General features: G+C 46.8%; 185 protein-coding genes and 4 pseudogenes. 104 read left to right on the top strand and 85 right to left on the bottom strand.

The features are described from left to right. Nucleotides 1-65: 65 nt before the first annotated feature. The 11 genes from BCT27_RS00970 to BCT27_RS00920 form a co-directional block, all read right to left on the bottom strand. Entirely contained in the window at nt 66-1172 is a 1107-nt protein-coding gene (locus tag BCT27_RS00970) for a hypothetical protein (protein ID WP_102394771.1), read from the bottom strand. A gap of 101 nt (nt 1173-1273) precedes the next feature. Continuing rightward, a complete protein-coding gene (locus BCT27_RS00965) occupies nt 1274-2323 on the bottom strand; it encodes a hypothetical protein (RefSeq protein ID WP_102394770.1) in 1050 nt (349 codons plus the stop codon). Between the two features lie 376 nt (nt 2324-2699). Next, on the bottom strand, nt 2700-3470 hold the full coding sequence (locus tag BCT27_RS00960) for an IclR family transcriptional regulator (RefSeq protein ID WP_102316155.1): 771 nt from the start codon (nt 3468-3470) through the stop codon (nt 2700-2702). A gap of 125 nt (nt 3471-3595) precedes the next feature. Beyond that, complete coding sequence (locus tag BCT27_RS00955) at nt 3596-5092, bottom strand: CoA-acylating methylmalonate-semialdehyde dehydrogenase (RefSeq protein WP_102394769.1); 1497 nt, start codon at nt 5090-5092, stop codon at nt 3596-3598. Nucleotides 5093-5233: 141 nt separating this feature from the next. Next, complete coding sequence (locus BCT27_RS00950; RefSeq protein ID WP_102394768.1) at nt 5234-6403, bottom strand: iron-containing alcohol dehydrogenase; 1170 nt, start codon at nt 6401-6403, stop codon at nt 5234-5236. 174 nt (nt 6404-6577) lie between these two features. Further along, a complete protein-coding gene (locus tag BCT27_RS00945; RefSeq protein ID WP_102394767.1) occupies nt 6578-7933 on the bottom strand; it encodes a TRAP transporter large permease in 1356 nt (451 codons plus the stop codon). After that, a complete protein-coding gene (locus BCT27_RS00940) occupies nt 7923-8603 on the bottom strand; it encodes a TRAP transporter small permease subunit (protein ID WP_102394766.1) in 681 nt (226 codons plus the stop codon). The genes BCT27_RS00945 and BCT27_RS00940 overlap by 11 nt, the downstream gene beginning before the upstream one ends. Before the next feature lie 125 nt (nt 8604-8728). After that, complete coding sequence (locus BCT27_RS00935; protein WP_241905264.1) at nt 8729-9844, bottom strand: TRAP transporter substrate-binding protein; 1116 nt, start codon at nt 9842-9844, stop codon at nt 8729-8731. Between the two features lie 341 nt (nt 9845-10185). Next, on the bottom strand, nt 10186-10812 hold the full coding sequence (locus BCT27_RS00930; RefSeq protein ID WP_102392356.1) for a LysE family translocator: 627 nt from the start codon (nt 10810-10812) through the stop codon (nt 10186-10188). Continuing rightward, the gene (locus BCT27_RS00925; protein WP_102394765.1) at nt 10799-13804 is read right to left on the bottom strand and encodes a J domain-containing protein; all 3006 of its coding nucleotides are present in this window, start codon (nt 13802-13804) and stop codon (nt 10799-10801) included. The genes BCT27_RS00930 and BCT27_RS00925 overlap by 14 nt, the downstream gene beginning before the upstream one ends. Beyond that, the gene (locus BCT27_RS00920) at nt 13801-14649 is read right to left on the bottom strand and encodes a DUF1266 domain-containing protein (protein WP_102316148.1); all 849 of its coding nucleotides are present in this window, start codon (nt 14647-14649) and stop codon (nt 13801-13803) included. Before BCT27_RS00920 ends, BCT27_RS00925 begins: the two co-directional genes overlap by 4 nt. Nucleotides 14650-15143: 494 nt before the next feature. Between BCT27_RS00920 and BCT27_RS00915 the strand changes: the two genes are divergently transcribed. Together BCT27_RS00915 and BCT27_RS00910 are read left to right on the top strand one after the other, a co-directional pair. After that, on the top strand, nt 15144-18152 hold the full coding sequence (locus tag BCT27_RS00915; RefSeq protein WP_102394764.1) for a methyl-accepting chemotaxis protein: 3009 nt from the start codon (nt 15144-15146) through the stop codon (nt 18150-18152). A 213-nt stretch (nt 18153-18365) separates the two neighbouring features. Continuing rightward, nucleotides 18366-18641: a nitrogenase-stabilizing/protective protein NifW gene (locus BCT27_RS00910; RefSeq protein ID WP_102392458.1), complete on the top strand. Its 276-nt coding sequence runs from the start codon at nt 18366-18368 to the stop codon at nt 18639-18641. Nucleotides 18642-18666: 25 nt separating this feature from the next. Here the strand turns inward: BCT27_RS00910 and BCT27_RS00905 are convergent, their stop codons facing one another. Next, entirely contained in the window at nt 18667-19104 is a 438-nt protein-coding gene (locus BCT27_RS00905; protein WP_241908477.1) for a MarR family winged helix-turn-helix transcriptional regulator, read from the bottom strand. A 108-nt stretch (nt 19105-19212) separates the two neighbouring features. Here BCT27_RS00905 and BCT27_RS00900 point away from each other — a divergent pair, with 108 nt between their 5' ends. Continuing rightward, nucleotides 19213-19443, top strand: coding sequence for a hexameric tyrosine-coordinated heme protein (locus BCT27_RS00900; protein WP_102316146.1), 231 nt, complete (start codon nt 19213-19215; stop codon nt 19441-19443). Between the two features lie 236 nt (nt 19444-19679). Continuing rightward, a complete protein-coding gene (locus tag BCT27_RS00895) occupies nt 19680-20621 on the top strand; it encodes a 2OG-Fe(II) oxygenase family protein (protein WP_102394763.1) in 942 nt (313 codons plus the stop codon). Nucleotides 20622-20800: 179 nt separating this feature from the next. On the opposite strand, the gene BCT27_RS00890 is transcribed toward BCT27_RS00895, so the two are convergent. From BCT27_RS00890 to BCT27_RS00880, 3 genes are all read right to left on the bottom strand, one after another. After that, the gene (locus BCT27_RS00890) at nt 20801-21844 is read right to left on the bottom strand and encodes a VOC family protein (RefSeq protein ID WP_102392362.1); all 1044 of its coding nucleotides are present in this window, start codon (nt 21842-21844) and stop codon (nt 20801-20803) included. Nucleotides 21845-21916: 72 nt separating this feature from the next. Continuing rightward, nucleotides 21917-22564 carry a YdcF family protein gene (locus tag BCT27_RS00885; RefSeq protein WP_102392363.1) on the bottom strand — a complete coding sequence of 216 codons (648 nt, stop codon included), beginning with the start codon at nt 22562-22564 and terminating at the stop codon, nt 21917-21919. 159 nt (nt 22565-22723) lie between these two features. Next, nucleotides 22724-24079: an ABC1 kinase family protein gene (locus BCT27_RS00880; protein WP_102394762.1), complete on the bottom strand. Its 1356-nt coding sequence runs from the start codon at nt 24077-24079 to the stop codon at nt 22724-22726. A gap of 351 nt (nt 24080-24430) precedes the next feature. On the opposite strand from BCT27_RS00880, the gene BCT27_RS00875 reads away from it, so the two are divergent. From BCT27_RS00875 to BCT27_RS00840, 8 genes are all read left to right on the top strand, one after another. Next, nucleotides 24431-24697, top strand: a complete 267-nt coding sequence (locus BCT27_RS00875) for a hypothetical protein (protein ID WP_102394761.1) — start codon at nt 24431-24433, stop codon at nt 24695-24697. Nucleotides 24698-24831: 134 nt separating this feature from the next. Then, nucleotides 24832-25149 (top strand): immunity protein YezG family protein, encoded by a 318-nt coding sequence (locus BCT27_RS00870; RefSeq protein WP_102394760.1) that lies wholly within the window; start codon nt 24832-24834, stop codon nt 25147-25149. A gap of 21 nt (nt 25150-25170) precedes the next feature. Continuing rightward, nucleotides 25171-25341 (top strand): hypothetical protein, encoded by a 171-nt coding sequence (locus BCT27_RS25440; RefSeq protein ID WP_157939221.1) that lies wholly within the window; start codon nt 25171-25173, stop codon nt 25339-25341. 67 nt (nt 25342-25408) lie between these two features. Continuing rightward, on the top strand, nt 25409-25852 hold the full coding sequence (locus tag BCT27_RS00865) for a hypothetical protein (RefSeq protein WP_102394759.1): 444 nt from the start codon (nt 25409-25411) through the stop codon (nt 25850-25852). Nucleotides 25853-26208: 356 nt separating this feature from the next. After that, on the top strand, nt 26209-26562 hold the full coding sequence (locus tag BCT27_RS00860) for a VOC family protein (protein ID WP_102316135.1): 354 nt from the start codon (nt 26209-26211) through the stop codon (nt 26560-26562). A 127-nt stretch (nt 26563-26689) separates the two neighbouring features. Continuing rightward, nucleotides 26690-27079: a hypothetical protein gene (locus tag BCT27_RS00855; protein ID WP_102394758.1), complete on the top strand. Its 390-nt coding sequence runs from the start codon at nt 26690-26692 to the stop codon at nt 27077-27079. Nucleotides 27080-27446: 367 nt separating this feature from the next. Beyond that, entirely contained in the window at nt 27447-27680 is a 234-nt protein-coding gene (locus tag BCT27_RS25775; protein WP_102394757.1) for a hypothetical protein, read from the top strand. A 123-nt stretch (nt 27681-27803) separates the two neighbouring features. Next, the gene (locus BCT27_RS00840; RefSeq protein WP_102392371.1) at nt 27804-28289 is read left to right on the top strand and encodes a GNAT family N-acetyltransferase; all 486 of its coding nucleotides are present in this window, start codon (nt 27804-27806) and stop codon (nt 28287-28289) included. A 121-nt stretch (nt 28290-28410) separates the two neighbouring features. On the opposite strand, the gene BCT27_RS00835 is transcribed toward BCT27_RS00840, so the two are convergent. Beyond that, nucleotides 28411-29439: a methionine synthase gene (locus tag BCT27_RS00835; RefSeq protein WP_198597489.1), complete on the bottom strand. Its 1029-nt coding sequence runs from the start codon at nt 29437-29439 to the stop codon at nt 28411-28413. A 28-nt stretch (nt 29440-29467) separates the two neighbouring features. Continuing rightward, nucleotides 29468-30445 (bottom strand): DUF1852 domain-containing protein, encoded by a 978-nt coding sequence (locus BCT27_RS00830; RefSeq protein WP_102316130.1) that lies wholly within the window; start codon nt 30443-30445, stop codon nt 29468-29470. A 331-nt stretch (nt 30446-30776) separates the two neighbouring features. On the opposite strand from BCT27_RS00830, the gene BCT27_RS00825 reads away from it, so the two are divergent. Beyond that, nucleotides 30777-31589: a sulfite exporter TauE/SafE family protein gene (locus BCT27_RS00825; protein WP_102394756.1), complete on the top strand. Its 813-nt coding sequence runs from the start codon at nt 30777-30779 to the stop codon at nt 31587-31589. 94 nt (nt 31590-31683) lie between these two features. On the opposite strand, the gene BCT27_RS00820 is transcribed toward BCT27_RS00825, so the two are convergent. Beyond that, complete coding sequence (locus BCT27_RS00820) at nt 31684-32019, bottom strand: zinc ribbon domain-containing protein YjdM (RefSeq protein ID WP_017014763.1); 336 nt, start codon at nt 32017-32019, stop codon at nt 31684-31686. Nucleotides 32020-32228: 209 nt separating this feature from the next. After that, a complete protein-coding gene (locus BCT27_RS00815) occupies nt 32229-32495 on the bottom strand; it encodes a putative hemolysin (protein WP_102394755.1) in 267 nt (88 codons plus the stop codon). Nucleotides 32496-32797: 302 nt separating this feature from the next. Between BCT27_RS00815 and BCT27_RS00810 the strand changes: the two genes are divergently transcribed. Further along, nucleotides 32798-34345: a methyl-accepting chemotaxis protein gene (locus tag BCT27_RS00810; protein ID WP_102316127.1), complete on the top strand. Its 1548-nt coding sequence runs from the start codon at nt 32798-32800 to the stop codon at nt 34343-34345. A gap of 109 nt (nt 34346-34454) precedes the next feature. On the opposite strand, the gene BCT27_RS00805 is transcribed toward BCT27_RS00810, so the two are convergent. Beyond that, nucleotides 34455-36059, bottom strand: a complete 1605-nt coding sequence (locus BCT27_RS00805) for a hypothetical protein (protein ID WP_102394754.1) — start codon at nt 36057-36059, stop codon at nt 34455-34457. Between the two features lie 216 nt (nt 36060-36275). Next, the gene (locus BCT27_RS00800) at nt 36276-37409 is read right to left on the bottom strand and encodes a patatin-like phospholipase family protein (protein ID WP_102394753.1); all 1134 of its coding nucleotides are present in this window, start codon (nt 37407-37409) and stop codon (nt 36276-36278) included. Nucleotides 37410-37772: 363 nt separating this feature from the next. Between BCT27_RS00800 and speB the strand changes: the two genes are divergently transcribed. Beyond that, nucleotides 37773-38693: an agmatinase gene (gene speB, locus BCT27_RS00795; protein WP_102392377.1), complete on the top strand. Its 921-nt coding sequence runs from the start codon at nt 37773-37775 to the stop codon at nt 38691-38693. 20 nt (nt 38694-38713) lie between these two features. On the opposite strand, the gene BCT27_RS00790 is transcribed toward speB, so the two are convergent. Continuing rightward, entirely contained in the window at nt 38714-39601 is an 888-nt protein-coding gene (locus tag BCT27_RS00790; protein ID WP_102316123.1) for an alpha/beta fold hydrolase, read from the bottom strand. Nucleotides 39602-39850: 249 nt separating this feature from the next. Here BCT27_RS00790 and BCT27_RS00785 point away from each other — a divergent pair, with 249 nt between their 5' ends. Both BCT27_RS00785 and BCT27_RS00780 read left to right on the top strand, forming a co-directional pair. Beyond that, nucleotides 39851-40333, top strand: coding sequence for a 2-thiouracil desulfurase family protein (locus tag BCT27_RS00785; RefSeq protein WP_198597486.1), 483 nt, complete (start codon nt 39851-39853; stop codon nt 40331-40333). Nucleotides 40334-40868: 535 nt separating this feature from the next. Further along, on the top strand, nt 40869-41909 hold the full coding sequence (locus BCT27_RS00780; RefSeq protein WP_102394752.1) for a LacI family DNA-binding transcriptional regulator: 1041 nt from the start codon (nt 40869-40871) through the stop codon (nt 41907-41909). Between the two features lie 81 nt (nt 41910-41990). Here the strand turns inward: BCT27_RS00780 and BCT27_RS00775 are convergent, their stop codons facing one another. From BCT27_RS00775 to BCT27_RS00750, 6 genes are all read right to left on the bottom strand, one after another. After that, nucleotides 41991-45446: a hypothetical protein gene (locus BCT27_RS00775; protein ID WP_102394751.1), complete on the bottom strand. Its 3456-nt coding sequence runs from the start codon at nt 45444-45446 to the stop codon at nt 41991-41993. Between the two features lie 47 nt (nt 45447-45493). Continuing rightward, entirely contained in the window at nt 45494-46483 is a 990-nt protein-coding gene (locus BCT27_RS00770; RefSeq protein WP_017014772.1) for an ABC transporter ATP-binding protein, read from the bottom strand. An 18-nt stretch (nt 46484-46501) separates the two neighbouring features. Continuing rightward, on the bottom strand, nt 46502-47488 hold the full coding sequence (locus tag BCT27_RS00765; protein ID WP_017012327.1) for an ABC transporter ATP-binding protein: 987 nt from the start codon (nt 47486-47488) through the stop codon (nt 46502-46504). Continuing rightward, a complete protein-coding gene (locus BCT27_RS00760; protein WP_102316119.1) occupies nt 47488-48495 on the bottom strand; it encodes an ABC transporter permease in 1008 nt (335 codons plus the stop codon). The genes BCT27_RS00765 and BCT27_RS00760 overlap by 1 nt, the downstream gene beginning before the upstream one ends. Nucleotides 48496-48505: 10 nt before the next feature. Next, the gene (locus BCT27_RS00755; RefSeq protein ID WP_026024759.1) at nt 48506-49480 is read right to left on the bottom strand and encodes an ABC transporter permease; all 975 of its coding nucleotides are present in this window, start codon (nt 49478-49480) and stop codon (nt 48506-48508) included. A 74-nt stretch (nt 49481-49554) separates the two neighbouring features. Continuing rightward, nucleotides 49555-51189 carry an ABC transporter substrate-binding protein gene (locus BCT27_RS00750; RefSeq protein WP_102392380.1) on the bottom strand — a complete coding sequence of 545 codons (1635 nt, stop codon included), beginning with the start codon at nt 51187-51189 and terminating at the stop codon, nt 49555-49557. A gap of 845 nt (nt 51190-52034) precedes the next feature. Between BCT27_RS00750 and BCT27_RS00745 the strand changes: the two genes are divergently transcribed. The 3 genes from BCT27_RS00745 to BCT27_RS00735 all read left to right on the top strand — a co-directional run bounded on the left by BCT27_RS00745 (nt 52035) and on the right by BCT27_RS00735 (nt 55202). Then, on the top strand, nt 52035-52757 hold the full coding sequence (locus BCT27_RS00745) for a YebC/PmpR family DNA-binding transcriptional regulator (protein ID WP_102316117.1): 723 nt from the start codon (nt 52035-52037) through the stop codon (nt 52755-52757). Between the two features lie 75 nt (nt 52758-52832). After that, a complete protein-coding gene (locus tag BCT27_RS00740) occupies nt 52833-53183 on the top strand; it encodes a hypothetical protein (RefSeq protein ID WP_102392381.1) in 351 nt (116 codons plus the stop codon). Nucleotides 53184-53453: 270 nt separating this feature from the next. After that, complete coding sequence (locus tag BCT27_RS00735) at nt 53454-55202, top strand: carbamoyltransferase family protein (protein ID WP_102394750.1); 1749 nt, start codon at nt 53454-53456, stop codon at nt 55200-55202. A 100-nt stretch (nt 55203-55302) separates the two neighbouring features. On the opposite strand, the gene BCT27_RS00730 is transcribed toward BCT27_RS00735, so the two are convergent. Further along, nucleotides 55303-56106, bottom strand: a complete 804-nt coding sequence (locus BCT27_RS00730) for an SDR family NAD(P)-dependent oxidoreductase (RefSeq protein WP_102392383.1) — start codon at nt 56104-56106, stop codon at nt 55303-55305. Between the two features lie 233 nt (nt 56107-56339). Here BCT27_RS00730 and BCT27_RS00725 point away from each other — a divergent pair, with 233 nt between their 5' ends. The 7 genes from BCT27_RS00725 (at nt 56340) to BCT27_RS00695 (ending at nt 65635) form a co-directional block, all read left to right on the top strand. Beyond that, entirely contained in the window at nt 56340-57248 is a 909-nt protein-coding gene (locus BCT27_RS00725) for a LysR family transcriptional regulator (protein WP_102394749.1), read from the top strand. A gap of 195 nt (nt 57249-57443) precedes the next feature. Continuing rightward, complete coding sequence (locus BCT27_RS00720; protein ID WP_017012336.1) at nt 57444-57875, top strand: hypothetical protein; 432 nt, start codon at nt 57444-57446, stop codon at nt 57873-57875. A gap of 719 nt (nt 57876-58594) precedes the next feature. Next, complete coding sequence (gene nhaC, locus BCT27_RS00715; protein ID WP_102316112.1) at nt 58595-60025, top strand: Na+/H+ antiporter NhaC; 1431 nt, start codon at nt 58595-58597, stop codon at nt 60023-60025. Nucleotides 60026-60328: 303 nt separating this feature from the next. Further along, complete coding sequence (locus tag BCT27_RS00710; RefSeq protein WP_102394748.1) at nt 60329-62008, top strand: AMP-binding protein; 1680 nt, start codon at nt 60329-60331, stop codon at nt 62006-62008. Further along, nucleotides 62005-63342: a ferredoxin reductase domain-containing protein gene (locus BCT27_RS00705; RefSeq protein ID WP_102394747.1), complete on the top strand. Its 1338-nt coding sequence runs from the start codon at nt 62005-62007 to the stop codon at nt 63340-63342. The genes BCT27_RS00710 and BCT27_RS00705 overlap by 4 nt, the downstream gene beginning before the upstream one ends. 48 nt (nt 63343-63390) lie before the next feature. After that, nucleotides 63391-64155 (top strand): enoyl-CoA hydratase, encoded by a 765-nt coding sequence (locus BCT27_RS00700; protein WP_017016812.1) that lies wholly within the window; start codon nt 63391-63393, stop codon nt 64153-64155. 355 nt (nt 64156-64510) lie between these two features. Continuing rightward, nucleotides 64511-65635 (top strand): HlyD family secretion protein, encoded by a 1125-nt coding sequence (locus BCT27_RS00695; RefSeq protein WP_102394746.1) that lies wholly within the window; start codon nt 64511-64513, stop codon nt 65633-65635. Between the two features lie 28 nt (nt 65636-65663). Here BCT27_RS00695 and BCT27_RS00690 read toward each other — a convergent pair whose 3' ends face one another. Both BCT27_RS00690 and BCT27_RS00685 read right to left on the bottom strand, forming a co-directional pair. Continuing rightward, nucleotides 65664-67388 carry a sensor histidine kinase gene (locus tag BCT27_RS00690; RefSeq protein ID WP_102394745.1) on the bottom strand — a complete coding sequence of 575 codons (1725 nt, stop codon included), beginning with the start codon at nt 67386-67388 and terminating at the stop codon, nt 65664-65666. 34 nt (nt 67389-67422) lie between these two features. Beyond that, complete coding sequence (locus BCT27_RS00685) at nt 67423-68214, bottom strand: response regulator transcription factor (protein WP_102392390.1); 792 nt, start codon at nt 68212-68214, stop codon at nt 67423-67425. A 415-nt stretch (nt 68215-68629) separates the two neighbouring features. Here BCT27_RS00685 and BCT27_RS00675 point away from each other — a divergent pair, with 415 nt between their 5' ends. The 5 genes from BCT27_RS00675 (at nt 68630) to BCT27_RS00655 (ending at nt 74068) form a co-directional block, all read left to right on the top strand. After that, nucleotides 68630-69622: an ABC transporter substrate-binding protein gene (locus BCT27_RS00675; RefSeq protein WP_102316105.1), complete on the top strand. Its 993-nt coding sequence runs from the start codon at nt 68630-68632 to the stop codon at nt 69620-69622. A gap of 122 nt (nt 69623-69744) precedes the next feature. Continuing rightward, the gene (locus BCT27_RS00670; RefSeq protein ID WP_017012346.1) at nt 69745-70644 is read left to right on the top strand and encodes an ABC transporter permease; all 900 of its coding nucleotides are present in this window, start codon (nt 69745-69747) and stop codon (nt 70642-70644) included. Continuing rightward, entirely contained in the window at nt 70637-71899 is a 1263-nt protein-coding gene (locus BCT27_RS00665; protein ID WP_102316104.1) for a quaternary amine ABC transporter ATP-binding protein, read from the top strand. Before BCT27_RS00670 ends, BCT27_RS00665 begins: the two co-directional genes overlap by 8 nt. Before the next feature lie 257 nt (nt 71900-72156). After that, the gene (locus BCT27_RS00660) at nt 72157-73131 is read left to right on the top strand and encodes an endonuclease/exonuclease/phosphatase family protein (protein WP_241908476.1); all 975 of its coding nucleotides are present in this window, start codon (nt 72157-72159) and stop codon (nt 73129-73131) included. 85 nt (nt 73132-73216) lie between these two features. After that, complete coding sequence (locus tag BCT27_RS00655) at nt 73217-74068, top strand: substrate-binding periplasmic protein (RefSeq protein ID WP_241908475.1); 852 nt, start codon at nt 73217-73219, stop codon at nt 74066-74068. An 86-nt stretch (nt 74069-74154) separates the two neighbouring features. Here BCT27_RS00655 and BCT27_RS00650 read toward each other — a convergent pair whose 3' ends face one another. The 3 genes from BCT27_RS00650 to BCT27_RS00640 form a co-directional block, all read right to left on the bottom strand. Further along, nucleotides 74155-74421, bottom strand: a complete 267-nt coding sequence (locus tag BCT27_RS00650; protein WP_102394742.1) for a hypothetical protein — start codon at nt 74419-74421, stop codon at nt 74155-74157. Between the two features lie 132 nt (nt 74422-74553). Then, entirely contained in the window at nt 74554-75381 is an 828-nt protein-coding gene (locus BCT27_RS00645) for an alpha/beta fold hydrolase (RefSeq protein WP_102394741.1), read from the bottom strand. Between the two features lie 209 nt (nt 75382-75590). Then, nucleotides 75591-75911, bottom strand: coding sequence for a hypothetical protein (locus tag BCT27_RS00640; protein ID WP_017012352.1), 321 nt, complete (start codon nt 75909-75911; stop codon nt 75591-75593). A gap of 351 nt (nt 75912-76262) precedes the next feature. On the opposite strand from BCT27_RS00640, the gene BCT27_RS00635 reads away from it, so the two are divergent. Both BCT27_RS00635 and BCT27_RS00630 read left to right on the top strand, forming a co-directional pair. Further along, the gene (locus BCT27_RS00635; protein ID WP_102392396.1) at nt 76263-78257 is read left to right on the top strand and encodes a methyl-accepting chemotaxis protein; all 1995 of its coding nucleotides are present in this window, start codon (nt 76263-76265) and stop codon (nt 78255-78257) included. 102 nt (nt 78258-78359) lie between these two features. Then, the gene (locus tag BCT27_RS00630) at nt 78360-79307 is read left to right on the top strand and encodes a sensor domain-containing diguanylate cyclase (RefSeq protein ID WP_102394740.1); all 948 of its coding nucleotides are present in this window, start codon (nt 78360-78362) and stop codon (nt 79305-79307) included. 66 nt (nt 79308-79373) lie between these two features. Here the strand turns inward: BCT27_RS00630 and BCT27_RS00625 are convergent, their stop codons facing one another. Beyond that, a complete protein-coding gene (locus tag BCT27_RS00625; protein WP_371734715.1) occupies nt 79374-79703 on the bottom strand; it encodes a DMT family transporter in 330 nt (109 codons plus the stop codon). 266 nt (nt 79704-79969) lie between these two features. Beyond that, entirely contained in the window at nt 79970-80491 is a 522-nt protein-coding gene (locus tag BCT27_RS00620; RefSeq protein WP_102316097.1) for a DUF3332 domain-containing protein, read from the bottom strand. Nucleotides 80492-80837: 346 nt separating this feature from the next. On the opposite strand from BCT27_RS00620, the gene BCT27_RS00615 reads away from it, so the two are divergent. Together BCT27_RS00615 and BCT27_RS00610 are read left to right on the top strand one after the other, a co-directional pair. Further along, entirely contained in the window at nt 80838-81038 is a 201-nt protein-coding gene (locus BCT27_RS00615) for a DUF2986 domain-containing protein (RefSeq protein WP_102316096.1), read from the top strand. Nucleotides 81039-81230: 192 nt separating this feature from the next. Further along, a complete protein-coding gene (locus tag BCT27_RS00610) occupies nt 81231-83045 on the top strand; it encodes a M3 family oligoendopeptidase (protein WP_102394739.1) in 1815 nt (604 codons plus the stop codon). A gap of 72 nt (nt 83046-83117) precedes the next feature. On the opposite strand, the gene BCT27_RS00605 is transcribed toward BCT27_RS00610, so the two are convergent. Together BCT27_RS00605 and BCT27_RS00600 are read right to left on the bottom strand one after the other, a co-directional pair. After that, nucleotides 83118-84710 (bottom strand): ABC-F family ATPase, encoded by a 1593-nt coding sequence (locus BCT27_RS00605; RefSeq protein ID WP_102394738.1) that lies wholly within the window; start codon nt 84708-84710, stop codon nt 83118-83120. A 253-nt stretch (nt 84711-84963) separates the two neighbouring features. After that, nucleotides 84964-85695, bottom strand: a complete 732-nt coding sequence (locus BCT27_RS00600) for a DUF3047 domain-containing protein (RefSeq protein WP_102394737.1) — start codon at nt 85693-85695, stop codon at nt 84964-84966. A gap of 292 nt (nt 85696-85987) precedes the next feature. Between BCT27_RS00600 and BCT27_RS00595 the strand changes: the two genes are divergently transcribed. The 8 genes from BCT27_RS00595 (at nt 85988) to BCT27_RS00560 (ending at nt 95355) form a co-directional block, all read left to right on the top strand. Beyond that, the gene (locus BCT27_RS00595; protein ID WP_102394736.1) at nt 85988-87826 is read left to right on the top strand and encodes a GGDEF domain-containing protein; all 1839 of its coding nucleotides are present in this window, start codon (nt 85988-85990) and stop codon (nt 87824-87826) included. Between the two features lie 421 nt (nt 87827-88247). Further along, nucleotides 88248-89267, top strand: a complete 1020-nt coding sequence (locus BCT27_RS00590) for a sensor histidine kinase (RefSeq protein WP_102394735.1) — start codon at nt 88248-88250, stop codon at nt 89265-89267. Further along, nucleotides 89255-90004, top strand: a complete 750-nt coding sequence (locus tag BCT27_RS00585; RefSeq protein ID WP_102394734.1) for a LytR/AlgR family response regulator transcription factor — start codon at nt 89255-89257, stop codon at nt 90002-90004. Before BCT27_RS00590 ends, BCT27_RS00585 begins: the two co-directional genes overlap by 13 nt. Nucleotides 90005-90165: 161 nt before the next feature. Continuing rightward, entirely contained in the window at nt 90166-90834 is a 669-nt protein-coding gene (locus BCT27_RS00580) for a hypothetical protein (protein WP_102316089.1), read from the top strand. 207 nt (nt 90835-91041) lie between these two features. Beyond that, on the top strand, nt 91042-91575 hold the full coding sequence (locus BCT27_RS00575) for a DUF4136 domain-containing protein (RefSeq protein ID WP_102392403.1): 534 nt from the start codon (nt 91042-91044) through the stop codon (nt 91573-91575). 448 nt (nt 91576-92023) lie between these two features. Next, on the top strand, nt 92024-93262 hold the full coding sequence (gene codB / locus BCT27_RS00570) for a cytosine permease (protein WP_102394733.1): 1239 nt from the start codon (nt 92024-92026) through the stop codon (nt 93260-93262). Between the two features lie 12 nt (nt 93263-93274). Next, nucleotides 93275-94555, top strand: coding sequence for a cytosine deaminase (locus BCT27_RS00565; protein WP_102394732.1), 1281 nt, complete (start codon nt 93275-93277; stop codon nt 94553-94555). A gap of 230 nt (nt 94556-94785) precedes the next feature. After that, nucleotides 94786-95355 (top strand): chloramphenicol phosphotransferase CPT family protein, encoded by a 570-nt coding sequence (locus tag BCT27_RS00560; protein ID WP_102316085.1) that lies wholly within the window; start codon nt 94786-94788, stop codon nt 95353-95355. 105 nt (nt 95356-95460) lie between these two features. On the opposite strand, the gene BCT27_RS00555 is transcribed toward BCT27_RS00560, so the two are convergent. Further along, on the bottom strand, nt 95461-98115 hold the full coding sequence (locus BCT27_RS00555; protein WP_157939220.1) for a M4 family metallopeptidase: 2655 nt from the start codon (nt 98113-98115) through the stop codon (nt 95461-95463). Between the two features lie 651 nt (nt 98116-98766). Between BCT27_RS00555 and BCT27_RS00550 the strand changes: the two genes are divergently transcribed. Next, nucleotides 98767-99672, top strand: a complete 906-nt coding sequence (locus BCT27_RS00550) for a mechanosensitive ion channel family protein (protein ID WP_102316083.1) — start codon at nt 98767-98769, stop codon at nt 99670-99672. A gap of 132 nt (nt 99673-99804) precedes the next feature. Here BCT27_RS00550 and BCT27_RS00545 read toward each other — a convergent pair whose 3' ends face one another. The 6 genes from BCT27_RS00545 to BCT27_RS00520 form a co-directional block, all read right to left on the bottom strand. Beyond that, nucleotides 99805-100569 carry an SDR family oxidoreductase gene (locus BCT27_RS00545; protein WP_102394730.1) on the bottom strand — a complete coding sequence of 255 codons (765 nt, stop codon included), beginning with the start codon at nt 100567-100569 and terminating at the stop codon, nt 99805-99807. Further along, a complete protein-coding gene (locus tag BCT27_RS00540) occupies nt 100566-101051 on the bottom strand; it encodes a cupin domain-containing protein (protein WP_102394729.1) in 486 nt (161 codons plus the stop codon). Before BCT27_RS00540 ends, BCT27_RS00545 begins: the two co-directional genes overlap by 4 nt. Nucleotides 101052-101206: 155 nt before the next feature. Beyond that, nucleotides 101207-101548: a DUF1428 domain-containing protein gene (locus tag BCT27_RS00535; protein ID WP_102394728.1), complete on the bottom strand. Its 342-nt coding sequence runs from the start codon at nt 101546-101548 to the stop codon at nt 101207-101209. Nucleotides 101549-102108: 560 nt separating this feature from the next. Further along, nucleotides 102109-102522: a BLUF domain-containing protein gene (locus tag BCT27_RS00530; protein ID WP_102392409.1), complete on the bottom strand. Its 414-nt coding sequence runs from the start codon at nt 102520-102522 to the stop codon at nt 102109-102111. A gap of 125 nt (nt 102523-102647) precedes the next feature. After that, entirely contained in the window at nt 102648-102911 is a 264-nt protein-coding gene (locus tag BCT27_RS00525; RefSeq protein ID WP_102258932.1) for a hypothetical protein, read from the bottom strand. A gap of 123 nt (nt 102912-103034) precedes the next feature. Continuing rightward, complete coding sequence (locus tag BCT27_RS00520) at nt 103035-103517, bottom strand: MarR family winged helix-turn-helix transcriptional regulator (protein ID WP_102316078.1); 483 nt, start codon at nt 103515-103517, stop codon at nt 103035-103037. Nucleotides 103518-103650: 133 nt separating this feature from the next. Here BCT27_RS00520 and BCT27_RS00515 point away from each other — a divergent pair, with 133 nt between their 5' ends. From BCT27_RS00515 to BCT27_RS00480, 8 genes are all read left to right on the top strand, one after another. Then, nucleotides 103651-104517, top strand: a complete 867-nt coding sequence (locus BCT27_RS00515; RefSeq protein WP_102394727.1) for a DMT family transporter — start codon at nt 103651-103653, stop codon at nt 104515-104517. 430 nt (nt 104518-104947) lie between these two features. After that, on the top strand, nt 104948-105424 hold the full coding sequence (locus BCT27_RS00510) for a GNAT family N-acetyltransferase (RefSeq protein WP_102394726.1): 477 nt from the start codon (nt 104948-104950) through the stop codon (nt 105422-105424). A gap of 55 nt (nt 105425-105479) precedes the next feature. Next, entirely contained in the window at nt 105480-105965 is a 486-nt protein-coding gene (locus tag BCT27_RS00505) for a GNAT family N-acetyltransferase (RefSeq protein ID WP_241908474.1), read from the top strand. A 503-nt stretch (nt 105966-106468) separates the two neighbouring features. Next, nucleotides 106469-106963, top strand: coding sequence for an ATP-dependent zinc protease family protein (locus tag BCT27_RS00500; RefSeq protein ID WP_102316074.1), 495 nt, complete (start codon nt 106469-106471; stop codon nt 106961-106963). A 3-nt stretch (nt 106964-106966) separates the two neighbouring features. Next, nucleotides 106967-107875, top strand: coding sequence for a 30S ribosomal protein S6--L-glutamate ligase (gene rimK / locus BCT27_RS00495; protein ID WP_102316073.1), 909 nt, complete (start codon nt 106967-106969; stop codon nt 107873-107875). Next, the gene (locus tag BCT27_RS00490; RefSeq protein ID WP_102316072.1) at nt 107859-108923 is read left to right on the top strand and encodes a succinylglutamate desuccinylase/aspartoacylase family protein; all 1065 of its coding nucleotides are present in this window, start codon (nt 107859-107861) and stop codon (nt 108921-108923) included. Before rimK ends, BCT27_RS00490 begins: the two co-directional genes overlap by 17 nt. Nucleotides 108924-109100: 177 nt before the next feature. Further along, nucleotides 109101-110048 (top strand): lipase family alpha/beta hydrolase, encoded by a 948-nt coding sequence (locus BCT27_RS00485; RefSeq protein WP_102316071.1) that lies wholly within the window; start codon nt 109101-109103, stop codon nt 110046-110048. 124 nt (nt 110049-110172) lie between these two features. Further along, nucleotides 110173-111048: a lipase secretion chaperone gene (locus BCT27_RS00480; protein ID WP_198597485.1), complete on the top strand. Its 876-nt coding sequence runs from the start codon at nt 110173-110175 to the stop codon at nt 111046-111048. Nucleotides 111049-111095: 47 nt separating this feature from the next. On the opposite strand, the gene BCT27_RS00475 is transcribed toward BCT27_RS00480, so the two are convergent. Together BCT27_RS00475 and BCT27_RS00470 are read right to left on the bottom strand one after the other, a co-directional pair. Beyond that, entirely contained in the window at nt 111096-111794 is a 699-nt protein-coding gene (locus BCT27_RS00475) for an HAD family hydrolase (RefSeq protein WP_102316069.1), read from the bottom strand. A 126-nt stretch (nt 111795-111920) separates the two neighbouring features. Further along, nucleotides 111921-112484 (bottom strand): hypothetical protein, encoded by a 564-nt coding sequence (locus tag BCT27_RS00470; protein WP_241908473.1) that lies wholly within the window; start codon nt 112482-112484, stop codon nt 111921-111923. Nucleotides 112485-112918: 434 nt separating this feature from the next. Between BCT27_RS00470 and msrB the strand changes: the two genes are divergently transcribed. Beyond that, nucleotides 112919-113362: a peptide-methionine (R)-S-oxide reductase MsrB gene (gene msrB / locus BCT27_RS00465; RefSeq protein ID WP_017012388.1), complete on the top strand. Its 444-nt coding sequence runs from the start codon at nt 112919-112921 to the stop codon at nt 113360-113362. A gap of 272 nt (nt 113363-113634) precedes the next feature. Beyond that, complete coding sequence (locus BCT27_RS00460; protein ID WP_017012389.1) at nt 113635-113907, top strand: hypothetical protein; 273 nt, start codon at nt 113635-113637, stop codon at nt 113905-113907. Between the two features lie 91 nt (nt 113908-113998). On the opposite strand, the gene BCT27_RS00455 is transcribed toward BCT27_RS00460, so the two are convergent. After that, nucleotides 113999-114472: a DUF3429 domain-containing protein gene (locus tag BCT27_RS00455; RefSeq protein WP_102394722.1), complete on the bottom strand. Its 474-nt coding sequence runs from the start codon at nt 114470-114472 to the stop codon at nt 113999-114001. A 139-nt stretch (nt 114473-114611) separates the two neighbouring features. Next, complete coding sequence (locus tag BCT27_RS00450) at nt 114612-114875, bottom strand: DUF5062 family protein (protein WP_102316066.1); 264 nt, start codon at nt 114873-114875, stop codon at nt 114612-114614. Between the two features lie 692 nt (nt 114876-115567). Between BCT27_RS00450 and BCT27_RS00445 the strand changes: the two genes are divergently transcribed. The 5 genes from BCT27_RS00445 to BCT27_RS00425 all read left to right on the top strand — a co-directional run bounded on the left by BCT27_RS00445 (nt 115568) and on the right by BCT27_RS00425 (nt 120887). Then, on the top strand, nt 115568-117520 hold the full coding sequence (locus BCT27_RS00445) for a PTS mannitol transporter subunit IICBA (RefSeq protein WP_102316065.1): 1953 nt from the start codon (nt 115568-115570) through the stop codon (nt 117518-117520). A gap of 129 nt (nt 117521-117649) precedes the next feature. After that, nucleotides 117650-118798 carry a mannitol-1-phosphate 5-dehydrogenase gene (locus BCT27_RS00440; protein ID WP_102316195.1) on the top strand — a complete coding sequence of 383 codons (1149 nt, stop codon included), beginning with the start codon at nt 117650-117652 and terminating at the stop codon, nt 118796-118798. 76 nt (nt 118799-118874) lie between these two features. Continuing rightward, a complete protein-coding gene (locus BCT27_RS00435) occupies nt 118875-119405 on the top strand; it encodes an MltR family transcriptional regulator (RefSeq protein WP_026025168.1) in 531 nt (176 codons plus the stop codon). Nucleotides 119406-119580: 175 nt separating this feature from the next. Beyond that, entirely contained in the window at nt 119581-120048 is a 468-nt protein-coding gene (locus BCT27_RS00430; protein ID WP_102394721.1) for an ASCH domain-containing protein, read from the top strand. A gap of 26 nt (nt 120049-120074) precedes the next feature. Beyond that, nucleotides 120075-120887: a carbon-nitrogen hydrolase family protein gene (locus tag BCT27_RS00425; RefSeq protein WP_102394720.1), complete on the top strand. Its 813-nt coding sequence runs from the start codon at nt 120075-120077 to the stop codon at nt 120885-120887. Nucleotides 120888-120981: 94 nt separating this feature from the next. On the opposite strand, the gene BCT27_RS00420 is transcribed toward BCT27_RS00425, so the two are convergent. Together BCT27_RS00420 and BCT27_RS00415 are read right to left on the bottom strand one after the other, a co-directional pair. After that, nucleotides 120982-121323, bottom strand: a complete 342-nt coding sequence (locus BCT27_RS00420; RefSeq protein WP_102316062.1) for a Fis family transcriptional regulator — start codon at nt 121321-121323, stop codon at nt 120982-120984. 326 nt (nt 121324-121649) lie between these two features. Then, nucleotides 121650-122165, bottom strand: a complete 516-nt coding sequence (locus tag BCT27_RS00415) for an RNA methyltransferase (protein WP_102316194.1) — start codon at nt 122163-122165, stop codon at nt 121650-121652. Between the two features lie 376 nt (nt 122166-122541). Between BCT27_RS00415 and yqfB the strand changes: the two genes are divergently transcribed. Beyond that, on the top strand, nt 122542-122886 hold the full coding sequence (gene yqfB / locus BCT27_RS00410; RefSeq protein WP_074925228.1) for a N(4)-acetylcytidine aminohydrolase: 345 nt from the start codon (nt 122542-122544) through the stop codon (nt 122884-122886). 60 nt (nt 122887-122946) lie between these two features. Here the strand turns inward: yqfB and BCT27_RS00405 are convergent, their stop codons facing one another. Both BCT27_RS00405 and BCT27_RS00400 read right to left on the bottom strand, forming a co-directional pair. Next, entirely contained in the window at nt 122947-124194 is a 1248-nt protein-coding gene (locus tag BCT27_RS00405) for a cysteine desulfurase-like protein (protein ID WP_102394719.1), read from the bottom strand. Next, nucleotides 124172-124807 (bottom strand): 2OG-Fe dioxygenase family protein, encoded by a 636-nt coding sequence (locus BCT27_RS00400; RefSeq protein ID WP_102394718.1) that lies wholly within the window; start codon nt 124805-124807, stop codon nt 124172-124174. Before BCT27_RS00400 ends, BCT27_RS00405 begins: the two co-directional genes overlap by 23 nt. A gap of 342 nt (nt 124808-125149) precedes the next feature. On the opposite strand from BCT27_RS00400, the gene BCT27_RS00395 reads away from it, so the two are divergent. After that, on the top strand, nt 125150-126286 hold the full coding sequence (locus BCT27_RS00395) for a GNAT family N-acetyltransferase (protein ID WP_241908472.1): 1137 nt from the start codon (nt 125150-125152) through the stop codon (nt 126284-126286). Here the strand turns inward: BCT27_RS00395 and BCT27_RS00390 are convergent, their stop codons facing one another. Together BCT27_RS00390 and BCT27_RS00385 are read right to left on the bottom strand one after the other, a co-directional pair. Next, nucleotides 126287-126865, bottom strand: coding sequence for a GNAT family N-acetyltransferase (locus BCT27_RS00390; protein ID WP_102316058.1), 579 nt, complete (start codon nt 126863-126865; stop codon nt 126287-126289). A gap of 108 nt (nt 126866-126973) precedes the next feature. Further along, nucleotides 126974-127342: a hypothetical protein gene (locus BCT27_RS00385; RefSeq protein ID WP_017008682.1), complete on the bottom strand. Its 369-nt coding sequence runs from the start codon at nt 127340-127342 to the stop codon at nt 126974-126976. A gap of 518 nt (nt 127343-127860) precedes the next feature. On the opposite strand from BCT27_RS00385, the gene BCT27_RS00380 reads away from it, so the two are divergent. Further along, nucleotides 127861-128874 (top strand): ArsJ-associated glyceraldehyde-3-phosphate dehydrogenase, encoded by a 1014-nt coding sequence (locus tag BCT27_RS00380; protein WP_102316057.1) that lies wholly within the window; start codon nt 127861-127863, stop codon nt 128872-128874. A gap of 24 nt (nt 128875-128898) precedes the next feature. Further along, nucleotides 128899-130128, top strand: coding sequence for an organoarsenical effux MFS transporter ArsJ (gene arsJ, locus BCT27_RS00375; protein WP_102394716.1), 1230 nt, complete (start codon nt 128899-128901; stop codon nt 130126-130128). Between the two features lie 111 nt (nt 130129-130239). On the opposite strand, the gene BCT27_RS00370 is transcribed toward arsJ, so the two are convergent. After that, complete coding sequence (locus BCT27_RS00370) at nt 130240-130605, bottom strand: hypothetical protein (RefSeq protein ID WP_102394715.1); 366 nt, start codon at nt 130603-130605, stop codon at nt 130240-130242. A gap of 463 nt (nt 130606-131068) precedes the next feature. On the opposite strand from BCT27_RS00370, the gene BCT27_RS25555 reads away from it, so the two are divergent. The 4 genes from BCT27_RS25555 to BCT27_RS00355 all read left to right on the top strand — a co-directional run bounded on the left by BCT27_RS25555 (nt 131069) and on the right by BCT27_RS00355 (nt 135239). Further along, nucleotides 131069-131236 (top strand): hypothetical protein, encoded by a 168-nt coding sequence (locus BCT27_RS25555; protein ID WP_017008686.1) that lies wholly within the window; start codon nt 131069-131071, stop codon nt 131234-131236. Between the two features lie 208 nt (nt 131237-131444). Next, complete coding sequence (locus tag BCT27_RS00365; RefSeq protein WP_102394714.1) at nt 131445-131855, top strand: hypothetical protein; 411 nt, start codon at nt 131445-131447, stop codon at nt 131853-131855. Between the two features lie 86 nt (nt 131856-131941). After that, nucleotides 131942-133708, top strand: a complete 1767-nt coding sequence (locus BCT27_RS00360) for a GGDEF domain-containing protein (RefSeq protein WP_241908471.1) — start codon at nt 131942-131944, stop codon at nt 133706-133708. A 301-nt stretch (nt 133709-134009) separates the two neighbouring features. Beyond that, complete coding sequence (locus tag BCT27_RS00355; RefSeq protein ID WP_102394712.1) at nt 134010-135239, top strand: glycosyltransferase family 4 protein; 1230 nt, start codon at nt 134010-134012, stop codon at nt 135237-135239. A gap of 17 nt (nt 135240-135256) precedes the next feature. On the opposite strand, the gene BCT27_RS00350 is transcribed toward BCT27_RS00355, so the two are convergent. The 6 genes from BCT27_RS00350 to BCT27_RS00320 all read right to left on the bottom strand — a co-directional run bounded on the left by BCT27_RS00350 (nt 135257) and on the right by BCT27_RS00320 (nt 140433). After that, a complete protein-coding gene (locus BCT27_RS00350; protein ID WP_102394711.1) occupies nt 135257-135955 on the bottom strand; it encodes a UTRA domain-containing protein in 699 nt (232 codons plus the stop codon). 237 nt (nt 135956-136192) lie between these two features. Then, entirely contained in the window at nt 136193-136507 is a 315-nt protein-coding gene (locus BCT27_RS00345) for a hypothetical protein (RefSeq protein WP_102316050.1), read from the bottom strand. A gap of 280 nt (nt 136508-136787) precedes the next feature. After that, the gene (locus BCT27_RS00340; protein WP_102316049.1) at nt 136788-138146 is read right to left on the bottom strand and encodes a sigma 54-interacting transcriptional regulator; all 1359 of its coding nucleotides are present in this window, start codon (nt 138144-138146) and stop codon (nt 136788-136790) included. A gap of 748 nt (nt 138147-138894) precedes the next feature. After that, a complete protein-coding gene (locus BCT27_RS00330) occupies nt 138895-139353 on the bottom strand; it encodes an NADAR family protein (RefSeq protein ID WP_102316048.1) in 459 nt (152 codons plus the stop codon). A gap of 87 nt (nt 139354-139440) precedes the next feature. Further along, nucleotides 139441-139839: a hypothetical protein gene (locus tag BCT27_RS00325; RefSeq protein ID WP_102316047.1), complete on the bottom strand. Its 399-nt coding sequence runs from the start codon at nt 139837-139839 to the stop codon at nt 139441-139443. Between the two features lie 165 nt (nt 139840-140004). Then, complete coding sequence (locus BCT27_RS00320) at nt 140005-140433, bottom strand: hypothetical protein (protein WP_102316046.1); 429 nt, start codon at nt 140431-140433, stop codon at nt 140005-140007. Nucleotides 140434-140851: 418 nt separating this feature from the next. Between BCT27_RS00320 and BCT27_RS00315 the strand changes: the two genes are divergently transcribed. From BCT27_RS00315 to BCT27_RS00270, 10 genes are all read left to right on the top strand, one after another. After that, the gene (locus tag BCT27_RS00315; RefSeq protein ID WP_102392431.1) at nt 140852-141376 is read left to right on the top strand and encodes a MerR family transcriptional regulator; all 525 of its coding nucleotides are present in this window, start codon (nt 140852-140854) and stop codon (nt 141374-141376) included. A 223-nt stretch (nt 141377-141599) separates the two neighbouring features. Next, the gene (locus tag BCT27_RS00310; protein WP_102316043.1) at nt 141600-142199 is read left to right on the top strand and encodes a pentapeptide repeat-containing protein; all 600 of its coding nucleotides are present in this window, start codon (nt 141600-141602) and stop codon (nt 142197-142199) included. Nucleotides 142200-142254: 55 nt separating this feature from the next. After that, a complete protein-coding gene (locus tag BCT27_RS00305; protein WP_102394786.1) occupies nt 142255-142851 on the top strand; it encodes a DJ-1/PfpI family protein in 597 nt (198 codons plus the stop codon). 160 nt (nt 142852-143011) lie between these two features. Beyond that, nucleotides 143012-143407 carry a hypothetical protein gene (locus tag BCT27_RS00300; protein WP_102316042.1) on the top strand — a complete coding sequence of 132 codons (396 nt, stop codon included), beginning with the start codon at nt 143012-143014 and terminating at the stop codon, nt 143405-143407. A gap of 284 nt (nt 143408-143691) precedes the next feature. After that, a complete protein-coding gene (locus BCT27_RS00295) occupies nt 143692-144528 on the top strand; it encodes a calcium-binding protein (protein ID WP_102392432.1) in 837 nt (278 codons plus the stop codon). Nucleotides 144529-145078: 550 nt separating this feature from the next. After that, the gene (gene zwf, locus BCT27_RS00290) at nt 145079-146578 is read left to right on the top strand and encodes a glucose-6-phosphate dehydrogenase (RefSeq protein ID WP_017008704.1); all 1500 of its coding nucleotides are present in this window, start codon (nt 145079-145081) and stop codon (nt 146576-146578) included. Further along, on the top strand, nt 146575-147315 hold the full coding sequence (pgl, locus tag BCT27_RS00285; RefSeq protein ID WP_102394710.1) for a 6-phosphogluconolactonase: 741 nt from the start codon (nt 146575-146577) through the stop codon (nt 147313-147315). Before zwf ends, pgl begins: the two co-directional genes overlap by 4 nt. Nucleotides 147316-147325: 10 nt before the next feature. Then, on the top strand, nt 147326-148774 hold the full coding sequence (gene gnd / locus BCT27_RS00280; RefSeq protein WP_102316039.1) for a decarboxylating NADP(+)-dependent phosphogluconate dehydrogenase: 1449 nt from the start codon (nt 147326-147328) through the stop codon (nt 148772-148774). Between the two features lie 744 nt (nt 148775-149518). After that, a complete protein-coding gene (locus tag BCT27_RS00275; RefSeq protein ID WP_102394709.1) occupies nt 149519-150397 on the top strand; it encodes a hypothetical protein in 879 nt (292 codons plus the stop codon). 105 nt (nt 150398-150502) lie between these two features. Continuing rightward, nucleotides 150503-151465 (top strand): hypothetical protein, encoded by a 963-nt coding sequence (locus BCT27_RS00270; RefSeq protein ID WP_102394708.1) that lies wholly within the window; start codon nt 150503-150505, stop codon nt 151463-151465. 270 nt (nt 151466-151735) lie between these two features. Here the strand turns inward: BCT27_RS00270 and BCT27_RS00265 are convergent, their stop codons facing one another. Beyond that, nucleotides 151736-152698, bottom strand: a complete 963-nt coding sequence (locus tag BCT27_RS00265; RefSeq protein ID WP_102394707.1) for a transposase — start codon at nt 152696-152698, stop codon at nt 151736-151738. A 329-nt stretch (nt 152699-153027) separates the two neighbouring features. On the opposite strand from BCT27_RS00265, the gene BCT27_RS00260 reads away from it, so the two are divergent. The 4 genes and pseudogenes from BCT27_RS00260 (at nt 153028) to BCT27_RS00235 (ending at nt 155467) form a co-directional block, all read left to right on the top strand. After that, nucleotides 153028-153648: a hypothetical protein gene (locus BCT27_RS00260; RefSeq protein ID WP_102394706.1), complete on the top strand. Its 621-nt coding sequence runs from the start codon at nt 153028-153030 to the stop codon at nt 153646-153648. Nucleotides 153649-153827: 179 nt separating this feature from the next. Then, nucleotides 153828-154085 (top strand): annotated as a pseudogene (locus BCT27_RS00255) (type II toxin-antitoxin system Phd/YefM family antitoxin). Between the two features lie 166 nt (nt 154086-154251). After that, entirely contained in the window at nt 154252-154647 is a 396-nt protein-coding gene (locus BCT27_RS00245) for a hypothetical protein (protein ID WP_102394705.1), read from the top strand. Between the two features lie 475 nt (nt 154648-155122). Next, a complete protein-coding gene (locus BCT27_RS00235; protein ID WP_102316036.1) occupies nt 155123-155467 on the top strand; it encodes a VOC family protein in 345 nt (114 codons plus the stop codon). A 257-nt stretch (nt 155468-155724) separates the two neighbouring features. On the opposite strand, the pseudogene BCT27_RS00230 reads toward BCT27_RS00235, so the two are convergent. Continuing rightward, nucleotides 155725-156294 (bottom strand): annotated as a pseudogene (locus tag BCT27_RS00230) (transposase); the annotation flags it as partial. Between the two features lie 315 nt (nt 156295-156609). On the opposite strand from BCT27_RS00230, the gene BCT27_RS00220 reads away from it, so the two are divergent. After that, entirely contained in the window at nt 156610-158550 is a 1941-nt protein-coding gene (locus BCT27_RS00220) for an acyltransferase family protein (protein WP_102394704.1), read from the top strand. A gap of 302 nt (nt 158551-158852) precedes the next feature. Then, nucleotides 158853-159050, top strand: a pseudogene (locus BCT27_RS00215) (transposase); the annotation flags it as partial. Between the two features lie 847 nt (nt 159051-159897). On the opposite strand, the gene BCT27_RS00205 reads toward BCT27_RS00215, so the two are convergent. Together BCT27_RS00205 and BCT27_RS25740 are read right to left on the bottom strand one after the other, a co-directional pair. Further along, nucleotides 159898-161202, bottom strand: a complete 1305-nt coding sequence (locus BCT27_RS00205; RefSeq protein WP_102394703.1) for a hypothetical protein — start codon at nt 161200-161202, stop codon at nt 159898-159900. Nucleotides 161203-161611: 409 nt separating this feature from the next. Next, the gene (locus BCT27_RS25740) at nt 161612-161905 is read right to left on the bottom strand and encodes a hypothetical protein (protein ID WP_102394702.1); all 294 of its coding nucleotides are present in this window, start codon (nt 161903-161905) and stop codon (nt 161612-161614) included. Nucleotides 161906-161965: 60 nt separating this feature from the next. On the opposite strand from BCT27_RS25740, the gene BCT27_RS00195 reads away from it, so the two are divergent. Then, nucleotides 161966-162238, top strand: a complete 273-nt coding sequence (locus BCT27_RS00195) for a hypothetical protein (protein ID WP_198597484.1) — start codon at nt 161966-161968, stop codon at nt 162236-162238. A gap of 121 nt (nt 162239-162359) precedes the next feature. Here the strand turns inward: BCT27_RS00195 and yghU are convergent, their stop codons facing one another. Then, nucleotides 162360-163220, bottom strand: a complete 861-nt coding sequence (yghU, locus tag BCT27_RS00190; RefSeq protein WP_102392441.1) for a glutathione-dependent disulfide-bond oxidoreductase — start codon at nt 163218-163220, stop codon at nt 162360-162362. A 358-nt stretch (nt 163221-163578) separates the two neighbouring features. On the opposite strand from yghU, the gene BCT27_RS00185 reads away from it, so the two are divergent. Beyond that, the gene (locus BCT27_RS00185) at nt 163579-164088 is read left to right on the top strand and encodes a M23 family metallopeptidase (protein ID WP_102394700.1); all 510 of its coding nucleotides are present in this window, start codon (nt 163579-163581) and stop codon (nt 164086-164088) included. 33 nt (nt 164089-164121) lie between these two features. On the opposite strand, the gene BCT27_RS00180 is transcribed toward BCT27_RS00185, so the two are convergent. After that, nucleotides 164122-165153: a zinc ABC transporter substrate-binding protein gene (locus BCT27_RS00180; RefSeq protein ID WP_102394699.1), complete on the bottom strand. Its 1032-nt coding sequence runs from the start codon at nt 165151-165153 to the stop codon at nt 164122-164124. Nucleotides 165154-165322: 169 nt separating this feature from the next. Here BCT27_RS00180 and BCT27_RS00175 point away from each other — a divergent pair, with 169 nt between their 5' ends. The 5 genes from BCT27_RS00175 to BCT27_RS00155 all read left to right on the top strand — a co-directional run bounded on the left by BCT27_RS00175 (nt 165323) and on the right by BCT27_RS00155 (nt 168788). Continuing rightward, nucleotides 165323-166042: a metal ABC transporter ATP-binding protein gene (locus BCT27_RS00175; protein WP_102394698.1), complete on the top strand. Its 720-nt coding sequence runs from the start codon at nt 165323-165325 to the stop codon at nt 166040-166042. Then, the gene (locus BCT27_RS00170; RefSeq protein ID WP_102394697.1) at nt 166043-166867 is read left to right on the top strand and encodes a metal ABC transporter permease; all 825 of its coding nucleotides are present in this window, start codon (nt 166043-166045) and stop codon (nt 166865-166867) included. Nucleotides 166868-166877: 10 nt separating this feature from the next. Continuing rightward, nucleotides 166878-167438 carry a DapH/DapD/GlmU-related protein gene (locus BCT27_RS00165; RefSeq protein WP_102394696.1) on the top strand — a complete coding sequence of 187 codons (561 nt, stop codon included), beginning with the start codon at nt 166878-166880 and terminating at the stop codon, nt 167436-167438. Further along, a complete protein-coding gene (locus tag BCT27_RS00160; protein WP_102394695.1) occupies nt 167428-168444 on the top strand; it encodes a CobW family GTP-binding protein in 1017 nt (338 codons plus the stop codon). Before BCT27_RS00165 ends, BCT27_RS00160 begins: the two co-directional genes overlap by 11 nt. A gap of 137 nt (nt 168445-168581) precedes the next feature. Then, the gene (locus BCT27_RS00155; protein WP_102316023.1) at nt 168582-168788 is read left to right on the top strand and encodes a hypothetical protein; all 207 of its coding nucleotides are present in this window, start codon (nt 168582-168584) and stop codon (nt 168786-168788) included. Nucleotides 168789-168889: 101 nt separating this feature from the next. Here the strand turns inward: BCT27_RS00155 and BCT27_RS00150 are convergent, their stop codons facing one another. From BCT27_RS00150 to pdxR, 5 genes are all read right to left on the bottom strand, one after another. Further along, a complete protein-coding gene (locus tag BCT27_RS00150; RefSeq protein WP_074925283.1) occupies nt 168890-170185 on the bottom strand; it encodes a DEAD/DEAH box helicase in 1296 nt (431 codons plus the stop codon). Between the two features lie 278 nt (nt 170186-170463). After that, a complete protein-coding gene (locus BCT27_RS00145) occupies nt 170464-171108 on the bottom strand; it encodes a lysophospholipid acyltransferase family protein (protein WP_102394694.1) in 645 nt (214 codons plus the stop codon). Between the two features lie 2 nt (nt 171109-171110). Continuing rightward, nucleotides 171111-172043, bottom strand: a complete 933-nt coding sequence (locus BCT27_RS00140) for a phosphatidate cytidylyltransferase (RefSeq protein WP_102316021.1) — start codon at nt 172041-172043, stop codon at nt 171111-171113. Then, the gene (locus BCT27_RS00135; RefSeq protein ID WP_102394693.1) at nt 172040-172726 is read right to left on the bottom strand and encodes a CDP-alcohol phosphatidyltransferase family protein; all 687 of its coding nucleotides are present in this window, start codon (nt 172724-172726) and stop codon (nt 172040-172042) included. The genes BCT27_RS00140 and BCT27_RS00135 overlap by 4 nt, the downstream gene beginning before the upstream one ends. Before the next feature lie 233 nt (nt 172727-172959). Then, nucleotides 172960-174477, bottom strand: a complete 1518-nt coding sequence (gene pdxR, locus BCT27_RS00130) for a MocR-like pyridoxine biosynthesis transcription factor PdxR (protein ID WP_102394692.1) — start codon at nt 174475-174477, stop codon at nt 172960-172962. A gap of 126 nt (nt 174478-174603) precedes the next feature. Between pdxR and BCT27_RS00125 the strand changes: the two genes are divergently transcribed. Then, complete coding sequence (locus tag BCT27_RS00125) at nt 174604-175263, top strand: pyridoxamine 5'-phosphate oxidase family protein (protein ID WP_102316018.1); 660 nt, start codon at nt 174604-174606, stop codon at nt 175261-175263. Nucleotides 175264-175366: 103 nt separating this feature from the next. Then, nucleotides 175367-176257, top strand: a complete 891-nt coding sequence (locus tag BCT27_RS00120; RefSeq protein ID WP_102394691.1) for an aspartoacylase — start codon at nt 175367-175369, stop codon at nt 176255-176257. 121 nt (nt 176258-176378) lie between these two features. Here BCT27_RS00120 and BCT27_RS00115 read toward each other — a convergent pair whose 3' ends face one another. Beyond that, entirely contained in the window at nt 176379-176594 is a 216-nt protein-coding gene (locus tag BCT27_RS00115) for a TIGR02450 family Trp-rich protein (protein ID WP_102394690.1), read from the bottom strand. A 171-nt stretch (nt 176595-176765) separates the two neighbouring features. Further along, complete coding sequence (locus BCT27_RS00110; protein WP_102316015.1) at nt 176766-177137, bottom strand: hypothetical protein; 372 nt, start codon at nt 177135-177137, stop codon at nt 176766-176768. Between the two features lie 105 nt (nt 177138-177242). Between BCT27_RS00110 and BCT27_RS00105 the strand changes: the two are divergent. Continuing rightward, nucleotides 177243-177383: pseudogene (locus tag BCT27_RS00105) on the top strand (IS110 family transposase); the annotation flags it as partial. A 46-nt stretch (nt 177384-177429) separates the two neighbouring features. Here the strand turns inward: BCT27_RS00105 and BCT27_RS00100 are convergent. The 5 genes from BCT27_RS00100 to BCT27_RS00075 all read right to left on the bottom strand — a co-directional run bounded on the left by BCT27_RS00100 (nt 177430) and on the right by BCT27_RS00075 (nt 181860). Beyond that, entirely contained in the window at nt 177430-178083 is a 654-nt protein-coding gene (locus BCT27_RS00100; protein ID WP_198597483.1) for a GIY-YIG nuclease family protein, read from the bottom strand. 566 nt (nt 178084-178649) lie between these two features. Then, nucleotides 178650-179612, bottom strand: coding sequence for a transposase (locus tag BCT27_RS00090; RefSeq protein WP_102394688.1), 963 nt, complete (start codon nt 179610-179612; stop codon nt 178650-178652). A 205-nt stretch (nt 179613-179817) separates the two neighbouring features. Then, nucleotides 179818-180378, bottom strand: a complete 561-nt coding sequence (locus BCT27_RS00085) for a hypothetical protein (RefSeq protein ID WP_102394687.1) — start codon at nt 180376-180378, stop codon at nt 179818-179820. A gap of 159 nt (nt 180379-180537) precedes the next feature. After that, a complete protein-coding gene (locus BCT27_RS00080; RefSeq protein ID WP_102394686.1) occupies nt 180538-181248 on the bottom strand; it encodes a hypothetical protein in 711 nt (236 codons plus the stop codon). A 177-nt stretch (nt 181249-181425) separates the two neighbouring features. Continuing rightward, nucleotides 181426-181860, bottom strand: coding sequence for a hypothetical protein (locus tag BCT27_RS00075; protein WP_102394685.1), 435 nt, complete (start codon nt 181858-181860; stop codon nt 181426-181428). A gap of 526 nt (nt 181861-182386) precedes the next feature. On the opposite strand from BCT27_RS00075, the gene BCT27_RS00070 reads away from it, so the two are divergent. The 5 genes from BCT27_RS00070 (at nt 182387) to BCT27_RS00050 (ending at nt 186561) form a co-directional block, all read left to right on the top strand. Beyond that, a complete protein-coding gene (locus BCT27_RS00070) occupies nt 182387-183277 on the top strand; it encodes a LysR family transcriptional regulator (RefSeq protein ID WP_102394684.1) in 891 nt (296 codons plus the stop codon). Nucleotides 183278-183456: 179 nt separating this feature from the next. Further along, nucleotides 183457-184662, top strand: a complete 1206-nt coding sequence (locus tag BCT27_RS00065) for an acetyl-CoA C-acetyltransferase (protein ID WP_102394683.1) — start codon at nt 183457-183459, stop codon at nt 184660-184662. Nucleotides 184663-184675: 13 nt separating this feature from the next. After that, entirely contained in the window at nt 184676-185362 is a 687-nt protein-coding gene (locus tag BCT27_RS00060; RefSeq protein ID WP_102394682.1) for a CoA transferase subunit A, read from the top strand. Continuing rightward, nucleotides 185359-186039, top strand: coding sequence for a 3-oxoacid CoA-transferase subunit B (locus BCT27_RS00055; protein WP_102394681.1), 681 nt, complete (start codon nt 185359-185361; stop codon nt 186037-186039). Before BCT27_RS00060 ends, BCT27_RS00055 begins: the two co-directional genes overlap by 4 nt. 135 nt (nt 186040-186174) lie before the next feature. Then, nucleotides 186175-186561 carry a hypothetical protein gene (locus BCT27_RS00050; protein WP_102394680.1) on the top strand — a complete coding sequence of 129 codons (387 nt, stop codon included), beginning with the start codon at nt 186175-186177 and terminating at the stop codon, nt 186559-186561. 84 nt (nt 186562-186645) lie between these two features. On the opposite strand, the gene BCT27_RS00045 is transcribed toward BCT27_RS00050, so the two are convergent. Both BCT27_RS00045 and BCT27_RS00040 read right to left on the bottom strand, forming a co-directional pair. Next, nucleotides 186646-186936, bottom strand: a complete 291-nt coding sequence (locus BCT27_RS00045) for a hypothetical protein (protein WP_102316001.1) — start codon at nt 186934-186936, stop codon at nt 186646-186648. A gap of 357 nt (nt 186937-187293) precedes the next feature. Next, a complete protein-coding gene (locus tag BCT27_RS00040; protein ID WP_102390166.1) occupies nt 187294-188019 on the bottom strand; it encodes a hypothetical protein in 726 nt (241 codons plus the stop codon). Nucleotides 188020-188663: 644 nt separating this feature from the next. Between BCT27_RS00040 and BCT27_RS00035 the strand changes: the two genes are divergently transcribed. Beyond that, nucleotides 188664-190859, top strand: a complete 2196-nt coding sequence (locus tag BCT27_RS00035; RefSeq protein ID WP_102394679.1) for an immunoglobulin-like domain-containing protein — start codon at nt 188664-188666, stop codon at nt 190857-190859. Between the two features lie 131 nt (nt 190860-190990). On the opposite strand, the gene BCT27_RS00030 is transcribed toward BCT27_RS00035, so the two are convergent. Next, nucleotides 190991-191416: a hypothetical protein gene (locus BCT27_RS00030; protein ID WP_102315998.1), complete on the bottom strand. Its 426-nt coding sequence runs from the start codon at nt 191414-191416 to the stop codon at nt 190991-190993. Nucleotides 191417-191853: 437 nt separating this feature from the next. Here BCT27_RS00030 and BCT27_RS00025 point away from each other — a divergent pair, with 437 nt between their 5' ends. Next, complete coding sequence (locus BCT27_RS00025; RefSeq protein WP_017007760.1) at nt 191854-192024, top strand: XapX domain-containing protein; 171 nt, start codon at nt 191854-191856, stop codon at nt 192022-192024. An 89-nt stretch (nt 192025-192113) separates the two neighbouring features. After that, nucleotides 192114-193577, top strand: coding sequence for a lactate dehydrogenase (locus BCT27_RS00020; protein ID WP_102394678.1), 1464 nt, complete (start codon nt 192114-192116; stop codon nt 193575-193577). A gap of 73 nt (nt 193578-193650) precedes the next feature. Here BCT27_RS00020 and BCT27_RS00015 read toward each other — a convergent pair whose 3' ends face one another. Next, nucleotides 193651-193980 carry a MaoP family protein gene (locus tag BCT27_RS00015; protein ID WP_017007762.1) on the bottom strand — a complete coding sequence of 110 codons (330 nt, stop codon included), beginning with the start codon at nt 193978-193980 and terminating at the stop codon, nt 193651-193653. Between the two features lie 665 nt (nt 193981-194645). Here BCT27_RS00015 and BCT27_RS25550 point away from each other — a divergent pair. Then, nucleotides 194646-194813, top strand: a complete 168-nt coding sequence (locus BCT27_RS25550) for a hypothetical protein (protein WP_198597482.1) — start codon at nt 194646-194648, stop codon at nt 194811-194813. A gap of 74 nt (nt 194814-194887) precedes the next feature. Here the strand turns inward: BCT27_RS25550 and BCT27_RS00010 are convergent, their stop codons facing one another. Further along, nucleotides 194888-195802 (bottom strand): permease, encoded by a 915-nt coding sequence (locus BCT27_RS00010; protein ID WP_102394677.1) that lies wholly within the window; start codon nt 195800-195802, stop codon nt 194888-194890. A 112-nt stretch (nt 195803-195914) separates the two neighbouring features. On the opposite strand from BCT27_RS00010, the gene BCT27_RS00005 reads away from it, so the two are divergent. Continuing rightward, nucleotides 195915-196214 carry an ArsR/SmtB family transcription factor gene (locus tag BCT27_RS00005; RefSeq protein ID WP_102315995.1) on the top strand — a complete coding sequence of 100 codons (300 nt, stop codon included), beginning with the start codon at nt 195915-195917 and terminating at the stop codon, nt 196212-196214. Nucleotides 196215-196272: the final 58 nt, after the last annotated feature.

The raw sequence follows: 196272 nt of genomic DNA, 5'->3' as shown, positions 1-196272 counted from the left end.
GAGCAGGAAGAGCAGGAAGAGCACGAACAGTATTTGGCGCAAAGAAAGTCAGTAACTGGCAACACTTATGCTTCTCCCGCCAGTTGCTTGAGGAACTCTAGCTTTTGGCGCTCTTGTTCTGATGGCTGGTACGGGTCGCTAGAGAGTGCGTCATTGTTTAGCTCGCCCAAATCCAAAACCGGTAAGTCACTGATGCCGTAACTCGCTTCTTCGCCGGGTCTGCCGGACATGCGCTCTAACTGAACATTTTTAAGCTGGTAGGTTTCTTTGCCGCTGTTCAACACCGACTTATGTACCTTAAGAATGATCTCGCCATCCCCTTCCCCTAAACGGGTTTTCTGCGTCAGCACAGCGACAGGCGAACCGTCTTCTTTGAACAGATTCGCACGTAATCGGTAAACACCTTTCTCCGTAGCATCAATGTCGACCGGGATCACCCAATCTGTCCCATCCGCATACGCTGGCTGATGACCGACAACTTTGGCCACTGGACGTTGATAGCCAAAATCGGTGGTAAGCACTTCTTCACCGCCGCTGGATTGTCCTTTGTTTGAAAACAAAGCCGTCACCTTCAAACGCACTTGCTGTGGCCAATCACTTTCCCCAGTGATTTGTGCTTGGTTGCTGTCACTTTCTCCCGTTGCCAATACCTCTTTTGACTCAATATCAATCACCTCATAACGAAGCGATTGCACGGGCAATGAACTGCGCACTTTGAATGGCACAGCCTCTGGGAAAAAGAATCGATATTGTGCCAACACGATACTGGCAGAGTGATTTCCGCCGAGGATCGGCATTTCAACTTCGCTGAAAGCATTCGGGGTAAGGTATGGGCTGCTCACATCAGCAATCGGCTGGGAATAGCTTGGATAATACAATTCTTGCTCGAAGGTATGGGCAATTTGGGAAAGCTGTGCCGTGATTGCTTGGGGCATATCTACCCGCATTTCTTCTTCAGAAACGGCGATTGGCGGCTCAACGCGCTGCTCTACCGTCTTCTTTGGTACGGCAGCGACGAACACTGGCTCACTCGGAGGGGATGCCATCAATGGTGCGTTGTCGACAGGCTTGTCTTTTGCGGCGCTAGGTGCATCGTCTGTCCAATAAACCGCCGTGATAAAACCTGCCAACACACATGCGCAAATCAACACGGGCAACACTTTTCTATCCATCGCATCTCGCCTATATGTGTAGAAACCTGTAATGGCAAAAAGAGCAGAAAGGCAGGAGGCTCATACCTCCCGCCTTTCGGATTTCATTTAACCACAAACACTCAAAGCAGATCTGAGACCAGCTCCGACATGGTGGCGTTTTGTGAGCCATCTACGTAACGGAACGTCGCCCAGTTCCACCAAGACCAAGAGTCAGAGGTGTTAACTGACACCGTTTGTCCGTTGCCAAGTGAGATCGCGCTGTCTGCGGCCGTCACTTTGCCTTGGTGACTGTTGCCAATCAGCTCGCCGTGACCATAGCCATCGCCCATCAGCATCGGATAATGCTGAGGCATAAAGCTCGACACGCCGTTTGATTGGTTCGTGACTTTGCCATCAAACGCCACAGATCGTGAACAACTGCTGAAGCTACCGGTTGCACTTGCACCACATGCGGAGTGAGCAGAGACCACACCATCATCATGACCCGGCAAGAACGGTGATGTCACACCAAAGTACTCGCTGTCATCCCCCACAAAGCGCACACGAGGAACGCGAGCATCAGGGAATGGCGCTATTTGACGAGCATTGGAGACTTTTAGATCATTTAATACACCAGTGTTCTCACTGTTTGGTATTTCTCCCATCCACAAAGAGAGGGCCAATCTTAGCGTTGCGTTTAAAACACCGCCACCTTCTGCAACATTAACGGCTAAGTCTGCCAATTCAGATCCGCCACCCGCTCCAGCAAAATCAAACGTGGAGATAATATTTAAAGGCTGTAAACCTTCGTTTAAAAGCCAGTTTTCTTGATTATCTAAAATATAACGTGTAACCAAGTCACCTGTTGAGTGTGTGACAAATATACAACCGTTCGCGCAAGTATTATTTTGAGAGAGTTGTTTTAATTTAGGCCAAATATAATCACTGGATATTTTACCTGCTATCCGTTCCTGTGAAGGCCAATCAATTCGTTCATCCGCTCGGGTTAACCAGAACTCTTCCCAGTATGCTTCACCATCAGCACGAACGCCGTCAGCATTGGGTTGAGAGGCTAACTGTCCTGGCTGTAAGCCATGAACGAGCACCACGGGATGATTGCCAAGCGCGGCAAAAGTAGAGAATGAAAAGGTCGCTGCCGCGAGTGACAACATGGGTAATAATTTACGCATTTCAAACCACCTCCTTTATTGGGTTCAAATAGCGTAGTAGAGATAATTAACCGTAACAATTCGTTAACATCGATCTTGCTCGCGTTAATAATTAAAAAGTGGCGCCAAATTAGCATTCTCATGACTACTTATTATTTATTACCATTTGTGAGACGTTTTTATATCAAGATTGTAAATTGTCGCAATGAAACTTATCTCGTAATAAATGGCAGGTTGACACTCACTATTAATATTTCGATCAACATAATCAGTTATTAATACAGACAACATTTAAAATAATGGACACGTCAGGTTTCATTGGGCATAAAAAAGCGCATGCAGTTTCCCGTTATGCGCTTTTTTAGCTGAGAGTTTGGTTCAGATCGGCAAGAGCGACCTACATGCCTTGGTTCATCAAGTCTTCCAACTTGGCCGCGGCTTCACGCAGTTGCGGTTCACATTGCAGCAAATCATCAAGGGATTTACGAATAACAGGCGCGTGTGTGAACAAGCAAGCCACTAACCCACCATCGCAATTGTTGATGGGTACTGCCACCGCGACCATTCCATCCACAAACTCTTCGTTATCCACCCCTAACCCACTTCGTTCAATCTGTTTCAGTTCTTTTTCAAGCTTCGCGGGATCAATGATGGTGTTTCTCGTTAACGACGTAAGTTGAAGGTCATTGATCAACCGCTGGCGACGACGAACAGGCAAAGAACTGAGATACAACTTCCCACTTGCCGTGCACCACACAGGTGTGTTGCTGCCAACAGGTAAACTGATTTGAAGCGGCCAATTGGCTTGCACGCGATCGTAGTAAATCATGTCTTTACCATTGGGAATGGAAATACCGCAAGTTTCACCAACGTGATCGGAAAGGTGCTGCAAGATGGCTTGGCGATTCGCCTTAAAGCGCGTGCTGTGGAGTACCCCCATAGCAACATCGTGCAAACGCGATCCAGGCACCAGCTGGCCACGCATATTCGTTTGCAGAAACCCATCACGCTCTAACTGCTGAAGTAAGCGATGAATACTTGGTTTAGGTATGTCTAACTCAATGGCGAGCTCTGCGGGACTGGGTGGACGCTCGGCACGAGAAACCGCTTCAACGATTTCTAATACCCGAAGAATCGATGATCCTTTTTCCCTTTTTTGTTCCGTCATCCTATGACCTGTGAGACCAATTTCAATGCACGCATTATAGGCCAAGTGTGCGGTAAACCGGAGCCTGTAGGCGCTCCGGATACCGCAAATAGTGAAACGAATTACGGTTTTGTGCGAGCTATCTACTATTTCATCGTTGGCATAGAGAAAGTGACACCTTCTCTTACGTTCATGGAAGGCCAACGTTGTGTGATGGTTTTCCGGCGCGTATAGAAACGCACACCGTCAGGTCCATACGCACTCAAGTCACCAAAGAAGGAACGTTTCCATCCGCCGAAGCTGTGATACGCCACGGGAACCGGCAATGGCACGTTGATGCCCACCATGCCCACTTCAATGTGATCAGAGAAATAACGCGCTGCTTCACCGTCGCGGGTGAAAATACAGGTACCGTTACCATACTCATGTTCATTGATGATTTGCATGGCTTCTTCCATGCTGTTCACACGGACCACTTGCAGTACAGGACCAAAAATCTCTTGTCGATAGCTTTCCATGTTCGTCGTTACGCGGTCTATCAAGGTCGCACCAACATAGAATCCAAAGGGATAGCCATCGACATAAGGCCTGCGGCCGTCAACCACCACGTCTGCGCCGTCGTCTTCCGCGCTGGTAATCAAACCGAGAATGCGTTCTTTGTGCGCTTCGGTAATGACAGGCCCAAAGTCGTTGCTTTCATCTTCAAACGCACCCACTTTCAGATCTTCCATCGCAGCAGAGAGCTTGCTTACCAGCATGTCTGCGGCAGCGTCGCCCACCGCAACCGCCACAGACAGCGCCATACAACGCTCTCCTGATGACCCAAACGCGGCACCAAGAAGCTGGTTCACGGCGTTATCCATGTCGGCATCTGGCATCACAATGGCGTGGTTTTTCGCGCCACCTAATGCTTGGCACCGCTTACCGAGCGCACTCGCTTTGGTGTAAATGGCTTCCGCTACGGGTGTTGAGCCCACAAAGCTGATTGCGCTTATTCCTTTGTGGGCGATCAATTGATCAACCACTTCCCGATCCCCGTTCACGACATTGAACACACCTGGTGGCAACCCCGCTTCTTGCAGCAATTGTGCAACGAACAAGGTCGAGCCTGGCACGCGTTCAGAGGGTTTCAAAATAAAGCAGTTGCCGCAGGCAATCGCTAAGGGATACATCCAAAGCGGCACCATCACAGGAAAGTTAAACGGCGTGATCCCCGCGACCACACCCAGTGGCTGAAACTCACTCCAAGAATCAATGTTTGGCCCCACATTTCGGCTGTGTTCACCCTTGAGCAGTTCTGGCACCCCACAGGCGTATTCGACATTTTCGATACCACGCTGCAACTCTCCCATCGCATCGTGTTTTATCTTGCCGTGCTCTTCGCCGATCAATCGACAAATGGTGTCTGCATTCGCTTCAAGGAGTCGCTTGAATTCCTGCATCACCCTAGCGCGACGAATCGGTGGCGTGGCACGCCAAACGGGATAAGCCGCTTTCGCTGCAGCAACCGCATCCTCAACACTTGCGACACCGCCCAACACGACGCGCTTTTCAACCGATCCCGTGGATGGATTAAAGATCGCTTGCGTGTTTTCGCTGTCGGCGCGGATTTCGCCGTTGATCAAATGTCCGATGGTTTCCATAAACTACTCCTTTTTAAATGCCATTTATCGCTTTTTGGTTTGATTGGATCTCTATGGTTTTCTCACTTCACTCACATGGCGTATCACCGCCAACATTGCTTTCCTAACTCAAACATTGCTTTCTTTGCTCAAACATTTTCGTTACGACGCGGTTGCCCAAAGCTGTTTGTAGAGGTGAACAATGTCATCGCTTTCAGGAACGCGCGGGTTATTCCCCGGAGAACCTGACGCTAAGGCTTGTTCTGCCATGTTCTCCAACAAACCAAAGAACTGCTGCTCATCAATGCCAAACGCTTTCGGACCGGGCACTGACAACTCACGATTGATTGCCTCTAACTCCTCAAGCAGTTTTTGATTTGCACTGGCCGTCGAATCTTGAGGGTTGGCAACCCCCATGGCGCGCGCGCACTCGGCATAACGCTCTGCCGCAGCAGGAATGGAATAGGCCGTGACAATGGGTAATAGCATGGCGTTAGAAAGGCCATGCGGAACATGAAATGCAGCCCCAATCGGACGGCTCATACCGTGCACCAAAGCAACGGAAGCATTTGAGAAGGCAATGCCTGCAAGGGTTGCGCCCAACATCATGTCTTCCCGGGCTTTTCTGTTTTTCGGTTCCTTACACACAGTACGCAAATTGGGGCCAATCAAGCGCAGTGCTTCTAGCGCGTTGTAATCACTGAAGGCGTTGGCCTTTTTACTGACGTACGCTTCCATGGCATGGGTCATGGCATCAATGCCCGTATCCGCCGTCGCACGGGCTGGCAAGGTAAGCGTTAGCGATGCATCCACCAACGCAGCGACAGGCATAAATGCCGGTCCAACACACAGCATTTTCTCGTCACTCACCTCATCGGTGATAACAGTGAAGCGCGTGGTTTCAGACCCCGTACCGGCTGTAGTCGGGATCGCAATTAACGGCAATCCCGCCTCAGACACGATGCGCGGAAACTTGAAATCTCGCATCGAATCTCCGCTTTTGGCGAGCACGGACATTGCTTTTGCACTGTCGATAACGCTGCCTCCTCCAAGGGCAACTAAGCTGTCATAGCTTCCTTTTCTCAGTACTTTCACACCATCAAGAATGGAGGCATCAGTTGGCTCAGGGATGGTGCCGTCATACACATCATCTCCCATGCCACTATGAGCAAGTTGGCGCTGAATCAGCTCAACTTGACCCAACGACACCATGGTTTTGTCAGTGATGATTAACGGATTTCGGCAACCTAATGCGGTCAAAATATCCGACACTTTTCGGCTGGCGCCTTCCCCGATTTCAATAAACTGAGGCAATAAAACGGATGTAGACATAGCGACTCCTCATCAATTTTTTAATTCAAACGCTATATTTCACGCAGATCTCTCCCGGCCTGTTTTGTCGTATTTATGGCAATCTACGTAACGTGAAACGCGTATTTTTAGGCACTAAGCCAGCAATAGGCTCAGTGGGTATTGAGGGTTATTCCAACTGGCCAGTGCGCCGTATTAGGGGCCGTAAACCGAGGCAGGAAGCCAGGTCACGATAGCGGGAGCCCAGAACACAATGGCAAGACCAAAGAGCTGAATAACAATGAAAGGCACAACACCCCGATAGATGTGCGTAATATTGATTCCCTCAGGGACAACCCCCTTGAGATAGAAAAGTGCAAAGCCAACAGGCGGCGTCAAGAACGAGGTTTGCAAACACACGGCAAACAACACCGCAAACCACACCAAATCAAACCCTAAGCCACTGACCACGGGCGCAACGAGCGGCAAGATGATCAGCGTGAGTTCAATCCAATCCAGCACAAAGCCGAGCAAGAAGGTCACGATGAGGATCGTGATAACAATGCCTGTTGGGCTAAATGGCAGACCTGTTAGTGCTTTCTCAATCAGTTCATCGCCCCCCAAACCGCGAAGTACCAACGAAAACGCGGTTGCCCCTACGATCAATGCAAAGATAAACGCCGTGGTTTTGGTGGTCTCTCGCCCCACTTCGCGGAACACGGAGAGGTTTAATCGCCCACGGCTAAATGCCAGCAAGGTTGCACCAAATGCGCCAACGCCCGATGCTTCTGTCGGCGTTGCGATGCCCATGAAGATAGAGCCCAACACACAGATGATCAGCGCCGCCGTCGGCAATGCCGCTTTGAGTGCTTTGAAGACTATCGGCAAGGTCACGTGCTCGGCGGATTCAGACACGGGGGCGAGATCCGATCTGCAATACCCCAAAATCAGGATGTAGGCGACATACAAAGAGGCAAGCAACAGCCCGGGGAAGACCGCGCCGAGAAACAGATCCCCGACCGACACACCAATGCGATCCCCCATCATGACCAGCATGATGCTTGGAGGAACCAGAATGCCCAACGTCCCTGTTGAACAGACGGTGCCACAGGCCAGCTCTTTGCTGTATCCATCACGCATCATCAATGGAATGCCGAGGACAGCGAGCAACACAACCGATGCGCCAATGATGCCCGTCGAGGCGGCGAGAAGCATGCCCACAAACGTTACCGTGACGGCTAAACCGCCGCGCACTCTGCCAAACAATTTGACCAGATTCCCCATCAAGTCTTCCGCCACGCCAGAGCGATCGAGCATTAGTCCCATAAAAATAAACATGGGTAACGCCACCAGCACCCAGTTGGTCATAACATCCCATATCCGAGGAATGACGATAGACACATAGTTCCAGTCGATACCGATAAAGGCATCGAACCATTCATCCGCCAACATGGCGATAGGCACAAAAGTCAGCGCAATACCACCAAGCACCCACGCCACTGGAAAGCCGGTAAAAAGCAGAAGGACAAACGCGCCAAACATCATGAGCACGAGGATTTCATTAATTTCCATTACGCCCTCCTTCCTTATCAGGTTTTTCGATATCGCCATCATTGGCTGCGTTCAATGCGTCGCCACTGTTCAGTTCGACAACAGTGATCGACGGCGGCGTAAGAAACAGAAAGGACACCACGCGCGACATGCGAGCGATGACAGCGAGACCCAGTAACGCGAAACTGAACAACAGAATGCCTTTCATCACCCACCGATAAGGCAAACCACCAGGCGCAGAAGACACCTCGCCCAACTCCCACGAATAGGCGACAAACGGCACACCGTAATTCAGCACTAATACAATGAAAGGCAAAAGGAAGAAGACAGTGCCAAGCAATTCAATCCATGCTTTTACACGCGGTGAAAAGTGATCTCGAAACAGGTCGACTCGAACATGGTTGTCAGCGGTATAGCAATACGACAGGCCCACCAGCCAACCCAAGGCATAGAGGTGCCATTGTAATTCTTCAAACTCAATACGCCCTTCCCCCAAGGCGTAACGCATGGTGACATTCAGAATGATCACCAGCATCAACACGACCCACACCCACGACATACAATGCCCTACCCAGCGCACGACACGATCAAACCCTCGCGACAAAACGGTGGTAGGCATGTCATCCACGGGTGGTGCTTTCTGTAGCGCCTGCCCAACATCAAAGGACGGTATTCCATTTCCTGACTGCATATTTCCCCCAAGACGCGTTGCAATCCTTTTATTGGTCTCTCCCCGCCAACTCAACAAATACATTGGCGAGGAGAAACCGGTGTTATAAGTGGTGCAAACTGCCGCTGCTTGTTAGTCCAAGCGCATTAATCAAAGTCGCGTGGCAAGTACGCCTTGGTTTTCCACGCCTTATACTCCTTCATAAAATCTTGCTGAGAGCCATAAATGCGCTTGAAGTCCGCGTCGTTTTCCGAAATTTCGACCATCACTTCATCAGTCAAGCCCTTGAGATCTTGCAGCAGTTCATTGTTGAGCGTGCGTGCTGTAACGCCTTTCTCTTCAAACCCTGCCAATACCTTGCCTTGCAGAGACTCGCCACGCGTGAGGGCACGGAATGTCCCCGCAGTACACGCCATGTCGATAGTAGCTTTGGTGGAATCAGACAGCCCATCCCAAACGTCTTTGTTCACCACAAGGTGAGATGCCGTGAAGGTTTGGTGCCAACCGGGGAAGTAGTTATTTTTTGCAATCTTATCGAAGCCCATCAATTGGTCGATGGCCGGCATAGAAAACTCAGTGGCATCAATCGCGCCTTTTTCCAACGCTGGGAAAATCTCCCCACCGGGCAGAACCGTGACAGACGCACCAGCCTTTTGAAGCACTTTGCCGCCAATGCCTGCAAAACGAATCTTGAGCCCCTCAAAATCACTCACATCGTTTATTTCTTTGGTAAACCAGCCAGCGGTTTCTGGACCAATTACGCTACACAGCACAGGGTGCACACCATGTTTACCGTAAAGCTCTTCCGCCAATGCTTGGCCTTCACCTTCATACCACCACGTCGCATATTCCCAAGGCTCCATGCCGAAAGGAACAGCAGCAAATAGCGCTGCGGCAGGGATCTTCCCTTGGTCATAACCTAACCAGGTGTACCCTGCATCAATCTGTTTATTCTTGATGGCTTCCGTTATCCCAAAAGGCGGCACCAGTTTTCCTGGCTCATAGATTTTGAAACGGATGTCACCATCGGTGGCTTTTTCGATTTGTTCCGCAACAAGCGTGACAGGGTCGCCAAGTGCAGGAAGGTGGGTGCCGAATACCGCCTGAACTTTCCAGCGGATTTTTTCATCAGCAGCGAAAGCCACTGTAGAGGTCGCACTTGCCAGCATGATCCCAAGCGTTACTGAGCCAACCGCTTTGGTGGCTAATTGGGTAAGACGTTTTGCATGAATAGAACGCGTAAAACGGATACAACAGCTCATCATTTTCCCCTTACTTTAGAGCCTCGACATGAGGCTTACTTTCCATAAAACATACATAATGAGACGTTTTTTATTATTTAAGCGTATTTATGGTTTGGCAAACATTTAACAATACTGATACGTATTGAATCATTATTTAATGCACATGACTCACGAGTGAGAGGACGAAGTAAAGAAAACAGAACAGAGAAGTAACATGATGATTTAAAATAATTTAAATACGGAAATCGCAGGAAAAAAGAGAAAAAAGAGAAAAAAAAGCCCCGCATGATAGCGAGGCTTTGACAGTTCTTGACGCCAACTAAGACGTATCTTTTGACGTTATGGGAACAAAACTTGGCTTATTGGCGTTCCGTTAAGGCCAATTTAAGGCCCAACGCAGCAAAGCTACCGGCGAAGATTCTCTGCATCCAATCCATTTTCTTTTCAGAATGGATAACAAGATGCCGAATGCTCGTCGCCAACAATCCGTAGGCTAAAAACACCACAAAAGTCATCGCCATAAAGATAGCGCCAAGCACCAGCATATTCAGCCCAGGGTTCGCCACACTTGCTGGCACAAATTGAGGAAGAAAGGCCAAAAAGAAGATGGTCAATTTAGGGTTCAATATGTTCACCAAACACCCTCTAACCGCGATACGCCACAAGCTCTTTTGATTGTCCTCCGATTGGCTTTCGTCAAAAGACAATGCATTGCTTGAACGCCACATTTGCCACGCAAGGAAAAGAAGGTAAGCAACCCCTGCATATTTAACAAACTGAAAAGCCAGCGCACTGGTGTGCATGACAATGGCCAGCCCCATGACACTCGCCAACATCGCGGGCACAATGCCGACAGTACAACCAATTGCTGCCATCAAACTGGCTCTTGACCCCATCATTAGGCCGGATGCGACGGTATATAACACACCAGTTCCGGGAATGAGCACCACAACAAAACAGGTGATGAGAAACTCAAGACTGACCATGGTTTTTCTCCTCGTTATCCATAGACGCTGATGCTTTATCTATAGGCGTAGATGCTTTTCTTTCTTTGGTTTTTGGATCTTTAAAACCAAGAATGGTGCGTAGGTTAATGGCTTTTTCTTTAACCACTTTCTTCTCCCATTTGCCATTCGCATACAACTTAGAAAGCCCTGACGCGGAGAAGAAATGGGCAAAAATATTGACCGCAGCCAAGAACACTGACTTCAGAAAAAGCGCAGCGACAAACGTAAACATCGCATAGATCGCGTATTTTTTCTTGTTCGCGTTTGAGAGCATCGGGCGAGAAATTTGCCACACCACTGACGCATTGATGGCAAACATCCCGATCATTAACAACTCCATCGCCATTTCTTGTTTCGTAGCAAACGATGAAGACTCGACATCCTGCAGGGTCGCAGGAAAGACAAAAAGCCATGCTAACAAAAAGAAAAACACTAACCATTTCAGCTTGCCACGGCTAAAGGTAGGAATGTCTTTCCCTTTTTCTACCAAGTCTCTATCCAACTGGCGTTGATACATTGCATCCAGCTGTGCAATCGCAATGTCTGTGGTGTCTTGTTGAAGCGAGGTTTGCCCTTTTCGGGCATCCGACAGCATTTTTACCGGCGACAAGTCATAGCCTTTCTCATCCAGACCAAGGTGAAGTTGCGTCAACAAATTACACATAGGGTAATGAAAGGCTTTTGCTTCATCGATGGGTGAGTTTTCAGCGAGTTCTGCCGGCGACGTAAACCATTCCCTGTTATTGGTGAGCATGGCATGCAGAAACTCTGGGTTCGAATACTCGTAATAGTCTTTGGTGAGTTTCTTGTCTTCTCTGAGTTCCAACAAACGCTGTTGTTGCCAATCGACCACGGCGATGATCTGAGGGCGTCGAGGAATGGCAGCAGCGGCCAGATTCCAGAACACCACGGCTTCATCAAAATGTGTATGTCCAAGCATACGAGACAACGCAACCATCGCCGTCACATCACCGTCAAGCGCCATCATCATTAACGCATCTTGTTCGAAGGTGCGCGTTAATAGCCCCACTTGATTATCGACAATCATTCGAAAAACAAACTGATCCGGAAACGCATCCAGCCCTTCCAGTGATTCCGGCAAATAGGTCTCTGAATTCGTTGCGAACGGCAGTAACTGCGCAAACGGACTTTGTTGTTGGTGATCAGGCAAAGGCTGAATGGCACTCATTATCTGGTGTTTGTCTGCACCCCCTCTTCCGAGGTGAGAATAGAAGAACAACATCCAATCAAACACACCTTCAAAGCGCTCCCGACCATAGCTTGATGCCATCGAGTAGTCAGGGTTCACTGAACGGTAGAAACACAAAGAGTCCGCGAAAGCCGGATACACAGAGCGTTCACGAATTTCATCTGCCACCAAAATCGCGGCTTCTTCTAATTGACGAAACCATACATCTGAAATAAGTGGGTGGCGACGAACACACTCAAGCCACTCTTCTTTCGACAAAGAGCTGACCTCTTCAAGCGTTAACGCGTCGGTATTCAAGAAGGCATCGGTTTCGTAACTCGCAAGTTTTAGCCGCAAGGTATCGCACCCAGGCTGCGCCGCCAGTGTTTGTTCTATCCATTTCACGGTGAGGCGAAGCGCAAAGATTTCTCGATCATCGGTGCTTGTGTTGTACTCATCGTGCTCAAGCGCAGAATGCAGTTGTACTTTTAAAGAAGACATCCATGCATAACTGCCTGAGTTCGCAGCCCATAGCGCCTGAATCAATAACGCACTCAGCCCATCGGTTCCCGCAAAATCGAGACGATGATTGATGCTAGGGATATCGCGCCCCGTCAGCTGTCCGTATACCCAGTCAAACAAACGTTTCTCATTGCCCTCTTCAGGTGCCGGGAACAAACGTCGCTCTGTTCGCCAATACACCAATGGAAGTGGTTGCCATTGTTGTTGAAGAAAGGCAAAGCAAACCGCCAGCATGCTGTCTTGCCGAAGGGTGTTGAAATACTGTGTTTCCGCCGCATCGGCGTAAGCTTCTAGGCTGATAAATCGTTCAGTGACCTTGAGAACAACATCGGACCTACCTAGCTTCAAGGCGATTTCTGCGATCACTTGTAGTTGCTCAATCCCGAGAGCATCCAATGATTGTTCCGACAAGGTGTCGAGCATCAACGCTGTGACCGATTCAGGGTATGCGCGACAAGCAATGAAGGCTTGCAGCAGCGACACCATGAAAGCAGGTTTAGGGATCATATTGGTGACTGTCGGCTGACGCAGTAAATACAGCATCGCATCCGTCTGCGCCCGACCGAACGCAATACTGAACGGTCGCAGAAAACTCAGTGTCGCGCGTTGTTCTGCATCGGAAAGATCGGCTATTTCTTCCATCGGGATCCAAAGCGCTTGCTGACGCCAATCATCCAGGTATTCACCGATTTCTGTTTGCTTCTCCGTTCCGGTAAGCAATAAGTTCCAACCAAGCCCTTTCCAGAGCACGTCAATAATTTCACCTGGGATCCAGTGGCGCGCTGCCACGGCATTCACCACCGCACTTGAAATGGCTTCTTGCTCATCTATCGGTAACAATTGCGATTTTTCCACCCACGCTTCCCATACATTGGGCACGAAACGTGTTGAAGCATCGTCAAAGATTTGAAGGCATTCCGTAACAAGTGGATGTTCTTCCTCTTGGCGCTGCGAGTCTTCCTCGCTGGTCGCCGTATCGTTGTTTGTTGCCGCGTCCACATTTTCTGGCGCATCTCCTTGTGCATTCCCAGATGCATTCCTCTGAGAATCGACAGGGTTATTCGCGGCGTCTTGATCACCACCATCAACAGAACCGCCCTCTTTAAGAAACGCCAACACACTTTCGTAGGCTTCACGAACCCGTTTAAACCCTTCAGGATCGTCCTCTGGGTGATGTTGACGTAACTTGACGCGATACGCTTTTTTGATGGCGGATTCATCATGGGTGGGTTCGATGCCCAAGGTTTCCCACATGCTCATTTCTCGTCCTCCGCGATTTCATTCAAAATCGCCGTGAGGGATTCTGGTGGTTCCATCAATGGCAATGCGGTATCCCATGCAAGCGCCGAAATAGGAGAATCAGGGTCATTGTCTAATGCTTCGAAAAAGGCACTAAACCCCACGTGGAAGCCGTTACTCAGCAAATAGGGAATGTTGTCGATATCATCATCTTCATCATTGATGTATTCCCAATAGTTTCGCCCGAAGATAAAGCTCTGCAAGTAGTGATCCCAACTCGAAAAATAACGCTGAGCTTGTTGGCTTAGATAGTTAAGCAAGAAGGCACACTCTTCCGCCGTGACTTTGCCCACGGCATACCCCGCACGCACTAAAAACGACCCTCGGCAGAAATCCCATGCTCGGAAACCAGCACTCCCCACGTGACGATACACCACATCGAGATAACGCATTTCACCTTGCGCGACCTCATTTTCGTTGTTGTTGAGTCTATCTTGCCACTGCTTGGCGGTAACAAAACCACGACGATTGAATTCGTATTCCCACATGTTGCCATGCACTTCACCCATGGCGAGTCGATAGATCATTTGATGCCATTCACGACGTGTTTCAATGCCCCACGAATCAACAAATTCCGCTGCCCACGCATTGGCGTCTTCAAGGCCGTGACGCATTTCGAGAATGTCATAGTCCAACGCGCCGCGGTTATAACTGATTTGCGGTGATGTAATGGCAAGCCACCATTGACAATGCGGCAGTGCCATATCAAATCGATAGAGGCTGGCCGTCCCTTTATTTGGGGGGGAATTGGAGGTGGTGAGATCGGGAGAAGCACCGTGCTGCGGTGAAGTGTGATTATCCGTCATCGTTTCGCTAAGCTCCTTGCTGCGCATGTCTCTATGTTTTCGACGTAGAGCAACTATTTTTTCAATTCAGCGTTACGCCTGCTAGCCAACAAACTCTCACTGAAGAACTATCTTGACGTTGTTTGGGTATAGAATGACGTTTCTATTGGAAAATTTACAGAATTGTCCTTACGCCTGCGCCACTTTCCAACAATGGTTCTCATTCTTCAAGCAATTGCATCAGCTTGTCTCTTAGCGGTGCGACATCATCGCAGTACCCAACAACTGGGGGGTATTCCGTCCAATGGTGTTTTTTTACAAACAGTAAAAAAGGTAGGCAAAAAGGCTGAAATATTCTGTTGACTTCGCAATAGCCTAACGCCCTTCACACCATACTCAACATGTTGCGCTAAAAGAGAAATTTCTTTCTACACTTGTCAGGAGTATTTAACCCTAAGCACACCGAAAACATAGGACTCTGCGTGTTTAGGCATACATCATTCGCGATAAGGGATATGACTGTGCTGGAAGATTGGAAACGCCAATTCGAAAATTTTGCATTGGTGAAAAAAATGACCATTATTTTGAGTCTGATTGGCCTTATTCCCACAGTGATCACGGCGTTAATCGGACTGTACAGTTCTTCCACATCGCTTGAAGAACAAAAGGTCGAGTCGTTAAAAGCGATTGCGCACCTGAAAAGCGACACCTTAGAAAATTACTTTGAAAACACTGAAACCATCTTACTGAATATCGCCAAAAGCCCGCTCACCATGTCAGCAGCACCCTCGCTCATCAATGCCTTTAAGCTCTATCCTTTTGACGTAGAAGATGAAGCTAGCCGCGCGGAATCAGAAGCAAAGCTCAAAGCGTTTTATGGCGATGAATTTCTCGCTAAATTGGAAAAAACCGGGGCCAATACCGTCGACACAGATGCGCTCGTTGACGCTATCAGCCAAAAAACAAAAAGCCTACAGCATGCCTACATTTCGGGAAATCATTACCCTCTCGGACAAAAAGACCAGCTAAGAAAAGCGGGTTCGACGGACTACGACTATGCGCACCGCCGCGTTCACGTTAACTTTCGGCAATACGTGAAAGATTTCAATTTGTACGATCTTTTCATTGTCGATCTTTCGTCAGGCGACATTGTTTATTCTGTCTTTAAAGAAATCGATTTTGCTACCAACTTAAAAACGGGGCCGTTTAAAGATTCAGGATTAGGGCTGGCTTACAAACAATTGTCTGAGAGCATCATTCAAGGGAAACCCCTTGAAACCTTGTTTGTGGACTATCAAAAATACCTCCCTTCCTACGATTTACCTGCCAGTTTTATTGCCACCCCCATTAACATCAACGGTGTACCCAAAGCCGCATTGATCGTCCAACTGCCCATTGAAAAAATCACACAAGTGATGAGCCGCAATTATGGTTTGGGTGACACAGGCGAATCCTATCTCGTTGGGCCAGACAAGCGCTTGCGCTCAGATACCTTCCATGAAGGTGGACTCACGGTCGTGTCGTCTTTTCGTAAGAATAAAACCATCGACACTGCTGTGGTGAATAATGCGTTTGCAAGTGATGAGAGAGAATCTGAGTTTGGGCTTCATGGTCACAACTATGCCAATGAATCTACGCTCTCCGTTTACCGTAAAGTGCCCGTCGGCAATGCGGAGTGGTTAATCGTTGTTGAGCAAAAAACCACGGAGGCACTCTCAGCAATTTATTCACTCGGTCTGATCTATTTGCTCGTGGTGACCGTGCTGCTCTCGTCGGTTTTGTTTGTTTCCAAGACGTTTGGTCGCCTAATTTCTCGCCCTATTCAAGATCTCTCTCATTTCATTCTTTCTTTGCGCGAACACTGGCGTTTCTCTGAACGCGCGCAAGTGCACAGCAAAGATGAAACAGGGCAAGCTGCCGATGCGTTGAACACCATGCTAGGCTCACTGGATGATGCCGTTCGTGACATTTCATCCACCATGGACAGCCTGGCTAAAGGGGATTTCTCACAACGCGTCACCTCCGAACTCACTGGCGATTTGCAGGTGATTAAAACCAGCATCAATGAATCCGCACATGAACTCGACACCACGGTAAAAGACATTGGTGAGGTGATGTCCCATATCAAACACGGGGATTTCAGACACCGTGTGACGTCCAATGCCAGCGGGCAATTGGAGGCACTAAAAGATCAAGTGAATGATTCCGCCCAAAGCACGGCAGATTTCATTGCCGACACCAAACAAGTGATGACAGCGTTGCAAGTGGGCAACTACAACACGCGCATTACCGCAAATGTGTCTGGTGAATTGGCCGAACTGAAAGCGGCCATCAACCAATCTATCGTGAACAGCGAATCGGTGATCAATAACATTTGTAGCGTAATGGCAGCGATGAGCGAAGGGCAATTTGGTCAAACCGTTCATGTAGAAGCCAGTGGCAAACTCAATGAAATGAAGTGCGCGGTGAACACAGCAAGTACATCAACCAACGCCGTCATCGCCAGTATTTCTTCCGTCATGAGCGAAGTATCGGTGGGTAACTTTAGTGCACGCTGTGATACCAGCAGTAAAGGAGACTTGCTGAACCTAGCCACCGAAGTGAACCGAACCGCTGAAAACCTCGAAACCATCCTTTCGCACACCCGAGAGGTGCTTGATCACCTCTCTCGCGGCAATTTGACCGAATCCTTCACACTTGATGTCACGGGGGATTACGACAAGTTAAAAGAAGGCATCAATCAAACCATGTTGCACCTTGCTAGCATGCTGGAAGAAATTCAAACGTCGGCAACCACAGTGAACGAGCGTTCAGAAGAAACCTATGGTGAAGTATCTGGTTTAAACACCCAACTCGACGCACAAATCAGAGGGTTGAAAGGCGTTTCTTCAATGATGGGAACCATGCAAGACACAATCAATGGCACCCTAACCCACGCCAATGAGTCAGTGACAGTGTCACAAGAGGCATTGGCACACACTAAAGAAAATGAAGTCTTAGTGAAGCAGATTGAAGATGCCATGGTGTCTATTACGGAGTCGAGTAACAAGATGCAGCAAATCATTGGCACCATTGAAGGCATTGCCTTCCAAACCAACCTACTCGCGCTCAATGCCTCTGTTGAAGCCGCGCGTGCTGGTGAGCAGGGCCGAGGGTTCTCTGTGGTCGCGAGTGAAGTGCGCGAACTGGCTCAACGTAGCGCCATTGCTGCCAAGGAAATTTCAGCGTTGATCAATGAATCGGATGAGCGCATCACCCGAGGGGCAGAGCAAGTTAATTTGTCCGGTGATTTACTCAAGAAGATCACGGCATCAAGCAATGAGGTGTGTGCGAACTTCGAAAACGTAAACCAATCGATCCGTACTCAGTTCAATCAGGTCAATGATGTGTCTGTGAGCATCAAAGCGGTTAACGACAACATTCATCAATGCGCCCAAATCCTCAACCGTATTAACGACAATATGGACCAAGTTAATGGTCAGGCGGAGAATTTAAACGCCATGATCGGGCGTTTTAACTACTGATTTAGCAGGTATATGTGCGTCAATGAATATTTGGGGATGAATGCGTTTTGATAAATGCGCGTCGCAAGCGCGCGTTGCTGCATCCGAAAAGGTAAATCAACGAAGGCGCACGGAGATCAAAACGGCATTCATGCCGCGATGGTATGTTGCCTGCCAATCCACTCGCTCTATCAACGTCAGAGCGCATCAACAGAGTCCTTCAATAAGACCCCTATGAGCACCACAGATATTCAACGTACATTGTCGAACTTTACCTGTATCGAGCAGGCACTCGACCATTTCGACATTGGTTACGACAGCCGTTTTATCGACGAATACAGACTGCCGCTGATGAAGAAGTTCAATGGGTATCTGATTCTTCAAAAACCCGACGATTGGTTTTCAGCACGTCGCGCGTTAAAGAATGCTTATTGCTACGTTCAACGTTCACGATTGGATAAACACACTCGCCAAGCGTGTAGAGGCTGCACAAGCTGTCAGCGTCGCTGATGTCAGGTACAGACTATTTCTAGAATTACTCGGCCTCTACCCCAATCTTTGCGCACAACGTGATCATTAGATTGGCTTCTTCCGCCGTTAACCCCGTCATGCAGAATACTTTGTCCGTAATGTCTGCACTGTCGTAGGAAAGCTCACGTCCTTCCTGCGTCAATACCACGGACTTTTGACGATCATTGTCAGGCAAGGCTTCACGTCGGATAAGCCCTTTTTGTTCAAGCCGTTTGAGCAAAGGCGTCATTGTCGCTTTGCTCAGCGCAGCGCGCTGTGCCAGTTGGCTAATAGACAATGCATCTTCCTTCCAAAGCACCATTAAGACGACAAATTGGGTATACGTCAGCCCCAATGGCTCCAATAACTGTCGATACATACTTGTGACTCTGTTTGACGTTGAATAAAGCGCAAAACACAGTTGTTTATCAATCTCTGCAACCGCCACCAAAAACCTCCCCATCAATCGTTGCCGTCTCATTATGGACAAACACGCGATAAAGTCACTCCATTTCGTTGACATACAGTTCGCGCACGAACAATATGTGAGCGAATATAAAAAGGAGGCAATATGAGCAATACATGGTTACCAACACTGATCACTGACACCCCAGAAGAGGGTTATCAACTCGCGATTAAAATGTCGAGAATGGGCGTGAAGTACACTCAACCTTCTGATGAAGTGAGAGACAAGTTGCGACCTCAATATGCTGAGAGTGCGGACAGTCTCATCGCGGTTTCTCAGGTGGTGGCAACCAACTTTCAAACCGTTGCTGCTGCGAACAACTACTGGAAACCCTAGACCAAGGTTGACGCACTGATCCTTCGTGCTCAGTGCGCTTTTTTACGTTGTTCTTTTACGTTATCTCCCTCTCCAATCTCCGCGTTATTCCCCGATCTCCTCGCTAGCAATTATATAGAAAATCTAAATTCTGAATCTAATTCCAGGCTGTTTATCAACAATTGAAGCTGTAATAAAGTGCATTCATCGACACCGCTAGCACAAACAATGATTAAAAAATTGCCGGAGAAAAGAAGATGACACATACAGTACTCGTAAAAGACCATACCCAAGGCAGTCAATTGCAGCGTGCTCGCGCATTAGATTTGCCCTCTCGAGATGCCATGCTACACCGCGATATGTCAGTGCAACGATTCTGGGATGAAAACAGAATGCTACTTACCGATGCGTGGAAAGAGTGGGAAGAGTCTGAAAAAGACCAGCTTTTCACCATTGACGAAACACTACTCGATGCGAAATTGCGTAACGCCGTTGAACAAGCATGGGAAAACCCAACAACAGAAACGGCGGTCGCAGATCTGTGGGAACAAGTGTCGCCGGGCGTTTACCAAGCACAGTTCTTCGATCCGGCCCGTCTTGCTGATTTGCGGGATTACTTAGCGCGTGTTGCGGATGCGAACATCCCGCTTCGCCCTCCATACGGCATCGCGCTTAATCGCCACGGTGCAATGCTTGACCAACGCTCAGAAGGGTATTTGGCAGCGCCAAACTTTCAAGCATTCTATAACTCGATCTTAGAGAAATACATGCGCCCTATTGCGCGTTTGTTATTCCCTGAAGTCATGGGGTTTGACACACAAACGTTTGGTTTTTCGATTCAATATCAACCCGGCATGGATACCTCACTGCGCTTACACACTGATGCGTCCGCCGCGACAATGAACGTCAACCTGAACTTGCCGGATGAGCACTACACGGGTTCAGAACTTGATGTGTATGATCCAGCAACACGCAACGTAAAACGCGTACGTTTCGAGCCAGGTGTGGCGATGATTCACCGTGGCAGTGTTCCACACGCTGCGCATCCGATCACCAGTGGTACACGCACCAACCTTGTGTTCTGGCTGTATGGCGATCGCATGAGCATTCCATCACCAAGGCTGCAAGTCCCTGCGATTGATGCACATGATCGTTGGACAGTACCTGTCGCTGTTCGCGATACCTTCGCGCCCTTCTAAGCCTTAAGCGTTAAGCGTTAAGCGTTAAGCGCAAGATATATGCATTAGTGCATAGAAGTAGTGACAGTCTAAAGTGAACCTCCAACTGACCGCGAAGGCAGTTGGAGGTTTTTTATTGGGTGTAGAAGAAGTGCGAAACGTTGAACAGGTTGACGCAATGACGCGAGGTGTTACGCCATCTAAACAAACGCAAACGGCTCAACCAGTAAGTAGACAGAAAGACAAATCCATACCGCCATAATTAGCCAATACAAGAGCGGATTCTCTCTACGGGCAATGCGCTCCATAAAATGCGTGACGCCGGACTTGAGATCAGGAATCAGCCAAAGCAGGAAAAAACCGCCCCATACCCAATTCGCATCAAGCACTATTGCCACGGCGACGAGCAGTAGCCCTGCAATTGCACGCCACTTTGTTGTTGAACCACCATTGTCACTGCTGGCTGAGTGATTGTCAGCACGCTTGGTGGTAGCTGCGCGTTGATCACGTTCAACAATGTAAAAAGCAGCACCTTGTGAGTCATATGCCAACAGTGCTGGGCGCTCACCGAGGGCTTGTTCAGCCACGATCTCGCCCCCTGCCTGTTCAATAGTGTTAGATGTCTCCTCTAAACTATCGACACAGAAATAAACGCCCCAATATTCTTTGTCACCTTTCAATGCATTGCTGGTGACTTGAATCCCCGCAATCGGTTGAGACGGTGCAGAAGACGTGAAAATGTCATAGCGATCAGTGACAGAGCTTGCCTTGATGTGCCAGCCAAACACATTTTCGTAGAACGATTTAACCCGTTGAAGATCGGAGACGTGCAGTTCATTCCAAACCATTCGCCCCGCTTCGTCTTTTAGCGATCTTCCGCTTTCGATTTCGCCTTCAAAACAAGTAAAACCCGCCCCTGCCGGATCGCGAATCAGCGCGATCCTTCCGCCACTAGGGCCTGGCTGGGGCTTTAATTCGACCTTAGCGCCATGCTTTTCAGCATCAAGAACAACTTGTTCAATATCGCTTACATGAATGTACGACATCCAAAACGAAGGCATCTTAATCTTTTGGAACTGCTCAGGCATTGTGTAAAGCGCCGCCGTATTCGTACCTTTCACGTCACTAAGCGTGTAACCGTCACCCATGTCTTGGTATGCCCAATCAAAGCAAGCGTGGTAGAAGCGCTTCGCTGCGGAGATATCAAAGGTTGATAGATCTGTCCAAACAAACGAGTTATTCATTTTCCCTAATTCCTAACGCTAGACGGCACAAAGAAAGCAATGTCATTTCGCTTTGATTGCCCTGCAGACTCATTATTTCCATTCAGAAGAGGGGCGCAATTCCTTGATCAATGCATACGCATCAAGCACCGCTTGGGGAATGTCCTGCTCTATCTGAAAACCTTTCGAGGGGTATGATTGAATGCGCTCAAAATCTGCGATCATGGCATCAACAACCATGTCAAAAGGTAAGTCTTCGTTGGGGTAATCAATCAAAGAAACCGCTTGTGAAGTCACAAGCACAGATTGGACGGGCTCAGGCCACTGCTTCATGAAGGTGGCGAAAGCACGGCGCTCCATAAACGGCTTTTGTACCAACAATAAACGCTGAAAGTTGTGCCCTTTTTCTTTCATTAGCGCATAAGAAAGTGTGATGTTCTCGCCGGTGTTCGTCGCTTGTTTTTCCAATATCAATGCCGACGCTGGCACGCCTTCGTCGATCAAAATCTCTGCAAAGGTTTCAGCTTCCGATTTTTCAAATGCGTCTTCCGTAAAGCGCCCTTTCCCACCTGAAATCATGACATAAGGCGCAAGCCCTTGGTGATAGAGCGCTGCGGCCTGCTCAGCCACACGGATATCATTGCTGCCAAGCACGAAAATACAGTCGCATGTTTCTGGGCTATGCCCAAGATGGTGATAGTTCCAAATGGTTTCGAGATGTTGGTAGAGGCGATGTGGCATGAGAAATCCTATCGGTAAGCGTTATTTATCTTTCTACGCTTACCAAGGATCCATTTCAAAAGTATGACGATAAAACTTTGAGGTTTAACCCGTAATTCGCTTTTCACTTGTTTCTTAACGCAAATATCACGAAACGTAAGATAGCTGCGCAATGGGCATTTATACCGCCGCTTTTTGCGTCACTTTGCTTAAAGCAACCTGAAAAAGAAACGGAGTAAACAGGCGACGAATATTGACGCGCGCATTCAACCTCGCGGCAAGCAGATACAATCCGCCGATTTTGCGATGCAGGAACAACGCATCCGCTGGTGGTGTATGCCAGTACCCTTGCTCCATACTCAACGCCATGCCCGACTCACGTATTCGCATCGCAAGGTCGCTTTTACCAAAATCATAATCACCGTCATATCTCAGCGGCTCACATGCAATAGCAACAAGGTTGACCACCGCGGCTTTTTGTTCCGGCAAAATGGTTTTGCTGAAAAAGCCAATTTGCTTCAACGCCTCTGACATCGCCTCTCGATCATCATCCATCGCTGCGCTCAATAGTTTCTGGTATCCCTCACTGATGGAATCAGGGTATTGCCGTGTCGCACCGAAATCCAACAGCACGATTTTGCCCGATTCCACTTGATACAAATAATTGGCGAAGTTGGGGTCGGTTTGGACAAGCTGAAACTCAAACACTTCTCGAAAAAGTAAATGGAATAAGTTTTCTATCAAGGTATCTCGCGCGTCTTGCGGCAAACCCGTTAACGATTCAATCGGCTCACCACGTTCATAGGACATGGTCAGGATAGAGGGCGTGGTTAATGCTTCAACGGCACGAGGCACCAAATAGCGCTCATCGTTTTTCAAATGCGCAGAGAAGGCCTGCAACATGTCTGATTCTAAGCAGTAATTCGCTTCGTCGTGCAGTTGCTTTTTCGCCTCTTCGAGAAGTTCTTTGTAATCCACTTCTTTCGGCACTAACCCTGTAAGACGAAGCAAGGTCACGACATTATCGACGTCGCTGCTGATGCTTTTTTTAATGCCTGGATACTGCACTTTTACAGCCAACTCGGTGCCATCATCGCCATAAGCAAAATGGACTTGCCCAATGGACGCTGCGGCAATCGGTTTAAAGTTAAACGACACAAAATGCTGCTGCCAATCTGCCCCCCACTCTTGCGCAAGCACATCCGCGAGTTGCTTTGCTGGCATCGGCGATGCGTTGGAGCGCAGCTTGGCAAGAATATCGGTAAGTTCCTTGGGTAGAGCGTCACCCGCATCCATGCTTAACAACTGCCCGACTTTCATGGCAGCACCACGAAGCTGTGCGAGTTGGTCAGTCACGCTGCTGATATTTTTCGGCGTGAGTAACAGGTCTTTTGCTTTGGGCCGCTTGCCAGACAGCATCTGCTTAGCTCCTTCCGCCGCCATATTGGTCGCCACCTTCGTCACAACAGAGCCAAACATGCCGACACGACTCAAACGATTACTCGGGATTTTCTTACCATCATCATACTCAGCCACAATGCGTTTCCTTGTTGTTATCTGTACTCCATCAATACGATAACCAATCAGATTCGTTCACTGAGTATGGAAGTATTTTTATAACAGCGCAGACCGAGAAAGGATGTGCGAGTTTCCACTGTTGATACATTCAGCACTGACCGACTTGGGGCATAATACCGAAGCGTGCCGTTTTGGGGTATTTCTACAAGCATTTGAAATACAGGCAATGAAAGCCCACTAGGATTGAATGCGTTGGTGATTTTTGGTTTTGTTGCATCGTTATTATTGGACAAAATGGTGTGTTTAATCGCCCCATTTTGGGGGTGAATATACTGTTATGTTTCTCACTTAAAGCTAGGAGTACTTGTTTTGATCGAGGAGAACAAGGCAATTGAAAAGGCAACAATCTTCTTATTAGAACGCTATAAACGGCAACCGCCGCCGTTCTTTAAAGCGTATTTAAATAGAAAAGGAGAGAAAACTAAGTTCCCAGGTTTAGATGTAGTATTTGTTCAAAATGAAACCTATTGGACTATATGGTTTTATCCTGCGGTGAAAGAAAGTGATTCATATATCACTGTGCATGTTTTCATGGATGGAAAAGTCGAACAGCCAGCAGAATTTTTTGATGAATAGAAACATAACAAACGGCTCCAAGCGATAACCAACCCTCGCGTCATTTGTGCCAATGGCGCGAGGGCTGATTTTGGCACAAATCCCGCTCTGGCTGGTTGCGCCTGAGTCGGGCGTTAAATGCATGGAGAGATCGTATGAATAGCGAGGATTCTACAAAGCTAATCGAGAAAATAGCCTTATATCTTTCTACTATTCCTACATCAGAATGGGAAGAAATATGTGTTGAGGCAGAGATAGATGATTCGATGGCAGATCTTTGTATATGGGTTGTTGATGCTACGGGTAAAGAAAGTTATCCAGAAGTCACTCGGGAATTAGTGCAGGATTTTGTGAGCTTACGTAAAATCATTTCTCAACCTGAAAAAGGTATTTGGACAAAATGCCTCTATACCTTGGCTAAATCAGGCAAGTTCAACACTAAATTTTCTTATGGCAAGCCACGTTGGGCATGACGCATTTAACAAGGGCCAACAATGGACTGTCAAAAGTCACTTCAAATTTTAATCGTTTGGCTTGTACCTTTAATTGCCTCTATAAGCTTTTGGCTGTTTCATAAAAACCAAGATGATGACAACAAACCGGGCGGAGGTAAGTTTGGTGGTGGTTCTAATGACAGCATTGGCGTCTCAAGTTCAGGTGATTAAGTTGTATAACAAGGGTTTTTAAGGCAGACGAAAAAACGACTTTATATGCCTTATGGATTACAAATAAATGGCAAGGATCCGATATTATCTAGGCTCAAATGATTTGGAAGCTGATATAGATATAGAGTTAGAGCTATGTTGCGGTGGTATAGGTAATGGGTATCAAATTTTTAGTTGTGGCGTCAAAGTATGCGATGTTAAATATGGTCGTGTATTTTTCCTCAATGATTGCTTGAATAGAGTTTCCCTGAATTGGAGAAAATCTGCATGGGTACTTGGTGGGAAATCTCAGACAAAAATAGAACTAATAGTACAAGGCTCGTCCTACTATTTTGAAGGTGGCGAGGTTGCGAAAATTAAATTTGGCGGCTCTATTTTTCGTTCAATTTTTGAGCTTTTAAGAGGTAATGGTTGGATAGAACCAAGGGTTTACCATGAAATCTACTTCGATGAAGCACTAATACTTCCGGAGTATGCTCTAAGTATATTAGTTGTAGATACTGAGTCTTAGAGAAAAGCTGATGTGATTGAATTATACCTCCCAAAAAAAACTTCGCGGTTTTAGTTTTAACTAGCTGCGCTCAAAAAATAAAAAAGTTCCGTTTTTTGGGGGGGTAACTAAAGTAGGGTGTTGGATCGCTTAATCAGTTGATTCTATTCAGCTCAAGCTTTGGCAAGCTAAATCTATATTCCATAGCAGGATGTTTGAATAAAGTGTCTATTTATCGATATTTAGTGGTTAACAAGGTCATGAATGGGACACCTTGCCAATCTCGAAGCGGTGGAAAAATGCTTTAATTCATTAGCTTGATCAGGTTAAGTGCGGAAAGCATCTGCTGTACCAACGTTCTATTACGAGTAAGAGCCATGATTCCAGTAGCAATACTTATCCATGTTCCAAACATCAGTGAAGGGCTCAAGTGGTATCAAAAAGCGTTTCCTGAAGCGGCATGTGTTTATTACTCAGAGTCAGATTTTACGGCGCTTGAGATAAACGACATTAGCTTGGAGATAGTTCAGGCAGATGAAAAAGTATCAGCAGGAAAAAAAGGTACCGTTGTCTATTGGTTAGTTGAAAATTTCTCTGACCAGCTTTCAAGACTTGAAGAGCTCGGAGCTAAGTTGTATCGGGGTCCAATGGAAATTGAAAACGGTCTAACAATGTGCCAGTTAGAAGATCCTTTTGGTAACTTAATTGGCTTACGTGGAAAAGTTACATAGCAAGGCTAATAGCGGGATGCTTTGTCACTTCATAAGCTTATCAAAGTGTCATTAACATAATGAATGAAAATTTCATGCGGATAATTTATCACGTCCCAATATCACCACGTCAACGCCAAGGAAAGAAATGGATAGTTCAGAAAAAATATTGCACCTAATACGACTTGCTTCGAACTCGCTTAGCTCTACTGGGCCACTTTATCGAAATGTTGAAGGTCTAGACAAAGAGGTGATGTTGAAAGCAGTAGGTAAAGCTTTATCAAGCATATTTGAAATTGACGATGCTATCTGCAAACTACGGCCTGCACTTACTGCAGACCAATGGAAACTTATAAATCAAGACAAAGACGCATTTGACGCTGAGTTTGAGAAACTAGATGCAGCAATGGAAGTAGAAGCATCAGGAAATTTAGGCACGGCTCAGGCTTTATTTTCTGACATAGAGAGTTCGTCACAAATTGAAGATAATCGAATAAGGGCCCAAGCAAGTTTGTATCGTATTCAGACGAAGCGTTAACATGACAAAGCATGTAGACATGGCGAAACTGCCAACCTCACAGCACCTAAAGGATGAAAAATGAAGGCCAATGAATGGCTTCCTAATCTCGAAGAAAGTGTTTTTTCTCGAAGTTACCTCGTGACACTGGGTGGAGTTTTTATTTCCATATCAAGCTTTGTATTCACTTCTTGGGGTTTAGCCGAATTGGTCGGACTCATCATTTTACTGTTGCTCGCTCTCCTTGGGCTGTGTTGTCTTTATATCGGATTTTTCGCTTCGTCAAAAAGAGCCATTGCATGGGCAATGGTTTCAAAGCATATATTTTATTAGATTAAGCGCGGGGAAGCGCCCATCATCACTGCATTAGTATTCAGGAGGAAAATTAATGCTTCATCAGACCGACAATTATCGGTGTTCAGCGTGCCACACAATGTCTAAACACATTACGGTATTGATCAGAAACCCAAGCCCTTTCGCGGGGGGAAAAAATCAAAAACGCAAAGAGTTTATTGCTGGTCTAATAAAAGGTTGGGCAGTAGGCCCATTTCTAGCGTCAATGGATGAGTTTTCTCGTCATACAATTTGTGAAAATTGCGGTATCAAAACGATCGAGAATTGACGTGTGTTTTGCATTCAAATTCGGCTGAATCACGGCGTTGGGAGATGGAATCTCCCTTTTACTATGAAGACGACAGTCGCTACGTTGCGTCAGCTGCATTTCGAAAAACAGAAAGGAGTTAAAATGTACACCATTCGTCAAGCAACGAAAGACGACGTAAACCGCATGGCGCAAATAGAAGCTGTTTGTTTTTCTGAGGCCGAAGCTGCGCCGCTCGCGTCCTTTCAAAAACGTTTTGCTGCCTTTCCTGAATGCTTCTTCGTTCTAGAGGTTGATGATGTTGTGGTGGGGCATATTAATGGTTGTATTTACAGCAAACCAGAGCTTCCAGATGTCCTTTACTCAGACCCCAGCCTGCACTGCCCTGACGGCGCATACCAAACCGTATTTGGGTTGGCAATTGACCCTCAGCACCAAAAAAAAGGTTACGCCTCAGTATTAACCAAGCACTTCATTGACGTTAGCAGGGCTAACAACCGCGAAGGAATAGTGCTTACGTGCAAAGATCATCTTGTCAAATTCTACCAAAGTCTTGGATTTTCTCTTAAAGGGGTTTCCGCTTCAAGTCACGGCGGAGCCAAATGGAACGACATGGTATTAACATTTTAAGCTGGGGTTCTTGCAAGCTGTAAGCGAACCCAGAAAATGCATCAAAAGCACTGTAAAAATCCGCTTCATGGACTTGAACCCCAAGGTCCAAGCCCAACCATTCTCATCGCTCTCTTCCTTTCTAAAGAGAAAGTTCTTTGCGAATAATCTCTGCGCCCGCATTAAGTGCCTTTAACTTCGCGTTTGCGACATCATGAGATAAAGGCGCCATGCCGCAGTTGGTACAAGGATAAAGATTTTCTGCATCAACAAACTTGAGGGCTTTTCGTAAGGTTTCCGCGACTTCTTCAGGTGTCTCGATGGTGTTCGTTGCGACATCAATCGCCCCTACCATCACTTTCTTACCGCGAATAAGCTCAAGTAGCTCAATCGGCACACGGGAGTTGTGGCACTCGAGAGAGATAATATCGATATTGGATTTTTGTAGCTTAGGGAAGATTTCTTCATATTGTCGCCACTCTGATCCCAACGTCTTCTTCCAATCTGTGTTGGCTTTGATGCCATAGCCATAGCAAATGTGGACGGCGGTTTCGCATTTAAGCCCTTCAATGGCGCGTTCTAAGGTGGCTATCCCCCAATCATTGACCTCATCAAAGAAGACATTAAATGCCGGCTCATCAAATTGAATAATATCGACGCCAGCCGCCTCTAGCTCTTTTGCTTCTTGATTGAGGATTTTGGCAAATTCCCACGCGAGTTTTTCACGGCTTTTATAGTGCGCATCATAAAGTGTATCGATCATGGTCATCGGGCCAGGCAACGCCCACTTTATCGGTTGCTTGGTTTGTTGACGTAAGAACTTGGCATCTTCAACAAAAATAGGTTTCTGCCGGCTCACAGCCCCCACGACAGTCGGTACACTTGCATCGTAACGATCACGAATTTTAACGGTTTCACGTTTTTCAAAATCAACGCCATTAAGGTGCTCAATGAATGTCGTCACGAAGTGTTGGCGTGTTTGTTCGCCGTCACTGACAATATCAACCCCGGCGTGCTGTTGCTCTTGCAATGACAAACGTAGCGCATCGTGTTTGCCCTGCGCTAACTCCTCATCTTGTAATTTCCAAGGAGACCAAAGTGTCTCGGGTTGTGCCAGCCATAAGGGTTTAGGCAAGCTGCCCGCGGTCGAAGTAGGTAATAATTTTTTCATCATAAATTCTGCTATCTAATAGGGTGGCTTACAACGCGTATTGCGCAGACCAATTTTCAAGAATTGATTGGTACGGCTTTATGAAGTGTTCTTCTGCAAACTTGCCTTGCTCAATGGCCAACTGACCACGTTCTTCACGGTCATAAACAATCTGAGTGAGTGAATGATCTGAGTTTTTCAAATTGGGTTGGTAGCACTTCCCTGCGACGGCATTGGCATTGTAGATCTCAGGTCGGTAGATTTTCTGGAATGTTCCCATCGTGCTGATGGTGCTGATGAGCTCAAGATTGGTGTAATCATTGAGTAAATCTCCCACAAAATAAAATGCCAAAGGCGCGACGCTGTTAGGCGGCATGAAATAGCGCACCTGCAACCCCATTTTTTTGAAATATTGCTCAGTCAAAGAAGAACCATTAGGTTGATATTCAAAACCTAAAACAGGGTGTTGATTTTCAGTACACTGGTACGTTTTATTATCAGACACACTGAGGCATATAACCGGTGCCTTACTGAAATTCTGCTTGTACACATTAGAATTTAAAAAGTACTTAAAAAGCTTTCCATGTAACTCGCCAAAATTGTCAGGAATGCTGAATGCTTGTTTGTTTTTATTATGTTCCAACAAAAGCACGCTGAAATCGTAATCTCGTACGTAAGAGGAAAAATTATTCCCAACAATGCCTTCAATACGCTCATTGGTTTTATGGTCGACAATATTTGTCTTCAATATTTCTATTGATGGAAAGGCTTGACCGCGGCTTTCAATGTCCATATCAACGGAAATGATTTCAAGCTCTACCGAGTAACGATCACCTTTGGCGTTGTCCCAGTGCGCCAAAGCATTAAAGCTATTATCAATCATTTTCAGTGCGTTACGCAGGTTCTCTTGACGACTACTCCCCCTTGCTAAGTTGGCGAAGTTAGTCGTGATTCTCGTGCTATCCGAAGGGTGATAATTTTCATCGAGGCAAATGCTCTTAATCGTAAATGTAAATTCTTTATTCATTGTAATTTGACACCCATTCTTTAACAAACAACCTGATTTCATTCCCTTCTAAAACGTCTCGCTTCTTAGCTATTCATGGCTGAAAGGAATCATGATATTTGCTTATAACCCACCACAAAAAAGTGGTCATATTTATCAAGGCTAATAGCAGAATCTATTTTATACGTGTTTAAAAATGGGATTAACAATGGTTTTACTTCACACTCATCATGAGAAATATTCATGTTCTATTTTATTTGAAAATCTATCCAACGGTCGGTTATATTCACAACCCAAGTGCAGACACGCTGCATTTATTCCATATTTCATCCCCTATTAAGAAGTGAACCGAATGAGTGAATTGCTATTGTTGTTTATATACTGCGCGCTACTAGGCAGTGGTGTTGGTTTTTTAGCAGGATTGTTAGGTATTGGCGGAGGGTTAGTTATTGTCCCCGTACTGAGCAGCATTTTACTTCATTTCGCCATTTTACCTTCTGATCAGATCGTCATCGTTGCTATCGCAACGTCTTTGGCTTCAATTTTGTTCACGTCTACATCTTCCGCACTCGCACACCACAAGAACGGGAATGTGCCGTGGGATTTGGCCCCATGGATAATGACGGGCGTGGCCATTGGAGCACTGATCAGCGGATTTATGGCTGCCCTGCTACCAGAGAGTGTGGTGCGTTTAGTCTTCGCCGTGAGCGTGGTGCTCATCGCATTGAAAATGTTTTATAGCAGCCGTAAAAGTGATGTTCCCAACGAGCGTCAGATACCTAACAAGGGCTTGTTAACCTTCCTAACGACAATCACTGGTGGGTTATCTGCAATGATAGGTATCGGTGGCGGTGCGCTCTTGGTTCCTCTTTTGACATTCTTTTCACTTGATATGAAAAAAGCCATTGGGTGCGCCTCGGCATGCGGCATTGTTATCGCCTTATTTGGCTCGGTAGGTTACATCAGTTCGGGAAGTGCGCATTTTGCTCTAACGGATGGGTATTTGGGGTTTGTCTACCTACCGGCTTTATTCGGTATTGTTTGCACGTCTTGGTTTACTGCGCCTTTGGGAGCAAAAGCAACACATCACCTACCTGTGCCGATTATTAAGAAAGTCTTCGCGGTATTATTGTTGGTTATGGCAATCAATATGTTGACGAGCTAACGCAAAGCCCAGAATTTTGACAATAAAAAACCGCGCTCAACGGCGCGGTTCTTTGCATATCGTCTAAATGACAACATGGTGTGATAAAGGTGAATTACACCTTCTTCACGAATTCCGATTTCAGTTTCATCGCACCAACGCCGTCGATTTTACAATCGATGTCGTGGTCGCCATCCACAAGGCGGATGTTTTTCACTTTGGTGCCCACTTTAACAACCAGTGAAGAACCTTTCACTTTCAGGTCTTTGATAACCGTTACAGTGTCGCCATCTTGAAGAACGTTGCCGTTCGAATCTTTGATGATTTTTACGTCGTCAGCATCTGCAGATGCATCTTGAGACCACTCGTGACCACACTCTGGGCATACGTATAGCGCGCCATCTTCATAAGTGTATTCTGAGTTGCACTGTGGGCAATTTGGTAAAGACATGTTTTATTACCTCGGTTGGGATGGGTAAAGACGCGCTAGTCTAAACCAAAGGCTGACACTCGCATATAGCCAAATGTGATATAGGCACACTATTTAAGTGGAAACGCTTCTATCACCAATCCCCATTAACCAAAACACTCTCACCACCCAACCAGTAACACCGCAAATAGCAACAACCATTACGGTTTTTTCACATCAATCTACGGTGCCTACTTCGTATTGTCGCCGTGGTTATTTCGGTATAACGTCCACTCTTCGACGACAGTGCCATCAGGAAGATGACACATACTCATTACGTTGCCTTCTTCGTCTTTTCGTGTCTCCGATGTGCCCCCAACACTGTCGCAATATACCGAGGCAGGGTTAGCCATGTTTAATGGCGGATTTGAAGAGGCGCTATCTTCAGTCCCGCTGCATCCCGTCACTAGGAAAACCAACGCCATCGTTAAAAAGCCAGCCATTTTGTATTTCTTCATTCTTGAATTCCTATGTTGTTGAGAGAGCAAAATACGGAGTAGGCACGCTAATCACTCTGCCTATTTTTACCAACAAAAAATATTTCATTTAGCTGTTATGTCTCACTATCAAACTATATGTATAAAAAATGAGCAAAACCGTTGTCCATTGCTAGACTAAACGCAGTATTTACTCACTATTTTAGTCATTTAACGAACAGTAGAGGACAACATTCATGAGAGCCCTTTCAATACGGCAACGGTTATCTCTTATCATTGTAATATCGGTATTGTCGTTAATTTCAGTCACCATAGTCTCTCTCATGCTCAAACACGAGAACATGTTGGATGAGAGAAAAAACCAAATTCAGGTGCTTGTTGAAACCGCCGAAACGCTGGTTACCAAACTCCACCAGCAAGCGCTAGCAGGTGACATCTCTATGGAAGACGCCAAACAGCGTGCCATTAGTGCTTTAGATGCCATGCGCTACGGTGATAACGGCTATTTCATGATTTATGACATGAACTCAACCATGGTTCATCACCCTATCACTGCCAGCCTTATCGGCAGAGACCTCAAATCTCTTCAAGACGTCAATGGTGTTTACATCATTCGTGAACAAGTCGATATGGCTAAAAACGGTGGCGGCTTTGTCGCCTACCACTGGAAAAAGACAGGATCAGATGAAACGCCCTACCCTAAAATCGCTTATTCACTTCCTTTTGCGCCGTGGGGCTGGGTGCTAAACACTGGGTTGTATGTCGATGACTTGGACGCAACTTTTTATCAAGACGTACAACGTTTGCTGCTTCTGGTTGCCCTGATCGCACTGATGCTTATCGGTCTATCTATTACCATTGCCCGCAGTATCACTTCGCCGTTAAACCGTTTAAAAACACTGTTACAAACCGCAGAGGTAAACCTCGATTTGACGGTTCGTTCTCGTCTAAACGGAAATAATGAAATTACTGATTTGGGGCGCGCATTTAACAATCTCATGAACGCATTTGAAGAAACGTTACGTGGCATATCACAAGGTGCTAATCAGCTGAATCAGGAAGTTTCTAAGCTCGAAAACCTTTCTGATCACATTGTTGGGGCATCAACCCAGCAATCGCAAGATACAGGCAGCATTGCTGCCTTGGTTGAACAGTTTGCTGAGAGCATCAACGTCATTTCTCACGATGCAGATAAGATGAAATCGCTGTCTAACGAAAGTGGTGTGCAAGCGAAGCAAGGCGCCTCCACCATGCGCGCAACCATTTCTAACATGGATCAGATGTCAGAAAAGTCTCAGCGTTCAAGCTCTGCAGTGTCTGAGCTGGATCATCACTCTAAAGAGATTGAAGGCATTATCAGCGTGATTAACGACGTAGCAGAACAAACCAACCTACTAGCCCTAAACGCAGCCATTGAAGCCGCTCGCGCGGGCGACCAAGGGCGAGGATTTGCTGTCGTGGCGGATGAGGTAAGAAATCTCGCAGTAAGAACGTCAGATTCTACAAAACAAATAGCCTCGACGATTCAGGAACTTCGAACAGGCATCGAAACCACCGTCGGTCATATTGAAGAAAGCGTGACCGTGGTGAACAGCAACATGTCGCAAACCCATGAAGCAGAACAACGCGTTCGCGAGATGCACCAAATGTCGCAGGATCTTATTCACATCATCGACGATGTTTCTGGTGCTTTGCATGAACAATCTAGCGCAAACCGCGAGCTTGCCAATCGTATCCAACATATCGCAGACATGGCATCAAATAACCACCGCTCCGCATCTGACGTTCAAGGGTCTGCGCGAGAGGTAAATGGTTTGGTCAGTAAATTCAACCAATCTGTAAGTCGATTTAAGATTTCACAAACGATTTAAAACGAAACCTCACAACAAAATAGCCCCTTCATGGGGCTTTTTTGTTGTAAGCGACGTTATGTCTCTTATGTGTCGCAACATGGTGTTCATTGCGCGAAGGATTACGTTATCACATTGCGCCTTTATCGATATCTTTATAGAGGCGTTTAGCGCGAGATCTTGCCCAAAAACACCCCCCCATCGACAAGGCACCGAAACCCGTTGTTGCCAGGGCAACGATCCAAAAATAATCCCAGGGCGTCACTTGCAACATTATTTTCTCATGCTCCCTTTGTACCTCGATAATCCTATCAAGGTCTTCCGCATTTGAGAGGATGATGTCGCCGTGCAGGTCAGTAAACATCGGCGATGCCATGCGTTTCGATTCAATATCGACTGAGTTGAAATAACACAAAGGGGCTTTGAATTTGCATATTCGCGTCTTTAGCAAATACGGGGATTCCACTTGGTGAATACTGGGTTTCGGGATCAGCGCCTCGACAAATTCTTCGCTCACAGAATGACTCCAGCCTTGCGCATACATCTGCTGTTCAAGCGTGCTATCACTGAGCATCATGATCGTGTTTTTTACGCTAGCGCGAACTGAAAGCGAACGTCGCGAACTCCTTTCGATAATGGCGAGCAATTTGTTTCGATAACCGTCAATTGCCGATTTGTTCTTCACTGTGTTTCGCTCGCCAATCACCACGTCTGGAAAGGTGCTTGCCATTCGATGAATCAACCAGTACTCATCAACTGAAAGAATAAATGACGTATAGGGCGGCTGATTTTGACTGACTGTTACATAGTTAAACGCTTCACCAACAAAGGCTAAGGTGCCGAATTCAGGATGCGGCGTTAACCGGGGTAGGTCACGTTCAGCCAGTTGGCTTGCATCTAAGGTTGTTTTCATGCCCAACTGAGCACTCATCCCATAGAGTTCACGCTCTAAAACACTGCCCTGCCCCGCGCGATCATCCTCCAGTATTGAAACGTAAATCCATAAAAAGACACTGAGAATAAGCGCGCCAAGGCCAACAGCCGAGACAAAAGGATCGCTTTTTACCGCGCCAACGCCATACTGCGCATCTTGTTCAACGCTACGTGGTTTAGCTTCAAGTACAAAATATCTTGGATCAGCAAAAACAGAGTCCAATCTTTGACTGCTCTCAGTTGACCACATTTTGATTCTAATGGTCTCTCCGGTTGCATCGGCAAACTTAACGACCCGAAATGTGACAACATTGCTCTGCATTCCCGACTGCTGAATGATGCTGTCTATCGAGACAGCCCAATGCTCTGGGAACTCAATAAGTTCATTTCCAATCGTCCATAAATTGTCCGCGTCCTGTGTCTCGTGAATGCGGGTTCCCCAAAAACCGGTGACGTCAACGACACTGATATTGTCTAGCGACAACCAAAATGACATGGACAACGCCGTTTTATAATCCGCACGATTTGGAAGAATAACGATGCTGCATAACAAAAAGGGAAGGGTGAAAAAAAAGCAACTTAAAACAGAGAGTCCATCCGACGCGGTTTCCTCAATACCGATTAGAAAAAAAGGCGTTGAGATAAGGAAAATAAACACCGTTGGCATTGCAAACCACATAAGAAGCTTCAAACTTCTAAGTCGAATCTTACGCTTCAAATATTTTTTTTCCGCCTCGGATAAGCGAAAGTCACCGTGCTCTCTTGGAGCACTTGTCAGATATACCGTGAAACTGTCCTTCATTTACACCCTTCCTTCATTCCATCCGGCAACCCGCTGATCTCCATTCAGCAGCCGAGTTTTACGTCTCAATAAACACTGAGTTCAGTAGTTTACCCATTATTCCCTCTCACCGATGAGCCCCCTCAGGTAATACTCACGTTTATCTCACTTTAGACGTAACTGTATCGACAAAAAAAGCCCCATACGGGGCTTTTTGCTGTTTTCTCAACGGGCTATCTACGACACTTTCTTCAACGTGCTCTTGCTCGCTTTTAACCAACTTCCATCTTTGGTACGACGGTGGAAATGCGCGGGGAGCCCTTCGTTTTCCTGCGTCCAAGGAGAGGCTTCTAACGCCTGTTTCATGTCTTCGTAACCTGCATCACTGCGTAAACGAATCGAACGTCGTGAAAACTCGGTATCGCTCATCGGGTTATGGCCCGCAAGTGGTTCAAATGTGATGTGCACAATATCGATTTTAGGGCCGTCTTTTAAACTGGTAATGTCTGGCACCTGCTTGCTGTCCACAACTTCTGGCGTGCGAGCAAGCAATTGGTCCAAGTTCTTCTGGGCAATTAGGGCTTCAATGTGCGCGCAGGTTCGGCTCGCATACTGGATTTCTTTTTCTCGCCACAGCACTTCGCTCATGGTCTTAGGCAATTCACCGTTGGCGTTCCAAAGATCGACCATGAATATCAATAGATCATCGTCTTTCGCCAAGTCCAAAATGCCGTTCAACGGTGTGTTTGATACCACACCGCCATCCCAGTAATGGTCATCCCCTATCTGTGTCGCAGGAAAACCTGGCGGTAAAGAGCCGCTGGCAACAGGGTGCGCGGCAGTGAGCGTGTCAGATTCACTGTCAAAGAAAACCAATTCCCCGTCAGTCACACGCGTCGCACCGACTGTAAGCCTCACTTGGTTGCTATTGATCAGGTCAAAATCCACCAACTCGTTGAGCGTCGAAAACAACGGTGTTGTGTCGTAGAAACTGGTGGCTGCCTCACCCGGCGCTGCTACCCAAGGGCTAATAGCACGTGGGACGAAAAAGTCAGGCTGACCGAAAGTAAGTGCTTGAGAAACGCTCACCATATTGAAGCTTGCAGCCATTGAAGGTAAAAGCAGTGCATCGGTGCCGGGTCGGGAAATTCGCTGCCAAAAGGCGTTCAGTTTCTCTAAACGTTGCTCTGGCGCATTGCCCGCTAACACTGCTGCATTCAACGCACCAATGGAAATGCCTGCAAACCAATCAGGTGTGAACCCAGCTTCCTCTAGCGCTTTATACGCGCCGATATGATACGCACCCAACGCGCCCCCGCCTTGCAGCACTAAACATACCTTTGGCTTCTTCTTTGCTCGAGACCTTGCCATATTTACACCCTCAATTGTCGATAGTCGGAATAGATAACCTTTCCTGTATAGGCCAAAAATTAAGGCATTACTGTTAAGTTATTCGGTCATATCAAAACAAACCAACACCTATCACATCGAAGGTTTAAACATTGCAAAATTCACGTCTCTCTTACATGTGATGCTGTTCTGCTGCATAGAAAAGCCCTTCATTCTCAATCCATCTATTCATCGGTTACCGCCCGACAAGTGACGCTCCCTTCAACGCAGGTTCTTGAGAGTGTTTGCGTAAAGATCTTATTCTCGAAAAAATCATTGATAAAAATGTCAGCTAAAATCTTTGATTCACGATCAATGAAATGACAACACGCGAGAGTCATGGCTATGGAAAATATATTCGATCGAAAAGATGATTCCCTTTATTCGAATGCTTACTCCTTTCTTCGCTTACCCATGGTGCAAGATCCGACAAAAGTAGACGCGGATGTTGTTGTGCTGGGCATGCCCTACGACATGGCCACAACGGGGCGTTCTGGCGCGCGTTTGGGCCCTGACGCTGTCCGTCGTGCCTCCGTCAATTTGGCATGGGAGGGTCATCGCTATCCGTGGCCATTTGATTTACGTGAACGCTGCAACATCGTCGATGCTGGCGACCTGATTTTTGCCTGTGGGGATAGCGAGGATTTTTGCAATACAGCAGCAAGCGCTGCCTCTAAAATATTGGCATCTGGTAAGACGTTACTTTCACTCGGCGGAGACCATTTCATTACTCTCCCACTGCTTCGAGCGCATCATGATAAACACGGTGTGATGGCGTTGATTCATTTCGATGCGCATACCGATACTTATAGCCAAGGCAGCAGATATGACCACGGCACCATGTTCTACCATGCCCCCAAAGAAGGGCTGATCGATGCAAACAAATCAGTTCAAATTGGTATTCGTACTGACTATGAAAAAGACGGTCACGGTTTCAATGTAATTTGTGCAGAAGCCGCCAATGATATGACCCCTGATGACATTGCCATCCACATCAAAGCGATCGTGGGAGACATGCCGGTTTATATCACGTTCGACATTGATTGCCTCGACCCAGCATATGCCCCAGGAACGGGTACACCGGTGGTGGGCGGCATTACGTCAGACAAAGCACTGCGCATCTTGAGAGGGTTATTAGGCATTAACCTGGTGGGGATGGATGTGGTGGAAGTCAGCCCGCCGTTTGACAACTCGGAAATCACTGCGCTCGCAGGCGCAACGATTGCCACTGAACTGTTGCACCTTTGGGCATCAAGCCAACACTGAGTTCATGAAAGAAACGTCGGTTAGCCCGCGTCTCGTTGTTCTTCCTGCATACCGATGATGGGATGTAAATCAATAAAATGCGTCACATCATGGCGGTACGATTTGAAGAATAAGTTCGGCGCATGCCCGCACCCCAAGTAGTAATTGACAGACATGGTGGGCTGAGCTTCTCTCATGTGTTTAACAATGTCTTTTGTGAGCACATCAGAGTGCAATCCGTGCATGAGCATCAGTGGTTGCTTGAGCTTTCCGAATTGACGCCACAAGTTCATCGGCGGCGACTTCTCTGAATACGCATCCAATATTCTCGGATCGTAATGTGTTGTATAGGCACCATTGTCTAACCGACGGACAGACGCGCCGATCATGATTTGCCATTGCTCTGCGGTGTGAGACCCAAAAGGGTGATAAAGGGTTTGCAGATATTGGTAGATCTCGCTGTAACGCTTAAACGTCATGGGCGTTTTGACGTAGTTCACGATGCGTTTCAAGGCATCATCAGGCACTTCGGGGCCCACATCATTCAATATCAAAGAGCTGATACGCGATTCGTGCGTCGGGTTTGACGCAAGTAGCATACCGATAATGCCGCCCATGCTAGTGCCCACCCAGTGTGCTCGGTCACAGCAGTAAAAATCCATCAGCTTCACGGCCAAATCCACGTAATTCGCGTAGTTGTACTCTTTGGCAGGATCTTGCGCCCACTCGGAAAGGCCCCGACCTAACGTATCCGGCACCAGAACGCGATAGCCTTTGGCTGCCAAGTCTTCGCCCAACGCCATGAAATCAATACCGTTACGCGCCAAACCATGCCAACAGATAACGGTTTCCCCACCTTCGGGATTCCATGCCCTCACATGAATTTCACGGCCATTGATAACTGGATACTGCTCTAGCATTTGAGACATAGACTGGTTCCCTCCGGGTGAGTCTTAAATTATTTGACCGTATTCACGTTTTCTCAACTTTCTGAGGCAAAAAAATTCCTAAAAATGCGCTCCGATTGCGTCCGCGATAGTCAATAAATTGCTGTAGGCCTTGATTTTCCTCATCTTTGTCTCAACTAAATTATCATTAATAAGATATTTTAGTCTGACGAAAATAAGCGGTGATGGTAGTATTCCCCCACCCCAATCTGCTTTAAAAACACCTTATTCATGGAAAAAGTGTTAATCAGCGCTTGTCTACTTGGACAAAATGTTCGTTACGACGGGAACAATCTAGGTTTACAGTCTCTCTCATTTCAACGGTTGTCCGAACGGGTCGAATTCGTTGCCATTTGCCCAGAAGTTTCCGGCGGACTCCCTACGCCCCGAATACCCGCAGAAATCATTCAGGGCGTTGGATTGGGTGTCATTGAACAACGCACCCAGGTCATCACTCAGACTGGCGAAGATGTTACCGATGCATTCGTTCTTGGTGCACAGAACGCACTGGATTTGTGCAAGAGAAACAACATTCGCGCTGCAGTGTTAACGGATTCAAGCCCTTCTTGCGGCAGCAGTAAAATTTACAACGGTGAATTTGCTGGTGAGAAAATCGCAGGACACGGTGTAACAACAGCATTGCTAAGGCAACACGGCATTGCTGTATTTAGTCAATTCGAGTTAGAAAACATCATCGAATTCCTGAATAGCTAGCTTGTTACATCACATAGCTAGTGCCAAAAGCATTAGCTATTCCCATTCAAAAGCCCGACAGTCTGTACCACTTTTGAATCACAACCCTTCACCTTCATGTTCAGAATCTGCTTATTTCAGAAAGTCGCCTTTCTGGGACGATACATTTCGCTCAGATAGGTTAGAAACTACATGCATATTGAAACGGTTATTTCGAGGCAATATAGGCAAAGCGCCTCACGTTTCACGACTTGGCTGACCCTAAATGCTTTCTATTTGCAGTAAGTCACGCCATCATTAGGCGATGATTGAAATCTCGCGTTTGTACCTTCCATTCATGGTTATGCTACAAACACGAGAACATAAAGAAACTTGGCAAGGGTTTTGCCTTTGTTTGTAACCGTACGTTAAACAGTAACGTTGCCATGTTTCTTATGAAATCGAAGGACAATCAAACAGCCCACCAGCGTGAGGGAAGAGAGGGCAATGAAAGCGCTTTCAGATGAAAATAGCGTGAATCCCAGGGTTGTTTAGACTAAAGATGAAGGAAAACACATTGATCACCATTAAAGAAGTTGCGGAGCTCGCGAAAGTCTCCCAATCGACGGTATCTCGCGCCTTAAATGGTCACGAAACCGTGAAGGAGAAAAACCGCGTTAAGGTGTTTGATGCCATCGAAAAGCTTGGTTATCAACCCAATGCATTTGCACAGGCACTTGCTTCGAATCGCTCACACAGTATCGGTATGCTGGTTGGTACGTTTGATGGTCCTTACTTTGGTCCTTTGATGCACTATGTCGAAAAGGTCGTCCGTCAACAGAACTACCACCTCATTATCACCAGTGGTCACGAGCAGTACCAAGAAGAGCAAGAGTCCATCCGCTTCTTAAACGCGAAGAAAATCGATGGCCTCGTACTGACCTCAGACATGCTCAGTGATGGCGATATCCTCGATATCATTGAAATTACACCAGCCACCATGCTGATGAACCGCTATATTCCCGAAATCGCAGACCAATGTATTTGCATCGACAACGAACTTGGCGGCTTCCTCGCCACAGAACATTTGCTGCTGAATGGTCACCGCCGCATTGGTTGTGTCACTGGCCAGTTAAGCAAAATTGATAGCCGGGACCGTTTGCAAGGCTACCGAAATGCATTGAAAGAATACGGCGTGGAGTACGATCCGAATTTGGTCGTAGAAGGCCGTTTTGACCACGGTGGCAATGACACCGCTGTACGTCGATTGCTCGACAGAGACAAAAGCATGACGGCAATATTCTGTTTGAACGACAGTATCGCGCTTGCCGCTTATGGTGTTTGTCATGAATTTGGTTATCGTGTCGGCGAAGACATGTCTATTGTGGGCTTTGATAACCACACATACAGCCAATACATGACACCAAGCCTGTCTACCGTTAACTTCCCAATCAAAGAAATGGCGAAAGAAGCGGCAAAAGGTGTGCTTAATATTTTGAATGGCAAGAAAAGCACGGGGGTTGAGAACCGTCTTTCACCCAACCTGATTGAGCGAAAATCAGTGAAAAATATTGCAAGCGTTGGTCAAATCATGAAAAAAGCGAGCTTCACCGAATAACGCCTCACACGCTCAATGGACACAAAAAAACAGCCGCTATTTAGCGGCTGTTTTTATTTGCGGATGTTGTATCAGCAGAAATTACTCTGGTTGATACAGCATGCTTTCAGGCACATTCACCACAATGCGGTCGAACTCGCCAGTGCGGTCGAAGATTTGCTTACTGATCGATGCAGACAACATGTTGCCTTGAATGATGATCACATCGCCTGTCGACAGCACAAGCTCAATGCTTATTTCTTCTGCATCAGACATGCGGTATACAAAAGGTACCTGACAGTAAGTAAATGCAAGTTCACCTTTGTTAAGCTCAAGGTCAACAAGGTTGCTATCAAGCCCAACATACGTAAAGCCAACAGGCCCTTCACTGAACTCGTTTTTCAGTAGCAGTGTCGGTGCAATTTCAATCGCGCCACCGCTCACCAAAATACCCAGCTCACCGAAACGCGTCAGAATTTCTTCCTTCACCTGACCTGTCATGCCTGGCTGCTGTGCGCCTGCATTTTTTGGCGTGTGTGAATAGGGGTCAACAGGGAATGCACCATACTCTTGCGGGGCTTTGTTAAAGCCAATGCCATCACGCACACGGTAGTAGTAAGCCGCCAGTTTCTTCGTATCTTGGCTGTGTGGGTTTTCTTGCAAGCTCGTGAAGTACACTTCTTGAACAGCCAGCAAAAGCTTCGACACCATGTGCCAATAGATACAACCTAACCCTTCATAACCAAACATGGTTCCTGAACGGCCCGTAAACTCACGGTGGTTAAATACCTCTTCATAGATCTCCAACACGTTGTTGAACAACGCGTCAGTGATGTGAGGATAATCTGGACGTACGGTTTCAATCGCACGCTTCAACACACCGTCGTTTTCAAAGCTTGCATTGAAGTGGAAATGGCTACGGTTATCAACATTGATTAAGCGCGTATCGCCCACTGTGTACATTTCAGACAACAATGGATTCCCTTGAACCTTCTCTGCAGGGATCAAGTTTTTATCCATGAAGGTGCTCAGTTCACGATCTGGGTAGAGCATGAACGATTTCTGATCCGCGCGGTACATTTCGCTCTTGAACAGGCTATCGAGCAATGAAACAGCTTGCGAACTGCTTAGTGCACCCGAGCTCAGCGCCGCTACCTGCCCTTCTAGCATTGGATAGAGGTCAAGTGATGCCAGACTCTCAGAAGAGTACTGAACGACGTTGTACGCATTGTACAGGCCGTCTTCACGCTCATTGTTCAATGCACTGCGGTCTAGAAGACGCATGCTTGAATCTAACAGCGCATCGATGTCTGATTTGCTGACGGTCGTTTTTCCAGAGAAGCCGTTGTCACGGTAAACCAGACGACGGTAACGACATGCCGCTTCAACCAAGTCATTCAACAAGACACGCTTAGTTTGACGTGTAACCGTCTTGTTTTTCACTTCCGTCGACGCTTTGTGCAGGATATCTGCCGTATCAGAAAGCCATTGTGCCACTTCGGTTGATAGACGAATGGTATCCGGAGCATTGGCGAATACACCTTGCAAGAACTCAACGTAACGACGCATATAACACAACGTCACTACAGACAAGCCGTTACCAACAATGGCGTTGTTCGCATCGTTCCACTCAGGACGTTGCGTGTTCAACCAAATACCACCATCGACCACCCAGTTGCTCAATTTCGCAAGCAACGGCACAAGCAGCTTCTCTGACAAGTTAACCAGATACACTTCTTTGTCTGAATCCAACATCAAACGGCCGTCACTGCCCAATTGCTCGCTCAGCAATACCGTTCTGTCGTGAAGCGCTTGATCAAACGTCACCGTGTCTTTTGGTGTGTTGAACAGGGTGTTCGCATCACCAATACGGTACGGGACATTGGCGTAGCTGAAGATTTCGCGGGTCAGATCTTCTGACAATTGTTCAGGGTCGAAACGCTTTGACCACTCAAGGAACTTGAGCAAATAGATGATCTGATGATCGCCCCAGTAACCGATGTTGCTCCACGGGTCGTCCGCTTCAAGCACTTCCCAATCCACACCGTCTTTCGTGATGCGGTAAGGGTTGTAGCCGTCTAAGGTCGAGGCATTCACAAACTTGGTGATGAACGCGCGAATGTAGCCCGGGTAGCTCAATGCCAACGCTTCCCAGTTTTGGAATATGTCGCGCCAGTTACCTTGGTAAGACAGTAAAGGCTGGTCTTGCTTGTCCTTCACTTTGATTTCGTAGTGGTTCCACGGACGGCTAGGGTCACCATGACGACGACCGAAAGTCAGCGGTAAATACTCAAGACACAAACGCACCAACTGGATATCGTCAGATTGCTCTGCGCGTTTCACTAACTCTGCATGAGTGAATTGCTCAGGCAATGCATCGTAGAAAGATTGGTTACGCAGCACGACTTTGCCATTGGTGGCACGCGCGGTACGAAGCACATCATCACGACGCAAGGCATAACCGTTTTCAAACACACCACCGCGCATGCTGTTAAACAACACATTGGCATAATGGTGGTTACTGGTGGTTTCGCTTGCGGAGTACTGCCAGCCGTCTACTGCGCCGATCAGCGCGACCAATTCTTTACGGTTGGCTTGAATGTCATCTTCGATCAAATCAAGCAGGATACGGCCACGCGCGAGTTTCGATCGCAGCACCGCCACATCAGTGTGGTTCTTATCACTGTCTAGCACGAACAGCCAATCGTTGCTGCTGTTCGCATCTAGCGTGATGTTTTTGTTGATCATGTAAGCGCCACGTACGCCACGCGTGAGCATTTCTGGCTCTAACGCTTGGCCACGACGGAACGCGGGAAGTTGTTGGCTGCTAAGCAGTAAGGTGGATTGGTCGGAATCCACGCAGAATACGGTATTCGCTTGCAGTGACTCTGCTGGGTCAGCGCGGTCGCTCAACTTGGCGTACATAGTGAAAAGCGCCAGTGCGGTTTCCCCTACTCGCTCATTCCATTTGTACGCATCAACCAAGGCACTGCGCGTTTGCAAGGCGGCCATTGGTGCATCACAAGGCAAAATGTTTTGAAGGCCATCTAGCACTTCAACATTGCGTTGCTCGCCCCTGAGGTTAACGATTTCACAACGGCGTACAAAGCCGAAGGTGTTGCCTGTTTCCCAGCTGTATTGGAAGGAAAGCCCCAAGGTATGGTTAACTTCCTCAAACACCAATTTGTCGCCAGTGATGTTTTTGTAAAGATGGCGATTTAGGTCAAAACGGCCATCTTGTTGAACGTTGAACGGTTCCCATGTCACACGTGTTCCTTGATGATCAACACGAATAAACGTTTTTGGGCCAGTATTGTCTGCACTCTCGTGGATCATATCCACAGAACGGTAAGGAAACAGCGCGTTCTCTGGTTTACTCCGTCCTGCTGACAAGCTACCTGTGGAAGAAACGAACAACCAATGATCATTCGCCGATACGATGCTCATAAAAAAAGGCTGCATGTGATCAACATTTTCAATGCGATAAAAACGATCGCCCTGAAAATCTACAAATTGCCCGCTAACAGGAGCGTTAGCCATTTGAACATTCTGTTCCATTATTCTCGGTTCCTAAAAAGAAAGCGCTTTCTTTAACGCTAAAAAATTTAGAGGTGATGACACCTTGCAAAATGACCAGCCTGCACTTCCGTGGCCTCTGGCATTTCTTGTGTACACACCTCTGTTGCGACTGGACAACGCGACGCGTAAGGGCACCCTACGCTGCTCGGTTTCCATAGCGGTATATCACCCTTTTTGACTGAGAGTTCGCGCTTTCCTCGACGACCCACTTCCGGCACTGCTGATAGCAGAAGCTTAGAATACGGGTGCTGCGGGTTTTGCGTAACACTGTCACTATGACCCCATTCAACCATATGACCGACATACATTACTGCGGTCTTCTCGGCAAAATAGCGAGCGGTTGCGATGTCATGGGTGATATACATGAAGGCGATCCCATGTTTGTCTTTCAGATCGGCCATCAGGTTTAAAATGCCAAGACGTACAGATACGTCCAGCATTGAAATCGGTTCATCCGCCAAAATAACTTCAGGGTCGACAGCAATGGCGCGTGCAATCGCAACACGCTGACGCTGACCGCCACTTAATTCATGCGGATACTTCTGAGCCGTTTCAACCGCGGGCGATAAACCCACCAGCTCGAGCAATTCATACACCTTTTGCGACACATCACGCTTGGTCGCACGTTTGTGGATAAGCAACGGCCTGGCCACATGGTGATGAATCGTATGCACAGGGTTCAACGATCCAAAAGGGTCTTGGAAAATCATCTGAACTTGGCGTGCATATTCAAGCGCCCCGTTTTCGGATACATAATCCGCCAACGGTTTTCCCTTGAACGAAATCTTGCCTGCTGTTTCTTTATAGATGCGCGTCAAAATGCGCGCACCCGTGCTTTTTCCTGACCCTGACTCACCCACGATGGCGAGGGCTTCCCCTTTGTTCAAATCAAAGGAAACGTCATTCACAGCGCGCATCACATTCCCTTTTGAGGAATGACCAATAGCGAAATCCATCACCAGATTTTTAATCGAAAGAATCGTTTCTTTCTTGTTCATCGCTGCGCTATCGTCCATCGCTGTTCTTCTCGTCGCTTATGTTAAATGACAGGAAACGTGATGCTGAGGCCCAATGGCTTTCAGCGACGGTTCATTCTGGGTGCATGGTTCGAAGCATTTGGTACAACGCTCCTGAAAGTTACACCCCTGCGGCATGTTTAACAGGTTTACAGGGTTACCCGGGATCCCATACAAGCGCTCTTTTGGCCCATGAATGGTCGGGAACGAAGAAAGCAGCCCCTGCGTATACGGATGCTGAGGTGAATCGAACACGGTCTCAGCATCGCCAATTTCAATGATGTTGCCGGCGTACATAACACCGATGCGATCAGCAATCTCGCCCATCAAACTCAAATCATGGCTGATGAACAAAATCGAGAAGCCAAACTTGGCTTTCAGTTCATACAGCTCGTTCAAAATCTCGCGTTCTACCACCACATCAAGCGCCGTCGTAGGCTCATCCATGATGATCAATTTAGGCTCAAGTGCGAGCGCAATGGCAATCACCACACGTTGGCGCATACCACCACTTAATTGATGCGGAAACGCGGTCAATCGGTCAGGGTGAATACCCACTATTTGTAAAAGCTCCGCCCCTTTTTCGAGCGCGTGTTTCAGCGACACCTTTTTGTGCGCTTGAATCACGTCAGTGATCTGCTCACCAATCGTAATAACTGGGTTGAGCGAGTTCATGGCGCTTTGAAAAACGACAGACGCTTCATTCCAACGGAACGCACGCAACGCCTTGTCGTTCATTTTCAGAATGTCTTGACCCTTGTAGAGGATCTCCCCTTCTGAAATCAGTGCTGGCGCTTTGTGAAGACGCGAAATCGCAAACGCGAGGGTACTCTTTCCGCAACCGGATTCACCTGCAAGGCCAAGGGTTTCCCCTTCCGCTATGCTCACGCTAACGTTATTCACCGCACGGGCAATGCCGTTTGGCGAAACGTAGTCCACACAAAGATTGTTAATCTCAAGCAAAGGCGGCTTGGCGTTTGATGCCGTTTCGATGATGTCTGACATCACAGCCCCCTCTTCTTATCGACGTCTTTCTTCAGCTTGTTCCAGAGTTTAATGTGCGGCCCTGTTTTCAGCTTCGGATTACTGACTTGGTCTATCGACATGTTAATCATGGCGAACGCCCCGCCCGTGATGGCCAATGCCATGGCTGGCACTAACATTTCCCACCACGCGCCTGTGTAGAGTGCCGACGACGTTTGAGCCCAATACAACATGGAACCCCAACTGACTTCTGTCGCGTCACCCAGTCCTAAAAAGCCCAACCCTGCCTCTGAGCCCATTGCATAAATGACAGTACCCAAGAAACCGCCAAATACTATGGAAACAAGGTTGGGCAAAATCTCGACCAAAATAATGCGTATTTTCGATTCGCCCATGACTTCCGCAGAAAGGATGAATTCCTTGTTACGAATTGCCATGGTTTGTGCGCGAATAACCCTTGCTCCCCAAGGCCAGGACGTAATGCCTAGCAATATCGTGATGACGACTGACCCCACTTGCCCAAGAAAGGCGGCCAGAACAATCAACAACGGGAGTTGAGGGAATACCAAAAACACATTGGTCATAAAATTGAGTCGTTCATCAATGCGCCCACCGAAGTAGCCCGCAGACACACCCACGAGCACGGCGATGGTCATGGCGATAAGGCCAGCAGCAATTGAGACAGACAGTGTTTTTCTCGCACCGACCAAGACTTGGCTAAACACATCACGCCCACTGCGCGTGGTACCCATAATGTGTTCAGCACTTGGCGGCTGGTGTGGACGCGCCACACGCTTTTCCGCTTTGTACGGTGCAATAGCAGACGCAAACAGCGCGCCTGAAAAGACGATAGCCAGCAACAAGCCGCCGATAATGGCTGGCGGGTTGCCGTAGAAAAAGGCATAGATAGAACCAAGCATGCGCTTGAACTTTTTCATCCCCGACACCGGTTTCTGTGCCTGCATCCCCGGATCCTGCGAAGGATTCGGCGTGTTTAAATCTTGGGTATCTGTGGCGACTTTATCCATGCTGATCCCCTTAATTTGAAATGCGTGGGTCAAGCCAAACATACAAGATGTCGGCAATGAAATTGGCGGTCAGAACCGCCGTAACAAGAATCAGGAGAATCGCCTGAATCAATGGATAGTCACGCGCCACAATGCCTTTCAGCAGTACATTGCCAAGCCCTTGGTAGTTAAATACCACCTCGGTCATTATCGATCCTGCGAACGAAAAACCGATGGCCATCGCAATGGCCGTGGCAACAGGCAAAATCGCGTTACGACCGGCATAGCGACTCATCACACGCACGCTGCTCAACCCTTTGGCTTCTGCCATGGTGACGTAATCCTCACCGAGCACATTGATCATCGCGTTACGCATGTTAAATACCCATGTCGCAATACCCACTATCACCATTGAGCCCACAGGCAATATCGCGTGTTTCAACACGCTGCCGATGAATTCAAGCGTAAACCCCGGATCCAATGATGGGTCGTAGGTGTACGCCAGCGGTAACCATTCAAGTTGCAGCGCGAAAAAGTAAAACAAAAATAGCGCAGTCACGACGTACGGAAAGTTACTGATAAACGCCAGTAGCGGTGGCGCGATTTGACCAAATAGGCTCGTGCGACGGTACGATGCATACGCGCCAATGCTCACACCAATGATCAATGCAACAATCAGCGAACCCAGCGCGAGAAACAAAGTCCACGGCAACGCATTTGAAATCACTTCCGACACACTCACCGGGAACATCAATACGGATGGACCTAAATCCAAGGTGAACACGCTTTTGATGTACGCCAAGTACTGCATGAAGATGTTGCCATCAAGGAAGCCGTACATTTCACGCACAGCATCCATTTGAGCTGGATCCATTCGGCCTTGTGCAGCAGCAAACAACGCTTCAACCGGATCGCCAGGCATTAAACGCGGCAACATAAAGTTGAACGTAATAGCAATGAAGAAGGCGGTGAAATAAAACATGAACCGCCGAAATAAAAATGACATCGCTTTGCTCCTCACAGGTGCGCGTTTAAAAGCGCACCCAAGTTCCTATCCAGAATACGTCTGCCTAAATCGTGTTATTTCAGGTGCAGATTATTCAAGATGATCACGCGCTTACCACCGTCGTACCACACCGGTTGAATGTACGGGTCTTGCTCCGTTGGCCAACCTTCAATGCGTTTGGTGCTGTACTGGAACCACGTTGGGTTTGAGAACAAAGGAATAAACGGCAAATTCTCAGCCGTGAATGCTTGCAACTTATCGAGAATCTCTTTCTGCTCAGCCTCATCACCGGCCTGACCAAATGCTTTGATCAAAGCATCAATCTCTGGAGAGTTCACACCGTGACCTGCATGCCAGCTTGTGCCGATTCGCGCTGTATCAAAGTACTCTTGATAAGTAAGAATTGGGTTTGTCGCCACCAACGACCAGTTGATCGCCATTTTGTAATTGCTCTGCTTCAACGATTTGTCATACACCGACCAATCAACCGTTTTCACTTTCGCTTTCACGCCCACTTCTTCGTAGTACTCACCGACCATCTGAACCACTTGGATCCAATCCGTCCAGCCGTTAACCACCTGGATATTGAATTCAAACGGGTCGCCATTTGGCAGGTCACGGAAGCCATCGCCGTCTTGGTCTTTTAGACCCGCAGCGTCTAACAGTTCGTTGGCTTTATCTTGATTAAACTCGGTGAGGTAACCGTATTTCGCAGACACATCATCGCTGATGTGGTTTGCGTACAAATCACCGATACCACCCGGATTAAAGTTCGCGGTTGGATAACCATAAGCGGCAATATCGACAATGGCTTCGCGATCCAGCGCCATAGAAAGTGCTTGGCGTACCTGCAAATTATCAAACGGGGCTTCTTTGGTGTTCATGTAAAGGTGAATCGCGTCGTTTGCTGGGTACCAGAAGAAGTGGTTCTCTTTATCGCGTTTAACAAACGTGGATTCGACATCAGCGATGAAGTTTGAACCCCAATCGATTTCGCCTTTGATCAATGCTGGCTGGATTTGAGAGTTATCGTTGTACGAACGGAAGTTCACACAATCAAGATGCGGTTTACCTTCAAGGTAGTAATTCGGATTACGACACAATTCCATTTGCTGAGGCTTTAGGAATTTCACCGTCGTCATTGGGCCGCTGCCCACAGGGTTTGGATTGGTAAAGGTGGTAGCGTTTTCCACCGTCGACCACACATGCTTCGGCAAGATGTGGTAAGCCTCTAAGTTCCAAATGAAGGTGGAATCAGGTTTATTTAGCGTAAAGACAACGGCGTTGTCCTCAGTCGCTTCGACAGACTTGATCACACCACCCGACCAAATGCCTTTCAAATCAAATGCAGGATTGGTTTTGGTCAGTTCAAAACTAAATACCACATCTTCAGCAGTTAACGGTTGGCCGTCAGACCATGTCATGCCATCACGCATTTTCACAGTCAATGTGCTGAGGTCGTCTGAATATTCTGCAGATTCAGCAAGGCGATAATGTGTTTCGCCGGTCATGTTGTTAAACACAACCAACGGTTCGAAAATCACACCGTTGACGAGATCTTTGGTGGTATACGGATTGAAGTTCTCAACAAATCCAGTGTTAATAACAGGGACGGTTAAGGTGCCACCTTGTTTTACGTCTGCGGCTTGAGCGCCAGACACGATGAAGGCACTAAAAATGCACGATGCCAGAATGGTTTTGTTTAGCATGTAATCGTCCTTAATTTTCGATTAGTCAGAGAGACACGACCCGATTCTTATCGGCTTCGCGCCACACTTCTCATCGCTCTCTCACCGCTTCTCGTCGAAATACCACGTTCATCGCCAACGTTTGAAACAGAAAAATACATAAAAGAAAGCGCTTTCTTTTGATTGATGTTAGGTAAATGTACTAGGCGGCAACAACCGCATATTCACGTTTATGTAACATTGATCACAACTATTTCTTGCCATTCATCATGCATTATTATTTGTGAGACAGATATGCATACTGAAGTGTAGTGCAGGAAAAAGAAATTGCGTTTTATTTGTTATTTATCATAAAGATAGAAATAACGCCTAGATTGTCGGGTTTCTCGGCGTTCACTGTCTAGATACTCGCAAACCGTTAACCATGACAACGCTAGATGAATGAATTCAGGCCTTATTAGGCCTAGTTCATGTATTCACACTACCCTGCCTCATTTTTGATTCATTCGTAAAATGAGACCAAACAATCGCTCTGTTTGACTGGTCAACATTGAGGCAAATAGGGCCAATTCTTGGGGATTTCCCGTGATTCAGGCAGCGTTGTTGCATTGCGTTGCAAAATGAGGGGGGTTGATTGCGTAACAAGATGTCGAATAGGGTTAATAAACTGAGTGTGATCGGTAAATGAACGCAACAACACCTCACCTTCTGTTGAACAAATCGCACTCAGATACATGAAAAAAGTGTATTCAAACGGGTTTATTTGGCATTTGTTCACAGAACATTGCGTTTAAAGCTGGAAAAACCAAAGCAGGGATTGATAAAATCGCTCGCATTATCACAGCAAGTAAAGAGAGTGACCCCCCATGGGACGCAGTTTCGAAGTTCGCAAAAATGCAATGGCGAAAACTCAAGGCGCCAAAGTTAAAGTGTATTCAAAGTACGGTAAGGAAATCTATGTCATCGCGAAAAACGGTGGCGGCGATCCAGATACCAACCTTTCGCTAAAGCGCATGATCGAGAAAGCAAAGAAAGATCAGGTGCCAAGCCACGTTATCGAAAAAGCGATTGAAAAAGCGGCTGGCGGCGGCGGTGAAAACTATGAAGTTGCTCGCTACGAAGGTTTCGGCCCAGGTAACTGCTCTGTGATTGTTGACTGTCTTACAGACAACAACAACCGTACCTACATGGAAGTACGTCAGTGCTTCGTGAAAACGCATTCTAAGATCGGTGGCCCAGGTACTGTTGCTCACATGTTCGATCACCAAGCTGTGTTCCAATTTGCTGGTGATGACGAAGAAGCAGTACTTGAGAACCTAATGATGGCAGACGCTGATGTGACTGACATCGAGTGTGAAGACGGCGTTATCACCGTATTCGCACCAACAACTGAGTTCTTCAAAGTGAAAAGCGCACTGGCTGAATCCATGCCAGAAGTGACGCTAGACGTTGAAGAAATCACGTTTGTTCCACAAACCATGACTGCGGTAACTGGCGACGACATTGCAACGTTCGACAAGTTTATCGACATGCTGAACGATTGTGACGACGTACAAAACGTTTACCACAACGCTGAAATCGAAGATTAATCTTCCTTCTGCGTTTGGAAATGCCCGGTTCAGCCGGGCATTTTCCGTTTATATCCTTACCAACAGGATTCCATTATGGAACAGCAAGAATTCGAAACACTGGTAAAGTCACTGAGTGAGAAAACCAGCCTGCCAGAAGCGCTAGAACTATTAAAAGCGTGTGAAGACGAAGAAGTCGCTGCCGCTGCAAGTGCAATGACTGGTCAATTTGCGTTGGCAGAAGTCGAAGGTGAAAACCGTGTTTACCATGTGTTCACTGAGCAAAACGATAGCGGTGAAGAAGAAGAATTCGTCGAGCACGTGATGAACGTGGGCGAAGATGTCATGGTATTCGTTGCATGGTTCTTCTATACCCAATTCGAAATCACAGATCGCGACACATACGCCGCTGCAGGTCGTGTGTTCAAGAAGCCAAAGCGTCGTTAATTCTCGCTGACCGTTTCATTTAGATCTGTTCAATATTCTTAAGCCAGAGCCAGCGCTCTGGCTTTTTCGTTTGTGCGTTTTCCTTCCTCGCTTACATGCCTTTTTCTAGTCAAATCCCACTACTGTCAAAACGTGCACGTTTATTTCTTCTATTTGCGATTGAGCTAAAACCCATAGCGTGCTTGTCCAACTATCTGGGCGGTATATTCGAGTCATACACCAATGATGACGATAACCCCCACAGGATGGGGGAAGGAATAAGAGGGATTTATGTATTTAGGCATATCTTGCACCGGACATGATAATTCCATCGCGCTAGTGAATAGCGATGGCAAGGTTCTCTATGCACAAGCGGTCGAACGGGAAACACAGACAAAACACGGTTTCAGCGTATGCCCAGACCAGCCTTATAAGCTGGCAAAATTGATCAAGCAATATGCGCCAAATGCCACGCATCTGACTATCTGCAAATCGTGGCCTGAAGATACGCCGCAAAAAATGGGAAGCGAGATTAATAACATCGCCATGGCCGATTACGACGGCATAGTGAGAGAAGTTGCAGGCATTTTTAAAGGCGTGCAGACACACAACATGAATGATGTTTTCCTACCAAACATTCAAATGGGCGGTGGCGGAGCAAAACGCGCCGCGATGGCGCTAAACCTCACCACAGACACACGTCAATTTGATCACCACTCCAGCCACGCCGCCTTTGCCTGCTACTCGAGTCCTTTTGATGAAGCCGCATGTCTTGTCATGGACGGTTATGGGGAAGATTCTGCGCAATCCATCTTTGTCTACAAAGACAACAAACTTGAAAAACTCCCCAAGCCAGCGTATCTCGGCGAGCTAAACCAATTATCGGCAAGCCTTGGTGTCTACTATGGTGTCACCGTGTGTCGTCTCTGTGGGTTTGCAATGGACTCAGGGGAAGAATGGAAGGTAATGGGCTTAGCGCCATACGGAGAGCTCAATGAGCCCGTGCTTGCGCTTCTTCGGAAACACATTGCAGTGAAAGATGGCTACCTCACCCTGCCTGAAGGTTCAACAGCGGCGCTTGCAGCACTTCGTCCTCACACTCGCCCGTACGCGCAATTCCCGAAAGAAGCGGCAGATCTGGCCTACACCGCTCAATACCATTTCAATGAACTGATGGCGGAAATTCTCACCCATGTCCACGCCGTAACAGGCATGGACAATATCGTCATCACCGGAGGATGCGCCCTAAACTCATCGTTCAACGGTCGCGTTATCGAAAACACCCCATTCAGTGATCTGTTTGTACCTTGTGCTCCAGGGGATGATGGCAACTCTGTGGGCGCTGCCTTGCTTGCCGTAAAACAAGACTTCCCGGATAAAGTGATTCAAAACCGTCTTCAAACGCCGTATTTAGGCGACGAAATTTTAGAAGAGGAAGTCGAAAACTTCATCGGAAAAAGTGGCTTTGGCAATGTCCACAAACACGATTGGCAGGATCTTTATCAAAACGTCGCGCACATGATGGCAGAAGGAAAAGTCGTCGCATGGGTGCAGGGTCGTGCAGAATTTGGCCCCCGCGCATTAGGTCATCGTTCTATCCTTGCAGATTCACGCTCGATCGAAATGAAAACCAAAATTAACGCTGCGGTGAAGTTTCGTGAACCTTTCCGCCCTTTCGCACCGATGATCCTTGCAGACAAAGGGGATGAATATTTCGAAAACTACCACGACACGCCTTATATGGAGAAGGTCGCAACCTTCAAACCCCTTATTCGCGAAGCCGTTTCAGCGGTATGCCATGCCGACAACACAGGGCGTTTACAATCCGTCACCAAAGAACGTAATGCGCACGTTTATCACCTGATTGAAGCGTTTGAAAAAATCACGGGGGTGCCCGTGATCATCAACACCAGCTTGAACGTGATGGGGAAACCTATCGTGTCGAGCTTAAACGACGCGGTAATGACCTTCCTCACGACGGATATCGAAGTACTGGTGATGGGGCAATATGTCTTTACCAAGGGGCAGGCAATCCGCTAGTACCTCATGCATTACATTCCCGCGCAAACAAAACAGGCTAGGTTTCCACCTAGCCTGTTTTTATCTGTGATTCACGCAAAAGCGAAAACCTTGCTCGCAGTTATGCACCGATAACGGATTCAACGGCTTTGATGACCTCGAGCGATTTTTGGTCATTGAGCCCTTCTGGATGAGGTGATGCAAATCGACGTGCGTCATTATCAAAGTACTTTCCAGACGCATCTGCAAACTCTTCGCTTAACGCAGCACGCACCAAAATATCCACACCAATGCTCAAATCATTGCCCGCGACACCAAAGCCTTCTTTTACCATTTTACTGGCAAGCATTGAGCCAGGATTAACCGCAACGATCATTGGACCATCATCGCCCCATTGCTTTGCAAGTGCGCGTGTCCACATCGTTATAGCCAGTTTGCTTTGCGCATAGGCTTCAAATTCATCGTTCAGTTTTACTTTACCGACAATGGCATCAAGGTTGACGGGCGCTTGTGCAGCAGAAGACAAGTTCACAATACGGCTGCTTGCATCCATGATTGGCAATAACGCTTGCGTCAGCAGGTAAGGGGAAATGGTATTCACAACAAAGCGCGCGTCCATATCGTCTTTGGTGATCGGATCCGCCATGCGGAATACACCCGCGTTGTTAAGCAATACATCAATCTTGCTGAAGCGGCTCTTCACTGCATTCGCCATTTCTGCCACATCATTTAGATTGGTAAGGTCAGCAACAAAGCTATCAACGCTCCCACTGTTACTAATGGCTGATAGCGTTTTTTCCACGTCATTCAGTTTGGCAGCATTGCGGCCATGAATAAGCAAATTGTGCCCCTGTGCAGCCAGCGTTTTCGCTGTTTCCAAGCCAATTCCGTCAGTCGCACCTGTAATGAGAATGTTCTTCGTCATGTTTTTCTTCCCTTAATTTAAGCTTGAGAGGCAACGTTCAAAAGAACGTCGTTAGCCACACGGTTCAATGTAAACCCTTAACGGCAACACAAGCGTAACCATTTGCATCATCCACGTTTATGCGATACATAATATTAAATATTTATAAATTGATAATCCCCCAAATAAAAGATTCACTTTATAGAATTCATTGATAATCATCATACAAAATCGTCGCGATGGAACCGCAGAGCATGAACATTGATCATTTAAAACTTTTCGTACGCTTGGCATCCACAAACAACATCAGTGTCGCTGGGCGTGAGTTAGAACTTTCCCCTGCCGTTTCCAGTGCCTACATCAGTAAACTTGAAGCTTGCTTGGGTGTTCGTTTGGTGCATAGAACCACGCGAAAAGTCTCACTGACAGAAGAAGGCGATGCCTTCCTTCCCTATGCCGAAGATGTGTTAGCCAGCGTTGAAGCTGCCTATTCGTCCGTTGGCGTTGGAGCAAGTGCGCCGCGTGGCATTTTAAGGGTTACCGCACCGGCCTCGTTCGGACGCATGCACTTGATGCCCGCGTTAAAGGGCTTTCTTACTGAATACCCCGATGTGAAATTGGATTTCCGCTTTTCTGATTCCATCGTCGATTTGATTGAAGGGGGGTTTGATATCGCTATCCGAAATGCAGAACTGAAAGACTCTTCGTTAATCGCAAGAAAACTGGCGACCGACCGTCGTGTTATCTGCGCCTCTCCCGCATACTTAGAAAGATACGGCAAACCTACATCGCCAAAAGAATTGAAAAATCACCTTTGCATTCACCTCTCTCAATTGGACCAATGGGTATTTGATGGGCCAGATGGAAGAGAGAGTGTTAAAACACAGAGCGTTCTGAGAACCGACAGCGGTGATGTGGTGCGCGATGCCTGCATTGATGGCATTGGCATTGCGATTAACTCCACATGGAGTGTATTTGAACACCTCCAGAAAGGAGAGTTGGTAGAAATCCTCAGTGATTACTCGCTGGTATCTGACACCGCGATTTGGGCACTGTATCCCAGTTCAAGGCAGGTCGCACCAAAGGTTCGCGCCTTCATTGATTACTACGCCGCCCGTTTCGCAGACACCCCGTGCTGGGCCATTGAGCACGCAAAAAAATAGACGACTCTTCATTAACCGCCATTGCCGCTCTCACGATATGAGATCGTGAGAGCATCCACTTTTTCACACACCTTTCAGCCCGACTGTGCAGAAAAATCGGTAAGTCGTTATCTCCTATCGAAATTGATGCTACCCTCACCGCATTAATTTCTGGCGCGAGTCGTCGGATCACCCATAAAAATAAGCATACAGACTATGGATCAATACCCTGAATGTTCGGGTTACTACAAGTTAACGGAAGAATGGTCTGTTGAATTACCTTCTGAATTCAAATGTCGAATTGAAGACGAAGACTTAGTGCTTTGGCAGCAAGACATGACAATTTGGTGTTCAGTTTGGGGCATTGAGCCAGAGGAAACCCGTGAGGAAGCACTCGCATGGGTGGAAGAAGAGCAAGCCGAAGACGCCTTTGATGTTGCTAAAAAAGATCAAAACGGATTGTTGCTTTATCATTACCGATTGCTCGAAGAAACCAATGATTACCGCGTCGCCTCCCTATATTGCTTCGCGTTCTCTCACTCGAGTTATATTCAGCTAGGGATATACCTTGATGAAGAAACCCGTTTTGAAGATGCACAACGCATCTGCGAGAGCATCTGCTTTGTGAACCATCAAACGCTACACTGACGTTTGAGAACGCCCCCAATCCAAAAGCAGGCAAAAGCCTGCTTTTTTGTTTTCTCTTTTCTCTTTTCTCGCACTTCAGATGTTCGTACTCGAAAGCTCTCATTATCAACATGCATAAAAACCCAGCAACATTGTGAAGAATCGATTCAGCTATCAAGGAAAAAACAATGCCTTAGTTTCAATCAAGCGTTTGAATTTTCTTTACTTCCTCTGTTTTACTTACGTTTTTTCCCAACATCGCCGGAAACGCACAATTAATCCGTATCCTGTCTCGTATCTTCAACACTTTTTCTGACACCTACCCGTTACCCTCAAGTGAAACCACTGACAACAATGCCCACGCGTTTTTTCATTGGTTTCCATGTTCATTGAGAACAACTGCTCTTAAAAATAGCTCTTATAACAATCATAAAAGCATGTGTGAAAAGTGCTGTTGCTCGTCATGGATACGATCCCGCCGAAACAGTTTCGCTTGGTTAGTTCTCCCCTACCTCGGTTACCTCAACACAACCTTGGACAGTGCATCGATATAACGATGTAGAACCCTCCGAAGACACCGTGCCATTGCTTTACCCAAGTAATTCGCTCAGCCCTTTGCCGCGCATTTAATGCGCTGCAGTGCCATATGGTTAATCGTTCTATTCGAGATGCCAGACGAAACAGGCTGAGCACAATAACGTGTTCCATTCAGTCATAGATGTACACAAATCGGAGGTAACATGAAGACTGATATACCTGAAGGTGCTAGAGCTCCCCATTTTTGGGAAGCCATTATCTCACTGCTCTCATTGGTGGTGGGGATCAGTATCTCCATCGTCATGTATGGGCTAGATCCACAAATCCCCATGATGCTTGGCGTTATTGTCGCCAGTGTTATTGCCCTTCGCTGTGGCTTTTCTTGGAAAGACATCCAAGGTGGCATGGTGAACGGTATTTATAACGCCCTACCCGCGATGATCATTTTGATGATTGTTGGCTCGCTGATTGGCGTGTGGATATTGGCAGGGGTTGTTCCGACCTTGATTTACTATGGGCTTCAAATCCTCGCGCCTGAGGTATTCCTGCCCGCTTGTGTGATCATTTGTGCGGTGACATCACTTGCCACAGGAACAAGTTGGGGAACAACGGGGACAATCGGTGTCGCGCTAATGGGTGTTGGCGGGGGCCTTGGCTTTCCTCTTCCAATCGTGGCAGGCGCTGTTCTGTCTGGTGCGTATTTTGGTGATAAAATGTCACCGCTATCAGATACCACCAACCTCGCGCCTGCAATGGCAGGAACGGATCTGTTTACCCACATCAAACACATGTCCTACACAACAGGGGTCAGCATCTCGATCACCTTAGTTATCGAAACCTTTCTTGGCTTGCAATATAGCGCCACTGGCAGCAATATCGATCGTATCAATACCATTCTGACAACGCTGGATAGCAACTTCTTCATCAACCCCGTATTGTTCTTACCTCTCATGCTTGTGTTGTTCGTTTCGTACAAGAAAATGCCAGCTATCCCTGGGATCGCATTGGGTGTAATTGCCGGAGCCATTTGCGCTGCAGGCTTGCAAAGTGCGGATTACAACGCCATCGCAAACGTCGCTTTTGGTGGCTACAGTTCAGCGACAGGCATTGAAGATGTCGATTCGCTGCTATCTCGTGGCGGCATGGATTCGATGATGTACACCATCAGTTTGATCATTGTGGCCATGATGTTTGGTGGCGTGATGGAGCGAACCAATCAGCTTCGCGTTATCGCAGATAAAGTGCTCGCCGCGGCGAAATCCACAGGTTCACTGGTGATTTCAACCGTACTGACGGGTATTGGTGCCAACGTTATTCTCTGTGACCAATACATGGCTATCGTGATGAGTGCGCGCAGTTATGCCGAAGCCTATCGAGAGCGAGGGCTTGCACCTGAAAACCTTTCTCGTGCAGTGGAAGACTCTGCAACGGTCACCGCTAACCTTGTTCCTTGGAATTCGGGAGGGGCATATCAAGCTGCCACGTTGGGTGTTGCAACATTGGCTTACCTTCCGTTCAATTTCTTCTGTTGGCTATCACCTATCGTTACCATCATATTTGGAGTGATGGGATGGACAATCTGGCGCACGGAAGAAGAGAAACCGAGAGAGGCAAGCGTTGAAAGAGACCTCTAACAGTACGTATAAACCCTCGTTCACTTAACGATTGTCGTCCATTAAAAACCACTGTTCGCAGTGGTTTTTTTGTGCCCGACATTCAGCTTGAGATGCACTGATTTTCAGTACATTTGTATTGCTTCATATTCAATAACCTTTGTAATCAAATGGTATTTTATTGCTTTCTAATATATTGAGAATTCTTTGTGATAATTTTGTGAGAGTTGCCCTATACATTTTCCGATAGCACCAAACGGAAAAAACGATGACACCCGCTAGACAGCAAAAGGTCATCGTTATTGATGAATAGGAGACACCCCAGTGACTGGCACATTGAACTCAGTGCTATTTCCAACAGCACCCAATTCTCGACATTTGGGAAACGAACGACTTTTTAATCTGACGCCACTGTCAAACCTCAGCGCAGAAGATCGTCGAAAATTCGTATTGTTTGGTCGAGGCCCACAAAACACACCCGCTTTCACTACGCTACATCGTGCGTTTGAATACCATGCAACCACGCGGCCACATGCGGTTGCAGCCATGCATGGTGGTCGTTCTATTTCTTACAGCGACTTGAATGAGAAAGCAGAAAAATTGGCCACAGTGTTGCTGCAAGCTGGCGTAAAGTCAGGCGATTCCATTGGAGTATTCCTCACCCGCTCAATTCCTATGCTTGTTGGCATGTTTGCCTGTTTGAAAATTGGCGCAAACTACGTACCGCAACACGCGGGAGTTGTACCCAAAACACAGCTCGAACATATCGCTAACTTAACCAGAATGAAGGTGGTACTCACACTGTCAGAGCACCTTTCTGATATGCCAGAACTGCCCAATGTACGACTGATCGCGTTAGACGAACTGATGAAATCTTTCGAGTTTCGAGCGCTACCCACGTCAGGCCGACGCCCCGCAAACACCAATGATACTTGCTTTATTTTGTTCACATCAGGGACGACGGGCACACCCAACGGCGTACAAGTCACCCACAAAAACGTGTGTAATATTGTACTTACCGCCCCAGGAAACCTGGGAATTAAACCGGGGTCACGTGTCGCTCAACTTTTAAGCATTTCATTCGACATGTCTGCTTGGGAAATCTATGGCGCACTCTGTAACGGTGCAACCTTACTGATTCGAGACAAGATCATTGAGCATACTGCCAGCAATGCAGATGTGATTATCGCGACCCCTTCTGTGCTTGCCAGTATTGATACCAGCGTCTGCCAAGATGCCAAAGTTGTCGCTGTAGCCGGTGAGCCCTGCCCGCAACCCCTTGCAGAAACATGGGCCGAGTTTTGTGATTTCTACAACTGTTGCGGCCCCACGGAAACCACCATTGTCAACACGATGAAACGCTATGCACCCGGCTCGCCCTTAACCATTGGCACGCCAACCCCCAACAACACGGTGTACATCCTTGATGAAAATCTCGCGCCTTGCGCCATTGGTGACGTTGGAGAAATGTGGGCAGGTGGAATTTGTGTCACCAAAGGGTATCTCGCAAACGTCACCCTCAGCCAACAGCGCTACCGTACCGACCCATATTTAGGTGACGGTCATGTCATGTTCCGTACCCGTGATTTAGGCCGCTGGACGGAAAACGGCGAACTCGAACATCACGGTCGAACCGACGATCAAGTCAAAATCAAAGGATTTCGCGTCGAACTCGATGCCATTTCAACCATGATCGAACGTCTACCCACCTGCCGCCAAGCTGTGACCTTGAAAGTATCGAATGAACATGTCGCTACCTTTGTCGCCCCCGAAGACGTGATTGAAGCCCACGCAAAAGAGCACGTCTCTGCAAATTTGCCGTATTACTGCGTGCCAACAAAAATCATGGCGTTCGAAGAGCTGCCGATGACGTCTCGTGGAAAAGTCGATAAACGCAAATTGCTGGATCTTTATGAAGCCTCACTGCGAGAGAAAGCGCCAACGGCTCAAACACAACCATCAACACCCCGCTCTGATGAAGTCGAAGGAGAGCAACACTCATGATGGCACCGTATTCACAAACAGAGCTTCCAGCACAGCAAAGCAGGCTCAAGCGAATGTGGAAAAACCCAAAGCTTGAACATTACATGCGTCTTGTTGCGACCGTCTCAATACTCAATGTCATCGCTCTGATCTATGGCATAACAACGGGGAATTGGTTTACCGCAGATGGTATTCAGCTTCAACAAATCAGTAATATGGTGATTGCTAACTTCTTCATTGCAGTGATCATTCGCCAACAATATGTGATAAATCTGCTGTTTTGGCTCGCGACCCGCGCACCCACTACTTGGCCACTTTCTGTGAGATGGCATTTAGGCAAGGTGTATCACCACGGTGGCTTACACACTGGTTGCGCCATCAACGGCAGCCTTTGGTTTGCTGTCTATGCGGGCAGCCTGTTGTACCACTACAGCCAACAGCTAGGCGGTGTTTCAGCAGCGAGCATGATCATCACCCTTGTGATTATCACTGCACTTGTTTTCATGATCACCATGGCAACACCGAACATTCGAAAGAAACATCACAATGCGTTTGAAGCCTCTCACCGCTTTGCAGGTTGGTCTTTGTTACTTCTGTTTTGGGCACAAACCGTCACTTTGACCCAAAGCCAACACCCGACGATGAGCATGGCAGACATCGTACTTAACACACCTTCAATTTGGGCATTGTCCGTCATGACATTCAGCGTGGCGTTGCCGTGGATGCGACTCAGGCGCGTACCCGTTGATATCTCGACACCGTCTAACCATGTTGCGTTACTCAAGTTTGATTATGGTGTGACGCCCTTTGCTGGCTCGTCGATGGCAATCAGCCGTTCACCGCTAATGGAATGGCATCACTTTGCCAATGTGCCTTCGCCAACGGAATCAGGCTACCGACTCACCGTTTCTCGCGCAGGTGATTGGACAGGAAAACTGATCGATGACAAACCAACACACCTATGGGTGAAAGGCATCCCGACGGCAGGCGTAGCAAACATCGAAGTCTTATTTAAGCGCGTGGTTTACATCGCAACGGGCAGTGGTATTGGGCCTTGCTTGCCTCACTTGTTTGCGCAAAAACTGCCGATGTTATTGGTATGGTCAACACGCGATCCGCGCAAAACCTATGGCGATGCCTTGGTCGACCAAATTTTAGAAGCCCAACCCGATGCCATCATTTGGGATACCGACAAAGACGGCAAGCCTGACATGGTAAAACTGGCCTATTCCGCCTACGAAAAATTCGATGCGGAAGCGGTGATCTGTATTTCTAATCAAAAACTGACTCAACAAGTGGTGTATGGCATGGAAAGCCGTGGCGTCCCTGCGTTTGGTGCTATTTGGGATTCTTAAATCTCAGCACACATACCCGCTAACTACCCGATGAATAAGGATGTAACCATGTTTATCAATACCGAGTTTGAACGCGGTGTCGTGACCATCACGATCAATCGCCCCGAAAAACGAAACGCCCTCAACAATGCGGTAATGCGAGAGTTAACGAGCGCGCTTGCTCACTTTGATGAAAAGCCTGAAGTGGGATGTTTTGTGATCACAGGAAGCAACCAGATTTTTGCTGCAGGCGCTGACATTAGCGAAATGGCTGACATGACGTATCAAGAAATGGCCGCCACGGATTACTTTGCAGGGTGGGAAGCAGTGGGCCGTGTTCGCACACCGATCATCGCCGCAGTGTCTGGCTATGCACTCGGTGGGGGCTGCGAACTCGCCATGATGTGTGACACCATTTTCGCAACAGAATCTGCGTTGTTTGGACAGCCTGAGCTGACCATTGGCGTTATCCCCGGGATGGGAGGCTCACAACGTCTAACAAAATTGGTCGGAAAATCTAAGGCCATCGATATGATTCTTACTGGTCGTATGATGGATTCAACCGAAGCAGAACGGGCGGGGTTGGTGTCTAGAGTGGTACCTGACCATCAACTGATGGATGAAGCCATGCATGCTGCCAGAACCATCGCCAGTTACAGCAAACCGGCTGTCGTTCTGGCAAAAGAATGTGTTCTCAACGCAGAGCGCTTCACCATTGAAGACGGCGTGCGATCTGAACGTCGCTTGTTCCATGGCCTCTTTGCCACGGAAGATCAAAAAGAGGGCATGCATGCCTTCATAGAAAAGCGCGCCCCTCAATTCACAGGGCATTGATCCCGACAGACACAACACCTTTTTACTTCACCCCATTCTACTTTTTGCTTCACCCATTCTACATAGAGCCCTTTGATGCATTCATTTGTGTCTAAAGGGCTTTTCTTTGCATTGTTGCTTTTCCCTATTCTTACCAGACCTCAGTGGCAGTCATCAACGTTAGGTCAGATTCTCAAAGGGCAAACAAGGTGTGACAACTGTTAACGGCAAAGTGTCTAAAGTTGGACAACACACACCAGCCGTGACTCGTAAACTTAACCTCCATGTGCAATCACACGCCTAGTGTCACCCCATGGTGAGCGTGTGAACAGTTGTCTCTGACGAACTCAATTTTAACGGATTCAAGGACCCAAGCATGAGCGAAAGCCGTATTCATGATGCGCCCAAACAAGATATGCAAACTGACACAGTGAATACCCCGAGTACAGCGAGTCGCTCTCGTCGTTATGTTCTATGCGCAATACTCGTTGCTTTTGGCATTTGGCTATATACGCTGTGGGCAACACGCGTCACCCCGATTACGCAACACGGCAGCGTAAACGGACAGGTTATCCGCATCGCACCTCAAGTGTCTGGGCCGATTGCCAGCATTGCCGTCATCGACAATGTGTCGGTGAAACGCAACACTCCCCTTTTCACGATCGAAAAAGCGCCTTTTCAGCTAGAGGTAGAAGCGGCACAGCTTGCACTCCAGCAGATTGTTCAGTCATTGGGTGGAGACGCTGCCCCGCTGTTAAATGCCAAGATTGAGGAAGTGAATGCACGGGTTAAGTTGGCTCAAGCAAAGCGTTATGTTCAGAGAAACATGACACTGGCAAGGCGTGGTGTCGTTAGCAAAGCCACATTGCAAAAGAGCCTTCAAGCACGCCGAGAAGCAAAGCTCGCGTTAGACGATACAACCGAAGCGCTTAGCGTTGCAGAAAACATGCTCGATACCAAAGCACAAAGCTCACCACAATTGAAGGCTGCATTGAATACCTTGGATCATGCGCTGCTTACCCTTTCCTATACCAACATCATTGCGCCAGATACGGGTGTAATCACCAACATGCGCATGACCGCTGGCGATTATGTCGCTGCAGGGCAACCTGTCATGACATACATTGACACCCGCCATTTCTGGCTAACGGCGATGGTGAAGGAGAACTCACTCACCTATTTGAAAAAGGGCACGATCGCAAAGATTGTCTTTGATGTTTATCCGGGGAAAGTATTTCACGGCGAGGTGACGTCGATCGGTTGGGGAGACGACAAAGAGGATAGCGTTACTCTCAACAACGAACGCAATACCGCGTCGGGCGCCTTACAAAACGCACAACGTTACCCCGTCAATATTCGCTTTTTTGATTTACCAACAGGGGCAGGTTTGCGGTATGGCAGCCAAGCAACCGTTGGCTTTTACCCTGATAGAACACCCATAGGTGAAACCTTGCTCGACCTATGGATGTGGACGTGGAGCAAACTGAGTTACGTTTGGTGATATCTGCGCACACTATGATTTGCTGTCGTTAAGGCGCGTCAGGGTCTGGCGCTCTGCCTTTTGTCGCGCGTTCAGCATCCATATCTAAACTCTCGTTCAGCACGTCACCGCCTGTTACTGAGGCAGACATGGGGGGCAAATCTTCTAACGCCTGCTCCAATGCATCCTTAGAATCGAGATTCGTCGACGTCGCTAAAAGAGAAGAAAACGCAGCATGTTCTTGGTCTTCTGTCTCTTTCGTGATGTCCCCTTTCCCCGCAGCCGACATTGCTGGGTAGTCAGATACAATGACGGGTGCTTCATCGATCTCTTCAATCATTTCTGGCAACAAAAGCGGAGGCCGAGCAGACGGCGGTGCAATCGACGAAAGTGCAAAGTTCACGCAATAGCGTTCCTCGCCACCATCGCTTCCCTCTTTTGCTTTCCCGTCACAGATCTCAAGGTGGGTTTGGTGAAGACTCAAAATGGCCTCCACAATCTTGGTGCCCATTCCCAAGGATCCTGAATCGCCATTCTCCGCAACCGTATTGATGAAAGTAAACACGACTTTGCGCGCACTCGTCTTACTCACATCCAGAAGAATGCTCGAACGATGTGGGCTATGGCGAATGGCATTCTCAATCAGGTTATCAAACACACGATTGATCAATTGCTCATCGGCAACCACAAACAGATCCGGTGTGTTACTAATAACCAGATCTATTTTCTTTTTCTTTAACGGCAGTTCGAACCGCGTTTTCACTTCTTCAAGCAACGCTTCTACGTCTAACTCTCTATAAGCCAACACAATTTTAGCCGTCGGTGAACGTGCAGCTGCCAATTGATCTTTCAAGTAGCGATCCAAACGTTGAGCATTGTGATAAGCCGTATCAATCATTCCACGTCCCTCTTTATGCTGAAGACGCCAGGTTTCGATGTACCCTAAAATATTGGCAAGTGGGGTTTTAAGATCGTGGCTAAGTTGCAGCAAATATTCACGTCGCTGTGCTTCTTGTATTCGTAACTGAATGAACTGCTGCTGAATCACCCCCATCATGCGGCGACATTGTTCCGCAAGCTCTTGCAATTCATAAGATGTTAACGCTAGCGGAGGCGTGATGCGAAATTCAGACGTTGCGGCATCTTCAATCTGACGCACCATGTTCCTTCCAGGAATAATGATGCGTTTAAAGACCATGCGATAAACGCCCACCGCAAAAAGAGAAATAGCCACAAGTGCCGCAAGCACAATGGGGGCGTATTGAATAAAGTTGTCGGGATGCGTGACCGCATTCCGCTGCTGGCTACCAATTACAACGTAGAGATAACCTGCAACAATGCCGTTATCTGTAATTTGGGCGGCTGAAAAAACCATATCCCGATCTTCAGTCATGGGATCTTGTCCCAATATGGGCAAAGGCTCTTCTGCCAGAAAAGCTATGATTGGTTCTACCGATACATGTTGTCGCTGAACGTCGTCCAGAGGCGGACCAGAGGTGGTAATGTTTCCCTCAGGGTCGAGAAAATAGATTTCAAAATCAGGCCCGAGCAACATCAAGGTGTGAAAGATAGAAGACAAAGCAGCTGGACTGTAGTCATCCCCCACCATCAGGGGATTGTCATCCCGCATGTGGCGTGCGAGATCTCGGTGTAAGGATTGTTGCGTTTTAAGCTCGTTTCCTTCCCAAACATCCACACTCAATTTAGTGAGCACTGCCGCGCTACCCACAAACCAAAGCAGTGTGAAAAACAATAAACGGTTCCTAAACGTCAACAAATTTCTCCTTTGCCTATACCTGACACAAACGTTAGCTGGCGTGTGTCGCCGCTTCCCTAAATTTATAGCCTACGCCCCATACAGTATGAATGTACTTGGGCATTTCAGGGTCTCGTTCTAATTTGCCGCGCAGACGATTAACGGCGCAACAAACGGTATGGCGATAGCCGTCATAATCGGTATTCCATACGCGGCTCAGCAATTCATCTTTGCTAAACACGCGTTCAGGACGTTTGGCGAGACAACAGAGAAGAGAAAACTCGGTGGGGGTTAGGTCGATTTGCTGACCATCTAATCTCACGATGTGTGTATCAGGACAGATTTCAAGGTGCTCAAACATGAGCTGAGGAGTGATATCGTAAGAGGTGCCGTTAGATTCCGGCTTGCTGTCACTGATTTCATCGGCGGTTTGCTTTTGCTGTCGCTCTGATTCATCCCATTCTTGGTGAACAACACGACGCAACAGTGCACGCGTTCTGGCTTGAAACTCAATCACACTAAAAGGTTTCGCCATGTAATCATCTGCGCCCGATTCAAACCCTTCGACCATGTCAGATTCAGAATCCATGGCGGTTAGCATCAGAATGGGAATTCCTTTCTGCTGACGGCGCAATTCGTGGCAAAGAGAAATACCGTCACCATCTTCCAAACCACGATCAAGTACCACGGCATCGATCGACTGTTCTTTCAGAATCCGATAGCCCTCTTTGAGTGATGAGCCTCGATGAACTTCATGTCCTAACACTTTCAAATGCAAGCAAAGTAACTGTGCAATGTCTGCGTCATCTTCCAAAACAAGTACGGTATGGCCCATCATTTTCATCCAAATTTCGATTGATATCCCACCAATAAACCGAAGTTATGCCGAATAATTTCATCCTGTGTCAGTGTATTTACAGTTAAATTTTCAAATCTCACATTCGAGCAGTCAGTCTCAAAAGAAAAGCGACAATGTCGTTATACCTTCAATATTTTTCAACAGATTCATTAAGTTACTTACATCTTAAGCACCATGATTTTCGTCAATATCACTTAGTGCACGAAACATTTTTTATTCAAAATGTAACAAGCGTGCAGAAAGAGTCGGTCTATTTTGTTATGATTACGTCTGTTGCCTATATATTTATCAGCACGTTAAACCAGAATGTTGATAAATACATAGTGCAAACTCACCAAGCCAAATGATTAGAGTTGTATTTAATCCCTTTGGCAAAGGGACACTAATGAGAGGGATCTCCATGAAAAAACTATTGACCACGTCAGCCCTATTGCTTTCAGCGATGCCAATGGCCAGCTATGCATCTGAGTGTGGCAAAGTCACCATCGCAGACATGAACTGGAACTCCGCAACCGTTATCGCAAACATCGACCGCTTCATCCTAGCGAACGGTTATGAATGTGATGCAGAGCTTGTGCCTGGCGATACCATGCCAACGGGCACGTCCATGATTGAAAAAGGCGAACCTGACATCGCACCTGAATTCTGGAGTAACTCACTCAAGGCTGCGTTGGATAAAGGTGTAGCAGAAGGTCGCTTGCGCTACGCAGGTAAGACACTTTCTGAAGGTGGCGTCGAAGGTTTCTGGGTACCAAAATTCTTGGTCGATAAAGACCCAAGCATCGCAACCATTGAAGGCGTTAAGAAAAACGCAAACCTCTTCAAGCACCCAGAAGACCCATCAAAATCTGCATTTTACGGCTGTCCTGCTGGTTGGAACTGTCAAATCTCCTCAGGCAACCTTTTCAACGCACTTAACCTAGAAGAAGAAGGCTTTGAGCTGATTGATCCAGGCTCAGGCGCAGGTCTGTCTGGCTCGATTGCGAAAGCCTACGAGCGTGGCGAAGGCTGGTTTGGTTACTACTGGGCACCCACTGCTGTACTGGGTAAGTACGAAATGGTGAAAGTAGACTTTGGTTCAGGCATTGACGAAGAGCACTTTAAAACCTGTACGACTGACGCAGAATGTCTTGACCCTAAACCAACCATGTATCCGCCTTCAGCGGTAGATACCGTTATTACAGAAAGCTTTGCTAAACGTGCACCTGAAGCTGTTAGCTACCTCGCTAACCGCTCATTCACGACAGCTGATTTGAACAGTCTGCTTGCTTGGATGGAAGAAAACCAAGCAGATGGTGAAATTGCAGGCGAGTACTTCTTGAACAACCACGCTGACATTTGGTCTCAGTGGGTGTCTCCTGAAGTCGCGAAGAAAGTGAAAAGCGCGCTTTAATCTTTCTTGCTAAAAAGTAGGCTGACCTACGTCAGCCTACTTTTGTATCTACGCTATTGCAGCACCAACACAGTTATTCATGTACTTTCAATTACTATAAAAACAGAGGACGTTGTACTGTTATGGCAGACAATAATTGGTTAACGGAATTTCCAGAGATGGAGCGCTCAGACCTTCTCGCTATCCGTAAAACCCTCGATGGCGCTTATCGTGAATTCTCACGAAACTACGGCGAAACCATCGAATCATTCTTCGATCCCCTTCTCGCGTTTCTCATTTGGTTTGAAAAACTGCTCCTTGGCACGCCATGGTTCATCATGATTGGCGTTCTTGCTCTCATTTCATACTTAGCTAGCCGCTCATGGAAACTTGCCGTGAGTGTCATCGTAGTGTTCTCCGCCATTGGCTATTTCGGCATGTGGGAAGACACCATGCGGACCATGAGCATTATTCTCGTGTGTACCATGGTCGCCATTGGACTCGGCATCCCCATCGGTATTGCGATGGCGCGCTCAAACCGCATTCAATCTATCGTCACGCCGTTACTCGACGTGATGCAAACCATGCCAGCATTCGTTTACCTCATTCCCGTCGTTATGTTGTTGGGTATTGGTAAAATCCCAGGGGTTATCGCCGTGGTTATCTATGCGATCCCACCCGTGATACGACTAACAAACCTTGGTATTCGATTGGTTGATAAAGAAGTGCTAGAAGCCGCAACAGCATACGGTGCAAGCCCCTCACAGCGCTTGTTCGGTGTTCAGCTTCCGCTTGCAATGCCAACCATTATGGCGGGCATCAACCAAACAATCATGATGGCACTTGCCATGGTGGTTATTGCCTCAATGATCGGTGTGAAAGGCCTTGGTCAACCGGTATTGAAATCCATCACCAACCAGTACTTTACGCTTGGACTGATTAACGGTCTCGCTATTGTGGCGCTGGCGATTATCTTCGACCGCGTATCACAAAGTTATGCAAAACGTTCGCAGCAGCACCTAAGCGGAGGCCACCATGAGTAGTACCGAGAAACCATTGATTCAGATTAAAGGCCTCTACAAGATCTTCGGCAAAACACCGCAAAAGGTGATGCCTGATGTAATGGCAGGGAAATCAAAAGACGACATATTGGCTGATACTGGCCACACCGTGGGTCTTCAACAAATCGACCTAGACATCCAGCGCGGTGAAATCTTCGTGATCATGGGCTTGTCAGGCTCAGGTAAATCGACCCTGATTCGCCACTTCAACCGTTTGATTGAACCTACCGAAGGTCAAATCATCGTTGAAGGCGAAGATGTCATGAAGCTCAATGAAAAAGAGCTCCAAGACTTCCGTCGTCACAAAATGTCCATGGTATTCCAACGCTTTGGTCTCATGCCGCACCGCACAGTGATTCAAAACGTCGCTTATGGTTTACAGGTCCAAGGTGTCCCTAAACCAGACCGCGATAAGAAAGCCGCAGATTGGCTGGAAACCGTCGGGCTTGGTGGTTACGAGCAGCAATACCCCTCTCAGCTTTCGGGTGGTCAGCAACAACGTGTTGGTCTCGCTCGCGCGCTATGTACTGATGCTGAAATCCTTTTGATGGATGAGGCCTTCTCAGCACTCGATCCACTGATTCGAAGCGAAATGCAAGATCAGCTTATCGATCTGCAAGAGAAGCTGCACAAAACCATCATCTTTATCACCCACGATTTAGATGAAGCGCTTCGCCTAGGCGACCGCATTGCTATCTTGCGTGACGGTAAACTCATTCAACAAGGCCGCCCTGTCGAGATTCTGCTTAACCCAGCTGATGACTACGTGGAAGCCTTCGTGAAAGACGTTAACCGCGCTCGCGCATTGACCGTTGATACCGTGATGAAGCCGCAGAGTTGCCGCATTAGCGCTGACACCATTGGCGAAGCCATTACGCAGATGCGCCAAGCGAAAGCCGAACACGCCTACTACGTGAATGATGATGGCTATCAAGGTGCATTGCGTCGTGATCACCTTGAATCGGTCGATTCGTCGCAACACGGCGAAGCGATTGATGACTCCGTATTGGAAGCAGTACCCGGTATTCAGTCTGATGCGCTGTTGGAAGCCGTTATTCCTGATACGCTTGAACATGAATTGCCGTTACCTGTTTTAGATGGAGACGGTGAAATTCAAGGTGAGCTTTCTCGTGCTAATTTGGCAGAAGTGCTGAGTGACCAATCCTCTGCAGCAGTAGAAGATAATACAACCGGTCAAGACACGCCAAAAGACGGTGATGTAAAAGCCTCCGCGTAACAATACAGCGCTTCTTGACTCCCCCTCAAGAAGCGCTCCTTTTAACTCAACGTGTTACATCTCTCACACCTCGACCTTCGCCCCACTCGCACATCTCGATCTTCACACATACTTTTCGACCTGCTGACAGGTTGATTGGACAGAATTCGCTATAATGTAAACACGCTTTTCAATCGCGAGACAAAACCGTGTTCGCAACCAATAGCAGAAGTTCCTTTGCACACAGTGCCTTTGGCTTAAAACTCGCCACGATAAATTTGTTTAATTTTATCGAGCCGCCGGGTGCCTTTTACGAATTCAGCAATATCTATACCGAAGAGCAATGGCATCAGAAACGTGCTTGGCTGAATCGTTACATCGGTAGCTACCAACCCGATATCATCGCATTTCAAGAAGTGTTCAGTGCCAGCGCTTTGAAGGCGCTGCTAGAACCGCTTGGCTATCGCTTCTTTTCTGTGGTTGATGAGCCAGAACCCATCGATGAGTATGTGTACCGAAGCCCTGTGGTGACCTTGGCTTCTCGCTACCCCATTCTTAGCGCCTTGCCACTTCGCGCCGACCCAGAACTCTCTCTAAAGTTGGGAATGAATGAAGACTTTGAATACAGCCGTCTTCCATTGTTCGCAACGTTAGAACTGCCCTCATTGGGGCAAACAGATGTGTACGTCGTGCATTTGAAATCTAAACGGCCAATGACAGAAGAAAAAAAAGAGGGCGTGGAACGTACTCTTCATGATTCAATTTGTGCCGAAATCAGTGGTTCATGGGCATCTTCCATTCAACGAGGATCTGAAGCCTGTCACTTGATGGCGTCAATCCTTACACGGCGCTCACACACCAACAATCCCGCTATTGTGATGGGTGACTTTAACGATGATATCAACAGCGAAGTATTAAGCGCTTTTCACATGTCAGGCCTACGCTCAATCACGGAAGACATGGCTGACCTACCCCTCTCACACTATCAGATGCATGACAGCTGGGATCTTTATGTAAAAAACATCGAAGATTCAAGTTTGGACCGCCCAAGCACACACTACTTCCATGCTAAAGGTTCTGTGCTCGATTACATTTTGCTTTCTAACGAATTCAACAGTAGCGACCCTGCCAGCATTGCTGAAGTTGGGGATTTTCATTGCGAAGATAAGCACTTAGTTAACCCAAAATTCGATCACGACACTTACAGCAGCGACCACGCCATCGTCAGTGTCACCATCTCACTTCGTCAATAATACAGCCACTTTACGCAGCGGGGATGGGCATCTCCCTGATCACATTAAGAACACTGCGCGACCACAAGGCTTAGGGACACATTAAATGACGCATGGAACGATGCGAGAGACTGTATGTTGGTGTTTATCAAATACCAATCAGAGAGATAATGGCAATCCTGCATTGGTCATTACGACAATAAAGCGCGTTATGATGGGTGTGTTTTTGTTCGTTCTTTCGGCATCTGGGTTGTACGCAGAGGAACGAAAAAACGAAGAGATCATTATCGTCAGCGAATCATGGGCCGATGCGACAGAAAAAGATGGCACAGGTTTGTATTGGGATATCATGCGCCAAATCTATGAGCCCCTTGGCTATAACGTCACCAACTTCACCACGAACTATTCTCGCAGCGTCTACCTTGTTCAAACCCAAAAGATGGATATCTTTCTTGGATCGTATATTGATGAGCAAGAGGACATTCTTTATCCGCGCTGGCATTTCGATGCAGAACACGTTGCAGCCGCCTACAAACCTTCAGTGATAAAGGATTGGCAAGGCCAAGAAAGCCTTCAAGGGCGCACCGTCGGATGGGTAAAAGGGTATGGTTATGACGAATATCTTGTGCGGACCGACTTTGCGATTCAAGAGGTGAAAAATCGCCGTCAGGGCTTATCACTGGTAGATTCAGAGCGTATTGATATGTTGATCGACGCGTACTCTGAAATTGAAGAAGCATTTCAAGAAAACAATAAAGTCGACCGCCGTGATTTTGCCGTGTCCGTCCTGACAAATCTCAAGCTTTATCCTGGGTTTTCAGATAGCGAACGCGGAAAAGCGCTGCGGGACATTTACGATAAGCGCTTTGAGCTGCTGCTATACAACGGTCAAATCGCCACACTATTTGAACAGTATGAGTGGGAATTCTTCCCGTTTGAGGTAACAAGCGATAAATAGCCTGCGATGAATTTAACGTAAAAAAACGCCACGCATTTTTTGCGCGGCGTTTCTTATCACGTTAGGTGCGCTTAACGAAGGTGCTATTAACGTGTTTCTGTCACGTCTTGATAATCACCATCGATCACTTGACCACGATGCGGAGGCTGAGGACCAAAACCACGCTCATGTGGTTGCTCAAATTGTTGCTGAAATTGCTCAGCTTGTTGCGCTTGAACTTTACGCAACTTTTTCATAATGAAAGGTTTTGCAATCAGTGCGCTGACAGAGACAAAAAGTCCAAGTACTGCAGCAAACACCAATGTAAAGAAGCCTAGAATAAGCGTAATCACACTAATCAGGATTTGTTTCATGTTGATTCCCCGTGGATTAAAATCGTGTTGGCTTCCTTTCATGCTCTCTTTTTAACAGACAACATGCGCTGAATCACTAAAATGCACTTCCCTCACTCATTTTTCAAGGGTGCTTTACAGATATTTACATTATCAGGCCTCATTGCTGCCCTCATGAAGCAAAGGCACAGCCAGCAACGCTTTAATTTCACCAACCAACAAAGGCACGTTCTGCCACAAGACAAAATGCCCTTCATCTTCGATCATCTTTAACGTTGAACTGGGCAGTTTACGCTTACCAAACAGCGAATTACCAGGATCGGCAATGTCATCTTCCTCTCCATGAACCAAGACGACAGGAATCGATAAAGCCTCCCAATCTTGCTCTGCCAGCTTTTCCAGCTCACTTTCAAGCTCCATCATTTCAATGTTCGACAACAGCATATCGTTGGGCAAGATCCAGTGTGCCAAAATGGTATCAGCCAAATAGTTGTACCACTTAGGGGATTCCAACGCAGGGTCTAACGCAGGCGCGACCAACAACGCCCCATCAATTTCATCTGGGTACAACAATGCCGCTTGCAGTGCGATAGGACCACCCAATGAGTGCCCCACCAAAAAGGTAGGTTTATCACTGCGCACCAAAATAGGCATGAGCGATTCAGCTTGTGCTTTGAGAGACGTTTGAACCGGCTTAGGTGAAGCACCAAAGCCAGGTCGATCCACCGCGATCAAGTGATAAGACTGCAATGCAGCATCATTCAAGTAATCATCATAGCCTTCTTTACTGCCTGGCGAGCCGTGAATAAAAATGATGCGTTGGGGTGCGTCTACATTCCCCGCCTCGAGGAATGACACCTCATCTGTTTTCAACACTTGCAGCGCGGATACTGTCGAGTTCGTCGCCGTCAATGACACTGTACTCAGCCCTACGAGCCCAACAAATAATAGACCGAGCGATACTTTTAGCCTTTTTCTCACGTAATGCCCTTTTCCGCTTTCCTATAACGCTGCCATCAACGACGCACAGCGCATATATCAAATCCCTGCTTAATCAGACCAGATAAACGCGAGCTTTGTTCGTCTTATTAATGACTTTTAATGGCAACGTCGCACCTGCCACTGTGTTCACCCCCCGATGCCCACAAAAAAACCTGCCTTTGGGCAGGTTTTCAATCTGAGCAACCGCCTTAGTCGTTGCGGTCACGAGGAAGCACCACGCGTTTGCTGATTTCTCTTCCGTCTGTCGTTACGGCTGAAAAAGTCCCTGACCGAGTGTAAGGCTGCTCCGCCATGACAAACACGCGACCATTCTCTGACGTAACATGCTCGGTCTGTGTGCCCGATAGCGATACCGTCGCTCCCTCAACAGGCTCACCATTTTGAAGCACTTGAACCCACGAACCCGACGTTACCGTCACAACACGCAAGTCGAGATCATTTCCCATTGTTCCTGCAAATACTGAAGATGATGCTGCCAGTAATCCCACTGCAATGATGATTTTTCTCATTATTGACTCTCCATTTCAAAGCAAGCAACACGTCAACTATGTGCTCGTCTTTGCCTTAAAGATAGAAGTGAACAGCATGAACTTCCATACAAGATGTTTGTTCGATTCATTCAAAAAATATGAATGAAATCAGCATGACAGATAGAGAAAACCTTCAAGAACCGGCCTACTCGTCCCTTCGTCTCACGCGACTGAAGAACAGACACAGATCATGAAGTCGGCTTCGAATGACATATTTTTGTCATAAAACACGTAGCACTGTGCGCTTCTGTCCTACATTTAAGACATTGAATATAAAAACACTTACACACCCAGCCGTTCCGAGGTGCAAACGTCGAAACAGGAGACGACATGTTCAATGCACTACCAAACACAATAAAAGCCCAACTTCATGGGATTGTCGCGATGATAGTGGTCTCTGTTGGCGTCTTCGCGCTCACCTTTTTCCTCTCTTTCAAGCAACTGAGTGTGTTGGACACCGCCTCTGTCGACATATTGAAGAGCCAAACGTCGGTGCTGATGCTTCGTCGCCACGAAAAAGACTTCATGGCGCGCAATGACCTGAAGTACAAAGATCGATTCGATGCGGAATATCAGTACTTACGCGACACCCTTACAAGCGCGCGAGCGAAAATGAACAGCCTAGACATGTCTGGGCAGCAAGCTATCTCCGAGATGTTGTTAACACTAAGAACCTACCAACTCGACTTTGAGGCGTTAGTGAATCAACGCATCACCGTCGGTGTTGACCATCAAAGTGGATTACAGGGATTGGCCCGCAATGCCTCCCATCAATTGGAAAAAGAAATTAAGGACATCTCAGACAATGCCCTTCACAACCAACTATTGATGTTAAGGCGTTTTGAAAAAGACTTTCTTCTGCGACTTGATGCCAGTTATGTCAATAAATTTAATGACTTGTATTTAAACATCCAATCACAAATCACTTCTGGCGATATGCCTGTCGGCCAGCGATTGATCATGCAGACCTCTCTGCGTAAATACCAAGACTCCTTCAATGAACTTGCGTTAGGGATGGCACAGATTGGCCTTTCCCCCCAAGAAGGGCTTCACGGCAGCTTACGCGCGTCTGTTCAAAAAACAGAAAAGCAGATGAAAGGGCTCAGCGAAGATCTGGTCACAGCGATTAAAGAAAGGGAAAGTTCCGTCACAACGCGTATCACCACGGTCGGCGGCCTCTTGGCTGTTTTGGTATGTTTTGCACTCACCATGGTCACCCGACATGTCACGATGAAAGTGTCAAAAGCCAACCACTTGATGAAGAAGATATCAGAAGGTAACAGTTCACTGGATGTACGTATGCAAATGCCAGGCAATGATGAACTGTCTCAGTTGGCGAACCACTTCAATCGGTTCATTTCAAAACTCCAATACACCATGGAGAAAATCGCCAGTATTTCTTATCAACTCTCATCCAATGCCAATCAAAGTCTGATACTTGCTGGGAAAACAGCCACTAACGCTGAACGTCAGCGAGAAGAATCAGAAACAGTGGCAACTGCAATGAACGAAATGACAGCCACCAGCAAAGACATTGCGCAAAGTGTTGCTCGCGCTGCGTCCGTCGCCACAGACCTTCAAGCGTCGGCAAAAACGGGTCGCAACGTAAACAGACAAACATCACTTAAAGCCAATGAACTCTCAGAAAGCATGTTAAGTGCAAGTGAAAACATGCATCAACTCGACAACGATAGTGAAGAAATAGGCTCAGTGATTGATGTAATTCGCGCCATTACTGAACAAACCAACCTCTTGGCACTGAATGCGGCCATTGAAGCGGCACGCGCTGGCGACCAAGGTCGAGGCTTTGCTGTTGTCGCAGACCAAGTGCGAGAGCTTGCAATGAAAACCCATGAATCTACCGACGAAATCACCAAGATCATTGAACAGCTCCAACAAGGCATTCGACACAGTGTCGATGTCATGAATCAAAGTAGTGATATGGCGAACGTTAGTGTCAAACAATCAAAAGACGGCGCAAATGTCATGAACGCCATGGTGGATCAAATTGAAGACATCGCGGGGCAGAACTTACAAATCGCAACCGCTTCGGAAGAACAAACGGTGGTGACGGAGAGCGTTGATAGAAACATTGTTGCTATTGCTGATTTGGCTGCTGCTACGTCGAAAGCAGCGAAAAAATCGAACCAATCGGCACATACAATTGAATTACTCGCCGCAGAACTCAACCTTCTCGTGCGCCGATTCACTCACAGTTCTGGCCAGCAGATCACATCGATGTCGGCCAAGTCAGAAGGCGATGAAGAAACGGCGTCGGAACCAACAGCAACTCCCGACGGCTTAGCGCCTAAAACCGCGAGCTAACGCGCTTAACAATACTTATCCTTGATTTTTTTGAGGGATTAAACATGGGTTATCTCATTGTGTTCTATAGTTTTAGAAGGCATGGAACACTTTGGATGACTCATGAAAAAGCCCGCCCTTCCTTCAAATGAAATGCAACGCATTCAGGCACTGCATCATCTCAATGTTTTGGATACTGGCGCAGAAGAACGCTTTGATCGATTAACGCGCCTTGCCCAACAACTCTATGCCTGTGATGAGGCAATGATCAGCTTCATTGATTCAAAACGCCAATGGGTAAAATCTCAAGCAGGACAATACCCCAAAGAGATACCTCGTGAATTATCATTCTGTGCCCACGCAATCTTGTCCAATGACCCACTGATCGTTAATGATGCAAGCCAAGACCCTCGTTTTGCCAATAATCCTTGGGTAGTAGGCGAACAGCATGTGCGTTTCTACGCTGCTGTGCCGCTTAGACACAGCAATGGCACCGTCATCGGCAGCATCAGTATTTGGGACAGTGCGCCTCGCGATTTCTCCGCAGAAGAAATCACCAGTTTGAAAGATATCGCCGATCTTGTTGAACACGAATTAGCAGCAATGGAAATGTCTACGCAAGATTATCTCACCGGACTTCTCAATGAAGCAGGGTTTACCGTATTGGCGCAGAACAGCCTCAACATGTGCGACCGTATGGAACTGCCTGTGAGCTTGGCCTATTTCGATTTAAAAGACATTGCCAGAATCAATCAAAAGCATGGCAATAAAGAAGGTGATCGCGCACTGGCGTTTTTTGGGGAGTTATTGCAATTCGGATTTAGAAATTCTGATGTGCTTGGTAGGCTCGCTAGCGATAAATTTGTGGTGTTAATGTCCAACACCTCATTAGAGAGCTCTAACGACACGTTACAACGTTTCAAAGAACGCGTAGAGCGCTCTGGCGAGGAAAGGAACCTCAACTATCACATCGAATACAATGTGGGATTGTCTTGGGTAGACGACAAAGGGCACTATGACCTTGATACCCTGTTTAACGCTGCCCGTTCAGAGGTGCTCGAGTCGAAGTAGCGGGGTAATGTCAAAGTAGCATGGTGATGCTACGCAAGCACCACGCCGCCAGAATATAAGATGGGCTCAGTGAACAACTGAAGAAAAAAGGTTAATAATCACCACGCCCGCAATGATCATTGACATGCCTAGCATCGCCGGTAGGTCAAGCTGCTGACCATGCCATAGCCATGCAACCATCGATACAAGAACAATCCCCGCAGCACTCCAAATCGCATAGGCAATGCCTAACGGCATCACTTTTACAGTCAACGACAGTAAGTAAAATGAAATGCCATAGCACACCAACACAACGGCAGTGACCACTGGTTGAGTGAATGAATTGGTTTTCGGCATCATGGATGTCGCAATGATTTCGAAAAGAATCGCCACCGACAAAGAAACGTAGGGTGGCAATGTTGTCATTAGTTTGATCATCAGAACCTCTTCCTCTCGACAAGAAGTTTCGTGCGTCCTTTCAAATTTTCACGCTTGCCCTTACACCCACGCCCAATCATCACGCATCTCTCAATACAACTCTTTCGATAAATAGATACGTCATGTCAGAACGTTACGGTATACGCGCCTTAGAACAGCAAAAACAACAAAGCCCCACCAATGATGGCAGGGCCTTCAACCCAAGCAAGCTAACGCTGCAGGGGTGTCATGTTTCTCGTGCTAAATTATACGCGATTTGCAGCGTAGTTGTTTAGCTCTTCAACAGAAACCGCAGAGATAAACTCACCGTCTAGGTAGAAGTTTACCATGTCGCCTTCTTTCTCGCCGCGCAGTGTCTGCTGAGTGCCGTCAGCGTAGCTAACTGCCATCTCTAGCGTTTTATCATCGATCTGCTGAACATCAGCAGAAGAGATTTTGATAGGCGCAGTGGTTAGGTCTTTATCAAGTTTCTGGTTGATACGGAAAATCGCGTTTGCAGGCATGTCTGCAACCGCTGGAGATTTACCAGAAATAGGGTTAGTACCTGTCCAGAATTCAATTGAGTTGAAGATGAACAAGTCAGCCGTTGCAGCAATACCGTAAACTGGGCTCATCAAAAGATACAGGCCTGCACGTGCATAGCGGTTGTCCACAGCGGTAAGGTTCAATTTCATCACCATGCCTGATGTTGCCATCTGACCGATACAACCTGTTAGAGAAACAGTTAACATCGCTGTAGCAACAGCTTTAATCGCGAATTTTTTCATGATTTAACACAACATTAGTAGAAAAGTTCGCGAAGTATACAGACAAAAATTCTGTATGGAAGAGGCCAATAAAAATAGGCACCCCGCAAAACAAACAGCGCATTAACAAACCCATTTGAGTGTATTTTCAACGTTGTTAGCGTGCTGTTAAAAAGCCCTTTACATAACAATCGCTACCAAGCATTCATTAATGCATGTTATTTACATTTCCTCGCCAAATTTGAAACACGATCAAGAAAAGAAAATTGGCTGTTTTTGACGCATTCGATAACAGTAATACAGTCTTACTTGAGTTCCTCACGTGTTCTCCTTAGAATCCCCCTCCCTTCGAAGAGGTAATGACCCGATGAACAGAAAGAAAAAAGTAAATCAGATCCTTAAAAGCCGCGCGAAAAAGAAGAGTGCGAAGCTAAAAACAAGCAACAAGCCTAAGTACATCTCAAAAGCTGATCGTGAAAAAATGGCATTGGAAGCAGAGCAAGGCCTAAACGCGGACACCACAGACGCGGTATCAGTTTCTGTTGAAGAAGTAGACAACAAGGCCTAATTGCCAACTACTTATATGATATAAAACGTTTTAAAAGCGACTGCCAATACGGCGCATTCGTAACGACCTGCCCTTTGAATTCCGCTACACTGCGTTAAACAAACGCACTGATACTCAAACACCCTCAAAATGTTGGCATCAACATAGATTGCGCATGGAGAGGCTGTTTGGGTCTAGAAGAAGGGAACGGAAATGACTGCGCCAAGTTGGGACTTCTCATTTGTCTACCAAGGTCTTTCAGACCGCGCGATCACCGCGGATCTCACTCAAAGCCAAGACCTCCTCAATACCTTAAAAAATCACCCAGCATCTTCAGTTGAAGACTGTCAGCACGCCCTGTCGCTGTTTGACCAAATCACGAATTTAATGCTTTCCGTCGCCAACTACGCTTCATGCCTTTCAAGCGTGGATGCCACCGACGATCAAGCAAAAGCACTGGTGATAAAATGCGACGTTTTGTTTTCATCATTAAGCCAAGCCTTTAGCCCGTTCGAAAGTTTGCTCGCAGCCAGCGATGAAGCTTTCTTTGACTCCGTGCTTGCTGGCTCAGATGAGTCTGGCTCTTATCAACGCCATGCATTTCGCCTATCACGTCTTCGCCACCAGCAAACATACCGACTATCTGTCCCTGAAGAGCAATTACTCTCCGCCATGCAAGTTGATGGCAAGAATGCTTGGGGTCGGCTGTATGACGACATCACTGGCACGTTGAAAGTGACCTTAGTGATGGAAAGTGGCAAAGAAGAAATCATGGGACTGTCGCAGGCCGCTAGTCTGCTGTATGGCAACGACAGCGAACGCAGAGAACCAGCATGGCGCGCAATTCGTCACGCAATGGGACAACAGGACATCACCTTCGCAGCGATCCTGAATGCCATTGCTGGCAACCGCCTCACCGAATATGAAAAACGCAGTCACACTCGCCCTTTGCACTTTCTTGCCCCTGCACTTGAAAGCAGCCGTATTGAGCAGAAGACACTCGATACCATGATGGGTGTGGCGAAACAAAGCCAAGCACTCGGCAGACGCGCAGCAAAAGCCATGGCTACCCTCTTTGGCACATCAACGCTAACGCCTTGGGATGAATTAGCAGCAATGCCTGAACTGAAAAACGGGGAAGAGAAAGCGCCCTCTGCGACATACAGCTTTGAAGAAGCCATTGTCATTATTCGACGCGCTTTTTCGGCTGTGAATCCAGAAATGGCAGACTTCGTGGACATGATGGTGCGGGAGAACTTGATTGATGCCGCCGCGCAGCCTAACAAGAGCATGGGCGCATACTGCACCAAGATCCCGAAAACCCGCACGCCACTCGTGTTCATGACATGGGGAAACAGCATGTCAGACGTGCTAACACTGGCGCATGAACTCGGCCACGCCTTCCACAATTGGGTAATGAAAGACATGCCTTTCGTTGAAACCCAATACCCAATGACATTGGCTGAAACCGCGTCAATCTTTGCCGAAAATGTAGTAAGAGATGCTTTGCTTGAAGAAGCCAAAAGTGAACAAGACACCTTACTGATGCTATGGGAAGAAGCGCAAACTGCCGTGGCGTTGCTGCTTAACATCCCCGTTCGTTTTGAATTCGAACGGGCATTTTACGAAAAACGCCAAGAGGGTGAATTAACACCTTCGCAACTGCGCACATTAATGGCCGACACATGGAAAGCCTGGTACGGGGATGCCATGTCAGAACCGAACGACCTCTTCTGGGCCACCAAACTGCACTTCAGCATCGCGGAAATCAGTTTCTACAACTACCCCTACCTTTTTGGCTATCTGTTCAGCACAGGCGTTTACGCGCGCCGTGAAGCCAAAGGGAGTGCGTTCTACGAGGATTACAAAGCACTTTTAAAAGACACGGGCAGAATGACCGCCGAAGACGTGGCGAAAAAACATTTGGGCGTAGACATTCAAGACAGCGCATTTTGGCTGGAAAGCATCGCGATTGCAGAGAAACGTATTTCTGCATTCGAAGCGGTATTAGCCACCAGACAACACTAACGAGTCATAGAATGCCACAAACAAAAACACCCGCGAATGCGGGTGTTTTTTTCTCAGCGAGTGAAGCGAAGCTTATTCAATCACGCCGCGAGAACTCAGGAACTCTTGGTAAGTGCCCTTGAAGTCGGTAATTTTACCGTCACGGATCTCGATGATACGCGTGGCAATAGAGTCAACAAACACACGGTCATGCGAAACGAAGAACAAGGTTCCTTTGTACTGCTCAAGTGCCGTGTTCAACGATTCGATCGATTCCATGTCCATGTGGTTAGTTGGTTCGTCCATCAGCAACATGTTTGGCTTGTGCATCATTAGTTTACCAAGCAACATGCGGCCTTGCTCACCACCAGAAATCACTTTAACCGATTTCTTAATGTCATCTTGTGAGAACAATAGGCGACCGAGGTAACCACGAACCACTTGCTCGTCATCACCTTCGTTTTTCCACTGAGACATCCAATCAAACAGGTTCATGTCTTCCGCGAAATCTGAAGCGTGATCTTGCGCGTAGTAACCAATGTTTGAGTTTTCAGACCACTTAAATTCACCCGATTTCGGAGCTAGGCGACCCGCAAGCGTGTTAAGTAGCGTTGTTTTACCCACACCATTCTGACCAATGATGGCAACGCGCTCACCCACTTCAAAAATACCGCTCAGACCAGAGAACAGCATGTCATCAAAACCTTGTGACAGGTTTTCAACTTCCAACGCGTTACGGAACAATTCTTTCGATTGTTCAAAACGAATGAATGGGTTTTGACGGCTTGATGCTTTCACTTCATCAAGTTTAATTTTGTCCATTTGCTTCGCACGAGACGTCGCTTGCTTCGCTTTAGAGGCGTTTGCAGAGAAACGTGCAACGAAGGTTTGCAGTTCAGCAATCTGTGCTTTTTTCTTCGCGTTGTCAGACAGTAAACGATCACGCGCTTGAGACGCAGCAGACATGTATTCGTCGTAGTTACCGTAGTAAACACGTAGCTCGCCGTAATCCAAGTCAGCCATGTGAGTACACACAGAGTTTAGGAAGTGACGGTCGTGCGAGATGATGATCATGGTGCAGTTACGCTCGTTCAGCGTCTGCTCCAACCAACGGATGGTATCGATATCCAAGTTGTTCGTTGGTTCGTCAAGAAGCATGATGTCTGGGTCTGCAAACAGAACTTGCGCCAAAAGCACACGTAGTTTCCAACCTGGAGCAACGCTGCTCATCAAACCAAAGTGTTGCTCTAGCGGAATACCTACCGACAACAGCAATTCACCTGCGCGAGATTCTGCGGTGTAACCGTCCATCTCAGCGAATTCTACTTCAAGGTCAGCAACGCGCATGCCGTCTTCTTCTGTCATTTCAGGCAGCGAGTAGATACGGTCACGTTCTTGTTTAACTTCCCAAAGCTCTGCATGACCCATGATAACGGTATCAATAACAGTGAATTCTTCGTAAGCAAACTGGTTCTGGTTTAGCTTAGCGACGCGCTCGTTAGGATCAACGCTAACGTTACCTGCAGAAGGCTCAAGTTCACCGCTCAGGATCTTCATAAATGTTGATTTGCCGCAACCATTTGCGCCAATCAAACCATAACGGTTTCCTTCACCGAACTTCACCGAGATGTTTTCGAAAAGAGGTTTTGCGCCAAATTGCTGGGTAATGTTAGCTGTACTAATCAATGCGATTATCCTGAACAGTGAGTAAAAATCGCCGAAAGAGTACAGAGTTCCCCCTCTTACTTCAAGCAAACACGGGATCGAGTTCACGATATCTTTTTTATCACCGTGCTATTGAGGAAAAGAACAAGGTATCACAAGCGCCTATTTCTGCCGCATGGCGGTGATTTTTCGCACAATATCGATTGCAAGCGAGAAGCGAGTCAGTGTGTACGAGACATTCCAATCACATCAAGAAAGCAAACACGGCCTTTTGTTAAGGCATGCCTTCTGATTCTGGTTTTTCTTGGCGTTTGGCAGAGAAAACGATGGGTGACAAGGTTGCGCGGGTTTGGCTTAACGAATTATCACTGTCTGACATTATCGCGACGGCATTGACCGTGTTATAGGTTTCCCCATAAATGCGGGCAAAATCTTCCTGCACATTGCGTTGCGCAAATTGCCATGTATCTCGCTCTGTGCCGCTGCTGGCTGCCAACATCATAAAATGGTCAGGGGAATAGGGATTAGGCCAACTCGCCCCTACAGGCGATTGCTGAGACCACACATACACGATGGTTTGACTGCTCATCACAGTAAACCCAGGTTGGATAACGACAGAAATGCGGATCGCGAAATCATCGCCTTGCTTAGATTTCTCGTTTTCTACCTGCGGAAACTGCGCGACCTTCCAGCGCCAAGACATCCAAGGCATTGCGCCTATATCAATGTCTTGCTCCATCATCACGGCGGATGCCGACCTTTCGCTTTTTGCATTCAACAGGTAATACGGAACGCCGCTAGCTGCCTCTTGCTGAAACAATGCATAGGCAGTTTGGCCTTTAAAGGATTTCCGCTCCCAGTCAGAGAACGTTGAGTAATCGATAGAGAAAGATTGCATCGCAAACAAAGCGGTCGACATCAACATGAAAAAGCAAACCAGCACATAGCAAAACCATCGCATTGAATACGTTAGATTTACGCTATATCGAGAACCTAGAATTGCCATCACATTGCCCTTCGCTTCATCCCTGCTCTTAAAAGCTTAACGCACGCCCCATATTGACGTGAAGATATAGGATGGCAGATAAACACACAGTCCCGATAACTAAGCACCTTGATTTACCAACAGCTTTTCTTTTTGATGCATATCTAAAATTACGCTACCTGCCACAATTCGAACGAAAACGCCTCATTTTCCATAACTTAAATACCCACACTGTAACTACACTTAGGCAATGGTTTGTTTCAATAACTAAACACTCCCTTCCATTTAGAGACAAAGAGTAGCTAGGTTGTTTATGAAAACATTGTTTAAAAAGAGGGTGGCGCACACTCCTTACTTTTTCCGCGTTTGTAACGCACTAGGGTTGTTACTTTCTATCGCTGCGCTCTCCCCTTTCAATGCATCCGCAAATACGCCATCACTTTCAGATACCAAGCATGTGCTTTACATCAATTCATATCATCAGGGTTATGCATGGAGTGATGGCATCGAGAAAGGGCTGCGTGACACGTTCGCGGCGACGCGTGACACCATCGAAGTATCAACCATTTACTTAGACTCCCAACGCTATTCCCAAGAAGCACTAACCGCATTGACGGCAGAAATGGTCGCACTGAAAAAAAATGAAAAATTGATCGATCTCATCGTGGTCTCTGATGCACCCGCGATTGAATTTACCTTAGACAATCAAACCTCTCTTTTCTCACGTAAACCTATCGTCGCCACGTCGATAGGAGACTATCCGAGCATAGAAAAAACATCAGACTCATCCATTACCGGCATTTCCGCACTCGCTGATTACAAAGCCCCCATTGATCTGGCACTTTCGCTGCACCCGAACACCCAATCCATTGTGTTTGTTGGTTCGAAAAAAGCGCACCACAACCAACGTTTGCTAAACACCATTCAGGTTGACGTTATTCCTCGACTCAGCGATTACGCCGTCAAAACACTCGTCGATGAGCCCCTATCCTCATTGCAATCAACGCTAGATGCGCAGCCGTCGAATACCTTGGTTTTCTTATTGAGCGATACGTTTTTAATAAATGCTGAACTTGACGGGCTAAACAGCGCAACATACAGCCCTGCAGAAACTGCACGCATCGTGTCTTCAATGACGAACCTGCCCGTCTACAGTTTCTGGCATGCGCATTTAGGTCACGGCATTATTGGCGGTCAATTCGCAACCGGGTTTAGCCAAGGTAAAGCCGCTGCACAGCTCGCTGTGTCCTTACTGGAAAACCAGTTTTTAACGGGATCAACCTCAACCGAAGACTATCCATTCAAACAGGCGCCGGCCGCACTATTTTTTGATGCAGAAGTAACGGCGAAACACGGCATCTCAACCGCGTCATTACCCAACGGGGCGAGAATCATTAATCCGCCAACGCCCATTTGGCAGGTTTATAAAACCGAAGTGCTAGTGACACTCATTGTGGTGTTTGCCCTGATCTCTGCAGTGCTGGGGTTCTTCCTACTTACCCGCCGACAAAATGACACCATTCACCATATCAGCGATGAAAACTCTGAATTAAATCATGCTCTTGATGTAAATAAAGAAACGCTAGACATCGTTGAACACCAATTGGAAGAGGTGACCACAGTCGACCCCCTAACAGGGTTAAGTAATGACAAGCATTTCAACAATATGCTCGACAAAGAATTGAAGCGCGCCACACGCTATAAAACATCGTTGAGCTTGCTCTTGTTGACCTTCGATGACTATAGCGATTTTGTTGGTGTGTACGGCGAAAGTAACGCTGAGAAGCAACTTGCCAAAATGGGGAAAATGATTGCGACAAGTTGCCAGCGCTCATCAGATTTGTTGGCTTATCGTGGTGAGGGGAGTTTTGCCATTATCCTCCCGCATACGACATGCGATAATGCGCTCATCGTTTGCGAAAAACTGCATGACCAATTAAAGAAAGAGGCGCTTCCATTTGGTCAATCTCAGACAGGCATGATGACGATCAGCATTGGTGTTTCGTCCATGGAAGGTAATGAACAGAATGTCTTCCCAGACGCTATGCTGTTCCTCAGTAAAGCGATGTGCGAGGAAGCTCAAAAATATGGTGGAAACGTCACCCGTTCGGCCTTAGTAAGCACCGATATCGCACCCAACACTTCTGAGTAAGAGGTCACAATAATGGGTTAAGCGTGAAAAACAGGTATCTCGCTTAACCCAAATACCCACCATTTATCCGCATAACACTCCGTTTATCTCAGCCCGCTAGTAACGTGAAGATTTTCAGATAAATTCAATCCCGTTGGCCACTGTTTCCACCCAATTTTATATAGAAGAAATACACCCAACGTGCATCCAATACCCTTATCAAAGGCGATCAACGCATACTTATCGCCTCTTTTTTTGCGTGGCATTTATACATTTAAAATATGAATGGTTTAAAGCTACGGCGTAATGACGTCAAAATAATAAACAACCATGACCAATAGTGTTAAATCTCGACGGTTATCACATCAAGTTTAACCAGATTGGTATTTCAGTTAGCAGAAATAAAATCTATTATCACTGCTACGTTTTCAGGTAGCTTAAAATGTTGAATTTCCGAAGATATGTCGATCAATCACAGCTTATTCTAACGTCTATTGTCTGCATTATTATTGCTTTATGCACACAGTACATCTTTGAAGGTGCATTGTTTTTTCACCTCACTATTTCGTTTGGATATGGCGCAACCTTTGTCTTCTTTAACACCTCTTTTTCGAATGCATTCCCTCACTGGTCAGACAATAAAAAGATAGGGGCGACTATCGCGTTTGGCTTGGTCTTTGGCGCTGCCAACATGTTGGTTTGGATATATATTCGACGGGGAGTATGGAAGTGGGAGCTCTTGTTTCCTGTTTTACTTGCCACGGCGTGTATCGCGCTCTTCATGCTATTTTTCTTCTTTGCCAGAGAGCGAGCTGGGCGCGCAGAATCTGAGCTGAAAGACATCCAACTTCGACAAGCTGAACAAGAAAAGGCATTAATTAATAGCCAACTCAGAAACCTGCAAGGCCAAATGGAACCCCATTTTTTATTTAATACCCTCGCAAATATACAAGTACTCATTGACAGTGATGCGAGCAAAGCGAAAAAGCTCCTTGAGAAGATCACCGATTTATTACGAGCCAGTCTCAAACAACAGCGACAAGATGCCATTTTTATCGGAGATGAAGTTAAATTACTGGATAGCTATTTATCCATTCAGCAAATACGTCTATCCGAACGCATGTCATACGAAATCGTGATTGATGAAAATATTGCTGCTCAAACGAAATTCCCGCCGTTTCTGATTCAACCCGCCGTGGAAAATGCAGTAGTACATGGCATAGAGCCTTCCGTCAAAGGCGGCTTTATTCGGTTGCACTTTAAACAGGAAGGCCCACAGCTCATCATTGAAGTGACAGATAACGGTCTTGGATTTAACGACGCCTCAAAAGGCCACGGCCTCAGCATGAAGAACGTTCGAGAAAGACTCGCTGCGCTCTACGGACAAAACGGAAAGCTTGAACTCATTCCGCACAAGGATGGCGGTTTTACAACAAGGATATCTTTGGTATGCGCGCTTTAATAGCAGACGATGAACCCCTACTTCGTCATCATCTCAGTAAACTTCTTGGCGAAGTCACGAGTGATATCGAGGTCGTTGCAAGCGTTAGCGATGGCCTTCAGGCTGTGGAGAAAATCAAAGAGCTACAGCCTGATGTGGTATTTCTCGATATTCGTATGCCAGGTCTCGATGGTTTGGCAGTTGCTGGCGCGATGAAAGAGTTGGGGACGTTTCCCCACGTCGTTTTTGTTACGGCCTACGATAACTACGCCATTGAAGCCTTTGAGAAAGGCGCCATTGACTACCTCGTCAAACCCATTGATGAGGGGCGGCTTCAGAAAACCTGCGAGCGATTAGTCAGTCAGCATAAAGAGCATGATCAACGAGACGAACTACTCAAGCTTTTAGAAAGCACCCATGACAATAAAGCGCCCCCCCTTCTATGGTTAAAGGCGGCGAAAGGTGACGACATACACTTGATTCACGTTGACGATGTTCAGTTGTTCAAAGCAGAAGATAAATACGTCACGGTGGTGACAGCAGATGCGGAATACCTTATCCGTACACCGCTGCGTGTTCTATACCAACGTTTGTGTCATGACACTTTCTGGCAAATCCATCGCTCTGCCATTGTGCGTGTCGCTATCATTGCCAGAGTATCAAGAGACATCACCGGTAAGATGTTTGTTGAAACTACTTCTGGTTCAACACGGCTCCCTGTCAGCCGAAATGCGCAAAGCTTATTTAAGCAAATGTAACGTAAGAATCAGCCTCATCGGCGCCAATAAACAATTCACTCAATGTGTCTGATTCTTTATCTCGATTATTCACTTTTTATCGCACTGGCCTACCCAAATTCGCAAAGCACAGTAGAGTAGCGCCATTGAATTCACCAATGAGATTAAAAGAAGGAAATCCTATGATTTACGCTTCTCGATCACTCTACTCATTGCTCGCCAGCGTTTTGTGTATTGGCATCATTGGCTATTCGTTGCAATTCACCAAAGTAAACGCTGACCCGCTCGCAGAGTCCCTGCAAGACACTTACATGGTGGCTGTAGACGGTAATCGAAAAGCGAGTGAGCAAGTGCTTAAAGCTGTTGAAAGCTTATTACATCAATACCCAGATGACCCACTACTTACCGCATACTACGGCAGTGCATTGGCGATAAAAGCAAGAGACACATGGATTCCTTGGTATCGAACCGATTACACACAACAAGGGATTGATAGCCTCAATAAAGCATTGTCACAACTCTCGGAAAGAAGCTATTCCACACCTTACTACGGATTAAATGAAGGTTTTTACATTCAGTCATTGGCCGCGATGACGTTCATCAACATGCCCGATTACTTTCATCAATCTTCCCGTGGATATGCCTTGCTTAAAGACATCATGTCTTCAGAAAACTTTCAATATTATCCATTTGCGCCACGCGCATGGATTCACTTTGGTGCAGTACAAGCAGCCTTAGCGTTGAACAACACCGCAGATGCCTCCAAATGGGCAAAGGAAATGTTTCAACTTGCCCCAACACACCCGATGACGGTTGAAGCGTTGCGTATCACGCAGCATATTGCTCACTGACCCTTCATTTATCTCGATGTCATTTTTCAGTTCTTGGCAACTTTGTGCATACTTCAGTGGTCTATATCTTTGTGGTCTATATCTACGTAGTTTATTGTTGCATCATTAACCCACAAACGCGTACCCAAACGTTCCGCATGTGTCACCATGACATTTGGGTCTTATTCATTTCATCTCGGGCATCCCCTTGGCCTAAAGGAATCTCTCATGTTGTCTAGGCTTACTCTTTTGTTGTTCTCAGTCGCGCTAACAGGGTGCGCAAGCAGTGTATACACCGACTACAGCTCGCAGTTTAATTTCGATGCCATTTCTTCGTTTGATATTACTCGTCAGTCATCAACATCCACGATTTCGTTAGACGACAACCGCATTCAAAAAGCCCTCTCCACAGAGCTCGTTGCAAAAGGGTTAACCCCTTCAACCGATCCAGAAAATGCGGATGTGACGGTGCAATATGCCATCGTGCCGAAAACAGAAAACGTGGCGTATGGTTCTTCGTTTAGCTTTGGTTATGGATTCAGGAACGTGGGCGTCGCGGCAAGCACACCAGTTCGCTTTGAAGAAAGATCTTATGGGCAGTTGGTCGTTGAAATGATCAACACGAAAACCGATGAAGTGGTTTGGAAAGCCTCGTCTAAAAGAAAGCTAACGGAATCGATGACGCCGGAGAGCCGACGCACTTTTATTCAAGAACAAATCGTCGACATGTTTGAGCAATACCCACCAAAACCTGACGCCTAACGCTAATGACCGCAACATTAACAATCACTTTCACGCAGTACGAGGCGAAGTTGTGAAAAACTCGCCTTTTACCTAATTCTGAGGTGGAATATTAACCAGCAAAAAAAGCACCACGCACAAAAGTGCCACGAAGCCCCCCTTTTAGGGTGAAGGCGGGATGAAAAATTGTCTGAGAATGCACACTCCACATCAATTGGTGTCATAAATGAGGAAATTAACATTCATCATATAAAAGCAACGGTTTACATCCGTTGTAAAATCACAAACACGCGATCCAAACAAAAATTAAAAGAGATAAATTACAGACACTTAAAAAAGTAAAATTAAAATCCCTCAACTTTCCGTACAAGTTAGATTGACTTCGTCATTTTGCACTATAAGATACCGCGCCGTTTACCCACACATCGTGATCCACGTGCGATTTTGATTTTGTTATATAGGTGTGAAAATGGCGACGGATAATAACTACAGTTTAGGGCCAGTTCCAATGGCAGCACGCAAGGGTGTGCTTTCGCTGACAATGGTTATGTTAGGTTTAACCTTCTTTTCAGCGAGTATGTGGACAGGAGGAACGTTAGGCACCAGCCTCTCATTTAACGATTTCTTCCTCGCAGTGCTTCTCGGAAACCTTCTCCTCGGTATTTACACTTCTATTCTTGGCTACATCGGCGCTTCATCTGGTCTCTCTACGCATCTTCTCGCGCGTTTTTCATTTGGTGCAAAAGGTTCTTGGCTTCCCTCACTCATTCTTGGCGGTACACAAGTCGGTTGGTTCGGTGTTGGCGTCGCCATGTTTGCCCTTCCCGTTCAAAAAGCAACGGGGATTGATACCAACATCCTCATTGCCGTTGCAGGACTGGCCATGACCGCCACGGTTTACTTCGGCATTGCCGCCCTCATGATTCTGTCTGCCATCGCTGTTCCAGCCATCGCCCTTCTCGGTGGTTACTCTGTTCTCGAAGCCATCGACAGTGTTGGCGGTATTGAGCAGCTCCAATCCCTCTCTCCTGAAAACCCAATTAACTTCTCCACGGCACTCGCACTTGTTGTTGGATCCTTTATTTCCGCAGGCACACTCACAGCAGATTTTGTTCGTTTCGGCAAAAGCCCACGTACTGCCGTGATCGTCACAATGGTTGCCTTCTTCATTGGTAACAGCTTGATGTTTATCTTCGGTGCCGCAGGCGGCGCAGCAACGGGCCAAGCCGATATTTCGGAAGTGATGATGATGCAAGGGTTGTTGATTCCTGCGGTTATCGTGCTGGGGTTAAACATTTGGACGACAAACGACAATGCCCTTTACGCATCTGGTCTTGGCTTTTCCAACATCACCGGTCTGCCAAGCAAATACCTTTCGGTCGCAAATGGCATTATCGGTACACTTTGTGCGCTTTGGTTGTACAACAACTTCGTGGGCTGGCTGACCTTCCTTTCAGCTGCGATACCGCCAATTGGTGGTATCATCATCGCCGATTTCATCAAGAACCGTGAACGCTACAAAGACTTTGCCAATGCAGAGTTTCAAACCGTCAATTGGGCAGCCATTGCCGGTGTCGCCATTGGTATTGCAGCAGGCCACTTGCTCCCAGGTGTTGTACCTTTAAATGCAGTACTTGGCGGCGCAATCAGTTTCTTGATTTTAGATATGCTAAACGCGAACAAACAAAACACTTCAACTCGCGTGTAAGAGGGTTAAACCATGTCAGCAACTATGCTAATTAAAAACGTTGTCATTCGCGGGCAGACTAGCCTGTCGCAAATTTTGATTGAAGACGGTGTGATCCGTGCAATCGAACCCAATGAAGCCACACTGCAAACCAATGCCCCTGTGCTTGATGCAGAAGGCGGCATGGCGCTACCGCCATTTTGTGAACCCCACATCCACCTTGATACGACCCAAACGGCGGGCGAACCAAGCTGGAACATTTCAGGCACCTTGTTTGAAGGCATTGAGCGCTGGGCTGAACGCAAGGCACTGCTGTCAATTGACGATGTGAAAACGCGCGCGAAACAAACCCTGAAATGGCAAATAGCAAACGGCATTCAACATGTTCGCACGCATGTTGATGTTTCAGACCCTACCCTCATCGCACTGAAGGCCATGCTTGAAGTGAAAGAAGAGATGAAGGAATGGGTAGACATCCAAATCGTTGCGTTCCCACAAGAAGGCATTCTGTCTTACCCTAACGGTAAAGAGTTGCTGGAAGAAGCGGTGAAGCTTGGCGCAGATGTTGTCGGTGCGATTCCACACTTCGAATTCACCCGCGAGTACGGTGTAGAGTCACTGCATTTCGCCTTCGAACTGGCGCGTAAATACGACCGCCTTATCGATGTACATTGTGATGAAATTGATGACGAGCAATCACGCTTTGTCGAAACCGTTGCCGCCCTTGCGCACAAGTTCGACATGGGGCACAAAGTCACGGCGAGCCACACAACGGCAATGCACTCATACAATGGCGCCTATGCTTCCCGTCTGTTCAGATTGCTGCGTATGTCAGGCATCAGCTTTGTCGCCAACCCACTGGTAAACATCCACCTTCAAGGCCGCTTCGATGACTACCCAAAACGTCGTGGCATAACGCGCGTGAAAGAGATGCTGGCGTCAGACATCAACGTCTGTTTTGGTCATGATGATGTGTTCGACCCTTGGTATCCACTCGGCACGGCAAACATGCTGCAAGTGCTGCACATGGGCCTGCATGTTTGTCAGATCATGGGTTACGAGCAACTTAACCAATCCCTTGATTTGATTAGCCATAAATCAGCGCGCACACTCAACATCACTGACAGCTACGGTGTGGAAGTAGGCAAAGCAGGTAACGTGCTCATTCTACCCGCAGAGAACGATTTCGACGCACTGCGCCGCCAAGTGCCCGTTCGTTACTCTATCCGCAACGGTAAAGTGATCGCTGAAACCCAACCCGCAACCACGTCTTTGCACCTCGATAAAACAGAAGCTGTGACCTTCAAACGCTAAATCGCGTTCCGAGTTTTTCAGTTCAATACGAAGCCCTGCATATGCGGGGCTTTTTATTTCCCTTTAAAAGCCGATTACCACAACCATCAGTATTCTCATCCCAACATCAAATTTTTGCACCATTCGTACATGGTTGATGAGAGCTGACCTTAATTAAGCAACATAAGGCATATACAGCAAACAATAAGCCCATTCTAATAGGGGTTAATGTTAGGAGGGAGGGGAAGTGTATGTTTCCAAATGTGATTGTTCTGAATGGTACGGGCAGTGCAGGTAAAACCAGCATTGCAAAATCTCTCATTGAAATGCTCCCTCGCCAATACTTAAATTTCAGTATCGATAGCGTGCTTTACGCGCTTCCACCCAGTGATCTGCAGAAAATGATGGACGGTAAAGCCATCACCCGAGACGGCTACAATTACTCAACCCTGATAGAAGGTTATCACCAAGCCGCCAGTGGGTTGGCAAAAGCGGGTTGCTTCCTTATCCTCGACAATGCGTGGACGCTCCCAACAGAAAAACTCAACATGCTGAATGCACTTTCGGGGTTCAGTGTTTGCTTAGTCGGCGTTAAGTGCGATTTGCGTGAAACATCAGAACGGGAAAGACAACGCGGCGACCGCGCCATCGGACTCGCCGAGAGCGAATTCAACCTCGTTCACCAGCACCTCACTTATGACATAGAGCTCGACACAACATTTGCGTCTGCCGAACAAGCCGCCAAGAACCTGTTGGTCTATCTCAAAGAGCAAGACGCTTATAACGGTGCGCAATTGTCTCGCGAGAATCTTGCACGTTGATAGCTATAAAAGAAAAAGCACAGCGCGTTTCCTCACTGTGCTTTTTTGTTACCCATCGATTTGTTAACTAATTTGCACTGTAAATTCAGCGTGCCTAGGTCACACTCAGTGCGCGTCGTAGCTTCTCTGATGCGTTCGCAAAGCCCCGCTCAATAGCATGAAGGCCAACAACCATAGGGCGTGTCCACCGCCGCCGCCCCCATCTGACGACGCTGACGATGACGAGCTTTCGGCCATAGAGAGTGTTGCACCTTCAAACGCCGTCGCCCCATAAATCATCACGTAATAGGTACCTGAAGACATGTTGGTCAAGGAGCAGCTTTCTTGGTTAGACGTTGACGTCGAGCGGCAATCATATGCAGAAGTCGTCGGGGCCGAACCACCTCGCACGTAGAGGTTTGCATCACCCAACCCTCCTGACATGGTAATGGTTACCCCACCGCCAGAATACGTTGATGCGCTCGGCGCATCTTTAGAACCAGCACCAGCGTTCGCAGAAAGAATGCCCGCAGAACCTACAGTGAAAGAATAGTAAATTGCATCGCCTTCCTGCCCTTCGATATTCGAGACAGGTAACGACGGATCAATCGGATCAGCGCGCTCCTCGGGTGGCTGGGTAGGTGTATCTACCGAAAGTGACAGCGTCACACCTGAGTAAGCAGAATAACCATGCAGCATGACATAGAACTCATCACCCGCCACACCCGATGCCGCACAAGATTCATTGTTGCCGTAGTAATAAGGGCGACAGTCATAATCGGATTGCGAGGGCGAACTTCCTTTGTTGAGGTATAAGTCAGCATCCCCTGAGCCCCCTGAAATTCTTACCCGTAGATTACTGCCATCTTCTGGAATCACGAAACGATAGAAAAGGGTATCGCTTCTCGCACCTGATAAGTTCGTTACTGAAGAACCGATCACTAACTCCTGAGGTGGCAATTCCGTCGTATCCATGACGATACTCGCGCCACTGTAGGCGGTTTGTCCGACGACGAGCGCATTGTATTCACCGCTACCTTGGAAAGAAACGTCACAGTATTCGTTGTTGTCTGACGTCTTCGACACGCAATCGTAGTCTGATTCCGTCGGTAAGGCGTTATATTTTACGTAGAGGTCGGCGTTACCCGTGCCACCACTTAGCGTCACACTGGTAGATTCTGTATTCAACGGCAAAGAAAACGTGAAGTAACTTTCTTCGCCCGCACCACCGCTCAGATTTGATACTGGCACCTCGTCTTCAAGCGACGTGGTCGCTAGACACGCGAACACACCAACTGCATTGAAGGCATTAACGACATCCGTGGTGTTGTAGTCCAGATCATTGGCAGCATTCACGACACCACACGCCCCTTCATCAAAGGTCGAATCCGCTTCCCAATAGATTTTGTTTGCCATCGCGAATGCCGTGAAGGCCGTTTTTATGTCCCACCCGTCGGTGTTTGCCAGCAAATAGAAAGCACGGTTAAACACGCCGCTCGAATAGTGCACGTCCATGCCATCGTAATACTGATTCGCATGGTTGATTGAGCGACCATCATCTGACGGTGTTTCAAAGTAACGCAATGCTCCGAAGCCCTTATAAATAACAGCACCAACTTTCCAATCAACAGAACCTTTCCAATAGTATTCAGCAGCTTCACCCGCGATATCGGAAAAGGCTTCGTTAATGCCCCCGGACATGTTGCTGTAGATAAGATCAGAGTTTTGATCGGTAAAACCGTGGCTGACTTCATGTGCAGACACATTGATATCAACGAGCGGGTAAAAACGTGAGTAGCCATCGCCAAATGTCATGGACGAGCCATTCCAAAATGCGTTCTCGTAGTTGTTGCCATAGTGAACTCGCATGACTAATTGGCCTGTTAAGGGCGATAACCCCAGCCAATCATTAAACATCTCGAACACCAGCCCACCAAAGTAATGCGCGTCATTCATTGGAGAATACGCGCCATTGATTGATTTAACAGTGTTGATGTTATTGTCATCATTGCAGGTATAAGAGAATGCTGTTGATCCGGAACTGCCATGGTTCAAGTTAACGGTTTTGACTTTGCTGTTTTCCAGAGTACATGTCGTGCCCAGTTTGGTGATAGCAAATCCGTCGTAGTCGGTGCCGAAGTAATATTGTCCCGTTTTCTCATTGCCTCCAGGTCCTTGCCCTTTCGCCTCAACATGTGCGAGACCTTCCCACATTTTTAAAATCTCACCGGATTTGGCATCAATGTAGGCGTGGGGCCGAGAGGGTTTACTGGAAGGGATAAAGAAACTGACTTCGTATACCAATCTGGGAACGCCATCATCAAGCCACACAAAGAGTTCACTCTCTTCATTTTCTGGTTCAACTATGGTGGCTGCAGGCACACCGAGAAGATATTGGTTTTTTAGCTGCTGAAGCGCGCGTTGATGACTCATAGAAGGTGTGACAGAAGGCAATTCTGCGCTTAAACCAACCACTCGATTGCCTCGCGCTTGTTTGTGGCTGCCGCTCTCGTTCGTCGTTACTACACGTCCCTTTCTGACGGGAATGCCTTGATAGTATTGCTGGTGACGAACTTTTACTTTCCCATTCGGTAACGTGATTGTCTCTTTAGGATAAATCCCCGTTAGGCTTTGCTGGCTGCTAAAACGGGCAGCAGCGACTGGCACCTCTCCAGACAACACACTCACATCACTTACCGACTCAACAACGGCACCACTCGCCGCTGTCGAGAGTAAAACGGTGGGGATAAGACCCGAAATGATTTTCCACTTCCTTTTCATCACAGCCCCTTTCCCACTTATGAACCACATGAATCACTATCAATTAATCATGGTCTAGCGAGGGTTGTTGATCGAGCGAAAATGGTTCTTTTTTAATGCTAATGACCCATAAAAGAGACATTGTTTTTCACTAATGCTTCACGATTTCTTAATCTTTATGTTTTTCAATATATTATTAAGAATTCACACAAAATAATTCGGGACTTATTGCAAAGGAGTTTATGTAAGCCTTGCTTAACACATTCATCTATTGCCTATTTTTCAGGTCAAAAGTCACCAAAATACGTACACAACAGTGGCAACTTATCGAGTTTGATGACGCGATCTTCACGCACTAAAAAGAGGCGTTGAGGAAGATCCGTTGAAGAAAATATCGCCGAAAAGATGAAAAGAGAAAACCAAGGCATTCGACAATGAGAACCATCGCCGAGGTGAACATGACACCGTGTATATATTGATAAGGATTACGATTTTAAACCCCAAGTTTAAAACAGCGCCCAGCGAGCCTTGATAAGACCAACCATACCCATTACTGTGAGACGCTATATTCCCAAGTAACCTCAAGATGCAGGATTCAGAGCCTCTCATTGCGTTCAACTTGAGGTTGTTTGGGTATACTTATTGTAACGTCTTCAACATTGGGAATGAGTTGTGGAATACCTAGGACAAGCCATCGCCTTCTTTACCGAGCATAAATTTCTCTTCACGCTCATCGTCATTACCGTAATTTGGATAATTAGACGCATTTTGATCCGCTTCATCTGGGGCGAAACAAACTTCCTCAGCGAAGATCAACGCAAATGGATCTCACGAACAAAAAATGGCACGTTCACCACCTTACTGATCGTGATGTTTATTTTATGGCGGTCAGAAATCAACGAATTCGCTCTCTCCTTAACAGCAATCGCGGTTGCTGTGGTTGTAGCGTCAAAAGAAATCATTCTTTGTTTTACGGGCTCGATACAACGCGCAAGTTCACGTTCATTTCAAATTGGGGAATGGATAGAGGTCGGTTCGCAATGTGGTGAAGTCATTGAGCACAATTTGATGGCGACAAAAATCCAAGAGATTGACCTTCACCACGGAACGTATAACTACACAGGGAAAACGGTCACTTTCCCCAACAGCTTGTTCTTTACGACACCCGTAAAAAACCTCAACTTCATGAAACGTTATGTTTACCATGAGTTCAGCATCACGATTAAAGAAACGGCTAACCTCTTCCCACTGATACCTAGCTTACTGGCGCGCATTGATGATCACTGTGAAGATTTTTATGAAGTTGCCACACGCTATAACCATGTGATTGAGCGTCATGCGGGTGTCGATCTACCGGGCGCAGATCCACACATTCATGTGACAACAACCAGCCTGGGTGACCAACAAGTACATGTTCGACTTTTCTGCCCAACAGAACGTGCGACAGAACTTGAACAGCTTATTCGAGAAGACTTTATGACATTGTTCTGCGAGCGAATTTTGAATCAAAGATCCGTTGAAATTGCCGACGATGATTTGTTGCTCGAACTACAAACGAAAACCGACCCAGAAGGCTAACCTAAATAGGCCATAGCCAACCTATAGCATTCAGCGCTGGTCCCTTTGGGGTAAATCACCAGCGCTTTACTCTCCAGCTTCGCTTCGTCGACCTTAAGCCAACTGACTGCACGCGGATGGAATCAGAAAAGATCAGAGACCGCCCGTGACATCGATGATAGATCCTGTGATAAACGAGGCCTCATCAGAAAGTAAAAAGCAAATAGCAGCGGCGACTTCGTCACGGGTTCCGCCACGTTGCATAGGAATGCGAGACGCCAAACGGTCGACCCGATTCGGTTCACCACCATCAGCATGAATCTCGGTATAAATTAGGCCGGGACGCACACCATTTACGCGAATACCCTCAGCCGCGACTTCTTTTGACAAGCCAACCGTGAATGCATCCACCGCCCCTTTGCTCGCCGCATAATCGATATATTCGTTAGGCGAACCCGTTCGTGATGCTGCCGAGGATACATTAACAATGACGCCACCCAGCCCGCTATATTCTGTCGACATGCGCTTTACCGCTTCGCGAGCACACAGCAGACTGCCTGTCACATTTGCGGCGAGCACTTTCTCTATACGCTCTGCCGTCATGTCTACCAACTTACTCTGGGTAAACAGCACACCCGCATTATTCACAAGCACCTTCAGCGGATATGCCATGTTATCAATAGCACCAAAAAGGACGCGTACATCCGCTTCTTTCGATACATCAGCCTGCACACAGAATGCCTCTCCACCAGCATCAACGATGCTACGGGCTACAGATTCTGCCGCTGCCGCATTGGATACATAGTTAACACAGACCTTATAGCCATCAGCCCCTAAACGCATGGCGGTTGCGGCCCCAATTCCACGACTCGCGCCGGTCACCAGTGCGATGCCTTTGACATTATCTTTCACCCTCATTTCTTTTCTCTATTTCCGCCAGGAAAATCGATATTTTCAATGTCTATCACCTGCCAAGGTCGATCTTGGTTGCGAAATATCCGCTTGTTTAGGCGAGGGTAATCAGCCTCATCATGCGCAAGTCGCTGACCAACAACAATACAGCGTAAGATCTCGGACCCGGTATTTATCATGGTGTGTGGTAAACCATTCGCGGGATAGCCAATAAAATCGCCTTCTCCAACACTGAAAGTGTCTTCACCTATCGTGACCTCTGCATTGCCTTCAAGCACGTATACACATTCATCTTCAAAGTAATGCACATGGTATTCCGTCGATTCATAGCCAGGTTCAATCTCGACAATATGAAACCCAAAACCCGTTAGCCCAACCACATCCCCAAGAGATTTGTTGGTGCGAATAGCGTTTGAATTTAAGAAATGTGTTTTGCAGGTGCCTTCCATTTTTTCAATCTCGACTTTCGAGATGATCGATTTGCTCATGCCCACGTCCCTGTTGGTGTGAAGTGATTGATTGTTTTTAACATGAACAAAAATGCCACGTAAAGGCTTGTAGCAAATAGAGGTTGTGTACACAGAAAAGTGCGCGGTGGGTCAAGTGGCTAGTTTATCTAAGGTAAAATGTGGACTTAACACCATCAATGACGATTCAGTGATAACTCGGTATCCAATTCGATGCGTTCTCCTCCCAACATGACAGGGTTCAACACATTCTCAAAACGAGGGTCTGCAAGCATACTTTGCATGCCTCTATCTCTCATTTCTTTTGAAGGCCAAACAATCCACGAAAACACCACTACCTTGTTGGTACAGTGAACGTCGATGAGATCTAAATAGGAAGAGGATTCTTGATCGCTGCATTGGACAATATTGATTGCTCCATAAGCACGAATAAGCGGGACGACATCTTGCAACAATCGTCGGTAGGTTTCTTGATTCACGGCTGGTAACGCTGTTATCAACCCGTCTACATAAAGCATGATCGACTCCCTCTGCCGGCTTGAGTTGCCTCATAGCAACGCAATAACGAACATCCTGATCAAGCCACCAACTCTGTGTGATTATTTTTATATTTATTAAAACGTTAACGTTTCATACTCATCTGTCAGGTGACAATAAAAGCCATCAGTATTGAGTGTGTACGTTGTGATGAACTATAACGTTGACATCGTAGGGCTTATTGCCTCAATCACGAGATACGCAAAATGTTTCTTATTAATAATTGAATTAAAAGGAAGTAATTTTTCACGCGCAGACAGATTGCTGGTTGTACGATATTGGTGTTTGTTCAATATTGGTTTTTGTACAGCACGGGTTCTGCACAACGTGGGTTTAGCAAAGCGGAAGGAGACGTTAAGAGAGTCGTCACGAGGAAATGAACAAGGCAGGAAGGAGAAACGGCGGTCTTTTTACATGCCCAACGAGGCGCCTCGCGAAAGGTAACAGAAACACCAAAGGCATTTCTGCATAGGTATACATTCCGCCATGGATATACATTCCTACATAAATATGGAACCCGAAATGTTCCTTTAAAACGCGATTAGAATTCTTTAAACAGCTCGATCAAATAGATAATTTCTTGCCCAAGATTGCCAAACTCTTCTTTAGAGAGCTTGCGATTGAACAAATCGTTATAGCCACGCAGTTTTCGCCTATCAAAGGTTTCAAGATTCTTAAAGCCCATTGACCAATTGGGGAAAGAACGCTGCTCAATCTCACTGCGATCGATCACGATCGCGCCGTTGTGACGAGTATCCGAGGCGATATCGGCATAGAGTTTTTCTACGACACCTTCATCACCTTCTAAAATTTGAAAAAAGTTTTCCTTGGCGTAAAGCAGCAATCCGCTGACATCCAGTTTTTCGTTATTTGCTCTGCATTTACCTAATAACTGCATGAGATCGTTTTCATTAAACGCTGTCGTCGCAGAACTGGCATATATCAGTCTTATCATTACTCCCCCAAAAGTATCACGGCTTTATGCGGCAATCTTGTTCACACAATTGCTCTATCTAAACAATGTAGTCGCAAAAAAGAGACGGAGAGAGTCGTATCTTGAGAGGTTTCGTCATTGAGGGGCTAGGGAATATCAGATTGGAAGATATCGACAGGAATAAGCGTATCCTTGCCCGTTTGTAAGAAGAGTTTATGTGCAGCAGTAATGCGATGCCCGCCATCTTGGAGGATATAGGTTTTCCCACAGGCGCATTGAATAAGCTTTATCGCTTCATTGATGGCCTCACCTCTCTTTAAACTTTTCATGATGGCGGCGAAGCGAGCATCCTCTCCGCGCACCCAATGCAGGTCGAGTTTTACGATGTCGCTAATTGGCATGACTTGCATCACTCTTCCCCTTTATATCGCCACTAGACATGATCTTTTGTTTAGCTTAGCCAAATGAAAAACGGGGCGAGCGTGAATTACGATACCCTAGGGGTTGAAAAAAGCATGAGGAGAAAAGCCGTTCTATTCCCTCGAAGCCAACCATTTCCGTAATAAAGAAGCCAACGTTGCTTGCTCTTTTTCCGTCAACACATTCAACATTTGATGTTCATTTTCCACGTGTGCCGTGACTACAGCGTCAATCAATGTTCGCCCTTCGTCAGTCAACATCACCAAACAACTTCTTCTGTCAGTTTCACTGGCTTGACGTACCACAAGACCACGTTTAACTAACCCATCAACTCGGGTGCTCATGGCCCCCGATGAAAACATCAAGGTTTGATACATCTCAGTGGGTGTAACAGGTTCGCCAGCACGACGTAACGTCGCCAAAATATCGAACTCGCTGCTCATCAACCCAAACTGTTTGAACACCTCTTCCAAACCCAGCTTCATTAAATGGTTAGCTCTGTCCATTCGGCCAATTACACCCATAGGCGAGCAATCTAAATCAGGGCGTTGAACCTGCCACTGAGCAAGGATGGTATCAACATGATCCTGCTTCATAACACCTCCATATTTTATCTTTCCAAAAAGATACTTGATCTAAAGAGACAAAGCGAATAATTTATCTTTTATAAAAGATACTTTTTAGAAAGATTACCAGGCCCTGATTGGCTGACTTTATAGAGGAAACACCGTGATTAACTACTTACTTGCCGCCACCGTTCCCATACTCTGGGGCAGCACTTATGCAGCAGTAAGTCTGTTTTTGCACGATATGTCTCCATTTTGGGTGGCTGTTTGGCGGGCGCTACCAGCCGGTTTGCTCCTGATGTTACTGAAACCGGGAAAACCGCCATTACCATTTGGCAAACTCACACTGTTAACCACCTTTAACATCGTGGCGTTTTTTCCACTGCTGTTTATTGCGGCTTATCGCTTACCTGGCTCTGTTGCGGGTACGCTCGGCGCAACACTTCCACTTCAACTGATGTTCATGCAATGGTTGGTGGAAGGTAAGAAACCCAAACTCAAAATGCTGTCGCTTGCATTGCTAGGGCTTTCAGGGGTCGTTCTCATTTTGAACCCCACCGCCGACATCGATCCGGTTGGCGCAGCCGCCGCGCTGGTCGCAACAGCGTTGGTTGCTCGTGCAACACTGTGGCTAAAAAACTGGCCAGTCACGGATATTTTTAGGCTCACCGCTTGGCAGTTAACATTGGGGGGGCTGATGCTCGCGCCGATTGCGTTTTTAGTGGAAGGCGCACCAAAGCCCATCACGCTTGATGCTTTACCCGGCATTGTCTGGGTCAGTGTATTAAACAGTGCGTTTGCGTATTGGGCGTTTTCCCGTTCAATTAAACGGATCGGCCCGGATGCGATGGCGATGATCAGTATGCTAAACCCTGTCGCAGCAGTCACCTTAGGCATATTGTTGGTGGGTGAAAGCTTGGGCCCACTTCAGTGGATAGGCATAGGATTGGTACTGTTAAGTCTGCTTTTGATGGGTCGAAGTAAGCGAAGATTAGCAAAGATAGCAGCACAAAAAGCAAGCCTTGGGTAAGCCGACATGTGATGGTTAAGCGGTATATATAGAGGGAGAAGCAGAAAGGCTTCTCTCGTTGCTTGTCCTTTCTTTAATTTATTAACGCGTATTGCCCATCATCTCCCTCACTCTTCGGGCGCATTTATTGTCTAAATAAACTTTCACTTATCATATAAGAAAGACAACTTCGCGACCGTCACATTGTCTTTCGTGAGGAAGCTCTTAGTTTCAACGATACGCTGCCCACATTTCGTCAATTCAATAATTACGCGTTTATCCTGCCCAAACATACAGTGTTCGCACATCATCTCGATATCAACTCAATACTTGGATAGACATGCCAATGCAGTTGCATATGACACCTTAAACCCTTTGGATCGGGAAACTTGAACAGCGCCTAAACACAGGGCAAATTGCAAAGGGTCAATAACGATGGGAGAAAGAATCAATGGAAATACGCGTCGATGATTTATCAGGAAAGGAAATCCAAGATCTTCTCCATCAACACCTCGCAAACATGTATGACATTAGCCCACCTGAAAGTGTTCACGCATTAGACATTACCGCTCTTCAAAACCCAAATGTCACAGTTTGGAGTGTATGGATTGATGGAGAAATAGCGGGTTGTGGTGCGCTGAAGCAAATTGGCCCAGGCCATGGCGAAATCAAATCAATGCGAACCTCAGAAAATTTCCTCCGTCGCGGTGTAGCAGCAAACTTACTTGCATACATTCTTCAAGAAGCTCGTCGTCGCAAGTATTCGCGCCTAAGTCTGGAAACAGGTGCTGAACCCGAGTTTGAGGCAGCAAGAAAGCTATACCAGCGTTTCGGCTTTGATGCGTGTTCACCGTTTGGCGATTACGTCGAAGATCCAAACAGTGTCTTTTATTCACGCGCACTTCAATTATTTAGCCCTGCTCTCTAAATGAAAACGTTGACAAGCGGACGCGCAAAACAGCCACGCATCAATGTTGTTTGATATGAAGCATTACATCGACATTGTTGATTACCACCCGCGCTACACCGAAGACACCCTTCGAATGTGGCGCGAGAGTAAAGCATTCGCACTGGGTAAGGCTGAATCACAGAGCCTTGCTTCTCATCGCTACTACCTCAATCGCGTGCTCGCTGCATGCAATGACATTTATCTCGCCATAGAAAAGCAGTCTGGACAGGTGCTCGGGATGATAGCGACAGATGGCGAATCCATCACTCAGCTTTACGTTGCACCAGACGCACAGCGGCAAGGCATTGGAAGCTGCCTTGTTGAACTCGTCAAAGAATCCGCGATCAATGGCCTCATGCTGTATACCGTTGAAATTAATCAACAAGCGAGGGAGTTCTGGCAGAAGCAAGGATTCATTGAATGCGAAACCAAAACAATCGCGTGCGATGAAGGCATGATCGATGTGTTGTGCGAATGGCAGCCGAAGGAGCTTACTGACCATTCACGAATGGGTGGTTAGATAGTGTCTGACCTCCACATTTTCAATCGCCTTTAACGCATCATCCCCGTGCGAGTTATACAACCCGAACCCCTTACCTCATAGATGTGAAAAAAGTGAAAATAATTTCTTCCTTTCTCACGTTATCAACCATGAGAATTCTCTCTTTTTAATCCATACTTTACGCGCGTCACTCCAGTAAATTCGCGGCTTGTAAAACATTGATGTAGATCTCAAAAATCAACCCGAGCTACGATTAATATTTTTTATCGTCACGACCAAAAGATTGATTTGTCGCGACTGGCGCAAAGCTGTAACTTTCGCGCTCTTTCATGCGGTGCTGAGAATTTGGAACAGATAAGGTCGCCGCGGAGAACGTAAACGATAGTGTTGATTATTCAATCGGTTCTTATAAATGTGAGCAGGCCTTCGCCTTCGAGCAGCTATCGTTTACTTGAGTAAGTGTCAAAGACTGATGCGCTCACTCCATCCGTTCGAAATATACTATCTGGGGCATTGCAGTAATGACTGACAACAACACATCTCGCACAGCTGATGGCGAAGACTTTAATATTATTCAAGCAAACGCACGAACTGTCGTTGGCTGGCGTGAATGGGTCGGCTTACCAGGGTTAAACATCCAAGCAATCAAAGCAAAAGTGGATACAGGCGCAAGAACATCTTGTCTGCACACTTTCGGCATCGAAGAATATCAAAAAGATGGCGAGAAATGGGTGAAGTTCATGGTTCATCCAATCCAAGACGACGTGCATACCGAACAAGAGTGTCACGCGAAAGTATTTGATATGCGCACAGTGCGCGATTCTGGTGGTCACGAGACTTACCGTTATGTCATCGAAACCCAATTGATTATTGGTGATCTCCAATACCCAATTGAGATGACACTGACTGCTCGTGACAACATGACGTTTCGTATGTTGTTAGGTCGCATCGCGATGGAAGGTCGTCTAATCGTCCAACCAGAAGCATCTTTTATTCTTCAGGCGCCACAAGGTTAAATTATGAAAATTGGAATTTTATCGCGCAGTGAAAATCTCTACTCTACACGCCGCCTGATTGAAGCGTGTGAGAAACGAGGCCACGAATATAAAATCATCGACGCACTACGTTGCTACATGAACATCAATTCAACCCAACCTTCTATTCACCTGAAGGGTGAAGATTTGGTGGGTTTTGATGCAATTATCCCGCGTATTGGTGCGTCTGTGACGTTTTACGGCTGTGCGGTTTTACGCCAGTTCGAGATGATGGGTGTTTACACCGTGAACGACTCCGTCGCAATTTCACGTTCACGTGACAAGCTTCGTTCTCTGCAACTGCTTTCACGTAAAAATATTGGTATGCCGGTCACAGGTTTTGCAAGCAAACCGGGCGATATTAAAGACCTGCTAGGCATGGTTGGCGGTACGCCTGTGGTCATCAAACTGCTTGAGGGCACACAAGGTATCGGTGTTGTTCTTGCTGAAACGCGCAAGGCAGCGGAAAGCGTGATCGAAGCCTTTATGGGTTTGAAAGCGAACATCATGGTGCAGGAATACATCAAAGAAGCGGGCGGCGCAGATATTCGCTGTTTCGTTATCGGCGACAAAGTGATTGCAGCGATGAAGCGTCAAGCATTGCCGGGCGAGTTCCGTTCGAACTTGCACCGTGGTGGTAGCGCTTCTCTGATCCGCATCACGCCTGAAGAACGTAAAACTGCGGTTGCAGCGGCGAAGGCCATGGGACTTCACGTAGCAGGCGTAGACTTACTGCGCTCTGAGCGCGGACCATTGGTGATGGAAGTGAATTCGTCGCCAGGTCTTGAAGGGATTGAGACCGCAACGGGTAAAGACGTCGCTGGCCTCATCATTGACCATATAGAGAAAATAGTCTCATCTCCGAGGACAAGGACACGTGTCAAAAGCAACTAAGAATAATGCCTTTGAAATTGGCGGGGTAACTATCCCGCCAGGTCAGCGCGCGAGCGTTGAGTTTGAAGTCGCTAAGCTTTACACACACTCGCCGCTGTCAGTAACAGCGGAAGTACTTCATGGTAAGAAACCTGGCCCAGTGTTGATGATCAACGCGGCCATTCATGGTGATGAACTCAATGGTGTGGAAGTGGTGCGTCAAGTACTTGAACGCATCAACCCTGCCACACTGAAAGGAACCATTATCGCGATCCCTGTGGTTAACGTATTTGGCTTTATCCATAAGTCACGTTACCTACCAGACCGTCGCGATTTAAACCGCTGTTTCCCGGGCTCTGAGCGCGGATCAATTGCAGGTCGCATGGCGTACCAAATCTTCGAACAAATTGTTCGTCGTTGTACCCATATTATCGACCTACATACAGCAGCGATTTACCGCACTAACCTGCCTCAAATTCGCGCGAACTTGGCGAACGAAGCAACCAATGAAATGGCATTGGCGTTTGGTACGCCAGTGGTTATCGATGCGGCTCTTCGAGATGGCTCATTGCGCTCAGAAGCGGAAAACATCGGTATTCCAGTTATTACGTACGAAGCAGGTGAGGCACTGCGTTTTGAACCGTACGCAATTACGGCGGGCGTAAAAGGTGTTAAACGTGTTATGCGTCACCTCGGTATGATCCGCAAGAGCAACCGTAAAACATCAACGGTTGAACCGGTTATCGCACGTGCTACACGTTGGGTTCGCGCAGAAGCCGACGGCATCTTGCGCTCTCACGTGTCTCTTGGACAACGCGTCAGCAAAGGCCAATCTCTGGCATCTATCAGCAGCCCTATTGGTAGCGAAGAGATCCAGACATATGCCCCACAAGGCGGCATTATCATTGGTCAGCAAACACTGCCATTGGTGAACGAAGGTGACGCGATTTTCCATATCGCCTACTTCGAAGAACCAGACCGTATGGTTGAGCAGCAAGTCGAAAACTACTTGGATGAAGTGGTTGATGATGCGAACAACGAAATCAAATTTGGTATCGGCACTGCATAATTAACACGTCATGCTGTATTTAAAAGAGCGCTATTGCGCTCTTTTTTTGATCTGAATCTCACTACAAGCAAGAATCATCACATATTTTTAACAATTCAATCTTGTCTCACTTCTAAGTCTCTTCTGTTTACATTTGTGTCGCTACGCTTTGATCGACATCAGAGGACTGACCAGAGGATGAATACTGTGAAAGGGATCTTAATATCACTGTTGTTTGCAGCAACGTCACTATCTGTATTTGCAGGCTCTACCGTTCCAAGTGCTAACACAGGTTATACACAAACCAAGTACCCTATCGTGCTTGTTCACGGTCTATTCGGCTTCGATAACATAGCTGGGTTCGACTACTTCCATGCCATACCACAAGCACTCACGCGCAGCGGCGCAAAAGTCTTTGTCGCGCAAGTTTCCGCCGTTAATAGCTCCGAAAAGCGCGGCGAACAGCTGCTTCGCCAAGTTCGTTACGTACGCGCAGTGACTGGCGCCAACAAAGTTAATCTCATCGGCCATAGCCATGGCAGCCCAACGGCACGCTATGTTGCCTCTGTCGCCCCTCAATTTGTCGCCTCCGTTACCAGTGTTGGTGGTGTAAACAAAGGTTCTGAGTTCGCCGATGTGGTTCGTAAAGCCTTCATACCCGGTTCTGCAGGAGAAGCAGGTGCAGTAGCAGCCGCAAAAGCACTGTCAGGGCTTATTAGCTTCCTTTCTGGCGGCAGCCACCTCCCACAAGTTCCTTTGGCATCGTTAAATTCACTGTCTACCAAAGGCTCACTCGCATTCAATGCAAAGTACCCAGAAGGTATTCCGAACTCCCGCTGCGGCGAAGGGCAATATCGCGCATCTAATGGCGTGTATTACTATTCGTGGTCTGGCACAAGCACGGTAACCAATGTGTTGGATCTCAGCGATCCTGTGCTCTTCACTACAGGGCTTTTCTTTAGCGAAGCGAATGATGGCCTTGTCGGTCGGTGCAGCACACACCTCGGTCGCGTCATTCGTGACAACTACCGCATGAACCACCTTGATGAAGTGAATGGCTTCTTCGGCCTACACCACTTGTTTGATACGGATCCGGTCACTGTGTATCGCCAACACGCGAATCGACTCAAACAGCAAGGCCTATAACGGGATAGGTCGTACCTAAAGCGCGTGATGAGATGACACCTCATCACGCGTTGAAATTTTTTCGTGAATAACCCGATCTATACCTCTATCGAATGGATTTCACACTCACGCCGGAGGACCGCACATGTATCTCGCTTCTCGCTCATTGCGGATGGCTTTTGCTGGAATATTGTTGGTATCAACAGCAATTTACTTAACGGGTAATGCTCAAGAAGAAAATGCGACAGATACCCCAGCACCGTCTCAAATTGGGACAGATATTGATATCTCTTCTGACCGCGACACCTTCGAGTATTTTCTATCGACGTTAGGTGAAAAAGAGTTGGGTGAGGTTCAAGAGGCTTATAACGAATTTGCCGAAACGGTGAGTTATGGCGAGCAGCAAGCAACGCTGTTTGAAAAATACCTCACATACCGAGAATCCATTGCTTCAGTGTCATCCCCAGATGGGCTAACGGACATTGAATACCTCAGATTCATTCATGAAAAGATGCAGCAACTACAAGCAAATGCCTTTAGCTCGCAGGAACAATCTAGGCTCTTTTATGAAGAGAATTTGGCCCGTGAAATGACCATCAAAAAAGCCGAATTACAAGCGTTGGGCGTAGATGATCAAACGTACCAAGACCTTTGGCAGCAAACTTTAAGCACGCTTCCGCCTGACATGAAAGAAAGCTATCAAAACGCCGAATTACTGGGGCACATCAACAACCTCGCTTCGCTGGACAGTGATGAAAAATCTTACCGTCTCACAGAGCTTGTTGGGGAAGACGCCGCAAGCCGTATACACGCCTTGGAACAAGAAGAGAATGCATTTGATGCCTCGGTTCAGGCCTACTTGAAAGAACGTGAAACTTTACTCAATGACAATAGCTACAGCGAAGATGAACGTCTGCAAGCCATCGCCGATTTGCGCAGTAACCATTTCTCATCTGATAACCACCGACGAGTGCAAGGCTTAGAAAGCCTTGATGATGCGGAAAAAAATCGCGCGCTGTAGAGATTTTTACGCTTTAGCAGGTTTTTACGCTGCAACGGATGAGAAATTCAAGTCGGATGCTGAGGTGACAGCGAGAGGCTTTGCGCATCGCCCCACTTGTGAACAGGCCACTGATACTCCCCTGCTTTTTTAAACAATTTACTGCACGGGTTGATGATGTGTACGTCATCCGCAAATAAACACATGGGAAGATCATTAATAGAGTCAGTGTAAAAACTGATTCGCTCAAAATCGTGGTCAAGGCCGCCAATCCATTGAGTAAGACGCAGCACTTTTCCCTCACGAAATGAAGGCACGCCTTCAGGCTGAGGTTGGTACTTCCCATTGTTTAACACCAAGTCGATACCCATGGCAGTTTCAACGCCTAGCGCCTTTGCCACAGGTTTAACAAGAAAGCTTGGAGAAGCAGAAACAATTGCCAGCGCCACACCTTCATCCTTGTATTGCGCTAACGTGACGATGGCTTCAGGAAAAATTAACGGCATCAACGCGTCCTTCGCGAAACGCGCTGCTAGCGCATTCACTTCTTCGGCGAGCATGTTTTTTAACGGGGACAGGCTAAAAGCAAGGTAAGCATCGAGATCTAAACTGCCATCAGCGTACGCCGCCATGAATTGCGTATCCAACGCCAGAAAGTCAGGGGGTGTTACGAACCCTTTATCCACGAGAAACTGATGCCATAACGTCATCGAATCGCCATTCAGCAACGTCTCGTCTAGATCAAACACCACCAAATTTTTCGTCATATTCCACTCTCGTTGCTGTTAAATGCACGCCTTAATCATGTCAGGATTTAAGGGTAACACCACGGAAAATATGCGTTTTATGCGTCAGTGCAAAACAATAATGAGATGAAACAATCACTGCGCGCCCTATTGTGGCTTGAGCAATGAAACACGAAATCGCACAGCATGATGGGTTAACGCCGCCATGCGACCTTGTGTTGCCAAAGATTCATCAACTAACTCGACAGCAATGACCTCATCAAACTCATTGGTATAAAGACGAAGGTTCCCCACATACAGAGCCTGATCATCCACCCGGACTAAATAGGTATACGTTGCAGGCAAGGTGAAGTGCTGCGATGTGGGTTCACCATGAGACATCGAATACACCTCAATTCTGTTCAAAATGAAGGCTTTTTTTGGGGTGACAAATTCGAAAGGCGTGTCCCATGAAGTGGTCAGACTCGCTGTTTCCTTGGAACGCGCAACGATATTGCGGTCGCGATGGTAGTCCTTAAACCATAGGGTCACTTTGTCTGAAAGCGGCAGCATATCGGTGTGCGTTTCGTGTTTTAAGTCAGCCGCAAGGTAAGACGGTATACGTGACACTTTCCCCATCACCAACACGTCATCATTATCGAGGTCTAACACATCCAAAGACGAAGTCGAAGAAGAACCAGAACTGCAACCACTCAGCATGAACAGAGCCACTAAGGCCCCTAAAAACAAGGCCCGTAACGACAAGGCCTTGGTAGAGACGGCAGCCGCCAAGCACTTCCCTCGATAGAAAGGCCGTTTTATAAGGAGGCGATAACACGCACAGAGAAATTGATGCATTAAAGAAACGTAGTACACGAAAAAGAAAAGTACCCCATCAAAAGGACTTCCCGACTCTACATCTCCAAAAATTCGAAGAGGTGATACAGGAAGGTACTTACAACGTATCAAGAACCGAGACCTTTTATGGCTCGGCTATCCAGCATGAAAGAAACGACCCAGTACTGCGGTCAACTACACCGTCGAAGTAAATGCAATGGCTGCCTTTCCCTTGAATCTTCTCTTTGATAACGATCCAACGGAGATCAGCAACTCGCTTCGACATATCCATCCACATTGAGGGTCTATTGGCCCTAGAAGGTGACGACATGCTTAATTGGGAATCTGTATTATCCACTGCGAAGAATGGCAATCCTCCAGCGCCACGCCGCGTTGAGATGAGCGAAGCCGAATGGGAAGCCAAACTGACACCTGAGCAGTTTTACGTCACGAGAAAACACGGAACGGAAAGGCCGTTCAGTTCAGACATGTGTGGGCTTTTTGCGCCGGGCATCTATCAATGTGTGTGTTGCGACACACGCTTGTTTGATGCACAAGAGAAGTTTGATTCCGGCACAGGGTGGCCTTCATTCACGGCGCCGCTTGAAGAGAATGCAGTGGCGTACACCATGGACATTACGTTGGGCATGACACGCGTAGAAGTGACATGCAATGTGTGCGATGCACACCTTGGCCACGTTTTTCCTGATGGCCCACCGCCAACGCGCTTGCGTTACTGCATCAATGCCATTGCCATGGAAAAAGAAAGTTAATACTCGCGAGGCGCAGCCGGAGACGTCACTGCGCCTTTTCAATCACACCTCCTTATGTTCTTGCCTGCAAATGTTCTTACCAGCGAATGTCCTTGCTTCCGATTCATTCACACAACCACCGATTGCAATGGTCAACGCTTCTGCCTTTTATGCACACCCGTGTTCATTTTCCCTTTTCTCTTTAGAAACAATCAGCCTGTTAGGATCTCTACCGCTTTTCCCGTACCATACGCCCCAATAAGACTTATCAAGTGAGTGCAAGGCAATAAATCATGAATGATGACGATATCCTAACCAGCGAAAACCTTATTGAAATCGTTGAAAATCAGCTAACAGATAACAACCCTAAAAAAGTAAAAGAAACCCTCATGCGCCTACGTATGACGGGAAGCACGCAAGAAGAAGCGATCGAATTCATTGCTTGTGCGCTGATGGTTGAGATCTATGACGTGGCAAGGGGTGACGGTGAATTTAACCTTAAGCGCTACGAACAGCACCTCGATATGCTGCCTGAAATGCCTTGGCAACAAGATTTGGAAGACTAAGTCGACCTACTTGCGTCTATATAGCTAAAACAAAAAAGCGCCCATAGGCGCTTTTTTGTTTTCTGTGTAACATTTCGGCAGAGATGAACCGTTAAATGATTTGCGGTAAAACACCCGAGCCCAAATCATATACCCAATACCAAAGGAAGCCGTGACAAACCACAACCACACACGTTAACGCCAAACGTAAGAAGGTGTACCAAAGCGGGTAAACGCCTTTAAACATCAAACCCACTTCCAATAAAAACAAAATCACAAAAGACGCGGTAAGCAAATAGAGTGACATAGGGTAAGGCATTAAGAGTGCACCAACAGCCACCAGCGAAAACACGATGCCGACCGTTAAACCCTTCGTTGATTTTTCTTCCTTCGCAGCATTTTTCGCATCACTGATGGTAATCCCCCATACCGCGCCTGACAAAAATGCCAAGATGATGGCGCTATAGGTGAGGAAGGTATAAGCGAGTTTTCCTTGCCAATCTAACGGCCAAACCGGTAGCAGAACCCCAAAAGCAAGAAAAGGAATCAACCCCATCACGCCATAAATAAACGCTGTCTTTTTCATTCATTGAATCCTTTATCGTTGAGACCTCAATAGCGTTAACGTTTTCTCCTACAACGTTTGACGATCTCGCACGGATATTATTCTACACGCATTGGTGCTGCTCAAATTAACGTAAGTATAAGAGCTTACCTGTCGTCACTTAGTCACTCAATAGTGGATGATTGTCAGGAAGTTGCTTCTGAATCCAAAGCACCAATTTATGTTTCATGTTCGGCCCATCTTCTTTATCCGTCGCCAGCGGCGTCAGTACATTGTCTTCCACCAACAGACGATAAATACACTCAATCTTTATCTTGTTAGACGTCCCTTCATCAAAATGCGCAAACCCTCTTTTTTCCGCATATTGCTGGCCAATCTGTAAGGCTTTTTTTAGTAGTTGAGCTTCGTGCTTAATTTTTTTCATCGTGAGCCTCCAACATTTCGTGTGCTGCCAGCATAGCAGAGCAAATGCGCAACCGTTGTGACCATACACGAGAGGACTCAAAACTAATCTGAAAAACCATTTCACTGTTGATAATAAAAGCATTTCTTAACACACATTCACCCAAAAGAAGTTGAACAGTGGCTTTTTGAGACAGCTATGGTTAAAGATGACATGGTTGGTGGGATCGACAGACATTCAGAAAACAAAGGATCCCCGCACTTGGAAAGTTAATGGTGTGTATAAAAATTACACAATGCAATCTCAAGGAGAATGAGTGAATCAAGTAACGAGGGATTAGCACATCACATAGTGATGAAAGTCACACACATATCCCCAGAAACCACAGCATTAATCATATTGGTGATCTTTGTCACAATAAATATCAAATGACCTAACCATAAAATCGTGACTTAACTCAATTATTATGGCCATTAAAAATATTGACAAAGTAAATAATGTGATTTTGAAATAAAACTACATGATAAATGCGGGACATCTCTCACTTTTAAACGCGAGGCGCAGGGAGTAATTGTGGAATTGATCACAAAAAACCCGTTATCAGTGACTGACGAATTTTGTGTGGTAATTTGAATTTCGAATACAAACAAATTTAACGGTTTTGGCGAACCGTTACACAAACTTCAACCAGGAACTTCAAACGGGTAACTTTTATGATATCACCAGATGTGAAGATCAAAGTACAAAATTTTGGTCGGTTTCTCTCAAATATGGTTATGCCCAATATCGGTGCGTTTATCGCATGGGGCATTATCACTGCACTTTTCATCCCAACAGGCTGGCTTCCAAATGAAACATTAGCGTCGCTTGTAGGCCCAATGATCACTTATCTATTGCCCCTTCTAATTGGCTATACCGGGGGTAAATTGGTCGGTGGAGATCGCGGTGCCGTTGTTGGTGCCGTCACGACGATGGGTGTCATCGTCGGTTCAGACATTCCCATGTTCATGGGCGCCATGATAGTGGGTCCAATGGGCGGCTGGGCAATCAAAACCTTCGATGCAAAATTCGAAGGCAAGGTAAAAAGCGGTTTTGAGATGTTGGTGAACAACTTCTCGTCTGGCATCATCGGCATGCTCTGCGCAATCATCGCTTTTTACTTGATTGGCCCTTTGGTGAAGGTACTTTCTGATGTACTCGCGGCTGGCGTAAACTTTTTGGTTGAAGTCCACCTTCTACCGCTAACCTCGATTCTTGTTGAACCTGCAAAAATCTTGTTCCTCAACAATGCGATTAACCACGGTATTTTCTCGCCGCTGGGTATTCAGCAAGCAGCAGAAACAGGAAAATCTATCTTCTTCCTCGTCGAAGCGAACCCAGGCCCTGGTATGGGTATCCTATTGGCGTACATGTTCTTCGGGCGTGGATTGGCAAAACAAACGGCAGGTGGCGCGTCTATCATCCAGTTCTTTGGTGGTATTCACGAAATCTATTTCCCTTACGTACTAATGAACCCACGTTTGATTCTGGCGGCCATTGCCGGCGGCATGACAGGCGTATTTGTTTTAAGTGTGTTTGATGCGGGCCTTGTTTCTCCTGCGTCACCAGGCTCTATCTTCGCCGTTCTCCTCATGACGCCAAAGGGCTCACTGATTGGTGTATTACTCTCCATTGCCTCTTCTACCGCCGTGTCATTCTTCGTGGCGTCTATCTTGCTAAAAGCACAGAAAGAGACGGATGAGGATGATGAAGACGCACTGACGAAAGCGACGTCAGACATCAAAGACATGAAAGCAGAATCAAAAGGTGCGAAAGCGCAAAACACGGCAAGTGCCAACGACTCTGTCAACCTATCCGCGGTGAAAAATATCATTGTGGCGTGTGACGCCGGCATGGGCTCAAGTGCGATGGGTGCGAGCCTACTGCGCAAGAAAGTCGAAGCAGCAGGTTTGGATATCAAGGTCACCAACCTTGCGATCAACAACCTACCTGCAGATGTCGATGTCGTTATTACGCACAAAGACCTGACAGACCGCGCAAAAACACACGCTGCACATGCAACGCATATCTCGCTACAAAACTTCCTTGATAGCGACGTTTACAACCAGTTAGTGACACAGCTATTGGCGGCTCAAGGCCCAAAGGCGGCAAATGACGCTGAGTACGTCAAAAAACCGCTACTTGCCGCCAATGATGAAACGCTCCAGCCCACCCCTGCACCTGCCTTCCAAATTGAGAAGAAGAACGTGCACCTTGGCTTGAGCGCTGCCACGAAAGAAGACGCAATCCGTTTTGCTGGCGAACAGCTGGTAGCACTGGGTTACGTAGAAGCCGAGTACGTGGATGCCATGTTCGAACGCGAAAAAATGGTCTCTACCTACTTAGGCGAATCTATCGCCGTCCCGCACGGCACCATCGCCGCAAAAGACAAAGTGAAGAAAACAGGCATTGTCATCTGCCAATACCCTGCGGGCGTGCAGTTTACAGATGACGAAGATGATGTTGCGAAACTCGTGATTGGCATTGCCGCCAAAAACGATGAACACATTCAGGTGATCACGGCGATCACCAATGCGCTGGATGACGACGACGCCATTGAACGTCTCACCTCCACGCAAGATGTCAGCGAAGTGCTCGCGATACTGTCTTCGAGCCAAGCGGCATAAGGTGTTGGTCAGCGTTAATCCGCCATCAACGCAGAGATTTTCGCTGACCGCCCATCATCTAACACACAAAGAAAGCCTGTGTGTGAGCAGGTTTCTTTTACAACGTCTTCCTTTGGCGAGGGTCAGAACATGAAAAAAGCCGTACATTTTGGCGCAGGGAATATAGGTCGTGGTTTTATCGGAAAACTGTTGGCTGATTCCAACGTGGCAGTGACATTTGCAGACGTAAATGGCCCCTTGGTTGACCAGCTCAGCCATGATCAACAATACAATGTCCGTGTCGTCGGTAACGAAAGTAAAATTGACGTGGTGAATCACGTGACAGCGGTAAACTCCATGAGCCCAGAGCTCATCGAACAAATCGCAACAACGGATTTAGTCACAACCGCAGTGGGTCCAAATGTATTAGATAAAATCGCACAGACCATTGCTAGCGGCCTTAAAAAGCGTTTTTCCATTGGCAACATGACACCGCTTAACATCATCGCGTGTGAAAACATGGTACGCGGCAGTACACACCTAAAAGGTGAGGTGTATCGTCACCTCGATGAGCAAGCACAACAACACGCCGATAACTTGGTGGGTTTTGTTGATTCAGCTGTCGATCGCATCGTTCCCCCGATGGAGGCAGCGAATGACGACCCTTTAGAGGTCACGGTTGAAAGCTTCAGCGAGTGGATAGTCGACGACCAGCAATTCAAAGGTGAAATACCTGACATTGCCGGCATGGAGAAAACCAGCAACTTAATGGCATTTGTCGAGCGTAAGCTCTTCACGCTGAACACGGGCCATTGCATTACCGCGTATCTTGGTTGCCTGAAAGGCCATAGAACCATTCGAGAAGCCATCAGCGACCCGATGATCCGCAATGACGTGACACAAGCCATGATGGAAAGCGGCGAAGTGCTCATTCAACGCTACGGCTTTGATAGAGAACGCCACTATGCATACATCGACAAAATTCTAGAACGCTTTGCGAACCCGTTTTTGGTTGATGATGTCTCACGCGTAGGCCGAGAGCCCATCAGAAAACTTGGCGAGAACGATAGATTAATCAGACCATTACTCGGTACAATGGAATACAACACCTCAAATGAGGCTCTAGTGAAAGGCATTGCGGCTGCGCTCAAGTATACAAACGACACAGATCCGCAAGCCATTGAAGTTCAATCATTCCTAGAGAAAAACGGTGTGGTTAAAACGCTTGCGCACTTTTCCGGATTAGATGAAAACGGCAAAGAGGCGGAGAGCATTGAGTCAATCTACCACCAGCTTTAAACGCATTCGCAAGGCGGATGAAAAAACAGAGAGGGAGCGTAAGCTCCCCTACCTAAACATGATGTTTAAGGACAAAATGCCAGCACCCATTGACGAAGCAGACATTTTAGAAAGGCTCAACGCAGCACCGTCTGTTCGTGGCTTTTTCATCACGGCGGTAGATGTCTTCAGTGAGGCTATTGATGCGTTAGTACAACGTATTTTCCGTAAAGACGATTTTGCCGTGAAATCGGTTGTCGGGCCATTGCTCGAAGACTCCGGTCCGTTAGGTGATCTTTCCGTTCGATTAAAGCTCTTGTTTGGCTTAGGCGTGCTTCCTAGCGAATTGTTTGAAGACATCAACGATGTCATCAAGCTAAGAAACGAGCTCAACAACGACATGGAAGAGTACAGCTTCACTGACCCTTTCATTCTCAATGCCATCAAGAACCTTCACTTAGTCAATAAAATGGGCATGGTTCGTCTTGATATACAAGAACCAGATGATGATGTTGACGTGATGTTTTACCAGCTTCAACTCAAACGCCAGCAGCAAATGATTGCCTCGGGTCTGTCGCTTGCCATTGTCGAAATCTGCAATGAATTAAACCGCGAAAGCCCCTTCTAACCCCGGGTAACAACCTTTCACCCTGTTATTGCATTTACCACCCAACATTTAACATCATCTTACATTTTGCTTGGCAACAATGAAGTTATTACGCAGACGCGAAATATCGCATCCGGTACGATAACCGACGCTATTTTTTCTCCTATTTTGCCCAACACGAGTAATACTTCACACCATGGACGACAGAAGTCAGCATTTTCTAAACCAATATTTGAGGACGCTTTCTGACATAGAACGCGCCAATCATACTTCCTTTTCTTCTGATTACTTTTGCGCAGACGCACTCAACGCCAACCTTTGCGCCGACCTCATCCAACGCGGGGAAAAACGCGCAGCGTGCGGCCTGGAATACTGGTATTCACACAAAAATGAACCTCGCCCACAAATCGGACATCTTCAGGTCGTCACGGATTGGTCTGGGGAACCTAAATGCATTATTGAAATCCAATCCGTTGATTCTTGCCCTTTCAATCAAGTGACCGAAGAATTCGCCGCCTTAGAAGGTGAAGGCGATAAGAGTTATGCGTGGTGGCGAGAAGCCCACTGGACGTTTTTTAGTAAGGAATGCGAAGAGCTAGGCATTGAGATAACTGAAGATGCCATGCTTGTACTGGAACGATTTCAAGTGGTTTATCGCGGTTAGTCGTTCGCGAGTCAGAGTATATAAAAATGAAGAAAAATTTACGTATCGCGTTGGCACAGCTCAGCGTAACCAAAGGCAGCATCCGTGCGAACCTACAAAAACACATTGAACTCATCGAACTTGCTGCCGAACAGCACGCGAATGTTATTGTATTTCCAGAGTTATCACTCACAGGCTACGAGCCCGATCTTCTTGAAGAATTGGCATTCACATCAAGCGATGAGAGCGTGTTGGCGCTGTCTCGTCTTGCGACCTATCACAACATGGTCATTGTTTGCGGATTGTCGTTACAAAACGAAAACGAAGCAGGTGAAACGCAGGGGAAACCCTACATCGCTGCCGCGATTTGTCAGCCTTCTCGAACGGTGAGTTTCTATAGGAAACAGTACCTTCACGAAGGGGAAGCGACTTTTTGCGCCCGAGGGAAAGATAACGTGATGTTGTCAGTCAAAGGCAACAAGCTCGCACTGGCCATTTGCGCAGACTTTAGTGACCCTCAACACGCAAAAGACGCACAAGAAGCCGGCGCCGACATTTACCTTGTCTCCGCGCTCATTTCCCAAAATGGCTACGAACATGACAGTCAGTTGCTTGCAGACATTGCAAAAACGCACCGTTTCCCTGTGTTGCTTTCCAACTTTGTAGGAGAAACGGGGGGATGGGAAACCGCAGGCCAAAACCGAGTGTGGGACATAAACGGCGGCAAGTCCGAAAAGGGTTGCACCATACTAAACGGTATTCTTTTATGTAGCCTTACCGGCAACGAAGTCTTGTCTTCCCAATTTCATCCGGGCACGGCACGGCCAATGGTTGAAGATCCTTTAACCGTGATCGCCTAACATCAAAAAGGCGAGCCAATGCTCGCCTCTTTTATTCTCTCTTGCTTTTACAGGCTAGACTTTTCTATCACGTCTGTTGAATGCGAGTCAGGCATTACGCCAAACGTTTCGCCCAGTTTCCACCATGAACATTCATGCAACTTTCTTCCGAATCGAAGAAGACATGACGTGCTACGTGTTTAACCGTGATCCCAAGGTTACTCAGTGTCTTTTGAATCGTCGACAGGAGTTGATCATGGCCACCGTTCTCGGAAAACGTCGCGAGTTGAGCATTGGTATCAAACACACAGATGATTTTTAAGCTCAGAGGGAAATACGAATAATCAACGGTATGCGTCAGCCATTGAAACCCTTCAATCTCTTCAAGCGCCGTTTCACAAACGTCCGTTAGCGCGATGCGCAGTTCATTGTCCATTTTCTTGTCTGTTTTACGCATGCGCTTTGCTACCTAACGTTGTTAATACTATGTCGCGGAAGACAGGTATGCCCAAGTATAACCTCAAGAAGCAGGCTTCAGAGCCTCTCATTTCGTTCAATTTGAGGACAAAGCCCGACGTCATGTTGGGCCATTTCGAGGTTTTCGTCAGGAAACGTGCTTGATCATACCTTGCAGACTCCCTGTCATCGCGTCGGCGGTCAGATCGTCAGTTGCAATTGCTTAATTGCTTAATTGCTTAGCTGCTTAGTTGCTTAGTTGCTTAGTTGCTTAATTGCTTAATTGCTTAATTGCTTAATTGCTTAATTGCTTAGCACTATTCGCAATTAGTCAGGCTTATTCACGCGAAGCGTATTTCGGTTGTCACGGCTAGAAAGAATCAAATCGTCACCGAGCTCAATGTTCTCAGCCTTTGCCAAACGGTCATAAAGAAGCACATTCACAGACGCGGCTAGGTTCATACAACCTACCGTCGGCACGTAAACAACATGATCAGCTCTGTCTGCCACATCTTGTGCAATAGAACCGTCTTCGGGCCCGAAAATGTAAATCGCGTTTTCTGGGTGTACAAAGTGTGGAAGTGGCTGAGCACCGAGTGCCAATTCAACACACACGATTTTCATGTCTGCGGGTAAATCATCAAGAAACGATTCCACCGCAGTCAATGGAATGGTGTCTGCGGCACTTTTCGTGTCGGTGTAGAACTTGACCGCCCTGTCATAACGTTGGCCCGTGTATCGTACTTCATCTGCTTGGTAACAGCCTGCAGCACGCATAACAGCACCCACGTTTTCTGGGCTTTTAGGGTTACTTAATCCAATGATGACGGTCGATTCTTTCAAAGTGATTTTCTCTTCTATATCTATAGCGGGTTGAGCCCAAACAAGGGGCGGCATTCTAACAAAGCGGCGTGCGTTTCCCCACACAGTTTCGATGTCTACCGACGATTTCTTTATGCAGCCCTTCAAACTAACGGCTTTTTCCAATCGATTTTGCCATTACCTTTCAGTCTATCTCCCTCTCTGTGGTCTGCTTTTCACATGAGCAACACAACGAGATCTCGTGACTTGTTCCAAACATGCAGCGAAAAGCGCCTAACTCGCTGACAATACTCACCCGTTTTAGTGAATAGGCATCAAGGTGAAATTTATTGACGCACTTCACCATGCAATGTGCTTTAATGCGCCACTTTGAAATTGGCGAATACAGGCTCGAACTGTGAATCAAGCACCGACGAAAATTACCTTTTTTGGCTGGCTAACGCCGCTGATTGTTAGCGGAAAGAAGACCATCACTATCCGTGATAAATCAGAAAGCCATTACGTGCCAGGCACTCGCGTGGATGTGCACACGTTAGAAACTGACGAATATGTCTGCAAAATCGACATTGAAGCCGTCAATGAAATCACGTTTGATGACATCGGTGAAGAGCACGCAGCCCAAGAATTTTTGCCGCTTGATGAGTTAAAACCTCTCATCCGCGAAATCTACCCTAACGATGATGTGTTCTACGTGATCAGCTACGCCCTAGTAAGCGAAGAAAACACAGAAAACGAAGAATAAAAAAAGCCGACGCAGGCTTAATGCCGCGTCGCCTTTTTGTCTCACCTATACAGATTGAAATTAACGCTTGAGCACAACGCTTAATGCATCGAAAAAGCGATCAATTTCCTGATGCGTGTTGTAGTGCATCACGCCCGCTCGCAGTATTCCGCCTTTCTCTGTCACGCCAAATGCATCCGTCAGTTTGTCGGCGTACAAATGCCCGCTCCACACATAAATTTGCTGCTTGCCCAGCGCTTCAGCCACATATGCAGGATCAATATCGCCAAAGCGTAACGCAAACGTCGCAGTTCTGCCTTCAACGCCGTCAACCCCATACAAAGTCACACCATCAAGGGATGCCAGTTGCTCAAGGAAATACGTGGCAAGCGCTGATTCATAAACGTGAATATGGTGATATGCGGTTTCCAATTTATCACGTAACGTCTCGCCTTCGCCCAGAGAGGCAATGTATTCAATCGCCGCAATGAACCCGCTGAGCGCTTCGAAATTGAGCGTGCCTGTTTCCCAACAATGTGGTGGCGTGATCGGGGCAGGTTCTACTTTGTATGGCGCAACGCTCGACAGCCATTCATGTTTTCCATACAAGAAACCAAGATGCGGCCCATAGAATTTGTACGCAGAGCCAGCAAGAAAATCGACGTCCAACGCCACAACATCCATCAGTTGATGCGGCAGTAAATGCACTGCATCCACAAACACTTTCGCGCCAACACGGTGACATTTCTCAATGGCGGCTTTCAAATCCGTGATAGTACCGGTGATGTTACTGGCGGCAGTCAATGCCACCAATCGTGTTTTCTCATTCAACAACGCATCCAGCGCATCAAGATCTAACGCTCCCGTGCGATCTTTTATCGGCAAATGATGCACATTCACGTTTCTGTCATGCGCTGCCATGATCCAACTTGATCGGTTCGCCCCATGATCGGCTTCGGTGACGATCACGTTATCTCCCGCTTGCCATTCTTGGCTCAACGCACGGCTGAAACTGAATGTCACAGACGTCATGTTCGCACCAAAGAAAACATTATCTGGCGATGCCGCGCCCACCAGCGTCGCTGCATATTCTCTCGCCTTTGCCACCACATCCACGGTTTCACGGCTTACGGTAAATTTTCCACCAAGGTTTGAGTTACCCGCTCGCAAATAACTGCTAATAGCGTCAATCACGCATTCAGGGAATTGGGTGCCGCCAGGGCCATCAAGATAGACGGGATGAGAACCATCAATGTCTCGCTGCAACGCAGGAAACTGACGGCGCAGTTGTTCAATGTTTGTAGCATTAAGCGGTAAAGACAAAGACATCGCGGATCCCCTCTTCGCCAGATTGGCTAGATAACGTTTCAGATATGTGGTGGTAGTAGCGTGCATCATCAAGAATGATGAACTGGTTAGGTTCAAGTACCGTATTCAGGTGAGGATGTTGATCAACGGGCGACGTAAATATCTGCGTGAACCCGCCTGCGATATTTTTACGTTGAACACAGAAAATACCCACAAAACGAAAGCCATCTTGGTGAATGCCCTCAGGTGCAGGGGCAGACGTATCATTCACCGAGCAGGTTACACGAATTTGGTGAACATCCACTTGTGCACCTTCTTTCTCGATGCCAGTTGCACTCGCGAAGGATTTCAACAAGTGTTGAAATGCAGGTGTTTGAATCATGTCGTCTGACATAGGTGCAAATTCCCTTAGCACATCACCCACCACACGGTTCACTTCAGAAGATTGCATAAACGGAGCGTGAGCTAACCGAGAGATACTGCCAGAGGATGAAAGCGTAAAACGCGCATAGCTCCTAAAACGAACATCACTGTCCACGTAAGGGTCGCGTTTTAGCGAAGAAAAATAAGGCGTTAATGTGTCAGCAACTTCTGAAGGTGTCTGAAATGCTTCAATTAAAAAGGTGTTTTGCATATCTCATTCCTTTTGACGACAAAACAAAACCCAATCTGTTAATGGGTTGTTAAGGTTTATATTAAGCCAGCATATAACACATTAACAACACTTAAATCCATTTATATGCACATATTCCAGTTTATAATTTGGTCAATAATAGGATATGGAACATCATGACGCCATCTAGGTTAAACATAGTGTTTTGTACCATGGTTGAGAGTATTCAAGAACCTCTGTGCTTTTCCCGAAACCTTTAGTTTCTATTGGTTGTATTTCTGTCTGATATCTCGTTCACTATCAAGGCTGAATTTCACTATTAACAATAAAATCAACAACGGAGTGATTCAAAAGCTGATGACCATGGAATGTAAGGTAATCTCGACAATCGAGGAGTTTGGTAAAGACGCGTGGAACGCGTTGCTACCTAGTGATTATCCGTTTATTCAGTATGAATTTTTCTATTCACTTGAAAAGAGCCAAGCTGTAAGCGCCAAAACTGGCTGGTTCCCACAATATATTGGCGTATACCGCCATCAAACGCTCGTCGGTATCGCCCCTTGTTTTATCAAAGCACATCCTTATGGTGAGTATGTGTTTGATTGGTCATGGGCAGAAGCTTATGAAGATGCAGGCATGGAGTATTATCCCAAGCTCGTCTGCGCAGTACCGTTTACGCCATCCTCCGGCCCTCGCCTACTCGTGTCCGCAAATGAAGACAGCGCCGAGATATACCAGCACCTACTGAGCGCCATGCAAACGCTCGCCAAACAGCGAAAGTGTTCCGGTGTTCACGTCTTATTCCCAACGCAAACATTGTGCGACACCTTAAAGGAAAGTGGTTTTTTGGAACGCCGCGACGTCCAGTTCCATTGGTTGAATCGTGGGTATACCTGCTTCGATGATTTCATGGCAAAGCTCACCTCACGCAAACGCCGTACCATTCGAAAAGAACGTCAAAGCATCGGTGATCAAGGCGCAACCGTCCATGTGCTAGAAGGTGAGGCGATCACCAGCGCACATTGGGATGTGTTTACCCACTTTTATCAAATGACTTACCTCAAACGCTCAGGGCACACCGGCTATTTAAACAGTGAATTTTTCCATCACCTCGGGGAAACCATGTTAGACAAGGTCGTCTTGGTGTTTGCTGAAGCCTATGGCGACTATGTGGCGGGGGCGCTTTACATCAAATCGAATGACACGCTTTTCGGTCGATATTGGGGAAGTTTGTCAGATTTCGAAAACCTGCATTTTGAATTGTGTTACTACCAAGGTATTGAGTACTGCATTGAACACAGCATCACCACTTTTGACGCGGGCGCTCAAGGTGAACACAAGTTAATACGGGGGTTTGAACCAGTAATTACTTATTCTGGACACTACCTAGCACACCAGGGTTTCCATGATGGCATTGCAGAGTATCTAACGCGCGAGCATGACATGATCCAGCAGTACTATGACGATGCATTTCAACATCTGCCTTATAGAAAGGCATAGTCACTTATTCACCTCGTCGGGTGGATGGTGCAGCTTGTGCCACATCTGCGAGGTGATTTCATAAAGGCAGTGCTCAGCAAGCGGGTGACTTGCCGCAATGCTCGGATGAAAAAACTGAAATTGTGTATCTCGCATACCCAGTTTTTTCATCACGGCTTGTGAAGGCATGTTATCTAGCACTGTAAATGATACAACACGTTGAAGTTGACTTACCTCAAACCCAACGCGTAACACTTCGCTGGCCGCTTCTGTGGCATAACCTTGGCGATGAAACGCCGAGGCGATTCGCCAACCAATCTCATACACATATTCGCCCATTACCTGATAATCGGTGAAATTGATACCGACGGTGCCAATGAGCTCTCCGGTCGATTTCAACGTGACCGCCCAATAAGACACCCCCGTTTCATCCCATTTACTGGCAATGCGCGATAAGGTGTCTTCGCTTTGGGTACGAGAAAGCGTGGCAGGAAAGTAGCGCATGACAAAAGGGTCTGCGTTCATCGCAGCAAAAGGCTCTCTGTCTTTTTCCTGAAAACGTCGTAACACCAGACGCTCAGTATGAAGCTCCTTCCCCATTTAATTCCTTTTAAGTCAAAAACTAGGCACAAAAAAGGTGGCTATTAAGCCACCCTTCTAACTATAGGCGAACGCTAACAAAACGCGCATGTTAACGATTGTTAGTGATTACGTTGTTTGCAAACGCGCTTTCACTGCCGCCATTCGTGTTTGCACAAATTCACGGTACTTAAAGTAGCCATAGGTCGCAACCAAAGAGAAGAACAGGTACGACAGTGCGAAAACGAAAGGTGATGTGATCAATTCGCGTTCAAGGCTCCACATCACGCCAAACACAGTGATACCCATTTTGACCGCAAATCCTGAAATCAGAAGTAGCAGCGCCAATTGTGGATAATTTGTATGGCGGAAGCTCAGCCAATAACAACACCCAACAGCAACCGTAGCGAGAGAAAATCCAACCATATAGGAATGGACATGCTCACCCGCGAGGATGCCGCCAACAACAGACAGAAAAACAACCAAGAAAAAGGCCATTTCTACTCCAAAATGAGAGTTAAATAAAACATTGAGCAAACTTTGCTCACCTGAAGCGTATTTTTACATATTTCTGTTCTGACTGCGAAGGGGGTGCTTTTTACATTTGCGTAACACAATTATACAAAATCAGGCGGTTATGGAACCATAACTGCCTTATTTGTTGAGGTTTTATGTGTAGAGAATGCGTTAACAAATTGTTTATTTATTACAAGTGGAAACCTTTTGTTACGATTGTGATGGACTTTTATGCGACGAATGCAAAGAAATCGTCAGCAACAGATAAGTAATGGCGGCATTTACCTTTACGTTAAGGTTGTAGGGTTGCTCAAAATGCCTGATTCAAACGACATCTCATGCGTAATTTCTGACAGCACATGCCAAGATGAAACACCAATCAGACATTTTTAACGTTGTCGTTAAAACTTCACTTTACATATGGAAATACGAATATATGATTTTCCATATGTAAATTCTCAACCTTAAAGACTGCGCATTCAGCGAAAAAGGAAAACGCAATGACAATTAAGATCGGTATCAATGGATTCGGCCGCATGGGTCGCCTCACTTTCAGAGCAGCATTCAATCAAGCAGATGTGGAGTTTATTCGCATCAATGATCCCGAAGGCGACGCAGCGACCCTCGCCCACCTGATCAATTTCGATTCCGTTCATGGCCGTTGGGAGCATGAAGCCGTTGCCGATGGACAAAACATGATCATTGGTGAGAACACCCTTCAATGCACACAGAATACAGCCATTGGTGATACTGATTGGTCTGATTGCGATATCGTGATTGAAGCCTCTGGTAAGATGAAAACCAAAGCACTGCTCAATGCTTACCTTGAACAGGGTGTGAAGCGCGTGGTTGTTACAGCCCCAGTGAAAGAGGATGGCGTGTTAAACGTCGTTATGGGCGTTAACCACCATGAATACGATGCCGAAAACCACCCTATCGTGACAGCAGCATCATGCACCACCAACTGTCTTGCGCCTGTGGTTAAAGTCATCCACGAAAAACTCGGTATCGTCCATGGCTCAATGACGACCATTCATGACATCACCAACACGCAAACCATCATCGATGCGCCGCACAAAGATCTGCGCCGCGCACGTGCATGTGGTTCTTCTTTGATCCCAACAACAACAGGCTCAGCGACGGCTATTACGCACATTTTCCCAGAGCTAAAAGGGCGATTGAACGGACACGCTGTTCGCATTCCTTTGACCAACGCATCATTGACCGATTGTGTTTTCGAAGTCAGCCGTGCAACCACGGAAGAAGAAGTGAACACACTGCTGAAAGACGCCGCGAACAGCGAACTGAAAGGCATTCTTGGCTATGAAGAGCGCCCGCTAGTGTCTGTTGATTACAAAACGGACCCACGTTCCGGCACCATTGATGCCCTGTCCACCATGGTCATTAACGGCACACAGGTAAAACTGTACGTGTGGTATGACAATGAGTGGGGTTATGCAAACCGTACTGCTGAGCTTGCACTGATGGTCGGCCGTCAAGACAAAGCACAATAACCGTATACGGGAAGACATTTCACCATGCCATTCGCTTCACTCTCCACTGAGATAAAGCAATATCTCATTGTTACGGGCAACTACTGGGCATTCACGCTCACCGACGGCGCACTGCGCATGTTGGTGGTGCTGCATTTCAACGCGCTGGGCTACAGCCCGTTAGAAATCGCCATGCTGTTTTTGTTTTATGAGTTCTTTGGTGTCGTCACTAACCTCGTTGGTGGTTGGCTTGGCGCGCGTATCGGCCTAAATCGCACCATGAACATTGGCCTCGGTTTACAAATCGTGGCACTCGGCATGTTACTGGTGCCTGCTGGCATGTTGACGGTCGCTTGGGTGATGGCGGCGCAAGCCTTATCGGGTATCGCAAAAGACCTCAATAAGATGAGTGCGAAAAGCGCAGTCAAAACCCTGGTGCCTGAGAATGCAGAAGGCACACTGTACAAGTGGGTTGCAGCGCTGACAGGATCCAAGAACGCGCTGAAAGGTGCAGGTTTCTTCCTTGGCGGCGCATTGCTCTCGGTGCTTGGCTTTCAAGGGGCGGTTGCAGTAATGGCAGCCATGCTGTTGCTGGTATGGATAGGCAGCTTGCTGTCATTGAAAGCCGAACTCGGCACGTCTAAGAGCAAGCCAAAGTTCACGCAGATTTTCTCGAAAAGCTTACCCATCAACGTCTTGTCTGCGGCGAGAATGTTTCTGTTCGGTGCACGTGATGTGTGGTTCGTTGTCGCACTTCCCGTATTCTTAACCACTCAGCTAGGCTGGGATCACTGGTATGTCGGCGGGTTTCTTGCTGCTTGGGTGATTGCGTATGGCATCGTTCAAGGCTTCGCGCCAAAAATCACGGGTAAAGCACAAGGGAGAACACCAGACGGTCGTTCAGCAATGTATTGGGCGGCAGGTCTTGCCATTATTCCCGCGCTGATTGCGCTAGCACTCAGCCAATCTCTCGCACCTGAAATATCCATTGTGGTGGGTTTATTGGTATTTGGTGGTGTCTTCGCGATCAACTCGTCACTGCACAGTTATCTCATCGTGAGTTATGCACGCAGCGATGGCGCATCTCTTGATGTTGGCTTCTATTACATGGCGAATGCCTTGGGTAGATTGTTTGGCACCTTGTTGTCAGGTTGGGTTTACCAAGCCTATGGTCTTGAAGCGTGCCTGTGGATTTCTAGCGCCATGCTTACAACAGCTAGCGTGGTTTCCTATTGGCTACCCCGCCAAATTGAAGTAGAAACACGCACCTCTTGATCTCTCTATCGTGAAACGGTTTTCTCACCCAAAACAAAAGAGGTTGGACAATGTCCAACCTCTTTTTCGTTTGTCTCTGTGCCTTTTTGTTTATCTCTAAACCTTTTCAGTTTATCGCAGTGCGAGGCTGATATTAGGCGTGGAAAGCAACGCTTCAGACGTCACCTTATCCTGATAAGCCTTGTTCAGCGCACTCACCTCGACAACTGGCCCTAGCATTTTCACGCGCATCAATGCGCCATGAGAGCCTGATATTTCCGCAACTCGTCCTTCAGAGTAGTCACTCTGGTAAGGGAAGGTTTCAATCGCAAGGTGAAGAAGGTTTAACTCTTGTCGGCGAACAGAAAGGAAAGAACGCCACATCAACGCATCAAACACTTCGGCTGTGTTGTATGCCCGAATAACAAAACGCCACCCTCTATCTTCGCCATAAAAATCCAACGGAAACAATTTTCGGATTCGTTTTTTGATTTTCAAACTGGTATCTCTTATTTCCAACGGAAACTGGATGCACACACGATCTGAGTATAGAGACAGATTCAAAGCTCGCCATGAAACACACTTAAAATAACGTCTTGTTTTCATGCGTATCAATATTTCCAATTCCATAAATTTGGGTTTATCCGTCGAGTGAATTCGACGGCGATAACCTTCGACATATTATTAAAATTGGGAATAAGAACCAAAAATGATGCGTACGCTGGTCCAATTGATACACTGACAAATTAAAAGCACGGTATGTTGCTGGTCAGATATACTAAACAGATTGATACGACTCTGGTCTAACACTTTTCTCGCACGCGTGAGGCTTTCATTTTAATGCCTTAAAACCTTGAAGTTACAAACAAAAAGGCAGAGCCATCACAGCGACACGACATCAGCGTGCACATTAACACGACCCTCTATTTCGGGTCGGATTGACAGGGAAGCGGCATTCTACATGAAACTAAAGATATTCCGATGGATTATCGTTGTTGTACTCGTGATTGGTGCATTTGTACTCGGCATCGAGTTTCAAAAATTTACCGAACCTGACTCCTGCCTTGATATGGGTGGAGACAAAGGCATAGGCAGTCATCAAATATGCATCTCCACTGATCACGACTAATCCAAACTCGAAACAGTCGTGAAAGTCCAAGCCAAACATATGCCAACATAGGAATAACATTTACGTCGTAAATGCGTTTTATTTGCTCAAACGATACACATGACACGCTTTAAATGACTTTATAGACAAGATCTGCCTTAAAAATGCGGTAGACTTTAAAGACTGACTGTAAATTACTGAAAGAGTTGTCGGTACTTTGGAGTGAAAGATGGCTAAACCATTTCCCAGGGGAATGAGTCGTACATGCGGCAAACCGTTTGAATTTGACTTCTGGCATTGGCAAAGCGCAATGCAACCCGGATTACATCAGCGAAACGATCAATACCTATCTGATCGTCGTCGCACAAAACTTGATGTGAATGAGAGTGATCCCCAAGGCGCGCCTCAACGCCCCTCTTTTTTATCCAAACACACCTTAGAGTTAACACTCTACTCTTTCAGCGTTAGCGGACGCCTCACCCGTGTCATGGATCACGCAGTGACTCTTGCGCCAGTTTTTGCGAAAGCAACGCGACGCCAGCCTCAGTATGACCACCAACAGAACTCGAAAAAAGGAGTGGCGATGCTTACACAGCACCAAGCCGCCACTGCTCATTACGTTAAGAGCCTTGCATGCTGAAAAAGTTATTCAAGTTGCGTAGAAGCATACAAACACAACTGACAATTCTCGTGTTAGGCCTGAGCCTCATTTTTGCGGTGCTTTCAATGAGCGTTCAAGTAGGCATCAACTACTCGCACACGGTCGATTGGACAAAATCTTCGCTAGAGAAACGCATAGGCAGCACCATTTCAGTGCTCAACTATGCCATCAGTAAACAAGACCACGAACTCTTAAACCAACAGCTAAAAAGCCTAGCGGGCATGCCGTATGTGAAAAATGCACTTTTGGTCAGCAACACTGGCACACAGCGTTGGGCTTACCCAGAAGATGCACCGCTTGCTGAAGCCTATTTCTCTCGATATAGCATCAGTGATGGCACAAGGAACGCGGGCTTTATCGAAGTCTATTTAGATCTGAATGCCATCGAGTCTTCAGCCATCACAAGTGCCAGCTCAGTGGCCATGGTTTATCTGCTCGAAGCCTTCGTGATCGCACTGCTACTGCTGTTTATTGTTCAGCGCACCTTCACCAGCCGAATGAAAACGCTGGCAGAACACGTCGATAAAATAGACCTAACCAAAGTCGGTAAATTTGTTCTGCCTGACGCACTGATCAAATGTGAAGATGAGATCGGCCAAGTCTCTAATTCCGTGCAAGCACTGTATCAACGTGTTCGTGCCGACTTCATTGAGAAAAAGCTGGAAGAGCGCACACTGAGACAGCACAAAACCTTGCTGGCAGAAGAAGTGAATGCGAGGACGTTAGAGCTAGATTGGCAGAACAAAGCGAACAAACTGTTGGCAGACCTATCGTTACGTCTGCTCAAAGGCCATAAAACCGATGTTGAAAACGATGTGCAAGCAAGCATGTCACGCATGGCATCCCTGTTGGAAACAGACCACATCTTCTGGTTAGCCTTTGATTACAACAACGTGCAGTATCGCGCTTCATACCCAGAATTTAGTGATGAGCCAGACATCGATTTCACCGACATGTATAAGCTCAAGCGTTGGTTAATGGATGTGCGTGACACCGCGATCATTGACACCAACAACATGTCAGATCATGCCGTGACTGAACGTCAGTTCCTTGAAAGGGTTGGCATTCACAGTTTGGCCATGTTCCCCCTCACCGATGGACGTAAGAGTTTTGGCTTGCTCGTGGCGACCAACAATCATTGTTCACTGCGTTGGAATGAAAACAAAGACCTGCTGTTAAAACGTTTCGCTACCATGCTGAGTGAGCTAACGATTCGCGAGCGCGACCACGTTGCCATGACCGAGCTTCAAGAAGAGCTCATTCTCGCCAACGAAAGATTGCGTGTTGAAGCGGAAACTGACGAATTAACACGCCTTTTGAATCGTCGTCCTTTCCGTCGAATCATGAACACCGCCTTATATGATGCGGTCGATGAGAATGCGTCTATCACCATCATGATGATCGATATTGACCATTTTAAAGCGTACAACGACATTTATGGACACCTTCAAGGCGACCGAGTGTTAACGTATGTGGCGCGTGCAATGAACCAGGTGGCAACAGCAAGCAACGCCACGATTGCGCGATTTGGCGGCGAAGAGTTCGCCTTTCTTCTTCGGGATGCAGACCTTGAGCAATCAAAGAAAGTGGCGTGGCAACTTTGTCAGTCAGTGCGCGATTTAAGCATTTCGCACCAAGGCAGCAAAAACAGTGGAATCATCACGGTCAGTATTGGCGGTGTTATCTGCACCCCAGATGGTGAAACCCAACCGAATCAACTGCTAGAAACCGCGGACCAACGCCTCTATAAAGCCAAGCGCGCAGGTCGAAACCGCGCAGAAGTGAAAGTGCTCGATTTAGCCCCCCTTCCTTCAGAAGCGTTCGAATCTTAAGCTGAGCTTCTCTCATTACACATCAATAAAAGCGACGAGCTTCGTCGCTTTTTCGTTTTAAACATCCACTTCAAACCGCCACATTGTATCGAGATAATGCATGTCGGTATTTCCAAGAAAAAGGTCGGACTAACGACATCCTTCACGCTGAAAATGACGCGCCCTCTTTGACCGTTATTACTGCCCGCTCCCCGTATTTCACCCGCCTTAATTTTTGTCGGCTTGTCTCTTAAATCAGAAACTTCTCACTCCTCAGCTATGCGAGTATACGCATACGTTCTTAGAGAGTGTTGAGCAGAAGATGATAAACCGAACGGCCCCCTTACATATCTGTCATTTCGTCGATAATCTCGCCGACGCTGAACAGAACCGTCAGGTGTTTAATGTCATCGGCCAATTCAGCAGTGATGCGTATGAACATACTTTGGTGGTGCTAAAAAAACAGCCCGGGCTCAACGTGCGTTTTCCCCCCAACACCAGCTGCATTGAACTCAACCCAAAAGGCGTATTGAATTTCGGTGGGTTAAAAGAGTGTCGCCGCGTAATAGCGCTGCTGCGACCGGACATTTGCCATACTTATGGCGACAGCACCATGGCAATCCAATGGTTTGCTTATCAACACGCCACACCACTGCGCTTGCACACACAATTTACCAGCCCAAGCACATCGGAAGGGTTAGCCCATCTCATCGAACAGTGGCGTTACCGCTTACTCTCCCCTTCAACGCATTTTATTGTGACGACCTCTGACGAAAGCGAGCAATGGCTTCTTCAACATACTCAAGTAGAAGAAAACAAGGTAAAGCTGATCCGCTTCGGCATAGATAGCCAGCGCCTGTGTCCACCGCTGAGACAGCTCGAGGTCAATACAAAAGAACGCATGATTGGCACAGCGCCCGTACCGAGCGACAAGTTTGTCATTGGCACATCCATATGCGATGCAGAGCCACAGGACGTTGAACACTTTTTCGAAGCCTATGCGAAAGCGCGACAACGCGACGATGACTTCGCCGATCAGGCCATGTTGCTGGTGTCAGGAAACAGCCCACACTTACCTGCCTATCGCCAATGTATTGACCGGTTAGCACTGCCTGAAAACGCCATTCGCTTCTGCGGGCTGCTCACTGATAGCTACCAATTCAACATGCACGTTGATTGCTATGCCAGCTTACACCGCAAATACGTGTTTCCCTCGAAAACGTTAGAAGCTATGTCGATGGGGCTGCCGATTTTACTCGCGAACCAAGACGCTTACCCTCAGTACCAAGGCACAACTCGTCCTGTCCTCTCGTCGAGTGCAAAACAAGGAAAATACACCCACGACCGTTTACTTCAGCTGTTTACCAATGTCGCCCAGCGCCTGCAGCTAGGCCGCTTAGCCCGTTTGCACGTTCAACAGCACCATGATGAGAAAATTCACCAACAACGTTGTGAAGCGCTTTATGTGTTGGCATATGGGGATCAACTCGGGAAGGAAGCGCGACGATACAACCAAGAAAAACTATCAATGAAGTCCAATCGCGACGCGTGATGCGTTTGGGTATAGAGCTAAAAACCCGCCGACACATTCAACGCAACCGCGTTGTGTCGCCAATGCTCTAACACCACTTCTTGAACCACACCATCAATGTCCGTATGTGTTCGTGCAATTAACAAAGCGGGAGCACCTGCCGTTGCACGCAATGCTTGAGCAATGTCCTTGTCGAAAGACGTTGAAGAAACGCCATACGTACACTGCGCAAAACGCAGGTGGAAGGTGTTCGCGAAAATCACGGAGAGATCTTGAGAGAGGTCATGATCCAGTAAAGAGGGGGTGCTGTCAGCACGGACATAGTGAATGGCGTACATCACAGGGCGGCCATCAACCAAATGCGTTCGCTCGATATGGTGAATGTCAGAAAACGGTGGCAGCGCCATCTTCTCTGCCGCTTCTTTATTGGCCATCATGGTCTTGGAGACGACCACGTCCGTTGATGCTGATTTCCCTTGCGCCTGAGCCACTGCATGAATGTGATAGGCAGACATCAAATCAAGCTGTAACGGACGCTCGGCAATAAACCATCCACGGCGATCTTCACGGAAAATCACCCCTTCAGCTTCTAATAAAGAAAGCGCCTCACGCAGCGTTACACGCGTGGTTTTGAAAGATTCCGCGAGCTTTCGTTCAGAAGGCAGTTTCGTGCCCGCCGCCAGAAGGCCACTTTGGATTTGTTCAACAATGGTGTCTTTGATTTTAATGTACTGCAAAGCAAGCCTGCTCAGTCGTCCAGCATGCACACTGAACCATAAAAAGTCATGCGTAAAGCATACCTCAGCAAACAGAAGAAAACAGCTTTCGTCTCTCCAGAAATCAAACAGTTAATCGACCGACCATTCAGCCGAACATCACTGCATCATCAAGAACACTAATACATCATGAAAAACGGTAAGAAGAGCGTGTCAGCAATACTGACCGAAACAGTGCGAGGAACATGACGTGATAAATCAGCTCCAGTTCACGCCTGCTAATCGGATGATTTCCATACGTTCGAGTTCACGTAACAACTTTTGCGCATAATCAGGGGGGCACACAGAAAGCGCAGATAAGGCCGCGCCGAGAGGGAGGTTTTTTTCAAGAAGGGAGAGAAACACACTGGTTGCGCTATCGCACACTAACACGTCGCCTGTCATTGGGCTGAACAGCACCATTTGGTCGCCAGATTCATAGGAACATGCATCTAAAGTAAAATCATCTGCTAAGCACACATCAACATCTGCTTTTAGCACTAGATTGTTATCCACAAACTCGGACATTCTCATATCAACACCCCACCACTTTGCTGAGTTAAACCTATCCTTCCCAAATCACTCGCATTCCTTAGCGTTATACCCAACTAATCTGAGGATTCCGAATTCAGCGAGCAACTTCATGTTACTTGGGTATACATCATTAACTGTATAACCTGTGAGGGATTTTCCTTGTGAAATTTGGGGTTACTTTCACAATCGTCGCAGAGGTAAGACATGAGACACTTCAACGGATTTCCCATCGCTTGCAAACAAAACGCGAGCGATGGAAAATCACACACAAAATCATGTGTTAACGTTGAAGCGAGTACTTATCGATCAAGGTGTAGAGAGTAGGACGAGACACACCAAGCAAGTTGGCGGTTTGAGACATGTTCCCCTCAGCACGTAACAATGCACGAGAAACAGCATGACGCTCTGCCTCTTCACGTACTTGACGTAAGTTCAACGGCAAACCGCTGTCTTTCTTCTGTTCCTTGGTCAGCATAAGATCGGCAGTCGCAATCTTATTACCATCGGCCAAAATCACCGCGGATTTCACCTTGTTTTGAAGTTCTCTGACGTTCCCCGGCCAAGGGTGTTCGAGCAAGGCTTCAATCGCATCTTCTGTAAAGCCAAGAATGTTTCTGTTCATGCTGTGACTAAATTCATTCAGAAAAGTCTTTGCGAGGAGCATGATGTCATCCGGACGCTCCCGCAATGGAGGAATATGAATTGTCACTTCACCAATACGATAGAACAGATCTTCTCTAAAGCGCTTCTCCGCAACACGGCTGCCCATGTCTTGATAGGTCGCACTCACTATCTTCACATCTACAGGAATCGGTTGCTGGCCGCCAATGCGGTTCACCATCCTTTCTTGCATGAAACGAAGTAATTTAGATTGGAGTGCTAGAGGCATATCTCCGATTTCATCAAGAAATAACGTTCCCCCTTCTGCCGCTTCAATCTTACCTACCGTGACACGGTAGCCTTCAGACGCAGAACCACTTTCTGTACCAAACAACTCAGCTTCTAACAGATGATCAGGCACTGAAGCACAATTAATCGCAATGAAAGGTGCCTCTCTTCGCGGACCTTTGTCATGCGTAGCCCGTGCCAGAAGTCCCTTGCCTGTTCCGCTTTCGCCCACAATGAGCGTATTAACGTCAGTCAATGCAACACGATCGACCATGCGCATTAGCTGCAACACTTGCGAGCTATTGCCAACAAACTGGTCTTCACGTTTTTCCTGTTTACTGAGTCGAGCAAGATCCTTTTCAACTTTGGCAACATGCGCAGCACGCTTCACCACCAGCTTAAGTAAAGGATCGTTCAGCTCGCGCCCCACCACATCAAATGCACCCAACTCGAAAGCCGGTTGCACCGTTTGTGTATTTTCATTACCCACTAAAGCGAGAATCTTATTTTTCTTATCCAGCGCGAGAATATCGCTAACAAGCGTCAGGTCAGCCATGACCAAATCGCCCATCACAATCACATGCGGTTGATGATGTCTAAGTGCCGAAATGGCATCAGAACGGCTCGATGTAACAACCGTTCCCATGTCTTCAAGTAATCTTCCCAGACGCCGTAAGTTCTCTGGATCGTCCTCAATAATGAGTAATGTTTGTTGAAGTGATGATGCATCGCTTCTAATAGTATCAACCATGTATCCCCCTTAATGGGCTTTAACACCTGTGTTGAAACCGCTCAAGGCCTACTGCGCAAGGGCAAATCATTGCCCTTAGGAATCGAAGTCAACACAAATCCATTCGTTCGTGTTAGATGCCTTATTTAGCGTGCAATCTCGATAGTAATCATTCGCGCCGCGCACAAACACACACGCAACGCGCAGTACAAGCCAAAACGTCAAAGCCTTCGCATTGAGCCGTTTGCCCTGTTTCGACCTCTATCAAGATGTTGAAGTCACAAGTGATCAAAATATACAGGCAAGTTTTTAGGGTTTACTGCTTCACATCATTCAGTTAGAACCTCAAAATCTTGCTTGTCCCACCTGCCATTGCACTGACTTTTCTTGCCTATTGACGGTTTACCATTTAGCAATAGTGAAAACGATAACTCTATTGCTAACGCAACCGTCTCTACATTACTTGGCAGCACTACTTATAGAAGCCGAGTTGATTGACAACATGACGGGCAATCATGTCGTCGAAGTCGAAAGCGTGGAAAATCAAAACGATTGGAGATGTGCACTCAGCACATGCCCAGTATTTTCCAGCATTACATTTATGGTTTCACAATAGCAGTGGAGAGAGTTGAAGGCTGATCAACAGAAGGGAATAACACTGAATTCTTATTTTGTAGGCACATTCTCCGTTTCTAAAAGTCAAAAACCCATACAGAGCGCATAATATTTCCAACACACCGTACGCATTACTCTACATAAACCCCAGATTTTACAATGATAAAACGCCTTGCGTTGTCGCCAACTTTTCACGAACGTCCATCAAAATTTGCCCAAGTTTATTCTCACCGACACCGTCACGATCGATGCCCCAAAATGCATCACAGGGAGAACATTCCGCAAGAAAGCGATCCTTCGTTGCCAAAAGTTGCTGCTTCAAGTCATCGTGTTGCTCAAATTTTTTCATCACGACCAGGCGCATCACATCCACACGAATGTCCATCCATTCCTCGCACACCGCATCCGCATATTGGCGGCTCAACCGGAAAGCATCGTCGGGGGTGGGGGCTTGCTGAATCACGTTGCGAATATCTTGGCATTCGAATTTCTGCGCATGGTAATAATGCTCAGAGCACAGCCACGTTTGACCATCAATAAGCAAGGGGGCGAGATAAAAATTTGAAAGGAAACCAAACGGGTCGTCGGGTTCATAGAAGTAGATTGTCGACATGTGTACCACCTAAGTCATTGGAACTTTCAGCGTTAATGATAGACAACACAAAGGCAAAAGCGATGTGGCACATTCTAACGTGTGACGTTAAGGCTTTTTATGGCATTCGTAGAGCTGTTCAATGGAGTAATCAAAAAGCGGCTTAATTTTCGATTTCGCTTCCGAAATCGACACTTCTTCAAAGGGAGTATTGATCGTTTTCTTTCCAAAAATACCAAGAAAGCCCTTATCTAGCACCAACCAGAAACACAACAAGCCTTTATCTGGCTCTGTTGGCACCAATTGAAAACACGCGTACTTATCGTCTTCATCCCCGACAGTGAAAAACAACCCACCGCCTTCTCCATGCTCTTCAAACAACGCGACTTCTTCACGCCACGGATACTTATCAATCAAATCTACCGCATCGTGATAATGCGATGTTTGCACTTCAACGTGCTGCATTTCAGGGTGTTCACCACGGAAGGAATAGAAAACATTGACCATATCTGCCCCTAAACGACGAAACCTATGTTTCCAAACGCGACGCGATAACAGCGCCGTTTTAAAATTGTGTAGACAGTGACAATGTAAACGATATGTTAATTACTGGCGACTGCAGACACGAACCATTCGTATCAAGTCTCGAAATTGCAAAAAGATTAAAGGTTATCAGACAGATACACGAGACATTGACCAATGTCCATTGCACGCGGCATTACTCACTCCCCACTCTCCCTTCAACGCATCATGGCTCGCGCTCCCTGAAAAGTGATAGCCCCATTGTGCGCTGTCGCTGTAGATTTCTAGCTCGCCAGCTTCCGAGATCCAGCCTTTTAGGGTCGAATTGTCATGCGAAATTTGGAAAGACACGAAGCCATTGCGAATCGTGCCTAAAACCTCTGAGGCTGGGCACTTGCGCTGGCCATTTTCATCGACATGCTTTCCTTCCCATGTTCCATCAAAACTTGTCGTCGGCGTGAAAGATGGCGCGATAGGCAGCGCAACCTGAAAAGCTGTTGCTGGCAGTGCCGAACGGGCAGACTCAAAGTACAAGCTGATAAAAAACAATCCAATGAGCGTATAAAAGAACGTATACATTAAGCTAGCAATCCCTTTTCCCTGAAAGGTATATCCAAACAACTGCAAAGCAGCAATATCTTTGCTTTGTGATGAACGGCTCTTTTCGTCACGGCCGCCATTATAGGTACAGTGTATTTTAAAATCAAATTTGGATACTAATCGCACAACCAATAAAACATTACACTTTCATATGGAAAAATTTAAAACAAGCGATCGCCCTCTTTATGTCGAGGAAACATGAAGATGTGAGCTTTCAGATTGCATTGTGTAAATATGATCCCTCGTGGAACCACACATCGACAAAAAACCAAGAAAACGCTTAACTCCGTGTTGACCTGTCTATGAGTATCGGGTTGAGACTCCAGTTTTAGAGAGAGAAGAGAACAGTGTTCCTGTTTTGAGGAATGATGCGAACGTTCAAAGGACAAAGGCAACGATGCAAACGATCAGTCAATTGGCAAAACAACACCGAGTATCTCGTACCACCATCTTGTATTACGAACGTGAAGGGCTTCTTAACCCCTCTTACCGTGCGGAAAACGGGTATCGATGGTACGGAGAGAATGAAGCCAAACGCTTATCCGCTATCTTGGCGTATCGGTCTTACGGTGTACCTATTAACAAGATCGCGCCTCTTCTCGATCGGGAAGATGACATGACGCAAGAACATATTCTGCGAGACCAATTCAACGCCTTGGAAAACGAAATCCAACGGTTACGTCAGCAGCAAAAAGCCATTGTCATCTTGTTAGAGCAACCAAGATTACTGGAGCAAAACATGGTAACCAAAGAACGCTGGGTAGACATTATGGTCGCTGCAGGCATGCGCGAGGAAGACATGATGAACTGGCACAAGCAATTCGAAAAGATGGAGCCCGATGCGCACCAAGAGTTTCTTGAATCGCTAAACATCGACGAAGAAGAAATTACCAGGATCCGCACTTGGTCAAAAGAAGCGTAACGGCATCACCTAGCGCAGACACGTACATTAAACGGCCATCATGGCCGTTTTTTTGCTTCTACGTTGCTCAGAGAAAAAGGCGCTATTCAACATTCTCGCGCGTTTTTTCCCAAAAAAGAGTGTGTCGTTACAGCCTGCTCATCACCGCCCATAAATCCCTAGACACACCGTTATCTTGCGTTTTAAATACCCTTCTTGTTTGCGGATATCTTCTGAGGGAACCGTGCAAACCATCGAAAGCAATAACGAGTATTACAACGAAACGTTCAACAAGCTTGAACTCAACGATGAAACCTTCATGCAGTGTGAGTTTGAAGAATGTGAATTCATCGATTGCCACTTTTCATCCGCTGAGTTTCGCAGCAGCAAATTCATCAACTGCACCTTCACCCGCTGCAACTTAAGCTTGTTAAACATCCCTTTTTCTAAATTTAACGAGGTGGTGTTTAACGCCTGTAAAATGGTAGGCATTGATTGGACAAGGGCAGAATGGCCAACGTACCGCGTTGATGCCGAGCTGACATTCACCCAATGTATTCTGACCGACGCCTCCTTTTTTGGCCTTACCCTGCATGCACTCACACTGTCTGAATGCAAACTGCACGACGTCGATTTCCGTGATGGCGATTTTACCGAATCTACCCTGACCTACTGCGATTTTGACCGCGCTCAGTTCATGCGCACAAATCTACAAAACGTGGATTTCACCGAATCCACCAATGTGTTTTTGAATGTATTGGAAAATCGTGTGACGGGTGCAAAATTCTCTCGCTACGAAGCGTTAAACTTACTCGAAAGTCTAGGGGTTGAATTGGTCGACTAGATCGAATGATGAATTCGATGCGTTGAACGACCACATTATGCACGAGGGCAGCATCATGGACATTGCCATTCTCACGTTTGAAGGTTTCAATGAAATGGACGCCTTCGTCGCGCTCAGTATGCTTAATCGCATGAAATCATTTGGCTGGCGTGTTCACCTTTGCAGCCCAAATGATCATGTCACCTCAATGAACGGTGTCACAGTGAGAACTCAACAGCCACTCGAATTTGCGAACAGTGCAGATGCTGTGTTGGTTGGCAGTGGAAAAGCATCACGAGACATCGCCAGCAACATCGATGTATTACACCGTATTGCGCTTAATCCGAAAAAGCAGTGTATTGGTAGCCAATGCTCAGGCGCTTTAATTCTGTCTTCGCTAGGGTTCTTTCAGCATTCACCTGCCTGTACTGACGCCACCACCAAGTCCTTGCTCATAGAGTCAGGGGCAACCGTGCTCGATCAAGCGTTTTATGCCCAAGGTAACCTCGCTTCAGCCGGGGGATGTCTGTCTTCTCACTATCTCGCGGCGTGGGTTGTTGCTAAATTGGCCGGCCTGGAACACGCAAAACGTGTGGTCGATTACGTCGCCCCCGTCGGTGAAAAGGAAGAAACAGTCGACCGTTGTATCAAGGTCATTGAGCCCTATCTTTAATTGAATAAAAACCCAATCAGTAAGCCAACAATCTTGCCAGTTCTTTCATGCGGATCTCTTTGCTGCAACAGAGAAAAAGAACCAAACAGTGTTACGCTTTTAATCATGCGCAACGCGTATTTTCTTTGCCTTTTTTCTCTACACACTATCGAGATATTTTATGCGAACTCATCGTCTTTCATCTGCGCGTTTGTTTTACACCCTTCGCTGCTTAACCCTGGCTGTGCTTTTTGTGCCGGCCATTTCACACGCCACCATCTCTCCAGCACTCATGACCGAGTTAGACAATATGTGTGGAAAAATGAAAGTCTGTGTATCAGAGATGTTCGGTGAGCAAGCGCAAAACGAGCAAATGAAAGCCATGGTGAATGGCATTGCGGATCAAGCCTGTGAGCAAACAAAAATTGAAATGCGCGATATTCCAGACGATCCTGCCGTTCAAAAAGCGGCCGTCGCCTGCATGCGAAGCGTCAATACGCTTTCTTGCAACCAGTTGACGGAAGATTTTGAAACCCCAGAATGCAAGCAGCTAGAAAAGTTTGACCTAGTACCTTAACGCAAGGCGCTATAACCAGAATGCAATGCACCAATACGTCGCCTTTTAACGTGCGGCGTATTGTTTTCCCTACCACACCTCACCCCGTCAAAATGTGAATAACCACTCACCTTTAACACCTTGCACCACAAGGGATATGCTCAAACTTAACACATGCGTCTCATCGATTTATTTATGGTGATATCTCAACTAAACGACACAACAAAAGTATCCAAATACCATAAATTAAATCAGCAACATCAAATAATAGGACGTTTAGTTGGCAGGGTTACAAGGAGAGAAACATGACGACGATGACCGATATTGAGTTTGATTATATCGAGGTCGGCACAACAGGAGATGACCAAATCTCCGGCATGCAAGGTGACGATTTACTTAACGGCGACAGCGGCGACGACACATTGATTGGCTTTGGCGGCAATGATTTGCTGATGGGGGATGATTTTCGGTTAGATGAATACCTCTCCGATCAAGAAATCTTTGCGCCTGGCGATGAAGCGGAAGACTACCTCGCCATCTTATACACCGCATGGCAATCTTCAGATGTCACCTCCCTTGAAGATTACGCCCCATACATTCATGACTTTTTGTTTGGCGACATTCAATTCCCACTGTCATTGTTTGAAGGCGACGGTGGCGATCGCATCATCGGTGGTGCAGGTAACGATGTCATCTACGGCGGTGGCGGTGACGATTACATTGGTGGAGGCTCGGGCAATGACGTCATGATTGGTGTTGCGGGCAACAATGACATGCTAGGCGGCACCGGCGATGACCTTGTTATTGGTGGAATCGGCAATGATCGTCTGTTCGGCAACGACGGTAATGACACCCTCGTGGGCACCACGGGTAACGATTTCTACATTGGCGGAGAAGGCAACGACTTCTTTGTTTTCTACGAGCAATTCCCGTCCGAATCGAGCCATGATCGCGTAGTGGATTACACACAAGGTGAAGACACCATCGTGCTGCTATACACAGGTGATGAGTTTGAAGACCTCAGCCTCACGCAAGTCGGGGCAACCGTGGTATTGGAACTGTCACAAACAAACACAGTGACGTTCAACAACACCCAGCTTTCAGACCTTACTGAAGATGATTTCATGTTCAGCTATGGCTAATTGCTCAAAACCAAAATGAGCAACATCCTGATCTTCCAAAAGGCGCATCTAGCGCCTTTTTTCATTCCTCTCTCAAGCTCAAGTCTCAGCCCAAGCCGGGTCGAATACCAGTTTTACTGCAACTCCCCCCTTACTTTCAGTCTCCTATACGTGTCGGTTTCCTAAAATTTGTCTTTGGAAAACGACAGATTTTCGAAGCAACTTCATATAAAATCCCCGCGGCGGCGTGATGAAAACGCTTTCACAGCGAATTCATGCCCTCTTACTTTCGTATCGAACGTCATATGCCAACGTTCTTGTTCGCACACTTTTCTCGCAGCGTTTGTGCAGGAAAGATGCAGAATGATGAAATAGCATTCACGTTGAAAGCAAGAAGGGTGTCGGGCGCTCTATAGTTCTATGTAAGGGTTGTGTCATCACAATTAGAACGGGGTTCTGCCTATCACTTTGATAGGTAAAACCGACTATCACTTTTTTCCTTAGTGTTTATAGTTTTAGCACTAAAAAATGAATGACTTGTCTGACGGACTCAGGCAAGTGGGATAGCATTATGGTTAAGCCTGAAAATAATTGTATCGTCATCTTTGGGGCCTCGGGCGATTTGACTCACCGCAAATTGATTCCCGCCTTCTATCATCTTTATGCCAATGGATTGCTCTCAGAAGAGTTTGCCATTTTAGGCGTTAGCCGCACGCACTACTCCGATGCGGACTTCCAGCAAAAGCTTAAAGAATCGCTCACCGCGAACGAGAAAGTCGATCAAGACGTATTGAACGCCTTCTTGGAACGCGTACATTACCAAGCGATCGATACCTCAAACGTCGATGACTACGCCACGCTGAAAACGCGTTTGGCCGACATCGAAGTACAATACAAAACCGGTGGCAACACCACGTTTTACTTGGCAACACCGCCAAGTCTATACAGCATCATTCCAAGCAGCCTGGCTGCGCACGGTTTGAACACCGAAGACAACGGTTGGAAACGACTGATTGTAGAAAAGCCTTTCGGTTATGACCTTGCCACTGCTGAAGAGCTTGATAAAAACCTCCACGATTGCTTCCTTGAACACCAGATCTACCGCATTGACCACTACCTTGGTAAAGAGACCGTCCAGAACCTGTTGGTTTTCCGTTTTGCTAACGGCATGTTTGAACCGCTTTGGAACCGCAACTTCATCGATTACGTTGAAATCACTGCGGCAGAATTCCTCGGTGTAGAAGAACGTGGCGGTTATTACGATGGCGCGGGCGCAGTGCGTGACATGTTCCAAAACCACCTACTGCAAGTGCTTGCTATGGTCGGCATGGAACCGCCAGCGGTTATCAATGCAGATTCCATGCGTAACGAAGTGGTAAAAGTGCTGAATAGCCTACAACCACTGACCGAAGAAAAGTTGCAGAAGAATCTGGTATTGGGACAATACACAGAATCTGACGTTCGTGGCGAACACCTAAAAGGTTACCGCCAAGAGAACGGCGTGGCAGACGATTCACGCACCGAAACTTACGTTGGTTTGAAGATGTTTATCGACAACTGGCGTTGGAACGGCGTGCCGTTTTACGTGCGCACCGGTAAACGTTTGCCAACCCGCGTGACCGAAGTGGTGATTCACTTCCAGAAAACGCCGCACCCAGTGTTTGGCGCGAATGCCCCTGAGAACAAGTTGATTATTCGTATTCAACCTGACGAAGGCATTCAAATGAGCTTTGGTTTGAAAGAACCGGGCGCAGGCTTTAAAGCCAAAGAAGTGTCCATGGACTTCCATTACGACACGCTTGAAGAAACGCAAATGCTAACGGCTTACGAGCGCCTATTGCTCGATTCAATGAAAGGCGATGCCACATTGTTTGCCCGCACTGATGCCGTGAGAGCGTGTTGGGAGTTTGTACAACCGATTTTGGAATACAAGGAAAACCCAGAGCACCTATACGGCTATGCCGCAGGGACATGGGGGCCAAAAGAAGCCGACGAACTGCTTGATGAAGAAGATCGTTCATGGCGCTTCCCTTGTAAAAACCTAGCAAGCACGGATTATTGCGAACTATGAGTAACATGAATTACCGCGTATTTGACGACAGCCAACAGGTCGTCGAAGCGTTAGCAAAAAGCCTGCTGGAATACAGCGAAATGCAACGCCCTGTGCACATTTCCCTGTCTGGCGGCAGCACGCCATCACAGCTTTTCAGCTACTTGGCAGCGTCTGATTACGCCACCAGTATTCAGTGGCAAAACTTGCACTTCTGGTGGGGCGACGAACGTTGCGTGGCACCAGAAGACGAGCAAAGCAACTACGGCCAAGCCAAAGGCCTATTGTTTGATCACATCCAAATCCCAGCCGAGAACATTCACCGCATTCGTGGTGAAGATTTCGCAGCTGCCGAAGTCATTCGCTTTACGGAAGAAATGTTCGACACCATTCCGAACGCTGAAGGTTCACTGGATCAAGAAGGCGTGCCTGCTTTCGATTGGATCATGCTTGGCATGGGCACAGATGGCCACACCGCCTCGTTGTTCCCTGGCAAAACAGATTACAAAACCACAGAGATCGCGACCATCGCGTCACACCCAGAGAGCCATCAGCTCCGTGTGTCGAAAACCGCGCACCTTTTGGAAAACGCAAAACGCATCACCTACTTGGTGTTAGGCGCAAGCAAAGCAGCCGTCCTAAAAGAGATTGCTGAAAGCGCGCCTGCGGCAGAGGCCTACCCTGCTGCACATGTTCGCTCAAAAGCGGGCACAACCGAGTGGTATTTAGATTCAGACGCAGCGAAAGAGCTGGCCTAAGGAGAAATAAATGAAAGCCGATATTGCAGTAATTGGACTGGCCGTGATGGGTCAAAACCTGATCCTGAACATGAACGACCACGGATTCAAAGTCGTTGCCTTTAACCGTACTGTTGCCAAAGTGGACGAGTTCCTTGAAGGCCCAGCAAAAGGCACCAACATTGTGGGTGCAACCTCGCTAGAAGACATGGTAAGCAAGCTTGAAACACCACGTAAAGTGATGCTGATGGTTCGCGCTGGCGATGTTGTCGATCAGTTCATCAACGCACTTGTGCCGCTGCTAGACGAAGGCGACATCATCATTGATGGCGGTAACACCAACTACCCAGACACCAACCGCCGCGTTGCAGAGCTACGCGAAAAAGGCATCCACTTCGTGGGTACGGGCGTTTCTGGTGGTGAAGAAGGCGCACGTTTCGGACCTTCTATCATGCCGGGCGGCAGCCCAGAAGCTTGGCCGTTCGTGAAGCCTATCTTCCAAGCAATCGCAGCGAAAACTGACGATGGCGAAGCATGTTGTGATTGGGTTGGCCGTGAAGGTGCAGGCCACTTTGTGAAAATGGTTCATAACGGTATCGAATACGGCGACATGCAGCTGATCAGCGAAGCCTACCACTTCATGAAAGAAGGCCTAGGTATGTCGCATGATGAAATGCAAGCGACCTTCGCTGAGTGGAACAACACTGAGCTAAACAGCTACCTGATCGAAATCTCTGCTGACATTTTGGGTTACCGCGACGAAGACGGTGAACCACTGGTTGAGAAAATCATGGATGCAGCGGGCCAAAAAGGCACCGGCAAATGGACAGGCATCAACGCACTTGATCTGGGCATTCCATTGACCCTGATCACCGAGTCAGTGTTCGCTCGCGTATTGTCTTCAATGAAAGACCAACGTGTTGAAGCGGCACAGCTATTCGACAACCCAATTCAGCCGGTTGAAGGCGACAAGTCAGAGTGGCTAGAAGCCCTACGCCAAGCGTTGCTTGCATCTAAAATCATCTCTTACGCGCAAGGCTTCATGCTGATCCGCGAAGCGTCTGAAGCCAACAAATGGGAATTGAACTACGGCAACGTGGCGCTCATGTGGCGTGGCGGTTGTATCATCCGTAGCGCATTCCTTGGCAACATCCGTGATGCGTTTGAAGCGAACCCAGAACTGCCGTTCCTTGGCACTGATGCGTACTTCAAAGACATCCTACAAGGCAGCCTGCCAGCATGGCGTAAAGTGGTGGCGAAGTCGTTCGAAAGCGGCCTACCAATGCCATGTATGTCATCTGCACTGACCTTCCTGAACGGTTACACCACCGCTCGCCTTCCAGCGAACATGATTCAGGCACAACGTGACTACTTCGGCGCGCACACTTACGAGCGCACGGACAAAGCACGTGGCGAGTTCTTCCACACTAACTGGACTGGCACAGGCGGCAACATCTCGTCTACCACCTACGACGTGTAAGCACCGCATGCAAATCGCCTTTTAAGCAAGGCGAAAAAACACCCAAGGGCAGGATGAGAATCCTGCCCTTTTTTGTGCCTGACGCTAACAGAAAAAAGTTGAACAAAAGTCACACAATCACTTGCAATCCCTAAGCCATTGAAGCCATCGATTTCGTGGGAGTTATGCACAGAAATTGGGGATAAGGTTGGGGGGAAGCTGAGTGAGATAACGCTGTGAATAGCGCTTTTAGAGGAACAGTGCTGTCAGAGCCTGTTCAGCGACGTTCCGCAACGCGCCAAAACACGCAATGCGCCCTGCAAAACGTATCTTTCAGCCCTCTCCTACTTACTCAAAAAACACCAATCGCTAATGACTGTATGAACATTCGCCACTCGCGCTCCAGTGAGATCAATATCAAGTATTGCTTTATGCACTTCGTGGTACATTCGCGCCGAAAAATGCAGACAGTGAAGGCGTGTTGCGTGCCGATAAGTGAAGGGCGGTAGCCTGAGAGGTTTTTGCCTCGAAGTGCGTTGGTATTTCCAGCAGCAAAGTGCATATAGTGAAAATCTGCACATTTTTAGTACGGGACGCCCGATTTCTACATTCAAGCTGCAATCTATTAATGTTAACCATATGATTTTATGCAGCTAAATCGTAAACCCACACACGTATGCACTGACTCGTCGGGCATCCCGATTTTGGACTAAACGGGCAAGTTGCCCGCTAATAAGTTGTTATCTTAATGGAGGTAAGTATTGTATGCATGGCGTTTGTAAACTGTGTAAAAAAGAAGCTGAGCTTGAATTAAGCCACTTCATTCCCAAGTTCATTGGTAAATGGCTAAAGAAAACAGCAATTACCGGATATCTACGAGAAGGGAATCAGGTTAGTAAACGACGTCAAGATCTTGCCAAAGAGCACTGGCTATGCGGTTCGTGCGAAGATTTGTTTTCTACATGGGAGCGTTTATTTTCTCTGAAAATATTCTACCCATATATCGAAGATACTAGCTTGACCACCTCTTATGGTGATTGGTTAGCTAAATTTTCTGCCTCATTGTCTTGGCGTACTTTAACGTATGTCCGGAGCAAAAATAGCGAGGAAACTCACTCTCAAGAGTATTTAGATATGCTTTCAACTGCGGAAAAGGGTCTCTCTGATTTTTTACTGGGGAAAGCCTCTAATCTCTATGAATTTGAGCAGCATATCTACCCCCTCGATGTTATAGCATCGACTTCATTTGATAACCTACCAACCAATATAAATAGATACTTCCTTCGTGCGACCGCCATGGATATTGTGGGTAACTCACAAGGCACTTACATTTACACGAAGCTTCCGTCATTTATCATTCTTGGTGTTGTTAAGTGTAAACAATCAAGAGAAATGAGATCGAGTCGGGTGGCAATTAGTGGCGGGACTATGTCCCCTCGAGAATACGTATTTCCTGACGGCTTTGACAGCTACATTATGGATGCTGCAAACAAGACATCTGAACTATACGAACAAATTCCAGCGGATCAGTTGGCTAAAATCGAAAAGTATGTGATTGATAATCCGGATAAAGTACTTGAGTCTAAGCTCTTTGAAGCTATAGTTCACGATTATGATAGGTTTGGTCGAAAATCATTAAGATAACGAAGCATTTAAGAGTGATTCGCAACACTTGGCATTTTCGCTTCGCTCAAGTATAGCCAAGCGTCGCTCACACCTTAATGCGGCGTTATATTTATTTGGTGAGTTATGAGATATTTTGATTGTACAAAGTTTGACTATAATAAATTTAATATCGTGGAAACTGAGGCATTAATTGAAAGAGATAAAGCTGCATATAAGTATTCCTTTCAAGAATGGATAAACTCAGAGATAGATAATGTTGTTGAAAGAAAATGGGAGATCGAGAATATAGGGGTAGTTGATGAAACCGGTGATTTCATCCGATTAATTAAAGAAGCTGAGTTAACCTATTCCATTGGTGCATACTTTAGTACAATCGCGTTAGTTGGGGTTGCTGGTGAGGACTTGTGCAAATATTTTGCGGAAAAGCAGGGACATCAAGAATTAACTAGTCAATCTCAATTTGAGCGTACCAAGAAGTTGAAAGAACTAGGTGTAATCTCAGCTTCAATCCATAATAAATTCGATACCATTCGTAAAGTAAGAAATAATTGCCTACATTTTAATGATGGTTTTAAATCACAAAAACGTGATGATTTAAAAGTTGAAGCAGTTAATTGTATTAATGACTTAAAGTCGATTTACAAAGAACTTTTCTCATCTTTAAATGGTAAGTATAAGTTAGGTTATTTAACTACTAGTATAATCGAAGACTTTGGTCGTCAAATGGCAAACCAGACTTCTTTTGGTGATACCCTTAACGCTGAAGAATTCACAATGAAATTAAGGTATTTCATGGCTAGCGAATTCGGAAAGGATATCGCAATTGCTGATAGTGGGTCACAAGTTGAAAGGGTAGGTTTATTTAGTGTGGTAGATATTGATTTAGATGAACCAATGGAAATTGGATTATTTGATTTTTCTGTTGGCCAGCATGTAATTGTCGATTTGACTCATGAAGATATTTCGAGATTACAAGACCAAAATATAAACGTTAAATCTAATGTTATGGCTAGTCTTACATCTACAACTAATCATCAAGGAGTCACAGCTGATTGGTACTTGAAAAATATATATCGCATATCATAAATATAACAAATGCATCAACACGATTAGCTACACTCGGCGTTGTCAGTTTTCCTTTAGTTTCAGAAGCAACTAACGGGACACACACACTTAATATGGCAGAAATTCACATTAATTGTTTTTCTGCCATTATGCCCAAATAACACTCTTCCCCTAGGTTTTAGGCAGGAAAGTAGAAGAACCCGCTGAAATTACTGGGAATGGGTGTTTTGCAGGAAGGCGAAAACCACCAGTAAGGTGGTCATTCAAAAATCGGAACTGGTTTTGGTCATTCTAGGTGGCTGGGAGTCGAAATCCGCAAAGTCGCTTTCTCCCGAGTAAAGATAAAGCGCCCTTAATGGATGACTCTGTGCCAATGAGAGTTCCTTTTTCAGCATGTTTGTAGGCATCAAGCCATTCAGCGGAATCAAACCCTAAGCGGTTGAGTATTGGAGGCGTTCGGCTATCAATTTGACCACGCTTATCCTCTCGGCATTGGCGACCAGTCCAATCGACAAGTTCTAGATAATCCATCAGCCGAAAAGGAATACCCTCTGACATGTTTTCTCTTGGGTTTCCTACAAAGGGGAACAATCCTTCTGTGGCGGTTTTATCATTTTCAATAGCGTTAATTCGCGCTTTGACACTCGTGAAATCGGACGTTTCTGGTGTGGCTGCAATCGCAGCCCTAACAGGGTTTAAATCCACATAGGCCATGGCAGCCGCAAGGGCTTTTTCATCGAGTAATGCTTGGCTTTTAAACCGCCCTTCCCAAAAGTGACCGGTGCATTTGTCTTCTCGGTTGGCTTCTGAGGCGATGTGTTGATTCAATAACCGCATAAACCAACTGATTGACATTAACCGCTCTCGCCAAACCTCTATTATCTCACCACATTGCTCTGATTCAGCTTCTGAGAGGCTATCGCCTTGAATAAAGCGATGGATAAGTGAAGGCCCTTGATGAAATGCCAGCCATCGCTCGACAACACCACGCTGAGTCAGGCTTTTAGCTTTGTCTGCATTGATATGAAGCACCAGATGATAATGGTTACTCATGATGGCATAAGCGCAAACATCAATACAAAACGCCCCCGCCAGTGCTAACAATCGCTTTTCAATCCATGTTCGGCGGTGCTCGTAACTTTGCTGAGCCTGTTCGTCGTAACCACAAAGAAACGAACGACGTACACAACGAGAAACGCAATGATAGTAAGGGGTGGCATCGACACTAATAAGGGATGAGCGTGCTTTTGTCATAGTTAAAGTGGTCAGTCATTGAGCAATGCGAAAAGCATATCGTCCAACCATACAATGTTCATCTTCGCTCTACGCTTTTGAGCTCAGGTACACAGCGCATTGAAACTGAGTAGATGATGATTTTCTTAAAGTGTGTGTCCCATTTGTTCCTATTTGTTCCCCTTTCGGTGCTTGTTTCTGTGATGTTCAAAGAGAGCCCGTATATGCCCTTTTGTCGTGGTAATGGTTGAATGCAAAAAGTGCACTAAAGTCTAAAAAAATAGACAAATAATTCAATATTGTTTCAGTAGTCACCTAGACTTCTATTTCCATTTATCGAGGGATAGAAAATGAAAACCGTACTTTTTGGTCTTACTATATTTGCCATCACTCTTTTTTCCGCTTCTTCACATGCAGACCTTGTTGAAGCTGACTTTCTTCACGAAGGTGATGGCCTAATTACTGTTGACAACGTCACTGGATTGGAATGGCTGGATGTTACTTACACTTCAGTCAACCGTGACATGCCAAACTACATACCGAATACTATTGAACGTGTAAAATTACTCACCCAAGACCCGCTATCAATCTTGTATGGCTGGCGGCATGCAACAGTACCTGAAGTCCAAGCACTCTTTGAATCTGCCGGCCTAGTGATCACCGATGATCGTTTATTCCAACATGGCGAAATGGCCACGCCAGAAGCCACTCGCGCATTTTTAGCGCTTTTGGGGGCGACTTACAGTTCAAGGGATGGTGATTATCAAAGACTCTTTGCATTTACTGGCTCTCAATGTAAAGAATATCCAATTCGCTCTCGCTGCCAGCGGGGTTCGTCAGCAGAAAAATACTCGATCCCATCCGTTGGGATCAATAGCATAGAACGTACTTACGCGGAACTGGCGCACGATGCACTGAAAGACAATGCTTACAAAGCAAATTATGGTCACTTCTTGGTACGTGAGCGCTAGAAAGTATGAACTAAGAAAGGCGCATTAAGCGCCTAAACCCCAAACGAACAATTGTGATATTTATTCACAATTGTTCCCTAGAACGTAGAGTGGGGACGGGCACTCAAAAATGCCTCAATCTTGCCATACTCAAAGTGATCGAATAGTGTCACTTTGAGTGTTTCTTCGGGGTAGTGTAAATGAAAATAGAATTGGTGACGTCGTTAAAACACCAAGCGACCAAGATCTTATTTGAACTGCGCGAAAGCAAAGAACCTGTTCTGATCACTTAAGATGGCAACCCATCAGCCTACCTCGTGGATGTCGAAAAATACGAGTTCATGCAGAATCGCCTTGCGCTACTGGAAGGTATCGCTCGCGGAGAAAGTTCCGTTGCTGAAGGTAGAGTGATAAAACACGTTGAGGCAAAGGACCAGATGTCTCAATGGCTCAAATAGTGCTGTTCGATTCAGTGCTTGCCGAGTGTTCTATAAACAAATGCTGATATTGTATTTATCTTGTATGTCATGCGTGAAGAGCGTGAACTGCGGAAGTATCTATTGAGTAAATAATGCAGAGCCTCGAATTTCAATGACTCTATATTTGACCGAAGACTTTATTTAAATGAAGAAGAAGCAGAAGTTTGGGATAGATCTAGCAGAGAAAGTTTATAGCCTGCTAGTCAAAGGAATTGCGCTTGATTTCAGTCACTACGGCTACTGTGGTGTTGGCTTTGTATACGAAGAGGGCTTGCTTCACTACACTCACTTCGACGAATGGCTCACTTGGCGCAATGGAACCCAATATAAACCTGGAGAGGAGTATATCGGGATCATAAAAACATTCTCTTCCAAAACGGAATTTGTTGAATGGTTAGCAATGCAAACTGACGAAACATTATCTGGAATAGAGGCCAATGATGATTGGTATTCAAACAATCAGAGAGTGACTCGAGAAAGACTGGAATGGTTTGTAGCTCGATTCAATAGCCAATATGTATCGTTGAAACAGCCACTTTAACAAAAGTATTATAGTGGGGACATGCATTCAAAAACCAACTAACGGGACACACATAAGAACTAACGATTGCTAACGATGGTGTAGGCACCAACAAATGAACGACGCACACAACGCGAGACGCAGCGATAGTAGGGAGTAGCGCCAATATTGATGAAGGATGAGTGAGCTTTAGTCATTGAGATATAAGTGACGAGTCGTTGAATCATTTGGGGATCATATCGCTCAGCAACGCTGCATTCGTCTTGGAGAGCAAGTCATTAAACGTGTGACTAATCAAACCTGGTTCCAAGAGCGTGTCTTTAACAAATACCTATGGTTCAATGCAGGAAACCGCTAATAAATTCATCCAACCTACGCCACAACGTCGCCCTTTTTTTTTTGCAAGAAAACCTGCAAAAACGGGCTTCACGCTCTGCGGCTTATGGCAGCGTTAGGTGCATTTTTGAGTACAACGGAAAAATCAAAGGAATAGTGAATGAAAGTACAATATCTAGAAATCGTATCTCCAGATGTAGAATCTGTTTGTACAGCTTACGAATTGGCTCAAAATATCAGCTTTGGTGATCCTGACGAAATGCTCGGCGGTGCGAGAACGAGTGTCTTGGCTGACGGCAGCATTATTGGAGTTCGCGCTCCTCTTCGTGACAGTGAAACTCCGGTTGTTCGTCCGTACTGCCTGGTTGAAGATATCGAAAAAGCAGTTAAACATGTTGAAGATCAAGGCGGTGAAATAGCTGTTCCGCCATTGGAAATACCGGGTAAAGGTAAGTTTGCTATCTATATTCTCGGCTCCATTGAACATGGCTTCTGGCAGCTATAACCAAATTTAGCTTTAGCAACCTGCACCTACCAAACGGCTATGGCGTCAATAAGAATAAGCGGGACACGCGCCCTAAGATGACAAGAGATTGTATCCCCCAAAATTTCCACTATTGAACCAGATAAAGAGCGCGCAACTGGCCTTTAGTCAAAAAGAACGAAAGAATGCACGATTGACTGATAATTGGCCAATCTCGGATAGGCGAAAACCACCAAGACGGCGTTAACTCGAAAACGTAAGGAGGTTGGGTAGTAATAGCTAGCGGGTATTCGAAATCCGCACAGTCGCTTTCGCCCCAGCAGCGGCAAAGCATTTTTAACAGAGGTTTCAGTACCCACCAGAGTTCCCTTTTCAACCTGGGTATAAGTGTCAAGCCACTCATCAGAGTTAAACCCTAAACGATGAAGAATGTCTGGCTAACGACAATCAATATTACCGCGCTTATCTTCTCGGCATTGACGTCCTGTCCAATCAACGAGTTCTAGATAATCCATCAAACGAAAAGGCAGTCCTTCTGGCATCGGTTCTCTAGGGTTTCCCACAAAAGGAAAGAGATGACGGGCGGTGGTTTCCTCTTTCTTTAATGACGCTATACGCGCTTTAACAGGCGTGTGCGCAGAAGATTCAGGGGTCTCTGCTAGTGCCGCTCTTATTGGATTCAAATCCACATAGGCCATCGCCGCCGCAAGGGCTTTTTCATCGAGTAACGCTTGGCTTTTGAACCGCGCCTCCCAGAAATGACCTGTGCATTTGTCTTCTCGGTTGGCTTCAGACGCGATGTGTTGATTCAGTAGACGCATGAACCAACTAATCGACATTAATCGCTCACCTCTGTTGAAGGCATTGTTGACTCAGTGGGCTAACCACCTTGCCCAGAATTACAACCTGAATTGTGTAAGGGAGATATGCAGCAGATGGATCTCTTTACCTACAACGTAAACCAGTAACCTCGAACACAAAGAGATCATACTAGAACCTATACCTGCAACAAATCTCAATCCACTAGCAGGAATGGAAGTAAGATGCTCGAGTCACGAAATGAGAATAATTATTTACATAATCCGAACACTGTGCATATAAATACTTGCTTCTTCTTGCATGATTCATACAATGGCAAAAGTTTTTTTTAGGTTATTTTTTACATGTTGTCCTATCGTAAAGAGCTTGACGGCCTTCGAGCTTTAGCTGTCATAGCTGTCATTGTTTATCATGCAAATTTACAGTTTTTTGGCGTTCAAATATTCAAAGGTGGTTTCTTTGGTGTAGATGTTTTCTTTGTATTATCAGGTTATCTCATTACTGGGATTATTCGTAGTCAAATGGAAAATGGCCTGTTTTCATTCAAAGATTTTTATTGGAGAAGAGCTAAGAGAATCATTCCGATACTAATCACTGTATTGTTTGTCACTTCATCATTGGCATATCTAATTCTATTACCGGATGATTTAATTGTTTACGCTAAGTCGCTTCAGTCGGCTTTACTCTTTGGGTCAAATCACTTCTTCTATGGCGAAGATAGTTATACTGCCTCTGCAAGTATTTATAGACCTCTTCTGCATACCTGGAGCCTATCTGTTGAATGGCAATTTTATATTATATTTCCATTCCTAATTTGGATTATCAACAAACAGGCTCCTCGCCACCTATTCCCAATACTTCTAGGGCTAGCTTTACTATCACTATTGGCTACTAATGCCATAGTTAAAGTAGACCCTGACATGGCTTTTTACTTACTTCCAACTAGAGCTTGGGAGTTAATTATAGGTGGTTTAGTCACTTTCTATGATAGGTCTGGCCTTCAAAAGTATAGACAAAGTAATTTAGAGTCTTTTGCATACAAACTTATACCTATTATAGGTGTATTTTTAGTATTATACTCTATGGTTAGTTTTGATCATAGCGTAAGCCACCCCTCATTTTTAACCCTGCTACCGGTCCTTGGGACTTGTTTATTTATCATGTTTTCTCATGAACATGAATTTACTAACAAAATACTAACGCTAAAACCTATAGTATGGCTGGGGGCAATTTCATACTCACTTTATTTGTGGCACAACCCAATATTCGTTTTCTTTAGGTTTATTAAGAGCGATGAATTCACATTAGGGCAGTTTCTATTTTTAGTTGCTATTTCCATGGCGCTGTCTGTCCTCTCCTATTACTTTATAGAGAATATCTATAGACGAAAAAAAATATCCCCGGGTTTAAAATTTGCTTTCCTATTCCCCTTAATTTCATGCGTTATATTTTCCGTTTCCACCCCTTTGAGAGATGGTTATCCAGAAAGGTTGGGAGTAGTAGCAAAAGCATTTGATCAATTAAAAAGGAATAGATACTACCGAGAAGATGGCGTTAAAATGTGCGCCAATCAGGACTTTGAGAACACTTGTAAACTAATGGGAGAAGGAGATAGGAATTTATTACTACTAGGAGATAGCCATGCAATTATACTAAGCGAGCATCTTTACTTACTAACAAAGAAAAAAGGATGGACTTATACTAACTTCTCGCTAGCAAGCTGCTCTGGGATTGATGGCTACTACATGACAGAAATCAGTAAAACTGCTGAACACTGTAACAGAAATATACCAAAAATTGCAGAGTATATAGAAAATAGCGGCAATACAAAGTTTGACATCATTTACTCTATAAGAGTTGATTTTAGATTTAAAGGTAATGACCATCCTGATGCGCAAGAATCAGTAATAAACAAATTAAATTACTGGGCTTCAAAAGGCCATAACATTATTCTTGTCTACTCAATACCAAAGCATAGACCAAAAGTACCAAATTATATAAAGCAAAAACTAGGCGCTACTGTTTTCCAAATGAATAGTGACTTTAAAGAATTAAAGGTTAGAACGCCATACAAGAGATACTTAGATACTACCAAAGAAGGATTTTCTGTCTTTGATTCTATTCATGGTGATAACGTATATAGGGTATACCCTAGTAAGGTATTTTGTGATGAGAAATGGTGTTATGGGAAATCATCGTCAGAAATATATTATTATGATGATGACCACCTGTCTATTCACGGAGCTAGATTGTTAGTTGACGAGATAGCTAAGAATTTACAATAGTTCGGTTAAACAAATGGCATCGCAGGACTACACCCACTTTAGAGGTTGCACTATGCAACCTCTCATTTAACTAGTCGTACTGAAACCTTAGGAAAATATGTGATAGCCATCTAAAAGATACGATAGGAACTAGCCCTGCTATATAGATTTTTTTATTCGTTTAAGATGAAAAATACGATCCCCAACGATCTCTAAATCTCCTATCTAAAACAGCCTACCGGCACACAATAATTTTGTAGTGGTTTAATGAAGCCGGACACCATTTAAGGTGGTAAAGCCACCACCAAAGAAAGAGGTGCTCTATGACAAGACAACGTCGTTCATTCTCCGCTGAATTTAAACTGGAAGCAGCCTGTTTGATGCTTGACCAAGGGCATTCAATTGCTGAAACTAGCCGCTCATTAAAGGTCGGTGAAACGGGACTCAGGCTCAGGCTCACAAAACTTGAACAAGTGCGTGGCGGTAGTACACCAGCTTCCAAAGCCTTAACGCCAGAGCAGTAGTAATAAGCGGGACCCACACCCTAGCCAGAATAACAACTACGTTGGGGTGAACAGATGAGATAGCGGGGAACTAGGCAGGATTTGGATGCAAAACCAAAGGCGCTCATTGAGGCAATCAACTTCAGGTATTTTCAATATTGACACATCAAGCCTTTGATCAACTCAGGCATGATTAAAAACAATGAATTAGGTGCGGAGAACCCCGAGCACCGAAGAATGATGCCGAGAAGTGATGAATATATACAGTGCCGGTTTTTTCGGTTTAGTCGCCATTGCCTGCGTGAGCGTTTTTAAATCTTATTACGCGTCCGATTATAAAGATGAATCAACCGGATATATTATAAATACTGACTTGTCTGAGCTTGAACGCAATCTTGATTTCAGTATCGAGCATAATATCAGCTTCGTTAGTGCCTTCGGGAGTGCGGCATCTACACCTAAAAAAGACGTTATCATTTACAAAAAATGTGGAAAGGTTCACTACTCACAAACAAAAGAATGCGAACACCGCCTTCAGAACCTTTTCGATGTGATCACCATTGAGCGTCTTCATCCCGGCTGGAGAGGAGTATGCAATCACTATCACGATGACACGCCAGACATTTATGAGTGCATAAGAAACTTCAAAAGAAATACGGCATGGTTTCCCTCCACGAAGATTTCTGACGATAGGAACGAAGAAATACGAGAATGCTTCAGGAAAACAAATAAGTCAGAACTGTCTAAATGCGTATAGAAAACCGCATGTCATCGTAAGCAGCTACGTCAGTGGCACAATGTAGGCAGCCACTCGCCCAACGTGACTGCCCCGATACCCTTTCACCCCACCCTCTTTTTTATTGCTCTATCGCAAAGGCTTCTCAACAGAGAACCAAGTAAATGCCTTCAAGGGTGTCAATACCTTGCTCTCGGCTCTCTTCTTCAAAAACTGGAAGCTGATATAGGCCGTGATGGGCAAGAGATACATCGCAAACGCCAATGCGACGGAGAAGATGTTCGGGGTCGCTGCACTCATGCTGAGCAACAAGAGATCAATCAAAAAGGCGGCGACAAAACAGTAGTACGTCAGTTTCGCGACGACGGGGAATAACATGCCCTGTTTCTTCCACTTTTTAGCGCCGTAATCGACAAGTTGAGAGACTAACATCACGATGACCCCCAACCCCGCGAAGGCATACGTCATATTCTCCCACAGCGCGAAATAGTGCTGCAGAATGGATTGTTTCGCGCCAATGAAAGCATCTATGAATGGCTCTATCATTGAAAGGAAACCTGCCGACCCCTGGGGATTGAATGTCAGACTAAGCATCAACAATAGCGACACAGACACTGCCAAGGCGCTTGGAACGGCAAGTAGCATGACGCGCGTTGCAGACACGGCTTTTTTCATCGCGGTTTGAACGAGATGCCGAGACTTGGCGATTTCATTTCTTACCTTTTGAAACGTGAGCGGTGGCAGAAAAGGAAATTGCTTGGAAAGCACATCATTGTCTTGCTGCGCCTCAACAAGTGCTAAAAATGGCATGTTTTCTAGCGACACACCCGAGTGGGGTTGTTCAGTGTTTTTACTTTGCGCGCAGCGTTCACCAAAACAATGGAGGGCGTTATCGATATAACGTGATGCCGTCAATGCCAGTTTTTCATGGCTGTTTACATGAACTGACAGGTTGCCTTTCTCATCACGCATACCGCAAAGATGAAAAACGCGTTCTTCACCGCCCATGTCTAACACCATCTGATTGACGGGCAGCACGCCTTGGCCGGATTCGCCTAGCGGCGCATCCCAAATGACATGATCAGTAAATGCGTCTTGATCCAAAATTGCCATGTCATCCAGTTTATCTCTGCGAGCAACCGCGATTCTTCGCCCTTTACCTGCCATGTTGATCGCCCAAACGTCAGCGTCTCGCGCGGTGCAATAAAAATGCTTTTTCGACGTGGCTTCATCATCGTTGTTTGGCAATGCAACCCAACACCCTTCGCTTGTTAGCTGGGGAGGTTTAGCTCCCATGCCAACGCCGACGTATTTCCACTCTTGCAAAGACACGAGACGGATTGGCGTTTCAAAGTACTCTTCATGGGTTGTTTTTAACGCATTAACAAACGAATCAAATGCATCACGTAACTGAATGTCTAAGCCCGATCTCACGACTGCTCCACGGTGTATTTCAGCCAAAAATTGCGCTCATAATGGGGCAAGAAAGGAGAAATAACAAAAGCTTAAAACCAAAAATTACGTGTAAAAACAAAACGATGAAAAAACACACAAGGAATGTTTAATTTACAGTCAAAAAAGACAAAAAAAGGCGCAATCCGCATCGAACTAAGCCCCACACTTAGGCCCTCGCCCTCCTTTCAGCAACTATCACAACACTTTTTGCGGATGCAAAACCCGTCCTGTCTTCGAGCAAATGATGATGAGCGCAGGAAGCGTTAACCACAGTTGCAGAGAAAAGAGATCGGGACAAAGCAAACCCAAGCGCTGCGTCATAATGGCAATGATCCCGCTGTCGCTTAACGGAATCAGCCCAAGCATTGCCGCTGCCGTGCCGGCTTGCTCAGAAAATGGCGCTGATGGTGGGTGCGCAGAGTGTCGCGTGAAAAATGAAGCTCGGTACTTTGAGAATCGACATGTAACGCTCGACGCTGATCAGCGCTTCGTGCTTCGTGCTTCGTGCTTCGTGCTTCGGAATGTCTGCTGCGGTATAAGCGCCGCACTGTAAACAGGGAACATCAAAGGAGATAAGGAAGCCTCTGCGACAATACCTCGGCAAAACGGCCACGCCTATATGGGTATATTCTTTTTCCGCAATTTTTTCACCCTTTAACTCTGAACATCCCTGGCTTATCATTGTCTTAGCTCGTATCTAAATGATGAATATGTTGGGGTGAATAAAATGAGACAGTGGGTGATGTTAGTTACTCTAGCGACTGCTTTACCTGGGCTATGCCTGGCAAACAATGGATTGGAAACCGCCCCCATTGAGCCTGAACAAAGAGGTTGTTCGAGCATTGTTTGCAAAAATGTCATTGAGCCACAACGTGTGAGTAAGGCACCTGCGTTCCAAGAAAGATCGCACAATGAAATGTTAGATGCCGTAGGCAGTATTCTTTTTGTTGCTGGTGAAATGGGGTTAGCAGAAAACCTGCAAGAAGCGCCACCTGAAAAAAGCGTCTTCGACTAACCCATCTACCACCCTGCAATGCAGATACACGGTGTAACAGCAGCCAAAACACTGAGCAAGCAGACACAAAAAAGCGCACCCAAAAGTGCGCTTTTTACGTGCAATCTATGAACACTATTCCCTAAGGGCGTAGCTTCAACACATTATCAATGTCTTCTGCTGAATGGCGCTCTGGCACTTTTTCCCACTCTTCACCAAACGGACGGTTAACCACGCGACCGCGTTGCACGCCTTCACGTTCTTCAAGTTGTTTTGCCCAACGCATAACGTTGGTGTAGGTATGCACGCTCAAAAACTCTCCAGCGTTATACGCATTGCCGAGTACAAGGTTGCCATACCAAGGCCAAATTGCCATGTCAGCAATGGTGTACTCTTCACCCGCAACAAAGGTGTTGTTAGCAAGTTGCTTATCAAGCACATCTAACTGGCGCTTTGCTTCCATCGCGAAGCGGTTAATTGGGTATTCTTGCTTCACATCCGCATACGCATAGAAGTGGCCAAAACCGCCGCCTAGGAATGGCGCAGAGCCTTGCGCCCAGAATAGCCAGTTCAAGGTTTGCGTGCGTGCAGGGCCACTTGCTGGAAGGAATTTGCCGAATTTCTCTGCCAAGTGCATCAAAATAGACGCGGACTCAAACACATTAACAGGCTCAGCACCGGTTTTGTCCACCAGCGCCGGGATTTTTGAATTCGGGTTTACACCCACAAAACCGGATGAAAACTGGTCAGATTCGCCGATGTTGATCAGATACGCATCATATTCCGCTTCTGTAATGCCAAGGGCTAAGAGCTCTTCGAACATGATGGTGACTTTTTGACCGTTCGGCGTGCCAAGCGAGTAAAGCTGAAAGCCATGCTCACCAACGGGTAATTCACGATCAAACCTAGCGCCCGCTTCTGGGCTGTTAATGTTCGCCCATTGGTTGCCGCTGCTTGCCTCGTTTGCCCAGACTTTTGGCGGTGTATATTGATTGTCGCTCATGGCTTCTCCTTAAACATCAATGATGGGCTAGTTAACTGACACACTTCAATCAACAGCGCAATGACCGATGAATGCCAACTGATTGCATATTTTGAAGTTGTATAGGTAAAACTAGTTATTATCCAAACAAATAACACTCTAACATTAGCCTTCGCTCAATCACAAAGATTACGCTTAGCTATGCGAAAACAAGAGGCATCCAGAAGTAGAACGTATATAACAGGTTTTTATTTCCCTATTCCTGTTTCTTATTTGAAGCGCTTCGTTTTACTCAAGCCTGACATAGCATTCGACTGGCAGGAATATGCTGTTCTTTTCTAGGCAGTTTTTTCCTCATACACGTTAAAGGATTAACGACATGAAACGGATTTTTCTCTTCCTGCTTGTGCTTTTCAGTGCTGGGCTGCTGATGCCTTCCGACGCTATCATCCCCGTTAAAAGTGCAGCATGTAACGACTGGAATGCGAAAACGTTCTGGTTCGAACCTTGGGGCAGTTCGGGTGTGCATAAAGGCATTGATGTGTTCGCGAAAGAAGGCACGCCGCTTCTCGCCGCCACCAGCGGATGGGTGACGTACGCAGGGGAATTGAGCAAAGGCGGAAAAGTGATCGCGATTCTGGGTCCTAAATGGCGAGTTCACTATTATGCCCATCTCAAAGATATCTCTCCCACGCTTGGCCGTTGGGTTTCCCAAGGGGAAGAAATCGGCGCTGTAGGGCGAACAGGAAATGCCATCAACAAACCCGCTCACCTCCACTATTCGGTGCTAACCCTTGCTCCCTACCCTTGGCGAATCACTACGGAAACCCAAGGGTGGAAGAAGATGTTTTACCTTGACCCAGCCAGTGAATTCAGTGCGTGTCGTTAGGAACAACGCGCCTTTCAATGACTGAGGGGTAAACTATTTGCATTGACTGATACTGTTCACCATGGCGTTAATCAAGGTGTTGTATTGCGCGCTGCCAACAGGAATGGCGGCACCCAATGGGTCCATGACGCCAATGGTTGTAATGCTTGTGCCTTCAAACACGTTCTTCACCAAACCTGGGTTGTATTGCGGTTCGGTAAACACACAATTCACGTTCAGGGCTTTGACTGTCTCTCTGATTTCTTTGATGCGTTTCGGGCTTGGATCCTCTGCATCACCCAGAGAGATTGCCCCTGCTGCTATCACGTTAAAACGCTTTTCAAAATACTGGTAGGCATCGTGGAAAACGATGAATTTCACGTCGCCGAGCTTACCAAGCTTGGTGTGGGTGTCCGCGATAAGCGCGTTGAGTGACGCTGTCGCTTCAGCAGCATTGCGCTTGTAGGTTGATGCATTGTCAGGGTCAGCGGCAGACAGTTTTTCCTGAATCAGAGCTACCCATGCTTTCGCGTTTTCAGGGTCAAGCCATGCGTGTGGGTCATTCCCCTGGTGATCGTGTCCATGATGGCCACCTTCATCTTTGTGCGCGTCGTGGTCGTCATGGTCTTTATGCTCGTCATGATGTTTTTCATCATCATGATGCTCGTCGTCATGTTTGTCGTGATGATCGTCATCATGGTGCTCATCACCGTGGTCGCTATGGGCTTCAAACGTTGCGCCTTCACGGTACTCGTGAGTGTGTGTTTGTTCTAGCGCGAGCATTTTCACTTTTTCAGCAGAGCCAGCCACGTTGTCTAAAGCTTTTTCAAGCCAAGGCGTTAAGCCTTCTCCCATCCAAAAAACCACATCGGCATTCGAGAGGGCTTTTGCTTGTGAAGGACGCAGCGTGTATTCGTGAGGTGACGATTCTGGAGGAATCAATAAATCAGGCTCACCAACGCCTTCCATGACCTGACTAACCAGTGAGTGAAGCGGCGCAATATCAACAGCAACATTTGGGGTTGCTTGCACGTGAAAAGACATGCCTAAGCCTAACGCGGCATAAGCAAACAATGAGTGACGCATGAATTTCTCCCTTTCAATGAGTCTTGTAAAAGCTCAAAAATTTCGTGAGTAGCCGACTAACGTCAGTAGCAAATTTAATTGTTATGTTATAACATTACAAACATAACAGGCGTCCCCCCTCGGATCTAGCGCTGTTTTCTTTTTTGGGTAGTCATAAGGAAATGCCTCAATGCTCATTGAGTGCCACAACGTGTCCGTTCATCTTGGGCAGCGAAACATTCTGCGCAACATCAACCTTTCGGTACATGCAGGCGAAATTATCACCCTTGTGGGTCCTAACGGCGCGGGCAAGAGCACACTCTTCAAAACCCTCATTGGCGCACTTTCCCCAAGCTGTGGCGAAATACACAAAGCCCCTGATTTACGGATTGGGTATGTCCCTCAGCGTTTATACATTGATGACACCCTGCCCATCACCGTCTCGCGCTTTATGAATTTACCCCGCGCACATTCACGCGAGGTAGTGACACAAGCACTCGCAGATGCAGGCGTTGCGGGGTTAGACAAACAACAGGTCATGGATTTATCAGGTGGGCAATTTCAACGTGTGTTACTGGCACGCGCGCTCCTCGGCGAACCAAACTTGTTACTGCTTGATGAAGCGACACAAGGGCTAGACCATCGCGGCACCGCTGATTTTTACCGCCAAATCGCCAAGGTCAGAGAAACTCGCGGCTGCGCCATTGTGATGATCAGCCATGAACTGCACGTGGTGATGAAGCAAACCGATTGGGTGGTTTGCCTGAATGCGCATATCTGCTGCCAAGGTGAACCTGACGTTATCAGTGACTCACACGAATACCGCGCCTTGTTTGGTCTTGATGCACAAGACGATACCGCATTGAATCTGCGCGAATCTCGCCGCCAACCAGCTACCGGAACGTGCTAAATGTTTGATGATTTCTTAATCCGCGCAATGCTCGCCAGTGTCGGCGTAGCACTGGCTGCTGCCCCGTTAGGGTGCTTTGTTGTGTGGCGACGCATGGCGTATTTCGGCGATGCAACGGCACACGCCGCGGTGCTGGGCGTCGCGCTTTCACTCACGTTATCGACCCCGATTTTTGCGGGTGTATTGGTGGTTTCTTTATTAATGGCAATGACGGTTTCAAGCCTTAGCGGGCGCGGCTTTGCCATGGATACATTACTTGGTGTGATGGCACACTCTTCTTTGGCGATAGGTCTTGTCGCCGTTTCTTTTCTTTCTGGCGTGAGGATCGACCTCATGTCTTATCTCTTCGGCGATATTCTTGCTGTTGGGCCCACGGACCTTTGGCTGATTTGGGGCGGCGCAGCGTCAGTATTGTTACTCATCGTGTCCCGTTGGTCTGGGCTACTTCTCTCTACATTAAACCCCGACCTTGCACTGGCGAGCGGCTTTAATCCCAAACGCGAACAATTCATCCTTACCCTCTCCCTCGCCATTGTCGTCGCGGTTGCCATTAAAGTTGTCGGTGTACTTCTTATCGCCGCCATGTTGATTGTGCCCGCCGCAACGGCGCGCCCTTTAAGCCGAACGCCCGAAGTCATGGCGGTGATGGCGGCGCTTATCGCGGTATGTGCCAGCGTCATTGGTCTTCGTAGTTCCTACGTGTTTGACACCCCCACAGGCGCAACCATTGTGTGTGTTTGCACCGGTTTGTTTATGGTCACCAATGTCGCCGCAAAGTTGTTTGTGCAAGGTCGCGAAAGGTTCGCTTCATCCAAAGAAAATTAGGGAGAATCACTTGCTGAGAAAAAACCCATCAGGCCATTACCCGAGGGTGTCTGAAAAGGCATTCATTGATCCTACGGCCATTGTCTGTGGTCACGTCATCATTGAAGATAACGTGTTTGTGGGGCCTTATGCGGTGATCCGCGCGGATGAAGTGGATGACACGGGTAACATGCTCCCTATCATCATTCAGCGCGACTCCAACATCCAAGATGGCGTGGTGATCCACTCTAAAAGCGGCGCGGCAGTGTCTATTGGTAAGCAGACATCCATTGCTCACCGTTCAATTATTCACGGTCCTTGTACGATCGGAGACGATGTCTTTATCGGGTTTAACAGCGTGATGTTTCGTACCACGATTGGCGATGGATGCGTTATTCGTCATAACTGCGTGGTGGATGGAACCGACCTTCCACCCACCTACCATGTCCCACCAATGACGAACATTGGCCCTGGGTTCGATCTCAATTCGATCGAAAAAGTCCCGCCTGAATATTCCAGTTTTTCAGAATCCGTTGTTGAAGCAAACAATGCCTTAGTTGAAGGCTACAAAAGGTTAGCGAATGAATTCTAACGCCGCACCCATACTTGCCGTTCCCACGAACATCATTACGGGGTTTCTCGGTGTTGGAAAAACATCGGCGATTCTACATCTACTAAAAAGCAAACCGGCTAACGAACGCTGGGCCGTCTTGGTGAACGAGTTTGGTGAAATTGGCGTGGATGGCAGCTTGTTTGAAGGTAAGCACGCCAAACGACAAGGAGTGTTTGTTCGGGAAGTGCCTGGCGGTTGCATGTGTTGTGCGGCAGGTCTTCCGATGCAAATTGCGCTTTCACAACTGCTTTCTGAGGCAAGACCTGATCGCCTGTTGATTGAACCCACAGGGTTAGGCCACCCCAAAGAAGTAATGGAAGTACTGACATCGGAATACTATCAAGAGGTACTCGCGTTACAAAAAACGCTGACCTTGGTGGATGCGAGAACCCTTTCAGACGAACGATATACACACCACGCCACCTTTAATCAGCAGATCGCGATGGCAGATTTAATCGTCGGCAATAAAGTCGACTTATACCGTGAGGGCGACACAGCGAAGCTGGCTAACTATGTCAGAACGCACGCTGCGCCGCAGACCGAGATTGTTTTAACCCAAAACGGCGACATTCCGTTTTCTCTTCTGTCTGGCCCGAGTGCGAACCATTTGTTGAACCCACATGGTCACCACCACCATCATCATCACCACAAACAAGACAAGCCATTGGCATCTGAACTTCCCCTGCCTGAAAGCGGTTTTCTTAAAGCAGAAAACCAAGATGAGGGTTATTCAAGCATCGGTTGGCGTTTTTCCGCGAGCAAAGTCTTCGACTATCAAAAGCTCTCTGCATTTTTATTAACCATTCGTGCGGTGAGAATGAAGGCGGTGTTTATTACAAACACCGGCGTGTTTGGCTATAACCTCACCCTCGACGCGTTGGATGAAATGGAACTGGATGATGCCATGGAAAGCCGCATCGAAATTATCTCTGATCAGCAACACAATAATTTGGAACCTAACTTATTAGATTGCGTGCTTGCCTAACGCCTCGTATTAAACGCGAAATGGGCTAACGTGTTAGCCCTTTATCCCCCTTTGTTGAGCCTTTAAGACAACATACACTTTGGAAATTTTTCCAGTGCGGTATGCTAGTTACTCGGCCAACAAGGAAACGTTTTGCCATGTTTTTTCGTATTCTAAGCCTACTGATCGCGGCGGGCGTTATCGCGCTTATTGTGACACCTGATGCGCCAGATTCACTGCGTTGGATGGCATGGGTGTATCTGCTCGTCATGTGTGGCATTGGCATGATTGCCATGAACGGCCCACGTATTCATCAATGGCTGGAAGAGAAAGAAGCAGCGTTGAAATCGCGGTTTAAGCGCTAGCGGAACGTAAAGCGCTAGCAGAACGCAAAAAGGGTTGGCAATGCCAACCCTTTTTCAATCTATAACCACGCTAACGTGATTGGATGTATAGAACGCTTCGCTTACAGTCTTTTCAGCCAGATTTCTGCGGCTGATGGTTTGCGATCTTTGTTTTTGTTCTTTTTCTTGCCGCTACCCGCAGGTTTTGCCATTGGTTTAGCCACGTTCGCGAGGGCTTCTGCAACAGACGCATCGACTTCAAAGCCTGCGACTTCTTCGCGCTCAAGGCGAAGTTTGTTCTTCTTCTCGATGATGCTGAAATGGTGGTAGTCCTCATGATCGAGAAGCGAAAGCGCCAAGCCAACTTCACCTGCACGGCCACTTCGACCAATGCGGTGCATGTAATCTGCTGGGCTACGTGGCAAATCAAAGTTGATCACTACAGGCAGTTTTTCGATATCCAGACCACGCGCCGCAATGTCGGTAGCGATCAGCACGTCGATTTCGCCGGATTTAAAGCCATCCAGCACGCGTGTACGCGAACCTTGGCCTTTATCACCGTGGAATACTTCCGCCTTAATACCGCGTTTTGCCAGTTTCTCTGCCAAGTGTTCACAATGCTTTTTCGCATTCACGAAAATCAGCGCTTGTCGCCACGCGTTCTGTTGAATTAAATGCGCAAGAACAGCCGTTTTCTCACCTTGGTTAACGGTGAAAACACGTTGAACCAGAGTGCTTGCATCAGCACTTTGCAATTGAAGTTCGACAGGGTTGTTCAGCAACGCGTGAGCAAGCGATGTCACTTCTTCAGGGAAGGTCGCTGAGAACAATAGGGTTTGTTTTTGCTTTGGTAACAAGGCCAACAGCGCAGAAAGCTCTTCGGTAAAACCAAGGCTTAGCATGCGGTCAGCTTCATCAAGAACCAGGGTTTTCACGCGATCAAGTTTAATGGCATTGCTTGAAATCAGATCAAGCAAACGGCCCGGTGTTGCCACCAGCACATCTGTGCCGCCACGCAATGCCAGCATTTGCGTATTGGCAGACACGCCACCAAATACCGCTACAGTTTTTACCGCGCCATTAAAATGCACAGAGTAAGATTTAATGCTGTCTGCAACTTGCTTTGCCAATTCGCGGGTTGGTACCAACACCAAGCCAGTGACATAGTTACCTTTGCCGCCTTTTGACGTGCCGCCCTGCTGTTCAACAATGTGTTGCAGCATTGGCAGTGCAAAGGTGGCCGTTTTACCTGAACCAGTATTCGCCCCAGCAATGAGGTCGCGCCCTGCTAATGCACTTGGGATTGCTTGCGCTTGAATAGGCGTTGGCTGCTGATATTCCAACTCGGTTAAACGTGCTAACAGAGGAGAAATAAGGCCAAGTTCAGTAAAGTTGGCTGGCGTCTTTGCAGTAGTCATTAAGATAAAAGGCTCAAAGCTAAAATGATAGCCGAACATTTTAGTGTATTTCGCCCCTACTCAGTTAGTGATATTGATCACTATCCCTCTTTCGTCCACTGTGCAGATCTGCCTCTTGGGCGAGATCTCGCTTGTTCTATGGATTGGAAACATCAAGATTCAATGTAGAAACAAGGCATTAGCGACAAAATTCATGACACTCATGTCCAACACGGATCAGAGCATCACTTTTTCTGGTTTGTCCTAACGACGAGCAGAAAAACACGGTGAGGGGAAAATTAAAGCACTTGGGTCACACAGTGCTTCGTTAGCGATTCATAGGCTGTCTGCATGTCTGTCAGAAAGGCATCGGAATTCTCAAACGCGTCCAGTGGCTCACCCACAACCACATCACAATTGAAAGGCACAAACATCGCCGTGCCTTTAGGCAGGGACAGCCCAAGACCGCGCATCACCACGGGCAGCACCGAGCATTTGTCATACTCACTGACCAAATGATAAATGCCCTTTTTCAAGCCACTCATCACTTCTGGCTCACCGCGGCTGCCTTCAGGAAACACCAACAAAATATCGTTATCACGCAGTGCACGGTGGCACTCATCAAACAATTTGTCTTTATCCGCCCCTGAATGCATCCGTTTAATGGGAATAATGCCAATCACATTCAGCGATAGCCAAGAGACAAAACGGTTCGAGAGAAAGTAATCAGCGGCAGCAACAGGACGCACTTTGTGCACTTGGCTAATCGGAAACAACGCGAGCAACACCAGCGTATCAAGATGGCTGTTGTGATTGGCGGCAAGCACTGCTGGTCCGTTCACGGGGAGCTTGTCTCTGTTAATGACATTTAAGCCAAGCGCAATGAACACCAATGGCTTGACTATCAACAGCACAAACAACACTTTGAGTACTTTCGGCAACATAATCAATAATATAAGTAATAGATATAATGGAAGAATAGTGGCGCTGTAAACATCAAGCTATCCACGCGATCAAGAATACCGCCATGCCCAGGGATGAGATGACCCGTATCTTTGATTTTCAAATCTCGCTTCACTGAAGAAATGACTAAGTCCCCAATGAATCCGCTTAAAGAAATGATCAACCCTGCGACCATGCCTTCTACCGGCGTAAGCGGCGTCAAATACGGTGCCGCAAAATAGGAAAGCACGACAATGGTAATACCGCCGCCGATGAACCCTCCCCACGTTTTGTTCGGGCTGACTTTCGGGATGATCTTCCGCTTCCCAAAACTCTTCCCACACACGTATTGGCTCACATCATTGAGTTGCGTGAAGATCAAAAGGAAAAGCAGCATACCGAGGGATCCCGCATCGGGGTTTTTGCTCGGAAGCACCAGTAAATAGGCCATGTGGCTGAGGCAAAACACCGTCAACATCATTGACCAGTGAATGACTCCCGCAGAGCGAATAAATCCGTTCGTATCACCGATTAACACCGCCACCATCGGCAGATAAAGAAACATGTAGACGGGAATGAAGATGATAAACATCCCGTACCATTCAATGGAGAGCCAGTAATAGTGAAGCGGAATGGAAAGATAAGCCCAGAAAATGACCCGTCGATCAGCTAAGCGTATTGGCACAATCGAAAGAAACTCTTTCAACGCCATAAAGCTCAGAAAACCAAAGAAAACAATGGTGTACTGAAGAGGCAAGAAAAGCGCGACAAAGATAATGCCCACCATCCACCACCAGGAGCGGATCCTGAGCTTTAATTCCAGAAAATCCCCGTCAGGTGTGGTGCGCGACTTCCAAAGATACACTGCCGTACCCGCAACAAGCGCGGCGAAAACAGAGACCATCACATGCTGAGAATGAGGAAGAATCGAGGTCATTGTTTATCCCCGTCTTTCAATGCTGCACCTTCAACGTCCTGATAGATGAACACCAAACGTCGCCAGCATGTCACTAGGCTGCCTAACAGCATGACAACAAGCGCCAATTCGATGATGTTGACAGGAAGACCGGCAAAAAAGCCTGTCAGATTCTGAAGAAAGAGCACCACGAGTGCGCCCGTTAACAACGCCATGCGATGTTGCTTCGCCATGGGGCCGCGAAAATCCGCCTTCGTCCCCATGCTGACACCCAACACGCGGATATACGCCGTGAGAACAGCGACCAGCGCACAGGCCCACGCCAAATACATCCCGCCTTCATGCACAGTGGCGAAGCCTACGCCAATGATGAGTAAAGGGTCTGCAATTCGGTCAGGCACATCATTGAACAGCTCACCGGATGCGGTACTTTTACCCCCTTCAATGGCCACCATGCCGTCGAACAAATTACACAGCAGACGACCCTGAATACACACTGCCGTCACCAGTAAAAGCACACTAGATGCGAAATAATGGTACCCAAGCATTGCAGCAAAACCCAATGCGGCAAACACAATGCTCATCAACGAAATCTGATTCGGCGTAATATCGTGGTTGTTAATCCATACAGCAATGCGTTGCGTGAGTGCACTCTGTCTCACCGCCAATGGACGACGACTCGCGTCATTGATTTTGGGGTCCATCCATCCTCTCGATATAATCCATTAATTTAACGATATCTTATCGTTACATCTTTATTTCACATACGGCGTTGGACGCGTTTTTCCATATAATGTCAAAAATGCGAATCACCTATTTTTTTAAACGAGAACGGATGATTGCATGGAATATCGTCATTGGACGATGCGGAGTTAACCGTCGCCACGTACCACGCGTTAACGAGAGACGATCGGTATTGCACCATGAGCCGACATATTCACTCTTCCCCCTCGAAGCATTCCGCCAGTTTCTTCACGCCTTGGCGAATATCTTCTAGCGAACTGTTGCCAAAACCGGCCACCAGCGTCCGGTGCATCCAATCTGGCATCTCATTCACCGTTTCAGCATCGCAGTAAAACGCCAATGTACGTATCGTGACACCCTTTTCTTCTAACAATGCTTTGACTTCTCGCGCGGTTAATCCGTCTTTCCATCGGAACGTAACATGCAGCCCCGCCGCTTGGCTGATTACCTCCATGCGATCGCCGAAATGTTCATGCAGTGCCTCAACAAACACGCGCTGCTTTTCTTGATACAAGGTGCGCATTTTTCGGATGTGACGAAGGTAATCCCCTTCTGCGATGAACTCCGCCAACACTTCTTCAATGTGCATAGCGGTATCGCCGCCGATGGCGTCTTTCACGCTCAAGCATTTCTCAACGAGAGATTCTGGCACCACCATGTAGCCCACACGAATGGCGGGCAACAACGTTTTACTGAACGTGCCGACATAAATGACGTTCGCGGCATCGCCATGAAACTTGGTCGCAAGACCCTGTAAGGAAGGATAAGGACGGTTAGCGAATTGAAACTCGCTGTCATAGTCATCTTCGATGATCCATCTTGCCTGTTTGCCGTCGGTTTTCTGCGCCGCCCACTCAATGCATCTCATACGATCATTCGTGTTTAAGCTCGTGCCCATGGGATATTGATTGCTCGGCGTGAGGTACACCGCTTTGCCATCAAATTGGTCGAGCAATGAAATGTCGACGCCCGTTTTTGCATCAACAGGCAAATAAGAGACATCAATCTTGCTGCGATCGAGCACCTTGCGCATTTGTGCGTAGCCGGGGTTTTCCATCATCACCTTCTCGTCCGCATCAAGAATGGCGTTAATGGCAATATACAGTGCTTGTTGTGCGCCAACGGTAATGATGATGCGCTGTGGCGACGCATCCACCGAACGGCTGAATGACAGGTAGTCACTGAGGGCTTGGCGAAGCGCGAGGTTGCCCTGAATGTCATTCTGTCCACCGAGGATCGCGCGTTGAAAATGACATTGCAGCGATCGTGCCCACTTCTTGTAGGGAAATTGCGTGAGATCGGGCACCCCAGGCGCAAAAGGTCGATTTCGAACATGTGCATCAAACGGCGGTCGCTGGTACGTTTCATCCCCTTCTAAAGGCAAGCCTGAAAGAGAAGGAGGCGGCGTCGATCGTTGAAGATCGTCCTGCGTGTTCGTGTGTAAATAGTGATCCGGCGTTGCCCATTGAATGAAATACCCAGCCCCACGGCGGCTATCAATATAGCCCTCCGCTTTCAATTGCTCATACACCGCCGTGACCGTGTTACGACTGACGCGCAATTCTTCCGCCAACAAGCGGGTTGCGGGTAAGCGTCCGTTTGTCGGCCACAGGCCATTCAAAATCTTGTCTTGAATCGCAAGGTACAAGGCACTTTGCTTGGACGTATTGCCCGCATCCAAGCGTAAATCACCGATATCAATGGGTTGCATGGTATTCCGCCTCAAAATTGGATCTATTGAGTTATTAAAACTGGCTCTATTTAAGGTGCCAGTTTATCCGTAGATTGCAAGTCAACGGACAACAAAAACAAAATGGCGCCAAAAAAGGGGAATGTGATGACAGTAGGAACAACAGAAAGAACGCGCGTAAGAAAAGGTGCTCACAAGGCAGTGAAAGACCAAGAAGCGCTATACAGCATCATTGATGAATCCAAGCTGGCGCATGTCGCGTTCAATGACAAACGCGGCCCCACTGTCATCCCCATGCTTGCGTGGCGCATCGGCAACAACATCTACATCCACGGCGCAAAAAACAGCCAAATGTTGAGGCATTTAAAAAACGGCGAGCCGTGCAGCATGACATTCAGCATTCTGGATGCATGGGTATTAGCACGCTCAGCCTTTCATCACAGTGCGCACTATCGCTGCGCCATGGCATTCGGCCGTTTTTCAGTGGTGGAAGACAACGAAGAAAAATCCGTCGCGCTGGATGCTTTTCTAGAGCAAATCGCACCGGGACGAAGCAAAGAAGCGCGCCCTGGCAATGAGAAAGAACTTACCGCCACAGAAATGCTGGTGATGCCACTGGATGAAACCTCGGTCAAAATTGGACGACACGGGGTGAACGATGATTTGGCGGACATGGACATTGATGTGTGGGCGGGTATTTTGCCGTTTCGCACCGTTGTTGGGCCTCTAGAGCCGACATCTGACAATAAAATCGACGAAGTACCAGACTACTCCAGTGCATACGAAGGCCGTTGGCATAACGAGTAAAACCAACATAGTTGCATGATTATGCATTCTCCGAGTGCATCGCACTTGGGGATTGCTCATCTCCCTGATATATTGAATTTTCGTCTATCAGGAGAGGACAAGGATGAGCACATTCAATCGGGTAGCCATTGTCGGCGGTACCCACGGCAACGAATTCAGCGGTATTTACCTTCTTAAAAAGTGGCAGGCTTCCCCTGCACTGATCAGCCGCTCGAGCTTTGAAACGGAAACGCTCTTTGCTAACCCCAATGGCTTTCGCGATAACAAACGTTATCTCGACGTCGATCTCAACCGACAGTTCCTTCCTGCCGACCTCGCGAACATGGAATTAAGCAATTACGAGCAAAGCCGCGCCAAAGTGATCAACGCGCAGCTTGGCCCGAAAGGCGATGCCCGCACCGATTTGGTTATCGACTTGCACAACACCACCAGCAACATGGGCCCAACCATCATCTTGCTAAAAGCCGATGCATTTAACACCCAGCTTGCTGCGTATGTGTCTTCACGTATGGCAAACGCCGTTATTCTGTTTGAAGACCATTGTTCGATGGAAGAGCATTACTTCCTCTGCTCAATCGCAGACCAAGGCATCATTGTTGAAATTGGCCCTCAATCTCAATCAGTGGTTCGCCAAGATGTGTTGGATTGGATGGATGAAATGACCGCCCACATTCTGGATTTCGTGGAATTGTTCAATAAGAACGAAGTGCCTGAGCTGCCAGCGACGGTTTCTGCCTACCGCTACGAAGAAACGCTGAAACTACCAGAAAGTGAAGACGGCGAACGCCTAGGCATGGTGCATAAGAATGTGCAAGATGCTGACTTTACCGTACTGCGCAACGGCGACCCTATCTTCACCCTGTTTGACGGCACAGAAGTTTGTTGGGAAGGCGATTACGAGGCATACCCGCACTTCATCAACGAAGCCGCGTATTACGACAACAACCTTGCGATGTCGCTCGGTAAGAAAGTCGAGATTGATGTGATTCGCTAGGCATGCGTGGATGACAAAATATCAATAAGAAGCGCTGCTCTAGAGCGGCGCTTTTTGTTTGGCTTCGTTTTGCTTGATTTAGTATCGCTTAGCTTGATGATGAGCCTCTGAACTGCTGCCTTCACTTCCAACCTTGCAGCCATTTATCACTGTCTTTTAGTTCTGTCCAATCAATGGCGTACGCGTTTTTCGATATCACGGCTTCCAACTGAGTTGACATCACGGAGCCATCCACTTCGAACTCTATGTCTGATACCAGAAAGTGCTTCTCTCGCTTCATTGCGTTGACCGCTGTCCACTTACTGTTTCGCAATTTCGCTGGATTAATTCGGTTCACCTTTTCTCCTTCAGTATTCACTTTTATTCCCAATTTAACTTACGGGGTTTTCAGCAGATAGGTTCAATAAATTAATGAAACGAAAAAGGCGCTATCAAACCTGAGTCTGATAACGCCTTAAATAGAGCTTCATGTTACGTATGGCGAACATCTTTGCGCTTGGTTTTGCGCTTAATCAATGTCGCAGTCAGTGCAGCTTTGCAGTGCGATTTCGTGTTCAAAAACGGCGTCGCTACCTTCTGCCAATAGCTCTGCAATTTCATCAGCGACTTCTTGCTCATCTTCCGCTTTCACTTGATTCGCAAGTTGCTCTTCTGAGTAGCCGTAGAAGTTCAGCAATAGGTATTCACGCGCTTCGTCTTTCGTACACGTCACGTTCACCGAAAACTCTTGCTCAACCTTTCCTTGCGCGATAATCGCCGCTATTTGCGCGACGACATCCTCTTTCATCGCTGCGGTTAACCAACCAAGATCAGTACTTACCGTGGTATTTTTGCAGTTAAAACAAGGCGCTTGATGAAAGTAATATTGAAAATCAGTCATAGGTCATTTTTCTTTGAGTGTTTTGAAGCAAGATTATGAGCGTTTTTTTGGAAAATACTATCTCAATAGGCAATGAAGACAGAATTGCCGTGGCTGATTTAGGGCGCGATGCAATGTAACCCTACTTTCAAGGTAACCTACACGCGTTTGGTCAACGCAGGAAAGCCCAAAAAAGTCGCCATCATTGCCTGTGTGAGAAAGAGGGTTGTTATCCTAAATTCTATGCTCAGAGACGGCTGCATGTAGGATGAAAACAATGCTAAAAATCAATCATTGATGCCATAGTCGTTTGTTAGGCTTGTGCTGATAGTGCATGATTTTCATTTGCTAAAATTGCATTATGAATATCCAAAACCTGCTCGACATACGGCAAAGCTGTTTCTAAGAAAAACTCACGTGAGCGATTCATCCGAAATGGGTCTAGCAGCTTGTGAAGAGACTGCTCAAGCAAAGCATAGTTATATGTTTCTACTTCTTTGAGAATTCGATAACGGTAAGGGACCCCCGTTGTATAAAGCTGAGATATTCGAGTTTCAACACTTCCCGTCGTAATACCGATTTTTACGATTTCGTTTCCACGCTTATCAAATAGGTTTGTTCCCAGTACATACAAAGTGCCAACACCGCTTTCTAGCTTTTCCAGATTTTCCTCGATAGACACCAACTCTGCGCTTTCTTCAGCCTGACCGGATAATAAACTCAAAACGACAGGTTTTGTGTTTCGGTCTACGAAAACGTCATTAAGACTGCGAGTTGTAGAATAGATCTGAGCAAGAATTGCATGGTCGAGATCTTTGTAACTACCCTTATCTACACTTCTATGATGAGATTCGGTGCCATATAGATGTGGATATTTAGCCTTAATAATTGACCTCATTTCTTGAGGGGTCATACCATCACTAGATTTTGCTAGCTCGACTCGAACTACTTCGCTTAATTTCATCATTCCCCCAAAAAGCCTAACGCCAAATTAAGGTGTGAACAACGCTGACACCTTACCTAAATCATTGTGCCATAAACACTTAACATGCATGAAGTGAAGGCGCTAAGCGTTGTGAATCACTCTTGATTTATTGTTATGTTTATTCGATTGAGTTAAAGATTTCTACCAACTCTACCGCGCGATTGTAGCCACATTTGCAAAAACGCTGAACACCAGCCACATACCCTGACGATAGATCGACATTGCTTTCTTTGATGAGATTTAGGTTATTCTCACCACATTCCTTACTGCGCTTGATGAGATTGGACTTGATAAGCTCAGCTTCTTTTATTGATAACCCTGACACCAATTGTCGTCGAACTTCGAAAACCAAGGACAGACATGCTTAGGAACCATCCCAATTTGGCACCTAGAACGACGCTTTTGTTCTATCGAACAGTCCATTCTTTCAAGCAAAACTATCTTGTCCCTAAGTAAGAACCATAATTTACGGAGATTGACTGAATGACACGCAACAAAAACCTCAAGCTCGCGCCTGAGGGATCGTAGTTTCTGGAGGGGTGTATGTTTTAGCGGTTTGGTAACCTGAAACCGGAAAATCGCTTCCGCTGCAAGTGAGGTAGTGCTGCCTTTATTGAAGTTTCAGTGCCGACAATGCCGCCTTGCTCAATGCGTGTGCATGTTTCCAGCCAACTTTTAGCGTCAAATCCTAGTCTTTCTAGCAGTGGTGGTAAGGCATTGTCAATATGACCATGCTTATCATCCCGCACTTGCCTTCCAGTCCAATCAACCAAGGCAAGATAATCCATCAATCGAAAAGGAATGCCGGCTGGCATGCTCTCTCGCGGGTTTCCAGCAAAAGGAAACAAGCCTAATGGAGATGCTGGATTACTTTCTATCGCCTCAATGCGCGCTTTCACACTCGTATAATCCGATGTTTCTGGCGTCTCGGCAATTGCTGCGCGCACAGGGTTCAAATCGACATAAGCCATAGCTGCAGCGACAGCTTTCTCATCCAGTAATGCTTGGCTTCTAAAGCGCCCTTCCCAGAAATGTCCGGTACAATCGTCCTCTCGATTGGCTTCTGAGGCAATGTGCTGATTGATCAAACGCATGAACCAACTGATTGAGACAAGACGCTTTCGCCACTCTTCAATAATCTCATTACACCTTTCAGTTTCAGCCTCTGAAAGTTCATCCTCCTGCATGAATCGCTGAACTAACGCTGGCCCATGATGAAAAGTGAGCCAACGCTCAACGACTTCAACATTTGACAGCGTTTTAGCTTTTTCGGCATTGATATGCAAAACCACATGATAATGATTACTCATAATGGCGTACGCACATACATCGATACAAAACGCGCCGGCTAACGCGAGCAGGCGCTTTTCAATCCAAGATCGACGATGTTCGTAACTTTGTTGCTCTTGCTCATCATAGCCACAGAGAAATGACCGACGAACACAACGGGAAACGCAGTGATAATAAGGTGTGGCTTCGATACTGATGAGAGATGCGCGGGCTTTTGTCATTGAAATTCAAAATGGATAGCAACTAATCGATACGAAAAGCATATCGTTATAAAACCATCCGTTCATCTTTGTCACACACCTTTGAGCCTGAAAGCACTAACGCATGCAACTGATAAAGTTATGGTTTTCTTAAGGTGTGTGTCCCTCTTTTTACTCTAAATCGGGGGAGGTCCAGAATCACTCTTAAACAGATTGTTATACAAATCTATGCAAAATCTTCGAAATAAACTTCTATATCACTGTTTAGTTCAACGAGCGCCCATATAACTTTAATCGAATGCTCAATAAGCAAACTTGTTCGATCAGGGTCATTCCATGATTTGTCGCCATACTTTCCACCATGAAACAGGTTGTTTCTAACTAGCTTAATTGAATCTACAACTTTCTTGAGTTCTGGGGCATTAGCATCGATGTTCTGTTCTTTCCAAGTACTTGATAGCACCTCATTAGCTGTTCCTTCGTCAGAAACCACTAAGGTTTGACGACTTGGGGCACTACTTTGATTAGTCAGATAGGTAAAACTATTATTTAGTTCATCTGTGACTTGGAAAGTTTCTTTGTACTTTTTAACAAATGAATCCCAGTTTGGTTCAGCCGACTTTCCACTTGGCTTTTTAACTAGAAAACCAGAAGATTTAAGAGCAAACTCAAACCTAGAGAAGATGACAAAGAATTTAAATATTTCTCTTTCTAATTTTTCTTGTTTCTTTCGCTCACTTGAGAACATGACGAGCATTTTCTGCATGAACTTATCTACGGTAATCAAACCTCTACCCTCTTAATTTGTATAACGCCTGCATAACACGTTTGCCACTATACAGACCTAGCTGAATTTTAACGCCTTAATCACTGAAAATAAAGGCAAACTGACAATGCCAAGTGTGGCAAATCGTGTTGATGCATTTGTTAAACGCTTATACCATGCTTATTTATTATTCCAAAAGTCATCTATAGATATACCTTTTGGTTGTTGTAAGTACATTTGCCTTTTATAAGCATATTCATAATCATTTAATATAATAGCTTGTTGTTGCTGTATATATTTAAAGGAGTACCCACTTGGGAAATATCGGTTTCCTAACTCTATTGCAGAATCGATTCCATTACATGCTGCTTTAAATAATACATTCTTAATTTTTTGATATTGCGATCTTGGGAGTTCTACATATGTAACATTTCCATTAGTTAAATGGATAGCTATTTGAGCCCTTATCATTCGAGTCATGCTAGTGACTTGTTGTATGTTTTGTAACTCACAATACGCATTTAGTAGCTTGGATGCTGAAAACTTAAATTGCATATGAGCGCCGGGTTCAACGACTATGTTTATTCTCTCACACTGTCGTTTATCTGAATTATCTAATACACCATAATGACTAAATTTAGATGGCAAGTCATGACCAATATTAAAATGCCTTTTCTCTACTAATCTGATGTACGAAATATGAGCATTAACTGATTTGTTATTAAATATATCAATCGTAAAGCCACAATCACCATAATATTCGATATCACTTATTCTTGCGCCAACTTGAGGTTGATTAACTTTTATAGCATAAAGCACAGCTAATATCGCACCAAGGCCTGAAAACCAGCTTCCAAGCATAGATAAAACTTCTACTGTTGTTGCTTGCATTATTATTTTTACCTACTTAATTAACAGAGCGTTTAACGCTTGAATAACACGTTTATTACTATGCAAACCAACCTGAATTAACCGCCCTAATCACAAAACCCAAGGCAAACCCAGAACGCCGAGTGTAATAAATCGTGTTGATGCATTTGTTATGTGCTTTTTATATAACCAAATTTATTAAAAATAATACCAAGGCATTACCTCATTACTATTAATACGCATACCATTTATTGAATATGTACATTTATTTTGATTTTTATCGTATAACCCTGAACCATAATGAGAGCCTTCCATTTTACCTCGATAAAAATACCTCATTGCATCTTTTTGGCTAAGTTTTTTATACTCCCCAAATTTAAAGAAATTATACTTACCACTATCTCCTCTCTCCTTAATTTCCCTATTTATAAAAATTTCAAATTCGTTTAAGGACAATGCTTTAACCGTATGGGGTTGATGTTTATTCAAACAATACTCATCTTTCGTGTTAATAAGAACATTCGATAATAAATTAGCTCCATACTCATAAGCCTTTATTACAACAGGCAACGCGATAATGCTAAGTAAAATAACTATTACAATTAACAGTTTCTTCTGTGTGAGACTCTTCATTAAACCTACTTTATTTTTATACCATACGTAAGGTACACCAGCACATAACAACTTATTAGCGGGCAATTTGCCCTTTTAGTCCAAAATCGGGACGCCCGACTAGTCCGCTTCAACTTGTGCGAATTTACCATAAAGTTTCATTAAATCAGACAATTAACCCCCATAAACTGTGGTCTTAATGAAAAAACCGGGCGTCCCGTACTAAAAATGAACAAATTTTCACTATATGCGCTCTACTGCGATTTTATACAGGCATTTTGCATAACAAAAACTTGGTCGAAATGAGGCGATTACTTGCTCAAATGTGATTAGTTCCCGCTATATATATGTTCTCTTTTCTAACGCTCTGTTCTCACCTGCCAAGGTCTGTTCTTTCGTAATGCTCGGCACAGTCGTAAGTAAAAATTGCAATTTGTGGGATAAGAACTGACCAAATCTGAAAACTGCTTGTTGCGCACGTGCAAAAGTTAACCGAATCTTTTACAAAGGGATTTCGCATATACCTAAACAGCCTCGGAGAGATTTCATGCTCGATAAAATGGCATTCTTTATCTACGTGATCCGCACAGGGTCTATCTCTTCGGCAGCGCGTCAGTTTAATGTCTCCATCTCTGCGGGAAGCCGCTGGCTACAAGATTTGGAACAACATTTCGGCACCACGCTTTGCCATCGCTCAAACCGCCTATTGGAAGCCACACAGGCGGGTCAGACTCTCTATGAAGAATTCTCACCGATCGTCGATAAAGCCGAGCGCGTCACTCAGAAGCTGGCGGGGTTTCAGGATAACGAAAAAGGCCACATCAACATTGCCTGCACGCCTGTTTATGCCAACCACTATTTGATGGACAAAATCACCGAGTACACCCGACTCAACCCGAAAGTGACGTTCAACATCAACGTCACGCCTTGGGCACTTGACCATGCCAGCACCAGCGATTTAATGATCAGTGCCAACGCCCGCTTTCAGGGCTACCGAGAAAAAGACTTACTCTTGGTCAAACGGGAACTGTTGGCTTCTCCGTTTGTGGTGGTGGCTGCGCCGCACTACACAGAAAAACAAGGGCTACCCACCCAACCGGAAGATTTGCAGAATCACGCTTGTTTGGTCGCGACCACACTCACGGGCAGTAACGAATGGATCTTCCAAAAAGGCGTTGAAAACATCGTACTGAAAGTGCCGAAAACCATTGAAGTGAATGACAGCGACCTCTTATTGCGCGGCGTCTCCCAAGGTGCGGGGATTGCTTATCTTCCCCAATTCGTCACCCAAGATGCGGTTGAAAACGGTGCGCTTATTCCTTTGCTGCAGGACTTCACGACCAGTACTTGGAGTTTGAATCTTTACTACCATCCCGCTTCGGTGGCCTCACCTGTCGCCAGTAAATTTAAGGATTTCTTACTGAATAATCCTTGCTGACCCTTTCTGACCAAATCTTGTTGACGCCTTGCTAATAGGGCTTCACACACCTCACTCCCCCTGCTTTGCATTTTTGCAAAGCCACTTTGAATTTCTGTCTATATCGTCACTCGCTCCCCTTCCGTAAGCTAGAAAGCAGTTAGCAAATAACCAATCGCAAACATGGGAGCACGGGTGACATGGAACGTATCTATATTGTGGCGGCAAAGCGCACACCAATCGGCAGCTTTAACGGGTCTCTCGCGTCATTGTCAGGCGTTGAGCTTGGCGCACATGCGATGAAGGCCGCACTTGAACAGGTAGACATCACGCCGGATCTTATCGACGAAGTGATTGTGGGCAATGTGCTGACCGGCGGTGCGGGTATGGGGCCAGGCCGTCAAGCTGCCATCAATGCGGGTGTTCCAGATACGGTGCCCGCCTACACACTGAACATGATTTGCGGCAGCGGCATGAAAGTCATCATGGACGGTGCGAGTCACATTCGTGCTGGCGATGCACAAATTGTTCTCACTTGCGGCATGGAAAGCATGTCCAACGCGCCGTTTATCACCTCAGGGCAAATTCGCCGCGGCGTTCGTATGGGCCAACAGATGCAAGAAGACAGCATCATTAAAGACGGCTTAACCGATGCTTTCCATCACTATCACATGGGTGTCACCGCAGAGAACATTGCCTCCCAGTGCAATATCAGCCGCGAAGCGCAAGACCAGTTCGCCTTGCAGAGCCAACAGAAAGCAGTGAACGCCATTGAGAACGGTCACTTCGAGGCGGAAATTGCGCCAATCACGGTGACTGAGCGAAAACGCCAGTTTGACGTCAAAGACGATGAATACCCCAAAGCAAACGCCACCTTTGAAGGGCTTCAAGCGCTGCGCCCAGCCTTCGACAAACAAGGGAGCGTGACGGCGGGCAACGCGTCTGGCATTAACGATGGTGCATCCGCCATTTTGCTGGCATCAGAAAGCGCGGTGAAACGTCACAACCTCACCCCCTTGGCTGAGTTGGTGGAATACGGACAAGGTGCCATTGCGCCAGAAGTGATGGGACTTGGGCCTGTTTCAGCCATCGCCAATACCTTAACAAAAGCCAGAATGGCCATCGAACACATCAAGGTATTCGAACTGAATGAAGCGTTTGCGGCACAAGCGCTTGGTGTGATCAAAGAAGTCGCCGAAGAACATCAGATCGAACAAGACTGGCTGTTGGCGCGCAGCAACCTGAGCGGTGGCGCGATTGCCCTCGGTCACCCTATTGGCGCGTCTGGCAACCGTATTGTCACCACGCTGGTTTACCAACTGCAACGCACGCAGCAAGATTACGGTTTGGCGTCGTTGTGCATTGGTGGCGGCATGGGTACGGCACTCATTCTGAAACGTTGCTAAGGGAATGGACACCATGAAAAAAGCAGCGACCGCCCAACAGATTGAACACCTCTTGCATGACGGTATGACCATCATGATCGGGGGATTTATGGCGACAGGCGCACCAGAGCGCCTGATCGATCTCTTGATTCAAAAAGACATCAAAGACATTACGCTGATCACCACTGACACAGGTTCTCCCGGTCGTGGTTCAAGCCGTTTGATTGCTGATAAGCGGGTGAAAAAGCTGTATGCCTCTCACATTGGGACGAACCCTGAAACGGGAAAGCAAATGAACGAAGGGACGCTGGAGGTTGAGCTGGTTCCTCAAGGCTCGCTCGCGGAGCGCATTCGCTCTGCAGGTGCAGGGTTAGGCGGCGTACTCACGCCAACAGGGCTCGGCACCATCGTCGCGGAAAACAAACGCGTGATAGACGTCGATGGGCAACCATTTTTACTCGAAACACCGCTAAAAGCCGATCTGGCTTTGATCAGGGGTTCAAAAGTCGATCGTCGTGGCAACGTGTTTTACAGCAAAACCACCCAGAATTTTAATCCACTGATGGCGACCGCGGCAGAAATCGTCATTGTCGAACCTGAACAACTCGTTGAGCTTGGCGACATTGCACCTGAAGCGGTTCATACCCCAAGCATCTTTGTCGATCATATCTTTGTCGATCAAATCAATGTCGATCACATTCAGGTGGAGGACATGCAATGACAGCGCAATTAGATAAAGACACCGTCCGTCACCGCATCGCATGGCGTGTTGCCCGCGAGATGAAAGATGGCGATGTGGTGAACCTCGGTATTGGCTTACCCACACTGGTTGCCAATCATGTCGACAAAGAAGTCGAGTTGTTACTGCAAGGGGAAAACGGCCTGCTGGGCATTGATCAATTGGCGTGTGAAAACACCATGGACGCCGATCTGGTGAATGCAGGCGGCCAACACATTACTGCCGTAAACGGGGCGTGTTACTTCAACAGCGCCGACTCTTTCGCCATCATTCGCGGCGGCCATGTCGATGCCACGGTATTGGGCGCACTACAGGTCGATGAGCACGGCAACCTCGCCAACTGGATCATTCCGGGGAAAATGGTGCCGGGCATGGGCGGCGCAATGGATTTGGTCGTGGGTGCAAAGAAAGTGATCGTTGCCATGGAGCATTCCGTGAAAGGCCAGCCCAAGCTGTTGAAGCATTGCTCCCTGCCACTCACCGCCGCAAATCAGGTCAACCTGATCGTGACAGAAATGGGCGTGTTTGAAATCAACGAACGCGGCATAGTACTCACTGAGCTTGCCCCTGAATTTTCTATTGAAGACGTTCAAGCCGCCACGGAAGCCGCGCTTCTGGTATCACCCGATTTAGTGCCGATGCAATTGCCCGTTGGGTAACGCATTCGCATCGTTCCGGAACAAGCATGCTTAGATTAATTTGACTCATTCAGTACTCAGAAAATAGGATATAAAGGTACGTAATAATCATGTTCCGTGACATGCCATATACCTTCATGAGTAAGAGCAATCCCAATGTCTAATGTCGTCCAGTTCTCTAAGTTTGGTGGTAGCAAAAAGACCAACGCAACCCCAGCAAACACACCGCCAAGCCCTAAAGCGCTAAGGGAACAAGCCGCATTGAAGCAAGATAATCAATGCTACTTCTGTGGCACACGTAAAGAGCCCAAAGAACTGCACTGGCTGGATAAGGTGGGGTTTAAGCAAAAAACACACGTTGTCTGCGGTACGTGTAGCTCTGAGGCGAAATCACGTTCAATGGACGAATTGAGGATCATCCTTGCGCTCAAGGCGATGGATTTCAGAACCGTGAAGCTCAAGCAGTACCTTGAGCTGAGAGAGAAAGGGGTTCAAATCGACGGTGTTCGCGATTACAAATTCCACTTTGAAACGATTGAGTGATGGTGAGAATAAATACACATACCCATGAAACTGATACATGGGTACTTTTCTTAAAGCGTGCCCCAGTTGTTTTTCACGCTTACATTACTCAGGTAAATCTACACCGCCCTCACTCGCTGTGGTGCCGAATAACCGCTCACAATGGATCCAATCAGGCGCCTGATCTTCGCTCTTACTGACATTAACGACACACTGTCCCGTTAATAACCGCACTTCCGTTTCTTTCTTTAAGTCGTACTGCACTTTCCATCCGTAGATGAAATCCGGTAAGCGATACGCATACAATCCCGCGACCGTAAGAACAATCAATAATATAGGAATCACTATTTTCTTGTTCTCTTTTACAAAGTCCAATAAAACTTCAAAATTGCTCATTCGCATTTCCCTGCTTTGAATTTGATCCCGTCGCCCGCCAGTATACGGCCATAAAGTGAATGTTAAAGCCCATTGATTGGAAAAACAGCCCTTTAAGGAACAGTTCCCAAGCGACAAATTAGTTGGGCACTCGCTCTAATATAAAACTGGAAGATAAAACCGGTACAAACGCATGAAGAGACCGAGGCCTAGAAAATGACGTTCATGAGTTAGCCATCAAGGCTAACTCATTCGCACCTATCGAGCATATCTATCCGAGTTCACCTACCTGAGGTTCAGCTTATGCGTAAGTCTCAAGCATTTGTGTGCCCAACCCCAACACGATCAGTTTGATTTTGTCAGGACGAAGTGGCCTGTCTATTGACCACCGTATTGTTGTACAACACTGTCCCACATAATTTCAAAGTCTTTGATAAATGCCTTAAAACTGGCGCTTTCCGCTCGAATTCTTGCAGCATCAATGGCGTCTTGTGTACTCCATACGTTCGATCGCTGCTGTTCCCGCTCAGTGGCTTCTGAGGCGCCATAAACATATCCCGTGCGAACATCAATAAGCGCACCAGACGTCGTAGCAGAAACATACGCTTGATGATTTGGCAGCGTTCCCAGCGTGATCACGGATAACGGTCCAAGTGACGTGCTTTCTACATGAAAGGCCGTGTTGACAGAATAGATGAGCAGCATGTCAGCTTTTAAACGCGCGGCTGAAAGGCGAAGGTCTTTAATTGATTGAAGGTTTGATTGAATGAGCACCCTATTTAATGGTGCGATACCTGCGACCATTGGCAACGTCTGAAGATGCTTGATGTCGTCTTCATCTTCAATATCTCGAACTGTGACGACACTGAAGTTACCCGACCCATAGCTGTCATTCGTTCTTGAGGAATAACCGGAAGCCTGAATACGTACAATCGCTAATCGTGCGGGAAACGCACTGGCCGGCTCTAACGTCATGAGTGTTGCAATATCATCATCAGTCAACGCACCGATATCTGCGCCTCCAGCAGGCGTTGTATAGTTCACCGCGCACCCTGAAAGTAACAAGAGCAAGCCACAACACATTGTCGCGAATTTATATTTCATCGTTTAAACATCCTATTCTCATCACACAATGTTGCTCACCTAACTACTCGACATTGTCTGTCATCAAAACTAACTTTCGTCGTATCACCATTGCGAAATCATGGTGATACCCAAAATAAGCTCAGAGAATCATAAAAACGTTCACCTTGGATTGTCATAATCCGCTTACTTAAATTGCCGTCTTATCGCCTTCTGAAGCATATTTACTCCCCCGAAACCGCACGGCTCTTCGTACATGCATTAAAACGTGACACGTATTCCAAGTCTCAGTACGCCCATTTAACGCGTCATTTTTCCATCACTCCCCGCCCTTTTTCATCGATATACAAAAGCATCGGCAGGGTTGTCTTAAAACTCACTATATGCCTGCGTTTTTATTGTTCAACACTGAGACTCCTGACATTCCGCTGACGTATTTTCGTCATTCCCCTGATATTTCACCCGTATCTCGACCCTACAATTCGCGCCAAATTTCAGTGAGTTACATTGAAGAATTTTGTATACCCTTTCCAGTTTTATGGACAAGGCGTGATCGTACTTCCATGTAAAAAAAGCAGACATAGGTTTCGCTTATGTCTTTAAAAAACACGAAGTAACTTACTGACGAACTTACCTGTCTCTTCTTTTAAAGGAATCTAACGGCCATGACATTCAAGCCGAATGCAATTTGTGCTGCGCTCTTTCTGGGCTTAGCGAGCTTCTCTTCTCACGCTTCTGTGTCTGCGGTAAATGGCAGCGACATGGTGAACCCTGAAGGTGGCGTTGTTGTGGGTTACTGGCACAACTGGTGCGACGGTGCTGGTTACAAAGGCGGTAACGCACCGTGCGTGACGTTAGAAGAAGTGAACCCAATGTATAACGTGGTCGACGTGTCTTTCATGAAGGTGTTCGACACCGCAGAAGGCCGCATTCCCACCTTCCGTCTTGACCCTATGATTGGCTTGTCTGAGCAAGATTTCATTAATGAAATCGCAGAGCTAAACCGTCAAGGTCGTTCTGTGTTGCTTGCACTGGGTGGTGCAGACGCACACGTTGAATTGAAAACAGGCGACGAGCAAGCATTCGCGGACGAAATCATTCGTCTTACCGACCTGTACGGTTTCGACGGTTTAGACATCGACCTAGAACAAGCGGCTGTCACCGCGGCTGACAACCAGACCGTTATCCCAGCGGCACTGCGTATGGTGAAAGACCATTACGCAGCGCAAGGTAAAAACTTCCTGATCACCATGGCGCCAGAGTTCCCTTATCTGACTGAAGGCGGTAAATACGTCCCTTATATTACAGCGCTGGAAGGTTACTACGATTGGATCAACCCACAGTTTTACAACCAAGGCGGCGACGGCATTTGGATCGATGGTGTGGGCTGGATTGCACAGAACAATGATGCGCTAAAACAAGAATTCATCTACTACATCTCTGATTCGTTGATCAACGGTACGCGCGGCTTCCACAAGATCCCGCACGACAAACTGGTATTCGGTATTCCTTCCAGCAACGATGCAGCGGCAACCGGTTTTGTGAAAGATCCTGCCAAGCTGTATGCGGCGTTTGGTCAGTTGAGTAACCAAGGTCAGCCACTTCGTGGTGTCATGACATGGTCAGTAAACTGGGACATGGGCACCGACGCAGCAGGCAACCAATACAACGAACAATTCATCAAAGATTACGGCCCATTCATTCACGGCCAAACACCGCCGCCCCCTGTCGAAGGCAAGCCTGTATTCAGCGGCGTTAATGATGCACGTGTGCGCCACGGTGACGAATTCGATGCAATGGCGGGCGTAAAAGCACTCGATAAAGAAGACGGCGACCTGACCTTTAGCATCGTGATTGACGGCAGCGTTGATACCTCACGCCTAGGCCAATACGTACTGGTTTACAGTGTGACCGATGAAGACGGTAACGAAACCAAAGCGACACGTACAGTGGAAGTGTATAGCCAGAAACCTGTTTTCTCGGGCGTAGAAAAACTGACCCTGACATTGGGCGCTGAATTCGATGCCATGGCAGGCGTAAAAGCCACCGACGCAGAAGATGGCGACCTAACCGATAAAGTGGCCGTGGAAGGAAGCATTGATACCAATGTGATCGGCAAACACACCATTAGTTACAGTGTCACTGATGGCGCATTACAAACCGTGACCGTTGACCGTGTCATTGCCGTGACCGATGGCAGCACCTGTGTCAACGCGTGGGATGCCTCTGCGGTTTACAATACGGACGACATCGTGAGTCACGCAGGTACAAACTGGCAAGCCGGTTGGTGGACGCGCGGTGAAGAACCGGGCACCACGGGCGAATGGGGTGTTTGGCGCGAAACAGGTGACAGCGATTGTGGTGACACAGGCACACCCGCGGCAACATTGAAATTGTCAGGCGTGAAAAGTACTTACACGGCAAACAATGGCAGTATCACGCTCGATCTTTCTCTTGAAAGTAACCAGGCGATGACAGTTGAGATCAAAGTATCAGGTGCGTCGATTGTGTCTGGCGGTGAAACCCAAGTGTCCGTTGACGGTAAGTTGGCTGTTTCTCTGATGTTGAGCAATGTGGACGCAGGTCAATATGCCGTGTCTGTTGTTGGTAAAACCGAAAGCGGCACCACAGTGAAGCAAAACGCGGCATTTACCGTGAAAGATGAGGCGATTACGCCGCCTCCTGGCGGTGAATACCCTAACTATGTGTCTGGCACTGCCTACGCTGCGGGCGACAGGGTGACAGGCGTGGATGGCAACATTTACGAGTGTAAGCCATGGCCTTACACCAGCTGGTGTGCGAACGCATCATACGCGCCGGGTGATAGCCTTTACTGGGCGGAAGCGTGGGAACAGCGTTAAGTTCTGCGTGTTCGTCTGATGCTAAAACTGAATAAGACATAAATGAAGGGGAAGCATGTGCTTCCCCTTTTTGTGTGAGAAACAAGAAACGATAATCGTCATGTACTCTCAATTTTTATTGGGAAGAGAAACTACATCACGCACTCTTGCGCGGCTTTCGCTTTCTCTACGCCCTTTTCAATCAAAGAACGGTTGTCTTCATTGCCTATCGCAGACATGAATTGGTTCAGCAGTTTTTCCGCTGTGCTTTCTGAGGTTGCATCCACCAAGCAAGCATAGGAATTCGCCACCTTGTCTTGCATATCCTCAAACACGGCTGCATTCGTCAAATCGGCATTCAGCGCTTCTTCGACTGATGCCGCAAATTCTTGTGCAGATTCCGCTGCGCCACCGAAAGCGTCCACGTTCAGTTCGCTGAAATCAACGGAATCGACTTTGTCTTGAATACTATCAACAGCGCTGTTCGCAGCCTCTTGCGCTTGGTCAATCGCCTTGTTCGCTTCTTCACAACCAGAAAGCGCCAATACAATAGCAACAGAAGCAATTACCTTTTTCATACACATTCGCCTAGATTTGGATGGTTCAGACTGCATCTTAGTGCATCTGGTTTCATTCTTTAAAGCGAAAATGATGATGTAATGGTTTGCACAAATCTCCAGACGCTGTCTAACTCAACGTTTTTACGCCAGTTTTTCTCACGCACCTCCTTTGTCGGCTAGGATCAATCTGTTGTTTTGTCGTTTTTCACTCACCGTCTTGCTTCTCTTCGCAAGCGAATATGACCCACTGCGTCACACCACGCTTTCAACAGAATTGGTTACACACAGCGGAAAACCACAATAATATCCCGTTTATTGTGATCGGGATCTGCTGATCATGTTTGTTGCTTCCATACACTGGACACCGAAACGTTAACGGTATCGTCATCAATAAAACACAAAGCCGTAACGACAACCTGCATCTGCAAATGCAACGTACAAAAAAGAGGGTACCCATGAGTGAAGTGTTATTAGCCATAGCGGCGGGCGCGATTGTTGGATTTTTGTTCAGTGCAGTCAAACTGCCATTGCCTGCACCGCCTGTTATTTCAGGCATCATGGGGATCGTTGGTATCTATCTTGGTGGTATGGCTTATCAAACCATCGCTGAGCGATTCTTCTCTTAATACGACATTTGTCCTTCGGGACGTATGTTTATGCTGGGCTTTTCTCAGCTATCTATTTTTTACGACGACAGAAAACTCGAGGAGGACTGGTGTCTACAGGGAAGCTACCGCCCGCGGCAGATGGATTACAACTCAACTTTTGTAAAACATTGGCGTGTCGAAACTTTGGATTGAGTGATAAGAAGTTTTACCTTCTTCAAGATACCGATCCATCTCGCCCTAGTTTGGTATGCCGAGAGTGTGGCGCTTTTCCTCCTCTCCTAAACAATCACGCAGTCATGGATGAGTATTTGCGCCTCAAAGCGCAGGATTCAGGTAATCTCGCGGCGTGCAGTACAGAAGGCTGCCCTGCGCATGGTCTCCCTGTGTTAACGCACAGAGAGCACTATCATGCGTTTGGTTACAGTGGTGAACGCCAGCGTTACCGCTGTAAGCATTGCCAATCAACCTTTGTTGATAAGTGGTCTAATGCGAACCCGAAAATCGACGTCCAGCAAAAACTACTGGGTTTATTGTTTACCGGGTATGCCGTCAGAGAGATCTGCCGTAAATTGGCCATTAATCCAAAAACGTTTTACGACCACTTGGATCAGATTGCCGCGCGCTGTCGTAACAAACTCGCCAGTGTGGATGCGCGTTTTCTGCAAATGGCGACCAACACACCGCTCGCTTCATCACTGATGCCACTACAACCGAAGAGTGACAATGGCGTTATGTGGTTAACGACAGGCGATGCCGAACACGGTTACATTCTGCTGCAAAACATTAATTACTCGGCGGCAGAAGAGAAACCTGACCACCTGGCAGATGTGTTTGATGCGTCGTCACGCTTGATGCCGGATGCATTTCATCCGAACGGTGAGATACACCTTCAAAAGAGCAGCGATTTGCTGACGCAGGTGAACGACAAATACAAAGAAGTCTTGTCACGAAGCAATGTGGAAGACCCCTACACGCGTCCTATTCGCGTGGACTATCCATCGAAGGGTTGCCTCATTCGCCCGCAATACACAGCGTATGCGCAATATCTTCGCTTAAAAGAGCTGTTGGCATCGTGGGATTCCTTCACCTTATACTTGCCGCAAGAGCCACTGATGCGTTCTGCCATGATGAGTATCTTCAAAGAAAGGCTCATGGCGCAGACATGTCACCCTATTTACGTTGAGCAAAATGCACATTGGGTTGAGGGTTCTGCAGCCAGTAACATCGATATTATGCTGCTCAGTTGGTGGCGTGATCGTTGGGCGTTTACACAGGAAGGTACCGCTGCGAAGGCGATTTGCCATCTTGGGCGTGAAACGGGGAGTGAAGAAGCGTGGCTTCAAGATGCGAGCACACAGGTTGTTTATCAATACCAAGCGCGTTTCCATCAGCACTTTCGTTCACTGATTGACGAACCTCGACGCCGTTTGCGCCCAGGTGGCTTGCTGCCGCTGCTGGATATTTTCCGAGCGTGGAACAATTTATGTAATCAAAACAGCGAGGGGATCACACCTGCACAGGCACTTGGCCTAACTCGTCACCCTTATACCTTGGCGCATTTATTGGCCTAAAACGGCAAATTTGTTTTGATGACAAAATAAAAAAGCGAGCCCTAAGCTCGCTTTTTTTACGCTCAAATGAACCTTATTCGTCCGCTTCTGCTTCTGAATAATCTTCTGCAGCACCGCCGCGAGAGGTTGAGCAAAGATTGTAAACCACGTGCTTGTGGTTGATCTCTTTTAGATATTTTAACCAACAAATTGAATACTGAGACTCAGCAGCGCGACGACCGTTTACTTCATCGACAAATTTCTGCTGTTCTTCGTCTTGTGGAACCATCGTACCTTCGAACAACGCCTTCATAGTACGGCCACAGGTTTCCAAAAGTTGCGCATCTTTGATGGTAAAATAACCAGATCGGGCAAAACCTTTTGGAAAATGCTTGTCATCAAAAAACCTTTGACCACTAAACATTATTTAGCTCCTTAGTAAATTTGCGCAATATTCTTCATTAAACCTAAAAGGTGTAAAGCAAAATATTGTTGACCTAACGATAAAGAAATTTAATTCACAACTTGCTTTATAGTCACGATTAAAAGTGCTGTCGAGTCTTTATCGTTAGATAGTTCATGAATTTGATCCGTAAGGTAGCTGAGAAAATTAATTTGGTCGATATGTTTGAGAGTAAGCCTTTGTAACAATGTGAAAAACATCAATATATGGCGTAATTCTCAACAAACTCTGCTTATCTATCCATCAACCACGTTTTAAGACACACAATGTAAACCTTGGACGAAAATGGCTACAGCCCCCATTTCTACTAACCTGACACTGATGGCCGTCACGTTCTTATCGTTCAAATCTTTACACAAGCAATAAAGACCGAGTGAAGATGTGATTCTGCTTATGACCATAAAAATTTTTAATCAACGCCAATGAATTTTTTCGTTTTATTTATTCTGTCGTCCAGATCTATGCTTGGCTTGAATTCGGTGTCACTGTACTGACATTGTAATTTCATCATAGCGTCACACAGGTACGCTACGTTATTTTAGACAAGGACTTAGCCTGTCAAATAATGTCTTTCATGACAGACGGGCACAGTGAAAAGTAACTCGAACAGGAACAAGGTAAATAAAATGGCCAAGTGGGAACAGTGGCTGAAAAACGACACTAACAAAAAAGAAAAGTTTAATTCGAAGCTCAACGACGAATTCGACGACCGTCCTCAACAACGTGCGAAAAAGGAACGCCGCAAGGCACGTCCGAGCCGCGCATCATCCCCTGAGGAATTCCCGTTCGATTGATGAAACGAAAAAAGCCAGCGATGTCGAACATCTCTGGCTTTAGTTTTTCTGAGGCTTTTACAGGCTATCGCTGTTTAGAAGAACACGCCATAGCTGTAACCTGTCAGCACGGCCATGCCAAGCACCACGGTCAGGAACGCCATGATCATTTGGTTACGGAACAGAGACTTCAGCAAAATTACCTCGGTTAGACTCGCACCTGCGCTGCCTATCACCAGCGCCATGATGGCGCCCATGCTCATGCCTTTTGCCGCTAGCGGTGCACTCAACAAGATGACAGCTTCAGCGCGAATGTAGAGTGGGATACCCACAATCGCCGCGAAGGGAATAGCAAAAGGATTGTCATTGCCCGCAAATGATGCAATCCAATCGGTTGGGATCGCGCCATAAATCAGGGAACCAATAGCCACACCGACCAAGATGTACGGCAACGCCTTTTTAAAATCTTTCCAAACACCCTGCCAAATTTTCAGCCACTTGTTTACAGGCTTCGCATCGCCAGAGCATGATGTACCGCAGCCAGTATTGCTTGTTTCAGGTTCAACGTACGCTTCTTCTTTCACGTATTTTTCAAAGCCAAGCTTCTCTAGCATGTAGCCACCCACAACCGACACGGTTAACGCGGAGGCAAAATAGTACACCGTTACTTCAAGCCCAAATGTCACCGCAAATAAGCCAATGATCATCGGATTCAATAGAGGGCTTGCCAGCAAGAACACCATCATGGTGCCAAAACCAGCCTGTGCGCGAATCAGCCCTTTGAGAAAAGGAATGGTTGAGCACGAGCAAAACGGCGTGATTGCGCCCAAGAACGCAGCCATGAAATAGCCTTTACCGTTCTTACTACTCAAGATATTGCGAATTCGCGCTGGCGGAATGTACATCTGCAGCACGCCCACCAAGTAGCTGATCGCTAAGAATAGGATGGTAATTTCCACGGCAAGGAATGCAAACATGCCTAAAGTGTTGGTAATAACGTCTGTATTCATATCGTTTCTCGTTAAACTATATTTCTGGAATAATCGAAATATAGTTTTATCAGGCGACGAGATCAAGATATTTCTGGTATTATCGAAATATAATTTTTCGGAGGCAGGTTTTATGGAACTGGACGCGGTAGCAAAAGCATTGAAAGAACTGGGACATCCAACCCGATTAACCATTTTTAGACGCTTAGTACGCGCAGGGCATAACGGCATTGCCGTCGGTGAAGTTCAAGACGATCTCAGCATTCCTGGATCTACCCTCTCCCACCACCTCTCCAGCTTGATGTCAGCAGGCTTGATCACGCAACGTCGCGAAGGCCGTGTGCTGTATTGTGTCCCGCAGTTTGAGCAGCTAGAGGCGGTGTTGGCGTTTTTGCGGGATGAGTGTTGTGTGGATGAATCGTCAGCAAGCTGACGGTAGATCGCGAGATTAATAGAGGCGAGGGACGAGGAAGAGCAGATAGAGCAGATAG

The sequence above is a fragment of the Enterovibrio norvegicus genome (assembly GCF_002876705.1).
Taxonomy (GTDB): Bacteria; Pseudomonadota; Gammaproteobacteria; order Enterobacterales; family Vibrionaceae; genus Enterovibrio; species Enterovibrio norvegicus_B.
The sequence above is the reverse complement of the archived record's forward strand: the minus strand, read 5'-3'. Positions and strand labels throughout refer to the sequence as shown.

Coding starts and splice junctions, on each gene's coding strand:
- BCT27_RS00970 (WP_102394771.1), bottom strand. CDS start 1,172: ATGGATAGAAAAGTGTTGCCCGTGTTGATTTGCGCATGTGTGTTGGCA.
- BCT27_RS00965 (WP_102394770.1), bottom strand. CDS start 2,323: ATGCGTAAATTATTACCCATGTTGTCACTCGCGGCAGCGACCTTTTCA.
- BCT27_RS00960 (WP_102316155.1), bottom strand. CDS start 3,470: ATGACGGAACAAAAAAGGGAAAAAGGATCATCGATTCTTCGGGTATTA.
- BCT27_RS00955 (WP_102394769.1), bottom strand. CDS start 5,092: ATGGAAACCATCGGACATTTGATCAACGGCGAAATCCGCGCCGACAGC.
- BCT27_RS00950 (WP_102394768.1), bottom strand. CDS start 6,403: ATGTCTACATCCGTTTTATTGCCTCAGTTTATTGAAATCGGGGAAGGC.
- BCT27_RS00945 (WP_102394767.1), bottom strand. CDS start 7,933: ATGGAAATTAATGAAATCCTCGTGCTCATGATGTTTGGCGCGTTTGTC.
- BCT27_RS00940 (WP_102394766.1), bottom strand. CDS start 8,603: ATGCAGTCAGGAAATGGAATACCGTCCTTTGATGTTGGGCAGGCGCTA.
- BCT27_RS00935 (WP_241905264.1), bottom strand. CDS start 9,844: ATGAGCTGTTGTATCCGTTTTACGCGTTCTATTCATGCAAAACGTCTT.
- BCT27_RS00930 (WP_102392356.1), bottom strand. CDS start 10,812: ATGGTCAGTCTTGAGTTTCTCATCACCTGTTTTGTTGTGGTGCTCATT.
- BCT27_RS00925 (WP_102394765.1), bottom strand. CDS start 13,804: ATGAGCATGTGGGAAACCTTGGGCATCGAACCCACCCATGATGAATCC.
- BCT27_RS00920 (WP_102316148.1), bottom strand. CDS start 14,649: ATGACGGATAATCACACTTCACCGCAGCACGGTGCTTCTCCCGATCTC.
- BCT27_RS00915 (WP_102394764.1), top strand. CDS start 15,144: ATGACTGTGCTGGAAGATTGGAAACGCCAATTCGAAAATTTTGCATTG.
- BCT27_RS00910 (WP_102392458.1), top strand. CDS start 18,366: ATGAGCACCACAGATATTCAACGTACATTGTCGAACTTTACCTGTATC.
- BCT27_RS00905 (WP_241908477.1), bottom strand. CDS start 19,104: ATGGGGAGGTTTTTGGTGGCGGTTGCAGAGATTGATAAACAACTGTGT.
- BCT27_RS00900 (WP_102316146.1), top strand. CDS start 19,213: ATGAGCAATACATGGTTACCAACACTGATCACTGACACCCCAGAAGAG.
- BCT27_RS00895 (WP_102394763.1), top strand. CDS start 19,680: ATGACACATACAGTACTCGTAAAAGACCATACCCAAGGCAGTCAATTG.
- BCT27_RS00890 (WP_102392362.1), bottom strand. CDS start 21,844: ATGAATAACTCGTTTGTTTGGACAGATCTATCAACCTTTGATATCTCC.
- BCT27_RS00885 (WP_102392363.1), bottom strand. CDS start 22,564: ATGCCACATCGCCTCTACCAACATCTCGAAACCATTTGGAACTATCAC.
- BCT27_RS00870 (WP_102394760.1), top strand. CDS start 24,832: ATGAATAGCGAGGATTCTACAAAGCTAATCGAGAAAATAGCCTTATAT.
- BCT27_RS25440 (WP_157939221.1), top strand. CDS start 25,171: ATGGACTGTCAAAAGTCACTTCAAATTTTAATCGTTTGGCTTGTACCT.
- BCT27_RS00865 (WP_102394759.1), top strand. CDS start 25,409: ATGGCAAGGATCCGATATTATCTAGGCTCAAATGATTTGGAAGCTGAT.
- BCT27_RS00860 (WP_102316135.1), top strand. CDS start 26,209: ATGATTCCAGTAGCAATACTTATCCATGTTCCAAACATCAGTGAAGGG.
- BCT27_RS00855 (WP_102394758.1), top strand. CDS start 26,690: ATGGATAGTTCAGAAAAAATATTGCACCTAATACGACTTGCTTCGAAC.
- BCT27_RS25775 (WP_102394757.1), top strand. CDS start 27,447: ATGCTTCATCAGACCGACAATTATCGGTGTTCAGCGTGCCACACAATG.
- BCT27_RS00840 (WP_102392371.1), top strand. CDS start 27,804: ATGTACACCATTCGTCAAGCAACGAAAGACGACGTAAACCGCATGGCG.
- BCT27_RS00835 (WP_198597489.1), bottom strand. CDS start 29,439: ATGAAAAAATTATTACCTACTTCGACCGCGGGCAGCTTGCCTAAACCC.
- BCT27_RS00830 (WP_102316130.1), bottom strand. CDS start 30,445: ATGAATAAAGAATTTACATTTACGATTAAGAGCATTTGCCTCGATGAA.
- BCT27_RS00825 (WP_102394756.1), top strand. CDS start 30,777: ATGAGTGAATTGCTATTGTTGTTTATATACTGCGCGCTACTAGGCAGT.
- BCT27_RS00820 (WP_017014763.1), bottom strand. CDS start 32,019: ATGTCTTTACCAAATTGCCCACAGTGCAACTCAGAATACACTTATGAA.
- BCT27_RS00815 (WP_102394755.1), bottom strand. CDS start 32,495: ATGAAGAAATACAAAATGGCTGGCTTTTTAACGATGGCGTTGGTTTTC.
- BCT27_RS00810 (WP_102316127.1), top strand. CDS start 32,798: ATGCTCAAACACGAGAACATGTTGGATGAGAGAAAAAACCAAATTCAG.
- BCT27_RS00805 (WP_102394754.1), bottom strand. CDS start 36,059: ATGAAGGACAGTTTCACGGTATATCTGACAAGTGCTCCAAGAGAGCAC.
- BCT27_RS00800 (WP_102394753.1), bottom strand. CDS start 37,409: ATGGCAAGGTCTCGAGCAAAGAAGAAGCCAAAGGTATGTTTAGTGCTG.
- speB (WP_102392377.1), top strand. CDS start 37,773: ATGGAAAATATATTCGATCGAAAAGATGATTCCCTTTATTCGAATGCT.
- BCT27_RS00790 (WP_102316123.1), bottom strand. CDS start 39,601: ATGTCTCAAATGCTAGAGCAGTATCCAGTTATCAATGGCCGTGAAATT.
- BCT27_RS00785 (WP_198597486.1), top strand. CDS start 39,851: ATGGAAAAAGTGTTAATCAGCGCTTGTCTACTTGGACAAAATGTTCGT.
- BCT27_RS00775 (WP_102394751.1), bottom strand. CDS start 45,446: ATGGAACAGAATGTTCAAATGGCTAACGCTCCTGTTAGCGGGCAATTT.
- BCT27_RS00770 (WP_017014772.1), bottom strand. CDS start 46,483: ATGGACGATAGCGCAGCGATGAACAAGAAAGAAACGATTCTTTCGATT.
- BCT27_RS00765 (WP_017012327.1), bottom strand. CDS start 47,488: ATGTCAGACATCATCGAAACGGCATCAAACGCCAAGCCGCCTTTGCTT.
- BCT27_RS00760 (WP_102316119.1), bottom strand. CDS start 48,495: ATGGATAAAGTCGCCACAGATACCCAAGATTTAAACACGCCGAATCCT.
- BCT27_RS00755 (WP_026024759.1), bottom strand. CDS start 49,480: ATGTCATTTTTATTTCGGCGGTTCATGTTTTATTTCACCGCCTTCTTC.
- BCT27_RS00750 (WP_102392380.1), bottom strand. CDS start 51,189: ATGCTAAACAAAACCATTCTGGCATCGTGCATTTTTAGTGCCTTCATC.
- BCT27_RS00745 (WP_102316117.1), top strand. CDS start 52,035: ATGGGACGCAGTTTCGAAGTTCGCAAAAATGCAATGGCGAAAACTCAA.
- BCT27_RS00740 (WP_102392381.1), top strand. CDS start 52,833: ATGGAACAGCAAGAATTCGAAACACTGGTAAAGTCACTGAGTGAGAAA.
- BCT27_RS00735 (WP_102394750.1), top strand. CDS start 53,454: ATGTATTTAGGCATATCTTGCACCGGACATGATAATTCCATCGCGCTA.
- BCT27_RS00730 (WP_102392383.1), bottom strand. CDS start 56,106: ATGACGAAGAACATTCTCATTACAGGTGCGACTGACGGAATTGGCTTG.
- BCT27_RS00725 (WP_102394749.1), top strand. CDS start 56,340: ATGAACATTGATCATTTAAAACTTTTCGTACGCTTGGCATCCACAAAC.
- BCT27_RS00720 (WP_017012336.1), top strand. CDS start 57,444: ATGGATCAATACCCTGAATGTTCGGGTTACTACAAGTTAACGGAAGAA.
- nhaC (WP_102316112.1), top strand. CDS start 58,595: ATGAAGACTGATATACCTGAAGGTGCTAGAGCTCCCCATTTTTGGGAA.
- BCT27_RS00705 (WP_102394747.1), top strand. CDS start 62,005: ATGATGGCACCGTATTCACAAACAGAGCTTCCAGCACAGCAAAGCAGG.
- BCT27_RS00700 (WP_017016812.1), top strand. CDS start 63,391: ATGTTTATCAATACCGAGTTTGAACGCGGTGTCGTGACCATCACGATC.
- BCT27_RS00695 (WP_102394746.1), top strand. CDS start 64,511: ATGAGCGAAAGCCGTATTCATGATGCGCCCAAACAAGATATGCAAACT.
- BCT27_RS00685 (WP_102392390.1), bottom strand. CDS start 68,214: ATGAAAATGATGGGCCATACCGTACTTGTTTTGGAAGATGACGCAGAC.
- BCT27_RS00675 (WP_102316105.1), top strand. CDS start 68,630: ATGAAAAAACTATTGACCACGTCAGCCCTATTGCTTTCAGCGATGCCA.
- BCT27_RS00670 (WP_017012346.1), top strand. CDS start 69,745: ATGGCAGACAATAATTGGTTAACGGAATTTCCAGAGATGGAGCGCTCA.
- BCT27_RS00665 (WP_102316104.1), top strand. CDS start 70,637: ATGAGTAGTACCGAGAAACCATTGATTCAGATTAAAGGCCTCTACAAG.
- BCT27_RS00655 (WP_241908475.1), top strand. CDS start 73,217: ATGACGCATGGAACGATGCGAGAGACTGTATGTTGGTGTTTATCAAAT.
- BCT27_RS00650 (WP_102394742.1), bottom strand. CDS start 74,421: ATGAAACAAATCCTGATTAGTGTGATTACGCTTATTCTAGGCTTCTTT.
- BCT27_RS00640 (WP_017012352.1), bottom strand. CDS start 75,911: ATGAGAAAAATCATCATTGCAGTGGGATTACTGGCAGCATCATCTTCA.
- BCT27_RS00635 (WP_102392396.1), top strand. CDS start 76,263: ATGTTCAATGCACTACCAAACACAATAAAAGCCCAACTTCATGGGATT.
- BCT27_RS00630 (WP_102394740.1), top strand. CDS start 78,360: ATGAAAAAGCCCGCCCTTCCTTCAAATGAAATGCAACGCATTCAGGCA.
- BCT27_RS00620 (WP_102316097.1), bottom strand. CDS start 80,491: ATGAAAAAATTCGCGATTAAAGCTGTTGCTACAGCGATGTTAACTGTT.
- BCT27_RS00615 (WP_102316096.1), top strand. CDS start 80,838: ATGAACAGAAAGAAAAAAGTAAATCAGATCCTTAAAAGCCGCGCGAAA.
- BCT27_RS00610 (WP_102394739.1), top strand. CDS start 81,231: ATGACTGCGCCAAGTTGGGACTTCTCATTTGTCTACCAAGGTCTTTCA.
- BCT27_RS00600 (WP_102394737.1), bottom strand. CDS start 85,695: ATGGCAATTCTAGGTTCTCGATATAGCGTAAATCTAACGTATTCAATG.
- BCT27_RS00595 (WP_102394736.1), top strand. CDS start 85,988: ATGAAAACATTGTTTAAAAAGAGGGTGGCGCACACTCCTTACTTTTTC.
- BCT27_RS00590 (WP_102394735.1), top strand. CDS start 88,248: ATGTTGAATTTCCGAAGATATGTCGATCAATCACAGCTTATTCTAACG.
- BCT27_RS00585 (WP_102394734.1), top strand. CDS start 89,255: ATGCGCGCTTTAATAGCAGACGATGAACCCCTACTTCGTCATCATCTC.
- BCT27_RS00580 (WP_102316089.1), top strand. CDS start 90,166: ATGATTTACGCTTCTCGATCACTCTACTCATTGCTCGCCAGCGTTTTG.
- BCT27_RS00575 (WP_102392403.1), top strand. CDS start 91,042: ATGTTGTCTAGGCTTACTCTTTTGTTGTTCTCAGTCGCGCTAACAGGG.
- codB (WP_102394733.1), top strand. CDS start 92,024: ATGGCGACGGATAATAACTACAGTTTAGGGCCAGTTCCAATGGCAGCA.
- BCT27_RS00565 (WP_102394732.1), top strand. CDS start 93,275: ATGTCAGCAACTATGCTAATTAAAAACGTTGTCATTCGCGGGCAGACT.
- BCT27_RS00560 (WP_102316085.1), top strand. CDS start 94,786: ATGTTTCCAAATGTGATTGTTCTGAATGGTACGGGCAGTGCAGGTAAA.
- BCT27_RS00555 (WP_157939220.1), bottom strand. CDS start 98,115: ATGAAAAGGAAGTGGAAAATCATTTCGGGTCTTATCCCCACCGTTTTA.
- BCT27_RS00545 (WP_102394730.1), bottom strand. CDS start 100,569: ATGAGGGTGAAAGATAATGTCAAAGGCATCGCACTGGTGACCGGCGCG.
- BCT27_RS00540 (WP_102394729.1), bottom strand. CDS start 101,051: ATGAGCAAATCGATCATCTCGAAAGTCGAGATTGAAAAAATGGAAGGC.
- BCT27_RS00535 (WP_102394728.1), bottom strand. CDS start 101,548: ATGCTTTATGTAGACGGGTTGATAACAGCGTTACCAGCCGTGAATCAA.
- BCT27_RS00530 (WP_102392409.1), bottom strand. CDS start 102,522: ATGATAAGACTGATATATGCCAGTTCTGCGACGACAGCGTTTAATGAA.
- BCT27_RS00525 (WP_102258932.1), bottom strand. CDS start 102,911: ATGCAAGTCATGCCAATTAGCGACATCGTAAAACTCGACCTGCATTGG.
- BCT27_RS00520 (WP_102316078.1), bottom strand. CDS start 103,517: ATGAAGCAGGATCATGTTGATACCATCCTTGCTCAGTGGCAGGTTCAA.
- BCT27_RS00510 (WP_102394726.1), top strand. CDS start 104,948: ATGGAAATACGCGTCGATGATTTATCAGGAAAGGAAATCCAAGATCTT.
- BCT27_RS00505 (WP_241908474.1), top strand. CDS start 105,480: ATGAAGCATTACATCGACATTGTTGATTACCACCCGCGCTACACCGAA.
- BCT27_RS00500 (WP_102316074.1), top strand. CDS start 106,469: ATGACTGACAACAACACATCTCGCACAGCTGATGGCGAAGACTTTAAT.
- rimK (WP_102316073.1), top strand. CDS start 106,967: ATGAAAATTGGAATTTTATCGCGCAGTGAAAATCTCTACTCTACACGC.
- BCT27_RS00485 (WP_102316071.1), top strand. CDS start 109,101: ATGAATACTGTGAAAGGGATCTTAATATCACTGTTGTTTGCAGCAACG.
- BCT27_RS00480 (WP_198597485.1), top strand. CDS start 110,173: ATGTATCTCGCTTCTCGCTCATTGCGGATGGCTTTTGCTGGAATATTG.
- BCT27_RS00475 (WP_102316069.1), bottom strand. CDS start 111,794: ATGACGAAAAATTTGGTGGTGTTTGATCTAGACGAGACGTTGCTGAAT.
- msrB (WP_017012388.1), top strand. CDS start 112,919: ATGCTTAATTGGGAATCTGTATTATCCACTGCGAAGAATGGCAATCCT.
- BCT27_RS00460 (WP_017012389.1), top strand. CDS start 113,635: ATGAATGATGACGATATCCTAACCAGCGAAAACCTTATTGAAATCGTT.
- BCT27_RS00455 (WP_102394722.1), bottom strand. CDS start 114,472: ATGAAAAAGACAGCGTTTATTTATGGCGTGATGGGGTTGATTCCTTTT.
- BCT27_RS00450 (WP_102316066.1), bottom strand. CDS start 114,875: ATGAAAAAAATTAAGCACGAAGCTCAACTACTAAAAAAAGCCTTACAG.
- BCT27_RS00445 (WP_102316065.1), top strand. CDS start 115,568: ATGATATCACCAGATGTGAAGATCAAAGTACAAAATTTTGGTCGGTTT.
- BCT27_RS00440 (WP_102316195.1), top strand. CDS start 117,650: ATGAAAAAAGCCGTACATTTTGGCGCAGGGAATATAGGTCGTGGTTTT.
- BCT27_RS00435 (WP_026025168.1), top strand. CDS start 118,875: ATGCCAGCACCCATTGACGAAGCAGACATTTTAGAAAGGCTCAACGCA.
- BCT27_RS00430 (WP_102394721.1), top strand. CDS start 119,581: ATGGACGACAGAAGTCAGCATTTTCTAAACCAATATTTGAGGACGCTT.
- BCT27_RS00425 (WP_102394720.1), top strand. CDS start 120,075: ATGAAGAAAAATTTACGTATCGCGTTGGCACAGCTCAGCGTAACCAAA.
- BCT27_RS00420 (WP_102316062.1), bottom strand. CDS start 121,323: ATGCGTAAAACAGACAAGAAAATGGACAATGAACTGCGCATCGCGCTA.
- BCT27_RS00405 (WP_102394719.1), bottom strand. CDS start 124,194: ATGTCTTTGTCTTTACCGCTTAATGCTACAAACATTGAACAACTGCGC.
- BCT27_RS00400 (WP_102394718.1), bottom strand. CDS start 124,807: ATGCAAAACACCTTTTTAATTGAAGCATTTCAGACACCTTCAGAAGTT.
- BCT27_RS00395 (WP_241908472.1), top strand. CDS start 125,150: ATGGAATGTAAGGTAATCTCGACAATCGAGGAGTTTGGTAAAGACGCG.
- BCT27_RS00390 (WP_102316058.1), bottom strand. CDS start 126,865: ATGGGGAAGGAGCTTCATACTGAGCGTCTGGTGTTACGACGTTTTCAG.
- BCT27_RS00385 (WP_017008682.1), bottom strand. CDS start 127,342: ATGGCCTTTTTCTTGGTTGTTTTTCTGTCTGTTGTTGGCGGCATCCTC.
- BCT27_RS00380 (WP_102316057.1), top strand. CDS start 127,861: ATGACAATTAAGATCGGTATCAATGGATTCGGCCGCATGGGTCGCCTC.
- arsJ (WP_102394716.1), top strand. CDS start 128,899: ATGCCATTCGCTTCACTCTCCACTGAGATAAAGCAATATCTCATTGTT.
- BCT27_RS25555 (WP_017008686.1), top strand. CDS start 131,069: ATGAAACTAAAGATATTCCGATGGATTATCGTTGTTGTACTCGTGATT.
- BCT27_RS00365 (WP_102394714.1), top strand. CDS start 131,445: ATGGCTAAACCATTTCCCAGGGGAATGAGTCGTACATGCGGCAAACCG.
- BCT27_RS00360 (WP_241908471.1), top strand. CDS start 131,942: ATGAGCGTTCAAGTAGGCATCAACTACTCGCACACGGTCGATTGGACA.
- BCT27_RS00355 (WP_102394712.1), top strand. CDS start 134,010: ATGATAAACCGAACGGCCCCCTTACATATCTGTCATTTCGTCGATAAT.
- BCT27_RS00345 (WP_102316050.1), bottom strand. CDS start 136,507: ATGAGAATGTCCGAGTTTGTGGATAACAATCTAGTGCTAAAAGCAGAT.
- BCT27_RS00340 (WP_102316049.1), bottom strand. CDS start 138,146: ATGGTTGATACTATTAGAAGCGATGCATCATCACTTCAACAAACATTA.
- BCT27_RS00330 (WP_102316048.1), bottom strand. CDS start 139,353: ATGTCGACAATCTACTTCTATGAACCCGACGACCCGTTTGGTTTCCTT.
- BCT27_RS00325 (WP_102316047.1), bottom strand. CDS start 139,839: ATGGTCAATGTTTTCTATTCCTTCCGTGGTGAACACCCTGAAATGCAG.
- BCT27_RS00320 (WP_102316046.1), bottom strand. CDS start 140,433: ATGTATACGTTCTTTTATACGCTCATTGGATTGTTTTTTATCAGCTTG.
- BCT27_RS00315 (WP_102392431.1), top strand. CDS start 140,852: ATGCAAACGATCAGTCAATTGGCAAAACAACACCGAGTATCTCGTACC.
- BCT27_RS00305 (WP_102394786.1), top strand. CDS start 142,255: ATGGACATTGCCATTCTCACGTTTGAAGGTTTCAATGAAATGGACGCC.
- BCT27_RS00300 (WP_102316042.1), top strand. CDS start 143,012: ATGCGAACTCATCGTCTTTCATCTGCGCGTTTGTTTTACACCCTTCGC.
- BCT27_RS00295 (WP_102392432.1), top strand. CDS start 143,692: ATGACGACGATGACCGATATTGAGTTTGATTATATCGAGGTCGGCACA.
- zwf (WP_017008704.1), top strand. CDS start 145,079: ATGGTTAAGCCTGAAAATAATTGTATCGTCATCTTTGGGGCCTCGGGC.
- pgl (WP_102394710.1), top strand. CDS start 146,575: ATGAGTAACATGAATTACCGCGTATTTGACGACAGCCAACAGGTCGTC.
- gnd (WP_102316039.1), top strand. CDS start 147,326: ATGAAAGCCGATATTGCAGTAATTGGACTGGCCGTGATGGGTCAAAAC.
- BCT27_RS00275 (WP_102394709.1), top strand. CDS start 149,519: ATGCATGGCGTTTGTAAACTGTGTAAAAAAGAAGCTGAGCTTGAATTA.
- BCT27_RS00270 (WP_102394708.1), top strand. CDS start 150,503: ATGAGATATTTTGATTGTACAAAGTTTGACTATAATAAATTTAATATC.
- BCT27_RS00265 (WP_102394707.1), bottom strand. CDS start 152,698: ATGACAAAAGCACGCTCATCCCTTATTAGTGTCGATGCCACCCCTTAC.
- BCT27_RS00260 (WP_102394706.1), top strand. CDS start 153,028: ATGAAAACCGTACTTTTTGGTCTTACTATATTTGCCATCACTCTTTTT.
- BCT27_RS00245 (WP_102394705.1), top strand. CDS start 154,252: ATGAAGAAGAAGCAGAAGTTTGGGATAGATCTAGCAGAGAAAGTTTAT.
- BCT27_RS00235 (WP_102316036.1), top strand. CDS start 155,123: ATGAAAGTACAATATCTAGAAATCGTATCTCCAGATGTAGAATCTGTT.
- BCT27_RS00220 (WP_102394704.1), top strand. CDS start 156,610: ATGTTGTCCTATCGTAAAGAGCTTGACGGCCTTCGAGCTTTAGCTGTC.
- BCT27_RS25740 (WP_102394702.1), bottom strand. CDS start 161,905: ATGATAAGCCAGGGATGTTCAGAGTTAAAGGGTGAAAAAATTGCGGAA.
- BCT27_RS00195 (WP_198597484.1), top strand. CDS start 161,966: ATGTTAGTTACTCTAGCGACTGCTTTACCTGGGCTATGCCTGGCAAAC.
- yghU (WP_102392441.1), bottom strand. CDS start 163,220: ATGAGCGACAATCAATATACACCGCCAAAAGTCTGGGCAAACGAGGCA.
- BCT27_RS00185 (WP_102394700.1), top strand. CDS start 163,579: ATGAAACGGATTTTTCTCTTCCTGCTTGTGCTTTTCAGTGCTGGGCTG.
- BCT27_RS00180 (WP_102394699.1), bottom strand. CDS start 165,153: ATGCGTCACTCATTGTTTGCTTATGCCGCGTTAGGCTTAGGCATGTCT.
- BCT27_RS00175 (WP_102394698.1), top strand. CDS start 165,323: ATGCTCATTGAGTGCCACAACGTGTCCGTTCATCTTGGGCAGCGAAAC.
- BCT27_RS00170 (WP_102394697.1), top strand. CDS start 166,043: ATGTTTGATGATTTCTTAATCCGCGCAATGCTCGCCAGTGTCGGCGTA.
- BCT27_RS00160 (WP_102394695.1), top strand. CDS start 167,428: ATGAATTCTAACGCCGCACCCATACTTGCCGTTCCCACGAACATCATT.
- BCT27_RS00155 (WP_102316023.1), top strand. CDS start 168,582: ATGTTTTTTCGTATTCTAAGCCTACTGATCGCGGCGGGCGTTATCGCG.
- BCT27_RS00150 (WP_074925283.1), bottom strand. CDS start 170,185: ATGACTACTGCAAAGACGCCAGCCAACTTTACTGAACTTGGCCTTATT.
- BCT27_RS00145 (WP_102394694.1), bottom strand. CDS start 171,108: ATGTTGCCGAAAGTACTCAAAGTGTTGTTTGTGCTGTTGATAGTCAAG.
- BCT27_RS00140 (WP_102316021.1), bottom strand. CDS start 172,043: ATGACCTCGATTCTTCCTCATTCTCAGCATGTGATGGTCTCTGTTTTC.
- BCT27_RS00135 (WP_102394693.1), bottom strand. CDS start 172,726: ATGGACCCCAAAATCAATGACGCGAGTCGTCGTCCATTGGCGGTGAGA.
- pdxR (WP_102394692.1), bottom strand. CDS start 174,477: ATGCAACCCATTGATATCGGTGATTTACGCTTGGATGCGGGCAATACG.
- BCT27_RS00125 (WP_102316018.1), top strand. CDS start 174,604: ATGACAGTAGGAACAACAGAAAGAACGCGCGTAAGAAAAGGTGCTCAC.
- BCT27_RS00120 (WP_102394691.1), top strand. CDS start 175,367: ATGAGCACATTCAATCGGGTAGCCATTGTCGGCGGTACCCACGGCAAC.
- BCT27_RS00110 (WP_102316015.1), bottom strand. CDS start 177,137: ATGACTGATTTTCAATATTACTTTCATCAAGCGCCTTGTTTTAACTGC.
- BCT27_RS00100 (WP_198597483.1), bottom strand. CDS start 178,083: ATGATGAAATTAAGCGAAGTAGTTCGAGTCGAGCTAGCAAAATCTAGT.
- BCT27_RS00090 (WP_102394688.1), bottom strand. CDS start 179,612: ATGACAAAAGCCCGCGCATCTCTCATCAGTATCGAAGCCACACCTTAT.
- BCT27_RS00080 (WP_102394686.1), bottom strand. CDS start 181,248: ATGCAAGCAACAACAGTAGAAGTTTTATCTATGCTTGGAAGCTGGTTT.
- BCT27_RS00075 (WP_102394685.1), bottom strand. CDS start 181,860: ATGAAGAGTCTCACACAGAAGAAACTGTTAATTGTAATAGTTATTTTA.
- BCT27_RS00070 (WP_102394684.1), top strand. CDS start 182,387: ATGCTCGATAAAATGGCATTCTTTATCTACGTGATCCGCACAGGGTCT.
- BCT27_RS00065 (WP_102394683.1), top strand. CDS start 183,457: ATGGAACGTATCTATATTGTGGCGGCAAAGCGCACACCAATCGGCAGC.
- BCT27_RS00060 (WP_102394682.1), top strand. CDS start 184,676: ATGAAAAAAGCAGCGACCGCCCAACAGATTGAACACCTCTTGCATGAC.
- BCT27_RS00055 (WP_102394681.1), top strand. CDS start 185,359: ATGACAGCGCAATTAGATAAAGACACCGTCCGTCACCGCATCGCATGG.
- BCT27_RS00050 (WP_102394680.1), top strand. CDS start 186,175: ATGTCTAATGTCGTCCAGTTCTCTAAGTTTGGTGGTAGCAAAAAGACC.
- BCT27_RS00045 (WP_102316001.1), bottom strand. CDS start 186,936: ATGAGCAATTTTGAAGTTTTATTGGACTTTGTAAAAGAGAACAAGAAA.
- BCT27_RS00040 (WP_102390166.1), bottom strand. CDS start 188,019: ATGAAATATAAATTCGCGACAATGTGTTGTGGCTTGCTCTTGTTACTT.
- BCT27_RS00035 (WP_102394679.1), top strand. CDS start 188,664: ATGACATTCAAGCCGAATGCAATTTGTGCTGCGCTCTTTCTGGGCTTA.
- BCT27_RS00030 (WP_102315998.1), bottom strand. CDS start 191,416: ATGAAAAAGGTAATTGCTTCTGTTGCTATTGTATTGGCGCTTTCTGGT.
- BCT27_RS00025 (WP_017007760.1), top strand. CDS start 191,854: ATGAGTGAAGTGTTATTAGCCATAGCGGCGGGCGCGATTGTTGGATTT.
- BCT27_RS00015 (WP_017007762.1), bottom strand. CDS start 193,980: ATGTTTAGTGGTCAAAGGTTTTTTGATGACAAGCATTTTCCAAAAGGT.
- BCT27_RS25550 (WP_198597482.1), top strand. CDS start 194,646: ATGGCCAAGTGGGAACAGTGGCTGAAAAACGACACTAACAAAAAAGAA.
- BCT27_RS00010 (WP_102394677.1), bottom strand. CDS start 195,802: ATGAATACAGACGTTATTACCAACACTTTAGGCATGTTTGCATTCCTT.
- BCT27_RS00005 (WP_102315995.1), top strand. CDS start 195,915: ATGGAACTGGACGCGGTAGCAAAAGCATTGAAAGAACTGGGACATCCA.